This is a genomic window from Rossellomorea sp. GQ25, assembly GCF_059758515.1.
In genome coordinates this window covers 230687-461372 of sequence record NZ_JCAXEQ010000004.1, presented here as the reverse complement: position 1 = coordinate 461372, position 230686 = coordinate 230687, and the positions used below count along the sequence as shown (strand labels likewise).

Here is a 230686-nt window from a genome sequence, read left to right as displayed (position 1 = left end):
AGCTCTTGATCAAGCCATCCGCATTACACAAGCATTATTCAGTGGTGAGATCAAATCTTTATCGGCTTCTGAAATTCTTGAAGGATTTAAAGATGTTCCTTCATTCGAACAGCCTAAAGGAGATGCAATCGGATTGATCGACCTTCTCGTCAATGGGAAAATCTCACCTTCTAAACGCCAGGCACGAGAGGATGTCGGGAACGGAGCGATTTACATTAATGGTGAACGTGTAACAGACCTTCAACATGAGATTCATGAGAATGATATGATTGAAGGGCAATTTACGATCATTCGTCGCGGAAAGAAGAAATATTTTAGAATTCAGTACGTATAATACTATTATTGAATCTGTCAGTGCGGTATCCGTTTCTATTTTTTGGAGCGGGTACCGTGCTTTTTTTATCGTTCTGTCAATGTGTACTGTTGGAGTGTGAAGCATTTACTAAGCGGGAAGAGCGATTTGCAATCATCCACTTTAGTTATTTATACCGTTCAACTGGAAGGTTGTACAGAATGGTCAAAAAAGTGAGTTGGTATTCAGTCATATTTATCGACAAAAGGATCATAAATCAGGAATCTGGATCATAAAGAGTGGAACTGGTTCATAAATCAGGAATTCGGATCATAACTAAACGAAATCGATTCATAATAGATAAAAACCCGGACGAAAGTAGAAAATCGTAATAACATAAACCATCCAATCACCCCATCCGGCCCCTACCTGAACCTTAAAATCGTATAATTGGATTCTATTTCGCCAAAAAATGCAAAAAATCTTCAGGTGCAGGCATCAGAAGGGGAAAGGGGTCCCGGTTATATGGACATCGATTTTTCCCGGACACCGCAAGACGCCGTGAAATCTCGCCTACACCTGGAATGAAAAGAATAGCTATGAACACAAAAAAAACACTGCCCATAAAATGAACAGTGTTTTTCTTACAAAGATTAACGAGAGTAGAACTCAACGATAAGAGCTTCGTTAATTTCAGCCGGTAATTCAGAACGTTCAGGAACGCGTGTGAAAGTACCTTCTAATTTGTCAGCATCGAAAGTTAGGAATTCAGGAACAAAGCTGTTCACTTCCATCGATTCTTTGATGATGTCAAGGTTACGTGATTTTTCACGAACTGAGATTGTTTGACCAGGAAGTACGCGGAATGAAGGGATGTCTACGCGAGATCCGTTCACTGTTACGTGACCGTGGTTAACAAGTTGACGTGCTTGACGGCGAGTACGAGCTAAACCTAAACGATAAACAACGTTATCCAGGCGGCACTCAAGTAGCGCCATGAAGTTTTCACCGTGTTTACCTTGTAATTTGCCAGCTTGGTCAAATAGGTTACGGAATTGACGCTCAGTTACTCCGTACATGTGACGAAGTTTTTGCTTCTCTTGAAGTTGTAAACCGTACTCAGAGATTTTTTTACGTTGGTTAGGACCATGTTGTCCAGGAGCGTAAGGACGCTTTTCTAATTCTTTACCCGTACCGCTTAGAGAGATTCCAAGACGACGAGATAATTTCCAGCTTGGGCCAGTATATCGAGCCATGAATGACTCCTCCTTTATTGTTTTTATTTTGTTGTAAAATAAAAACACCTGTGAATAAACAATTATGTGAATTTTGTTTTCATGTACCTTCGCCCTAGCAGCAGAGGGTTACAAGATACACCTCAAGAAGTAGAGGAACAAAATACGATCATAAAGGACTTCACTGAAGCTGCATTATTTTACACAAAGAATATTATATGACGGGAGAGAATAGAAGTCAAGGAAGTATTTTAAGATGAAGAAATTTCATAGATTCTTACGAGTGTTGTTCTCTAAACAAAATAGTCCAAAAGTCATTTCTTGTGATATAATAAAAGTTGGAAAATATGTTGAATAGGTGAATGTCATTGAAAGAATCAAAAAGAGAAAAGACCCTTCGATTTGTATTAATCGGTCTGTGCGTACTGGTTGTTTTCGGAGGGTTGGTTTATTCCTCCACTTCCTCAGAACAAGTAGATGAGTCTGGACAATCGATCCATGCGGAGGTATTAACTGCAGGAAATAAAGAGCAGAACCCCGTTATCGCTGTAGCAAAAATGGCTCAAGATCAGCCTGTCTTTATTATATATGAGCTTGATAGAAGCAATCAGTATTATTTCAAGGTATTACATAGTGTGTCGTTACAGAAAAGAGTGAAAATGATAGGACTCACAAAGGATAAAGAGGGAATTTGGGTCCAATTAGATAAGAAACAATGGGTGTTATTTTCGAAATCTTTAGAGGTTTTACAAGAAAAGAAGGACGCTCCTTCTTCGGTGATTTCCAGTAAACAACCCTTTAAATATAACGAGCATAAGCAGTTGGTAGATATTTCCTTTAGAGAGAACAAAGACCCGATTCAACTGGATTTGTCAGATCAAAAAGATGAACCCGTGGAAGTCCATTCTTTATCGGTAAATAAGTCCTTATGGCTCGTGGTATTACAAGAGGATCTGGTGCTGGCTCAAGGTCAATGATGTTAATTGTTTCACAAACCTTTTAGGTGTGGGTGAGAAAAATGTACGTTGTTCATAATTCTTTGCTTGAATATAAATCAAAGCTGTTTGATTTAATCTATGAAGAAATGTCAGTTGAATTGGGGCATTCTGCTCATTTGCAAAAGTGGCTGACAATTATTAAAGACTGCCTTGATATTGATCGGGCATTTTTATATTTTTATAGCGAGTCTGCCTATTTCTTATATCACCCCAGTGACAATGAGGATGTTCCCCTCACGCTTGCTGAAACAAGGGAAAAATACATTTCTCGTCCTGTTATGGTTGAGAAAGATGATATCACCATCCGTTTTCACTTTACAAATAAAGATGGAAGTCCTCTAGCGATTCTATTAGTAAAGAGGGATGATCGTAAAGAGAAGGCATACGATAGTTGGCTCCATTCTTTTTGGGAAGCCAGCAATCAATTTTTACAGCATACAGGTGGAATCCAGACTGTACTCGAAGATGAAAAACGATACAGGGAATTATTTAAAGTAACGGAGACCTTTCACTCAACCAGGGATGTTTATACGCTTCTAGTGGAGATTATTGAAACGTTGAAGCAGGTGTTTCCAATCGATGAATTCCACTTGTTATTGTCTAACGACCGGTATGAATTCGGGACACTTCCCATTAGAAACTTTGACTTTGATCGTGCCAATGAGTCTGCCATGCAGGCATTTGTCAATGGGAGTATAGAAATGAGAGAACAGAATGTCCTCTATGCTCCTTTAAAAGGAAAACAAGGGATCTATGGCGTTCTTGAAGTAAAGTCAAAGGCCCACTTCACCTTTACGGAACAGAAGATCGAGTTCATTCGCTTACTTGCCTATACGGCAGGGAATGCCCTTGAAAATGCCAAACTTTATGAACAGTCTAAAAGGCTCATTACCGATTTGCAGCTAATTAATGAAACCTCCCATCAGTTAAATTTGAATTTACGATTAACGGATACGGTCCTGTTTTTAAAGAAACAGATTAAACGATCCTTTCAGGCATCGGCCATCGGATTTGTTCTCCTTCAAAAAGGCGAATACAGAATCCTGGAAGAAAGCTCTTCTGTTTTTTTTGAACAAGAAGGTGAAAAGTATATTTCTTATGTAAAGGCGAGAATCGAGAAGGAACGGGATGCCATCTTTTTAGGAGATGTAAGCGATCGATTCGAAGAGGGAGTGGTCTTTCCTTCCGTTATGGCAGTGCCCATGATTCAAAATGAAGCCCTGTTAGGGTTTTGCGTAGTGTTACATAAAGAACCGTACATGTTTTCATTTGATATGTACAAGTTGCTTCAGTCGTTTATCCATCATTCGACCCTTGCGATAACCAATGCAACCCTTCGTGAGAAACTCGAGCATATGGTCATTACCGATCATATGACCAAATTATTCGCACGGAATTATCTTGATGATGAAATGGAATCTTCAATGAACAAGGACTCAGTGGGAACCTTGCTGTTGATCGATATTGATGATTTCAAGGCGATTAATGATAATTACGGTCATCAAATAGGTGATGAAGTCATTATCGGGGTGGCGAACCTGATTAAAGGAATCGTAAGTCATCATGGATTTGTTGCCAGATGGGGAGGCGAGGAATTAGCGGTCTATCTTCCTTCACTTGATCATAAGGTTGGTTCTGAAATTGCTCAACGCATTGTCGAGGAGATTCCTTTGAATACAGAACCTTCAGTGACTCTGTCCTGTGGCTTATCTACTTGGAGAGTAAGGGACGACCATTGCCCCAAGTCTGTAAAGGAACTAGTAAAGAAAGCAGATGAAGCACTCTATCATGCGAAAAATAATGGTAAGAATCAGGTAGTGAAAGATTGTGATGGAATGATCATGGATTAAGATTGTTCGGGAACCCGTGAATGAGTCAGAATGGCTCTTCCGGGTTCTTCTTTTTTGGTGGAAACAGGCCATTTCCCTTTATCACTTTAGTGTAACCGCTTTCTTTTTTGTCGTGGTTATCATATTCTAGAATAGTAGTTACTTAGACTTAAAGGGAATACTGGGAGGAATACTGTATGAAAGAAGAGAAGCGTTTTGAAACAAGGGTGATTCATGAGGGGTATGCATCATCTCAGCATTTTGATAGTTTAGCGCCGCCTTTATATCAAACTTCTACTTATACCTTTGCAAATGCGAAACAAGGGGAAAATCGATTTGCCGGTGAAGAGGAAGGATATATATATTCAAGATTGGGTAACCCGACAGTATCGATTCTGGAAGACAGAATGGCATCGTTAGAGGGGGGCGGGTCGGCCCTTGCCTTTGGTTCCGGTATGGCAGCTGTATCGGCCGTGTTATTCTCCTTAACTAAATCAGGAGATCATGTTCTATGCTCTCAAGGGGTTTATGGCTGTACGTTCGGTTTACTTCAGTTGCTTCAAGAGAAATTCTCCATTCAACATGATTTCTCTTCCATGAGTACAGAGGAGGAAATACGGGAGAAAATCACAGAACAAACGAGCTGTATTTATGTAGAAACCCCAATCAATCCGACTATGCAGTTAATTGATCTTGAGCTTGTCGTGAAGGTCGCCCGTGAAAAAGGGATTCCTGTCGTAGTTGATAATACATTCTGTTCTCCTTATTTGCAACGACCGTTGGAACTGGGATGCGATATTGTCATTCATAGCGCGACGAAGTACATCGGCGGTCATGGAGATGTGGTCGCAGGACTCGTTGTGGGATCACAGGAGAAGATGGCAGAAATTCGCATGACGACTCAGAAGGATATTGGAGGAATCATTTCTCCCTTCGATGCATGGTTATTATTGCGGGGATTAAAAACGTTAGCCGTGCGAATGGATCGTCACTGTGAAAGTGCCGAGAAGATTGCAGGTCTATTAGCCGAACATCCAGCAGTAGAAACCGTCATCTACCCGGGCCATTCCAATCACCCACAGCATAAGGTAATGAAGAAACAAATGAAAAAAGCCGGAGGAATGATTTCCTTTACGATAAAAGGTTCGAAAGAAGGGGCCCAGAAGCTTATGGATGATCTGGAGATGATCAAGATTGCCGTGAGTCTGGGGGATGCAGAAACACTAATCCAGCATCCGGCGACCATGACTCATGCAGTCGTACCAGAGGAGTCGAGAAAAAGCATGGGAATTAGTGACACGCTCCTAAGGCTTTCGGTAGGATTGGAAGCACCGGAAGATATATGGAATGATTTATCGCAAGCATTGGATAAGGCATAGGATGGAGAAGGAACCTGGTTGGAAGGTTCCTTTTCTTTTATTTAGATGGGGAAAAACTGATGTTTACAATTTGCCGCAATAAATGCTGAAAGTGCCGCAACAACCGCCAAAAGTAGCACAACAACCCCTCGAATTAGGTCATCGCCATCCAAAAAATAAGAGAGACCCTGTCGGCAAGGGTCTGTCAGAACGCTCAAAGATTAAAGGTGATGCATTAATTCATCCACAAAGATCTCCAAGTACTTCTGGTCCTCTTCGTCAAATCTAGCTTTTTCCGGACTATCAATATCCAGAACCCCGATTAGTTTTCCTTCTTTCACAAGGGGAATGACAATCTCTGATTGAGAGGCTGCATCACATGCGATATGCCCGGGGAATTGATGAACATCATCGATCAGAAGTGTTTTTTGTTCACTTGCAGATGTACCACAAACGCCTCTTCCCAATGGGATCCTAACGCATGCAGGCAGTCCCTGGAATGGCCCTAACACCAGTTGATTGCTTTCTTCTTCATATAAATAAAAGCCTACCCAGTTAATACGGTCTATAAATTGATTTAAAAGGGCAGAAGCATTGCTTAAATTCGCAATTTGATTTGGTTCGCCTTCTAATAGAGCTTTTAGTTGTTTCGTTACAAGACCAAAGCCCTGTTCCTTTGTACCTTGATATTTTTCTGCTTTAAACATCAACAACTCCCCCAATTCTACAAAATGTGCGTTATTTCAGGTGCGTTTGTTCCCTCAAGCCTTTTATACAACAAATCCTGTCGAGAAATACTTAAAGGAAATCCACATGAAAACACGAATTCTTTGAGTAAAGAAACTATAATAGAAACATCTATTGAACCATTTTTAGCATAATTCATCCCAACCTTCAATGATTTAGATTTTTTCATCAAAAGATTTTTAATATAGTGAATCCTCGTCACTGTTTTTTTCATACGCCTATCATATTTGAAAGAAGGGGAAATATGAAAAAACTAGATACTTCCATTCCAACGAAAGAAGCCATTTTTCAAGCAGCCGTGTATTTGTTTTATGATCATGGCTTTGATGGGACCTCTGTCCGAGATATAGCAAAAAGAGCGAATGTTAACCCTGCTACCATCTCCTATTATTTTAAAGGAAAGCAGGGGGTGTTGGAAGCGTGCTTTACTCATTTCTTTGAACAGTATCTGCGCTTTCTTCAGGAAGAAGTGGAAGCCTTGAACTATGTTAGTGCAGATTTATGCTTAAAGCGGGCAGTGTACAAAATCTTGAAATTCCAAAGTGAACATCATCAATTAGCAAGGTTTATCTGGAGGGAAGTTTCGATTGATTCTCAGGTTGTGCGTGAAATCATTTCTTCCTACTTAATGAAAGAAAGACATTATATGAAGCGATTATTTGAACAAGGGATGAAAGATCATGCTCTGAAGAAACAGCCTGTCAGCTTTTTGGTGATTCAGCTCAAATCCATGCTGACAATGCCGTTCCTCAATAGCCAGCAATTAAGGGAAGTATGGCAAATGTTCCCACAGGAATATTATTTTATCGATCAATACTATAAAAATATTGATCAGTGGATCGATTTACTTCTCGTTTCCGAAGTGAAGGAAGTCATGAAGAAAGAGCTTATTATCTAGGCAGGGAAAAGCACACAAAAGAACTCTTCGCAGTTAATAGAAGAGTTCTTTGTTTTTATCATTGCATCTCTCTACTTCCTTGACCGACACCTGCAGCTGTATGGGCATCGGACCCATAAACGGTCTTGATTCCTAATGAAAGAGCTTGTTGAATGATATCATTTGGGGGATAGGACTCACCACAGTAGGGTTTAACCAGGCCAGCCCCATTATAGTCCAACTCCAAATTCCTTGATGCCATCTCTTTTAAAATCAAAGAGGTTTTATCAGAAAAAGCACGAGAGGCAGGATACAGCTGCTGGAATTTCTTCACGAGGGTCATATGACCGATACGCTTAGGCTTATAGAGTCCCAAGTCAGCCCTGATCGACTTTATTACCGTATCATAATAGCGTTCGTAAATCGCATCGACGGATCCGTAATAATCAATCATAGATTGGAATACATCAGGACTGAAGTCCAAACAATCCCATTTTCCCTCGTGTTGTAAAAAATGAACGGAAAGAATACTATCATCCAATCGAGGTCCGTAAGCGTTTAAAAATTCCGCTGTTTCTTTCTCAAAGCCTGCAATGTAATCTACCTCTAACCCTGAACGAATCGTGATTTTATCTTTATATTTCTCCTTAAGGATTTCCAGAGTTAGAAAGTATTCCAAAAGATGCGAGGGATCCATTCCGCTATCCTTGTCCGGTGTTGTATCTTCAAAACCCTGGGGAAGTGGCGCATGCTCCGTAAATGTTATAGCAGAATAGTTTAGGGAGAGTGCCCTTTCAATATACATTTCAAATGTATCGTTACTTCCATGGGGACAAAAAGGAGTATGAATATGTCCGTCCACCTTCACCAAAAGTCTTCACTTCCTTGTATTTTAGTATGAAAAAGCTCTGTTAAACAAAGGGTTCATTCCTTCACATTATAATAAAGATTGGCTTTTTCTCGATGATTGTTTTGCTTAAACTAGGTTCCTAAGTGAAAAAGTTAAACATGAAGTTGATTAGAGTGGAAGGTGCTCGACTCCTGTGGGAATAGCGGGACAACCGAAAAGCGGAGACGGCTCGCCCAGCCCCGACAAGCATAAGTTGAATGGGCCTAAGAAGGCGCTCTTTGCCTTCTTGGACCATTTAGCTTATGACCCTCGAGGAGGCTCACCGCCCACCCCGCGGAAAGCGAGCATCCTGTAACGGAAATCAACTACTACTCGCATATGGTTATATAACCACATTGTTTACGAAAACAGCCTGAATAATAAAAAGTAATATTAAAAATACATAGAAAAAAGTCTATTTTCCCTCGAATTTGCTGAAAATGACTTTTTATCACTGAAAAATTAGAAATTAATAGTCAAAAATTGTCGTTAACATGGTATCATTATAGCAATGAGAATTTATTAATGAAACATTCAAATTGATATAGATGTCTACTGAATAGTTGAACAGGGGGCTTAAGATGCAATACGTCATCGCTGGAATAATACTTATCTTAATCGTATTCCTTATCGGATTTATCTCTAGAAAAAAATATTACGCTGAAATTGATCGGTATGAAGCTTGGAAAATAGATATTATGAACAAGCCGGTTTCAGATGAACTCTCCAAAGTGAAGCAACTGAATATGACGGGGCAAACAGAAGAATTGTTTGACGGTTGGAGACAGGGATGGGATGAGATTGTTGCTGTGCAGCTTCCTGATGTTGAAGAACTACTATTTGATGCAGAAGAGTACACCGATAAATTTCGTTTTACGAAAACAAGAGAGACCCTTTCCCGAATCGACAATGTTCTGACTGAAATAGAACAAAAAATCGAGCAAATTCTAACAGAGTTAAATGAACTGATCGGCAGTGAAGAGAAGAACCGTGAAGAAATTCAATCTCTTCAAGAAGAATATCGAAACAGTAAAAAGCAGTTACTTGCGTATCGTCATACATATGGTCAAACCGCTAAGTACTTAGAGAACATTTTAGATAAGCTCTCTGAACAAATGGATCAATTCAATGACTTAACAGAGCAGGGGAATTATCTGGATGCAAGAGAAATAGTCCTTAGTCTGGCACAGGAAATGAAGGATGTTTCCTACAAAATGGAGACGGTTCCGAAACTGATCACCGATTGCGAAAATCTTTTGCCTGCACAGTTGTCCGAGCTTGAAGCGGGATACGTGGAGATGAAAGGTCAAGGATACAGGCTTGATCATATTGAAGTAGAGAAAGAGGTTGCATCCCTAAAGGATACCCTGCTCCACTTTAATAAAAACCTTGAAGAGCTGAAGGTAGAAGAAGTAGAAGAAGGAATTCAGGAAATTAAAGTAAAGGTTGAGAACCTTTATGATTTGCTGGAGAAAGAAGTACATGCCAAACATTTTGTCCATCAGTATAAAGATCAAACGACTGAAGGATTGATCAAGGCCAAGGAAGATAATGAAGATATTCAATCGGAAGTAACACTTGTGAAACAAGGCTACCATCTTCAAGATGCGGACCTTGATACACCGAGCGAAATTGAAACGAAAATCATTCAGCTTTCAAAGCGTCACGAAATGTTGATGAATAAAGAAGAATCGAATGAAACTGCGTACTCCTCACTAAGTGATGAGCTAAAAGAAATCAGAAACGGCCTGGAAGAACTGAATCGTGAACAGAGTGAGTTTTCCATCTACTTACAAAACTTGCGTAAAGATGAACTGGCAACCCGCGAAAAAATCCAGGAGCTTAAGAAAAAGGTGGCTGAAGCGAGCCGCATAATTTCAAAGAGTAATGTACCAGGCTTACCTGCTGATTACAAAGATCTTCTCGATGAGGTCCATCGGAAGATTGAGCAAGTGAATGCCAGCTTAACCGAGAAGCCTTTAAGCATGAAGTTTGTTCAAGAAACACTTATGGGAGCAGAAGACACCGTCGATCATTTTTACACGAAGACGGGAGATTTAATCGAAAACGTCCTTCTATCCGAGAAAATCATTCAATACGGAAATCGCTATCGCAGTAAGTATAGTTCTGTCAGGGATGGTCTTCAGTCTGCTGAAGAATCCTTCCGTCAATATGATTACCGCAAAGCATTGGAAGAAGCCTCAACAACGATTGAAAAAGTAGAGCCGGGTGCTCTTAAGAAAATCGAGAAAATGATGGATCTTGAGGAAAAATAAAATTCATCACAAATCAAAAGGACTGATTTAGAAAATTCATTCTAAATCAGTCCTTTTTCATGAGCACTGCCAAGCTCCAGGGGCCTCTAGCCCCTAGGGTTTATGGTCTTAACTGGCTTCAATCGTCCGCTTTGTCTGTCCTGCAAGTGCGGCAATAACGAATCCAATGATTGCACCGATCATGGCCGGCACTAACCAGCCGATCCCTTGTGTATAGAAAGGAAGGAATTCAAGTGATTGACTCATGGCTGTCACGTCAACCCCGGCGGTTTTAATCCCGTCAATTAAACTGATCAAGCCTGTTGGAATTAAAGCTCCCACGTAGACGAGAGAATATCCGTTAAATCCATTGTGCATGAATGACAGTAAGATCAATACGATTGCCAAAGGATAGATGAAGATGAGTACCGGTAATGATACGGCAATCAGCTGAGTCAACCCAATATTGGCAATAATCATACTAAATACAGACATGATGATCACTAACACCGGATAAGATACAGGAAGAATCTTTGCGAAATATTGAGAACATGCAGAAACTAGTCCGACTGACGTAGTGATACATGCAAACGTAATCGCCAGTCCCAGGATGATTGTTCCTGATGAGCCGAATAAATGACTCGCTGCCGCAGATAGAATGGCACCACCGTTAGCTTGTGTACCGATGGAATCTGTACTTGTAGCTCCAATGTAACTTAAGGATAAATAAACAAGTGCTAAACCGATAGCAGCGATGACCCCTGCAATGATCGTAATGCGCGTCAGGTTTGCTTTACTCGTCACACCACGGTCTTTAATGGAATTAATGACCACAATCCCGAATACTAAAGCCGCGATGGTATCCATCGTTAAATAACCCTCAATGAACCCCTTGAATAGCGCTCCATCCTGATAAGCGGGGTTCGGTGCTCCGAAATCTCCCATAGGAGTTACCACACTCTTAACCACTAAGATCGTCAGAATTACGAGCAGGGAAGGTGTTAAAATCTTTCCGATTCTGTCTACGAGCTTTGTAGGATTCATCGCAAGCCATGCGGTTAATCCAAAAAAGATGATCGAATAAATGAATAAAGGAGTACCGTATTTTGCAACATCTTCAGGTAAAAATGGGATCACTCCGATTTCATAAGCAACCGTACCGGTTCTCGGAATCCCGAAAAAAGGTCCAATGGCCAAGTACATCACAATCGTGAATACTAGTCCATATAAAGGATGAACACGGTTTGCAAGTGTCTGAAGATCTCCTCCAGATTTGGCGATGGCGATAACGCCCAATAAAGGAAGTCCTACTCCAGTAATGAGAAAACCGATAATACCGGTCCACACATGTTCCCCGGCCTGCTGACCTAAAAATGGCGGGAAAATCATATTACCTGCTCCGAGGAAAAGAGCAAAAAGCATTAATCCTATAGTAAAGATTTGGCTGAATGACAGCGCTTTCTCTTTCATATATACCCCTCCGTTTGTAATCGTTATCATAAGCAAAATTATCTTATCATAAGATTGTAGAAAAATGTCGAAAATCTAAATAATCTTACAATTTAGTATATTTAAATAACTTTTTTGCGATTATTTCCTTTATGATTCTCGCAAAAGTTCTGTCATTTTTCAATGATTATTTTTGGAAATTGCTAAAAATTATCGAAAATTAGTATTACTACAATAATATCTTGCCCTGCATGTTGAATAAAATTTGGGTTCAGGATGATTTATGGTAAGATTAATGATTGAATATATTACTGGGAAATCTGCAGGTCACCACAGTAAAAGAAGGTGAAATCTTGATTTATTTAGATAATAGTGCAACAACCAAGCCATATAAGGAAGTACTGGATACATTTATTAAAGTAAACGAAAGTTACTATGCCAATCCTTCATCCATTCACTCTTTTGGAGGGCAAATTGAGAAATTAATTCAGCAGTCCAGGGAACAAGTGGCATCTTTATTAGATATAAAAAAGAAAGAAGTGTTCTTTACCTCTGGCGGAACTGAATCGAATAACCTGGCGATAAAGGGGGCGGCTTTACAATACGCGCAGAGAGGGAAGCATATCATTACGACAAAAATAGAGCACCCTTCCGTCCTTAATGCCGTTAAACAATTAGAGATGTTTGGGTATTCAGTGACATATCTCGATGTCGATGCCAAATGCAGGATTCAACCTGAACAAGTAAAAGCCGCCATTCAGGAAGACACTATTCTCGTATCGGTCATGCAAGTAAACAACGAAATCGGGAGTGTCCAGCCTATCCGGGAAATAGGAATGCTGCTGACGGACTATCCAAAGATCCTTTTTCACGTTGATGCTGTTCAGGCTTGCGGGAAGGTCCCCCTTATTCTCCGCGAAAAGCTTATTGATTTATGCAGCATTTCCGCTCATAAAATTCATGGCATTAAAGGAACAGGATTTCTATTTGTGAGGGACGGACTTGAGCTTTCTCCTATCATTTCAGGGGGAGAGCAAGAAGGAAATCTCAGAAGCGGCACGGAAAATACAGGTGGAATCGTGTCCTTTGCAAAGGCATTAAGGATGCACCTTGCGGAAAGTAAACAACAGCTTCCTATCATGGAGGAAAACCAACGGTATTTAAGGAAAGAACTGGAGAAAATGGAAGATGTGATCGTTCATACGCCAGTCGAGCATCATGCTCCTCACATCCTTAATTTTTCTATAGATGATTTCAAAGGTGAGGTTGTCGTTCACGCATTGGATCGACATGAGTTGTTTGTGTCCACAACAAGTGCATGTTCATCAAAGCAGAGTAAGCCAAGTCGAACCCTTCTATCGATGGGTGTATCAAAAAGTCAGGCGAACAGCTCCATTCGAATCAGTTTATCTTTTCACAATACAATGGAAGAGTGCCGTCAGTTCATACAGCTACTAAAAAAAGAAATAGAACTATTACAAAAGACAATGAGGAGATCACGATGAATTATAATCGCATACTAGTAAGATACGGTGAAATTTCAACAAAAGGCAGAAATCGAAAGATGTTCACGGCTAAGCTACGAGAAAATATTTTGCAAGCATTGAAGGATTTTCCAACGATTTCGGTTTCAGCAAGCCGGGATCGACTGCATATCCAGTTAGGAGACGAGAACGGGGAAGAGATCATTCCAAGATTGGAGAAAATCTTTGGAATCCAATCCTTCAGTCCGGTTGTGAAAGTGGCTCAGGATATCGAAGAGATTAGCCGAGCAGGATTGGCTCTCGTGCAAAAGAGTTTCACACCGGGGAAAACCTTTAAGGTGTCTGCCCGCAGAGCGGATAAAAAATTCTCCATGGATACAAACGAATTGAATTATGAAGTGGGATCCTATATCCTCCGAAACATGGACGGATTAAAAGTGGATGTGAAAAAGCCCGATATTAACCTTAATGTAGAAGTAAGAAAAGAGGGTGTCTATCTCTCCTCCGAAATTTATCAAGGCTCAACGGGGATGCCGGTTGGTGCAAGCGGAAAAGCCATGCTCATGCTATCAGGAGGAATCGATAGTCCGGTAGCCGGTTATTTAACGATGAAAAGAGGCGTCGAGGTAGAGGCGGTTCATTTCCACAGCCCACCTTTTACAAGTGAGCGGGCAAAGCAAAAAGTGATCGATCTTTCCAAGAAACTGTCTGCATTCAGTGGAAAGGTGAAATTGCATATCGTACCGTTCACGAAAATTCAGCAAACCATTCATGATCAGGTTCCTGAAAATTACACGATGACTTCAACAAGACGGATGATGCTCCGGATTGCTGATGAGATTCGTGAAAAGAATGAAGGTTTGGCCTTGGTGACCGGGGAAAGTCTTGGACAAGTAGCGAGTCAGACCCTTGAAAGCATGCAAGCCATTAACGATGTGACCAATACACCAGTACTACGACCGCTCATCGCCATGGACAAACTTGAAATCATTGATATTGCTCAAAAGATTGATACACATGATATCTCGATTCTTCCATATGAAGATTGCTGTACCATTTTCACACCGCCTGCACCAAAAACAAGACCTAAAAAAGAAAAAGTGGCGTATTATGAAAGCTTTGTTGATTTTGATACACTTATTAAAGAAGCCGTCGATGGAACAGAAACCATCACGATCGATGGATCAACAAGTTCAAATGTAGAAAAAACCTTTGACGAACTACTCTAAAAATTTAGGATTATTTACCAACAATTTTCCTTGCATGAAGCCATGTGTTTTTACACAATCTATACTCACAAGGAGGTGAAAACACATGGCAAACAGAAGTTCAAATCAATTAGTAGCTCCAGGAGCTCAACAAGCAATCGACCAAATGAAATACGAAATCGCTTCAGAATTCGGAGTTCAACTTGGTGCAGATGCAACAGCACGCGCTAACGGTTCTGTAGGTGGTGAAATCACTAAACGTTTAGTTCAAATGGCTGAACAACAAATCGGTGGCGGATTTTCAAAATAATTAAATACAATGGCTACAAGGAGCGAGATTCTCTCGCTCCTTTTTCATTTTGTCATGAGCGAATAAAGATATTTTTGGACCTGAAGATGAAAATAAGAGCTTCAATTGTAATATGTTGTGAAAAAAGTGTGCATTAGTCTGCTTTTTTCTTGTAAAAAGAGTACTCGATCCATTTTATGAGCTGGTTGTGATTTGTTATGATCCAGAGTTCAGATATTTGATCCTTTTGTCGAAAATTCTCATGATTTGTGTATAGGAAAAATATAAACGAATAATTTAAAAAATTTAAATTATTTTGTATAATAGAGAAGAATCGACAAACAAGGGGGAGTCAGAATGAAGAGGGAAGAACTTATTGCACCAGAAAAGTACAATTTAGTAGAGGAAGTAGAGAAGTACGCAAGTGATCAACAGAAGCTTGCAATTAAATGGGAAAACGAAGAGGGAACGAAAGACGAAATCACCTACCAGGAATTATTGAAAAATGTAAATAGAATTGGAAACATTTTCTTGGGTTCGAACCTAGAAAAAGGCGATGTCATTCTTGTGATGGTTCCTCGTTTAATTGAAGCTTACGCTGTGTATCTTGCTGCTCTTAAATCCGGACTCGTTGTGATCCCAAGCTCAGAAATGCTTAGAACGAAGGATCTTGAATACAGAATCGACCACGGTGACGTGAAAGGAATTGTAGCTTACTCTCCATTTGTTGAGCAGTTTGAAAACGTAAGAGGAATGGAAAATCTCCAAAAGTTCGTTGTGGGAGATAAACAAGAAGGATGGATTGCGTTAGAGGATGAAATGAAAACAGCTTCTGAAGAATTATCCTTCGCGGATACAAAGCGTGATGATATGGCGTTCCTTTCTTATACCTCAGGTACGACTGGAAACCCAAAAGGAGTTGTCCATACTCACGGCTGGGCATACGCTCACTTGAAGACAGCAGCTCGTGAATGGCTATCCATTGATGAGGGAGACACGGTTTGGGCTACTGCAGGTCCGGGGTGGCAGAAGTGGATATGGAGTCCGTTCCTGTCTGTACTGGGGTCCGGAGCCACTGGACTTGTGTATCAAGGTAAATTCGACCCTAACAAATACCTTCAATTGCTCCAGGACAATGGAGTCAATGTTCTGTGCTGTACACCAACAGAGTATCGCTTGATGGCCAAAGTGGATGATCTTGGATCCTATAAACTAAATCAATTACATAGTGCAGTATCGGCGGGAGAGCCATTAAACAGGGAAGTCATCGACGCCTTTAAGAGACATTTTAGTATAGAAGTCCGTGATGGCTATGGTCAAACCGAAAATACGCTCCTCGTTGGCATCATGAAAGGCATGGAGCTGAAACCTGGCTCAATGGGGAAACCCACTCCCGGAAACAGAGTCGAAATCATTAACGAGGAAGGGTATCCATGTGAAGTCGGAGAAGTTGGTGATATCGCGGTTCATGTAGAAACACCTGCTCTATTTAAAAATTATTATAAAGATCCAGAACGGACTGCGATGCAATTCAGAGGGAATTACTACATTACGGGTGATAAAGCGAAAAAGGATGAAGATGGCTACTTCTGGTTTGAGGGGCGTGGTGACGATATCATCATCAGCTCCGGATATACCATTGGACCATTCGAAGTGGAAGATGCCTTAGTCAAGCACCAATCGGTTCAGGAATGTGCTGTTGTAGGAAGTCCAGATGAAGTAAGAGGACTGATCGTGAAAGCCTTTATCGTATTGCGAGAAGGCGTGAATCAAGAGGATCCCGACTTAATTCCTGCCCTTCAGCAGCATGTTAAAGACTTAACTGCACCTTACAAATACCCGCGCAAGATTGAATTTGTGAAAGAATTGCCGAAAACAACTTCAGGAAAGATTAGAAGAATTGAGCTGAGACAAAAAGAAATGAGTTCAGTTAAAAACTAATCAGGGATAGGGAGCCTATAGGGCTCTCTATTTTTGTGAAAAAAGCTTTCCCTTTCAGATTCCTCCTATAATATGGTACATTTGAAAAACAGAATTTTTTTATAAAGAAGGGATAAACATCATGGGCACTTTATGGAAAAACGGAATCATTTACACAATGCAAGAGGAAGGACATCATGTTGAAGCGGTCTACACGGAAGATGGGGTCATCAAAGGGCTGGGCTCATCCGAAGACCTGGTAAAGAATGAACAATTCACGATTGAGTCCGAAGTAGATCTTCTGCAAAAGGTGATGTTTCCCGGGTTTGTCGATAGTCACATGCATCTGATCGGTCATGGCGAAACGTTAATGAGGCTGGACCTTTCCAGTATGAATAGTAAACAGGAAGTGTTAGAGGCAATAAAAGAAAAAGCAAAAGGCCTTGAGAAAGGTGAATGGGTCATTGGCGAAGGCTGGAACGAAAATCTCTGGAGTGATGCCGCGGTTTTAACCAAGCAGGAAATTGATGAAATCGTACCGGATCATCCTGTTCTCCTAAAACGCATTTGCCGTCATGCCATGGTGGTAAATTCGCTCGCTTTAAAAAATGCAGGTATCGATGAGGGGACTCCCGACCCTTCCGGAGGGTTGATTGAGAGTGATGAGGATGGAGCATTAAACGGTTTGTTAAAAGATAAGGCTCAGGATCTGATGATCGATGCCTTACCGGCCAGCTCCTCCGAGTATCTTGTAGGTGCCCTGACAAAAGGGATTGAAAGCTGCTGGGAGCACGGACTGGTAGGTGGTCATACTGAAGATTTAAGCTACTATGGAAACTTTAAGAAAACGTATGATGCATTTGTACAAACGATCACAGAAGGCAAGAAAAAGTTCAGGGCTCATCTATTGGTTCATCATGAAGTGATTGAAGATTGGAAGGAAGATGGCCATCACTTCCTCAGTGGCAATCAATTTATTGAATTCGGCGCCATGAAGATCTTTGCTGATGGGGCTTTGGGCGGCAGGACTGCTCTATTAAGCTATCCATATGCTGATGATCCAAGTACGACCGGAGTCAGCATCCATACAAACGAAAAACTTCTTGAACTTGTGAAGAAGGCTAGAAAGTATGATCTTCCGATTGCCGTTCATACGATTGGTGATCAGGCTTTTGAAAATGTACTTGGAGCCATCCTGAAAGAGCCATCTCACTTTGAAAGACGAGATCGACTCATTCATGCCCAAATCCTGCGTAAAGAGCTGATCGAGAAGATAAAGGATCTTCCGTTAATTCTCGATATTCAACCAAGGTTTGTTGCGTCGGATTTTCCTTGGGTAGTTGAGAGACTTGGAGAGGAAAACATGCAGTATAACTATGCGTGGAAAACACTTCTTGAGGAAGGCATTCCATGTGCGGGTGGATCTGATGCGCCAATCGAGCCGATTAATCCTCTTTGGGGAATTCATGCGGCGGTTACGAGAACGAATCCATTGGATCCTGACAAAACAGAGTATCGTCCAGAAGAAAAACTTTCGATGTATGAAGCCCTCTCCCTGTTTACAAAGGGAAGTGCTTATGCCTGTCACCATGAAGGAGATAGAGGGCAGATACGTGAAGGGTATACGGCGGACTTTACCGTTTTAGACATCGATCCGTTCAAAGTGGATGCCGATCAATTATTAAGCAAAATAGTAGATATGACGGTTGTAGACGAGACCATCGTTTATAAAAAAAATAAATAATCATTGCCCCCAAAACTGTTCATGGATATAATGGAGATATTTCGGAAATAGAAATAGTTTTGGGGGTGTTTTTATGAAGCAAACCGATCAGGCTGGAATCATCTACACAGCTTTTTCATATTTTTTATGGGGAATTCTCCCGATCTACTGGAAATGGTTAAATCATGTATCCGCATATGAGATTCTCGCTAACCGCATTTTTTGGTCCTTTTGGTTTATGCTATTATTATTATTCGTAAGTAAACGCTGGAAGGACTTTCACGTATATTTAAAAACATCTCTTACGAAAAAGAAGCAGCTGTTTGCACTATTACTTGCTTCTTTATTGATCAGTACGAACTGGTTTATTTATATATGGGCCGTGAATACAAATCAAATGGTGGAAGCGAGCCTGGGGTATTATATTAATCCCCTTGTGAGCGTATTGTTAGGGGTATTTATCCTGAAGGAAAGCTTGTCAAAGGCTCAAATGGTCTCGTTTGGATTGGCTGCGATCGGGGTTCTGATTTTAACGATATCTTATGGGGACTTTCCATGGATCGCGGTTGGCCTTGCATTCTCTTTCGGGTTATATGGATTGGCCAAAAAGCTCATCCAAGTCGAATCATCCATCGGACTGACACTGGAAACCATGACCATCGCACCGTTATCACTACTCTACCTCGGCTACATGTACAATGAAGGATCCCTGTCCCTTTTCCATGTATCGTCAGGGACGGACCTCTTATTGATGGGTGCCGGAGCGGTAACGGCCATCCCTTTATTGTTCTTTTCAAAGGGTGCTCAACAAATCCCGCTTTATATGGTCGGGTTCCTGCAATACATTGCACCGACCATCACGTTGATACTCGGCATATGGGTCTATTACGAGACATTCTCCTTCACCCATCTCATTTCCTTTACGTTCATATGGCTCGCATTAACGATTTTTACAGCTTCAAGAGTGCAGTACGCCCGAAAGCGAAGACGGGAAGCGAGATTGTCCGCTTGATGAAATGCAAAACGCTCCAGCATGTGCTGGAGCGTTTTGTATAGGGACGGACCTTGCTTTTGTTCACAATTTGGCGCAAAAAACGTGGGAAGTGGCACAAGTTTGGCTGAAAGTGGCGCAAGTTTGGTTGAGAATGCCGCAACAACAGGTGAAAGTGGCGCAAGTTTGGTAGAGAATGCCGCAACAACAGGTGAAAGTGCCGCAACAACCGACAATAGTACCTCAACAATGAAGTGAAATGACACAATGATGCTAACGAATGTCTCGTCCATTAAGAAATCCGCCGTCTCCGTTAAAAAGGGCTCCACATACGATCAAAAATAAACCTATTCTGCCCCATTTAATACAGGGATTCGTTCAAAATGTCACTTAAATCACTTGGCAATTGAGTCTTATAGGAAAAATTCACCCATTCCCTATAAGAACGAACGCTTCACTTTCTCCCAGAATGAATTATCCTTTAATTTTACCGTTTTAATGATTTTATCGCTTAACTTTGCTTCGACTTTTTCCACGTGTTGAATACTCAGAGCCTCATTGTCCATCCCCATTGCAGGGTAGTCATTACCGTCCTGAACAATCTTAAGAACCAAGCGTCGCTTATCACTAAGAATGAAGGAAGACCCGAGCGTACGGTAGCGATTATTATTCAAGGAAGCCATCTCACTTACTTGAATACAAGGCAGCATCGGATCCACCACTGCTCCGCTGACCGATTTATTATAAGCGGTACTTCCCGTCGGCGTCGCAATGATCATCCCATCTCCCCGGAACGTTTCAAAATGATTATCATCGATGAATACGTCCATGACGAAGGTTTTGATGATGCCTGAGCGGATGCTGAATTCATTCAGGCAATGGAAGGAGGTTTGGTTATCGACGGTAATTTCAATGGTCGGATATTTGCGAACCTCGATTTGCTCGGTTGTCATCGCTTCAATCATTTTGGATGTATCATCAATATGGAAGTCGCAATACATACTCAGAGTGCCACCTGTAGAAACACCTGCATACAAGCAATCCTGTCTGAAGCCGGTTTGGCGGACGGCTTGAAGAAACGTTCCATCCCCTCCGATACTGACAATGATATTCGCTGTCTTTGGAGAATCGACAATGTTGAAATCATAACGGTTGGCAAGCTCGTATAATCGGTCCAGCTTTGCTTGCATCCCTTCTTCATGTAAGGCATAGAAGTAAATATTTCGACGGTTATTCATCGTATGTACCCTCCCTGGAATAAAAAATAAGATAATTTTTCCCATTTACTTAAAATTTTGCTAGAATCTAACTTAGTGAATATTCTATCATGTTTTCACATGAGAATGATATTCATATCCTTACATAAGATAGGGTAAACAAGGGAGGAATATACGAAATGAATGCAAAAAGGTGGACGGCATTAGGTATTGCTGTTGGGTTATTTTTTGTTTCTGTTGTAGTCAATTTCGCTACATCTGCGGTGACAAGTGATTTTGATAAAGCATTTGAAGACATTCTTGGCGGAACAGATAACCCTTTTTCAGAAGAGGTGATTGATGAGGGGAATGCCCAGAAACGAATCGCTGTTTTAGAAGTAGAAGGTGTCATTCAGGATACGGGAGGCGCAACTTCCTTATTTGAAAGCCCCGGATACAATCATGAACTCTTTATGGAAAAGCTTGATACGGTTCAAAAAGATAAATCTGTCAAAGGGATTATTTTAAAAGTGAATTCCCCGGGTGGCGGCGTAGTGGAGAGTGCTCAAATCCATTCAAAGCTTGTAGAAATCATGGATAAAGCGAAGAAGCCGATTTATGTATCAATGGGGGGCACTGCAGCTTCCGGAGGTTACTACATATCTGCACCGGCTACGAAGATATTCGCCAGTAAAGAAACACTGACCGGTTCACTCGGTGTCATTATGCAAAGCATCAACTACTCCGAATTAGCAGAGAAATATGGAGTCGATTTCGTGACCATCAAGAGCGGACCGTATAAAGACATCATGAGCCCGACCCGTGAAATGACGGAAGAAGAGAGAAAGATTCTTCAATCCATGATCGATAATTCCTATGAAGGCTTCGTCGATGTCATTGCGAGTGGACGTGAAATGTCAGAAGCAGAGGTCAAGAAAATTGCAGACGGAAGAGTATATGATGGAATCCAGGCCAAAGAAGTCAATCTAATTGACGAATTCGGCTATGTAGAGGATACCATTGAAGCCATGAAAAAAGATTATAAGTTAAAAGATGCTCAAGTATTTGAATATACTGCAGGCGATCCTTTCTCCGAATTCTTCAGTATGGGTGCAAAGAAAATGATCGGTCAAGATATGGAAGCAGCGGTATTAATGAAGCTGCTATCTAAACCAAATTCTCCGCGGTTAATGTATCTATACTCTGAATAAGGAAGGTGAATGAAGTGAGTGACACACAAGATCGTTCTGTACTACATGATGAAGAGCGGGAGCGAATCGATATCGATTCCCTATCTCCTGATCAATCAAGGCTCATGAATCACGATGGATATTACTTAGCAGGATTTTGGATAAGGTTTTGGGCGTACGTACTTGACCTTATCGTGGTTGGCAGCATTACCAGGTTAGTAGTGAATCCAATCTTTAAACTATTGGATATCTCACTTTCAGAAGGCTCCATGTTTGCGCCGATTTCGATATTAACAAGTATCGTCTTCTATGGCTACTTCATTTTGATGACGAGATACTTCAGCCAAACGATCGGTAAAATGGTGTTCGGCATTAAGGTCATTGATTTAAAAGGAATGAAGCCTTCGTGGGGAACGATTATATTTAGAGAGCTGATCGGCCGATTTATCTCTACCACGATCTTTATTCTCTATGTGGTGGTAGCCTTTACGAATAAAAAACAAGGAATACATGATTTGTTTGCTGATACGACGGTGGTTCAGGAAAAGAAGAAGCTGGAGTTTAATCCGGCACTTTAAATAATTGTTGTTTTGAAACCAAACCTGTTTATATGGGTTTGGTTTTTTTATTGAGAAAAGCTTTTTGTTTTCTATTAAATGCAAAAAGACGCATAAATTTTAAAAGCGACGCAAATAATTGAAAAACGACGCAATAACGGTTTGAAATGACGCAATAAATGAAAAAAAGACGCAATTCCAAAGAGAAACGACGCAATGATTAAAAAGGAGACGTCTGAATTGACCTTGTGTGAACCTAGAATCATCCCGTGACCGGAAAAATACAATATCGCAAGTATTTTATGCAGATATACTCTTTTTCCGGTTAATTAAGCGCAATCTCTGGACAAAATCTCTCCTCCTTAGTTTATTTTCCCAGGCAAAGGCCATAATAAGAGGTTGAAGGGTGTGAAAATATGAGTTGGTGGATTTGGGCGTTACTAATCGTTATGGCACTTATCTTGTTGATATTATTTCTTCTTATTATAACGAAGCTGACCGTTACTCTCTCGTTGTACCACGGGAATGATAATGACCATTTCAAGGTGAAGCTGAGAGCATGGTTTGGCTTGTTAAAGTATACAATCGATATTCCGTTAGTCAAACTCGATGACGATGGTCCGAATGTCGTGTTTGAGGAAGAAAAGAAAAAAGGTAATGATAGCAATCCATCAAATAAAAAAGTTTCTAAAAAGAAAATCACTCCAAATGATTTTATAGATAGTTTGAATGATACGAAGCAGATCATCATACATGTTCAATCACTTCACAGAATCATCAGTTCGTTTCTCAAGAAAGTCAAATTGGATCATGTTCAATGGAAAACGTTATTCGGCACTGGCGATGCAGCTTCAACAGGTACGTTAACAGGAACGATCTGGGGGATGAAAGGGAGTATCATCGGCATTCTGAGTGGATATATGCGCCTTCAATCCATGCCCCTTATTGAGGTGACTCCGACATTTCAACACTCCGTGATTCAAACTCAATTTTCATGTATTATCCAGTTTCGCATAGGGAATGCTATCCTAGTAGGTTTCAAGATACTTCGGTACTGGAGAGGCGGTATGGCTAAGTTCAAGACAAAACCCCTTTCCACACTTTCTGGAGAAAAACATTCAGTTTAATAAGGAGGTCTTTACATGTCAGAACATCCTATTGAAGGTCTGATGACCACGGCAATGGAAAATTTAAAAGAAATGATCGATGTGAATACGATTATCGGTGATCCCGTTGAAACACCCGATGGAAGTGTCATCCTGACAGTATCAAAGGTTGGCTTTGGATTTGCTGCAGGTGGAAGTGAATTCATCATTGATGGGAAAGGAAAAGATGATGGTGGTGGAAAAAGCGGAGACGGAGGAAGTGACAAGTCATCTCCTAAACAGCAGCCATTCGGGGGAGGTAGCGGGGGCGGTGTCTCCATCACCCCAATCGCTTTCTTGATTGTCGGTTCAAAAGGAATTAAAATGCTCCATTTAGATGAAAGCACTCATCTGATCGATCGCCTGCTGGACTTAGCTCCCGGTGCCATCGAAAAGATTCAGGGTATGATGAAAAAGGACGATAACAAGCAGGACAATAACAGTCAGGGTAATCACAATCAAAAACTTGATCTGTAAAAGATAGAGAGCTTACTCAATAAGAGTGAGCTCATCTTTTTTTTGAAAAGAACCCCTATGATTTGCTTTATCGTATCGTTTTTCTGTACTATAAACATGTACATATTATTATGGAGGAGGAACAAATAATGGCAAACATTACATTTAAGAATAACCCTGTCACTTTATTAGGTAATGAGGTAAAAGTGGGGGACAAAGCTCCTAACTTCACAGTATTAGCTAATGATTTATCGGAAGTCACACTGAATGATTCCAAAGGCAAGGTGCGTTTGATCAGTGTCGTTCCTTCCATCGATACAGGTGTTTGTGATGCACAAACAAGAAAATTCAATGAAGAAGCAACCAAGTTTGATAATGTAGAAGTATTGACGATCTCCGTGGATCTTCCATTCGCTCAAAAGCGCTGGTGCGGGGCAAACGGTATCGACAATGTTCAAACTCTATCCGACCACCGCGATCTTTCTTTCGGTGAAGCATTCGGCGTACACATTCAAGAGCTTCGTCTGCTTGCTCGCGCTGTATTCGTAATCAACAGCAATGAGGAAGTAACGTATGTTGAATATGTAAGCGAAGCAACCAACCACCCGGATTATGACGCTGCCGTTGAAGCAGTGAAGAACGCTAAATAATTCTTTCTTTACTTAACATTTCTTAGACATGCTGACCTGTTTTTCGAAAGGTCAGCATTGTTTTTTTACAAACGTTATGGACAGAGGTAAAATAGATGAATGAAATTGTGATAAAGGAATGAATGCCGATGATTAATTCGCCAGTCGAATCATTATTTGGAATAATCGATGAAACTGCTACACTACTGCAAGAGGAGTTAGCATGCAGTTATTTAGAAGCCGTTGCCGAAACGGGAGAAAACCTTTTTCAGGGTGACGTCCTGCAAGAGGAAGTAAGTGAACTGACCAAGAAACGCCTGAACAAAAAGTACGATGAAGTAAGTCTTTCTCAGCTGGAGAATGAAAATATCCGTAAAGCCTTTCAGTTCGCGATTTTAAAAGGCATGAAAGAAAACGTACAACCCAACCATCAAATGACACCGGACTCTCTTGGTTTATTTATTAGCTACTTAGTCAATAAATTCACTCCGGGCATGGACAAACTAACCATCCTGGACCCGGCGATCGGAACAGGAAACCTCCTGACGACGGTTCTAAACCAGATGCCAGGAAAAGAAACACAATCCATCGGGGTCGAAATTGATGAAGTATTAATCAAGCTCGCATACGTGGGAGCAGATCTTCAAAAACATCCATTGCAGCTCTTTAATCAGGATTCAATCGAACCGCTGTTTATTGATCCCGTTGACCTTGTGTTGAGTGATCTGCCAATTGGCTATTACCCGAACGATTTACGAGCACAGGATTATGAGTTGAAAGCAGAAGAAGGCCATTCATATGCCCACCATCTGTTTATGGAACAAAGCCTGAAGCACACGAAAGACGGAGGATACCTTTTCTTCATCGTGCCAAATGGACTTTTCGAATCTCCATACAGCGGACAGCTGCAAACGTATTTGAAAGAGAAGGCAGACATCCAAGGCTTCTTACAACTGCCTCTTTCCCTATTCAAAAACAAAAACTCAGCAAAAAGCATCCTGATCCTTCAAAAGAAAAAAGAAGGCCTTCAGCCTCCTAAAGAAGTATTGCTTGCACAGCTGCCAAGCCTATCGAATCAACGCGCCCTGCAGGACATCATGTCCAAAATCGATCAGTGGCTTGCACAGAATAAACAATAACATTTGACAGGACTGCCCATGGCGGTCTTGTTTTTTTGTTTTACTACCCTTCTGTTCGGGGTATGAAGGAACAAGGCATTCGATTTTGGGATATCGACCGTTATTCGGATTTATCAACCGTTAAAAAAATATATCAACCGTTTTTTCATTTATCAACCACATTTTCAATATATCGACCGTTCTACAAGAAGCGACAAAATTCGCACCGACCCCTAACATTCATCTCCCACAGTTACTCCAAATTCTAACTTTTTCGAAAATATTTAATTTAACATGAAAACGATGTCATTTCAAGCTTTTTCTTGAAATAGAGGGGAGTCAGTGATTTAATGGGGAATTGAGAGATAAAAAATGATTCAATGAACAGAATAAATAAGAGTCAAGAGATCGAAAACAAAAGGAGCGATACAACGTGGCAAAAAAAGTGATTGCAATTAATGCTGGAAGCTCTTCGTTAAAGTTTCAGCTTTTTGATATGCCTGAAGAAACAGTTATTACAAAAGGTCTTATTGAACGTATCGGATTAAATGATGCGGTATTTAATATAACGGTGAACAATGAAAAACGTGAAGAAGTGACAGATATTCCTAACCATGAAGTAGCGGTTAAAATGCTGCTTGAAAAGCTGACAGGCTATGGCATCATCGATTCACTTGATGAAATCGATGGGATCGGACATCGTGTCGTACATGGTGGCGAGGTCTTTAATGAATCCGTTCTGATTACGAACGAAGTAGTGACGAAAATCGAAGAACTTTCTGATCTGGCTCCACTTCATAACCCGGCAAACCTGACAGGTATCAAGGCATTCCAAAATGTACTGCCTAATGTGCCAGCGGTTGCTGTTTTTGATACAGCTTTCCACCAATCCATGCCGGAAAGCTCATTCTTATACAGCCTTCCTTATGAGTACTATGAAGATTACGGAATCCGTAAGTATGGTTTCCACGGTACTTCCCATAAGTATGTATCTGAACGTGCTGCTGAAATGCTTGGTCGTCCGAAAGAGCAAGTTCGCTTAATTTCTTGTCACTTAGGTAATGGTGCAAGTATCGCAGCGATCGAAGGCGGTAAATCCATCGATACGTCAATGGGCTTCACTCCTTTAGCAGGTGTTGCCATGGGAACACGCTCAGGTAATATTGACCCTGCCCTTATCCCGTTCATCATGGAGAAAACGGGATCAACGGCTGATGAAGTATTGAATATCCTGAACAAGAAATCTGGTATGCTTGGTGTATCCGGATTCTCAAGTGACTTACGTGATATCGAACAACAGGCTTCAGAAGGTAACGAGCGTGCGGAACTGGCTCTTGAAGTGTTCGCAAACCGTATCCATAAATACATCGGTTCATATGCATCCCGCATGTACGGTGTAGACGCAATTATCTTCACAGCAGGTATCGGTGAAAACAGTACGCTTATCCGTGAAAGAGTCCTTCAAGGGCTGGAATTCATGGGCGTATACTGGGATCCGGCCCGCAACAAGGTCCGCGGTAAAGAAGCATTCGTTAACTACCCGCATTCACCTGTAAAAGTCATGATCATTCCAACAAACGAAGAAGTCATGATTGCACGTGATGTAGTGGAAAAAGGGAATATCTAATAAATGTACAGGATCACCATTTAATTGATGGTGGTCCTGTTTTATTAACTTAAAAAATATTTTAGTCTCTAGTCGTAGAAACCGAGATTTTTCGACACATAAAATTGAAAAGTGGATCATATATCAGAATTCCGGATCATAAGTTGTCGAAACCGGTTCATATATCAGAATTCCGAATCATAAGTGGCCGAAATCGGTTCATATATCTAAAAAGTGGGTCATATAATGGATTGGATCATGCTGGTTGAAGGTGTGAGGGCTTCAAATGAGTTCGTTAAACTCGTCATAGCCCAATTTATAGTGAAAATTTCTCTATTTCATAACTTTTTTGTAGGATTGCATCTAGGATGGAGGTATTATGGCGGATAAGGTGGCGGATTTTTTGTTTGGATCACCTTCGATAAAAAATCATGCGAGATATAATGGGGGGTCATGCCGGATTAGCGATTATCGTGCGTGTAATCGGTTTTTCATGTGACATTCTGATTATCATGCGACATTTCAAATAATCGTGCCGCGATGTCGAATTTTCTTTATGCTGTCCCACAAGCATTTCATTCAGTAATGTAATTTACTGACTATTACAAACACTTCCCCCGTAACAAAAGATTGTCCACTCCATATATGGTATACTATACGTAATTTAAGGAATGTAAAAGGAGTGGGAGAAGTGAACTGGTCAGAACGAGATAAGCAGGTATGGCAGTCGATCAAAGCGTGGAGAGAAGAATTATATGAATACGAAGCGAATGATTTGGAGCATACATATGTGAAGTGGTTGGATTACGCATTTGAATCCATTCCTGAAGATGTTCAGGACCAATTTTTCCAACGCCTGGATGGCTGGTTGTTTCACATGCACTCTCTTATTCAAGGCTCACAGATGCAAAATGACGCCCGTGAGCGCATCCTTGTGACGGCACGAGCCTTTAATCAAGACATTCAGACGGTCGAGGATCTTCATTATTTAACGATTGATCAGCTTCATTACATAGCGGAACAACATGCGGGACGTCATCGCATCTACTCTCTATTACAAGGAGGGGTGACGGGGACCGGCGGCCTGGTGGCATTGGGGTCGGATCTGCCTGCCATGCTCGTCATCAATCTTCGTTCTGTGCAACTCATTGCCGTCACCTATGGATTTGATGTTCAGACCCCGTTTGAAATGATGACGTCACTGAAGGTGTTTCATGCAGCCACCCTTCCGGCAAGGCTTCGCGCCCTTGCCTGGGAAGATCTGATGGAGGATTTAAATAAGAAGGATTCCAATTACTTCTATGATGGATCGGAGCAGCTGACAGACTACACGTGGCTGGAAGGGTCCATGAAGCAGGCACTTAAAGCAATGGCCATCACGATGTTCAAAGGGAAGAAGTGGTCCGGCCTTCCCCTTGTCAGCATCGCCATCGGAGCAGGGTCCAATTATCAGCTTTCCAGAAAAATCACTGATTTTGCGGAAAAATATTATCAGTACCGCTATTTGCGTGAAAAGAAAAATGGCCAATAAACGAAGGGGAATGATGTATTCACATCATTCCCCTTTGTGTTTTTTCCGGATTGGTCCGATACCAGAGCCATAAATCATTGATCTCTGAAGCTCTTTCGGAAATCTCTCCATTGATCATGCAGGATCTCTCGAAGTTCTCTTCCTGAGACAAGTCTCCTTGTAGCCGGTCGATCTCCCCTTCGATTTCCTGGATTCGATCAGGTATCGTGCCCCGTACCCTTTCCCATTCGAGAAGAACCTTTTCCTGTTCCTGCGAAGAATAAGAGTGCCAATCCTTCAAGAGCCGGGGAAGATGGATTCCGAGCCTTGAATTATATGAGAAAAATTCGTTCTTCATTTATCTGGATGCTCCTTACGTTTCATTCTACTTTCATCCTACAATAAATTAACCGACAAGCCCAGTGCGAAGGCAATCTTACAATTTGTTTATAAAATATTTATACAAATTCATGAATAAGTATTGATGATTCTCTGATAAACTGCTAATATAAATTCATCTTAAAGAATAATTATTCAATATATATAGATTAACAGGAGGAGATAAGGATGAATAAAAAAGTGGTATTAGCCTACTCAGGTGGTTTAGATACATCGGTTGCGGTTCAATGGTTAAAGGAAAAAGGATATGAAGTGATTGCATGTTGCCTGGATGTGGGAGAAGGAAAGGATTTAGATTTCGTTCAAGAAAAAGCGTTGAAGGTTGGAGCTTCAAAAAGCTATGTAATCGATGCGAAAGAAGAATTTGCGAATGAATATGCCCTTCTTGCCTTACAAAGTCACGCCCTATACGAAGGGAAATATCCACTGGTATCTGCTCTATCAAGACCTTTGATTGCCAAAAAACTAGTGGAAATCGCTGAACAGGAAAATGCAACGGCGGTCGCCCATGGGTGTACGGGAAAAGGAAATGACCAAGTGAGATTTGAAGTATCCATCGCTGCATTGAATCCTTCTTTAGAAGTGATTGCGCCGGTTCGCGAATGGAAATGGTCACGTGAAGAGGAGATTGAATATGCGAAGGTTAAAGGGATCCCTATCCCCATCAATCTGGATTCCCCTTACAGCATCGACCAGAACTTATGGGGAAGAAGCAATGAATGTGGTGTACTTGAAGATCCATGGGCTGCTCCTCCCGAGGATGCATATGATTTAACGTCCAGTATTGAAAAGTCACCGGACGAAGCTGATGTAGTTGAGATTACATTCTCACATGGAGTACCTGTTGAATTGGATCACGTCGCATACCCACTTGATGAGATCATTTCTAAACTGAATGTCATCGCTGGTAAGCATGGGGTCGGACGTATCGATCATGTGGAGAATCGCCTGGTCGGGATCAAGTCCCGTGAAGTGTATGAGTGTCCAGCTGCCGTCACGCTTTTAAAAGCTCATAAGGAACTGGAAGATCTCACGCTTGTGAAAGAGCTTGCTCATTATAAACCTGTAATCGAGAAGAAAATGACGGAATTGATTTATGAAGGATTATGGTTTTCACCACTGAATAAAGCACTGAAAGCATTCCTTGATCAAACACAGGTGTATGTGAATGGTGTCGTACGTGTGAAATTATTCAAGGGGCATGCCATTGTGGAAGGAAGAAAATCACCTAATTCCTTATATGATGAGAAGCTCGCAACCTATACAAAAGCCGATGAATTCGATCATGATGCTGCCGTTGGATTCATTCAATTATGGGGACTGCCGACAAAGGTTTCAGCAATGGTCAATGCTGAAAAGAAGGAGAAAGTGACTCTATGAGCAAGCTCTGGGGAGGACGTTTTACAAAGAAGCCGGAAGAATGGGTGGATGAATTCAACGCATCCATCTCCTTTGATCAAGAGCTCGTTCTAGAGGACATAGAAGGCAGCATCGCCCATGTAAAGATGTTGAAAAAATGCGGGATTCTCACTGTAGGTGAAGCAGATCAAATCCTTGACGGGCTTCATGTGCTATACGGAAAAGCTGAAAAGAATGAACTTCAGTTTTCTGTCGAGTATGAAGATATTCATTTGAATTTGGAGAAGCAGCTGATTGATTTAATCGGTGAGGTCGGCGGTAAGCTTCATACAGGTAGAAGCCGAAACGACCAGATTGCGACCGACATGCATCTGTTTCTAAAAAGACGAGTGGAGGAGATTGTTGAACTCGTTGAGGATCTTCAGGAGGCCATCATCCTTCAGGCTGAAGAAAATGTAGAAACGATCATACCTGGTTATACTCATCTTCAGCGTGCCCAGCCGATTTCCTTCGCCCATCATCTTATGTGTTATTTCTGGATGCTTAATCGGGATAAGGAACGACTGATCGACTCTCTTAAGAGAATCGATATTTCTCCATTGGGTGCAGGTGCGCTGGCAGGTACGACTTTCCCGATCGATCGGGAATATTCAGCTGAACTGCTTGGTTTCAACTCGTGCTACGAAAACAGTCTGGACGCCGTAAGTGATCGTGATTTCATCCTGGAATTCCTGAGCAACAGCTCGATTATGATGACCCATCTTTCACGTTTGGCGGAAGAGATGATCCTTTGGTCCACAGAAGAGTTTCAATTTATCGAGCTTGATGACAGCTTCACGACAGGAAGCAGTATCATGCCGCAAAAGAAGAACCCTGATATGGCTGAGCTTGTCAGAGGGAAAACAGGAAGAGTGAATGGGAATCTCATTTCTCTACTTACCGTTTTAAAAGGTTTGCCTCTTGCTTACAACAAGGATATGCAGGAGGACAAGGAAGGCATGTTTGATACCGTTAAAACAGTGGTGGGATCATTGAAAATCTTTACTGGAATGATCTCTACGATGAAAGTGAACACGAAACAAATGGAAGAAGCGGTAGGGAATGATTTCTCCAATGCGACGGAACTTGCCGATTACTTGGCGACGAAAGGGATTCCGTTCAGACAAGCCCATGAAATCGTCGGGAAGCTTGTTCTTCATTGTATTGAAAAAGGCTGCTACCTGAAAGATATTTCATTGGAGGAGTACGGTGAGTTTTCTTCATTGATTGAAGAAGATATTTATTCGATTTTGACTCCGTATTCGGCGGTTGAAAGAAGAAAGTCTTATGGTGGTACGGGATTTGAGCAAGTGAAGGTGCAGATTGAGAAGGGGAAAGCTCATTTGGCCTCCTATGTTACTCATTCTGTGTAAAAGAAGGCTGTTATTAAAACTTTCTGCCATAAGCGAGTAGTGGTTGATTTCCTCTACAGGTGCTCGCTTTCCGCGGGGCGGGCGGTGAGCCTCCTCAGCTTCGCTTCCGGGGTCTCACCTGTCCCGTTTCTCCCGCAGGAGTCGAGCACCTTCCGCTCCAATCAACTTTACAGAGTTTTACTTTTTCACATTCTTAAAAAGAGCCGTTGAATGTAGAGTCTTTCTCCATTCAACGGCTCTTTCTTTTACTCTGATAATTACTCTTCTACTTCCTCTGTCCGAACAACAAGTACATCACAGTGAGCTGCCCGTGTGATATGCTCTGACACACTTCCGATGAGGAATCGTTCGACGGCGTTGAGACCGGTTGCGCCGCATATGACAAGGTCTGCTTTGACGTTCTTCGTTGCTTCTCTGGGGATGATCACTTTCGGGGAGCCGTACTCGACATAGGTTTTCACTTTTGTTAACCCTGCTTCTGCAGCTTCTGCTTTGTACTCATCTAACAATTCTTCAGCATACTTGATAGCTCTTTCTCCTACTGTACGATCATAGGATTCGATTGCCGCGAAGGAACGGGTATCGATCACGTGTATTAATGAAAGAATAGCGTCATTCCGTTTTGCGATGGCAATCCCTTTTTTGAACGCCCATTCTGCTTCTTTGGATCCATCGACAGCTACTAATATGTTCTGATATTTTAAACTCATTGTTATCCCCTCCCTACCTTTATCATACTATATATTTCCACTCATATCTGTAGCCAATTTTCAAACAATATAAGGGAATAGATTACTTATTATAAGGGGGAATCGACATGAAGAAGAGGGATCCGAAAGAGCAGTTCACGTATGACGAGCAGGCAAACGAGCAGGTGAGCCAGCAGATCATGGATTCTTATACGAGCGGAGTCATTGATACGGAGAATGGTCAATATGGCACGTATGAGAATGAAGAGTATGACAAGTAGGTAGATGATAGAGCTTGTAGAGAGATACTGAGTATTTCTACAAGCTTTTTTTTATGCTCTGGAATATATGAGAGAAACATATTTACAAGATGTGGATTGCTAGCAAAATCCCTACCTCACCCCCGACAACCCGCGATTAATAAATCGATGCAATATCCCCGCCATCTCCCCAGGCGTCTTATTCATCCCGTTTTCCACCCAATTTTTGATGACATGAATACTTCCGCTCACCATAAACATATTGATGTACTCGTAAGTTTCTTGATCCATCCGGCTTTCGGTGATCCAGTTTTTGAAGATGAATTCATGGGTAATGATCATTCCTTTCTTTAGAAAGTACATATCGGTATTCTCGCTGAGAAGTGCCTCGCAGATGTCGCTTTTGTCGGCGATGTATTCGAATAGCTTTTCGGTCATTTGCAGGGCTTCTTCTTCTTTTGAGAAGTTATACTTACCCAGTGTGATAGTCAGGTCCTCGATGAATTCTTCTTCGATTGCTTCGAGCAGTTCGTATTGGTTTGAGTAGTGGGCATAATAGGTGGATCGGTTGATGTCTGCCGTTTCGCAGATTTCTTTGATGGTGATGCTTGAGATTGATTTATCCTGCAGTAGTTTCAAGAGGCTGTCTTTTAAAACCATGCGTGTATATTTTTTTCGTCGGTCCATTTTTGTATTCAAAGATCAACGTTCCTTTCCTGCTTTTTCTGAGTTATCCAACACACGTGAGTGATGTGTTGAGTATTGAACATTCCTTATACAACTGTCCGTTGAATATCCAACACGGTGTTTATTATAATGATAATGTGAAAATGTGAAAGAGACAAGAGAGGATGAAAGATGATAAATATTGCATCTTGGATCATAAAGCATAAGAAAGCTGTTCTGGTAGCGTTTATGCTGGTGACGGTGCTGTCAACGGTAGCGCAATTTTTTGTGAAGGTCAATTATAATATGGTCGATTATTTGCCTGATGATGCCCAGTCTACTCAGGCCATGGACATCATGGAAAAGGAGTTCACGGGTGCCGTTCCCGATACGCGGGTCATGGTGACAGGTGTGACGATACAGGAGGCACTCGCGTATAAAGAAAAGTTGGAAGCCATAGACGGGGTAACGGACGTGATGTGGCTGGATGATATGGTCGATCTGAAGACGCCTTTGGAAGTGGCAGACAAGGAGACAGTCGAGAATTACTATAAAGATCAGAATGCGCTGTTTTCCATCAGTGTCCGCACCGGGGATGAGGTCCGGATCACCGATGAAATCTATGAGCTGATTGGTAGTGATGGTGCGATTGCCGGTGAGGCGGCGAATACGGCAAGTTCTCAGAAAATGGCCGGAAGTGAATCGATGTATGCAGGGATGTTACTGGTACCCCTCATTATATTGATCCTCGTCATCTCGACGACTTCCTGGATCGAACCACTGTTTTTTCTGATGGCGATCGGGGTGTCGGTTCTGATCAACCTGGGAACGAATATCTTCCTGGGGGAGGTTTCCTTCGTCACTCAGTCGGTTGCGCCGATCCTGCAGCTGGCGGTGTCGCTGGATTATGCGGTGTTCCTGCTTCATAGCTTTTCAGATTACCGGAAAGAGACGGATGATCCAGAAGAAGCGATGAAGCTGGCGATGAAGAAGTCGTTCCCTGCGATCACGGCAAGTGCGGCAACGACGTTCTTCGGATTTATCGCCCTTACGTTCATGGAGTTTCAGATCGGGTCGGATCTCGGGGTGAACCTGGTGAAGGGGATCGTCCTGAGCTTTATCAGTGTAATGGTGTTCCTGCCTGCACTGACGCTTGTTTTTTATAAATGGATGGATAAGACGAAGCATAAGAGTTTTGTTCCGAGCTTCACCGGTATCGGAAATAAAGTATTGAAACTGAAGGTTCCGAGCCTGATCTTTGTATTTGCTATTCTTGTTCCTGCCTTCCTGGGGCAAACGAATACTTCATTCATTTACGGGACGGGGGAACAGCCGGAAAACACCCGCGTCGGGAGTGACTTCAAGAAGGTGGAAGAGGCATTTGGTGAAACGACGCCGATCGTTCTTTTAGTACCTAAAGGAGATGTGGCAAAAGAAAAGGAGCTCGTCGAGGATATCGAGTCCCTTGATTATGTGACAGGAGTCATGGCGTATGTGAACCAGGTTGGTTCTGAAATCCCGCCTGAGTATCTGGACAAATCGATCACGGATGAATTCTACTCTGAAAACTACAGCCGGATCGTCATTAACACGAGTCAGGGTACGGAAGGGGAGGTTCCTTTTTCGATTGTAGAGAAGGTGGAAAAAGCGGCGGCGGATTATTACGGGGATGAAGCATTGGCACTTGGGGAGAGCGTGACGCTTTATGATATTAAGAATACCGTCAACAAGGATAATGTGGTCGTGAATGTGCTGACGGTCGTGACGATTGCCCTTGTGCTTCTGTTCAGCTTTAAATCGATTACGATTCCGGTGGTGCTGCTCATCACGATTGAAGCGGCCGTATGGATCAATTTATCGATTCCATACTTCACGAATACACCCCTCGTGTTTGTCGGATATTTGATCATAAGTACGGTACAACTTGCCGCTACGGTCGATTATGGGATTCTATTCACAGAAGCCTATACACATTATCGCAAGGAAATGCCTGCTAAAGAAGCAATGGTGAGAACCCTGGATGAGAAGACATTCTCTATTTCGATTTCGGCAGCAATCCTTTCGAGTGTCGGCTTTATTTTATGGATCACCTCTTCGAATCCGATCGTAGGATCCATCGGCCTATTGATGGGCAGGGGGGCACTGCTTGCCTTTATAATGGTCTTGCTTGTACTCCCGGCGATGCTATTGGTATTCGATAAAGTCATTAAGAAAACCACCTACAAAGCAAATTATTATGAGGAGAAATGATGATGAGAAAAAAACAATTACGTTACTCTGCACTCGCATGGATGCTGGTCTTGCCTTCATTTCTTAGTGTACCTGCCCAGGCGGCAAAGGAAGGGAAGGTCACGTCGAAGGATGAAGTGGTGTATGCGACACTGAATGCGGGTGGAGACCTGGATCATATCTATGTCGTGAATACGCTCGAGGTTGAGCGGGCAGGGAAGATCCTCGATTACGGGGAATTCAGCAGCGTCAAGAATCTGACGGATCTGAAGGAACTTGAGCAGGAGGGACAGAAGATTGAAGTGGATGCTCCTGAAGGGAAGTTCACCTATCAAGGGAACATGAAAGAAGATACAGAACTGCCGTGGGATGTGGGGATATCATATGTGCTGGATGGGAAGAAAATGGATCCATCCGAACTTGCAGGGAAAAGGGGCCACCTTGAAATCAACATCGATACTTCAGAAAATAAGAATTCAGGGTCTGTATTCTATGAGAACTATTTACTGCAGGTTTCACTGAGCCTGCCGAATACGTATGAGAACATTGAAACGGCAGACGGCATGGTGGCGAGTGCAGGGAAGAATAAGCAGGTCACATTTACCGTCATGCCTGGAAAAGAGAAGAAGCTAAGTGTGGAAGCAGATGTCGAGGACTTCGAATTCAAGGGAGTCGAAATCGCCGCCGTCCCGTCCACGCTTCCGATTGATACGACGGGAACGGAAAATATGACCGATGACATGTCGGAGCTGTCGAGTGCCATCGGGAAATTAAACGCCGGGGTGGCCGACCTGAAAAGTGGTGTGTCCCAATTGAACGGCGGGGCAGCAAGCTTGCGTGATGGCTCGGCTCAATATAAAAATGGCATCAGTGAACTAAACGGCTCTTCATCTCAAATTGTTGCAGCCTCCAATTCCATTGGTGATGCGTTGAGGACCATCAATCAGTCACTGGCCGCGAACCCTGCTGAAATGGATTTGTCCGCACTGAATGAGCTGCCGGGTGATCTCACGCAACTGGCGGATGGCCTGACGCAAGCTGCGAATGGATTATCGACCTTGCAGAAGAACTATTCAAAGGCCTATGCCGCATTGGACGGTGCGATGGCGGGAATCCCAGCTTCCCAGCTTACGGAAGAAGAGATTGCCGCATTATATGAAAGCGGGGCGGATCGCCAGGTAGTGGATAAACTGGTGGAGTCCCATAAAGCCGCGCAAAAAGTGAAGGGAACGTATGCAAGCGTCAAGGAAGCCTTCGCGGCCGTGGAACCGACCTTGAATCAGGTGAGTGGTTTCGTGAACGAGATGAGCGGACAGCTGACTTCCATCTCGAATAATCTGTCTGCATCATTGAAAGAAACGGATATGAGCGGGTTTGCTCAGCTGCAAAAAGGACTGGGTGAACTGTCCGCCAACTACGGCGACTTCCACTCCGGATTGGTCCGCTATACAGAAGGCGTAGGTCAGTTATCCACTTCTTACGGGAAGCTTCATTCCGGCCTTGCTGAACTGGCTGGAGGAATAAACGAATTAGAAGGTGGAGTCGCAGACCTTCACAGTGGAACGAGCGGATTGCATAAGGAAACGAAAAACCTTCCTGACAAAATGCAAGAGGAAATCAATAAGATGATGGCTGAATACGATAAATCGGATTTCAAGCCGGTATCCTTCGTTTCCTCCAAGAACGAAAAAGTATCTTCCGTGCAATTTGTGATCAAGACAGAAAGCATCAAAAAAGAAGAACAAGAAACGAAGAAAGCAGAGCCGAAGAAAGAAAAAGGATTTTGGGAGTTACTGATGGATTTGTTTAAGTAACCTGAATTTGTTTGACGATTGACGCAAAGGTGGTTGGTTATAGTAACCAACCACCTTTGTGTTATTTTTTTAGTAAATTAATTACGACATTTTGTTCCCCTTATTAAAGGCTAATTTTGGTTATACCCTCGTTCTCCATAAGGTTGCAACTTTTCTAACCATTTTTCCTCAAGTTCAGCTAAAGCTTCTTTCTCAGTAAAATAAGGGTCATCATTCTTTTTTAATTTTTCAACTATATCAAAAGTAAAAGCATCTTTGCCAAACTGGTTCCACTCTTTTTGTAACTCTTTGCTGGTGGTAAACCCATTTGTTTCAAGCATGAATTTTATTCCGTTGAGAGTCTTAAGGTTTTTCGTACTGCCAATAAATATTTTATTGTTCATCTTATTCATTATTTGGTAAATACCTGCTTCAACGGATGTTTCTTTGTATTGTTGTTTTAACTCTTTTTTACGATCCATGTTTTTAACCTCCTGTTTTCCCTTTACTTTTTCAACCAATACTTGCTTCCATCGGGTTTACGATCTAAGAATCCGTATTCAATTAGATATCTTCTCATTAGAGCATAATCATCATAAAAGCCTTTTAAAATTTGATTTAACTCTTTTTCATCATACATATTGTCCTTTGTTAAATGATTGGAAATTTCCCGTAGAATAACCAACCTTTGTTTTTCCTTTGGAGGAAACTTAGTCAATAACCCTTCAGAGAAATATTGTTTCACGATTTGCTCCTGCTCATCTTGTGTAATGTTATACCTTTCATCTACCATGGTGGCTGTTTTATGCACCGGTACAAAAGTCGGGGCATTTTCATCTTTTTCTTTAAGTAATTCCATCATAGCTAAAAAGGTCTTCGCCTGACGTTCCTTTTCTTTTAAAGCAAACCGATGATGCCGGATAGTAGAGGCACTTCCGATACCTAATTCCTCCTGGATTGCTTTGTCATTTTTCCCTTGATAAAAAAGCGATAAAAGACTTTTTTGATGATTAGTAAGACCTGTAAGCTTTTTGTCCATTCCAATTAAATAATTAAATACAGAGATGTGTGAGTTTTCTATATGGGCACGCATATATTTTTCAGCTTCGTAAAATTTATTTTCGTAAGGATAAACAATCCCTTTTTCTATTCTTTCCCCACACAGTAAGCACGTAAATGAATCTCTTTCTTCAATATATCCTCTTTTCAGATCTTCCAAAGAGGCACTCCAAAACATATTGGATAGTTCCATTTTTATAAACACTTCCTATCATTTTCGTAAAATAAGCGAATGAAATTACCTTTTTCTATTATTTTCAAATCAATTTGTAGATCAAAAAACCATCAGGTATGAGTCGTCATTAATTAGAAAACAACTAAGAGCCATTTGTTAAGGTGAAATAACAAACACATTTATAATTTGTTTGTTATTTAATAAACATTTTATATAATGGTTTATTATATGTCAATGAGTGTGTTCTTTTCTAACTCATCGTTAAAATGAATACTATCCAAAGGAAAGAAACGAAAGTAATCAAAAGGACTGCTATTAAATCAATATTTTAAAATACTGGAAGGTACCTTATGCTTCAAATTTGTGATGTAGAAGGAAGAGTAAAGTCTTTCCTTACAAAGTTCAAGCTAAAATGTAATGTAGTAGCATGAATTTATTCCAGACTCGGGTTAGCCAGACAGCCATCTATTCAAAGGATAAAAAGGGGGAGTTAAGAATGAATCTAATATATAAAGTGATTCCAGAAGAAAAGGCAGAATACTGTGTGACCTGTGCAATGAACTGATGGAATTTCAACAGTCAAAGGCATCCATTACACCTGAACGGTTAGACAGCATGAATTTTGACACAAGGATGCTGCCATCGATTAAAAGTGCACGGCACAATTATATTGTGGTGGTGAAAGATCATCATAAAAATGATGAAATCGTAGCTTATGTGTATACCAACATTTCGCCTAAAGATACGTATTCGATTGATTTTGCCACGTTTTTCGATCTCTCATCGGCTAAGAAAGAGAATGTAGGTTGTCTATCCCAATTTTATATTAAAGAGGAGTATCGACAATTTGGTATTGGATCCAAGCTTTTTGCGATGTCTATGGATTGGTTGAAAAATTTTGAGGATATCGAGGATTATTTTGTCTTTATCGAATGGTAATCAAGAGGCGTTGGAATTTTATCAGCAAAAAGGATTCACGATCTTTCATGACATTTTGGACGGCTTTATCACGGTTTTACGAAACCATAGACAGGTACAGGGGTAAAGAGACGTATACCTATTTTGACTATCCAGGTTGTTAAATATATAGTTGAAGATAGGTGTGATTTACTCTGAACGACCATGATAATAATTTTTAGGAGGAGATAGAATGGACGTTTTTTCAACCTATTTAGCTGGTATCGATAATCCCGACCACCGCAATCGAATGGAGGAAATCCTGACGTGGGTTGCGACCAAATTCCCGCAATTGGAATCACATATCAAATGGAATACCCCTATGTTTACCGATCACGGCACATTTATCATCGGTATCTCAACAGCGAAGCATCATGTAAGCGTTGCACCTGAAGAAGTAACCATGACGCATTTTGCCGGTGCCATTGAACAAGCAGGCTACAGTGCCACCAAAGGCTTGTTTCGCATTCCGTGGAAAGACCAGGTGAATTACGAATTGCTTGAGGATATGATCACATATAATATTCAGGATAAAGCAGAATACACAGACTTTTGGCGTAAATAGATAACACTTAGAGTACATATGAAAAGGAGTGTTCCATGGTGATAAGGCCGAATCGTAAGGTTGATGGATTTATAAAAAAAACCAAGAAGTGGAAGGAAGAATATGAGAAGCTGAGAAGCATCATTCTTAACTTTGAGGAGATGGACGAAGAAATTAAGTGGATGCATCCATGTTACACGTTAGAGGGTAAAAACATCGTGTTAATTCATGGATTTAAAGACTATTGCGCGCTTCTGTTTCACAAAGGTGCCTTGCTAAAGGATACCCACGGGATTCTCATCCAACAAACTGAGAATGTGCAGGCTGCACGCCAAATCCGGTTCACTAATTTACAAGAGATCATTGAAATGGAAAGCATCGTGAAAGACTATATCCAAGAAGCCCTTGAAGTGGAAAAAGCTGGTTTGGAAGTGGAATTAAAAAAGACGGAAGAATACACCATCCCTGAAGAACTTCAAACTAAATTCGAGGAAGTCCCTGATTTGAAAACGGCTTTTGAAGCATTGACGCCGGGGCGACAAAGAGCATACATTCTTTATTTTTCTCAAGCAAAACAATCCAAAACCCGTACGTCAAGAGTTGAAAAATATATGGAGCATATTCTTGATGGTAAGGGGTTAAATGATTGAGGGACTTGTCCCTTTGTCCCAGTAACAGGTGCCATTTTGGGATTGGCTTGGATTGTAGGAAATAATGAGAAGAGTAAAGAACAAAGTAAGTGATAGAGGAGATTCCATGAATAATAAGGACGTAAGCAAAATAGGTATATAAAAGACTCATGGTACAAGTTCCATTTTGTACTAAGCTCTGGATTGGGGCTGATTCTATGTATCGGAATAGAGATAGACATGTGAATATCGTCATTTTATTGCTCTTTTGCATCCTTATCTTTCATATCATCCGGATCATCCTCCACGTTAAATTTTATTTCGTATACAGCATGGGGATGGGTTATCTTTTATTTATTGGACTAATCATTTTCCTCATTTTATTTCTTTTTTTCAAAAGGTGAATGTTTTTCGCAATCGGGTACTTTTCGTTAATAGGAAAGTGCCTCTTTTTTATGAAGAGAAGATAATATCGCAATGGTTTTGTACGGCCTACATGGTGGTGAGGGATGCTTTTCAATGGTGAGAGATAATATTTTTTGACCACTTTTGTTTTCCTATACATCCCATACATAATGTGGCAGTGGATAGTATATCTAAATGTAAATGATTATGAATTCCACCTTAGTGAGTATTGTGGATTTATCAAATATTTTCCTTCATTAATATTATGTAAAAAAAATGAAATGTCATTGCCAAGTTTTAGTTAATATTGTATTATTGTGAATAATCAGACATATATATTAGACAGGTTATCGTCTAAGGGTAGAGATGCGGAGAATCCCTGTGACCAATGAAATGCATGACACTTATTTGTGATGCAGTTTATTGTTCATGGGTTTTTTTATGAAAAAAGGGGAGGAATTGGCATGAAAATCAAGGTTTTATCATTCGTTTTAGTGTTGATGGTTGTGCTTGCCGGATGCAGCAGCAGTGAAACCGGGGGGGATGAAACGACTGAAATCGATTTCTGGTTTCCGGTTGCGGTTGGTGGGGATGTAGCGAAGATCGTTGATGGGTTTGTGGCGGATTTTGAAAAAGAGAATCCTGACATCAAGGTGAATGCGAAATATGGTGGCAGTTATGCTGAAACGATGACACAGGTAATGGCATCGGCCCAGGGAGGAAATTCACCAGAGCTTGCTGTCTTATTCTCGATCGACCTGTTTACATTGCTTGAGAATGATCTGATTGAGGAATTGACGCCGTTGTTTGATCAAGAGTATTTGGATGATTTCTATGATGGATTCATGGCGAACTCTTCCATAGGTGATAAAGTGTACAGCTTGCCATTCCAACGCAGTACAATCGTCCTTTACTATAACAAGGACGCGTTCAAAGAAGCAGGATTGGATCCGGAAGCTCCACCTGAAAACTGGGATCAGCTGGTGGAATACGGGAAGAAGCTGACGAAAAATGGCGGCAAGGACCAGTGGGGGCTTGAAATTCCGAGTACTGGCTACCAGTACTGGATGTTCCAGGCATTAGCCCTTCAGACTGGAGATAACATCATGTCTGAAGATGGAAAGGAAGTGCATTTCAATGCACCATACTCAAAAGAAGCAATGGAATTCTGGTTATCCCTTGGGAAAGAACATAAAATCATGCCGGAGGGTGTCATTGAATGGGCGACGGTTCCTTCTGACTTCCTCAGTGGAAAAACGGCGATGATGTACCATACAACAGGTAACCTGACTAATGTGAAGAACAATGCGGACTTTGATTTCGGTGTGTCCTTCCTGCCAGCGAACAATGAGTATGGTTCCCCTACTGGAGGAGGAAACATCTACTTGTTCAAAGATCTTCCAAAAGCGAATAAGGAAGCGGCCATTAAGTTCATGAAATTTCTTACAGAACCTGAGCGTGTTGCCCAGTGGTCAATTGATACAGGATATGTAGCCACTAGCGAATCTGCTTATGAGACTGATTTGTTGAAGAAGTATGTAGAGGAGTTCCCTCCTGCACTGGTTGCTCGTGAGCAGCTGGAATATGCAGAAAGTGAATTAGCAACCTACCAAAATGGTGAGGTGCAGAAAATCTTCAATGATCATATTCAATCGATCTTAACGGGTCAAAGCCTGGTTGACGAAGGATTGGATAATGCACAGAAGAAAGCAGAAAAAGTGTTGGAGCCTTTTCAGGAATAAGGTTGCAGCGGAAGAATGAAGGGAGTGAGGCTCAAGTGGACATTGTGCTGACTTGGGCTCTCTTTTCACAAGAAAGGTGGTATTGAGATGATGACAACGAAGCAAAGAAAATTCAGTTCCGGGGCAAGGAATAATCTGTTCGCCTACGGGTTACTGTTTCCTTCTTTCATATTTTTAACTTTGTTTACGTTTTACCCGACGCTCAAGTCGATCCAGTTAAGCTTCTACAGTGGGCCGATGACCAGGTTGCAATTTTCCGGGTTGGAACAGTATAAAGGAGTTTTGGAGGATGAGATATTCAGGAAGGTCATCCTGAATAACATCCTCTTCATGATTGGGACTGTGCCAACGAGTTTGTTCCTGGCGATGTATCTTGCCATCTGGTTGAATAAGAAAATGGCCGGAAGCTCTTTGCTTCGTACATCCTTTTTCTATCCGACGATCGTTCCGTTGATTGCAGTAGCGAATATTTGGCTTTTCATTTACACCCCACAGTATGGATTGCTCGATAACTTTCTGCATATGTTCGGTCGGGGCGATACGAACTGGTTGGGGGATCCGGGTACCGTCATGATCGCGATGATTATCATGATCATATGGAAAGATGCGGGTTTCTTTATGATTTTTTATCTAGCAGGTTTGCAAAATTTACCTAGAGACGTTTACGAAGCGGCTGAGATGGAAGGGGCGAAACCGTTCCAGATGTTCCGCCATATCACGTTCCCTCTGCTGATGCCGACGACGCTGTTCGTTATGATCGTGGCGATTACGAATTCATTCAAGAATGTCGACCACCTGTACATCACGACCAAGGGTGGTCCGGATAATGCCAGCAATCTATTACTCTACCATATCTATGAAGCGGCATTCACGAACTGGGATCTTGGCAAAGCCGCGGTTCTGACCGTGATTCTGATCGTCATCATGCTGGGTATCACAGCATTCAACTATTTGTACCTTGATCGGAAAATCCATTATTAAGGAGGGGAAGATTCGATGAAAAAATGGAACTATGGCATCATTATTGTTTTAGGGATTATTTCATTCATCCCCCTACTTTGGGTAATCATCACTTCTTTCTCTCCGGGGAATCAAGTGATCAACGGTGGCTTTCCGTTCTGGGTCTCGAATCCAACGTTTGAAAACTATGTCAAAGCATGGGAGACTGCACCATTTCTACAATACTATTTCAATACGTTTGTGATTGTATTTGGCGTGTTGATTGTTCAGTTGCTCACCGTTACGCTTGCGGCATATGCTTTTGCACGGGTGAATTTCACAGGGAAGAATGTACTGTTCATCTTGTTCTTGCTGCAGCTGATGATTCAGCCTGAAATCCTGTTGTTCCCGAACTATCAGGTGATCAGCCAACTCGGGCTCGTCAATACAAAGCTTGCCGTCATGATGCCGTATTGGGCTTCTGCATTCGGGGTATTCCTGATGCGCCAGACGTTCAAACAGGTCCCGTACGATCTTGATGAAGCGTCAAGAATGGACGGATGTAAATGGTATCAAACCCTGTGGCATGTCTACATTCCATCGGCGAAACCGACTTATATTGCATTTGCCCTTGTATCAGTCAGCCACCATTGGAGCAACTTCATGTGGCCGTTGATCATCACGGATTCTGTGGAGTCCCGACCGTTGACCGTCGGACTTGCGTTATTTGCCCAATCATATGAAACAGGGGCACAGTGGGGGATGGTTGCTGCAGGTACGGTAATGGTCATAATGCCTTTGGTGATTGCCTTCTTCCTTTTTCAAAAACAATTCGTATCAAGTTTCATGCACTCAGGAATTAAATAGGTGGTGATGAGATGGACATTCATTTTTTAGGAACGGGAAGTGCGTATCCTGGTTCCGAACGCGACAATACATCAATCTGCTTCTCGAATGGTGACTATCATGTGCTGGTCGATGTCAGCGGCAATCCTTGCAGGAAGCTGAAGCAACTTAAGGTAGATTTAGGGGAGCTCGATGCAGTCGTGTTCACCCATTTTCATATTGACCATATTTATGGCTTACCATCCTTGCTATGGGGGATGTGGCTGGAAGACAGGAAAAAGCCTTTAAGGATTTTTTGCGATTATCGCAATGAGAACAAGCTTCAGGAATGGCTGGCGACGATGGAAGCAGACCATTGGCCGATTGCCTTTTCCATTAAGATTGAAACATTTGATGGTGATCGGGAAAATGAACTTCTGTCTGGCGGTGGAATGAGGTTTTCCTGCTTTAAGGCACTTCATTCCGTTCCTACTGTCGGGCTGGAAGTGCGATGTGCAGGCCGAGTCGTCGTTTATTCGAGCGATACTGAAATCAATGCACGAATCGGACGATATGACCATATAGATATGTTAATCCATGAAGCGACTTCTGCCCGTAAAGTGGCAGGCAACCACAGCAGTCTCGTTGAAGTTGTAGAGAAGTATGACATGGATAAGATCGAAAAAATCGTTCTCGTCCACTTATCTGACAAAGAACCGTATGAAGAGGAGGTGGCAAAGCTTGGCTCTCCAAAGGTCATCATCGGCGAAGATCTGATGACAAAGCGAGTATAAGTGAAGAGATACAAGGATAAAGATCAGGAGATTCCTTGGGTATGGCGACATCCAATTGTTCAATTGGAGAAATCGTCATGCTCAAGGAATTTTTTATTGTTGTAAGAAAGTATAACTTAAATTTGAGAATTGGCCAGCTCCAGCGCCTAGCCCCTCGAGACGTTTCGGTCCGACGGGTGAAGTCAAAGAACGACTTCACCGGTCGGCCCAAGAGCGTTGGTCGGGGCTGAACAAGGCGCTTGCGCTTTTCTTATTGGATGGAGGGTACAGATGAAAAATCTAAAAGGATATATTTTTGACTTGGATGGCACCGTATATCTAGGTAAGGAATTGATAGAGGGAGCAGACACCATCATCAACTCTCTTCTCGATGAAGGGAAAAAGGTGCTGTTCCTGACAAATAAGACGATTGAATCGCGACAGCGTTATGTGGAAAAGTTGAACGGCTTCAATATCAAGGCAAGCCTGGAGAACATTTTGAATCCGACGCTTACGTTGATTGACTATTTACGAGGACACCATCCGAATGCGACATTGTACGTGATTGGTGAGCAGCCGATCAAGGATGAGCTAACACTTGCTGGATTCAGGGAAGGAATGGCACCAGCTGAGATCGATGTCGTCGTGCTGTCATGGGACCGAGATTTTCATTACAACCATTTGAATTTTGCCTACCAGTCGATCAAGCTTGGTGCGAAGATGATTGCGACCAATCCGGACAGAACCTGTCCAGTAGAAGTAGGTGATGTTCCAGACTGTGCTGGGATGATTGGAGCTGTGGAAGCAGTTGTGGGGAGAAAGATTGATGTCCAGATTGGAAAGCCATCAATTCTGACCATCAATGCAGCATTGAAAATATTAGAACTAAAGCCGGAAGAGTGTGTCATGATCGGCGATCGCCTTGAAACGGATATCCGGATGGGCATCGAAGCCGGGATGAAAACAGCACTCGTGCTTAGTGGGGTCACAACCGAGGAGGACTTGAGGGGGACGGTTTGGACACCGGATTATGTGTTGCCTTCGGTCAAGGGATTGTTATCGGAAAAAATGATATAAGAGAAGGAAGCGGTGAATGGACGTAAGGGGTTCCGTTTTGGGAGAGGAAATTAACAATAGCATCAAAATGGCAGGCTAACTCGAAATAGGAATTAGACCTGCTTTATTCATTGTTATATTAATGTTTATATCCAATTTTCCGATTAGCACACCAATTAGAAGCACAATCAGCAAGGGGGAAATAACAATTGTGCAAACAATAAACACATTGCCATTTACATGCTGAAATACTTGTTAATTCACATTCTATTACAGCTGAGTAACTACTCATAGGAACTCTATTGTAAGGATTTATGTGATATTATTGTAAATAATGGATATTCGATTAACGGGCAGTTTACTTGAAGAACAGTGATGTTCCTCTTATATCCCAGTAATGGCGTGGGGTACTACTGAAAATGAATAATATTTAGGGAGAGGTTTTATTGTGGTAGAAGTAAGTGCATTTCCTATACTTGAAACTAATAGGTTGATTTTAAGACAAGTAACACAAGATGATGCAAACAGTCTTCTAAAGTATTTGTCTGATAAAGACGTAATGAAGTACGTTGGTTTAGAACCATTTAAGTCCATTGATGACGCATTGGATGAGATTTCGTGGTATAAATCAATATTCGAAAAGAGAACGGGAATAAGATGGGGGATTACGTTGAAGGATCAAGGGGAGGTAATTGGTAGTTGTGGATTTCTTAACTTGGTTTCACAGCATTATCGTTCTGAAATTGGTGTTGAGTTAAGTGTAGAACACTGGGGGAAAGGAATAGCAAGTGAGGCTTTTGAAGCTGTTATTAGATATGGATTTGAACAGATGAATTTACAACGGATAGAAGCGTTAATAGAACCTCCTAATAAACAGTCACAAAAATTAGCTGAAAAACAGGGGTTTATTAGAGAAGGACTTTTGAGAAATTATGAGTTTACCTGCGGTAAATTTGATGATTTATATATGTATTCATTGTTAAAGCAAGACTTCAATATAAAACAATAATTATAAATTGTGAGTTATTACACTTAAACTAACGGGGGCAATAGCTGAAGATCGCGCATGATCTCCAGCTGTTTTCATTATTCCGTTAAAGGGCTGGTTAGTTGAACAAGAAAAATTAAAAACATTCTATATTGATAACGGATTTACTTTTGAGGTGCAAAATTATAATTTGCAAATAAAATCATAACGCAAATAACAATATTTGTACCTATGATTTTACAATCTAAATCACAAAAATGGCATGGAGTCTTCCAAGCCATTTTGCATTTATATTGCATCATTTTGTTTAAACAAATAAGCAAGAGACTTTGCTCCTGCAGTCTGTCATTGTTCAAGTAATGTTCTAAATCAATGTCTGTCAATTATTTTATATATGCACTTTTCCACTAAATATCCAATAATCGCTCCAATTACCCCAATTGCAAGACCTGTATAAACTGGACTAATAAAAATAAATTGGAAAAGCAGACCCAAAACCATTCCTGCAACCAACCCGAAAAGCATTCCCGTGAAATCAGCCTTTTTGAGAGGTTCACTTATTCCTTTTTCTCTCAGTGTGTTGTTTATACTTATTGCTTGATTGTATGCTTGCCACATACCATATCCCCATAAAGAAGGATAAAACAATCCCCAATTGTAATGAACAACCTGATGTGCCTGTTGCAACTCTCCTCTGAAAGTATGGTATATTGCCAAATTTAGATTAGAACTGTAATTAATCAAAACCTCCAAAACCATTAAGACAAAGCCAATAAAGAGTTGACCATTATAAAATTGACCAAATCCAGGTAAAACAAATGACCATAACAAAGCTGACCAAGGGGATTTATATCTATTTTTCATCGTAAAATTCACCCCATATGTCCTTTAACTAACGATTGTTGTTAGAAAAAAAGGAAGGTAAATGACCTCCCTTTTGAAATCAGCTATTTAGATTAGCTTTGGCTAACTCATCTCTGTCTGATGCTATTGGAGGCTGTTCTAACCATTTATTATTTATCATGATATTGGAGCCATCCTCAGAATATAGCTGGATTTCTACCATCAATCTGTTATACATAATGCCTATATCCACTCTGGGACTTTGAGCAACACCTGTTCCATAGTACCCAATACTCAACCCGATTAAGGATGTTGTAAAGAACATCATTAGTTTATCCGAAAAAGTATAAACAGTGCTATTCGTGATTTCTGTTGCCCAAGTTGTAGGAACTGGAAGATAACTTTCTTCAAATTTTTTCCCGAATAATTTAATGTGCTTTTTGGCAATTTCAATCCCTCTGACAAAGAATTGTTTTACTTGTTTATCCTGAGCAACCTGGCAAAATCCTGCTAGAGTCGCTGCTCCTAAAGCATTTCTTTGAACATTTGCAAATATATTGGAAATTTCAGATGCTATTAATGGTCTTTTTTCACCAATAATATCCCATACAAAACGCTGCTTTTTCACAAAATCTGCTCTTTCCAAATTTGGCAAATACGGAGACCTTATATAAAGACCTTTTGACAAAAGCAGGTCTTTCGACTTTTTAAATAATTGCACGGTTTCAGACAGGCACTCCATATAGAAATCTGTTATGTCAGCTCTGGTAGACCCTGATAAACTAGCTGAGTAGGTTGTAAGCCCAACCATTGACATTTGATGAATAAAGTTTAATACATAATTGTCGGAATATAATCTAGGAGCATTTAAATCGACATCTTCCTCTATTTTAAAACCATGAGGAATTGCATGTTTTTCCTCAGTAAAAATAGAAGTCAGTTTTTCTATATGTTTTTTTGAGAGTTCTAAAGCGTATTCAATGACAGGCTTAATCTCTGCATCCTCAGCCTTTTCTAAAAAATATGTAAGAATACACATGCTTCCGCTATCATTCAAATATTGTGCCCAAAGTTGGGTAATTTCCATTGATGTTATCCTTATCTGTTTTCCATTCTCCATTATAAATCCTCCGAGTGAAATATATTATAATTTATATTTCCCCATATTCTCCTCCTCATGTATGTTTATTAAATTTAAAATCACTCCGAAAAGTAAGAGTGTTCTATTTAAAGTATAAAATATCATTTATTGTAAATTGTTTATCTGTGAGCCCAAGCTGTTGAGCAGGGGTCAATTCTCTTCTTTCTCCTTTGATTCTATCCCTAAACAAAAGTTATAGTAAGTCGGCATGGTCGTCTGCATTGAAAATAGTCAGACTTAAACAAAGATACTATCGAAATTATTAAGAGTTAAGAGTGTGACCAGTCCTAGCAAAGTAAATTTGTGAACTATTTAAACAAACGGGGCTTTAATGGAATAAGAATTTTTAAAAAAACCCAGATCTTAATGATTCTGGGTTTTTTCGCTGTCTGAGTACAGTGCTAAATGCACTGTTATTTCTATGCCTAATTCAGTTGTGATATAAGGTCTTTCCTCCCTAAACGGAACCCGTTAGATGAACGCTGCTTCCTTTTTCCTGCTATTCGATACCTTTATCATCCTTCATCAACTTTTTCATATCGATTTTGATCATCTGGTCCATGGGATAGGTAGTCGTATAACGGTATTTATCTGCACCGGATTCAAACACGACGTAGAGCTCTTTTTGTACTTCCACAATTCCCTCCGGCATCGGAATGGCTTCGATACTCTGACGCGGTTTTGCCGTGTGGCCATCAAGGAACCATAGAGGTACTTGCTTTCCTTCAACAGTAACATGGGCATGAGGGTCTTCTTTTAACGGGTATTCATATCGGTACAGCACGCTGTCGTTGGCTCTTCCATAGGAAGTACTAAGAGTGACGCCATTCCTTGCCGCCTTCTGCATGATGGCTCCCTGGACTTTTCCTGTCGTCGAGAGAACGTAATCCGGCACGGCATTGTGGTCAGGCAAGCCATTCCAATGCGCTTCACTAAGCATGTCGTTGTTTCGTTCCAAATCATAGCCGATCATCCATGCGTAGTGCATTTCCCCGTCCCTGTTCTCAATATGATGCGATGGATCGGTCGGATAGGAGCTTTCCTGATAGAATTCCCCGACCCATAGAATGCCTTCATCATAAACGGTGTAAGCGGCTTCGATCGGTAATGGAATCTGTTTTGTGAACTGGATTTCTCCGTTATTCCCTGCTTGTTCCAGGTCGTTTAAATTGAAGCTGAACAAGTGATTCTCGGATGCTACCCAGCCGTGATCACGACTGACGGTAACACCGCCTGCATGACCGGTATACGGTGTGCCGTCTGTATTATAGAGGACAACTGACTTTACCAGCTCCCCTGTTCTGCGATCCGTTACGGTAATGGTACCCGGCCGAATCCCATCATCGACGTAGCTAACGGTAAGCAACCAGTCTTTTTTATTATAATAGGTCAACCCTTGAGGAACGAGTCCTTGGGATAGACCAGCGATCACCGGGCCGTCCGAACTGATATCCCACAAGTCTTGGTAGGCGGGATCCTTTTCATGTTCAGAACGTTCCAGCTGGGTGATGATCTGGTGTTCCGGCGTTACGAGTACAGGAGCTGATTTCTCCGATACATTTCCTGATGTATCCTCTGTGCTTACTTGTAACGTGTACGTTTGATTACCAACTAACGAATAGAGCGTAAATGATGTCTGCGATGGACCTATGGAGTATTCAAGTGTGCCATCTTTGTATATGTGATAACGGTATAAATCCGTTTCGGTTGGAGCGTCCCAGCTTAAGACAGCTTCTCCGTTGCCCGCAGTTGCCTCAAGGTCGGTCGGTGATTGCGGTGATTCTTCATCTGATGCTGGGCGATCCGGTGCTTGATCTTCAACAACCCATCCCGGTGTCGGATATTGGCCAGCTGCCAATTTTTCCATTGTCCGTGTATTATCTTTTGGATAGGTATAAGTGACAGTTTGTTTTAGAGAAACGTCCTCTGCTGAATAATCGGCTCTGACGACTTCGAGTCCATCAGGGTCATAAACGGTCAGTGTATTGCCACCGTTGACCAGGCCGGCGATATCCCCGAGGACGATCGTATCCTCTTCTTGAAGATACTTGCTTTCGTAGGAATAGAAATAGTTATAATTGAATGCTTCGAGGGAAATAGGGTTGATGGCTGTGTTTCTGGTCCAGATCACCACCGTATCCCAAGGCTTTAAGATGTGAGTGTCCCCGATTTCTTCATCCCAGTTATAGGAAGCGAACCGATATCCTTTCAAATCGATCGGGTCCGCGCTGTTGTTATAAAGCTCAAAGTATTCAAATGCATCATAACCTGCATAGTTATCTGTATTCGGAATCAATTCCGTAATCAACAGGTTTGGTGTCGGTACGTTTTCTGTCGGTCCTGTGAGGAGTGGTTCTGTAGCTTCCGATTCGTTTCCCACTTGATCGAGTGCCGTTACTTCGAAAGAGTACTCCCTGTTCAATTCCAGAGGGGAGACGATCAAACTCTTTTTGTCAGCGGGGACGGTCCCGTAAAGTGTCCCGTTGATGTAGACGCGGTATCCGGCAAGATCACTTTCTGTATTGGCACTCCAAAGCATCTTGACATGATCGTTGCCTGGATTTGCTTTAAATCCGGTTGGCGTGACAGGGGCTTCATTGTCCACGACCTCCTGTGGGACAGCCCGGACTTCTTTTGTTGCCGGGGATTCGTTTCCTTCAGAGTCCACAGCTGTCACCCGGAAGGTATATGCCTGCCCATTTTCCAATCCATCGATGATTGAAGTGGTCGCATCTGTAGAAGTGGTCGTTCCATCAGAGTGGTAGATCGTATAGGAAACTGCATCTTCTGAAGCTTCCCACTCAAGGGTAACCGATTGGTTGGCGGGAGTTGCAGTCAGGTTAGATGGTGTCGCAGGACCTGACACTTGATCAGGCAGTATAACGCCAGGAGTCGGTGGTTCACCGTTGCGCAGCTTCATCATCGCCTCTGAGCTGGTTGCTTGGTAATTGATACTGCGGTTTGTGATGCCATCTACTTCCCCGTCATTGATGAGCGCAGTACTTAGAATATGGTCGTCCGCATCAGCAATTCCTACCTGGCGAAGACTGCTGTCATGCAACCCTTGACCGGATGTCGTCAGATTGATTTCGTATATTTCGTCGGGAGTGAGGTACATGTCATAGTTGGAGTTGAAGTCCCATAGTGGTACATCAGGATAAGCGAATTTCTTTAACCAGAGGACCAGGGAGTCTTTCGGCTGGATGGTTTTGTCTTGGATGGGCCATCGGTTGGCCGGGCTTGAGAAGTTACTCGTGAAGTATTGGAGCTGATAGTCTTGCAGGTTGATTGCTTCTGAGGTCGTGTTATAGATTTCGACGTACTCATAGGGCTGTCCGGAACCGTCGGATTTGGTGACGATTTCCGTGATGACAAGAGGCGGGTTGGTTTCTTTCGCGTTTGCGCTGTGAGCATGAAGCATTAATAGTCCTGCGATTCCTAAAGCAAGAAGGGCTAACCTGCTAATCGATCTGTTTTTCAACTTCATTTCCTCCTTTTAAAATGTTATTTATGTATAAATGAAAAGAACCCCATGGCAATGGAGTGCACGATAATCGTACACGCGATTGACACAGGGTTCTCCTCATCTCTACCCGCTATATAATCTTACTAACTCCATCATACAATGAGCGCTTGGGGGTGGCAATGGCCATTCTAGAAAATTTAGAATTTTTAGATATATCATTGAAATGAAAGAAAGATTGGTGTATGATAAAAGGAATATTATGAGAAATGAAGCTTGGTAGGAAGAGGAGAAGAGATCACCTATGAAGCGAATTGTATGATTTTTTCACAATGGGGTGGAGAAATCAGGCATTCGTTTTGTGGCGCGGTCTCTTTTTAGTTTAAGGAGGATGGCGGAATGACGCATTACATGAATGAGGTATCGGGATTCTTCTGGCAGCATGATATCTATTTCCGGATTTTGGTCAGTGCTGTATTAGGATTCATCATTGGATGGGACAGGACATCGAAAAATAAGCCCGCTGGTTTAAAAACATATACGTATGTATCGGTGGCATGTACATTGATTACAATCGTCTCAATCGAAGGTGCGGAGATGCTCAGTCGACCGGACAGCGGAAAAGTAATGGACCCGTTTCGTCTGGCAGCGCAAATCGTATCGGGACTCGGATTCCTCGGTGCAGGAGTGATCCTGAAAGATGGGTTGCGGGTAAAAGGCCTGACTTCAGCTGCGATGATTTTTTACGTTGGGGGAATCGGAATCGGCATTGGAGCTGGATTTTATTCCATAGTTATCTTCGCAACACTGGTAACCTTCATCATTACCAAGATAGGTAATATCTTTGAAGAGAGGGATATCACGTCAGTGCGCCTCCCGTGGATCCGGAAAAAAAGAAAGACAGACGATGCAGAAAAAAAGGTGGGAACGTGAAAGTGAGCTCAACTCCAGTGTATGCAGTTCAGTTACAAAATTTAAAATCACAAATGAAAAGGCACACGAATTCCCAAGTGAATTCGTGTGCCTTTCCTTATTGTTATATCAAAATGGAAAAAGTGGGTTCATCAAAGGTCATTATATTTTCTTCTGAAAAACCAAATTTCAAATAAAATAATCTCCCTGCTTCATTTTCGGGATGAACCGTTAAATTCAAACGATTACAAGAATGATTGGTGGTTTTAATATGTCTGATGACTTCATTTAACGTTTTTGAGCCCAATCCGATTCTTTGAAATCTTTTATCTATGAAAAAATGAAACAGCCAGTAATCATCTCTACTGCCTGGTGTATAATGCAAATTGAAAAAGCCTACCATCTTATTTTGATTATAAATGCCATATGGCTCTACCATTTTTCCACCTGGTCTTATATACGCTTTAGCAAGAGCAATAGCGACGGGAGGATGAATAGATGCAACAAATTTCAGTTGTTCATCGTGGACGGATAGTTCAAGTGCTTCTCGCCAATTGTCTGCACTTATTAATTTAATACTAATATCTGACATACAACACCTCAGTTATTTTAATCTTTTTTTAACTAACCATTTTTGGTTAAAAATCCAGATTCCAGAGCTTCGGATCCCCGGAAGAAATGGCGAGGGCACCGGCTCTTAGTCCATTCAGAATATCCTGCTTATTACTGATCAGGCCACCAGCGATGATGGGTAGCGCAGTCATTGTTGTCAGTTTATCAATGACGGACGGCATGAGACCAGGAAGGACTTCAAGGGCATCCGGCTTGCAGTTCTGTGCGATATCAATTCCTTTGACAAGGGCATTGCGGTCGATAAGAAAAAGGCGCTGGATCGTCATCAAGCCTTCTTCCTTTGCATATTTGATCAGGTTGCTCCTGGTTGTAATGATGCCAGCCGGCTTCCATATTTCTGCTATGTATTTAATGGCACTCTTCGTATTGGACAACCCATCGATGAAATCAATATGTATAAACGTGGTTTTACCGGCTTCCTTCAGTTTTTTTAGATACCCGTCCATCGTAATCAAACTGCCAGTAAGGATGAACACGATGTTGGCGTTTGACTGTATGGCCTTTTCCAAGTCTTTTTCTTCCTTTATGGAAGCGATGACTTGGGATTGGACGATGTCGATTATGTTTGGTTTCATGTATTTTGCCCCTTTGAATAGTCTGAATATTGTTTTTCCTTTTAGTATAGCATAATTGTTTTGGGGGTTGAGAGGTGTAACCTTGGCTTTCTTGTAAACTACTAATGTTCACGATGAAGTAAAGTATGAAGGAAGAATCTTAGCGATTTACTTGAAAAGCGTAAAATATTCAACAACTAATTGAAGACTAGTTAAAGTGCCCAATTTGATTATGTCCTCCGTAATGTAATTTATTCAAAAACAGGATTGACAAACCAATTGAAATCCTTTACCATAACCCTAATGCTTAAACGCATTATAACTTTAACTTAATAAAGCAATATCTTCTTATCCAGAGAGGTGGAGGGACTGGCCCTGCGATACCTCGGCAACGGGTTCTTATGAATACCGTGCCAATTCCATCAAGTCATATGACTTGAAAGATGAGAAGAGTGGACATATACATATTTGTGCCTCTCTTCTTATGAAGGGGGGCACTTTTTATTTTCTGCCATGTTCTTCAAACACAGGCTTCAAGAAGAATACATAGCGAAAGGAGCAAGTCCTGTATGATCAGAGTTCAGAATGTTACGAAAGTATTCGAGACGAAGGATGGCCCATTCACCGCTTTGAAGAATGTTTCCTTCGAAGTGAAGAGGGGAGAGATTTATGGTGTGATCGGATTCAGCGGAGCGGGAAAAAGCACGCTTGTACGCTGTCTCAATTTTTTAGAGAAACCATCATCGGGTGATATTTTCATAGAGGGGCGCAGCCTGAAAGATCAGTCGGCAATCGATCTGAGGAAAGAGCGGCACCGCATCGGGATGATTTTTCAGCATTTTAATCTATTTCAATCCCGGACGGTGGCAGGGAATATCGCCTATCCTCTGAAACTTGCAAAATGGCCAAAAGAAAAAATCAGCGAGAGAGTAAAGGAATTGCTCGCGTTTGTCGGACTTGAAGATAAAGCGAAGCATTATCCGGATCAACTTTCAGGAGGGCAGAAGCAAAGAGTGGGGATAGCAAGAGCCCTGGCGACATCGCCTTCGATTCTGCTCTGCGATGAAGCAACATCCGCACTTGATCCTCAGACGACGGATTCGATTCTGAACTTATTAAAGAGAATCAACGCGGAGTATGGGATTACGATTGTGATGATCACCCACGAAATGGGGGTCATCCGGGAAATCTGTGATAAGGTCGCTGTCATGGAAAATGGAGAAATCGTTGAAGAGGGAAGCGTCTTCGATATCTTCTCCAACTCGCAGACCCCGACGACGAAAAACTTTGTGAAGAGTGTCATGAATGATCAGCTGCCGTCATCGGTTCTCGACAAATTGAATGACAGCAAAGAAGGGCGCATCTGCCGCCTCATTTTCAAGGGTGATTCGACGGGCACGCCGATCCTTTCCGAAACGGCAAAGAAATTCGATGCCCACATCAATGTGTTATTCGGCCAGATCACGGAACTCCAGGGTAAGCCGTTCGGGAATCTCATCGTACAGATCATTGGCAGCAAGAAAGAAACGGAAGAAATCCTGGATTATTGGAAGAACCGATTATTCGTAAGCGAGGTGGAGAAGCGTGCAAGTTAACTGGGAATTATTCTGGCCAAGAATTATAGAAGCGACGTGGGATACCGTGGCGATGGTGTCATTCTCCCTCCTGTTTGCAACGTTGATTGGGCTTCCCCTCGGCATCATCGTCGTGGTCACGCGGAAGGGGCACTTACTTGAAAATAAAGTCGTCTTTTCCGTATTGAGCAGCATCATCAACGTGTTCCGTTCGATCCCGTTCATCATCTTGATGGTGGCCATCATCCCCTTTACAAGATTGGTAGTGGGCACATCGATCGGAACGGCGGCAGCGGTCGTGCCGCTTGTCGTATTTGCGGCACCGTATATTGCAAGACTGGTAGAGAGCTCGCTCCTTGAAGTGGAACCGGGTGTCATTGAAGCGGCGGAGTCCATGGGGGCCGGGCCGTGGCAGATCATTTTTGGGATCCTCATTCCGGAAGCATTGAGTACATTGGTCCTGAATATCACGATCGCGACCATCGGCCTTGTCGGTGCATCGGCCATGGCCGGGGCAGTGGGAGGCGGTGGCCTCGGGGATCTGGCCATTGCTTACGGATATCAGAGATTTGAAACATCCGTCATGATCGTGACTGTCATCATTTTAATAGTGATGGTGCAGGGACTGCAGACAGCAGGGAATACATTATCAAAAATCATCAGGAGACGTTAGGAGAGAGGAATATGAAAAAATCAATCAGCCTGGCAAGTATCGCCATTCTATTAATCACCCTTATATTGAGCGGCTGCTCGGGAGACAGTGCATCCGGCTCAGGTGAAAAAGAAGTCGTTAAAGTCGGAGTGAATGGATCTGGGGTGCCGATTTGGGAGTATATGAAGGAGAAAGCAGCGAAGGAAGGGATTGAAATCGAGATTGTGGAGTTTGCCGATTACGTGAGACCGAACCAGGCGCTGGCCGATGGGGATATCGACCTGAACGCCTTCCAGACGATTTCGTATTTTGATTCTTTCGTTGAAGAACATAATCTGGACCTTGTACCGATCGGCTCGACGATCATCGCGCCAATGGGAATCTATTCGGAAACATATAAATCGGTAGAAGACTTACCGAAAGGAAGTAAAGTAGCCGTTCCTCAAGAGGCGACGAACCTTGGCCGTGCCCTTCTCCTACTGGAGGAAGCAGGTTTGATCGAACTGAAAGAAGGTTTTGATCAGTCACAGGGTCTGGAAGCCATAAAAGAAAACCCGAAAAACCTTGAATTCACACCGGTCGTCGCTGCCCAGACACCGAGGGTACTGCCGGATGTTGCGGCATCGATCATCAATAATGGTGTGGCTGTTGAAGCAGGGTTCGTACCGGTTGATGACAGCATCTATATCGAAGGGGCGGAATCCAAGCCGTTCATCAATATCATCGCGGCGCAGGAAAAAGCTAAAGACAATAAGACTTATAAAAAGATCGTGGAGCTCTATCAGGAAGATGACGTAGCGGAACATATCAAGAAAACATACAAAGATTCCCTGATCCCGACATTCGTGCCGGTCAGTGAATTGCATTAGGAGGGAAAAGAGATGAGTCAACCAGCAGCGATTACCGATCGTAAAAACAACATCGTCTCGGCAGTGGACCAACTGGCTGTGAAACTCGTGTCGACCAGCCATCAGATCCACGACAATCCTGAAATCGGTAACGAAGAGTTCTTTGCTTCAGAGACCTTGACCACCCTCCTTGCAGCCAATGGGTTCTCCATTGAAAGGGGAGTGGCGGGTCATGAGACTTCCTTTGTGGCACGCAAACTTTCAGGGAAAGAAGGGCCGGTCATCGGCTACCTGGCTGAATATGACGCACTGCCTGGACTCGGTCACGCCTGCGGTCATAATATCATCGGGACGGCAAGCTGCGGGGCGGCCATCGCCCTGTCGTCCGTACTCGATGAAACAGGAGGGGAAGTGGTGGTGTTCGGGACTCCTGCCGAGGAAGGCGGTCCGAACGGAAGTGCGAAGGGCAGTTTTGTAAAGGCAGGCTTGTTCGAAGGAGTGGATGCATGCATGATGGTTCATCCGTTCAACAGGACAACGCAGACAGGGAAAACCCTTGCGGTGGACCCGCTTGATTTCGAATTTAAAGGAAGGTCTGCCCATGCGGCAGCTTCCCCTGAAGACGGCATCAATGCCCTCGACGGTGTGATCCAGCTGTTCAACGGCATTAACGCCCTTCGCCAGCACGTGACCGATGATGTGCGGATCCACGGCATCATCACCCACGGCGGGGACGCGCCCAACATCGTCCCTGACTATGCAAAAGCCCGCTTCTATATACGCGCTGCAACCAGGGAAGCATGCAATGAAGTCACGAAGAAAGTGAAAGCGATCGCTGAGGGATCGGCACTTGCCACCGGGACGGAACTGAATGTCATCAAAATCCAAAATGAAGTCGATCACTTTCAGCTCAACCGCCGTTTCGATAAAGTATTCCAGCGCTCCATCGAGTCACTAGGGGAATACTTCGACGAGACGGAACGAAAAGGCCTCGGCTCATCAGACGCCGGAAACGTAAGCCGGGTGGTCCCGACCATCCACCCCTACATCAAAATCGGCCCCGAATCCCTCGTCGTCCACACGAACGAATTCAGGGAAGCGGCTAAATCCACCGAGGGTGACCGTGCGCTTGTGATCGGGGCAAAGGCACTTGCGCTGACGGGCTATGAACTGCTGACGGATAAGCAGCTTTTAGAGGGAATTTGGAAAGAGTTCGGTTCAAGTAAATAAGAATGAAAAGACAGCCAAATCAGGGCTGTCTTTTTTGTGTGAAAGATATGCGGCGCTTAATGGAGAATGTTCCAATGTATAACAAAAACACCAGAAGGATATTGAATAAATGAGAGATTGTATCGTAGAAACCAAAGAAAGGAGAATGACATGAGAAAACTACTGATAGCAGGAAATTTTTTTTTCGCACTCTCGATACTGGGAGCATGCGGTTCAGAAGAGGCGAAACCGGAAGAAAATACCTCAAGCGATACGGCAGAAATGAGTGACCAGCAGGAATCTCAGGAAATAGACGAGCCGGCAGCCGAACTGCTCGGCAGTGAGAAGTTGCAGGAGAGGGGCCAACAAGAATACTAGTTTAAGGCGTTTAGGATTAAATTGTTGCAAACGATTACAAACATGTGTTACTTTATGTGTAACCGGTTACACATGACCAACCAAACGAACAGGAAGTGACGTACGTGGTAACAATCAAGGATGTGGCGAGTGAAGCGGGGGTGTCGGTGGCGACGGTCTCCCGGGTGCTCAATGATAACGGCTATGTAGGAGCCGAGACGAGGAAGAAAGTGATGGGGGCGATCGAGAAGCTGAATTACAGTCCGAACGAGGTGGCCCGCTCTCTTTTCAAACGGGAGTCGAGGTTGATCGGACTGCTGCTTCCGGATATCACGAACCCGTACTTCCCGCAGCTGGCGAGAGGGGTCGAGGATGAAGTGAGCGAGGCTGGGTTCAGGCTCCTGCTCGGGAACAGCGACGAGAACATCCAGAAGGAACTGGATTATATCCAGACCTTCGTGCAGAACAATGTCGTCGGCATGATTTCTGCGACCAATCATGTGGAGCATGATCAGCTTTATAAGGAATTGAACCTCCCACTCGTTCTCCTTGACCGGACCACGGAAAACTATCCGGCTGTCTATGCGGACGGCCGCAAAGGAGGACGCCTGGCGGCAAAGACCCTCGTGGAAAAAGGATCGAAGCGGATCACCGTCATGAAGGGACCGGCACACGTCAAGCCGGCACAGGACCGATTCCGGGGAGCCGTCGAGTACTTAAGCGGGGCAGACGTCGATTTCACAGTGATGTCAACGACCTCTTTCTCCTTTGAAGACGCAAAAGGCTGGGCAGAGGAACTATTCGCCACCTATCCTGATACGGATGGAGTCATCGCAAGCAATGATATCGTCGGAATCGCCATTCTCCATGAGGCATTGAGGCTCGGGAAAAAGATACCTGAAGACGTACAGATCATCGGCTACGATGACATCCCCCAGAGCAGTCTTTCCTATCCGGCGCTCTCCACGATCAGGCAGCCGGCTTACGAAATGGGCAGGCAGGCCGCGGCACTTCTGATTAAACTGATAAAAAAAGAAAAAGACATTGATACAAGTGTTCAGCTTCCTGTTGAACTCATACAAAGAAACACAACACGAAAGGGATGAAGGAAGATGAAAAAAGCGAAAATTGCCGTGATCGGCAGTTCATCCATGGACCTGGTGGTGACATCATCCAAACGACCAGGTGCAGGGGAAACGGTACTCGGCGACAGCTTTGACACGGTACCCGGCGGGAAAGGAGCCAACCAGGCCGTTGCAGCAGCACGGCTTGGGGCTGACGTTTACATGATCGGATGTGTCGGGGACGATCCGTACGGCCAAGAGATTTTGGAAAACTTTAAGAGCAACGGTGTTCATACGAACTATGTGGAACCGGTTACAGATACGAAATCAGGAACGGCCCATATCATCCTCGCTGAAGGAGACAACAGCATCGTCGTTGTTAAAGGGGCCAATGATCTTGTGACTCCTGAGTACGTAGAGAAAACAGTCGATTTCCTCAAAACATGTGATCTCATCATGATACAGCAGGAAATCCCGGAGGAAACGGTTGAGTACGTGGCAGACCTTTGCAACAAGATTGAAGTCCCACTGCTACTAAACCCGGCTCCGGCACGGAAGATTTCACAAAAAGTCATCGATGGTGCCAGCTACCTGACACCGAATGAACACGAAGCGGAAGTCCTATTTAACGGAGCGAAGCCGTTAGAGGCGCTGAAGCAATACCCTGGCAAGGTCATCATCACGGAAGGAGCAGCCGGAGTAAGCTACCATAATGGAACAAAGGAAATCCTGGTTCCTTCCTTCAAAGTCGAAGTCGTGGATACGACAGGGGCCGGCGATACCTTCAATGCTGCATTCGGGACAGCCGTGGCAGAAGGACAATCGATGGAGGAAAGCCTCCGATTCGCGAATCGTGCTGCATCGCTTTCTGTGACCGGATTCGGTGCGCAGGGCGGAATGCCGACAAGAGATGAAGTGGAAAGGAAGCTGGCAGAATGAAACGACATGGCATCTTGAACAGTCACATTGCGAAAATTTTAGCCGATCTCGGTCACACGGATACGATCGTCGTGGCCGATGCCGGTCTCCCGATTCCGTCAGACGTCGTAAAAATCGACCTGGCATTGAAACCGGGAGAGCCATCCTTTCTAGACATGGTCGAACTTTTAAAGGAAGAGATGGTCGTCGAAACCGTCACGCTTGCAGAGGAAGTAGAAACGAATGCAGAGGTTCATGGGCAGATGACCTCATGGTTTGACGGGGTACAGTATGTATCCCATGAACATCTCAAAGAGGAAACCCATAAAGCGAAGGCCGTCATCCGCACGGGGGAAGTCACACCGTATGCGAATTGCATCCTTCACGCGGGAGTCATTTTTTAAAACAAAGGGGTGAGAGATCATGCAGATCAGTATGAAAAATATCCATAAAGCATTTGGGTCAAACAAGGTCCTTGAAGGAGTGGACATCGAGATCCAGGAGGGTGAGGTCCATGCCCTGATGGGGGAAAACGGTGCCGGAAAGTCGACACTGATGAACATCCTGACTGGCCTTCACAAGAAGGATCAGGGAACGATCACCATCGACGGGAAGGGCATGACGTTCGATAATCCGAAGCAGGCCGAGGAATTCGGCGTTGCCTTCATCCATCAGGAGCTGAACGTCTGGCCGGAGATGACTGTCCTTGAGAATCTATTCATCAATAAGGAACCGGTTACACAATTCGGTATCATCAATACAAGAAAAATGAAAGCGGTTGCGAATGAACAGTTTAAAAAGCTGAACATTTCGATCCCTCTCACAAAAGAAGCAGGGCAGTGCTCGGTCGGGCAGCAGCAGATGATCGAAATCGCCAAAGCCCTCATGACGGATGCGAAAGTCATCATCATGGACGAGCCGACAGCGGCATTGACGGACAGGGAAATCGATACACTCTTCACCGTCATCCGTTCGCTCAAGAAAGCCGGCGTGTCGATTGTGTACATCTCCCACCGGATGGAAGAGATCTTCACGATTTGTGACGCCATCACGGTCATGCGGGACGGACGCACAGTGGATACAACACCGATCCCAGAGACGAACTTCGATGAGGTCGTGAAGAAAATGGTCGGACGAGAATTGACAGACCGATTCCCGGCACGACAACCAAAGCCAGGCGAAACGATGCTTGAAGTACGTAACCTGACGAAGAAGGGACTGTTTGAAGGTATCAACTTCGAAGTTCGCTCAGGAGAAATTGTCGGTGTGTCAGGATTGATGGGGGCAGGCCGAACGGAAATCATGCGAACCATCTTCGGACTCGACGGACGATATGAAGGCGAGATAATCGTGAACGGGAAACGGGTCACCATTAAAACACCCGATCAAGCGGTGAAGCTCGGTCTTGGATTCATCACTGAGGATCGGAAGGATGAAGGACTCGTCCTCGACTTTTCCCTGAAGGATAATATCGCCCTTCCAAGCCTCTACAGCTTCACGAAGAAAGGCTTGATCAATGATAAAAGCGAACAGGACTTTGTCGAAATGCTCATCAAACGGCTGACGATCAAGACTGAATCAGCCCGGACCCATGCAAAGAACCTGTCCGGCGGGAACCAGCAGAAGGTGGTCATCGCCAAATGGATCGGAATCGGTCCGAAAGTGCTGATCCTCGACGAACCGACCCGGGGAGTCGATGTCGGGGCAAAACGGGAAATCTATCAACTGATGAACGAGCTCACCGACCGGGGCGTCGCGATCGTAATGGTATCATCCGAGCTGCCAGAAGTGCTCGGAATGAGCGACCGCATTCTCGTCGTCCATGAAGGGACCATCGCAGGAGAGCTTACAAAGGAAGACGCTACACAGGAAAAAATCATGACATTGGCGACAGGAGGTCACGCACATGAATAACGCACTCAAAACGAATCACGTCGGCAATCTGATGCAAAAGCTTGGTCCGCTCCTCGGACTGTTTGTACTGATTACGACCGTATCCATCATCAACCCTAGTTTTCTAGAACCCTTGAACTTATTGAATCTATTAAGACAGGTCGCAATAAACGCCCTGATTGCCTACGGGATGACCTTCGTCATTTTGACCGGGGGAATTGATTTATCCGTCGGCTCGATCCTCGCCTTATCCAGTGCCCTGATGGCAGGGATGATGGTATCGGGAATCGACCCGATCCTTGCGATCCTGATCGGCTGTATCCTCGGAGCCGTGATGGGTATGGTCAACGGACTATTGATCACAAAAGGCAAAATGGCACCATTCATTGCGACACTCGCAACGATGACGATGTTCCGAGGTTTGACCCTTGTGTACACAGACGGAAATCCCATCACGGGACTTGGCGACAGCTACGCCTTCCAGCTGTTCGGAAGAGGATACTTCCTTGGAATCCCAGTACCTGCCGTCACGATGATCCTGACGTTCGCCATCCTGTGGGTGATCCTGCATAAAACCCCGTTCGGCCGCAAAACGTATGCCATCGGTGGGAATGAAAAAGCAGCCCTTATCTCAGGGATCAAAGTGCCACGCATCAAAGTGATGATCTACTCCCTGGCCGGCTTACTGGCAGCACTCGCAGGAGCGATCCTGACGTCACGCCTGAATTCAGCCCAACCGACAGCGGGTACATCCTATGAACTCGATGCCATCGCAGCCGTCGTCCTCGGTGGGACAAGCCTGTCAGGCGGACGCGGACTAATCGTCGGAACACTGATCGGTGCACTCATCATCGGAACGTTAAACAACGGTCTGAACCTGCTCGGCGTCTCATCCTTCTTCCAAATGGTCGTAAAGGGTGTCGTCATCATCATCGCAGTTCTCATCGACCGAAAGAAAGCAGCGTAGGAGGGATACTATGAAGAAAGCATGGTTACTACTAATCAGTTTGTCACTCCTATTCCTGGGCGCCTGTTCCCTGCAGCCGCCGGAATGGGCGAAGCCAAATAAAAGCTCGAACCCGGAAGACATCAAAATCGGACTATCCGTTTCAACCCTAAATAACCCATTCTTCGTCTCCATGAAAAACGGGGTAGAAGACGAAGCGAAGAAACAAGGCATGGAAGTCGTCGTCGTCGATGCCCAGAACGATGCCGCCAAGCAAATCAATGACGTAGAAGACCTCATCCAGCAGGGCGTCAACGTCTTACTCATCAACCCGACGGATTCAGCGGCCATCTCGACCGCCGTTCAATCTGCCAACAGCCTGGGTATTCCGGTTGTCACCCTTGACCGCTCAGCGGAAAAAGGAGACGTCGCCACACTTGTCAGCTCGGATAACGAAAAGGGCGGAGAAATGGCCGGAGAATACCTTGTTAAACAGCTTGGTGAAGGTGCCAAGGTTGCCGAACTGGAAGGAGTCCCTGGAGCATCCGCCACTCGTGAGCGGGGAGCCGGATTCCACAATATCGCTGATGAAAAGCTAGATGTCGTGGCCAAACAGACTGCCAACTTCGATCGTACGGAAGGTTTGAATACGATGGAGAACCTGATTCAGGGGAATCCAGATATCAAAGCTGTATTCGCTCATAACGATGAAATGGCATTGGGAGCACTGCAGGCGATCCAAAGTTCGGGTCGTGATGTGTTAGTCGTTGGATTTGATGGAAATGAAGATGCGACGACTAGCATTCGTAATGGTAATCTGTCTGCGACTGTCGCTCAGCAGCCTGAGAAGATTGGTCAGTTGGCGGTTCAGGCTGGGGCTGATGTGTTGTCAGGGAAGAAAGTGAAGAAGAAGATTCCGGTGCCGTTGAAGTTGGTGACGGAGGAGAATATAGAGGAATAGGTAGATTAGATGTGATGATAGCCCCTTTGGTGCGATGATGCTAAAGGGGTTTTCGTGTGTTGATCAATGAAATGGGACCTTAGAAATAACCACGATTTAGACATAGAGTGGAGTAGCGTCAGGAAAATGCGGATTTACAACGATAAGGAAATTCCAAATTAAAAAGCCCAACTTCTCTACAAATCTAAATAGAGAAATTGAACTTTTCAGTTACTTCATTTATTTATTGAATTCATTAACTGGAAGAAGTATTCAGGTTTATTAGTCTTGTTTAGGTTATACCATGAATGTAATGCATCTGGTGTAAATACATCTACTTTTTTCAGTACCTCCATTGCAAATTCCAGAGGAGCTATTCCTGATGCAGTAACTAAATTCGCATCTGCTACAGCAGATCCCAACTCATAGAACTTTTCTCCTTTATAGTTAGGACATACCATTTTAGTATATTCTAAGTTATTACTTGTATGCTTTCTAGTATCTAAGTATCCCATATTCGCAAGGGCATCAGTTGCACCACAAATTGCAGCAACAATAGTGCCAAGCTTTAAAGCTTGGCCAATTCTTTCCAAGATAGGTTGATGAATTTCTTCACTCCAAGTAGTCCCTCCTGGTAAGATTAAAAGATCTTTACTCTCAAAAGTACATTCATCAAGGGAAATATCTGGTTTTATGCTCAGTCCTCCCATAGTAGTAATCATTTCTTTATTAGCTCCTACTGTAATTACTTTTAGAGGTGCTAAATCATTTTTGAAATATCTTCCTGAGTTTAGTTCAGCAATTAAATATCCATATTCCCAGTCTGACATTGTATTAAATACATATAGAAAAGCTTTTTTTGTTTGCATCCAATAACACTCCAATCACAATTGATATAGCTATTATAATAAAACTTCCCTGACAGTTAACGTCAGGGAAGTTATCATACTTGATGAAATTTTATTAATTCCGACAGAACTTCAACAAGTCTTTTCTTAAGACTTATTGGCTCAATAACTTTAATCGATTTATTGTACGGTAAAAGTAAATAAGGTACATATGTATGTATTATATCTTTTTCAAGAAGAAAAACTGCTTGATTTGAAGTCCGTTCTTGTAAATAATGTCCTAAAAACCAATGTTGGCAAATATCTGTCAATACACTTTTATCCCCATTAATAACCAAAGAAATAATCCCTTCCTTATCTTCTATAGTTGGAAGAAGGCTTTTTATAAAAAAGTCACGTGCTGAAAAATTTTCTGGCCGGTTAAACCTATTTTCGGTTAGCATTAGATTTTCAATTCGATCTACTCTAAAACTACGGATATCATTTCTAAGATGACAAAATCCAATCACATACCACTTATTATTCCAATAGATAATTCTGTACGGATCAACCAATCTATAATTTAATTGCTTTTCGCCACTTTTATGGTAAAGAATTTTTACTGAGTACCCGTCAGCTACGACCTGCTCCAACTCCTTCAAAAAAGGTTCCATAGAGAGTGAACTTAATCGACTTATTACTTCAAGACTAGTTAAATGGTGGTTTATCTTTGTTTCCTGCTCTTGATTTGAGTATTTACTTAGTTTTGAAATGGCCCTATTTAGTGCTTCACCTCCATAATATCCGGCTTCTTCTGCAAAAACAGCAGCGTGAAATAGTGAAGTTTGCTCTTCAAAATCAAAAAAAAGAGGAGCCTCAATAAAATTGTTCAATAAAGTGTATCCACCATTATGTCCTGGTTCTGAAATTATAGGTACGCCACTTGTTGAAATTGTATCAATATAACGATACACAGTCCTTATATTCATCTCTAACTTTTCCGAAATTTGTTTTGCAGTAATTTTTTCACCTGAACGAAGCATCCATAGAATTGCTAACATATTGTCAATTTTAGGCATATAATTCCACTTCTATATGAAAATTATTTTCTATAATATATTTCCTATTTTTGGTATAATTCATCAACTGTTCCTTTCCGATAGCTTTCTATATAATGAGACCCTAGACACATTTGTAATTTCACAAATTTGATTAACAGTCATATTTCCCTCTATAAAGCTTTACTGCATAATTCATTCCTGCATGATTTTTATGGTACTTCTTTAACCGATCTTTAAACTTTCCTTCTTTCTTAGCCAGTTCAATCGCTTCACGCTGCCGCATACGAGGAATTATCCTTTCTGTATGATGGCCAGATCTGAACTCTTTATTAAGTCCATAAAATTCTTTCCTAGAATAAATTCCTTATTTTCTTGAGGAATATCTAAAGAATCAATCCAGCTCCTTTTATCCGAGTAATCGTACTCATTATACTTTTTCATTCCATATGGTCCATCGCAACCATACAATACCTTTCGATATCCAAGTGCCTGAACTACATTTCTTACGATAGAGGGTGTAAGGTAATCACTTGAAGTGTCCACATAAACATTGGGCTTTTCCTTTGCGTATTGCCACAGGCTTTTCCAAAAAGGAAGTCCTGCATGAGCATAAATAACTTTGAGATTGGGATATTTGTCAGGTAAGTATTTGTAGGAATCTGGTTCTGAAGATAGATGAATAATCATTGGGATGTCTCTTTTTTGGCATAAGGATCCAATGGAATCAAGTTCTTTAATACTATACTTATGCATAAATGGATGGGCTTTTACACCAATAAAACCAGGTAGGTTAAGGTATGTTTCTAACGTCTCCACAGATTCTGGAACAGTTGGGTTAACGGCAGCCCAGCCTAGAAAACGATCAGGATAGCATTTTATAGCATTTGCTACAATGTCATTATTTGGCTTGGTGAAAATCTTAAAGCTTCCATTGACTTTAAAGTAACCATCTTTAACTAATCCGTCATAAATCTTTAAGCCTACTATGGGAAAATTCATGATTAAAAAACGGAATAAGCGGTGTAGGTTATCATGGTATGTACTTTCTTTTTCATACATGGTTTCATTTAAAGGTGGAATTAATGCGGTTTTCTTAACATTGTTTTTATCCATCTCTTCAATCATTTTTTCTAGCGATAACATCGTTTCATCAACATGGAAATGGCAATCAATGATCATTTGTATTCTCAGTCGCCCTTTCTTATTAAGTTTAAAATTTTTACTATTTAAATATTTTTAATTATATGAATATTATCACATTCCTACTCAGGTTACCATAAACCGGATCAGGTCTAATTAACAATCGTCATTAGTTTAATGCGTAGCATATTGGGGTCAGACCCTCGGCACGGTAAAGCATTAATGTACCGGGGGTCTGACTCCATTTTTAGTTTAAAAAGAATTGTCGTTTATACAGGATCTTTGCTAATGTACAGTTTAAGGATACTGGTAATTGAATAAACATCAAAGAGACGATTACGTTAAAGGTGATCGTCTCTTCATGTTTGTATTAATACTCTACTGTAAAAGAATTCATCTTAAGAAAGTCGCGTGAAAGAAAGTATATGGTAGAGTGGGGACGGATCCGTCTCTACATTTTCCTTTAGACGATCCCCACGAATTTACCCAAAAAGTAGAGTAAGAACCGTCCCCGGTTTGCATTGTTGGTAAAAGTAGTGGAGAAAAGAATTTAGCTTTTCTTGTTTGCGTTTGCTCCAAATGAGTTGGGGGTCGCCCTGTTTTTCAGATGATTAAGCCAAAAGAAATAATCATCTTTAAGATAACAAACCTGCGCTTCATTTTCTCCAAAGGTATTTACCTTCCTCAGATTTAATAACAACATATTTAATTAAGAATATTCACCTAAGGGTATCCTTTCCCAGCCCATCTCCCTATATAAAAGTTGAATACAGATTGAATCAGGAGTGAATCAAATGAGTAGATGGAGAAATTTAAATCAATGGATGTTCGATTTGGATACATTTTATCACCTGTATCTGTGGATTCTGTTGAATGCCATGTATGAGGGCGGAGTTCAGTTAGGGTGTGTGGTGCTCGGTGAAAGGCAGTATATTCGGTCGATTGGGAAGATTCGAGAGGACCTGTTTTTTACAGTGAGAAGGATGCCTTTTTGTAAGCGGTTGGAGTCGGAGAAGTATGAGTATGGGGGTGTCTATACGTTTAAGCCGGTGAATGATTTCGCTTGTGGGGATTATTTTTATTGGATGGGTATGTCTGTAAAAAAGGGATGTGATGATTCTGGGATTGACCGGCTTAATGATAAAGCTGATTCCAGAATGTCTTCGTGCGGCGAAAAGCATGTGAACCGGGTACGGAAATAACCTGCAAACAGACTTAAGAATTTAGAGAAAGAATAGATATTAGAGAACAACAACATCAAAACCACCGCCATTAGAGACGCTAAGGATGTAGAGTGGGTGGAGGCGCTGATTGGACATTTCATTGGCAGGATGGATGTAATCATGATGTTTGAGTAGTTCATACGGAGGAGTTCTGGGTCGAGGACTTGGAAGAGTGTATTTTCTACTGGGTGAAGAGGAGAATTCAGGTCTATATCATCAATGGCTGTTAAGGATCATTTATCATTAGTTTGAAAGTGCGCTTTTCCAGATTAATGCAAAAAGTCAAATTGGATCCGTCCCCATTTAACCCAAAAACTAAGGGTTGTACCAATCATCAAGATTTGAACAAAATTTCATTCTACCTCTCAATAAAATAGGTTGTCAACACTGAATTTGTATTCTTATCGAAAAAATGCTATTATTATTACCTAGTGATCTTTTATATTGAACGTTTAGTTATATATCTTATTTATTCCGAAGGGAAATTCAAACAGTTTTTGTGAGCTTTTTTAGGCAGTAGTACCCGAGTTATTATACAAGGAGGACTAATATATTGAACTTAATCAATAAGAAAGTTACACATGAGCGGTTTGGTATGGGAAGTATCGTTAAACATAATGATACGGTAGTTGAAATACATTTCGCCTCGGAAAATAAAAAATTTGTTTACCCGGATGTATTTGGACAGCACTTGAAACTACATGATAAAAGTGCTGCCAATTCACTTGAAAAAATTTTACACGAGCAGGAAATGGAACTCAAAGAGGAAGAAATGCAGAAGGAAGAGGAAAAGGAACGGCAAAGAAAATACCAGGAGCTTCGAGTGGGTCATGAAAAACTTTTGAAAAATCATAAACTTCATCCCGAATCGCAGATGGTTTACCGGTGCGATACAGAAGAACGGAGTAGCTCCTTTTCAGATTGGACGGTTTCCTCTGGTGAAATAAAAAGTGGTAATAATAAGGGTAAGCCAAACAAACCCAGTCGCTTACACCAAAACAGTGCGGTCCTGCTGACAGCGGTCGATCCCGGCATGCTTGAAAAAGACAGACGGATATTAGGTGTCTATATGGTGAAGGATAATTTCATCGGTAAACTTTGTGTAGATGGAAATATTCCTGCCCATTCCCATTACAGACTCCAACTTACAGACGAGGAATCGAAGCAGATGCCTTTTTGGAAGTACTATGTCAATGAAAAATCCCCTCATAAAACGACTTGGAATACAGGTAAGTACCGTTATTTTGATAATTCGTGGATGGCTCAGATTTTGCGCGACATCGTTTCATTAAAAAGTGGCACGGAGGAACAAGAGCTGGCACAACAATTTCTGGACCACTTCTCTAAGGTGAATCAAATAGTAGAGCAGGAGTTAAAAGAGCCAAATGGAGCATTATTGCGTGCTTAGATAAGAACAGTAGGGAACTGGCACATATAAGGTGAGAGAGTGTGTTAGGTTCACTGCGAATAGTGTTAAAAAGGGACAAGGCGGCCGCCTTGTCCCTTTTAGTGGTTTTTGGACACCTTACTTGTTCCTTCGTCTCCCTTTTTACCTTAGCCCTCATTTTATGTTGGGTGAGTTTGAAACGACTATCCTAGTTCTAATGGTAAAATGTTACTTATACTCGATTTGTTTAAGGAGATGAATAGGTTGCTTAGACTCTTTGTTACAAGACACGGTGAAACTGTATTGAATACCCGATATTGGGGTCAGACCCTCGGTACGGTGAAGCGTTAATGAGGAGGGGGTCAGACCCCGTTTTTTAAAGTGATTTTAAAAGTAGTTTAGTGAAAGAAGGATTTTCTAACTCCGTTGAAGAAGTTAGTTAAAGATTCAAATAGGTTAAGTCAAGGGAGTGTTGCAAACGTGAAATATCATGTAATAAGTGCCAAACGTCTTGGGCGACCAGATATGTATGATTATCTTTTTTTTCCAGTAAATGAATATAGTGAATCAGATGCTATTGCACAATTTCAACCTGTTGAGAAATATACGAATAAATACAATCATATTGTTCCTTACACAGCATACGAATATGATGGGAACACTTATCACCATATTATATACTCAGGAATAGCTGATGAGAGTGAGATTAATGATTAACGAAAAATTCCAGTTTGCCAATGTATAAGCATTTCTACAATCGAGTGTTAAAAGCGCTTTTTTGCATTTAATAACTTTTAAGTGAAACTTTATATTTTTAAAACTAAAGTCTAAATTGATAAGGTTGTTGGGCTCTGGTCAAAAAAACATCTTATTACTAATTACAATTATTGAATTATCTTTTTAATACATAAATATTAGGGAGTTGCTTAAATGTCGGATGATTTTAACATCTTTTTGGATACGACATGTTGTTACGGCAATAGAAGTATACCTTTATAACGCATATAGATAGTCACGTCATGATGATTATTATATACATGTTGGTGGGGAAGAAATTGAATTAGAGATGAAGTTTTCTTTTTCATACAATGAAAAGAAAGAAATAAGTCACTTAGAAATTGATAATATTGAGGTGAACGAAAAAGGACATCTAGGATTTTATGATGATGTTTATGAGGAGTAATAATTCTTTATTTGAAATAATTCAGATATCCAGTCACCGACATTATATGCCGGTCTTTTTGTTTAAAGAAGCAAAGAGTTAAAGGGGGTAAACTGTATAGCTAAATGGGATTGAATCGTATGGGTGTGAGGTTTTATCCAGACTACCGCTATCATACGATCACAATTAAAGTCAACCCGAAACATTTTCTTAACTGGTTAATCTTAAATTACGAAATGGTGTGTTAGTTTATAATGAATTGTCATTTATACAGGATCTTTGCTGCTGTACAGTTTAAGGATACTGGTAGTTTAATAAATATCAATGAGACGATTACGTTAAAGGTGATCGTCTCTTCATGTTTGTATTAATACTCTACTGTAAAAGAATTCATTTTTAGAAAGTTGGGGATATTAGGGTCAGACCGTCTGCACGGTGATGCATTAATGTACCGGGGGACAGACCCCAATTAGGATCGGTATGTCTGTAAAAAAGAGTTGTGATGATTCTGGGATTGATCAGCTTGATAATAAAGCTGATTCCGGATTGTCTTCGTGCGGCGAAAAGCATGTGAATCGAGTGCGGAAATAACCTGCAAACAGACTTAAGATCTTAGAGAAAGAATAGATATTAGAGAACACCAACAACATAGCGACGCTAAGGATGAAGATAGGGTGGAGATGGTGAGTGGACATTTTGTTGGCAGTGAATCCTGGAGTCTTACCCTTGGAACGGTGAGGCGATAATGAATTGTGAACTAGAGGACTGACCCCATTCTTTGTGTCTCTTAAGAAATGCACGACTCAAGCGGACTTATCTTTGGTGTAGGCGGGCAATTTAATTGCATAAGTGGACAGAAAAATGAAAACTGTTAAGGAACACTTATCTTTAGTTTGAAAGTGCATTTTTCCAGATTAATGAAAAAGTCAAACTGGAACCGTCCCCATTTAACCTTTCGGAAGTTAATTCAGAAAGAAGAGGCCAACTTTTATAAATGGTTAACAAAATATTCAGAAATTTAGGGCTTAGATTTATTATGGAAGCTGAAATTTTTGAAGATATAAATAAACATAAGAAAATTAAAAAGAGAGTTAAAGCGGTTGCAGAAAATCTAAAAATTGCATGGAAGGTGTTGTTAGACAATTATTATCTGTGATATGTGCCAGGGCTCTAACCCGACTTTTCTTGAATAAAGCTCTTTCCATCTATCGCTAGGGTTTTATTCATATTAAGATAATTCTTCCCGAAATTTATTTCCTCCATTTTAGTCCAAGCACCTCATCTCATATCTATTTTGAAAGCAAGTTAAAATACAATAATATATATGTCGCCTCTAGCCTTATCTAAAAAACTTTACCTGCTTATCCCCTCATTCGGATAAGATCACGTTCTAACTAATCAACGCCACCCATAAATTGCAGAGTAAAAGTCTCTTGTTGAATATATAACAGATAAAAAAGAAAGCATCTCACGATGCTTTAATCTAATAAATCCCTCATATCTAATTGGTTGATATTATCAAAAATTTCATTACCTATTTTTCTAAAACCAGCCGAGAGTAAGTAATTTCTAACGTTATCTGCTATTTTTCTATTTACTGAGGGAACATTAAACATATTGTTACTGTAGTCGATAATTAACCCTTTGTTTCCTAATTCTTTTTTTATCTCTAACAAATACCTTTGTACTAACCTTTTTACCTTTCTCTTGGACTTTGGATTCCACTCATCCCATACTGGAATAATTTCTTTGCAGATTTGAATTGTAGAAAACTCAAATTTATGTAACCCTATACTTCTACCCAAGAAAGAACTTATTGTAGTTCTTTCTTGGTTTTCCAAAACAGATTTACCGTAATTATCAATTTCAACCTCCGGATCAACTGGGATTAGGTAGATTACGCTTCCTCTATGTATATTTGGAGCTTTGGTTAAAGGGACCTTTTTAGTATCTTCCTTATTATGAATATACAAATATATCTTTTGATCATCCTCTATTTTCAATCCAAGAATTTTATGAGACAAAACATTTCTCAAGACGACTTCTGCATCATGAGATATTGACTGCAATGTATTTATAAGTTTTTCAGAGTGTTCTTCATTGGTCACATATAACAAACTACCATCTGAGGTATTTGGGGGTAATACTAAAAAATCTTTCAAATAATCTGTTGCAAGAGAGAAGTATCCCATTGCTTGCTTTGTTGCTCGGTGGCTTAAATCATATGCGAAACTTTTAACTTTACATTCTATAAGTACAACATGTTTTTCTTCCTCATTAATTAATATAACCTCTGGAATAACATTCTTATTTACAGGACTCTTTAGGTGACTTGTCAATTTTTTATAATCAGCTATTCGGACTGGAATATTCCTCCCTATTGAATGAATACGGAAACCATTTCTTTTAAAGTAGGGATTTATAAAAGAGTCCGTTGGGTAGTCCATGCACATATGTAACATTAAGTTCAGCTGTAAAATTGGTGATATTTCTTTATTCAATAGAACCACTTCCCATAACAGTTGAAGATATTAGTTCCCTATAATCAATGTTACCAATGTGAACAGTAATGACTGGGTCTAAAAATCTTTGTATGTTTGTAACTATCCTATGTATAGTATTACCGCACGTACCTCTTGGAATATAAATTACAAATTTATCAGGTGACAGATCCAAAATCACTTTTTGCCACAAATGTAAATCAATTGCATAAATGTGAGTTCGATATTCATCAACCCATATTGGATCACCTTGAATTCGAAAAGGCTCTCTTCCTCTGGCAAATGTAGAATTAATAAAGTTTCGAAATACATGAGGTTTTAGAGGAGTACTAAAATTTATTGTAATAGGACTACCATGGAAAGAGTATGAATTACCAACCTCAGGAGAGTTTATTTTTTCAAAGTCAAACCAAGTATGATTTTCTATTTTTTCTGTAATTTCTTGGTAACTATTGATTGTTTGTACTATTTGATATCTGTGATCATTAAAACTATCAGATCTGTTAGTTACTTTTCCATTTTGATAAAAGTCATGGCCACCTTTTCCTGTCATGTTTGGAAACCTTAATAGCCCTATTGAGTTAAACGCAGGTAGGTATCCCCTTATTCCGTTTAGCTTGTTTGCTATCTCTGCAGCCTCTTCCACAAGTGAAATGGAGGAAACCCTATGTTCATCAAAAATATCTGTCTTATCTAAAAAATCATCTTCTTCATTTATAACACCTTGATGTTTAGAAAAGAATCCATCAAATTCAAACTTCATCTTTATATACCTATTGGGATGGTGTTCTTCTTCAATCTTTTTTAAAAATGAATCAAACATAATTCCAGAGATCCACAACGAATCTAAAATAGGAGAATTTTTAATTAAAGACCTGGTATACTTGTCTGATTTATTTGCTTTATCAATGGAGTATAAAATTGAAAAACGGTCATTTACCTCTTCTATAAAGCCTGTAGTTTCGCTTCCTTTATTTACTGAAAAAAACTGTTCATCAATTTGAGTCAAAATATTTTCTCTATTTTCGAACAGTGATTTTATTTCTAATGGAGTATTGGACACTTCAAGCACAGTATCAGGGTTAAAGGTTTCAAACACATAGGACTTTAACAGGGTTTGTTTTGTTTTGCCTGTGTCGATTTGGCCCTTAATATCACTAACATAATTTTCTAGGTAACTGACTACACTTTCTCGTGTTTTCCACTTATTCAAACTACAACCCCCAACCTAATAAAGATAAATTTTATATATCTATAAAGAAATCCTCACTAAAAGTGAGGATTTCTAATTGCGCTCAGTTGCGCGGGGCGTAAAAGCCCATTGTTTGGTTGTGTGTTTTCAAATTTGCGCTCAGTTGCGCGGGGCGTAAGAGCCCAAAATATAGTATTACATCTACATATCCATTATATACACAATTAGAAATAATTACAAGATATTTCTAATTAATTTAGCTTGCAACTTCTTCTTTAGAATCCAATTTTTTTTGGAGAAGCTTAAGCTTTTCCTTAGTTTTTTCATGCGTTTCCTTTTCAAGATCGAGATTTTTCTGTAACTCATTTATTTTAATTTCCAAGGTATCGATTTTATCATTCAATTTTTCATTTGTAACAGGTAAATAGTTTTCTAAAATAGCAAGATCCAATTCATCGAGTTTCAAACTTCTTATTTTTCGATTATTTCCTTCCTTGGAGTGCTGATACAGAATTCTATTTTTATCAATGACTCTGATATCATCTAAGCAAACAGCGCACTCGTGTTTAAATCCATCTCTAGTGTCAACATCTATATGGAGAGGATCATCATCTCCATGTTTCGGAGTAGAAACTGGAGCAATTAATACCCAACCGGAATGGTTATCGTGCAGAACAACCGCAGGATGGATAAAAGATAGTTCTTGATTAAAATGTCCAAAAAGTTCTGTTTCTACTATATGACCTCTATCTAGATGTCCAGTGAATTTTCGACTTATTGCTCTTTTTTTGTCGTCTATATATCTTCTTAAACCAAACATCCACTTTATTCCGTAATCTTTTTTTTGATTCAGCATCATATAATATAAATCATCCAATAATTTTTTACTCTCTATTATACAGTCTGGATCATCTTTGAATGGTGGCATGATTCTGGTTCCTCTTAAACTTCTCAATTTCTGCTTAAATTTATTAGTATTCACCTAATTACCTCCTAGAAAATAGGTCTATAACCTTATATTAACATATATTAGAATTTATTTGATTATAATGACATATCTATTCCGTATTATTGTTACAATAAAACTTGCTCTTTTTTTAAAAGTAAGAAGAATAAGGGGAAATGGTCACCGTGTGGTCACTCATTAATAATAATTCCAGAATACTTGAGGTATATGCAGAGTAAATAAAAATGACGGATCTATATAGAGTTTTAGAAGATTTTTTAGTTTTTCTATGGCAGACATAAGGTCAGCTGTTTGATCCCGCTTTGCTCCGTAACTAATAACCCCTTGTTTATGGAACGGAGTTATTCAGCTTAAAAAAAATGTCAGACCTGGCACTGAAAAAGTTAATGTATCGAGGGTATTACCACAATTCTTGTAACGTAGAATACAAAGGAAATATCTCCCTTCGTGTCGGAAGTACTAAATAGAAGGGAGGTGTTGTAAATGGATCAAGAAATAATGAGAGAAATTTTGTTCGAATTAGATGTAACAAAATCGCAAAATTGGAATATCATGCGTTTGTTTGCCTCTATTATAGCAAGAGTTGAGAATAAAAATAGTGTAAGTCATGGAGAATATGGCAATGATTTATATAAAATAGTACCTCACCATTCTCATGACTATCACTTTGCTGAACACCTTGCCCAAGCGTTTACGAAGAAAATCGATGGGAAGAAGTATTTGAAGAACTATATGGTGATATGCCAAAGTATGGGAAAAGCACTCTCTCATTAATTTGAGTGTATTTTTTTCTTATGTCTATTTCTTATGTCGGTATCTTTATACTACTAGAAAATTATTAAGTATTAGGGTCAGACCAGTGGTACATTATGTATTGATGTATCAGGGGGACCCCACCAATTAAAGCGATATTTCAATTTGAAAAGTACTCATTTTTAAGTGCATCAAATTGTAACTTGGGATATCATTTTGTTACTTGTGGAAGGATTTTTACAATGTTAAGTCGAAGTCAGTTTAAATCTTTCTATTAGCTCGAATTACCATGATTATCTCATGGAGATGGGGTCATTGTTACTATAGGAATTAAGAGCTGTTACCGTGAATATATCTGAAGAATTAATTAATAAATGTGTATTCAGAAGAAAAAGAGGATTGATTATTCTTATGTCTATTGAAAATGTTTTATTAAAAAAAGTATTAGATGCAAGTTCCAATACAATTTGGGATGAATTGAAAAAGATAAACGAGTCTTCAATTATAGAAAAGAGGGCTATTAGGCGTAGATGGGTATGGGAACTAATTCAGAATGCCTCTGATTGTACGCCTAAAGATAAGAAAATAGATATAAAAATTGATTATTCTAAAGACGGTATAATATTCAGTCATAGTGGATTGCCTTTTTCTTATGAAAATTTATTAGACTTAATCACACAAATCTCATCTAAGCAAAGTTCTAAAGAAAAGAAAACTGGTAAATTTGGAACGGGGTTTATGTCAACCCATCTATTATCAGACACTGTACAAATTCAAGGGTCTTATATTCAGGAAGATAACAAGTATAAAAAATTAGAGTTTACAGTTGATAGATCGGGAGATGACTATAACGATATTAAGAATAAAACTAAAATTATGTTAGAAAAATTAGAACATATTAGCAGGAATCAAGGGGATTTACAAGATATTTATGAGGATACAAAATTTATTTATTCCATAGAGGATGAAGACATTAAAGAAGCAGTAGAGGAAGGAATAGTAGATCTAAAAGAGGCTATCCCTTATGTATTAACTTTTAATGAGAACATCAACTCCATAATATACAATGGTAATTGTTATAAAAAGGTAAGAGAAAAAAATTCAAAAGTAAATGACAAATTAAAAGTTGTTCAAATTGACTCATCTGATGGTAATAAAGAGTTGCTCATATTAAATGAAAATAATGTAACGATTGCTTGTGCTATTGAACGGAAGGACGATAAGTTATATTTCTTACCCTTTTCCAGCACTATGCCAAAAATCTTCTGTGAATTCCCTCTATTAGGAACTGAAGAATTTAGCTTTCCTATAGTCGTTAATTCAAAATTATTTGAAGTAGAAAGGGATAGAAATGCTATTAGAGACAGCAATCCAGTAAATAATGAATTAATAAAGGGAGCTGTCTCTTTATACAAGGAATTAATAGATTATTGTTCAGAAAGTGAAAAGACTAGAAATGAATATAATATTTGTATTTTAAAGCCTTCTACCTCATCAATTATCCAAGCATTTAGTTACAAAGAAATAAGAGAATATATAGATCACAGTGCAATTGTTCCAATTCATAATCATTTGGGAGTGAGAAAAAGATTAGGGTTTAAAGATAATAATGGTGACGTGAAACTATGTATTCCGAAAACGAAATCAAGCATATATAAGGATTTGCTTTGGGATATTTTAGCGAATTGTAAAGGAGTATCTATACCAACTAAAGGTACTTACTTAGGCTGGGCTGCGGTTTTTGGAGAGAATGTTGGATTCTCCTGGTTAAACAATAGATTTAAAGGTTTAAGTATCGATCAATTAGTTTTTTGGTTGGAAGATAAGGCTTATGCAAAATGGTTAAATTCATTTTATTCTCTTTGGATTAGGGATGCTGGTATTGAGGAAGTAGTCGAATCTGCATTTGTTCCGAATCAAAATAATGAATTTGTATCGTTTGAAAATATTTATTTTGATGAAAATATAGATACTGAACTAAAACAAATCCTAACGTTATTGGGTGGAAAAATTAAAGTGAAGTTATTGAATCAAGAAATTATTGCATTTGTTCAATTTTTTCAAGATCATCCAAACAAAATTAGGTCGAATGAAATATGCTCTGAACGAATTGATATAAAGGTATCACAACTTTTAACTAAGGAAGCTATTGATAGGGAAGAAAGAAATGAATCTACTCAAAAGATTTTTAACAGATTAACCAATTGGTTCCTATCAAACCCAGAAGATTCAAAAGAGTGGTTTGAAAATTTATACACAAAGAGAATGATGTTGTCTTCTCCAGAAGAAAATCTAAGAAGATATAAAATAGCAGAAAAAATTGAAGAAAATAATATTAAGTATGAAGAACTAGACGAAATAATTAATAATCGAGATAAAGTATTAGAGATTATTAATAACTCAGAACTGAGTAAGGATGATATTGTACAACAATTAAAACATATTGTTACTTCATCCGATGAGTTGAAAAGGTATGTTGAAAAATTACTAAGTAGGAGTATAGAGAATATTTTTAAATATTTAAGCACTCTAAAAGATTATGCCCTTCCAGCAACTTTAGAAGAATGGCTGAATGATAAGTATTCAGATACTGTTTTTCCTGCTAATTTTAAAGGAGAAAACATTAGAATAATAATTCGTCCAAGTGATTATCAAAAAATAATATTTTACTATGATGAAGAACTAGAAGCTTTAGATGATTACGCATATCAATTGTGGACGGATGATGGAGTAAAACAAGCGATGGTTACTTTAGGTGATTTACTTAAAACAACAGGTATATCTAAAATTCCACTAACAAAGATATAAGCGAGGTAGTTTTTGTGTGTAGAACAGTTAATGATATTAAAAATAAAATAAATACAAACAATAGAGAAAATACATCGTACATTCATCCAATAGCAAGTAATGAAGAAATAGCGAAAATTGTTGCTGCATACTCGAATGTTAACGGTGGAGATATCATTTTAGGTATAAAAGATGATGGTAAAACTTTAAATATTAAAAAATTTGCTTTTAATCTCAATATGAAAAAAGTTATTGATTTATTAAGTGGTGCGGTGAAAATAGAATATAATAGCTTTACTTTTGAAGGTAACAATCTATTTTACATTTCTATTGATAAATCATATGAGTTGGTAAAGGTAAATAATATACCATATAAAATTAACGAAAATGGTGATGTAGAAGATATGAACATAAAAAAGGTCTTCATTTCCTATGCACACAAAGATAGTGATCTAGTGAATATTCTAGAGGAACAATTAGGGAAATATAATACCTTAAAAGTAACTCGTGATATAAAAGTTACATCTTACAGGGATAGTTTGGACGAATTCATGAAGACTATTAGGGATCATGACTTTGTAATTTCAGTAGTGAGTAGTGCATATATTCAATCACTAAATTGCATGTATGAAGTTATGCAAATAATGCAAGATGAAAATTTTCAAGAAAAGTTATTTTTCATTATAGTTAGTAAAGATGATGTAGATTACTATTCTGAAAAAAATAGATATGATGGATTTGAAGCGAATATTTATGATGTTATGGAGAGGTTAAAATATGTTACTCATTGGAGAGACAAAAAAGTAGATTTAGAGCAAAGTATTATTGAAGCATCACTTACACCAGAATTAATGGTTAATCTGGCAGTAGATATGCGGAAATTAAATTCTGTAATACCTCCAATGGATGACTTCATCAAATTTTTGAGTGATAAAGTAGGCAGATCATTTAAACAAATGTATGAGGAAGAATTTAAGGAAATAGTTGATACAATTAATAGGTAATTATTTTTCTGATAATGGGGTTAGTTCCACGGTATGAGTTGAAATTTCAAAAAGAGAATCTGAAAGCAAAAGCAGAACTAATGAAGGGGAACTAACAAAAGACTGCCGTCTCCTAAAAGAGTGAACCTTACATTAAACTGGTACCTGTAGTTAAGACGCTTGAAAAAGAGTGTTTTACCTACAGGTATTTTTTTATATACTTAAACTTCACAATAACGGGGACTAGGAGCCATTATGAGTAAAGTAATATTTTCAGCTAAAGAGATTAAAGTACTTCAAAAGAATCCAAATGTACAACGAGTTAGTGAGAAATCCATCACCTACACAAATGCTTTCAAAAATAGATTTGTAGATGAGTATCTAACAGGGAAACGACCGCGACAAATCTTTATGGAGAATGGCTTTGATGAGGAAGTTATCGGTGTAAAACGAATTGAATTAGCTGCTTATAGGTGGAAGAAAGCTTATGAAACAAAAGAATTAATAGGACTTACAGATTCAAGAAAAACGGAATCTGGCAGGGCTTTCAAACGGGAGCTTACACCTTCTGAAGTGATTGAAAGACAAAATGCACGAATCAAGCTTTTAGAGGGGCAGGTTGAGTTGTTAAAAAAGCTAGAAGCGACAGAAAGGAGGCTGTTAAACAAAAGAAAAAACCTAAGACCAAGTAAGGCATTTCAATTGATTCAAGAAACCTTTGAACATACTGGTTTTAAAAGGATGACAAGATATTTTTGTGATCTTTTAGAGGTTTCACGTTCTGGATTTTATAGCTATTTGAAGGCATCTCCCGTACGTGAGGCCAAGGAACGGCTAGATCTAAAAGTGAAGGAAATCATCTTAAAAGCTTTTAACCGCAGGGGTTATAAAAAAGGTTCACGTTCCATTAAAATGATTTTAGAGAATGAGTATAATCTTATCCTTAGCCGTAAAAAGATCCAAAGAATTATGAAGAAATACGGAATTGTCTGCCCCCACAGGAAACCAAATCCCTATAAACAAATCTCAAAGGCGACAAAAGAGCACCAGGTCGTTCCAAACAAATTAAACAGGGATTTCAAGCAAGGAATCCCAGGAAAAGTTTTATTGACAGATATCACCTACTTGCCATACAACCATAATCGTATGGCTTATTTGTCGACCATAAAAGATGGGTCCACCAACGAAATTCTGGCCTACCATGTGTCTGACCGAATTACGTTGGGCATCGCAACCCAAACAATCCATAAGTTAATGAACAATAAAAAGGTCACTCTTGATCCAGATGCCTTTATCCACTCAGATCAGGGAAGCCACTACACGAGCCCCCGATTCCAAAAGCTATTAATAAAGTATGGCTTGAGACAGTCCATGTCACGAAGAGGAAACTGTTGGGACAACGCCCCTCAAGAATCATTCTTTGGTCACCTAAAAGATGATGTAGATTATCAATCAGCTAAAACACTAAAGGAATTAAAATCGAAAATTCATCATTACATGACTTACTATAACAATTACCGTTATCAGTGGAATCTAAAAAAGATGACCCCTATTCAATATAGGAATCATCTTTTAGCTGCATAAACTCTTTTTTTATAAGTGTCCTTGACATGGGTGCCAGTTTACATACAGGTTCACTCTTTTTCCTTAACCAAGCTTCTGAATAGCCTCCTGTCCTTCCATCCCACCTCGCATCTTACTAACCACATAAACAACCCAAGTAACAATAAAACAACTAAACCCCGGTGAAAACGAATCCGGAATCACCAAATAAAACACCATCCCAACCCCCAACACAACCAACGCCTCACGATTAAAATTCGACTCCCCACTCGCAAGCCGAACAAGCGCACTCTCAGAAATCCTCCCTTTTCGAATAACCAAATAATCAGCCACCACAATCGCCGATATCGGAATGATCAAGATCCCCAAATATGAAATATACTCCTGCGCATTATAAACCAGCTGAGGAAACGAACTTAAAATAATCCCGGCTACACTGAACAATAGTGCACTTTGTATCCGCGATAGAGACGGAAGTGCATTAAGCAGACTGTATCCCCCTGTATACGCATTACTAAGATTAATAGAAATCATCGATACCATCGCACACGCCGTAATCACCAAGAGAAGCAGACTGGAGTCGGTCAGTTGACTGGCTGCCACGAATGGATTCAGATCTTTGAACAAGCTGGCACTCAATCCTCCAAGCAGTGCAGTCATCATGAAGCCGACGACGTTTCCACCGTAGAGACCCCAGAATCCGTGGCGATCGCTTTTGCTGTAGCGGGTAATGTCGGATGATGCGCTGACGCCGGAGATGTATTGGACGAAGACGAGGCTTGAGTAGAATAGGAACGTTCCGATGGAGAATGGTTCCTGGCCTTGACTTAGTGTTGGGAGGGAATCGGCTCCATTGGTTAGGAATAGGTACAGGATGATTCCCTGTCCGATCACGAGGATCGGGATGAATAGTTTGGTCGCTTTCTTGACGGCTTCGAAGCCGATGAGGGCTAGAAGGGTCATGATGATGGCGAGTCCGATGGCGACTGGGATGAATGGAATGGTGTAAGGTGTTACTTTTTCCACCATGGAGATCACGACGAAGGTTCCTCCGATGGTTTGGACGCTGAACCAGTAGAGGGACGTCAGGGACCGGATGGGGGATGCGATGAGCATCGACAGCCGGGTTCCGATGATGGATCTTAGGACATATTGAGCGGGCAGGCCGTAGCGGGAGCCCGGTAGAGACAGGAATGATACGAATAGGAAGGCGACGCTTGCTCCGAGTACGGTGGCGAGGAACGCTGCCTGAAAGGATAGTCCGCCTTCCAGGACGGCCAGTGCCGGGATGAGGAAGTTTCCTGCGTTCACGGAGAAGGCGAGCTGTATGATGAAGTATTCGATCCATGTGGTTGATTTTAATTGTGGTGGGACCTTTTCAAGTCCGAGTCTTTCGATCATAGGTTGTTTCATGGAATGATCTCCTTTGGGTATACTAATATGCATCGTTTCTATTTTAAAGAATTTTTGGAAAAAAGCGAAGAAATAATCATTAAACTTTTTAAAGAAAAATAGAGATATTTCCTTATTTATTTGTTAGAATGTAAGTGCTTACAGGGTGAGTAATTGCCCTTCGCTATTATATATGAATAGTGTTATATTTAGGAAGTAAATGCTCCAAGGAGCAATAGTGCATTTAGGAGGTTGGCTTAGTATGCGTATTGGTGTACCAACGGAAATTAAAAATAATGAAAATCGGGTGGCTATGACTCCCGCAGGTGTTGTGAATCTGGTTCTTTTTGGACATGAGGTTTACATCGAATCAGGAGCTGGATTAGGCTCAGGATTTACAGATGAAGATTACGTAGCAGCAGGTGGACACATTGTTGATTCTGCAGCGGAAGCATGGTCCATGGACATGGTCATGAAAGTTAAAGAGCCACTTCCAAGTGAGTACTCTTATTTCCGTGAGGGACTTATCTTATTTACATATTTACATCTTGCTCCAGAACCTGAATTAACGAAAGCGTTAATCGATAATAAAGTGATCGGAATCGCGTACGAAACGGTTGAACTGAATCGTGCCCTTCCACTACTAACTCCGATGAGTGAAGTAGCTGGACGTATGGCGACTCAAATCGGTGCACAGTTCTTAGAGAAGATCCACGGTGGTAAAGGTGTATTACTTTCAGGTGTCCCAGGGGTTCGCCGCAGTAAAGTAACGATCATCGGTGGAGGAGTTGCTGGTACGAATGCAGCGAAAATGGCTGTCGGACTTGGTGCCAACGTAACAATCCTTGACCTTAACCCGGATCGCCTTCGTCAGCTGGATGATATCTTCGGAAGCGACGTAACAACACTTATGTCTAACCCGCTGAATATCGAACAAGCTGTAAGAGAAGCGGACCTAGTCATCGGAGCTGTACTAATTCCAGGAGCGAAAGCACCTAAATTAGTAACAGAAGACATGATCAAAGCGATGACGTCGGGATCAGTTGTAGTCGATATCGCCATCGACCAAGGTGGAATCTTCGAAACAACGGACCGCATCACAACTCATGACGATCCAACTTACGTGAAGCACGGAGTTGTGCATTATGCCGTTGCCAACATGCCTGGTGCCGTACCACGTACGTCTACTATCGCACTTACAAACGTAACAGTACCTTACGCGGTTCAAATCGCAAACAAAGGCTACAAAAAAGCATGCCTGGAAAACGAAGCGCTATTAAAAGGTATCAACACGTTGAACGGATATGTGACATACCAAGCCGTTGCCGAAGCGCACACTGTAGACTACTCAGACACAAGAACACAATTAGAGCAACAATAACACCACGAAGCCGACTGCATGGGAATGTTCAGTCGGCTTTTTTATGTTAATATAGTAGAGATGTTGAAATCTTCGGTGTAATGCGTATACAGAAAAGGCCGCATAATGAAATGTGGCCTTTTCTGTATCTTTTACTCTATTCGAGATTAGCATGTTTACCATACATTTTAGTAGAATCCAATTCCTTTTTCTCCATAAATCGCAGGATGATGGCATCATAAAATAACAACATCGTTTGCTCAAATAGAGAGCCCATTGGTTGGATCGTTTTGTAATCACCTTCAGACTGGTCTTTCGTTACTCCTGGTAATGTAACGGTCAGATCAGCTAATTTTCCGATGGTTGATTCAGGAGAAATGGTTATTGCTGCGACTGTACCTCCCAAGCTTTTAGCTTTTTCAGCAATGGCCACTAACGTTTTGGTTTCTCCTGAACCAGATCCAATGATTAATAGATCATCCTTTTCTAAGTTGGCTGTTACAGTTTCCCCAACGACATAGGCATCAATCCCCATGTGCATCATACGCATCACAAAAGATTTCCCCATCAATCCAGATCTGCCAGCACCAGCGACAAAGATTTTCTTGGATTCTAGAATCAGGGTTACTAATTTCTCTGCCTCTTCATCAGAGATTAAGTGCACCGTTTGTCTTAATTCTTCCACGACTTTGGCTAAATATTGAGTAGACGTCATCGTTTCATTACCATTACCCTTGGTGAATTAATTCCTGCATTTCACGTGCAGTCGCTCGTTTATCTTCTTTGCTTGTAATCCCGCCACCTACAATGATGAGGTCAGGCTGTTCTTTAATAACTTCCGGGAGTGTTTCTAATTTGATTCCACCGGCAATCGCCGTTTTGGCATTTTTCACAACGCTTTTGATCGTGTGTAGATCTTCAAAGGAATTTTTCCCTACAGCTTGCAGATCGTAGCCTGTGTGTACACAAATATAATCGGCACCAAGTTCGTCCAGTTCTTTCGCACGGGCGGCAACGTCTTTCACGGCAATCATATCAACAAGGATTTGTTTCCCATGTTTTCGGGCTTCTTCTACTGCGCCTTTAATGGACTCGTCTTCTGCCGTTCCAAGAATCGTAATGATGTCAGCACCCGCAGCAGAGGCTTGACTTACTTCATATCCAGCTGCATCCATAATTTTTAGGTCCGCTAATACGGTTAAGTCAGGGAATGCTGCTTTTACTTCTTTCACTGCTTTTAGGCCTTCATTGATCACCACAGGTGTACCAATTTCTACAACATCAATATACTCTTCTACCTCTTTTACTAATGCAATTGCTCCTGGAATATCCACAAGATCTAATGCTAATTGTAATTTCATTTATATTCGCTCCTTATTATAAATTTTAATTAGTTATGCTAAGTGTTGTCATGAGAATGTATTTACTCACTAGCATGCTGTTTAGTATACTCAGTATGTAAATAAATTTGAAGTACGCACTTTCATCGCATATAGTGATAAAAAGTATACTATTGGATGAAATAAAGGAGAGTTGACGTAAATGCCAAATTTAGGAGAGAAAAATTTTAACTGTGAGAAAGAATTAACGCTCGCAGTAATCGGTGGTAAATGGAAAATGTTAATTTTATGGCATCTAGGCAAGGAAGGAACGAAACGATTTGGTGAATTAAAGTCCCTGATGCCGGGAATAACCCAAAGAATGCTTGTAAACCAATTACGCGAACTTGAAGATCATTTAATCGTGCACCGAGAGGTTTATCCTGTAGTTCCACCAAAAGTTGAATACTCACTTACCGAGCATGGTGAAAGACTGTTGCCGATTTTAGAGGCTATGTATGAGTGGGGAAAAGATTATATCGAAAATGTATTGGAAAAGGAAGCGGATGATCAATCAGCTGTAAAATAGAAAATCTCACTTACCAAGGGTTGACCTTGTTTTTTTTATTACTGTTTTATATGAGTAGAGACAACAACTTAATTGCCACTACTCGCTTATTTTTATAAAATTGGGGTATAACATAAAGTAGCATACGAGAGTAAGAAAAATAGATAAGTTTATTTGGAGGAGATGCAAAATGAAGATTTCATATCATGGACATTCAGTAGTGAAAATCGAAACGAACGGAAAAACGATTTTAATCGATCCATTCATCAACGGAAACGAACTGACGGATCTTAAAGTGGATGACGAGAAACCTGATGTGATCATCCTTACACATGGTCACAACGATCACGTAGGTGACACCGTCGAACTTGCAAAAAAGAATGATTCATTGGTGATCGCGAACCATGAACTGGCGACGTACTTAAGCTGGCAATTAGTGAAGACCCATCCGATGCATGTCGGAGGAGCTTATGAATTTGACTTCGGGAAAGTGAAATTGACACAGGCGTTCCACGGCTCAGGTCTAATTACAGATGGAAATGAAATCATTTATATGGGTATGCCTGCAGGCGTTCTCTTGATGATTGAAGGGAAAACAATCTTCCATGCGGGGGATACAGGCTTATTCTCAGATATGAAACTGATCGGGGAGCGTCATCCGATTGATCTTGCGTTCCTTCCGATCGGGGATAATTTCACGATGGGACCAGAAGATGCAGCTACGGCAGCAAGCTTCTTAAAAGCGAAGAAAGTCGTACCGATTCACTATGATACGTTCCCGCCGATCAAACAGGATCCGCAGAAATTCATCGACTTGCTCGAAGATTGTGAAGGACAGGTCATGAAGGCTGGAGATGTAATAGAATACTAATAAGGGAAGGGTGGTGCGTTTGCATCACCCTTTTTCTCATGTTTAAACAATATCCTCCATTCACTCGCATATACATGATACAAGCCTAGAGAGGAGGAAAAACGTGTGAAACAACGATACATTCTCTGTTTACTGATCACAGGAGCCCTCATTTATTATGGAGCTCCCCGCATGTCCATTTTTGCTGAAGGCATTCAAGGCATCTTTGCCATCAGCTGGCTCGTCCTTGCCACATTTGTCGTAGCGGGGAATCTTGCAGCCCTACTATACACATCTAAAGGAGCGGCAAAGAGTAATAGAGTGAAAGTGAAGCCTGTAAGAAAAATGAAATCAAGATCATTTGGATAAGCCTCTTTTATAAAAGGTGTTCTATTAAAATGGTATTGTTAAAGTAAACAAACCCTGAAAGTTGATTGAAGCGGAAGGTGCTCGACTCCTGCGGGAATAGAGGGAAAGTACGAAAAGCGGAGGCGGCTCGCCTAGCCCCGACAAGCATAAGATGAATGGGCCGGGAAGGCGTTTTTTGCCTTCTTGGACCATTTAGCTTATGACCTCGAGGGGCTAGCCGCCGGAGCTAGACAGTTGAGACCCCACAGGGCTTTAGCCCGAGGAGGCTCAACTCACGCCCCGCGGAAAGCGAGCACCTGGAGCGGAAATCAACCAGCACTATCTATGTTCAAAAGCATCAAAGTTCTCCAAATCAGTGGGCTTACACCAATGTAAGCCCCGATTAAATTGAAACCCCACGCTTTTCACATTATAATAAACATATGAAGCAGGACGTTATAAAGAAGGGTGAAAAGCTTGGCTACTAAACATGAACAAATATTAGACTACATAGATACCTTGCCAGTCGGTGAAAAAATCTCCGTTCGCCAAATTGCAAAAGCATTGAATGTGAGTGAAGGAACAGCATACAGGGCGATTAAAGATGCTGAAACCAAAGGATATGTAAGCACCATCGAGCGCGTCGGAACAATTCGGATCGAGCAAAAGAAGAAAGATAACATCGAAAAGCTCACCTATGCAGAAGTGGTCAATATCATTGATGGACAAGTATTGGGTGGAAGAACGGGATTACATAAAATGCTCAATAAGTTCGTTATTGGAGCGATGAAGCTTGAAGCCATGATGAGATACACGGAAGCTGGGAACCTGTTGATCATCGGGAACCGGACCCAGGCCCATGAGCACGCACTGAGAGCCGGGGCTGCCGTACTGATTACCGGTGGATTCGATACAGAAGATCATGTCAAGAAGCTTGCAGATGAGCTCGAACTCCCGATCATTTCTACTTCCTACGACACCTTTACAGTGGCCACCATGATCAACAGGGCCATCTATGATCAGCTTATCAAAAAGGAAATCGTATTGGTAGAAGATATTTTAACAAAAGCAGATGACACAGCGTACTTGCATATAGATGATACGTTGGAGGAATGGTACGAAAAGAATCAGTATACGTTTCACAGCCGTTTCCCAGTAGTGGATAACAACCTGAAAGTACATGGCATGGTCACCTCTAAAGACGTAATGGGCCAGGAAAAGTATACGGGGATCGATAAGATCATGACCAAACAACCGATCACCGTAAGTCCGAATACCAGTGTCGCTTCCGCCGCTCATATCATGATCTGGGAAGGGATCGAATTACTCCCCGTCGTCAATGAACAAAACAAGCTGCAAGGGATCATCAGCCGTCAGGACGTATTAAAGGCTCTGCAAATGATTCAAAGGCAGCCTCAGGTTGGGGAAACGATTGATGATCTGATCAGTAACGGAGTAGAAGCAGCGAGTGAAAAGAAGGGCGATAAAGAAGTCTACCTTTTTGCTGTTACTCCACAGATGACAACGGGAATTGGTACGATTTCGTATGGTGTATTCACTACATTAATGACAGAAGCGGCCAATCGTGCATTGAAGCCCTATAAAAAAGGGGATATTGTCATCGAAAACATGACCATCTATTTCATCAAGCCTGTACAAATGGAGAGTATGCTCGAAATTCACCCGAAAGTACTCGACGTAGGAAGAAAATTTGGTAAAGTGGACGTAGAAGTATATTGTGAAGGTGTAATGGTAGGGAAATCCCTGATGATTTGCCAGTTGATTGATCGTCATTAGTTCACTTTATTGACAACACATGGCTATAAATGTAGTGATTAATATGTATTTGGAAGTATATGATAAACAGATAATCCTTATGTTGATTGGAGCCGAAGATGCTCGACTCCTGCGGGAATAGCGGGACAGTACGAAAAGCGCAGGCGGCTTGATCAGCCCTGACAAGCATAAGATGAATGGCCGGGAAGGCGTTTTTTGCCTTCTTGGACCATTTAGCTTATGACCTCGAGGGGCTAGCCGCCGGAGTGTGACAGTTGAGACCCCACAGGGCAAAGCCCGAGGAGGCAACTCACGCCCCGCGGAAAGCGAGCATCTGGAGCGGAAATCAACCACTGCTCGCTCATTAAAAAGTACCTACAAACAAAAAAAGACTAGATATAACATCTAGTCTTTCGTACCTTATTGGTTATCCAGTTCTTTCGCTTCTCTTTGAGCATAAGGAAGCACGTGCTTGTACAACTTATAGCCGGCCCAGCAGCTTCCTAGCCCGATCAGGATGAAAAGACCGCCGATAAAATACGTCAGCGTTCCAGGGAATAAAAACAGCTGATTGATCCCAAACAGGGCAACAAATAGCCCCAGGGCAATGCTTGCCTTCGCCGATAACCATTTCTTTTCCATAGGTCGATTCGTTCGAACCTGTCTGATCTTATAAAAGACATAAAAGGTGAATGTTACAACAATCAGTAGTGCGAGAAAATACATAGTTTTGTCCTCCATCGTTGACTTCTCTCGCTACTATTTTACAGATATCAGGACAGAATGCCAAATAAAAAATCCACTACAAAGGAGATTCCCATGAAAGAACAAATCCTGAACCTCATCAAACAATATGAAACCATCATTGTGCATAGACATGTTCGCCCAGATCCGGACGCATACGGTTCCCAGGGGGGACTGGTTGAAATACTGAAATCATCCTTCCCGGATAAAAAGATCTATGCAGTCGGGAAAGAAGATGAAAGTCTTCATTATTTAAAACGTTTGGATGTCATTGAAGACCACGTTTTCGAAGGCGCTTTAATCATCGTTTGCGATACGGCGAATGAAGAACGAATCTGTGACAGTCGCTATAAATTGGGGGATAAGCTTGTTAAAATTGATCATCACCCGAATGAAGATGCATACGGAGATTACCTATGGATCGATACATCCGCAAGCTCAGTAAGCGAAATGATTTATGAATTCTACTTGTTCGGTAAGGATAAAGGATTAACACTATCAAATGAAGGCGCAAGACTTTTATTTGCCGGGATTGTGGGAGATACGGGAAGATTCCTTTATCCGAGCACAACCCAGAACACGTTTGATATCGCAGGCGAATTGATTCGCTTCGATTTTGACCGTAATGAACTATTCAATAGAATGTACGAGATAGATTCCAATGTCATCAAGCTACACGGATATGTCCTTCAAAACTTCGAAATGGATCAGGACGGCTGTGCAAGCATGATCATGACGAAAGAAATACTGGAACAGCATCAAGTCGTTCCTTCAGAAGCTTCCTTATTGGTCAGTACTTTGGGGAACGTAAAAGGCATCAAAGCGTGGGTATTCTTCATTGAGGAAGAAGATCAAATCAGGGTCCGACTCCGTTCCAAAGGACCAGTCATCAATACCATCGCCAAAAAATACAACGGCGGTGGACATCCATTGGCTGCCGGGGCTTCCATTTATTCATGGGAAGAGAAAGAAGAAGTAATGAATAATTTAAGAGACGTGTGCAGGAATCATAGGTAAGTAATGTTGGAGCCGGCGGATGCCGGCTTTTTATTTGGGTAAATGGGTTAGTTGAATGTGGGAGTACCGTCGCGTGGTAGTTATCATGAATGATTAAGATCCAGAACGTGACACGATCTTGACGAGGGATACTTACGCTTGTTCACATTTTAATTAACTCGTCCATATACAAAACCGCAACATTAAAAGCCTTTATCCTTCTCGTAATGTAGGTCTGCTGTCCACTGCCCGCTTTTGACTTCTCAAGAAATGAAGGAAGTGTCAACAACAAGCCCTCTAGCACCTTTTTCGCTTCAATCAAATCTGCTTTGCTGACATCCAATTCCTTACCCTCCCATTGTTCAAGAAGCGCATCTGCCCCAATCCGAGCAGCCTTCAATCGCTTTTCAAGTAACCTTGTCTGTGGCGCATCAGTTTTCATATGTGAAAGCGCATTTTCCGATTTGCGGATAATCGACGCAAACGCTTCAATCGACTGCTGCTTTTCTTCTGGTGTCAAACTTTCCATGAACAAATCACCTCGCTTCTCCATAAATGAACTATAAGTAGTGTACCAAAAATCCACTGGGCAAGCACTCGCCAACCGAGGGGAGAATCGCACCTTAATGATTTGATTTTGATATAATGATTACCAGTTTCAATTTTTTTATGAATAGGAGAGTTAAATATGGAAAATAACGTTTTTGAAGAGATGGCAAAAAGATATGATACAGAAGATAGAATGGAATTAGCTAAAGTAATCGTTGAGGAAGTAAGACCAGAACTACAAAATAGTAAAACAAAATCTTTAATCGACTATGGGAGTGGTACCGGGCTAATTAGTTTAGCATTAACAGATCTGGTCGATTCCATTTTGTTGGTCGATTCATCAGAACAAATGCTGGAGGTTGCAAAAGCTAAAATTTCTCACAAAGGAATCACCAACTCAAAAGTACTTTATTCAGATTTTACCCAAGGAACGCCTGACCTTAAGGCTGACATCGTGTTAATGTCACTCGTTCTTCTTCATATTCCCGATACTAAAAAAATTTTGCAAGAGTTGTTCAACATTCTGAATGATGGAGGCAAGCTCATTATTGTTGACTTTGACAAAAACGATCACATCAACCATCCGAAGGTTCATAACGGTTTTTCCCATGAAGAACTGAAAGAAAGACTATCTGAAGTGGGATTTAATTCAAATGAAATAAAGACATTCCATCATGGACATCGTATTTTCATGAATCAGGATGCCTCCATGTTTATATCCAGTAGTATAAAATGATTTAACATCATTACTTAACGTGAAGAAACAATGAATTAGCATAGGAAAGCGAGTATGAAATCTTAAAGATTTTATACTCGATTTTTTTAGTAGGTAGGGGTTATTCTTGCATTCGCTGCCGAATTAACAAGTGAGCTAAATAATTATGTGGCAATCGTAGAATTTTAAAGGGATGCATTCTTCTCAATTCATATACGAAGTAACTAGTAAGAAAAGGCAAGCATTAACAATGCTCTGCCTTTTTTAAAAATGTAATAGTAGTACCTGTAACCACTTAATTTTGCTTTTTTTCTTGTGCTAACTTTACTTTATCCGTAGTTCCTGGTGGCTGTTCAAGCCATTCGTTTTGAATCATCAAATCAGCAATACTTTTAGCGTACTGGGCAATCTCAAGTGAAAGTCTCTCGTAATTTAGCACTAAATCACTTCTTTGACTTGCAGCTGCTGCGGTTGCATAGTTGCCCGTCCCCGAAGCAGTTAACAATCCTTGATGAAATATGATTAATTGATCTGAAAATACCTGTGCTGTTGAGTCCGTTATCGAAACATCAGAAGATACAGGAGATTGTGTATTATTATCGAGTAAGGTTTTAGAGAAAATTTTTACGTGTTTTTCAGAAATATCCTTTCCTTGCAGCATAAGTTTAATGACTTCTTTCCTTGGTGAAGATTGTGCAAACGCAATAGATAATTTAGCCCCGATTAAATTGTTTTGGATATTCATATGTAAATGAGAAAGTTCCACCGTATTTAATGGTCGTTTGTTAGAAAATGGATTTAAGCCACTTAAATATTTTTTGCTGTCCACAAAATCCTTTTGTTGAGGGTAATTAATATAAGGTGACCGAATATATAATCCTTTTTCAAGAAGAATCTCCGAACTTTCGTCATATAAGTCAGAGGTCATTTGTAGTGCATTCTTAAAGAGTTTTCTGATGTCCTTTCTTGCACTCATTAATAAAAATCCACTATAACCTAACATCCCTGCTTTAGACATATGGTTTACATAAGAAATCATAAATGAATCTGTAAATAATCTAGGAGCATTTAGGTTAACATCACTATCTGAAAAACCATTCGGAATAGGGATGCTCTCTTGTTGGTAGACTGCGGTTATCTGTGTAAGAAGTTCGTCTGAAATGCTATGCCCTTTTTCAATTATTGACCTTACTTCTGGATCTTCAACTGTACTTAGGAAATAGTTTAAAAATTGAATAGACATACTGTTATTCATAAAAGCAGTCCAAAGAGAAGCTATTTCTGATGAAGTAAGTTGAATCATTTTATTTTCCATAATAGTTGAAATTCCTTCCCATATCAGGGTTATGTTAGAGTTATTATTTATAAAATAGGAAATTGTATTCATAATCTGTGGTTGAATTGTTGTGAAAGGTGTCGTTTTCGAAGGACGAAAACGGCACCGAAATTTTGGTTTTATGCAGAAATGATGAAGGAATTCACATAATCCACCGGTTAGAATTTAATCAGGTAGTTCCTAAATATAATTCCTGTTTTTGAGAATATTATGCTTGATGCATTAAAAAATAGGAGGTTATTTAATGGAAAGTAATCACGATCCTATCAAATTAACGTCAAGTGAAGTGGCAAAATTATGGGGTTCCTATCTGAACGATTCATTAGGAATTTGTACGATTTCGCATTTTTTAAAGGATGTAGAAGATCCTAATATTCGCGAAGTGTTAGAGTATGCCTCAGATATATCCACAAGACATGGGGCAATATTATGATTGATAAGTTGGTTAGAGAAACCACCTTCAGCACATGATCGAAAAAAATGGGCAACGGGTTAAACTCATGTGGCTAAACCAAAAGAAAAATTACTATGGAGTATTGCCCTTCCTGGCTTTGGTCAATTTTTAAACGGAAAATTAATAAAAGGGGTCGTCTTGATATTCTTAGAATTTATGATTAATGTTCAGGCGAACTTCAATAAAGTGGTTATCTCAAGTTTTCAAGGGGACATTGAAAAAGCGATTGGACAAGCTGATTATCAATGGTTAATGTTTTACCCTTGTTTGTATTTTTTGGCTATGTGGGATGCTTGGAAAGATGCAGGTGGAGGGAAAGGAAACCATTCTTTTCTTCCCTTTGTATTTGCTGCTTATTTTGTCACTGTCGGATGTATAAATTCTTCAAATTTTCGGCTATTTGGCATTTTATTAGGACCTGTTTGGCTACCAATGTTGTCTGCCATACCAGGCTTAGCTGTGGGAGTTATATTGAGGAAAATAATAAGAAAAACGACTGGCTGATCGTTTGTTATTATAAATTTCTCCACAATAACGATCTCTTCCTAATACCATTATAGCATGTTGAAAATGGTTATTATAGACTGTTTATTCTCATTTGCTACTGCTAAAATCAATAGAACATTGATGGATAGGGGGAGATGTAGAATGAGTTCTTTGGTTCTCCGTTTTCAGGAAATTGAACAAACACAACTATTGCTCGTAGGCGGAAAAGGGTTAAATTTAGGGGAATTATCAAAAATTCAGGGAATCCAAGTGCCAGAAGGATTTAGTGTGACAACAGTTGGATTTCAAAAAGCCATCGTACAAAATGAAACGTATCATGCTTTGTTGGAAAGTCTAACAAAGCTAAAGCCAGAGGATCGAGATCAGGTTGGTGAAATCAGCAGGAAGATTCGACAGGTCCTTCTGGAAGTAGACATTCCTTCCGATGTTGTGAAAGCCGTTACTCACTATCTCTCCCAGTTCGGCGAGGAACATGCTTATGCCGTGCGCTCCAGTGCGACCGCGGAAGATTTACCTCATGCCTCTTTTGCCGGGCAGCAGGACACTTTTTTAAATATCATCGGCAAAGATGCGATCTTGCAGCATATAAGCAAATGTTGGGCTTCCCTCTTTATGGATCGAGCGGTCATCTACCGCATGCAGAATGGGTTTGACCACAGTCAAGTTCAATTGTCCGTTATCGTTCAAAGGATGGTTTTCCCAGAGTCTTCAGGGATTTTATTTACCGCTGATCCCGTTACGTCCAACCGGAAGGTGCTATCAATCGATGCCGGTTTTGGACTTGGAGAAGCATTGGTCTCAGGCTTAGTATCAGCCGATTGTTATAAAGTACAGGAAGGGGAAATCGTCGATAAGAGGATCGCAACCAAGAAATTGGCTATCTATGGACGAAAAGAAGGCGGAACAGAGACACAACAGATCGGTCCGGATCAGCAAAATACTCAAACCCTTACTGAACAACAAATTTTGCAACTGGCACGCGTGGGAAGACAAATCGAAGCTCATTTTGGTTGCCCGCAAGATATCGAATGGTGTTTGGTTGATGATACATTTTATATTGTTCAGAGTCGGCCCATCACTACTTTATACCCGATCCCTGAAGCGAATGATCAAGACAATCATGTCTATGTATCGGTCGGTCATCAGCAAATGATGTCAGACGCCATGAAGCCACTGGGATTATCTTTTTACCTGTTAACGACTCCTGCACCCATGCGTATAGCTGGTGGAAGATTGTTTGTTGATGTCACACATCATTTGGCTTCGCCTGTCAGAAGAAAAATGATAATAGATGCCTTGGGGAAATCTGATCCGCTCATAAAAGACGCACTCACGACCATCGTAGAGCGAGATGATTTTATCCAATCGTCAGCAGATGGTGAAAAAGTATCAAGTCCCAGCAAAAGCAATAATACATCGGGTGATCAAACTGAAATTGAAAGCGATCCGACAATCGTGTCTGATTTGATTCAGAGTAGTCAAACATCGAAAGAAGAGTTAAAACAAATCATTCAAACGAAATCAGGATCTGATTTATTTGATTTTATTCCTGAAGATATCCAGCGATTAAAGAAGATTTTATTTGACCCGCAAAGTTCCGGTGTGATCACGTCTTCCATGGAAGCTTCATCATGGATCAATGAACATATGAACGAGTGGTTAGGTGAAAAAAACGTGGCAGATACCCTGTCTCAATCTGTCCCAAACAATATTACTTCAGAAATGGGTCTGGCGCTATTGGATGTCGCGGATGTGATTCGTCCTTATCCGGAAGTCATTGATTATTTACAACATGTAAAGGATGATAACTTTTTGGATGAACTGATTACGTTTGATGGTGGACAGGAAACCCGAGAAGCGATCTATGCTTTTCTCAACAAATACGGAATACGATGCAGCGGAGAAATCGATATTACGAAAGCCCGTTGGAGCGAAAAGCCAACTGCACTAGTCCCAATGATTCTCAGTAACATCAAGAACTTTGAGCCTAATGCCAGCAATCGGAAATTTGAGCAAGGGCGACAGGAAGCATTGAAAAAGGAACAAGAGTTAGTAGATCGATTGAGGCAATTACCGGATGGGGAACAAAAAGCCAAAGAAACCAAACGAATGATCAACCTCATCCGGAATTTCAGCGGTTATCGTGAATATCCAAAATACGGCATGGTCAATCGCTACTTCGTTTATAAGCAGGCTTTATTGAAAGAAGCCGAACAACTCGTTCAAGCCAACATTCTTCATGAAAAAGAAGATATCTACTATCTCACTTTTGAAGAACTTCGGGAAGTCGTACGTACAAATAAACTGGATGACCAGATCATCAACAAACGAAAAGACGAGTACAAATTATATGAAAAACTAACTCCCCCTCGTGTTATCACGTCTGATGGGGAAATCATTGCAGGTGAGTACAAACGGGGAAATCTCCCAGAAGAAGCTGTTGTAGGTCTACCTGTTTCTTCCGGAGTCATAGAGGGGCGAGCACGTGTCATCTTAAACATGGAAGATGCTGATCTAGTAGATGGAGATATTTTAGTCACCTCCTTTACTGACCCTAGCTGGACACCATTATTTGTATCCATAAAAGGTTTAGTAACCGAAGTAGGTGGACTCATGACCCATGGAGCCGTTATCGCACGTGAATATGGTTTACCTGCAGTAGTCGGAGTCGAAAATGCTACCAAAATTATAAGGGATGGGCAAAAAATTCGCGTGCATGGAACAGAAGGGTATATCGAAATATTGTAATTGCTTGATACGTCCAGATATTAGTGGTCATCAGAGCGGTGAGACACCATCCCTATCTTTATTCATTATGATCGTTTTTTAACAGTAGACAAATTTAATCAAATGGAATTAAATAGAAAGGGAACTTCCGGCTTCCACGACTTGTGATTATGAATAGTTTTGTCTGATGTATAGTTAAATCATTTATTTGGATAGGGATGGGAAACGAATGAAAAAAGAAATAAAAAAAGGCTTTAAAGTAACGATATTAGTCAGCCTCGTATTAACGATTTTTGTTTATCTAAATAATAGTTCTATGTTTATAGAGGAAACAAAAGGGGAGCCGATCCTTCTGGCTCATCGGGGCTTAGCTCAAACTTTTCCAATGGAAGGTATTACTGGAGAAACGTGTACAGCAGAAATTATCAATGAACCTGAACACCCTTACTTGGAAAACACTATTCCTTCAATGAAAGCAGCTTTCGAAGCAGGAGCAGATATAGTCGAAATTGATATCCAACCTACGAGTGATGGGGAATTTGCCATTTTTCACGATTGGACCCTTGATTGTAGAACAGATGGTACTGGCAAGACAAGAGACCATTCAATGGAAGAGCTTAGAAAGTTAGATATAGGATATGGTTATACAGCTGACAATGGAAAGACTTATCCTTTTCGAGGGAAAGGATTAGGCCAGATGCCTACATTAAATGAAGTATTAACGCACTTTCCAAATAAGGAATTTTTAATTCACATTAAGAGTAACGATCCAACTGAGGGTAAACAATTAGCTGAGTACCTCTCTAATTACTCTGAAGAAAGGCTAGGCGATCTATCAGTATATGGCGGGGATGAACCTATTGAAACGTTAAAGGAGAATTTGCCTGATATGCGTGTCATGTCAAAAGAGACGCTAAAAAGCTGTCTACTTTCTTATGAAGCTTTAAGTTGGACGGGTTATATACCCGGTTCTTGTAAAAATACGCAAATTCATATACCAGAAAAGTATGCTTCTTACCTTTGGGGATTTCCCAACAAGTTCGTAAAAAGAATGGAGGATGTCAATACAAGGGTTATTCTTGTTGCCGGAGATGGTAATTGGTCAGAAGGATTTGACGAGAAATCAGACCTTGAGCGTTTACCAAAGAGTTATAAAGGTGGAATTTGGACAAATAGAATAGACCGGATAACCCCTATTATAAACAAGTGATTCCTGCAGGATGATGTCCAAAAAAAAAGACAGTTCATAACACGAACTGTCTTTTTTTATTTTGTTAGCTCTTTTTATATTTAGGGTCTTTTCGTGCAAACACCCACTGATATTAGAGAGCTCGGCGGTGCACTTTTTTGCGATTATCGCTTCGGTCGCGTCTTCTTGTATCACAATGGAGCAGACTCCTACTATGCTGCAAGGGGTTTTCGTGGCTCGCTAATGGTCTGAATTTGAACTTGAGAACGGATCACTTAGGGAAAAGGTTTAATTTCATATTCAACAAACAGGCGCGACCATTTAAAATCGTGCCGGTCTACTATCTCAATGATCGATAAATAATAAAAAACAGCTGGCTTAGATGGAATGGCCAGCTGTTTTTGTGTCTGATTGATAGAGGAGAACTTCGATTTAGGTGATCTTCTATTGCAAATGTCGTAGTTTATCGGGATTAGCAACCGTGTAGATCGTCTGAATTTGATGGCCACTAAAGGCAAAGGAGTACACATATTGTAAGTGATCATCGATTGCTAAGATCAGTCCTGGTAGACCGTTGACAGAAGTATATTCGATGAGGAACTTGCCTGCATACATTTTCACTAGGTTTTGGAGCAATTGAACCACTCTGCTAGCACCGAAAATAGGTATTTGTGCAGCTTTTACTTTGCCGCCGCCATCCGAGTACATTGCGACATCTTTGCTGACAAGGTCCAATAATTGATTTACGTTTCCATTTAAGATGGACTGTACAAACTCTTTTACTGTAGATTCCGCTATTGAAATCGAAGGCTGTTTCTTAGGGTCGTATTCCATGCTTTTTTTCGCACGGTGAAAAATTTGCCGGCAGTTCGCATTGCTTTTTCCAAGAATTTCAGCGATTTCATCATAAGAGTATTGAAAAACTTCACGAAGCAAAAAGACGGCTCGTTCTATCGCATTTAGTTGTTGTAATAATAGTAAATAGGCGGTAGAGATGGATTCGTGTTGAAGAAAGGCTTGAGAAGGATCGTTAGGTGAATTCTCTATTTTAAGCAATGGTTCCGGAAGCCATGGTCCGACATATACCTCACGTTTCTTGGCGGACGACCGTATCAAATCCAGACAGCGATTGGTGACGATCTTACATAGATACGCTTTTTTGTTTTCAATATGTTCGCGGTTGGGGAGCTGATTAAAGGTTATAAACGCTTCTTGGACAATATCCTCTGAATCCATCACGCTGCCTAACATACGGTAGGCTAATGAAAAAAGCAAGGGTTGATAGGTTTGATAAAGTCCTTCCATACTCATCATTTGATTTCCTCTCTCATGTTTAGTAGATGTGAAACGGCTCGTTTAGCGCTAGCTACGGATGCATCAACGAGAAGCTCCCCATGTGAAGCCCAGTCACCAGCAACATATAGTCCCTCAATTTCAGGAACAGCAGGTCCAGGATCTTCCACTCTTTTCATATGAGGAAAATCGTGGACTACCGTCATTTTCGGCAGGAACTGTCTTATAACTAATTCATTCCGCCAGCCGGGTTGAACCACATCTAACACTTGCTCCAACTCAGCCTCATCTTTCGATGCATCTGATTGTGGGCCCTGATATTTAAAGAGCGATATCACTTGTGTCCCATCATCACTCAAGGTAGCTGGCCTTGGTTTACCCTCCCGTGATTGGTTCGTAAAGAAAATGGATTGATCCAATCCATAGATGAATTGATCCCTTGGTTTAGGCAGCTGACGCAAACCAACATCTAGACAGGCAACTGTAACAGGAATCGATTGATTGTTCCAGGTATGGAGTACGGTTTGATCTGCATGAGGAACTAGTTGGTGAGAAATAGAGGGTGGTGTAGTTAGTATGACATTCGATGCTTCTATTCTAGTACCATCTTGACATAAAATCGAGTGTACTTGTTGATCTTGATGTTCGATTGCCCCCACTTTACCACCACTGACCAACTCCACTCCTAGTTGGACAGCAAGTTCACGCAGTTCTTCTACAAGTGTCCCCCATCCTTTATCAAGATACAGGACCCCTTTAAGCGAACGCTGCAGTTGCTTTAAGGCAGGACCAGCAGCATGTAATTCAGGTGCAAGTACATAAGTGGATGTTCGGAGCAGTGCATAGAACACGTTGCGCAGCATTGGATCATGTAACCTAGTTTCAATCCAATCGCGGATACTGATCTGGTTCCAAACACTGGTGTCCATTTTTCCTAATTTAATGAACCATTTTGCCAATTCGAGCTTTCCTGCAAAGCTTAGGAGCGGCGTTTGAAAGAAGGAGGATGTGTTCGTTGGTAAAGTCACTATTTGTTTTTTCCACATCCCGTAAGCATCAATAGATGGTGTGCTTCCCTCAAGTCGTAATCCGAGTTCGCGGAATGATTCATACGCCTCCCCTTTATACAGTGCATGACCGCCCAAATTAAAATATACCCCTTGCTTTTTGTTGGTGATGGCTCTGCCTCCAAATCGCTTTTGCTGTTCCAATACAATGGTTCGTTTCCCAGCTTTTGCTGTATAGACCGCAGCCGTTAACCCCGCAATTCCTCCCCCTACAATAGCCACTTCATATTTTACCATCGTCATCATCCTTTTCGATTATTTACTGATATAACGGATGAGTGAATGATTCTGTGACAAAATGGAGGAGAAAGTTTTTTGAGGAGATGAGGCTTATCGTGTGTATCCTTCTGAAATGAAAATGTCTGTTTATAATATCAGATATTGGGGATTCTTCTTAATAGTAACCAAAGAGGGGTGAATTTATGGAGTTAGATAGCAAAAAAATGAAAGACAAGGCTCTAACAACAGTGAGTAAGTTAAAAGCTAATATTAAGGGAACGTACTATAATATGGCTGAAATTCCTTCTTCTTCTGTACAGCAGCTGGCTGAGTTTATTCAGAAATATCCTGACACACATGTAAGCAAGAAGATTCTGCTCGGCAATACCTATAACTTTTTCAGACTAAACATGAACGATTATCATTTCTACTTAGAAATCAGCAATGCTCGTATTTTACAACTGGATGGTTCTTTAAATGGAAAAAAACTAGTCTCCTACCGATCTTATCGGGATTATAATGATTTAAACTCACCAATTAAGTTGAGTTAATTCCACAATGGGTGCTAGTGTCAAGGTTAAGGATAAGGCTGGAAATCAATATGATGGGAAAGTACTGGAAAAGCCTAATTTTGAAGTGGATTCACTGCCGTCCACTAGAGAACCATTAATGTTAGAATTGGATATACCAGGGCACTTTACTGTACAAAACATTGGGATACAGACGACCGCAAAGGAGATATTAACTTTGACGGTAAGATTGATATGGTTGACATGAATTAGGTCAAACAAAACTTCCTTAAGGAAAATCCAACAGTACCTCACGAAAACCAACCGAAGTCAACGGAGAATGGGAAAGCATTAGAAAGCATTATGGATAGTCTAAGTCAATAGATAATAGTATGAACCAGTCCTAAGGTGTAGAACATCCTTAGGACTAGTTTTTTTTATGACGTGCGAATTCCCCTAAAATGATAACCTGATAAGGCGTGCAGAATGTCCAACCATTCCAATCCTTAGCTAGTGGACGATTTGAGCCCACGGTGCGTTGAGCATTGGCTTAGCTGGGGTCAGCCACCACTTTGTGGTAATCAGTACGAAAATGGTCGTAGCCATTCATACCTCATACATCTATCTTGACATTCTTCAAATCTTTAGTAAAATTGTCTTACAAATTATATTCAAATAGAGTCTTGTTGAAAGAGGGAGAAGATATGGAAAATTCGAAGAGTGTAGATATAAAATCCCTGAGCAGGAAAACGTTGTCGAACCAGGTCATTGATGAGATCATTGGACTGCTGACTACCGGGCAGCTGAAACCTGGAGACAGAATCCCGTCTGAACTGGAATTGATGGAGATTTGTGGTGTAAGCAGACCCGTGATTAGAGAAGCAATGACGTCGTTGGAAGTTCTGGGGATCGTGAACAGGAAGACTAGAAATGGAACCTTCTTTGCAGACAAAGTAGGCTCTAAGCCGTTCTCAATGATGTTAGCGCTTTCATCTTCGGACTTAGTTTCGATTATCGAAACGAGGGTGGCATTAGAGTTGGGGTTGATTACGTTAGCGGCCGAAAAAATCACGGATGAGGATCTGGAGAGGTTAAGCGATCTGATAGAAGAAATGAAGGCTCTGCCTACGGAGGATTCAACAGAAGTGGATAAAGAATTCCATAAAGCCATTGCCCTTGCTGCGAAGATTCCTCTTTTTGAAGCAATCATTGATCCGTTGCAAAGTTTTCACCAAAAGGTGCTGGAACAGATTCCGTTGGAGGATCGTAATTTGGCTCAAACGATTGAGTATCACGTGGATATTTATAATGCCCTTAAGAAACGTGATCCAATCGAAGCTTATACAGCCATGTATCGTCACCTGGATTTTGTCAGAAAGAAAGCTATGAAGAGGTTTAATACTGAAGAATCCTAAATTATATTAATATATTGACAACGAATTTACGAAGGACTTCCCGAATAAAGAATTCATCTTTATTCGGTTTTTTTTGTCCTAAAAACGATTCCGTAATTAATTTTAAATATTCAAAATTTTTTATTGACTCACATTTTTATTTGTCTTACAATTAAAAACATAAAATGTAAGCGTATTCTTATACTGTTGAAAATTAAGACATGAGGGGGATTTCCCGATGATGAATGTATCGGTGACGACGACGAAATTTGATTTAACGGATCATGAATTAAGACAGATGTGCCAATTAGGGGTAGATTACGTTGACTTTGGTACCGGCTCTTCGTTTCCAGGCGTGAAGGAACAAGGATTTCCTGATCTGGATGAATTGTTAAAGATGAAGCGGAAAATTCGCTCATTCGGCTTAGATATTAACCGTGTGACATTACCCGACCTTTCAAAGAATTTCATGGATCAGGAAGAAGACAGTGAAGTGGAGTTAGAAAACTCTGTGCAAGCTGTAAAAGTCTTTGGGGAAGCGGGCATCAAGATTGTACGGCAGAGATTTGCCGGAGATACCTTCAATTACATGACGAAAAGCTATCAAGCCAGACAAAGGGGCGGAGCAATTGCACGTGGGGAAAGTCTGGGTTTCAACAAAGAATCCTATGAAACTCCTACTCTTGAAGAACATGAACAATGGTGGGGACGATTCCGTGAGGCCTATTCAAAGCTTGTTCCGGTTTGTGAAGAGAATGATGTGAAGCTAGGAATGCATCCTTCTGATTCTCCCAATCATGATACACCGTTCGGTGGTTTGGGTTATCGCCGGATCATGGACGAATTCCCAAGCAAAAATGTGGGTTACATTTATTGTGTAGGGACCAGGGCGGAGGAAGGCGGAAGTCCATTAGTACTAAATGAAATCAACCATTATGGCAGAAAGGACCGTATATTCCTTGTTCATTTCCGGAATGTAAGGGGCAGCTTGCCGACAGCCGGAGCCTTTGAAGAAGCTTTGTTGGATGATGGGGATATGAACATGTTCAAGATTCTCCTTGAGCTTCGTAAAGTAGGCTATAATGGCTGTCTAAATCCTGATCATGTACCAATGATGGAGGGAGACCGACCAGATCTCGATGGGAACTGGGCCCATTCGAATATTGGCTGGAGTTATGGCAGTGTTGGATTCGCTTATTCAATCGGATACATCAAGGCATTGCTTGCTGCATTGGTTGAGTTCGAAGGGTAGAAAAACAGGGAAGGTGGGAGTTTATGATTAGACTCAATAAGGATCTATTTGCGAGCGTTTTCTTAATGATCTTTTCAGCTGTAGTGTACGCAGCATCGAACAGTATTAAGAAGCTGACGGTTTCTAAAATTGGTGCGGACTTTGCTCCAAAGCTGGTTGCAATCGGCATTTTCATTCTTAGTATCTTCTATTTAATCAACTCTGTGAAACAATTGAAAGGATCAAGTGGTGTAAAGCCTATGGAAATGGAAACGGGGGCAAAGAAGGATCAAGAAGGAAAGAAAAAGGTAAGTCCTTTGTCCGTCATAGCCACCATTGGTTTATTGGTTCTCTATATTGCCTTACTGCCAATCATCGGCTTTCTTATTACGACGGTCGTATATCTCTTTGCACAAATGTATTTGCTGGCTGATAAGAAGGAAAGAAAAATCCCGTTGTTTCTTGTTACATCGGTGGTCACTTCCGTTTTTGTTTATTTTGTTTTTAAATCAGTCTTCTTCTTAATGCTGCCAGCAGGAATTTTAGGATAGGGGGGTTCGTATGTTTGAGATGTTTCTAGAAGGGTTTGCTTCCGTTTTAACGTTTGAGACGATTGCTTACATTCTCGGAGGCGTGGCTCTGGGACTTATATTCGGTTCTATTCCCGGTTTAACGGCTACAATGGCCATCGCGATCACTCTGCCGATTACGTTTGGCATGGAACCTATATCCGCTATGTCTTTGCTGATGGGACTTTACATAGGAGGAGTATCGGGTGGGTTAATCCCGGCAATCCTGTTGAACCTTCCAGGGACCCCATCGTCCATTGCCACCACATTCGATGGGTACCCAATGGCGAAAAAGGGGCAAGCAGGACCGGCTTTCGGTTACGCGATACTCTTTTCTTTTCTTGGAGGCTTATTGAGTATTATCGTTCTGATGTTACTTGCGCCTCCACTAGCCAAACTGGCTCTTGAATTCGGACCATTCGAATATTTCGCCATCACGATTTTTGCCTTAACGATGATATCCAGCTTATCAGGCGGATCATTGATCAAAGGACTTTTGAGCGGGTTGCTGGGAATAGCGCTTGCGATGGTGGGCTCAGCTCCGATTGATGCATTCCCGCGATTTACGTTTGGATTTAAGGATCTGAATGCCGGTTTTCAACTTCTGCCTGTATTGATTGGATTATTTGCGGTATCCGAAATCATTAAGTCAGCCGAGACAAAGTTGAAAAAGGGTCAATCCGTCCAATATAAACTAAAAGGCTTTGGGTTTTCAGTCAAGGATTTTTTCAAACAAGGATGGAACGGTTTGAGATCTGCATTAATAGGGATCGGAATTGGAATCCTGCCTGGTATAGGCGGGGGGACGGCGAATATTATTGCTTACGTTACAGCTAAGAACCAATCTAAAAAGCCGGAAGAATTCGGTAAAGGAATCCCTGAAGGTGTTGTAGCTTCCGAATCGGCTAATAATGCCGCAGTCGGTGGTGCCCTTGTCCCACTCATTTCATTGGGAATTCCCGGTGATACGGTGACGGCTTTGCTTCTTGGTGGATTAATTCTCCATGGGCTGAGTCCAGGTCCACTGCTTATTGAAAACAATGGTGATGTAGTGTATGGCATATTTGCTGCCTTAATCATTGCGAACTTCTTCATGATCGCTATGCTGTTCTGGGGAATGAGAGTATTTACGAAAGTGTTGAGCATTCCACAATATATCCTTCTTCCCATTATTCTCGTTCTCTGTGTAGTTGGGGCGATCGGGGTGAATAACCGCTTATTTGATGCCGGAGCTCTATTATTCTTTGGAATCCTCGGTTATGCCATGCTGAAATTCGATTTTCCGATTACTCCAGTCATTCTTGGCTTTATATTAGGACCGCTTGCAGAAACGAATCTGCGAAGGGGACTTATGTATTCGAAGGGTGATTTCACACCATTTTTAACACAGCCTATTGCTGCTGCGTTCCTCGCTTTAGCATTGTTGTCTGTTCTGTTTAAGATTAGAAGCAATTACAAGAAAAAGCGGAATCATGATTCCGATCATACAATCAGTTTGTAAAGGCTAGGTCGAACATTGTTTTTAATAGGAAGAATCCTATTGAAATAATAAATCAGGGGGCTAAAGTATGAAGAAATCATTTAAGGGTATTTTGTTCGCTGTAACCATGCTGGTGTTTGCCACAATGATGGCGGGATGCTCTGACACAAGTTCGGGGAGTAATGAGGCTGAAGCAAGTGATTACCCATCTAAACCGATAACGGTCGTAGTGCCTGCAGGAGCCGGTGGAGATACGGACGCAAATGCAAGATTACTAGGGAAGTACCTTGAAGAAGAACTGGGACAGCCGGTTGTCATTTCGAACGTAACGGGAGCAGGCGGTACAGTTGGTGCCAATGAAGTACTAGATGCAGATCCTGATGGTCATACCGTTCTTTTCTTCCATAACTCCTTACTGTTGAACAGAATTCTTGGCCTTACTGAAGACAGCTATGATTCGTTTAAATTGGCGGGGATTCCAGTATTAGACCAGGGAAATACATTCATGGTGAGTGGGGATTCTAAGTTTAAAAATCTCCAGGACATGATTGAATATGCCCGTGCCCATCCAGGAGAAGTTTCCATTGCCACTGAAGTAGGCGGATTTACACATTTACAACTATTAGCTTTGCAAAAAGACCAGAACATTGAGCTGAATATCGTCGATGTTGGAGGTGCCGCTGAGAAAGTAACAGCATTATTGGGAGGACACGTAGATATCGTTCCTACTTCATTAGGGCTTGTCAAAGACTATGTTGAATCTGGAGACATGCGGTCATTGGGCATTATGGCAAGCGATAGGGTGGATCTTATGCCTGATGTTCCGACATTTGTCGAGCAAGGGGTCAATAGTGAGTTCGAAAAGTTTTTCTTCTATGGTTTCAACCCGGATACACCTGATGAAATTGTCGATGAATTTTCTAAGGCTGTAGAGACAGTAGTCAATAACGAAGAGTATGTCAAGGAAGCAGAGAAATTCCTTGTAACACCTACTTACCTGAATCAAGAAGAAGCATTTGATTATATCAAAAAGACCGAGGAAAAGTATATTGAGTTAAATAAAGAATAACTAAAGAAGCCGGAGTAGATGCTCTTCCAAGGATCGTGGTAAGAGCATCTGCTAACGTATCGAAAGCACTTGAATATATCGAATATTTTAAGTTGACGCATAATTATGATTGTCTTACAATTAATTTAATTGTAAGACAAACGGACAAATAAAATTGTTTATCTGGGAAGGGAATGAGTGGTTTGATAAAGAAAAGAAAAGCACCAACAGGAATTTTAGGATTCCCGACTGCCCCCTATAATGAAAACGGTGACATTGACGAGAGAGCATTAGCCAAGAATATTGAGTTTCTGATCAAAGGAGGACTTTCATCCATCTTCATTGCATGTGGATCAGGTGAATTTCATGCATTGAATAAGGCAGAATATCAATCGATGGTAGAAGTAGCGGTGTCTGTTGCGAATGGGAGGGTGCCAGTCTATTCAGGAGTAGGTGGCAGCATTGCAGATTCCGTTGATCTGGTAAGGCTGTCTGAAAATTTGGGTGTAGACGGATATTTGATCCTGCCTCCTTATCTCATTGAAGGTGAACAGGAAGGATTATATAACTACTACAAGACCATTGTTCAAAAGAGCAGCCTGCCTGCCATTCTTTATCAAAGAGATAACGCCGTTTTACAATTGGCCACATTAAAAAGGTTGATAGAAGAGTTACCACAAATTGTTGGTATTAAAGATGGCTACGGGAACATGGAATTGAATCTGGAGCTGACACAAACCCTTGGGGATAAGGTTGAATGGTTAAATGGGATGCCTTTTGCGGAAATCACCATGCCGGCCTACCACTCGATAGGATTCAACTCTTATTCTTCTGCCATGTCGAACTACATTCCACATGTCTCAAGACATTATTACGATGCATTAAAGGAAGGAAATGAGGAGCTTGTTAAAGAGATTTATGTAAATGTCCTCCTTCCAATCAACCAAATCAGAAAAGCCCGGAAAGGGTATGCCGTTTCCTTAATCAAGGCAGGAATGGAAATTATCGGGATGCCAGTGGCCAATACAGTCCGTCCACCATGTGTGCCTGTTGAGAAAGAACACTATGAGCAATTGAAAACGATCATTGAAAAAACATTGGAAAAATATCCTGTTCAACATGTTGAGTCGAAGGAACTAATCTAGTTTTCTATAAAAATATTTTCTTTTGAAAGTGGCTGAATTCAGTTTCAGCCGTCCCAAATATTAACGAAAAATAAGGAGGAGAAATATGACTGTTGAAATTAAAAATCATACGTATTTGAATTTTATCAATGGCGATTGGACGGAATCTGCCAGTGGGGATGTTCAATCAACCTTAAACCCTGCGGATCGCGAGGACATTGTAGGCTATATGCAAATGTCGACCAAGGAGGAGGCTGACAAAGCAGTTGTTGCTGCAAAAGAAGCCCAAAAAGCTTGGAAGAAGTTAGCCGGAAGTGAAAGAGGAGCGTTTTTATACAAAGCCGCTGACGTACTTGAAAGAAGGACGAATGAAATTGCAGAATGCATGACACGGGAAATGGGAAAAACCCTCCCTGAAGCGAAAGGAGAAACGGCTCGGGGGGTGGCCATCCTTCGTTACTATGCAGGTGAAGGAATGCGTAAAGTGGGGGATGTCATACCATCCACTGATAGTAAGGCCTTGATGTTTACAAGCAGAGTGCCACTCGGAGTCGTAGGTGTCATCACTCCATGGAACTTCCCTGTGGCGATTCCGATATGGAAGATGGCTCCCGCTCTCATCTATGGAAATACAGTGGTATTAAAGCCTGCACAAGAAGCAGCGGTTACTGCAGCTAAAGTCATTGAGTGCTTTGAAGAGGCAGGATTTCCAAAAGGGGTCGTGAATTTCGTCACTGGTTCTGGCTCGGTCATCGGCCAGGCAATTACGGATCATCCTGAAGTGAACGGGATCACGTTCACCGGTTCCAATTCTGTTGGTAAAAGCATCGGGCTGGCAGCACTGGAACGGGGAGCTAAATATCAATTGGAAATGGGCGGTAAGAACCCGGTTATCGTTGCAGCTGATGCCGATTTAGATCTTGCTGTGGAGGCAACAATCAGTGGCGCGTTCCGATCTACAGGTCAAAAATGTACAGCAACTAGTCGTGTCATCGTGGAGGCAAAAGTCTATGAAGATTTTAAAGAAAGATTAGTGGCTAAAACGAAGGACATTACAATAGGGAATGGATTAAAAGAGGGGATTTGGCTGGGACCATGTGCAAGTGAAGGTCAGATGAAAACCGTCCTATCCTATATCGAGAAAGGAAAACAAGAAGGAGCAAGGCTGCTAACGGGAGGTAATCAACTGACTGGTGAAGGGTATGAAAGAGGGTATTTTGTTGAACCGACTATATTCGACAACGCGACTTCAAGTATGACGATTGCACAGGAAGAGATTTTTGGTCCCGTCATTGTTTTGATCCAAGTTAATAAACTGGAAGATGGACTGGCGATTGCGAATGATGTCCAATACGGACTAAGCGCTTCCATCTTTACCAGTAATATTTCAAGCATGCTTTCATTCATTGATGAAATGGAAGCGGGCCTGGTGCGAATCAATGCAGAAAGCGCAGGAGTTGAACTTCAAGCTCCATTTGGTGGCATGAAGCAATCAAGTTCACATTCCCGGGAGCAAGGGGAAGCAGCTAAAGAGTTCTTCACCTCTATTAAGACAGTATTTGTTAAGTAGCCTATTGTCCAACTAGGAGGTTTCCAGCAGGGCAAAGGATAGTATGAATGTGATTCTTTCAATCAGGGGTGAGTACAATGGAACAGCAACTAACAGTACAGCAGGTAGTCGGGGAAAAGCCAACTCATACACCGGTCATCACGGAAATGAACGTCATTCCGGTTGCCGGTCATGACAGTATGTTATTCAATCTCAGCGGGGCGCATGGCCCCTATTTTACCCGCAATGTCATTATTCTAAAGGATAATTCAGGTCATACAGGTGTTGGGGAGGTTCCGGGAGGGGAACGTATTCGCAAAACACTGGAAGATGCAAGATCATTCGTCATTGGGCAGTCGATTGGCAGGTATCATACCATTCTCAATTCTGTGCGGAAGCATTTTGGTGACCGTGATGCTGCCGGGAGAGGTATTCAAACATTTGATTTAAGGGTGACCATTCATGCAGTAACAGCATTAGAAGCAGCTCTCCTAGACCTCTTAGGAAAACATCTTGATGTACCTGTAGCGGCATTGCTCGGTGAAGGGCAGCAGCGTAAGGAAGTGGAAATGCTGGGGTACTTGTTCTATGTCGGTGACCGGTCGAAAACGGATTTTCCTTACGTAAGTGATTTGAACCATGAATGTGATTGGTTCCGGTTGCGCCATGAAGAGGCAATGACACCCGAGGCTATTGTCCAATTGGCTGAAGCAGCACATAAACGGTATGGCTTTAACGATTTTAAATTAAAGGGCGGCGTGTTGCGAGGGGAAGAGGAGATAGAAGCGGTGACGGCCCTTGCCGAACGGTTCCCTGAAGCGAGGGTGACGCTTGATCCGAATGGTGCCTGGTCATTGGAGGAAGCGATTCGTTTATGCCGCGATCAGCACCACGTTCTTGCATACGCAGAAGATCCGTGCGGTGCTGAAAATGGATATTCTGCGAGAGAAATCATGGCAGAATTCAGGCGTTCAACAGGTCTTAAGACCGCAACCAATATGATTGCGACAGACTGGCGGCAGATGGGGCACTCCATCCAGTTGAACTCGGTGGATATTCCCCTTGCTGACCCCCATTTCTGGACGATGCAAGGCTCAGTCCGGGTGGCCCAAATGTGTCATGATTGGGGACTGACATGGGGATCTCACTCGAACAATCACTTTGACATTTCGCTGGCTATGTTCTGCCATGTTGCTGCAGCAGCGCCAGGTGCGATCACAGCGATCGATACACACTGGATTTGGCAGGATGGCCAGCGGTTGACGAAGGAGCCATTTACCATTCATGACGGTAAGGTGAAAGTACCCGATAAACCAGGCTTGGGGGTTGAAGTGGATATGGAACAAATTGAAAAGGGTCATCCCCTTTATCAAAAAGAGGGGCTTGGTAGCAGGGACGATTCAGTTGCCATGCAGTACGTAATACCCGGATGGACGTTCAATCATAAGCAGCCATGTTTGGTCAGATAACGCGCAAAGGAGACGTTTCATATGTCTTTAAACGAAATACCGCTTTATATTCAGATAAACCCGCAGGACAACGTAGCGATCATTGTAAACTCCAAAGGTCTCTCTCAAGGAACCATTTTCCCTTGTGGACTTGAACTAGAGGAGTATGTTCCACAAGGTCATAAGGTAACGCTGACGGATCTTGCATGCGGTGATGCCATCGTCCGTTACGGTGAAGTGATTGGGCATGCAGCCACCCCGGTTAAAAAAGGGAGCTGGCTGAAAGAGTCGCTCGTAAAGCTTCCAACACCTCCGGATTTAGATGAGCTTCCCATCGCTACGAAAATCTCTGACAGACTTCCGCCTCTTGAAGGGTATACCTTTGAAGGATATCGAAATGCTGATGGAAGTGCCGGAATAAAAAACATTCTCGGCATTACGACAAGTGTACAATGTGTCGCCGGTGTTCTGGATTATGCTGTAAGGGAAATCAAGAAGGAGATCCTTCCAAACTATCCTAATGTTCATGATGTTGTAGCAATCAATCATACATATGGGTGCGGAGTTGCGATTAACGCCCCTGAAGCAGAGATCCCGATTCGTACAATCCAGAATATCGCGACGCACCCTAATTTTGGAGGGGAGCTTCTCGTTGTAGGGTTAGGATGTGAAAAGCTTGCTCCGAGCAGACTTGTTCCAGCCGGTGATCATGGATCCATTGTCTCTTTACAAGACCAGAATGGATTTACCAATATGATTGAAACCATCAAGGAAATGGCAGAAGAAAGACTCATTTCATTGAATCGGCGTCAACGGGAAACTTGTTCAGTCTCTGATTTAGTTGTTGGGCTGCAGTGCGGCGGAAGCGATGCCTTCTCCGGGGTGACCGCGAATCCAGCTGTCGGATTCGCTGCGGACTTATTGGTGCGAGCCGGTGCGACGGTCTTATTTTCTGAAGTAACAGAAGTCCGGGATGCTGTTCATTTACTGACACCGAGGGCGGTAAATGAGAAGGTTGGCAAGGACCTCATTAAAGAAATGAAATGGTACGACGATTATTTGATGAAAGGAGAAGCGGACCGAAGTGCCAATCCATCTCCAGGGAATAAAAAAGGAGGATTATCAAACGTTGTAGAAAAATCGCTGGGTTCGATTGCGAAATCTGGAAGAAGTCCGATCTCTGGAGTATTATCACCTGGTGAAAAGGCAGCACAAAAAGGATTGTTGTTTGCGGCTACCCCGGCGAGTGATTTTGTATGTGGAACGCTTCAACTGGCATCCGGCATGCATCTGCAGGTATTTACAACCGGTAGAGGGACCCCTTACGGATTGGCTATGGCTCCAGTCATCAAAGTATCGACGAGAAATACGTTGATGGAACAATGGCATGACCTGATAGATGTAAATGCCGGTGAAATTGCAACGGGTAAGGCGACCATCGAGGATGTTGGCTGGTCGCTCTTCCATTATATTTTAGACGTGGCAAGCGGGAGGAAGCAGACGTGGGCGGAGAAGTGGAGCCTGCATAATGATCTGGCTTTATTCAACCCTGCTCCAGTTACATGAGCTTTTCCATTCAAAGGCACACCCTTCATTTGGGTTGCCTTTCTCTTGTTTTATAAAAAAAGATGAATCGTTCGTTGGTGAAAAGGAGATGGAATTGACTTGAGGAGTTATCTCATTTTGTCAATGTGTGTCCTGTTTCTCATATATTATTTTGTAAACCATGTCTGGCTTGGCTATTTCGTTGTCCTATTGGCGATCACAAGCTTTATTGCAAGTGCCGTGAATGCAAAAGGGTTTCCTCGTATCATTGGGACTCTGATGATGGGAACCGGGATCATTCTCGAAATTTACAAAGGCACAGGGATAGGGGGGATCAGTCAGGGAATCTTGATGATTCTTCCTTTGCTTTGCTTAGTGACGCTTGCTCCGCTTCTCTCGATACCGTTGAAGCTTGGTGGATACTTTGAATCGATCGATTCCCTGTTAAGGAATTTGCTTCATCATCCACGTCAGCTATTTGCAGGTATCACAACTTCTTTATTTATATTAAGTCCAATCTTAAGCCTGGGTTCTGTTCGTATACTCAGTGAGTTCTTGTCTGATTTGAAGCTGCCTACAGCCATGAGTGCCAAAAGCTATCTTATCGGTTTCTCAACGGCGATCATGTGGTCTCCATATTTCGCTTCCGTTTCATTGGTTCTTTACTATTTGGATATGGAAGTCGGAAAATATATCGTGTACGGGATCGGACTATCCTTTCTTTCATTGATCATCGGTAATGGTTTGTTCGCTCTATGGGAGCGGCAGAACCCTCTTGAGAGAATTCCTACTCCTGAAGTTCCTTTGGAGAAGGAGTCCCGTAAACAACTTATATTGCTCGGGATGTTTGTGACGTTACTATTAAGTTCTTCTTTAACGATTGAATACCTTACTAAGTGGTCGATGATCATCATTGTATGTATGATTTCAATTCTCCTGCCGATCGCATGGGGGCTCATCACCAATGGCTGGCACCGCCTGATCCCACTTCTGAAGAACTATCGTGATCAATCGGTGCCTATGATGAACAATGAAATCATGTTATTTACAAGTGCCGGCTTATTTGCCCATGCCGTTCAGGGAACGACCTTTGCCAATATAGTAAGTGACTTTCTAACAGGAGTGGCAAAAGATTCGATTTTACTATTTGCCGTAGCGGTTATCGTCATTGTCGTGGTTGTTACCTATTTAGGACTTCATCAAATTGCCGTCATTGCAGCCCTTGCCATGCAGTTGAAAGCGGAAGAACTCGGGATCAGTAACCTATCCCTTGCCATGCTGTTATTATTGAGTTGGTCGATCTCCAGTGCATCGAGTCCATTCTCAGGGCTGAATTTAATGGTCAGTAAAATCGTGGGGATTTCCGGTTTTGAAACAGGTATCCGGGCCAACGGTCTTCATTTAGCGATCTTGACTGTGATAGGTCTGGGTATCATTATGATGATAAGTTGAAGGAAGGCTAGGGGGACTCCGGATTTCCGGCTTTTTCTTTATTAGCATTCTTGAAGAAGAGTTATCATATTTTGTAGCGGAAGGTTTTATGTTATGGGTTTATGTGAGGAAAATCCAACTATTCTCTCTTCAATAGAATAAAAATGGTGAGTTGTAAGACAATCTATAAGACTAGGTTTGAAAGCGAGGTTATACGCATGACAGACATGATCATTCTAAATGGTGGATCTAGCTCCGGAAAAACGACTATCGCGAAATGTCTTCAGAATTCATCTATAGTGTCATGGCTAAGGTTTAGTATTGACGATTTGATTGAGGCTATGCCCGACCATGCTTAAGAAAGATAGCGGAATTAAGCTGGGTGAAGATGGGTCGGTCAGTCCAGGGTCGGAATTTCGTGCTCTGGAATCTGCATGGAGGCACGGTATGGGAGAGATGGCACGAAGAGGAGCCCGAATCATTATTGACGATGTCTTCATTAGTGGAATTGAAGCTCGTAAACGATGGGAAATTTCTCTGGATGGGTTGCAGGTGCTGTGGGTCGGTATCATGTGTGATCCCACTGTAGCGGCAGCCCGGGAGAGGGAACGAGGGGACCGCATTGAAGGAATGGCCGTTTCACAGGCTGCTACAGTACACGCTGGCATGGATTATGACATTACTGTCGATACAACTAAGGCATCGCCAGACGATTGTGCTCGAATGATCGAACGGAAAATCAAGCCTTGAGAGCTATTGAGGTGTTAGTAAACAAACAATGCGAGCAGGCAGCTAAGAAGTTCTGATGTTCTTTCTTTATAGATGCATTACCTTAAATCAAAATCGGTGATCCTGGAAGTAACCTACGAAATCCGTATCAAAGAGAATGACATGAACCTTATTAATAACATTTCAAACATGGAAGGCGTTAAATCAGCGATTATGTTAAGTTATGACGGTCATTTTACTGCTTTATTAGAGCGAAATTTTGTAGACAAAACAAGGCGAGCAAAGTATCAACTTTGCTCGCCTTGTTTAATGGTCTATTTCTATATCCCCAAAAAAAGTTGAACAGTCTACCTAATCCAATATAGTAAACGTAATCATTTTCTCAAGGAACTCGTACATTACATGCTCTTTCGAATTTGAAGAAGCTTTGGTTGCGCTATAGCTAGCTTGTGCAATGGTATCGGCAGTACTTCTTCGGGGTATTCCAACAGTCCCTTAGCGGAAAAAATTGACCACAATGGTCATTTTTTGTTATATTAAAATTGACCAAAGTGGTCATTTAATGAGGGGAGGTAGCATAATTATTAGTACTAAGTTTAAAAGTTTGAAAGTCGAGAAACAAGAACGAATAATCAATGCAGCAATGAAAGAATTTGTTAACAGTGGTTATGATAAAGCATCAACAAATGAAATAGTAAAGGAAGCACAGATATCTAAAGGATCCTTATTCAACTATTTTAAAAATAAAAAGGATTTGTACCTGTTTTTAATTAAAAATTCAATGAAAATCATCGAGCAAATTTATGATGAAATAGACATGAATGAAAGGGACCTCTTCAAAAGGATTCACCAGGTGGGATTGGTTAAATTAAATATTCAAAAAAAATACCCCTTAGTATTTGATTTCCTTAAATCACTGGGTGACGAGAAAACAACGGAAGTAAAATCTGATATTGACCGAATAAAGGGAAGTATTCTGGATGATGGCTTGAAAAGGATCTACCAAAATATAGATTGGTCAAAATTCCGAGAGGGTGTAGATCCGGAAAAAGCAGTGCATATCCTTAATTGGACAATGGTTGGTTTTGCAGAATTACAAATGGCGAAGATAGACTCTTTTGATCAAGTTGGGTTGGAGTTATTCAATGAATGGAACAGCTATTCTGAAATTCTGAGACGTTGTTTCTATAAAGATGGGGAGGAATGAACAAATGAGCTTATTGAATGTAACCAATTTATCAAAGAAGTTTGGCAAGTTTACTGCATTGGACAAGATCAATCTTGAAGTGAATAAAGGAGAGGTTGTAGGATTTATCGGTCCAAATGGTGCAGGTAAATCAACAACAATCCGCGTTTTACTAGGAATCTTAAAGGCAACAGATGGTGAGGTAAAGATTTTCAACAAAGACGCCTGGCAGGATGCTGTAGACATTCATAAAAACATTGCTTATGTCCCTGGGGATGTGAATTTATGGCCTAACCTGACAGGGGGAGAGGTCATTGATTTATTCGTGAAACTTAATGGTACAACGAATAGGGCAAGACGTGAGGAATTGATCAAAAAATTTGATTTAGATCCATCCAAGAAGTGTAGAACATATTCCAAAGGAAATCGACAAAAGGTTGCTTTAGTCGCGGCATTTTCATCTGATGCAGATCTCTACATTCTGGATGAACCCACTTCCGGACTAGACCCTTTAATGGAAAAGGTGTTTCAGGAATGTGTGATGGATGTAAAAAGACAAGGAAAAAGTGTCCTGCTTTCCAGTCACATTTTATCAGAGGTAGAGAAGTTGTGCGACCGAGTCAGTATTATTCGTCAAGGTAAGATTATAGAGTCTGGGTCATTAAGCGAGCTTCGTCACTTAACACGAACACAAATGCTAGTCGATACCAAGATGCCGATTACAGGTTTAAATGAGCTAGATGGCATCCATGAAATCGAGGTAAGTGAACATGGTATATCGTTTCAGGTTGATACTGAGCAAATGGATGCTGTTATCAAGCATATTAGTCCATTTGGTATTGTTAAGCTAGAAAGTGCCCCACCAACTTTGGAAGATTTATTTATGAGTCATTATGAAGGAGCGAAGGATACAGGAGTGGGAGGTGTACACTGATGCCAGTCAATTTAATGGCTAAAACGGCTTACCTTTCTAAATTCATTTTCCGTCTTGATCGTATCCGGATCCCAATCTGGATCATTGCCCTTACGTTTTTTACAATAGTCGTGCCGACAGCATTTAAGGATTTGTACAGCTCTCAACAGGAAAGAGATGCGATGGCCCAAACAATGGCCAACCCTGCGATGACTGCCATGACGGGTCCAGCTGATTTAAGCAACTATACGATTGGTGTCATGACAGCGCATCAAATGTTACTCATGACCGCTGCAGTGGTAGGATTAATGTCTATCCTGCTTGTCACTCGCCACACACGGGCTGATGAAGAGGATGGACGTTTGGAAATGCTTCGTTCGTTACCGACGGGGCGCCTTTCGTATTTAAATGCAGTCTTACTTGTAGTAACGGCTACGTGTGTTGGAATCGCATTGATCAATGGTTTTGGACTCTTTGCCCTTGGGATTGAAAGCATTGATTTGGAAGGGTCCTTACTGTATGGTGCGGCATTAGGGGCAACTGGTTTATTTTTCGCCGGGGTAACAGCCATATTTGCACAGCTATCGGACAGTTCACGTGGTACCATTGGTTATTCAATTGCCGTACTTCTTCTTTCCTATCTTCTTCGGGCCATCACGGACGTAAGCAACGAATCGCTATCGTGGATTTCACCTTTGGCATGGGTAACAAAAGCAGAAGTTTACGATACGAATAATTGGTGGCCGATTATTTTAATGATTGCTGCTTCAATCGTTCTTTATGCCGCAGCAAATTATTTGAACGCCATTCGTGACTTGGATCGTGGCTTTTTACCATCCAAACCCGGAAAAAAACATGCATCCCGCTTTTTGCAAAGTCCAATCGGTCTTGCGTTAAGATTGCAGCGAACCGGAATCATATCATGGGCCATTGGTATGTATGTGTTAGGTGCATCTTATGGCTCTGTATTAGGAGATCTCGAATCCTTTTTTTCCGAAAGCGAAGCGATGAAACAGCTGCTACAGCCAGCGGAAGGGGTAACGTTGATAGAACAATTTATCCCAATGCTGATGATCGTCATTTCATTGCTGGCAACCGTCCCTCCCGTTATGTCTATAAATAAACTGCGCGGGGAGGAGAAGAAGGAACGAATTTTCCACCTGTTAAGTAGAACCGTTTCACGAACAAAACTATTGGGCAGTTACTTTATCATTTCTATTGTCAATGGTTTTATTATGATTTCCCTTGCAGCGCTAGGACTATGGTCGGCGGGTAATGCAGTGGTGGAAGGTGGATTATCCTTTGAATTGATCTTTGGCGCAGCCCTGTCCTATTATCCAGCCATGCTCGTTATGATTAGTATAGCTGTATTGCTTATGGGGTATTTACCGAAATTTACAAGCATGATATGGCTATATGTTTTTTATTCTTTTATCGTGTTGTATCTAGGAGGATTATTCCAATTTTCGGATTGGATTGGAAACATTTCTCCTTATGGTCACGTGCCACAAACACCGATTGAAGACTTTTCATTCATGCCACTTCTACTTTTAAGCATGATTGCAGTTGTACTGACAGTGGTAGGGTTTATTGGCTTTAATAAACGTGATATTGAAACTTAATAGTTGAAAAAAGGACCTCCAGTGACCCTCACTAGAGGTCCTTTGATTACTTGAATATAATAAGGCAGGATCTTATTTCAATTGAATATATCACTGATTAGGAATATCAGCGATTTACAGTAATATATCTTTACAAATGAGAATGATAATTGTTATCATTTATAAAGGTATCTATTATGTGAGGAGATTGTCCAATGGAAAATACAAAATCAAGTTTAGCAAAAATCATTCGTGAACGCCGTTCGATTAAAAGTGGATATTTAGATAAGGAAGTGACAGAGGAAACGGTACTAGAGATATTGAACGATGCCATCTGGGCACCTAATCACGGCTTAAGAGAGCCTTGGCGTTTTATCTTTGTGTCTACCAAAGAGAAGGAAGGCTTTGTAGAAGATTTAGTAAAAACATTTTCTTCAGACATGCAGGAAAACAGGAGGAATTATTTCGGCCAACCTGCTGCATTCCTTATTGTGGTGATGGAAGAAGATCCGAGACAAAAGCAATGGGAAGAGAATTATGGAGCTGTCAGCTCGCTTATTCAAAATTTTCAGTTGTTGGCGTGGGAACAAAAGCTTGGAGTTGTATGGAAAACGAATCCACATATATATGACCCGAAAGTGCGTGACTTATTAAATGTGAACGCCGGTGAGAAAATTGTCGGTTTTTTGCATATGGGGTATTTTGAAAAGGCACCTCAGGTGAGACCTCGAACATCCGCAGAAGAGAAGTTGACGGTTTACAAAAACTAATTCCTGGGAAAATCCTATTTAAAATAAGCAAACGACTCTTGACTCATCATTACGGTTGGGTCTTTTATTGTGGTCATCATTTAAGAATAAGTGAATATCTGCCCCTTAAAATGAATGCACAGGACTTTGAAATGGCGACGAATTAGTTAATCGGGCAGCCGCGAAGCATTTACAGTGTCAATTGGCTCTTTATCCTTTCGATCCTCCAATGAGTTTTACTGATTTCAAAATGGGGAATCCGGAAATCGGTTTGACTGAACAGCAGATGCACACCTTAGTTACTATATGTCATGAACAGTTGGTAAGCGAGAATATCAGTGCCAAATTATTGATCGGGATAGGAGAACACGAGAATGGCATCATACGTAAATGGGGGACCTGACAAAGGAGATAGCAGAACGGCTCCAGTCCTGCCAGGGGTTGAATGTCACATTCATTGAGTTCACAGAAGAAGGTCATGTATCGATCTTACCGCCACTCATAAGCAAGTCGTTGCCTTTTATCTTTTCAGCAAACGGGTAGTATAATAACATATAAAAGATGCTAAAGAAATTCCAATTTTTTAGGTGAGGTAAAAGATGATTATCAGAAAGCGAACGTCAGGTGAAGATCTTCCAATGGAATTGCTACTATTGGCGGATCCTTCAGAAGAAATTGTTAAGGATTATGTTTCAAGGGGAGAGTGTTTTGTAGCTGAAAACGAACGAGAGGTTATTGGCGTATATGTAATGCTTCCAACAAGACCTGAGACCGTGGAGTTAGTGAATGTGGCGGTTGCAGAAGAGATGCATGGCAGAGGGATTGGAAAGCAGCTAGTGATGGATGCTATTAAGGTGGCAAGGTCAAAAGGCTACAAGACCATTGAAGTTGGTACGGGAAATTCAAGTTTAGGCCAATTGGCTCTTTATCAAAAATGTGGATTTAGAATCGTTGGTGTAGATTTGGACTTTTTCATTCGGCACTATTCAGAAGAAATATATGAAAATGGGATCCAGTGCAGGGATATGATTCGACTAGCTCGGGATCTATAGTACAAAGTCTCGTTTCCCATGTTGGAAATGATAGATAAAGGCGTTTACTCAATAGAGTGAACGCCTTTTTTTTATGTATTAAAAACACTCTTGAAAAATGATTGATAAAGTAGAGAAGCTGTTTTGCATACTGACTGATGAATAAGAACCTCCATGGACTAGGGTACTTCCAAGTGCCTATGCCACTTCAAAGTGCGTTCTTCTCAACGGTTCCAATATGGTTCATAATTCATCATAGCTTTTCAAACAGTACCTGTCAGATTTCATGGAAGAGGTTTGAAAGGCATATAGGCACTTTAAAGTCCTTAGGGTACAAAAAAGTACCTACATGACTTTAAAGTGCGTACTTCTATTTATTATTTGCACCCACTATCATAATGAGAAACAAACGAAAGGCGCCTTCGTTTGTTTCTCATTCCATTAAACGAATCAACATATAAGGAGGAAGTTACTTTATGAGTTCAACTTCAGCTACAATAGATCAGTCAAAAGCGAAAGGTGGCACTCCGGCGTTACTCGCCCTTGCCATCAGTGCCTTTGGAATTGGGACGACAGAATTTGTGCCCGTTGGATTATTATCATCGATTGCTGATGATTTATCGATATCGATTACACTCGCAGGATTATTGATTTCAGGTTATGCCATCGGAGTAGCCATTGGGGCTCCTGTATTGACCGCATTGACCAGTAAGGTGAGCAGGAAATCCCTTCTCATGTCCTTGATGCTCTTATTCATCGTTGGGAATTCGGTTGCAGCCCTTTCCACCAGTTTCGGGTTATTGCTTGTTGCCCGATTTATCACGGCATTCTCGCACGGGATCTTCTTTTCGATCGGATCGACGATTGCCGCCGATTTAGTGCCTGCCCATAAGCGGGCCAGTGCGATTGCCTTTATGTTCACAGGATTGACGGTTGCGACGGTTACAGGAGTACCCCTTGGAACTTTCATCGGACAAGCATTCGGCTGGAGAGCCACATTCTGGGGAGTCGCCCTTCTCGGTGTCGTAGGAATCGTTGCCAGTTCCATTCTTGTGCCGAAAAACTTAAAAGAATCACCGCCTGCAAAGTTCAGCGAACAATTGAAGATTCTAACGAATGGTCGATTATTATTAGCCTTTGCCATCACAGCACTTGGGTATGGCGGAACGTTCGTCGCGTTCACATATCTAACACCTTTACTGCAAGACGTTACTGGATTCAGCGCGAAATGGGTAAGTATCATCCTTCTTATATACGGAATTGCCGTTGCCATCGGAAATGTCGTCGGAGGGAAAGCATCCGACAAGAGCCCGTTAAAAGCACTATTCTGGATGTTTGTTCTCCAAGCCATCATTCTATTTGCTCTTACATTCGCAGCACCATTCAAAGTGGCAGGTCTGATCGCGATCTTCCTTATGGGATTATTCGCTTTCATGAACGTACCCGGGCTGCAAGTCCTTGTCGTCAATCTGGCTGAAAAGTATGTACCGTCAGCGGTCAATGTGGCATCTGCCTTAAATATTGCCGCGTTTAACGTTGGAATTGCGATCGGTTCCTTTGTCGGAGGGATCATCGTGGATGGAATCGGCTTGATTCATACCCCATGGATCGGTGCCATCATGGTGGCAGGAGCTGTAGTATTAACAGCTTGGCTCCGTGGTATTGAGCGAAAATCAGCCTAAAGAGGTTAATTGAAAATCGTTAAAGTATGGAAAAAACGAATCGAAAAACGGAAGAAAATTCGAATCATCGAAAAAGGCGTTGTCATGACCATCTGAACGGGGGGCGGCACTTTACACCGCCTCCCGGTCTCTTTAAGACGTTCAGCCATCCGATGCACCTGGACTTGGCCTAGGATCCAACTGAAATATCAGACCGATCAGCCTCAGCTTCCGAATCGGACGGAACTATCTTATAACAAAAAGGCAGGAGTGTACCACCTCGTCTTTGCAATCTTTGACGTGAGCGTCCGGCAGACGAAGTCGTTCAGGAGCTGGGGGAGGAAGTGGTTCCTCACTTCCCGGCAGTTCAGGAGTAGACGTATTAACTGTACCAAAGCTCCCAGGTATTTGATCAAATGCCTGGGAGCTTTTCTTTTTTGTAGGGAATACGACGGAAGCCCTTGAATAAGGATTTTTCGACAAACGGCTCATAAAATGATAACCAGGATCATATATCGAAAATCAGGATCATAAGTTCCCAAAACCGGATCATATTTTCAAAAAGAGGATCATAAAAAGTCCAAACAGGATCATAAAACGCTGGAGAGAGTACTGATCGAAGGTTTTACTCTGAAAAAACACTAATTCAAGCTAAAAGTACTACCATTTCATTCGATTTCAATTGAACTCGAGTAGAAAACCTTTGAAAGAATAACCTTTTATAAGAGCACATTTGCGTTGCAAGAAGCTACACGGAGTTGAGAATAATGCTCGAGAAGCATTTGTGAGTGGGATTAGGGGTATAGATAATTCCAATTTGTGAATCTCTTCATTCCTAGGGACGAAAACTATATGGGATTATGATGGGAAATGTCCTTGTAGAATGTATAGGAGTTGCCCTATTGGCTGAGGATGAAAGCTAACACTTCTCAGCTATCCTCAGCATTCACGGATATGTAATAATGTGGTAACTGACGTAATAACTCATAAAATCGACGCAATTATTAAAAAAAGGACGCAATAACCATGATTTTAGACGCAATTGTGATGGAAAACGACGCAATCACAATGAAAAGGTAGGGTAAGTATACTTGAAATGCCTCCTAAGGAGTGGTTTCGAAAGATAGGAAAGGAATATCCCAACCGTTTTTTAAAGTAATGAATCATTTTTAGCAAAGAAGAGCCATTTACGAACAAAAGACGAACCTGTCATTAAAGGCACTAACGCCTCTCCGACAGTTTCGTCCAGCAACATCACTCCTCATACTTCAACTCCAGCGTAATCTGCGTAGTCGTATAAAAGTACATTTCCCGCACTTTCAAATTAAAGGACTTATCATTCAATTTGACCGTTTTGTTTTCGATGATCTTCTTGATGAGTTCTTTGTTTCCGTAGACCGTTTCTAAGTCTTTTGTCAAAAGGCTCCTCAAATCTTCACTCAACTGGTCCTCTGTTTCGTGTATACTGAGTAATTCGACTTTTGTTTTCGTATTGTTGATGATTTTCACTTTGACTTCCTGGATGGTGAGTTCGTCTTCGTTTTCGGTGTTTAATTGTTTGTATTCTTCTTGAAGATAGGACAAGGTGTTTTTCAGTTTACTAATGTCATTTTTTTGTTCTTCTATTAATTGCGTTTGTTTTTCGTGCATGGTGCCGAACATGAAGATAAAGATCATCCAGCTGATGATTCCTCCTACAACCATTCCTGCAAAGAATCTCTGCCAGGAAGGAAGCCGGTAAAAGGGTGGGATTCTCATGATGAAATATGCTCCTGTGTAAGCCAATTAATGATCATTCCACCCGTGTTTGCACCGCCTAAAGCTGATAGTATTAATAAAAACTGCTTGAATAACTCCTTCGTTTCACCGTTTAAGAATCCTTTTTCAAAGCTGTATACTGTATCGAATGTACCTCCGATGGCCGCAATAATCGCCCATATCCTAAGGAAATTTGATAAACGCCACATTTCAATGAATAAAGGCTGTCCCATGGCAAAAGAAGCTAAACCGCCGAGTAGGGATCCACCTAGTAAAACACCAAAGGCTATGAAAAAACTTTTAACCAATTCCGGAAAGAAAGCTTCTGCCATTTCATCATCTCCATCTATTACGTGTCTTTATGATAACTATATGGAGTTAGTAGACAAGATATGAGGGAGAACATATTTTCTTTTTTGCGGTTTCTTTCCTATAATAAAAGTATATTGAGAAAAAGGTTGTGCATAACATGTCATTTGTTCATTTACAAGTAGCGAGTGCCTATAGTCTCTTGTCTAGCACGATATCGATAAATGGACTTGTACATAAAGCGAAGAATGCAGGGTATAAAGCACTGGCTTTAACCGATAAAAATATGATGTATGCCGCCATCCCTTTTTATAAGGCGTGTTTAAATGAAAACATAAAACCGATTATCGGATTGACCGCAGATATTGCGTCAGAGGAAGGTTCCTATCCCCTTGTTCTCCTCGTGAAAAACCAAACGGGCTATCAGAATCTATTAAAGGTTTCGAGTGCAATCGGGGCAAAGTCTAAGACTGGGCTCCCGTTGAAGTGGCTCTCTTCCTATAGTGAGGGGTTAATTGCCATCACTCCGGGGATCAAAGGAGAGATTGAAACCCTTTTAATGAAAAATGAAACAGAACAAGCGAAACAATGCATCCAAACGTACCAAAACATGTTTGGCAGGAATTCATTTTATATGAGCCTCCAAATGCATGGGGTCCCGGCTGAAGAAGAACTCATCCCCTTATTAAAGAAAGTTGCAGAAGAAACGGGTGCTGGAATGGTGGCTACCAATGATGTTCAGTATTTAGACCAGGAAGATCATTTCGCCCATGAATGCATGGGTGCGATCAGGGACGGAGTAAAGTTATCTGAAGATGACCGGGACGTATTGGGTTCACAGGAGTATTACTTCAAGTCTAAAGAGCAGATGGTGGATTTGTTTTCTGATCATGTCACGGAGCTTGAAAACACGATGAAGATTGCTGACCAGTGCCACCTGACCATCCCCTTCCATCAGCAGCTCCTCCCGAAATATCCTCTGCCTGAGGGAGTATCTGCCCTTCAGGAATTGACCCATCTCTGTGAAAAAGGCCTGAGTGAAAGGGTAGAGTCGGTTTCCGATGAGTACATAGAACGATTGGATTATGAGCTCGAAGTCATCGGTAGGATGGGATTCAGCGATTACTTCCTGATTGTCTGGGATTTTATGAAGTATGCGAAGGAAAGAAAGATCCTGACGGGACCGGGAAGGGGATCGGCAGCGGGTTCCTTGGTATCCTACGCATTGAGGATTACAGATGTGGATCCGATCGAGCATCATTTGCTGTTTGAACGATTTTTAAATCCTGAACGGGTGTCTATGCCGGATATTGATATTGATTTTCCCGATCACCGACGGGACGAAGTCATTGAGTATGTAGAAGGGAAGTATGGGAGCCTTCACGTTGCCCAGATCATTACGTTCGGGACGTTTGCAGCGAAGGCAGCCCTGCGTGATACAGGTCGTGTATTTGGCTTGAATATGAAGGAGCAGGAGCAAGTATCCAAGCTTGTTCCGAATCAGTTGGGGATCACGTTGCAGGAAGCCTATGAAAAGTCTAAGGCATTCCGTGAATTTGTGACGAGCTCTGATCATTATAAGAAATTATTTCAGACGGCTCTTAAACTCGAAGGACTTCCGAGACACACGTCGACCCATGCGGCGGGAGTCGTGATGAGTGAAGCTCCATTAGTGCAATGGGTACCCATCCAGGGCAGTGCATCCGGTATCCACCTGACTCAATTCTCTATGGATATACTGGAAGAAATTGGGTTGTTAAAAATGGATTTCCTGGGACTTCGTAATCTAAGTATATTAGAAAGAATTGTGAAGAACGTTCAAATGGGAACAAATAAATCATTCTCCCTTGAGTCTATTCCCATGAATGATCCTAAAACCTTTGAACTATTAAGTAATGGACTGACCAATGGGATTTTTCAGCTTGAATCAGAAGGAATGCGAAATGTATTAAAAAGACTGAAACCAAATTCTTTTGAAGATATCGTGGCCGTAAATGCATTGTATCGTCCGGGGCCAATGGAAAACATCCCGACGTATATCAAACGGAAACACGGTGGAGAAATGGTGGAATATCCGTTGCCTGACTTAAAGCCGATTCTTGAAATGACCTACGGTGTCATTGTATATCAGGAACAAATCATGCAAATTGCTTCGAAAATGGCCGGTTTCTCCCTCGGGGAAGCAGATTTGTTACGAAGAGCGGTTTCGAAGAAGAAAAAGGATGTCCTCGATCAGGAGCGGGAGCATTTTGTTTCCGGTTCAACACGGAAAGGATATACCGAGGAAGTCGCGCACACCATTTATGACTTGATTGTCAGATTCGCAGATTATGGTTTCAACCGCTCCCATGCTGTAGCCTATAGTATGATCGCCTATCAACTGGCCTATTTAAAAGCACATTACCCTGCTTTTTTCTTATCATCCCTCCTGACATCGGTTGTGGGAAATGAGACGAAAGTGGCTCAGTATATCCGGGAAGCAAAGCTTTATGATATTGAGATCCTGCCCCCATCCATTAATACGAGTCAATTTGTCTTTACGGTAGAAGGGAAGAATAGGATCCGCTACAGCTTAGGGGCAATCAAAGGAATAGGGGCAGCTGCATTAAAGGAAATCACCCGTGCCCGAAAAGAAAAACCATTTCAGGACCTGTTTGATTTTTGCATGAGGGTATCTTCCAAAACGATTAACCGAAAAATTCTCGAAAATTTAGTATTGTCCGGGGCGTTCGATGAATTCGAAATGGACCGTGCCACACTTCTGGCGAGCCTTGATGTAGCGGCACAGCATGCGGAGCTTGTTAACCCGGAAGGTGATCCTGATTTATTTCATGAGGAAGAGGCGTTCCTGTTAAAGCCTAAACATGTCGAAGTAGAGGATATGACCATCGATACGAAGCTTCAATTCGAGAAACAGGTGCTGGGTCTTTACTTATCTGACCATCCCGTTTCTTCCTACCGTCAGCTGTATGATGATCTTGGCTTACAGCAAATAGCCGATCTTCAAAAGGGGTCGAAAATCACATTTGGCGGTTATATTACCGGAGTGAAATCCATCCGGACGAAAAAAGGGGAAGTGATGGCCTTCCTCGAAATCGGTGATGAAAGCGGAGAGATCGAAGCGGTGGTGTTTCCGAATGTGTATCGAAATAATATGACTCAACTAAAAGAAGGGAATATCCTCCTGTTTGGTGGAAATGTTGAAGAACGTAACGATAAGCTTCAGTTCATTGTGAATCATGTGGAAGCGATGGAAGAAGTTCAGGCGAGAGTGAAAGCAAGGGATCGGAAGCTCTATTTGAAAATTGCCATGGATCAGGATGAAGAGGCATGTACGCAGCGTATTCATCAAACGATTAACCGATTCAAAGGGAAGAATCCTGTCATCGTATATTATGAACGTGAAAAAAAGAGTGTCCAGCTTCCGGACCATTTACGTGTGTCCCCGTCTCAAGAGGCTCTTAAGGAAATGCATCGGATTCTGGGTGAGGCAAATGTCATATTACAATAACATACTTTACTAAAACCAATATTTATATTATTGTTTAATAGAAAAAGGTGGTCAGACCACCTCTGAACTTTAATTTTTTTAATATATATCATGTACATTTAGAAGATTTATGTGAATCATGAATCGACATATAGCATGTAAAGAATCAGAAGGAGTGAGTTGATTGTCATTGCGTGAAGAAGCTCTGCATATGCATCGGGTAAACAAAGGGAAATTAGAAACAACATCCAAGGTGGAGGTCCGGAATGCTGAAGACCTGAGCCTGGCTTATTCCCCAGGGGTAGCAGAACCGTGTAAAGTCATTTATGACAAGCCTGAAACGGTATACGATTACACAATGAAAGGGAATATGGTAGCCGTTGTTTCAGATGGTACGGCGGTTTTAGGTCTTGGAAATATCGGACCGGAAGCTTCCTTGCCTGTTATGGAAGGTAAAGCGGTTCTATTCAAGAGCTTTGCGGGTGTAGATGCGTTTCCAATCTGTTTGAACACAACGGATGTGGACAAGATTGTTGAAACGGTTAAACTTCTTGAGCCTACCTTTGGCGGAGTGAATTTAGAAGACATAGCAGCTCCAAATTGCTTTGAAATTGAAGAGCGCTTGAAAAAAGAGACCAATATTCCTGTGTTTCACGATGATCAACATGGTACGGCCATTGTAACCGTGGCAGGTTTAGTGAATGCGCTAAAGATCGTTGGGAAGAAGATGTCAGAAATTAAAGTAGTGGCAAATGGAGCCGGTGCTGCGGGCATGGCGATCATTAAGCTTCTTTATCGTTATGGTGTGAGAGACATCATTATGTGTGATTCCAAGGGAGCGATTTACGAAGGTCGTCCCGAAGGAATGAATGGAATCAAGGACGAAGTAGCGAAGTTTACGAATCGTGATCAGATCAAAGGTGGACTAACAGAAGTACTAAAAGACGCAGACGTATTTATCGGTGTGTCTGTTGCAGGAGCATTAACGGAAGAAATGGTTGCCTCTATGAAACAGGACCCGATTATCTTCGCTATGGCCAATCCTGTTCCTGAAATTATGCCTCAGTTGGCAAAAGCGGCTGGAGCAAAAGTGGTCGGAACCGGTCGATCCGATTTTCCTAATCAGGTAAATAATGTCCTTGCCTTCCCGGGCATTTTCCGAGGGGCACTGGATGTTCGCGCTACTCACATTAATGAGAAGATGAAACAAGCTGCTGTTGAAGCGATTGCGGCTTTAATCGGAGAAGACGAGTTAAATGAGGATTACGTCATCCCTGCACCATTTGATAAGCGTGTAGCACCTGCTGTAGCAGCTGCAGTCGCAAAGGCCGCCATGGAGACGGGAGTAGCCCGTTTAAAGGTGGATCCGGAAGACATTCGCAAAAAGACAGAAGATTTAGCGGTAATCGGGAAGAGTGAATGATGACAGAAGTGAACTCTCTCCATTCCCACGCTAAAGTATATATTGGAATTGTTCACCAACTGCGAGAAATGATATCTAAAGACGGCCTCAAGCCAGGCGATAAAATCCCTTCTGAAAGAGAACTGTCCGAACGATTGAACGTTGGGCGTTCTTCTGTCAGGGAAGCATTACGGGCCTTGGAATTGTTGGGCCTGATTGAAACCAAAAGAGGCGAAGGTACCTTTTTAAGAGATTTTCGGGATCATCATCTCATCGATTTGTTAGGAATGTTCATCCTGCAGGACCACAAAGCACAGGAAGATATTCTTTATACGAAAATGATGATTGAAAAGGAAGCGCTGAAAGCTCTATTTTCAGAAGAAAAGAAGATGGATGCTCTATTCGAGAAAGTGACAGAAGCTGAATGCCTGGACGATGTGTTCAGGGACATTGTGGTGATGAACGCCAATCATTTGGCTCAACGGATTTGGAATATCTTAAATGATTTTGAAACATTGATTTGTGGAGAGATTAAGATAACGAATCAAATGAGAGAAGAGATTACCCAAATGCTTCAAGGAATAGAAAAACAGGATAAAGAGACTGTGCAAGAGACGTATAAAAGGGTCAGGGAAAATGTTGATAAGGATGCGACAATTTCCAACATCTTTTTTTAAACCGTTCCATTAAACTGATAGTCAAGCAGTTTTATATCGTGCATTTACTACTAGAAACGAAAGCGGAAGCTGTCCCTGGGAAATTGATTTTAAGCATTTATCACCTTCATTTTTTCCTTCAGAAGACGTATAAGCTACTGTAATTAGTTAAGGAGGTTTCACCTTGCTTAAGGAACTTTTTAATAAATCCAAAAAGAAAAAATATGCAACGATTCCTTCTGAAGCGGCTAAACATGACGTTCCAGAAGGCATCATGACCAAATGTCCTGATTGCAAAAAGATCATGTACACGAAAGAACTTCAAAAAAACTTAAAGGTGTGCATTCATTGCGGATATCATCATGGCATGAGCTCACCAGAGAGAGTCGATAGCTTTATAGATGAAGGTACATTTAAGGAGCTTGACCATGATCTTATTTCCGGGAATCCCCTGGGCTTTCCTGATTATGAAGGAAAAGTGGAAAAGGATCGAAAGAAGACAGGTATGAATGAAGCGGTATTAACTGGTTCAGGTAAGGTAAACGGAATCGAAGTGGTCACGGCCATAATGGATTCACGTTTCAGAATGGGAAGTATGGGCTCTGTGGTCGGTGAGAAAATCACCAGAGCCATCGAAGAAGCCGACAAACGAAAAGTCCCATTCATTATCTTCACGGCATCTGGAGGCGCGAGAATGCAGGAAGGTGTCCTTTCCTTGATGCAAATGGCCAAGACCAGTGTGGCCCTTAATCGATTGAGCGAAAATGGAGGACTATTCATCTCGATCATGACGCATCCAACGACAGGCGGGGTATCCGCAAGTTTCGCTTCCGTAGGGGACTATAACTTTGCTGAGCCCGGAGCGCTTATTGGCTTCGCAGGCAGAAGGATCATTGAGCAGACGATCAGGGAAGACTTACCGGAAGACTTCCAAACATCAGAATTTTTATTGAAACATGGTCAACTTGACGGAGTCATCTCGAGACTCGAGTTAAAAGAGAAAATCGGGACAGTACTTGATATACATCAATGGGACGGTGATCTGCCATGGTAAATGAGATGGAATTTGAAAAGCCTGTACTTGAGCTCAAGAAAAAAATAGCCGAGCTGAAGGAGTTCACTCAAAATTCAGACGTCGATTTATCAAATGAAATCGAGAAATTGGAGAGTAGGCTCACGAAGCTTGAAAATGATATCTATGAAAACATGAAGCCTTGGGAAAGGGTTCAGGTAGCACGACATCCCAATCGCCCGACCACCCTGGATTATATCGGCTATCTCTTTACGGACTTCATCGAAATGCATGGAGACCGTCTGTATGGGGACGACGAAGCCATTGTTTCAGGCGTAGGGAAGTTTCATGATGTCCCGGTGACCATCATCGGACACCAAAGAGGGAAAGATACGAAAGAAAATATCCGCCGGAACTTTGGGATGCCCCATCCTGAAGGATACCGAAAAGCCTTACGCTTGATGAAGCAAGCGGACAAGTTCAATCGTCCGATCATCTGCTTTATTGATACAAAGGGTGCGTATCCTGGGAAAGCAGCAGAGGAAAGAGGTCAAAGTGAAGCGATTGCAAGAAATCTTGTAGAAATGGCAGGCTTGACCGTTCCCGTTATCTGCATGGTCATCGGTGAAGGTGGTAGTGGAGGTGCCCTGGCACTGGGAGTCGGAAATCATATTCATATGCTTGAAAACTCTACTTACTCCGTGATATCACCTGAAGGGGCGGCAGCCATTCTGTGGAAGGATTCCACACAAGCGAAACGGGCGGCTGAATCCATGAAGATTACAGCACCGGATTTGAAGGAACTGGGAATCATTGATGAAATCGTTACGGAAGTTAAAGGCGGTGCTCATAAAGATGTCGAAGAGCAAGCACAATATATCAATGATGTATTAAAGGCATCCCTGAAAGAATTAATACCCATGAAGAAAGATGAATTGATACAACATCGCTATGAAAAATTTAAATCGATGGGTGAATATTCTGTTTTAAATGATTTAATTGGGGTAAAATCATAATGAACTGCGGACTGACAAATAGGAAAAACCATTTGTCAGTCTTTTTCATTAATTTTCCATCAAAATAAAGATTTGTGACGGTATTTTGAAGGTTTTAACAATTGAAACGCTTCCATTTAATAGATTATTTCGTCTTTAGCATTTCCTTCGAGTAACTTGTTGAGAACCTTGAATCTTCGTGTTATTTTAGAAATAATCCAAAGTCTATTGGTCCATAATAATGTAATGAATGCAACAGGGTAGATTGTTCTATTTTCCTTTTCTTAGATTTATGTGAAACCATTAACAAGTTGTACAATTCATTTACATATAAAGGCATATTTCTTAATGAGGTGATCGTAGTGAGAAAGATTGGTGTATTAACAAGTGGTGGAGATTCACCAGGTATGAATGCAGCCGTTCGTGCGGTTGTGCGTAAAGCCATTTTCCTTGACATTGAAGTGTACGGTATTTATCAGGGGTATAACGGATTGATCAACGGGAACATCAAGAAGCTTGAGCTTGGTTCTGTTGGTGATATCATTCACCGTGGAGGAACGATGCTGTATACAGCCCGCTGTGAAGAATTCAAAACAAAAGAAGGTCAGAAAAAAGGAATCGAGCAATTAGAGAAGCATGGAATTGAAGGTCTTGTTGTCATTGGTGGAGATGGATCGTACCAAGGAGCAAAAGCTTTAACTGAATGGGGATATCCATGTGTGGGTGTACCGGGAACCATCGATAACGATATTCCGGGAACTGAATATACAATCGGGTTCGATACGGCTTTGAACACGGTCATCGACGCGATTGACAAGATTCGCGATACGGCAACCTCCCATGAAAGAACATTCATCATCGAAGTAATGGGACGCAATGCAGGTGATCTTGCCTTGTGGTCCGGTCTTGCAGGCGGGGCTGAAACCATCCTGATTCCTGAAGAGAAATTCGATCTTGATGATGTAGTGACTCGTCTCAAAAAAGGCCAGGAACGTGGGAAGAAGCACAGTGTGATCATTGTGGCAGAAGGTGTCATGTCTGGAAATGAATTCGCTAATCGTTTTACTGAAGCGACAGGAATGGATACCCGGGTCTCTGTATTGGGTCATATTCAACGTGGAGGCACACCAACTGCATCGGACCGGGTGTTAGCAAGCCGTTTAGGTGCACGTGCAGTAGAGCTGTTGGTGAAAGGAAATGGCGGAAGAGCAGTAGGAATTGAGAAAAATCAACTAGTTGATTACGATATTATTGAAGCACTTGCCAAGCCACATCAAATTGACTTGGACATGTACAGACTTTCCAAAGAGCTTTCAATCTAAATTGTTGTAAGATTTCAGGAGGTAAAGAAAATGAGAAAAACGAAAATAGTATGTACGATCGGTCCTGCAAGTGAGAGTGTAGAGAAGTTATCACAACTGATCGAAGCCGGAATGAATGTTTCCCGCTTAAACTTTTCACATGGTGACCATGAAGAACATGGACAGAGAATCGTCAATATCCGTGAAGCAGCCGAAAAAGCTGGTAAAACAGTCGGGATCCTTCTCGATACAAAAGGTCCGGAAATCCGTACGAATAATATGGAAGATGGTGCAATCGAATTAACGCAAGGTTCAAACGTCATCATTTCCATGAATGAAGTACTGGGCACAACTGAAAAATTCTCCGTTACATACGAAGGATTAATCGATGATGTTCATGTTGGTTCTAAAATTCTTCTTGACGATGGTCTGATCGGGTTGGAAGTAACGGAAATCGATAAAGCGAATGGCGAGATTCATACGTATGTTGCTAACAGCGGTGTATTAAAGAATAAAAAAGGTGTAAACGTACCTGGTGTATCCGTAAACCTTCCAGGGATTACGGATAAAGATGCAAAGGATATCGTATTCGGTATAGGGCAGGGTGTCGACTTTATTGCGGCATCATTCGTTCGCCGTGCATCTGATGTACTGGAAATTCGTCAATTATTGGAAGAACATGACGCTTCCCACATTCAAATCATCCCTAAGATCGAGAATCAAGAGGGTGTAGACAATATTGAAGAAATCCTTGAAGTATCAGACGGATTGATGGTGGCTCGTGGAGATCTTGGTGTGGAAATCCCTGCTGAAGAAGTACCATTGGTTCAGAAGATGTTGATCAAGAAATGTAACTCATTAGGTAAGCCTGTCATTACGGCAACTCAAATGCTTGATTCCATGCAACGCAACCCTAGACCGACAAGAGCGGAAGCAAGTGACGTAGCCAATGCAATCTTCGATGGTACAGATGCGATCATGCTATCTGGTGAAACAGCTGCAGGTACGTATCCTGTAGAAGCGGTCCAAACGATGCACAATATTGCTTCAAGAGCGGAAACAGCTCTTGATTTCAATGATATCCTGGCGGCACGCAGCAAAGACAGTGAGCATAATATGACGGATGCCATCGGTCAATCTGTAGCGCACACCGCTCTTAACCTTGATGTTAATGCGATTGTGGCTCCAACGGAAAGCGGGCACACAGCACGCATGATTTCTAAGTACCGCCCAAAAGCTCCAATCATAGCAGTAACGGGAGCTGATTCCGTTTCACGTCGATTGGCACTTGTCTGGGGCGTTTACCCTACGGTTGGACGCAAAGTGACGACTACGGACGAAATGCTTGATATGGCTGTAGAAGAAAGCGTCAATTCAGGTATGACGAAGCATGGAGATCGTATTATTATCACAGCAGGTGTTCCGATCGGTGAATCAGGAACAACCAATCTGATGAAAATCCATGTGGTAGGCGATATCGTTGCAAAAGGTCAAGGAATTGGCCGTAAATCTGCTTATGGTAAAGTGGTTGTAGCGACATCAGCAGAAGAAGCAGTGAAGAATACTACACCAGGATCTGTCCTTGTGACAATAGGGACTGATAAAGACATGATGCCTGCTCTTGAGAAATGTTCTGCCTTGATCGTTGAAGAAGGCGGTCTGACAAGTCATGCAGCAGTTGTAGGTATCAACTTAGGAATTCCTGTAGTGGTCGGAGTAGACCACGCCACTTCTTTATTCAAGAGTGGCCAGGAAATCACAGTGGATGCAAGGCATGGTGTGATTTATAACGGATATGCGAGTGTACTGTAAGTAAATAGTGATAGCCAGAGTCTGGAATGGACTCTGGCTTTTTTGCGTAAATAAGCAGGGTGCATAGTGGCAGTTGACCAGGTGTTCACCATTTGGCACAAGTTTTGGGGGAAGTGGCACAAGTTTAGCTAGAAGTGGCACAAGTTTGATCGAAAGTGCCGCAACAAGCGCCAAAAGTACCGCAAGAAACATCGAAAGTACCACAACAAGCGCCAAAGGTGCCGCAACAAACACCAAAAGTACCACAACAACAATCAAAATCACCTCATAACGGGAACGCTTACTATGAAATCTCCTGCGAAAATAGTCATAACTCGTCCAATGCACATTCATATTAAGCAAAATCCCCATATAATACGTAAAATCTCTAATATGTTATAATAAAAGGAAGCAAGTATTAAACTAAAATGGAGGAATCCATCATGAGATATATGTTGTTACTATTGATTATCGTACCCGCTTTTGAAATTGGGTTATTGGTTCTTTCTGGGCAGGCCATTGGTCTCGTTCCAACGGTTTTATTGATTATCACTACAGGGATATTAGGAGCTTATTTAGCAAAGAAGCAAGGAATCGAGACCCTTCGAAAAGCGCAGCAGGATATGCAGTACGGTCAGTTACCGGGTGACGCCATCATAGATGGTTTATGTATTCTGGTCGGAGGGGTCGTACTGTTGACGCCTGGTTTTATTACCGATGCGATCGGGTTCCTGCTATTACTACCGCCTACACGTAAAATGTTCAAACCGTTCATTTATAAGTTATTCAAACGTTGGATTAATAATGGGAATGTGATTATTTACAGATAAGAGAAAGGCACTGCCATCAGCAGTGCCTTTCTTATTTTACACCCATTATAAACTTCCAAGTATCTTCAAAAACCCCTGCTCTTTTTAGAGTGGATAAAATGACTAATACAACCGGACCAACGATCAATCCAAGAAACCCGATGAGCTTAAAACCGACAAAGAGAGCGATCAGGGTGGCGAGTGGATCGAGTCCGATGCTTGATGACAGTACTTTCGGCTCCATGATTTGACGTTGTACTACGACAACTAAATAGAGAACGGATAAACCGATACCTAATCCGACGTTCCCTGTAATAAACTCATAAATGATCCAAGGTACAAATACCGCTCCTGTTCCAAGATACGGTAAAATATCAACGAGACCCGTTACAAGTGCAATGGTGATAGCGTAATCCACTCTCAGTATGATCAATCCGATTAACACGATGATAGCCGTGATGGATATGAGGGTGAACTGCGCTCTTACAAATCCGAATAGGGCCCTTTTCAGATCGATGAAAACTTTTCTCCCGCTGCTCATCGCCTTTCCAGGAATGATTTTCTCTGCTTTGGCAGATAATGTATACCAGTCCTTACTGATGAAAAACGTGGCTAAGGCGGCAAAAATCAGGACGGATGCCGCGTTGGGAATCCATGAAATTAATTGTGGTAATTTTGTGAAAAAGTTTTGTAAAAAATCCCCTGCAGATGTGGCGATTTTCGTTCCTGCAGTTTGAACATTTTCTAATATGGTATCCTGTTGTCCGGCTTCAAGGTTCTTAAATAAACCTGATAACTGGTTGTATAGTGGAATCACATGCCCTACGACGAAATCTTCAGCATATTTGACTAAGGTCTGCACATGCTTAGGAAGCTCTTCTGCTAAATAATTTGCACCGGAAACAATCTCAGCAATCAGTAAGGTGATAAGCCCCACAAAGATCGCAACAATCAATATGAGAGATAAAGCAACTGCCCATATCCTAGGCAGCCATCTTTCAAGCCAATTCACAAGAGGATTAATGAGTAACGCGATGGCAATGGCAATGATAAACGGATAAGCAAGCTTCCATATGTAATAGAGTGAAATCAATGAGAGCATGACGATGGCTAAAACGATCATGAACCGGATCGTTCGATAAACATATTCTACATTCAAGAGCTTCCCTCCTACCCGATCTTCTACTTCTATTTTAAAGGAGACAGGAAATGAAAGGAAGTTTAATTTAACGTGGTTGCTCATTTTTACAACAAATGATAAAAGTTGATATGGTAGGATAATGATTGACGAAAGGAAGAGGTTACTTATGTCACAGGCATTCATGTTTTTGCTCCTCTTATTGGAAATTGGATTCGCTGCAAAAAACCAGTCCATTATTATAGCCGTAACATTTCTAATCATTCTTAAGCTGGCAGGCATCGATGAAAAAGTGTTTGCGGCCATTCAGTCCAAAGGAATTAACTGGGGTGTTACAATCATAACGATTGCCGTATTGGCACCAATCGCTACAGGTGAGATCGGTTTTAAAGACCTTTATGACTCATTAAAGTCACCTTATGCTTGGATTGCCCTCGCTTCTGGAGTGGCGGTGGCCTTAATTGCGAAGAGCGGGTTAACACTGTTGGAAGAGGACCCTCATATTACGACAGCTCTTGTTCTTGGCACTGTCTTAGCTGTGGCATTCTTTAAAGCAGTAGCTGTCGGACCGCTTATCGGAGCAGGTATTGCGTACCTCGCGATGAAATTATATGAGTTGTTCTGGTAGAATACCACTGGAATTCGTGCCGGTAGAAGCATCCATCCTCCACATCTCTGATGAGAGTTTTTTAAACTTATAATCGATCATTTGAATTTGATTATACATCTTCGACAAATTTAGTGCTTTTCTAACAGGATGATAAATCCCAGTAATCACTCCGTTTGCACGCCTCAATGGCATGGTTTATTTTTCTAGAAAAATAATTTTTATAGAAATTAGTGCGTTTTCATTCACAAAAGTCAGATAATTGTTTATAATAGGAAATGTAAGCGCATCCCAAGCTCAATGAAGTAGTAAGTTCACTATGGAAGAGCCGGGAATCATTTTTTGTATAGTAATTGAGCAAACGCTCAACGTTTTATTTATGTTCTTTTTAAACAAGCCTACTGACTTATTTGATAGTCTTGTAGGGTTTTATGCTCATAAGAAAATGGGTAAAGAGAAATACTTAACAAAAGGAGAGGTTATTATGACAACAACTCGGGGGTTAGAAGGGGTTGTAGCAACAACATCATCCATTAGTTCGATCATTGATGATACTCTTACATATGTTGGCTACAACATTGATGATTTAGCAAACAATGCCAGTTTTGAAGAGGTTATCTACTTATTATGGCATCTGAAATTACCTACTTCATCAGAGCTTCAGGAATTTACAGAGCTGTTAGCAAATAACGCTGAATTGCCTAAAGAGGTCATCGAGCACTTCAAAATGTACAACATCAAGGAAGTCCATCCTATGGCAGCTTTACGTTCTGCTGTGTCTTTACTTGGATTATATGATGATAAGGCAGATGTAATGGACGAAAAGGAAAATTATTTAAAAGCAGTTCGACTTCAAGCGAAAATTCCTACCATCGTAACGAGCTTTTCACGAATTCGTAATGGACAAGAGCCGATTGCTCCTCGCAAAGATTTAGGATTCGCTGCTAATTTCCTATATATGTTAACTGGGAAAGATCCTGAGCCGGTTGAAATTGAAGCGTTCAATAAAGCGCTTGTTCTTCATGCAGATCACGAGTTAAACGCTTCCACATTCACTGCACGTGTATGTGTTGCTACTCTTTCTGATGTGTATTCAGGCGTCACTGCTGCGATCGGTGCTTTAAAAGGACGGCTGCACGGTGGAGCAAATGAGCAGGTAATGAAGATGCTTACTGAAATCGGTTCGGTTGATAAAGCAGAATCATATATCCTGGACAAATTAGAGAAAAAAGAAAAAATCATGGGCTTCGGTCATCGTGTATACCGTCAAGGAGACCCGCGTGCCAAGCACCTTAAAGAAATGTCTAAAAAATTGACTGAATTAACAGGACAAAGTAAATATTACGAAATGTCCGTTAAGGTAGAAGATGTATTTACGTCTAATAAAGGCTTACCGCCTAATGTAGATTTCTATTCAGCATCCGTTTACCACAGCTTGGGCATCGATCATGACCTATTCACTCCGATCTTCGCTGTAAGCCGTGTGTCCGGCTGGTTAGCTCATATTCTAGAGCAGTATTCAAACAACCGCTTAATCCGTCCTCGTGCTGATTATGTAGGGCCTGGCAAGCAAGAATATGTGCCTGTAGAACGAAGAGGTTAAACATCAATATTTACAAACAGTGAAAATATTGGTGTAATGAATATAAGAAGGGGGCTGACTATAAATGCATAAGGCACTTATGGGTCATCCCCTTTGATAATGAATAAATGGAGGTTACATAATGACACAAGGTGAAAAAATTACAAACCAAAACGGCCAGCTTAATGTGCCAAACAATCCAATCGTCCCATTCATTGAAGGTGACGGAACGGGTCCGGATATTTGGGCAGCAGCTCAACGCGTCCTGGACGCTTCTGTTGAAAAAGCGTATAAAGGTGAACGTAAAATCTCTTGGAAAGAAGTATATGCAGGAGAAAAAGCATTCAACAAAACAGGTGAATGGCTTCCATCAGAAACTCTTGATGCGATCCGTGAATACTTCATCGCAATCAAAGGTCCTCTTACAACTCCGGTTGGCGGTGGAATCCGCTCATTGAACGTTGCGCTTCGCCAGGAGTTGGACCTGTTCACTTGCCTGCGTCCGGTACGCTACTTTGAAGGTGTTCCATCACCTGTTAAGCGTCCTGAAGACACTGACATGGTCATCTTCCGTGAAAACACTGAAGATATCTATGCAGGTATCGAATATGCAAAAGGTTCTGATGAAGTCAAGAAGTTAATCAGCTTCCTTCAAAATGAAATGGGTGTTAATAAGATCCGATTCCCTGAAACTTCAGGTATCGGAATCAAGCCTGTATCAGAAGAAGGTACTTCCCGCTTAGTACGCGCGGCAATTAATTATGCCATCGCTGAAGGCCGTAAATCAGTAACGCTGGTTCACAAAGGTAACATCATGAAGTTTACTGAAGGAGCTTTCAAAAACTGGGGGTACGAGCTTGCTGAGAAAGAGTTCGGGGATAAAGTATTCACTTGGGCTCAATATGACAAGATCAAAGAAGCTGACGGATTGGAAGCGGCTAACAAAGCTCAATCCGAGGCTGAAGCAGCAGGTAAGATCATCGTGAAAGATTCAATCGCTGATATCTTCCTACAACAAATCCTGACTCGTCCAGCTGAGTTTGATGTAGTGGCAACAATGAACTTAAACGGAGATTACATCTCTGATGCCCTGGCAGCTCAAGTAGGCGGAATCGGAATCGCGCCTGGAGCAAACATCAATTACGAATCAGGACATGCAATCTTTGAGGCGACTCACGGAACAGCTCCAAAATATGCAGGTATGGATAAAGTGAATCCTTCATCTGTCATCCTTTCCGGAGTGCTTATGCTTGAGCACCTTGGTTGGACAGAAGCTGCTAACTTGATCACAAAATCCATGGAGAAAACAATCGCTTCTAAAGTCGTAACATATGACTTCGCCCGTCTAATGGATGGAGCAACAGAAGTGAAATGTTCTGAGTTCGGTACTGCACTAATCGAAAACATGGAGTAATTTTAATTTGAAATAGAGGTGGGGTGCTTCGAATTGGAGCACTCCTTCCTTTACATAATGACACGAATAGGAGGAATTATGTTGGCAATTAAACGTAGAAAAGTATCTGTTATCGGTGGAGGATTTACAGGGGCAACAACAGCATTGATGCTTGCTCAGAAAGAGCTTGGAGATGTTGTACTGGTTGATATTCCTCAAAATGAAGACCCAACGAAAGGGAAAGCGCTGGATATGCTTGAAGCGAGCCCGGTACAAGGATTTGATGCAAGCATTATCGGTACTTCCAATTATGAAGATACAAAGGATTCGGATATCGTTGTCATCACTGCGGGGATTGCCCGTAAACCAGGAATGAGCCGTGATGATCTGGTTCAAACCAATCAAAAGGTCATGAAATCGGTCACGCAGCAAATCGTTAAGTATTCGCCCAATTGTTACATCATTGTTCTGACAAATCCAGTGGATGCTATGACGTATACAGTATTCAAAGAGTCCGGGTTCCCTAAAGGGCGCGTAATCGGACAATCCGGCGTTCTGGATACAGCTCGTTTCCGAACATTTGTCGCTCAAGAATTAAACCTTTCTGTGAAAGATATTACAGGATTCGTTCTTGGCGGCCATGGGGATGACATGGTTCCTCTTATTCGTTACTCATACGCTGGAGGAATCCCTCTGGAAACATTAATCCCTAAAGACCGTTTAGATGCAATCGTCGAGCGTACCCGTAAAGGCGGAGGGGAGATTGTAGGCCTTCTGGGCAACGGAAGTGCTTATTATGCTCCTGCTGCTTCACTTGTTCAAATGGTAGAATCCATCCTTAAGGATCAACGACGTGTCATACCAGCCATTGCATACTTAGAAGGTGAATACGGATTCGAAGGTATCTACCTTGGTGTTCCAACCATTCTTGGTGGCAATGGACTGGAAAAAATCATTGAACTCGAACTAACCGAAGAAGAGAAAGCTGCATTATCTAACTCTGCAGATGCTGTTAAAAACGTGATGTCTTCTTTGGCTTAATACACATTCAATCCAAAAACTGGCTTCCATATTGGGGGTCAGTTTTTTATTTCGTAAAAGAATGTGACGGTTGATTTTTGTAGTTTTTAATAAAGATTGATAAAAAATCCTATTGTATGATTGGCAATAGGATTTTTTTATTCAACAAAAGGGCCATATAATTGAAGATCAATACAGGATCGATAAATGGATTAAAGATGGTCGAGGAACTGGTAGCGGAATGGACTATCAGCCGTGATTAAAGATTTAAAATGTCTCCTCATTAGGTCGGTCAACGAGACTAAAAGGTATATAAACCCACGTTCTTTTCTTCTGGATGGCTTCTTCGTTCGTTTCATTCGGCAATGTCTATATGAGTCAATTTACCTTTTAGAACTACCTATCGGAAATGTTGGCTATTATATAACCATGTCGAGGGAAGCTTGACACATACAAACGGTTACTTCATTTGAGCCCGACTATTTTTCGTGCCTGGAAGGGGACCGCTATCGTATCCAACCCGTTGAGAAGGAAGGGGAAATCCTGAAGGCGCTGGAGGTTTATTTTAAAAACCGGTGAATGATGTTATGCAGATAATAAGGTGGAACCTGTCTCCCTTTAATGTTTTACCAGTCATAATGCCAGTGACTAGACAGATAATAAATTTGAAAGTCAAAGTAGAACTTTCTTAATCTAAACGAAGAGGTGTTTTGTTTGAATAAATTATTATCGCTTTTCAATAGAAGAAGGAGATCTTCTTTCTTAAATATGTTTGGCCGAAAAAGAGCTAACAGAAAAATGGTTTGGGGATCGGTTTTGAGCCTTGCCATGAGTGTTGCTGCCTATGGTCTGAACAGAAGGAGCATGAACAGCAACATTGGACGTACGTTTCAGAATCTAGTGAATACTAATCCTTTAAGAGGAGCCAAGCCAAACCTGGCAGCAATCAACGAATTTGCGAATGAAATAGCTCCTGACAAGAATCAAATGCAGAATGAATAGTAGAAAGCCCACTCAGGTGGGCTTTCTTTATCTTTGGATAATCTCAATAATCCAGTCTTTTAAATCAACGATTCTTAAGTTTTCAATGCTTTTATTTGTTCCTGACACTATGAGTGGAACCGTTGAATCTGCCTTGTGCATCGAGCCATGGGCACCTCCGCCGGAATGCTCCGGTGAACTTTCTCCTATGAATTCAAATCCTGGTTTGGCATCCGTGATAAGAAAGCTGCCCTTTTGTGATTCTGCTGCTCCATATAGCCTTGCTAAAGCATCGGGGTAATTTCCAAAGCTGATTGTATTCTCTTTAATTTTCATATCGAGGATATCACTGTTTCCTTTTACGGACCATGACTGATGATATTGGTCCTTATAGGGACCTCCTGGTTGAAATGACAGTTCCCCTTGATGATCAGGGGAAATTACTTTAATACCTTCGTTGTCCTTCCATGCTATCCAAGAAATACGTGACTCTTTTTGTAATTTTTTCGCCATTTGCCGTAGCTGAATGTCCTCTTTAAGAATATAAAGATACGCCATCCGTTCATTAGCGGTGATAACAATTTCGTCTTTCGCCCGGACATCTTCGCCTAGCTCTAATATATTGTATTCAGAGAGTTCTTTTCTAAGGTCTATGAGAGCTTCTTTTTTATTTGATTTCACTATGGACTGGTTGCTGTCACCCATAATAACCCACACTATGTTAGCGAGTGCATCGTTCCAATCAGGGAAGCTATTCAGAACGTTTTGGAGCTGTTTATCCGCATCTTCTATTCCCTTAATCGCGGAAGGACCTTTTCTGTGTACAGTATAATCATTTTCCGGTAAATACAGGATTGTAAAGGAAGGTAAAGTGTTATTCTTAAGAAGGTATATCAACTCCTCTGCTGCAAAAGAATCATTCAGGCCAATTCGATTGACGATATGATGGTTTTCCTGATTCTCTCTTGAAAACAATCCTAATGACAGCGTTTCAGGGCCCCTGGTTTGTATTTCATCAGGCAGGTTGGTCACTGCCGAAATGAAGGCCGGGACCTTCAGGGTATGAGGATAATTTCCACGGTAAATCAAAGCGTTTATAGAAGCAGTCTTTAAGCCTGCATTGTCCAGGTCTTCGTGTATGGTTTTTACATTGCTGCTCAAGTCTTGATTGTTATAGGCATAAAGACCGTTCCTTGCAAAATCGGAAACACCCAGCTTTAAGATTTCAAAAAATCCATTTCCATAGGTAATGATTCGTTTTTCTTTATCATCAAACCAGACAAGCCCTGGAATTTTATGCTGATCTGGATAAGTACCTGTAATTAAAGAACTGTCTATCGTGACCGACATTGTCGGATACGAACTGACCAGATCAGTGCTGTAATGGCCGTTCTTTTTTAAAAATTCCAGGGCGGGAGCTTTACCGTCCTCAATTGCCTTGTTCAGCGATTTATCCATTAATGAGTCAATAACGAGGAGAATCACTTTCGGATGGGACTGGCTGTCGGTTTGCAGAGGGAACGGTATCTTGGTATCCAGGGGCGAGACCTGGCTGCTGCCAGTACACCCGATAGCAAAAATAAGAAAAGAAAAAATTACAAATAAACGTTTTATCATGACTTCATCCCCAGTAATGGTTTGATTTCCTTACCTTTTAGTATGAACAGATGAATTAAATTAATGAGTTATATAAATTAAAGGGAGGATACGGTTCTATGGTTATTGAAAAAAGTTTTAAAAGAATCAAAAATAATTCCAGATATTCTTGACGATTTTGACCGTTATCAATAGACATCGGTTGTCATAAGGGAAAAGTCCGGCCGTTATGAAAAAGAAGCTGATCCATTTACCTTACTGAAGATCGGATAGCTGATCTTCAGCTTTTCCTTTATTCCATAAACGGACAGTTTTATGGAAAAAGGAGGAACTAAATAAATCACAAAATGTTACAATTGTGTTAGAGGTGAAATGAACAATTTAGATTAAGGAGGATTTTTGTGGAGAGGACTTTAGTAAAAACTGCTATATATTCCTTTATTACTTCTTTCTCATTGATGATAGTTCTGATACAAAGGGTTAGAAGTACAACAGATGTTAATGGAATGGTTTAGTCAGAGGAAACTCCTTATCCAGAGTTTTTCTTTATGATTTTAAAATACTGAATAATTATTACATTCATAATGGTCATATTTATATTTCTGTACAAAAAATATAAAAGGTAGATGATTATCATTAGGGAGGCGATTGTTCTATATGAGCAATCGCATCTTGTGTTAAAGGGGAAGCTCATTTCTATATAAAACAAACTTACAGGGGGAACTACAATATGAATGGGATTGCAAAAACTCCTCAGCCGCCGTATTATGCAGTAATATTTACTTCACAGCGAACGGAAGGTGACAGAGGTTATGGGAAAATGGCAGAAAAAATGGTGGAGTTAGCCTCCCAACAGAAGGGATTCTTAGGTATAGAAAGTGCAAGCGATAATGAGTTGGGAATGACTGTTTCTTACTGGGACTCTTTAGATGCAATAAAGAGTTGGAAGGGAAATTCGACCCATAGAGTTGCACAAGACAGAGGTAAAACAGAGTGGTACAAAAAATACGCATTAAGAGTTTGTAAAATAGAGAGAGACCATTTTTTCGAAATGTAATTTATATATTTTACTTCTTCCGCATAGGGCCCCGTTTATTGAATTACGCGTCTTTTCGTTTATCGGGCCATATCCTTGTATAAGAGAAGGAAATAGTAGAAAGTGCATCGAAGCTCTAAGTTATTCAATTAACAGGGAGTTAGTTGTACAAGGTCATTAGGTGATATTATATTGAGGTGTTATCAATGATATTAGTGAGTTCTTGTTTAGCAGGTTTGGAAGTAAGATATAACGGTACGCATAGTTTAGATCATAAGATCAGTAAACTAATAGAAGAGAATAAGGCAATACCTGTATGCCCGGAATTGCTTGGTGGATTTTTAACCCCCAGAGAACCTGCTGAAATATTTGGTGGTAACGGGGAAGATGTATTGGATGGGAAAGCTAAAGTAGTCGAGAAGTCAGGTAGAGACGTTACGGAACTGTACATAAAAGGGGCTTATGCTACTTTAAAAAAGGCCAAAGAGGTTAATGCAAATGTAGTTGTTCTTAAAGAGTATAGCCCATCGTGTGGAAGTTCAATGATTTATAATGGTGAATTTAAAAGTAAGAAAATGGTTGGAAATGGAGTCACAACTGCTTTACTCAAAAGAAACGGATTACAAGTAATTTCAGAAGAACAGTTTTCCAATAATCTCTGTTGAGTTAAATCGAGTTATTTTCCATTAAAGGGCGCAAGAATTGAACAACAATGGACTATTTCAGTGGTCTATTGTTGACGGAATTAGCGATTATTAATCAAGGGTACTATTACCATTTTATAATAATATGAAACATAATCTAATTAAATGAGGGACAGATTTGATTAAAAAAATTGATATTACTAATCCAAATTTTGCTGAAGAAGTTTTAAACGTTCAAATCCCTTCTTATAAGGTAGAGGCAGAAATAATTGACTTTTATGAAATACCACCATTAAAAGATACTGTTGAAACGTTGCAACAATGTGGGGAAACTTTCTTTGGTTATTACTTAAATGAAGTGTTATGCGGAGCTATTTCAATAAAAGTTGAAAAAGATGAAATGGACATACATCGGTTAATAGTGCATCCCAAATATTTTAGAAAAGGTATTGCCGAGATGTTATTGGATTTCATTGAAAGTAATTCAGAAGGTATTGAAACAATAATAGTGTCCACGGGTTCCAAAAATACACCAGCAGTAAATTTCTATGAAAAAAACGGATTCTCAAAAATAGGAGAAACTAGAGTAAATGAACGTTTATCTCTAACTTCCTTTAAAAAGAAAATTTAAACTAGAAGTTAGTATGATCTTCAACAAACGGGCGCAAGAGTTGAAGAAAGGGGGTTGCTGCGGCAATCCCTTATTTCTTATTCAACAAACGAGGCAGGTTAACGGTATAAAAGTGGAGAAAGGAGACATAAATTTGAAAAAGAAAAAAAGACTTTTAATAGTCGCTTGCTGGCATTATTAGTGATAATAATATTTCCGCCTATGTTAGCACCCTTGGTACACGATAATGATTCGCCAAGGTCTGCATAAGAGAAGCAATTTTCAAAGACGGACATCCATTTCAAAGTTTCTTTGCTTTAATAATTAAGGATGACTATAAAGATAAAGACTACGGACAGCTATACAATGTATATTGGTTTAACTACGATAGTCCTACTGGAGACACGGCAACAATTGTTATACAAAAAAGATAGAAAGTGAAAAATATGAAGTCTCTTGTGGCACACGTCCATAATAAATTAGTTCAACTTCTTCAACTATCGGGGGCAATAGCTGAAGATCAGCCAGATGGTCTCCAGCCTTTTCTTTATTCAATTATTAGGCAGGTTTTTTGAATAATAAAAACTCTAGTGATAGGTCACATTTGACTTATGTAGCGTCATAAAGAAAGAGTCTCAAATAAATTAAGACTCTTTTAACATCAATCCCAAATGTCAGCTCTCTCTACACCAGCTGATCTTAAGTAATCAAGAAGTTGCCCTGAATGTATGGATTCGTGATAAGCAATTCTTAAGAGCATATCTCCAAGCTCTCTTATGTAGCCGACATTAGAACGGTCAATCTTAATCCTAGATAAATCATCTTCGCTAAAGGTGCGGATCGTATCAATAAAGTCACCTCTTAATGTTTTGGCAAATTCAATCTCATCTTGTGGAGACAATAATGGACGATTTTGGAACGGTGACTCAAAGTTCGGAACGCTACCCTGGTTCTTTATAGCAAGGTGGTAATAGTGCTCAGACTCTAGAACATGCCTTATCATTTCCAAGCAAGTCATAGCATTAACGTCTGGTCGCCAGTTATAGGCTTCTACAGGTATTGATTCCCATACTTTCATACTTCGTCTTCTAACTTCGTTCAAATTTAAAATTAATAAATCGATTGAATTCAAATTTCTCCCTCCTCTGCAAACATCATATCAGAACGAGTGTTTGTTTTGAAGTAGGGAAGTAATTAAGACGTATTACGTTTTGGAGCGAACACTAAAAGGAAATGTACGATGATAAACTTCAATAAAGATTATATTTGCAGCTATAGAGGGCTTATCCGGAACAGGATATGCTTTTTTTGTGAATTTTTTTATTGAGAAAGTCGAGATATTTGAAATAATTGGTATTAAGGTGATTCCCGAATGAAGTAATATTTTTTATAAGGTATTTAGCTATAAAGTGCAAAAGTTAAGCCTTCTTTATCAAGAAGATATAGTGGAATTAAGTGTTGGTCTAGGACTGGATATAGAGGAGGAAGTACCGTGAATAAAAACAGTGCATTGGTTATAGTGGATGTTCAGAAATTGATGACCCAAAATGGGGAGAACGAAATAATTTAGATGCAGAAGAGAATATTAGTAAGATACTAAAGGTTTGGAGGGATAAGGGAAGGAAAGTCATTCACATTCAACACAAGTCAGATAATCCGAATTCTGTATTTTATCCCGACAATAAAGGTTTCAGCATAAAAGAATTGGTTAGTCCTCTTGAAGAAGAAGTGGTTATGATAGTTTTGTGCAGCTTGAAACAAGAAACCGATATGTTACATCATTAACTTATCGGAAAAAGGAGAGTCCGTAGAAGTTGTCACTTCTGTTTCCAAAGATTTCGGAACTGGTAATTTATCTGTTTGCATTATTTTTGTAAATGTTTTTATTTGACCATCAGCCGTGTTCTGGGAATCCGTTAAGAACTTTCTTACTTCTTTTATTTGAGCGACTTGACTGAATGCGATAGAAAGGGTTTTAGCCATAATGCTTTTTTAAGGTTGAAAGAAATACTAATGATTTCTGTCGCTGCTAATTTTCTACCTTTTCCGAAAAATTCATCTGTGAAATCTTGGCTGGAAATAAATTCAGGGTTTTTAGCTGGATAAAATAAAGGGTCTCTCTGAAAACTTCCCTTCTCAAGCAATAACTCAATTGTTTGATGATACATCTTTTTTGCATCGTTATCGCAGGAATCGTAAAAATCCCTTAAATCTTTTCTAACAGAAACAGCTAATGAAGTGCTGTGCCCTAACTAACCATGTAATGTCATAATATGTAAATAATTCAGGCGAAATATATCAGTGAACAATCTCTGTTTACCTTTAAAAAGGTCAGATTCAGTAAATCCAATTGGAACTGGAAACCCCTCGTTCTCAATAAAAGTTACTATTTGTTTCTTTTGTTTCCCAAACGTCTTAATAGCATCCTTAAAAATAGCACTAATTGACTCGTCCTCAATAATGGAGACCATATATCTATTTACAATATCAACGGCTGTTCCATACTCTCCCCAAAGTGTTCCTATTTCGGAAGATGTGAGTTTTAATTTATTCTCGTCCACATTATCACCTCATGGATATTATTCACCAATTCAGCAAGTAGTAAGAATTTCTGTGAGAAATAAGAGAACGTTTCGCTTAATTTTCTAAGAAGAACCTTATGAAGAAGAGTGAGAATCACTAGAAAGGCGAATTCACTAAAGAAGGCAAGCACAATTCTATGCTCACCTTTCTACAACAATGCAAATTAGATCATACTTGTGAAATTCTCGATGCTTAAGTCAAAGATGGTATTCTTAACAAAGATGTTAATCTGGAAGTTATACTACTAATTAAGAATGCTGCTTTAATACCCATAATAATTATGGTTGATAATAAGCTCAAAAGAATATTCAAAGTATATCCCTCCACATTAAAGTTTAGTGTTAAATGATAACACTAAGGTTGTTGTTATTCTGAGAAGTAAATTTATTCATTGGAACACCTAATCATAAAGTGGTTTTATTTCAATCATAGATTAATACAAATAAAAAAGAGAAACAGCTTGTTGAACTAAAGGGTTGCGTTAGCTTAACAAGCCAAATTAAAAAGTCGGTTCTTTTACAGGAATTCGACTTTTTTAGGTTGAAATTTGCTTAGCGTATAATATCCGTTTTGTCGGCAGGACTCCATATCAAACAGATATTTCTAGTTCAACTATAGGGGGCGATTGTTGAAGAACAATGATTAATTTTCTTTATGTAATTATGAAATATCGAACAAAATTTTTACCTTCGACTTCTGTATTCTAATGAATTTTGAAATAATTTATGTTTTTATTCCATTTATAAAAGCGTATAATTCTAAGAAATTATGAAAAATCACATCTCAAATTGAAAGTTTCTTTTGTTTTATATTATGAATAATCCATATTTTTATAGTTATTGGAATATAACTCCTGCTAAAATGAGATTATGACAGGGAGGAGATTACATGAGTAAAAATAAATTTCCTGAAGACTTCAAAATACCATTAGAGAAATTAAAAGGGGTAACCTAGTGATAAGATTCCTAATTTTAATAACCACAACAAATTAGGCTATATTTCAAAATTGAATAAAGATTTTAAGATGGGGGAAGCTTTTAGGTCATTTATTGATACGCAGGAAAGATTTAAAGAATTTGCAAACAGTCTAGTAGATAGTGGCATTATTCGTAATACCAAACTGTAGATATTTTCTTGAAATCTACCATATTTAAATCATATATACCTATAATTTCGCATTTAAAATTAATAGATTCTATGATCTCTCTTAAAGAAATAGCAACGTTAAAGCTACAAATCTCTTCATTGTCACCATTTCCAAGTGTCAAATTATATCAAGACATTTTTGATTCTTTAGACCGAGAAGATATAGAACAACTAGAATACCTTGCAGAAGACGAAGAAGAAATTATTTGCAAGGTAGAATTAATTGAAGAAGAGCAAAGTGAGGATATTAAAATAATAAATCCTTCTTTCTTTGCTGCCGCGATTAATATATTAATATTCATATAAATATGACTGACAGCAAGATTAATGAAAGGATTATTAATCATAAAAAGAAGATATAGAGTGAAAATATTCATTCTATAATTAGACACAGAGGGGTAGATTTTATGATATTAGAAGGTGTCATGCTTCAAGTTAAAAAAGGTATGGAACAGGAATATGAAGAAGCTTTTCGTAAGGCATCTAAAATTATTTCATCGATGAAGGGCTATATATCCCACGAACTACAGCGTTGTATGGAAGATGAGGGGAAATATTTATTATTAGTAAGGTGGGAAACTTTAGAAGATCATACAGTGGGATTTAGACAATCACACGAATATCAAGAATGGAAACATCAACTCCATCATTTTTATGACCCATTCCCGACAGTTGAACACTTTCAAAAAGTTGATCTTTCGTAAAAGTTTTACTTTTCACCTTTTAATGTTTTACGTTTCTTTCTTTAACTATTAAATCTTCGATCAGGGGCTATAGCTGAAGATCAGGCAGTTGGTCTTCAGTTTTTCCTTTCTTCCATTAAAGGTTAATGGAAGAAAGGTAGATTGAGCTTAATGGCAATATTAAGGTAGCAAAGTTTTATATTGAAAGGATTATAAATATGAAAAGGCTAAAATATTTATCAATTTTTATGAGTTGTTATTTTATACTTTCATTTATCTATAGTGTATTTATTAGCAAGGAGGAAGTGATTCCTTTTATTCAAATAATTAACGCAGGTACTTTTGGTTTTCTAGCTAATGTAGTGCATCAAAAAACCAAAAGTGTTCGTCATAAAGTTGTTTTTTTATAAATAGGAATTATATAATTAGTAACGAGGCCTATCCAGGAGCTAGAACAGGATAAGCCTTTTCTTTTAATATTTTTTGAGCAAGCTAATCAGTTTTGGGAATAATTGGTATTAAGTTTAAGGGCAGGTTAGTTGAAGAGGATTATAATAAAAACCCTGAATGTGGATATAAAAGTAGTTTTCCTTGTATACAACGATAAAATGAATTACCCTTTATTTAAGGAGTGAAAATAATGAGTGAGAATATTGAAGGCATTAATTACAAAGAAGTAATTGAATATGCTCTGGATCCGCTAATTGTCCATTCGCAGCTGAAGATAATATATATAAATGAAGCAGCAGAAAAATTTTTTCGAGCTTCAAGAGACGAGGTAATGGGAGCCAGTCCTTTAGATATCTTTAAAGATACCTCTAAACCCGCAATAACCAAAAGAATATCGGGGGCATATAGTAAACCAGCAGAGGTTATTGAGGAAACTATATATAGAATGGATGGAACTCCAGTTGATGTTGAGTTATATTGTCACCCTATTAAGATAGGGGAAACAAGAGCCATCCAAACTTATGTAAAAGACATCACAGAGAGAAAACAACAAGAAAAAGCACAATATGAAATGAATATGCAAATAAATGAGTTAGCGTCCAAAATTGTCCCCCTTTTAGAAGGCATTGCTGTTCTACCTTTGTTAGGCGAAATAAATCAGGATAGGGCTGAACAACTCTTAGAATTAGTACCGGTCAATGTTCAAGAGCAAGGGGTTAGCCGTTTGATTATAGATTGTTCAGGAATTTATAAAATTGATAATTTAGTTATTGACTCCCTTTTCAAAATTAACACTGTACTAAAATTACTTGGGGTAAAGTGCATTCTAACTGGGGTAAGGCCCCAAATAGCTGTAGAAGCAGTTAAACTTGGCATTAACTTAAATAACATAATTACTTTTTCTAATGTTAAGGATGCCTTATACTTTCTGGGAGTAAATAGTAAAACAGATATATCTTGCCAAAAATAGCGGGCTTGTTAATCCAGAAAGGATTAGCGGCCTTTTTTATTTTAGTTCTTATTGAGCTAACGGGGCAGGTTTATTAAATAGCAAACAGTATTTTTGAACTGGAAATAATAATTCATAGGGCTTATTGTTCCTTCAAGACGTGCATTAAAATAATCAAGTGCGTTCATATTTTATAACCTCCTGTTTTTTATATAGCGACTCCCAAACTTTAACAAGAAAATCTTTAAGTAATTGTCTTTCTTGCTGATTTAAAGGGGCTAAAACCTCTGATTCAATATTGGTTAAGAATTCCCAGCGCGAATCCAATACATCTTTACCTTTTTCAGTAATTTTAATTTCTTAAAATAGAGAAAGTAATAAAAGAATTGTTTTCCTATAATCATATAAACCAGTTACATCGTAAAGTCGATAAATGGATAAAAAATATATCTGTAATCACTCTAATCATTCTACTTTATGTTTTAGTGTTTTATTATGAAGATTTAACCTACCTATTTTCAATTGCAGTAGTCTTTTTTCTCCTATTGGAATATGCGGTTAGAGGATACTTTGAGTGGAAGTATTCAGAATACCCGAAACAAGCTATCTTAACTTTAACTGAAATGATTCTACTTATAATAGCAATTATAATTGTGATTAGGTTTCATTTACTTGGTTCTTATTAAAGTACCGGAGGCAATTGTGGAATAACACACGTGGAAATGATCTTTTATACTGGCTCTTTTCGCAAAGATTGTTGTTTTGTAACATAAGATCTGCCAGGAGCCTGTCAACAAGCACCAAACTCATTGCGCAGAGCATAACGGCAGATTCAGTAGCAAAATAGTTAACGAAAAGATCCTCCAAAAAATAAACATCCCATGCGTAAAAACTCTTTGTATGGAAACCCTATAAATGTTAAAATATTAATAGACAGATAATAAAAACAATTTTTATTATTTAAAATTGTAATCGTTTACATACGCGGAGGTGCTTCTTATGTTATTAGGGAAAAAGAGAAAACTGGGAAGAAAAATCGAAGAAATGACGATTGGTGAAAAGCTGACCCTTACAGAAAAAATAGAAGATAACGAACTGCTTCTTTACTTAGGGCTCACAAATGATGCCAATCCATTATACATCCAGCATGATTATGCTTCTCAAACGCCATTCAAAAAGCCGATTGTTCCTTCAATCATGTTAACAGGCATCATCACATCTGCCGTTTCTAAATATCTACCCGGTCCGGGCTCTCATATAGTAGAGCAAAACATTGAATTCCCTAAACCGGTCTATCATTACGCTACAGTACAATTCTTGTTTGAAGTGACGGAAGTGGATCCTAATACTCATTTGGTAACCATCGATGTAACAGCTACTAATGAAGAGGCTGAGAAAGTCATCAACGGTACCATCAAGGTATGTCCTCCTCACAGATTAGAGAAAATGAACAGCCATGCATTAGAAAACTTCTAAACACGAGAAGGAGCTATGACACCCATAGCTCTTTTTTTATGCGAGAAATGATTAGGTTGTTTTCTAAGAGTTTGTTGCTTTTAGAACCATTTTACTAGTAGTTCTGTTCACCACTCCTTACAATCAAGCGGTATGCTAATTGAACAGAGCAAAAGCACTCACATTGAATCAATTAGCAACAAAGTTACCGAGAACAGCCAATATAAAAATGCCTGTATCGTACATCATAATAAAAATGAAGGAAAGTATATAATAACCAATAATCCTGCTTCAAAAAAACTAAAAAGTATTAAATCTCTCTAAATGATGGTAAGCTTCAAGATTTATATTATAATGAAAGTACAATTACATAATAACGTTTGGATGTTGGGGTTAATTTTCTTTTGTATGGAGGCACAACAAATGAGCAAAAAAATCTTGGTAGTCGATGATGAACAGTCTATTGCAACACTCTTAAAGTACAATCTTGAGCAATCCGGTTATTCCGTTACAACGGCACATGATGGTGAAGAAGGAAGGGATAAAGCGATTGAGCAATCCCCGGACTTAATTATTCTTGACCTCATGCTTCCTTCCATGGATGGAATCGAAGTGTGTAAAGAACTGCGACAAAGGAAGATTAATATCCCTATTCTTATGTTAACGGCTAAGGATGACGAGTTTGATAAAGTTCTCGGATTGGAGCTGGGGGCAGACGACTATATGACAAAGCCGTTCAGTCCACGTGAAGTGGTTGCGAGGGTCAAGGCTATTCTAAGACGCAGTCAAGCCATTCAGGAAGCGGCGGAACCATCTTCCATTGAACCGACAGAATACAAGGAAGTGGGAGAATTAAAGGTTTATCCGGAACAGTATGAAGCTTATTTCCAAGGTGATTTACTTGAATTGACACCTAAGGAATTCGAACTTCTTTTATACTTAACAGACAATAAAGGCAGGGTCTTAACGAGAGACCAGCTGTTAAGCGCGGTATGGAATTATGATTTTGCCGGAGATACCAGAATAGTAGATGTTCATATCAGTCATTTACGGGAAAAAATAGAATCCAACACGAAAAAGCCAACCTATATTAAAACCATCCGTGGTCTTGGATATAAATTGGAGGGGCCTAAAAATCGATGACCAAGTTTAGAACAAAACTTCTTTTTGCTCTAATCACCTTGATCATTGCTGTATTAATAGGACTTGGTTTACTTTTAGGTCAGATTTTCAAGAATTTCTATCTGGATACATTTAATTCTCGGATTCAAAAAGAGGCAAGGTTACTGGCCAGTTCCATTGAAGAAAACGGGACACCGAAAGAAATCAATCCAGACATGATCAAAGAATTGAGTGACATATTGGATGTGAGGATTACGATTCTTGATAAATCAGGAAGTGTAGTCCATGATACGGAAACCTCGGAATCACTGGTTGGTCCTCAGCAAAAAAGGATCATAAGTGAAATTCAAAAGAATTGGGATGTAAAGCAAAAACATAGAAAACTCGTGACTTCAGGTGTGGAGTACAGGTATTACTGGTACCCGCTTAAGGGCGGGAACAACCAGTTAAATGGACTGCTTATCATGAGTACCGAGGTAGAAGCCTTTGAGAAAGGAATACAGCAAATTTGGTTTGTGCTATCTATTTCTTTAGGTCTTGCGTTAATTCTCATTATCATTTTGGGATCGAGAATTACGGTGAGGTATACAAAGCCCATTGAATCGGCAACGAATGTGGCAATGGAGCTCGCCAAAGGGAATTATCGGGCGAGGACATACGAAGACCGCCTGGATGAAACAAGTATGTTAAGTACCTCCATTAACATACTCGCCCGTAATCTGCAGGAAATGGTGAATTCCCAGGAAATGCAGCAGGATCGCTTAACGACGCTGATTGAAAACATGGGGAGTGCCCTTCTATTAATTGATCATCGCGGGTTTGTTGTATTGACGAACCGGACGTTCAGGGACTTTTTTAATCTGAAAGAAAGCCAACTGAAAAAAGTAAGATACCATGAGGTCATTCACTATCAGGAAGTGAATAAGCTTGTAGAAGAAATCTTCATGACAGAGGAACGGTTAAGAAAGCAGATCCTTCTTCCTCATAAAATAGAAAGAAAGCATTATGAAGTATATGGGGCCCCTATCATCGGTCATAACGATGAGTGGAAAGGGATTGTTGTGGTATTCCATGACATCACGGAGCTCAAAAAGCTCGAGCAAATGAGAAAAGACTTTGTAGCGAATGTCTCTCATGAGTTGAAAACACCGATCACATCCATTAAAGGTTTCTCGGAGACACTATTGGATGGTGCGATGAATGATCCCGATACGTTAAAATCTTTCTTGGATATCATTCTGATGGAAAGCGAACGCCTGCAATCCCTTATACAAGATTTATTGGAATTGTCCAAGATTGAAAAACAGGGGTTCGAGCTTTCCCTGCAGGAAGTAGAGATTGCCGGTTTAATTGAAGACGTGATTCCGATATTGAAAGAAAAAGCCAAGTCAAAAGATATTTCCCTTCAAACGTCCTTTGAGTCAAGGGGCCATGCGGAAGTAGACCCCTACCGATTAAAACAAGTTTTCATTAATCTGGTCAGTAATGCGATTGTATACACTCCAAAGGGCGGGGATGTCTTGATTTCAGTGACGGAAGATAAGGAAATGGTTCATGTGAGCATTAAGGATAACGGGATGGGAATCAGTAAAGAAGAACTTCCACGCATTTTTGAACGATTTTATCGCGTTGACAAAGCAAGAAGCCGTAATTCTGGCGGAACGGGCTTAGGTTTAGCCATTGTGAAGCATATTATCGAAGCCCATGAAGGAAAAATGGAAGTAGACAGTGAAGTGAATGAAGGCACGACGTTCACATTCTCCTTATACAAACAGTCTTCAAGCTATTCGTTGGGTGAAGGGACGAGAAAATCTTAGTGAATTTACAATTATTTTACATTGTATTTACAATAGGTTTAAATCCTATTAATAAAAGGGTGTTACGATACTAAGTGAAACCCCTTCATCCAAGGTGTTAAGAAAAGGCGAGAACTAACCCCGTTCTCGTCTTTTCGCTTTTTTATTTTGAAAGCGTTATCTCCAGCATGAATGCTGGAGTGGGTCAAAACTTCACTTGCCAGCTGACTTGGTGCATTCAGGTAGGGATCACCCTCCTCCAGCCCATTTAATGAAACTCCCTCTTTTTGTCACCTTCTCTTAATATTCTTGAAACCTTTTTGTAGTAAGTCCGTATATCTTAGTAGGTGATTAATAAGATATAGAGATAGAAAAGGGAGGGCGCATATGAGTTTAAAACGAATTTACATGGTGACAGGGATGGTTGTAGCAGCCATTATTTTAATTGTTGTGTTATTGACTTCCTGGTATACCGTTGATGAATCAGAACAAGCACTTGTATTGACATTTGGAGAAGCGGGAGAGCCGGTCGTTGAGCCTGGGCTGCATTTCAAAATGCCATGGCCGATGCAATCAGTGGAAGTCCTGTCTAAAGAAACCTTCAGTCTTCAATTTGGATATGAAGAAAAAGACGGGAAGATTAAGGACTTTCCGAAAGAAACGAAAATGATCACGGGAGATGAGTACATCGTTCTCGCTGATCTTGTGGTTCAATGGAAAATCACAGATCCTGAAACTTACTTATTTAACTCTGACAACCCGAAGGAAATTCTTTATGATGCTACTTCATCTTCTTTAAGAAGCATTATAGGGAGCTCTTTGATAGATGATGCGTTAACGTCGGGAAAAGCTGAAATCGAGGCGGAGGTAAGAGACTTACTAACCACCCTGATTGATGATTACGATATTGGTATTTCCATTCTTGCGGTGAAACTGCAGGATGTCGAGCTGCCGAATGCAGAAGTTCGATCAGCCTTTACAGCCGTGACGGACGCAAGGGAAACGATGAACACGAAAATCAATGAAGCAAAGAAATACCGGAACCAACGATCAAATGAAGCGCAAGGTGAAAAAGATGCGATCATGTCCAGGGCGAAAGGGGATAAGATTGCACGTGTGGAGCAGGCGCGTGGAGATGTAGCCGTATTTGATAAGCTACATAACGAATACAAATCGAATCCTGAGATTACGAGAAAACGACTCGTGTTAGAAACCCTGGAGAATGTTCTTCCGAATGCGGAAATCTACATTATGAAGGATAGTGGAGAAACGTTGAAATACTTCCCAATTCGACAACTTGAAAATCAAAATGGGCCGGTGAAGCAGGAAGGGAGTGAAGAGAATGAGTGATCAAAACGTCTTTGACATCAATCAAAAGAAGAGAGAACCTATCGAATGGAAGCGTTATACAAAAATGGGCATCTTCCTTGTCATTCTCATTGCCGTCCTTCTTCTGCTGTTTACCAGTCTCTTTATGGTCAAAGAAGGAGAATATAAAGTCGTCCGTCAATTCGGGGAAGTAGTCAGAATAGACAAAGAACCCGGTTTGAAATATAAGATCCCGTTCATTCAGTCTGTTACAACCCTTCCGAAGCATCAAATGACATATGATGTGACGGAAGCTGAAATTAATACGAAAGATAAGAAGCGGATGCTCATCGACAACTATGCTGTGTGGCGTATCGAAGATCCTCTTAAAATGATCAAGAATGCAAGGACGGTCATCAACGCAGAGACGAAAATGGAAGAGTTCATCTACTCAGTCGTTCGATCGGAGCTTGGGCAATTAGAATATGATGAAATCATCAATGATGAAAAGTCTTCCCGGGGAAGTTTGAACGATCGGGTGACTGACAAAGTGAACGAGCTTCTTGAACGGGATGGATACGGAATTGTCGTTCAGGATGTCCGCATGAAGCGTACGGATTTACCGGAAGCAAATGAAAACTCTGTCTATACGCGTATGATTTCTGAACGTGAATCAAAGGCTCAGGAATACCTGTCGATGGGGGATGCCGAGAAACAACGAATCACGGCTGAAACAGATCGTGAAGTGAAGGAGCTGCTGGCAAAAGCAGGGGCCGATGCCAATGTAATCAGGGCAGAAGGAGAATCGGAAGCGGCACAAATCTACAACAAATCGTTCTCCAAGGATCCAGGCTTTTATGATCTATATAAAACACTGGAAACATATAAGAAAACAGTGGATGATAAAACGGTTATCATCTTACCATCTGACTCCCCATACGCAAGGCTGTTGATGGGATATACAGAATAAAAGAAGAAACGGTTGAAGATTGAGTAATCTCATTCTTCAACCGTTTTTTTGTTTATCTTAAGTTGGCTATTCATTCGTTTGATTTAACTATATTTGACGACTTTTTAATGAAAAAAAGCTGATTCAGGTTAGAGGAAGTACGATTGACGGGCTAAGTGGGGTGATTTGACGGTTAATTCTTTGAAAAATCATGCTCTCCCCCACTGTTATGATCCGGTTTTGGTTACTTATGACCCGCTTTTCGGATTTATGACCCGTATTCAGCACTTTATGAACCAGAATTCTGATTTATGAACCGCTTTTTCCATTTTATGATCCTTTTGTCGAAAAACCACAAATTTTGATAGAGATGACGTTGATTCAAATTCAAAAAATGAAATCAAAGTCATCTTTTTTCAGTGGACTTAATAAGGTCCCCTTTTTTCCTTTCATTCCCCAACATGATAGAATAAACATATAGAATCAGAAGCCTTTACAGGAGGTACTCACATGTCCAAAAAATTAGTATTGATCGACGGCAATAGTATTGCTTACCGTGCATTCTTCGCACTGCCTTTATTAAATAACGACAAAGGTGTACATACAAACGCAGTATACGGTTTTACCACCATGCTACAAAAAATAGTCGAAGACGAAAAACCATCACATATTTTAGTAGCCTTTGATGCAGGGAAAACGACTTTCAGACATAAGACATTCAAGGAATACAAAGGTGGCAGACAAAAGACTCCACCGGAATTGTCCGAGCAATTTCCATATATCCGCGAGCTTTTGGATGCATACGGAATTAAACGCTATGAAAAAGAAAACTATGAAGCGGATGATATTATCGGAACGCTCTCCCTACAAGCGGAATCTGACGGGTTTGAGGTAAAAGTGTATTCCGGGGATAAGGATTTAACACAGTTAAGCTCGAAGACTACGACGGTGTGTATTACGAGAAAAGGCATAACGGATATCGAAGTGTACACCCCGGAGCACATAAAAGAAAAGTGGGAAATCACACCTGATCGCATCATCGATATGAAAGGCCTGATGGGGGATAGTTCTGATAATATTCCAGGCGTGCCGGGTGTAGGTGAGAAAACGGCGATCAAGCTGCTAAAAGAATTTGATTCCCTTGAAAAGCTGCTTGACTCCATTGACCAGGTCAGCGGGAAAAAATTAAAAGAAAAGCTCGAAGAAAATAAAGAACAAGCGATCATGAGTAAGGAACTCGCGACCATCCTAAGGGAAGCTCCAATTGAGATTGGAGTGGAAGAGCTGAATTATGATGGAATGGATGAAGGTAAACTAAAGGAAGTATACCGGGATCTCGGATTCAACTCACTACTGGAGAAAATGGGTGAAACCACTCAAGAAGAGCCTCAGGAACTGGATGATATCTCCTTTGAGATAGTTGAAACCATCAAAGAAGAACACCTTTCAAATGAAAGCTCATTATACATTGAAATGCTGGAGGAGAATTATCACCTCGGAGAAGTAATCGGGATGAGTCTGCACAATGAGAAAGGCACGATTTTCTTTACGCTTGAGACCGCTTTGAATTCAGAAGCATTTAAGGAATGGGCTGAAAACGAAAGCGCAGCAAAATATGTGTACAACTCGAAGGAAACCGTCGTGGCGCTAAAGAGACAGGGAGTCGACATAAAAGGGATCGAGTTTGATCTGCTGTTAGCATCTTACATTATCAATCCTTCTGAATCGAGTGAAGACTTCGCTACTATCTCAAAAGGACACGGTCAGCCTTCTATCGAATCGGATGAATCGGTATATGGAAAAGGTGCCAAGCAGAAGGTCCCTTCCACTGACATTCTATCAGAGCATCTTGCACGAAAAGCATTCATTCTTCATGAATTGAAGAACACATGTATGGAAGAATTAAAAGAAAACAATCTATATGAATTATTTGCAGAGTTAGAATTACCCCTTGCCCTTATTTTAGCCGAAATGGAATTCACCGGCGTGAAAGTGGATCAAGAGCGTTTGCTCACCATGAAAGAAGAGCTTTCACACCGCCTGGAAGAATTAGAAAAGAACATACATGAACAAGCTGGAGAAAGCTTTAATATTAATTCTCCGAAACAGCTCGGCGTGATTCTTTTTGAAAAGCTGGGTTTACCTGTCGTGAAGAAAACTAAAACTGGTTATTCCACTTCTGCTGACGTACTGGAAAAACTTCAGTCCAAGCATGAAATCATTGATCATATCCTGCATTACCGTCAGCTAGGAAAGTTACAGTCCACATATTTAGAAGGATTATTGAAGGTCGTCCATAAAGATTCGAGTAAAATTCATACACGATTCAACCAAGCACTGACTCAAACAGGCCGTTTAAGCTCGACAGACCCTAATCTTCAAAATATTCCTATCAGGCTTGAAGAAGGAAGAAAAATCCGCCAGGCGTTCATTCCATCTGAAAAAGGCTGGGTTATGTTCGCTGCAGACTACTCTCAAATTGAGCTGCGTGTACTGGCTCATATCGCCAAGGATGAGAAATTAGTTGAAGCTTTCAGAAATGATATGGACATTCATACGAAAACAGCGATGGACGTCTTTGGGGTGGCAAAGGAAGAGGTCACATCCAATATGAGAAGACATGCGAAAGCCGTTAATTTCGGAATCGTATACGGAATTAGTGACTACGGTCTTTCTCAAAGCCTTGATATTACACGAAAAGAAGCAGGGGAATTCATTAAGAAGTACCTTGAAAGCTTCCCTGGTGTAAAAGAATATATGGATGATATCGTACAAGATGCAAAACAGAAGGGCTATGTGACTACTCTGCTTAATCGCCGACGTTACCTGCCGGAAATCACGAGCCGTAATTTTAACTTAAGAAGTTTCGCTGAACGTACAGCGATGAACACGCCAATTCAAGGAAGTGCAGCCGACATCATCAAGAAGGCCATGATTGATATGGCAGCAAGATTAAAAGAAGAAAATCTTCAATCACGATTATTGCTCCAGGTGCATGATGAATTGATCTTTGAAGCGCCTGAAGAAGAAATCGAAGTTTTAAAGAAAATTGTTCCTGAAGTAATGGAGAACGCGATGGAGTTAGAAGTTCCATTAAAGGTCGATTATTCATACGGTCCAACATGGTACGACGCGAAATAGAGTTTGATAAGGAGGTGGCAGAGTGCCGGAGCTGCCTGAAGTAGAAACGGTCAGAAAAACGTTGGAGCTTCTTGTTATTGGAAAGAAAATCAAAGACGTCTCGGTTTTTTGGCCTAAGATGATTAAAAGCCCAGACGAACCTGATGAATTTGTTCATAGCTTGAAGGGGCAGGAAATACTTGAAATGAGAAGAAGAGGGAAATTCCTGATCTTTTATTTAAACGACGTGGCTCTTGTTTCTCACTTGAGAATGGAAGGAAAGTACAACTTGTCCGATAGCCGGGACCCCATTGAAAAGCACACTCACGTCATATTTCATTTTACGGATAACACAGAACTCAGATACCGTGATGTCCGGAAGTTTGGGACGATGCACCTTTTCAAGAAAGGGGAGGAATTGCTTCATCTTCCCCTCCTGCAGTTGGGACCCGAGCCGTTTCAATCCGAGTTTACTGCAGACTACCTAACAGAAAAGCTGAGCAAGACAGAAAGAATCGTGAAAGCCACATTATTAGATCAGACGGTCCTCGTGGGACTGGGGAACATCTATGTAGATGAAGCATTATTCCGTGCGGGTATACACCCCGACCGGAAGTCAAAATCCCTTTCACAGGAAGAAATTGAGCGGCTTCACCAAGAAATCATCAGAACATTGGAAGAAGCCGTAGAAATGGGAGGAAGTACGATTCGCTCCTATGTGAATTCTCAGGGACAAATGGGTATGTTCCAACAGAACCTCTTCGTGTATAGCCGGAAAGAAGAACCTTGTCGTCAATGTGGTACTCCCATTGAGAAGAAGGTTTCAGCAGGGAGAGGGACGCACTATTGTCCGGATTGCCAACGTTAGAAAGAACAATTAACATCTGATAAGCCCTTACCATATAGTATTGTAATGATTTTTGGGAGGGCTATTAGATGAGTGAAACAATCTCCTTATTACTTCTGGCGTTTGCTGTAAGTCTTGATAGTTTTAGCACAGGTTTAACTTACGGATTACGAAAAGTGAAAATCCCTACAAAATCAATCAGCATCATATCCATTTGTTCGGCGAGCTCCTTATTATTGGCCATGTTACTTGGTCAGACCATCGGATCCATCATCACACCGTTATGGGCTGGCAGGATCGGCGGGCTGATTCTGGTTGTGATTGGAGCGGCCGTACTGTACCAGTTCTTTAGACCGGAAAAAGAAACGGTATTATCCCAAGAAAAGACGTTAATCAACTTTGAGATTAAATCCATAGGATTAGTGGTTCAAATTTTAAGAAGGCCGTTAACGGCAGACTTTGATAGATCGGGTACGATTACCGGTATTGAAGCGTTTATGCTTGGAATTGCACTATCATTGGATGCCTTCGGTGCCGGAATTGGCGCAGCGTTATTAAATTTCTCGCCATTCATACTTACTTTAGCCATCCTGGTGATGAGCTTTACGTTCTTATTCTCAGGATTAAAGATGGGGGAATTCTTCTCTCATTTACGGTGGATTCACCGAGTGTCATTTCTCCCGGGAGTTCTGTTGATCCTTATAGGGATCCTGAGGTTTTAATGGCTGACATGACTTAGAAAGGAATAGGATAATGGCTAGCATTATAGGATTAACAGGTGGTATTGCAAGTGGTAAAAGTACAGTTTCGAAAACGTTAAATGAAAAAGGCTATACGATAATTGATGCTGATCTTGCTGCCCGTATGGTGGTTGAGGTTGATCAGCCGGCTTATCTTACGATTGTGGAAGAATTCGGTGAACATATACTGCACGATCACGATTCAACCATCAATCGGGAAAAACTAGGCCAGATCATCTTTAACTCTGAAGAAAAACGAAAAAAGCTGAATGGAATTGTTCATCCTGCCGTCAGAAGCATGATGCTCGCACATAAGGATGAAGCCATTCTTGAAGGTAAAAACACGATTTTCATGGATATTCCGCTTTTATTTGAAAGCGACTTAACTTGGATGGTGGATCGCACGCTCGTGGTATATGTGAACAAAGAAACCCAATTATCGCGTTTGATGGAACGCAATCACTTTACCCGGGAAGAAGCATTAGCACGCATCGCTTCCCAATTCCCCTTAAAGGATAAAGCAAGCCTTGCCGACGCAGTCATCGACAACAATGGAACCCTGGACGAAACCAAGGAACAGCTTGAATCCCTTTTGATGGAGTGGCATCTAAAACCATAGAATGACATATGAGCTGACAAGGAAACTTCTTGTCGGCTTTATTTTATTTGATCCACTATATTAATCAGGGGTCATGGCGATAAAAATCTGATTCTAAAATAGAGTTGTGTTGGTTCTCCTTTGTAAATAGGACAAACGCTCAGCATTTCTACAATAGGAGCTTTTTTGTGTATATCTGTTAAAACGTAGTGTAATAGCACAGAGTGGATTGTAGCGGAAGGCACTTGACTCCTGCGGGAAATAGAGGAAAGGTCGAGACCCCGCAGGGCAATGCCCGAGGAGGCTCGACTTCCTCCCCGCGGAAAGCAAGTGCATGGAGCGGAAAGGAACGGTCAATGTTTAAATCAAAGATATAGCATTGAAAAATTGTATGAAATCAAACCACAAAAATATACATTTAATAAACCTATTGTCAGAATAATAAAACATTAAAAATCCGCAAAATACTTATTAACATATTCTCTAAATATGTTATACTATTTTTAGCAAATAAACATATAAGTATAACATTAATATAGAGGGGAGCCGGATTTATGAAGGCGAAAATTGCAATCAATGGTTTTGGACGTATTGGAAGAATGGTTTTCAGGAAAGCAATATTAGAGGGAAACTTAGAGGTTGTAGCCATTAACGCAAGCTACCCGGCTGAAACATTAGCACATTTAATTAAGTATGACACAAATCATGGAACATTTCAGGCAGATGTGGTGACGGAAGATGATGCACTCATCGTCAATGGGAAGCGTGTCCTACTATTAAGCAATCGTGATCCTAAAGCTTTGCCTTGGGGCGAATTAAATATCGACATTGTGATTGAAGCTACTGGAAAATTCAATTCGAAAGATCAAGCGAGCCTTCATTTAGAAGCGGGAGCGAAAAAGGTCATCCTGACAGCCCCTGGTAAAAATGAAGACGTAACGATTGTGATGGGTGTAAATGAAAGCGCATTAAATATTGAAGAACACAGCGTCATTTCAAATGCATCTTGTACAACGAACTGCTTAGCGCCAGTTGCGAAGGTATTAGATGAGCAATTTGGTATTGAAAATGGACTTATGACGACAGTCCATGCTTACACAAATGACCAAAAGAATATTGATAATCCACATAAAGATTTGAGAAGAGCGAGAGCGTGCGGTCAATCGATCATCCCGACCACAACTGGTGCAGCAAAAGCATTATCATTGGTTCTGCCTCAGTTAAACGGCAAGCTTCACGGAATGGCATTGCGTGTGCCTACACCAAATGTTTCACTAGTGGACCTGGTTGTGGATGTGAAAAGAGACGTAACAGTAGAAGAAATCAACGAAGCTTTCATTACGGCTTCTGTTAGTTCTTTACACGGAGTGCTGCAATTCACAACGGAACCTTTAGTTTCAATCGACTTTAATACAAATCCTCATTCAGCGATCATCGACGGATTATCCACGATGGTAATGGGAGATCGAAAAGTGAAGGTACTGGCCTGGTACGATAATGAATGGGGCTATTCATGCCGTGTCGTTGATCTGGCTAAATTCGTTGCATCAAAAATGAACGCAAAACAAGAAGTCAACGTTTGAAAGAACCCACATAAACAATAAGCTGCATCCTTAGAACGTACCTTTCCCGGTGCGTTCTTTTTCTTTTCATATTTTTTAAAGGTTCTTTTCTAAACTTTGTTGCTTTTGAAAAAGCGAGTAGTGGTTGATTTCCGCTCCAGGTGCTCGCTTTCCGCGGGGCGTGAGTTGAGCCTCCTCTGGCTTTCCCTGCGGGGTCTCAACTTTCTAGCTCCGGCAAGCTTAGCCCCTCGAGGTCATAAGCTAAATGGTCCAAGAAGGCAAAGAGCGCCTTCTTAGGCCCATTCATCTTATGCATGTCGGGGCTGGGCGAGCCGCCTCCGCTTTTCGGAGCTTCCCGCAATTCCCGCTGGAGTCGAGCACCTGCAGCGAGAATCAACTTTCTAAGCATGGATTTCTTAGCATAGCTAATATAAATACCATACAAGTCTAGAAAACAGTATTTTTCAAAGTGTGCACTGGTCGATTGTAGCTTGTATAGTAGAGATTTTTTACTTTTTATTGTTTTTTGTCACTTTAAGTTCTGTCCCTTAAATTCCTTTTAGATAGTGAGGGGAATTTCGTAGACTCCTATGGGAAAGTCCGTACGCAAGCTGCAAGCGGAGCAGTTCCTTCACCACCCAGCACATATTGGTTGACAGAGCCTTGGCAGATCATCATGTGTTTTAAAACAACAATCTTTACGAAAACAGCCTTTAGTAAATAGATGTCAACGAAAATCCTCTATTTGTTGGTGTGGGATTTGGGTGATCCTTTGGTAGGAAGTTTGTATTTATGAACAACTTTCTACCAAAGAGCTTTTTTGTGCTTATCTATCAAAACTTATAGTCAGTAAGAGTGTAGTAGCACAGAGTGGATTGTAGCGGAAGGCACTTGACTCCTGCGGGAGATAGAGGAAAAGTCGAGACCCCACAGACGGAACGTCGAGGAGGCTCGACTTCCTCCCTGGGGAATCTTGTGCATGGAGCGGAAAGGAACGGTCTGCGATTCCAAGAACGCACTTTACGTTTAGGGAAGTTGCTCACCGCCAACTCAGCGAAATGCAATCAACCGATAGTATGACCAAGTGAAAAAGTTTATAAAAATTTATTGCAAAAGAGTTTTAAACAAAGTATACTATTTTTCGTGAACTTCTTATTAGCAAATGAATACTGATTTAGCTACTTAAAGGGTTAGGACCTCTTCGGACTAACTTTCCCCCGTGGTAGTTAAGATTTTGCCAAAGGATGCGTTCATTTTGACGAAAAAAATTATGTCAAAGGGGGAAACACGAAAATGGAAACAATGGGTCGTCATGTAATCTCAGAATTATGGGGTTGCGATTTTGAAAAATTAAACGATGTAGTAGGAATTGAAAAAACATTCGTAGATGCTGCGCTTAAATCAGGTGCAGAGGTACGTGAGGTAGCTTTCCATAAATTTGCTCCTCAAGGTGTTAGTGGAGTTGTGATCATTTCAGAATCACATCTAACTATTCACAGTTTTCCTGAACATGGTTATGCCAGTATTGATGTATATACTTGCGGTGATTTAGATCCTAACATCGCTGCTGAATATATTGCAGATGCTCTTGGTGCTGACACACGTGAAACAATTGAATTGCCACGTGGTATGGGTCCGGTACAAGTGAAGAAGTCTCAGGCTCAAGCCCTTTAATTGAAAATAACTCAGAAGAGATGCGTATTAGATGCATCTCTTTTTTTATGCTTTTGTATAGGAATTGATTTTGAATTTTCATTCGTGTTGTTTTCGTGTAAAATAAGGGTAAATAAAGGGAGGAACGTTAAATGAGCGGAATACGTACTTTTTTTAAACGGTTTCAATCAGAATGTGAGACATCTGATCAGCACGAAGATAAAGACCTGCAATCACGCTATTATAAATCCATGCATCAAGGTGCATTTAATGCAGTATTAGAGTTATTCTCATCCTCTGAGTATGAGGTGATTTCCCAGTCTAAGGACAGAGGGGAAATTACGGTCCGTAAAAATGGTACTCCCCAACTGTTTATTGTCGCAACGGTCATCACGGTAAGACCTTTTGAAACGGCAGTCGATTTCAAGATCAGTGCGGATAAAGGGAAAATCTTTGGTACATATACGGTCTTAAAAGCACAGATTAACCATTATTATCATAAGCTTGACAGCGAATTGACAAAAGTGAAATAACGGTAAATCCTTTATAAGCTTGTGTAAGTCGCAGCTTTTTTATATGATGAAAGTAATAGTATGTAATAACGGAGCTGATATTATGAAGTGCCCGTCTTGCCAGCATAATGGTACACGAGTAGTGGACTCCCGTCCTGCTGATGAAGGACGTTCAATCAGAAGAAGAAGAGAATGTGAAGTATGTACCTTCCGCTTCACGACCTTCGAGAAGGTTGAAGAGCTTCCTTTAATTGTGGTGAAAAAAGAAGGGGTAAGAGAAGAGTTTAGTCGAGAGAAGATTTTGAGAGGGTTGATCAAGGCTTGTGAGAAGCGCCCGGTACCTCTTGAGAGATTAGAAAAGATCTCAACGGATATTGAAAAGGAACTCCGTAATCAAGGTGCTTCTGAAGTAGAATCGGTTAAGATTGGTGAGATGGTCATGGATCAACTTGCTAAGGTAGATGAAGTTGCATACGTACGCTTTGCATCTGTGTATAGACAATTCAAGGATATTAATGTATTTATAGACGAACTGAAAGAATTAATAAAAAAAGAGTAGAAGAATGAGCTGAAGATGTAATTCTTTAGCTCTTTTCTCTTTATTTTTTTGAAAGGTAGAATCCAACTATGATGAAGAAGCATTGGAATGAAATACAACCAATCGATCACTACACGGTAGGGACAAATGGGATTCTTCAGGAATACGATCGGAAAATCATCACGTTTCTGTACCAGCCTTTAATTGGTTCGGTTTGTTACAGTCTTTATATGAGTTTGTGGGGAGAAGTAGAAGAAAACAGGTTATGGTCAACACATTCTACTCATTATCATCTGATGAACGTTCTGTCTGTCAATCTTCAGGAAGTTTATGAAGCGAGAATGAAGCTTGAAGGGATAGGGTTGTTAAAGGCATACGAAAAAAGGGACAACGAGGATCGGAGTTTTCTCTATGAACTGCAGCCTCCTCTTACCCCTCAGGAATTCTTTCATGATGGTATGTTAAATGTGTATCTTTACCGTAAAATAGGCAGGACTCATTATTTGCGTTTAAAGAAATTCTTTACTGACGAATTGGTAGATAAACAGCAACACGTAAACATCACCCGGTCCTTTCAAGATGTTTTCACATCGGAACAGATTAATTTTCTCCAACACGATGCAAATATGGATTCCGAGACAAAGTCTGGTGAACAATATATGAAATATGGGAAGAATGGTGGTCTTCCACTGGATGATATCGATTTTGATTTTCAGTTATTACTTGCAGGGTTATCTGAATCCATGGTTCCACGAAAATCCTTTACAACTAATGTCAGGGAAACGGTTCTGAAGCTGAGCTATCTGTACGGTATAGATCCTCTTCAAATGAAAAATATCGTCTTAAGCTCCCTGGATGCAGACGATACCATCGATATAGAGCTGCTGCGCAAAACCGCACGTGATTGGTATGGGGTTCAGACTGGTGATCAACTGCCCGATTTGACTACGAGAATAGAGACTAAAGCGCCTGTGAAATCGGATAAACCCCGCACGAAAGAAGAAGAACTCATTGAATATCTGGAAACAACGTCGCCCAAGGATGTTCTTTCTGACATATCAAATGGAGGTGCTCCTTCTAAGGCAGACCTTCAGGCTGTTGAAGAGGTGCTCATGTCACAGAAGTTGCCGATTGGTGTCATGAATGTCCTGGTACAATATGTGTTGCTGAAAACGGACATGAAGCTCACAAAAGGATACATGGAAAAAATCGCGTCCCACTGGTCGAGGAAAAAGGTGACGACTGCAAGTGAAGCCATGGAATTAGCAAAAAAAGAACACAAGCAGTATCTTGAGTGGGCTGAAGGGAAAAAGGAAAATAATACGAATAGACGAAGAAAGCCGATTCGTACTGAGAAACTCCCGGAATGGTTCCAAGAAGGTGAAACCGAGAAAGAAAATGATTCTTCCCTTGATGGATATGATTTCGAAGCAGAAAAGAAGAAACTCGAAGAAGAGCTTAAAAATTTTCGGAAGTAGGTGAACGTAGCGGTGGAGAGAATAAATAACACCCTGAAAAGGTTGGCGGCTTCTGGTTCGTTTCAACAAAGATATGAGCAAATGAAAAAAGAGATTCTTGAAAACCATGATGTGAAGGATTTTATTCGCAGGAATGAAGGCCGTGTAACAGGGGAAATGGTAAATGAGAGTCTGATGAAGTTATATGAATACATCTCTCAAAGTAAAGAATGTCGTTACTGTCCTTCTTTACAGGAGTGTAAGAACATGATGGAAGGGTATGACCCTCATTTAGTGATCAGAGGTAACACCATCGACATCGATTACCATCGCTGCCCTCGAAAAGTCATTCATGATGAAAGAACAAGTTCCAAGCGTCTAATCAAGAGCCTGTATGTACCTAAAGATATTTTACAGGCGTCCTTTCAGACCCTGGATCTTGATTCGAAAAGCCGATTGGAGGCTGTGCGATTAGCGAAGAATTTCGTGGAGAACTATACAGAAGGTACAAAAATGAAAGGACTCTATTTTTACGGCAAGTTCGGAGTGGGTAAGTCCTATTTGTTAGGGGCGATGGCCAATGAACTCGCCCAGAAAAAAATCGCGTCCCTGATTGTCTACGTTCCTGAGTTCTTTAGAGAAATCAAGCAATCGCTTGGAGATAACTCGGTAAATGAAAAACTGGAAATGGTTAAATCTGCACCGATCCTCATGCTCGATGACATCGGCGCAGAAACGATGTCAAGCTGGGGAAGGGATGAAATCCTGGGGACGATCCTTCAGTACAGAATGCTTGAGAACCTGCCTACATTCTTTACCTCCAACTTCAACTTCAACGAACTGACCCACCATTTGACGTACAGTCAAAGAGGAGAAGAAGAAAAACTGAAGGCTGCACGGATCATGGAGCGGATTAAATACTTGTCCCAGCCTGTGTTGATCGATGGTAGGAATAGAAGAGAATAGATCGCACGAAAAAAGAGGGGGTCATTCGTTAAGCGAGTGATCTCCTCTTTTGCTCTTCCTGTTGGCAAAGACGGCAGAGCAGTCCTCCGTGTCGATACGCATGCATACCTAAAGAAAATTCGACAAGGATGCTTAATTATTCAAAAAGAGGATCAATTAATTAAAATCAGGATTAATAAATCCCAAACAGGATTAATAAATCCCAAACAGGATTAATTATCCGAAATCGAGATTGAAAACAGCCCAAATGGGATCAATTCTTCCGCGATGTCATTCCGAATCAGGAATTTCACCCCAAATTCGGCCCCTTAGACCCTTTCCGGGATCCTACTTCAGCTGAAATAAGGCAATCTAAGTCATTTCCCGTTTAAAAAAGGAGACAATATATAGCCTGGGATTCCAATCCAAGCGCAAAACCCAAACCTTTTCAACAACCGAGCCCCTTCCTGTTGGCGAAGACGGGAGAGTCTCCTGTAGCGAAAATCAAACACTACTCGCTTCTTGTGACCGCCAAAAAGTTTGAAAAGAGACAATTAAATTCACACATCAACTTCTAATTTATACAAGCCTCCCATATATATAAATCAGGGATTTGGGTTTAAGGAGGCGAGAAAGTTTGATTGAATTTATTTTCAAGCAAAAAAATGATGCGTTAAAGCTTCAAGAACACCTCAATAAAGAGTTCATACAATCATGGTTCCATGAAACGCTCTTTCAACATACAACTCACTATAATCTGACGATAGAGGTTTCCCCCTTCTTCAAGGAAAAAGAAAAGCTATTCAATGGGGTTTCCCACTTTGTCTTAAATGATAAATGCATGGACTGGTCCGAATCAGCCCTGAAAGAAAATTACTTCTATGAAGATGTTGATGAAATCAATCAAATATTAGAAATCGTATCAGAGATGAGGATGGGTGAACGACCTGAATTGATGGAGCTGATCGGTGAATGGGACGAGGCCGAATACGTCCATGACAGTCTGGAGCTTTTATTGGAAGGGAAGGCCCCCATATCATTCGACTCCTTCAGCAAGTTCAGGCTGAAGAAGCTTCAGGAGAGACTGCTCCTCATGCTGGATCTTGCTATAGATGAATATAAGATGGAGCAGGAATATCAAATGTTTGTCCATATGCTGCGGGAGTATCTGGCATCAAGGGAGCAGAAAATGCGCACGATCCATCTGTATTCGACGGGTTATGGCTATCGTTTCTTTGATGAAGACATGAAAGAGGTGACACGGCAGGAGTTGACGAAGGCGATTGATAAACGCCTTCTGACGAATCACCCGTTATACGTTGATTCGTACACCATAGCTCCGTTATTATCCCTTGCACCGGAGAGGATACTCGTGTACGGGAATGGTGACCATCAATTGATCAGGACGCTTCAGAATATTTTTGAAGAACGGATCGATCTTTTGCCGATGAGTTATTTCCCTGATACACTTCTCTATCCTTCCTGGGATATCGCGAATGAATAGGCTGCCTCATTTTTATGGAATGCTCTTGCTTTTCAAAACATAACCGATTATAATACCTACATAATAAGTCAATAAATAAAGGTTATGATGAGGACAACAATATTCCTATTCCATTTACAGAGAGGGAAGTCATTCGGCTGCAAACTTCCTAATTCGGTAGTGATATTTACCACCTCGGAACTTCAATTATGAACTGAATCTTAATGGATTCACAGTAATGATTGACGGCTAAATGTCGTTATTCGTTTTCAATGAAGTCATTGTCTGTATTTTGCGTACAATGAGAAGTTGGGTGGAACCACGAGTTTACTTATTAACCTCGTCCCTTCAAATGTGAAGGGGCGGGGTTTTTTATGTTTTATAGAGATTACTTAAGGAGTGAAATCACATGTCAGAAGTAGTGAAAATTCAGTTCCCAGATGGAAATGTCAAAGAGTTTCCTAAAGGGACGACAACAGAAGAAATTGCTGCGTCCATCAGTCCCGGACTGAAAAAGAAGGCGCTCGCTGGTAAAATAAATGATGTATTAATTGACTTACGTACAGGGATTCAAGAGGATGGGGCGATTGAAATCGTTACACCTCCAGGAGAAGATGCACTGGGAATTCTTCGTCACAGTACAGCCCATTTAATGGCACAGGCGATTAAACGTTTATACCCTGAGACAAAGCTTGGAATCGGACCGGTCATCGAAGGCGGATTCTATTATGATATTGATTCCGAGCACACGTTCACTCCAGAAGATCTTCCGCTGATCGAGAAAGAAATGAAGAAGATCACTGGAGAAAACCTAGAAGTTGTCCGTAAAGAAGTAAACCGCGATGAAGCGCAGAAAATGTATGAAGAAATCGGTGACGAGTATAAGCTTGAATTACTTGAGGCGATTCCTGAGGGAGAACAAGTCTCCATTTACGAGCAAGGAGAATTCTTCGATTTATGTCGTGGAATCCACATTCCGTCCACTAATAAAATTAAAGAATTCAAGCTATTAAGCATCGCTGGGGCATACTGGCGCGGGAACAGTGATAATAAAATGCTTCAACGCATTTACGGTACAGCCTTCTTCAAGAAAGAAGACCTGGAAGAGCATCTGCGTCTTTTAGAAGAAGCAAAAGAGCGTGATCACCGTAAAATCGGTAAAGAATTGAATCTATTCATGAATTCGCAAAAAGTGGGACAAGGACTGCCGATGTGGCTGCCTAAAGGTGCCACGATCCGTCGTATCATCGAGCGTTATATCGTTGATAAAGAAGAGCGCTTAGGCTATGATCACGTTTACACACCTGTCATGGGAAGCGTTGAGCTATACAAAACAAGCGGTCACTGGGATCATTACCAGGAGAATATGTTCCCTGTCATGGAAATGGATAATGAAGATCTTGTCCTTCGCCCGATGAACTGCCCTCATCATATGATGATTTACAAAAACGGCATTCACAGCTATCGTGAGCTTCCGATCCGTATCGCCGAGCTTGGTTTGATGCACCGTTACGAATTGTCAGGAGCCCTGTCAGGACTTCAACGTGTACGCGGGATGACTCTGAATGATGCACATATCTTCGTTCGTCCTGATCAAATCAAGGAAGAATTCAAGCGTGTGGTGCGCCTGGTTCAGGAAGTGTACAAAGACTTTGATCTGAATGACTATTCCTTCCGTCTTTCTTATCGTGACCCTGAGGATACTGAGAAGTACTTTGACGACGATGAAATGTGGAACCGTGCACAAGGAATGATCAAGGAAGCCATGGATGAACTGGATGTGGAGTACTTTGAAGCAGAAGGGGAAGCGGCATTCTACGGCCCTAAACTGGACGTTCAAGTGAAAACGGCTCTTGGGAAAGAAGAAACGTTATCCACTGTTCAGCTGGACTTCTTACTTCCAGAGCGCTTTGATTTAACGTATGTTGGGGAAGATGGGAAGCAGCATCGCCCGGTTGTCATTCACCGTGGTGTCGTGTCCACGATGGAACGCTTCGTGGCATTCCTGATCGAAGAATACAAAGGAGCATTCCCGACATGGCTCGCTCCAACGCAGGTTCAGGTGATCCCGGTTTCCCCGGATGTTCATTTCGACTATGCGAAAGAAGTGAAAGAAAAGCTTCAATCTGAAGGACTGCGTGTTGACATCGATGACCGTAATGAAAAGATCGGTTATAAGATCCGTGAAGCACAGATGAGTAAAGTACCTTACATGCTTGTGGTGGGAGATAATGAAATCAAGGAAACGGCTGTAAACGTCCGTAAATACGGAGAGCAAAAATCAGAAACGATTTCCCTTGGCCAATTCATCAGCCATATCACAAAAGAAGCCAAACGATAAAATGAGAAAGAGGGACGGACCTTGCACCAAGGTCCGTCCTTTTATGTCGATTGTTGTTTTTCTGCAATTATTGAGAAGAGGATGTAACCAGGTGATTCATGAGTTGATTGGGGCGGAATGTGCTCGACTCCTGCGGGAGAAGCGGGACAGGTGAGACCCCGCAGGAGCGCAGCGACGAGGAGGCTCACCGCCCGCCCCGCGGAAAGCGAGCACCTGGAGCGGAAATCAACCACTACTCGCTATTATAAAAGCAGCAAAGTAGATGAATACAGCCCATATAAATTTCAAAAAACTATTGCACTCTCCTTAGATGTCTGATATTATGAAATACGTTGTGATATTAAATGATTATTTGACAGCGGTATTGTCATGTGATATATTATCTAAGGTGAATTGAATACAGTTTGGTACAAGCAGAAGCTACCCGCTTCTCACCTGAATAACGCTTTTTAGCTGTTTACAGGTATGTGATTGACTATTAAAGCCGTTTATATATGCTTAATAATCAGGTGCGGGTGTTTCGACACTCGCATCTTTTTTGTATGCTTCAAGCATGCAGAAAAGGTTCGAGTGCGTCGGCCAAAACCGTGTATTCTTTTAATAAACCTTGGAGGTGGCTAATTATTAGCAAAGACATGATCTTAAACGAAACGATTCGTGCCCGTGAAGTACGTCTTATCGATCAAAACGGTGAGCAACTTGGGATTAAATCCAAGAATGAAGCTCTTGAAATCGCTGAACGTGTAAATCTTGATCTTGTTCTTGTTGCTCCAACTGCTAAACCACCCGTTGCTCGTATCATGGACTACGGTAAGTTTAAGTTTGAACAACAGAAGAAAGAAAAAGAAGCGCGTAAGAATCAGAAAATCATCAATCTTAAAGAGGTTCGTTTAAGCCCGACGATTGATGAGCATGATTTCAATACTAAGCTTCGTAACGCTCGTAAGTTCCTTGAAAAAGGAGACAAAGTTAAAGCGTCAATCCGATTTAAAGGTCGTGCGATTACGCACAAGGAAATTGGTCAACGTGTTCTGGATCGCTTCTCTGATGAGTGTAAAGATGTAGCAACTGTTGAATCAAAACCGAAAATGGATGGTCGCAGTATGTTCTTGGTGCTTGCACCAGTTAACGAAAAATAAAGGACCCGAGGAGGAAAAGCACATGCCAAAAATGAAAACTCACCGCGGCTCAGCTAAGCGTTTCAAGAAAACAGGTTCTGGTAAACTTAAACGTTCACACGCTTACACAAGCCACTTATTCGCAAACAAATCTACTAAAGCAAAGCGTAAGCTACGTAAAGCAGCTGTTGTCTCTAAAGGAGATTTCAAACGCATTCGTCATATGCTTGACAACCTAAAATAAGAAGTAATAGAAACAGGAGGGAATTATTATGCCACGCGTAAAAGGCGGAACAGTAACACGCAGACGTCGTAAAAAAGTTCTTAAATTAGCCAAAGGTTATTTCGGTTCAAAACATACTTTATATAAAGTAGCAAATCAACAAGTCATGAAATCATACATGTATGCTTATCGTGACCGTCGCCAAAAGAAACGTGATTTCCGTAAATTATGGATCACACGTATCAATGCGGCTGCTCGTATGAACGGTCTTTCTTACAGCCGTTTAATGCACGGTTTGAAGCTTGCTGGTATCGAAGTTAACCGTAAAATGCTTGCGGAGCTTGCGATTGCTGACGAAAAAGCATTCAACCAATTAGCAGATGCTGCTAAAGCTCAACTTAACAAATAATTAACTGCTGACTCGTTAGCAGACAAAAAGGACTGGCCTCTGGCCGGTCCTTTCTTATATAAATCTCATTGGAAAGCAGGTAGAAATCATGGGTACGTTAACAGGTATCTTATATCTATATGCAATTGTCATCAATATCATCGGCTTCATCATCATGGGCAAGGATAAAAGAAAGGCTCAGCGAAATGAATATCGCATCAGGGAGAGTACTTTGTGGCAGGTGGCGATTCTGGGAGGAAGCATCGGCGCATATACGGGAATGAAGGTATACAGGCATAAAACGAAACATAAGGTATTCGCTTTCGGTTTTCCGCTGCTTGTCATGCTTCATAGTCTGCTTTTTATCTGGCTGAATACTAAGTTGTAGAAATTGAAGTTTTCATTCTTTAACCCGTCTCCTTTACATACTATATAGAGAGTCTCTATAACAGCTTAGAAAAGCAGAAGGAGGTCACCTTAGCCATGGACGAACGGTTAGTTGCTGCATTCGCCCTCATGGAAGCTAGTGGGTATTTGGCTCCTGTTCTGTTTATTTTGTTTCATATCCTAAGACAATTTTTGTTTATCCCGGTAGCCCTTGTATGTATGGCAGGAGGAGTGCTATTCGGAAGTATATTTGGCACTCTGTATTCTTTAATCGGATTAACGCTCTTATCTGTTACTTTTTATTTTGTAATAAAGAGCTTTACATCTTTCTATGAAAAGCTCCTGAGACTGAAGGAAAAATGGTTTGGAAGAAATGCTACTCTCACAACCGGTCAAATTGCTATTCTGCGGTTAATTCCTTTTGTCCATTATCAGCTGCTGAACCTTTGTTTACTTGAACGTAAGAAAAAGCTTAAACCTTTCATCCGGGCCTCTATTATTTCTAATATTCCCCTGGCGTTTTTTTACACGGTTTTCGGTCAATACATCAAACAATTTTCCCCTCCTATTCTTGTCATGATTTTACTGGCACTCATCGTCCTATTTTACCTTCTAAGAGAAAAAGTAAGAGTGATTGAATGGAGAGAGTTCTTTCCGGGTAAATAAAAAATGGCTAGCAGGGCTAGCCGTTTTTTATTGCTTATTTTGAAGGAATTCATGAATCGGGCTTTTCCAATCCAGCTTTGCATTAGGATATCTTTCTTTAATTTCATTCTGAAGGTATTGAAAATCTTCTTGAGTCAGTCCCTTTAAAGAAGAGATGTTTTTTGACCAAACAAAGATGGAAACTACCTCAAAGGATTTTTCTGTTGCTCCTAAATATTTTTCTCCTTCGAAAAGAACTCCTTTATACGTTATGTGAAAATTCTTACGTACATTTTCCTGATTATCGAGAAAGTAAAAACGTTTCTGCTCCTGGGCAAGTTCCAGTTTTCGCTTTGGGTCCATAATGTACTTCACACTGCGGTATAAAAGATAAAGAATAAGCAAAAAAATCACTAACCGAATAAGCCAAAGCATTACCATTACCTCCCTAGGCATAAGTCTTCTCCTATTATTTACGATAAAAAACGAAAAAGGTTTCATTTTATTTAAAATTTGTTTAAAAATTTGTCATACTAAGAGAGAACATCAGAAAAATAGGCATCATGAGAGGAGATAACGTCATGAATATTGAAAAGTTATTGGACATGCAGGAGAAGCTGGATCAGCATATTGAAGAAGAACACGGTTTGCAAAACGCAGATTTAATTGAAAAGAAGATCCTTGCCCTCCTTGTAGAAGTGGGCGAACTGGCAAACGAGACAAGAAGCTTTAAGTTCTGGAGTAAGAAATCATCTTCATCGAAGGAAGTGATCCTTGAAGAATTTGTGGATGGAATCCATTTTATTCTATCACTGGGACTGGAAATCGGTATTCAGCAATTTGATTTAGGGGAAACCAATTACTCAAATGAAGATATAACGAAACAATTCCTGGAAGTATTCAAGTCGGCCAATCACTTTGCTGAGGAGCGTTCGGTTGGGCACTTTCAACAATTGTTCAGGCATTATGTCTATTTGGGTGAGCTGTTAGGGTTCTCCCATGAAGAAGTGTTTGACGCTTATGTAAAGAAGAATGAAGTGAATTATAACCGTCAAAAAGAAGGATATTAATCCGGTTCACTTGCTCAGTGATAGTTTAAGAAGATTCAGGAAATTTTGATGAATCGGACAGATTTTAGTATAATGAGAGTGTATAAACATTTAGGGGGTCGAAACAGTGACAAAATTAGATGAAACATTGACAATGCTCAAGGATTTAACCGATGCAAAAGGTGTACCGGGTAATGAAAGAGAAGTACGAAACGTAATGAAGCGATACATAGAACCATTTGCAGATGAAATCACAACAGATAATCTGGGAAGCTTAATTGCTAAAAAAGTCGGCGATGAGAACGGACCTAAGATCATGGTGGCCGGGCACCTTGATGAAGTCGGCTTCATGATCACTCAAATCGACAGCAAAGGGTTCCTGCGTTTTCAAACAGTAGGAGGCTGGTGGTCACAAGTCATGCTTGCCCAGCGAGTGACGATTGTGACGAGTAAAGGAGAAGTGACGGGAGTGATTGGTTCCAAACCACCGCATATCCTGCCTCCGGAAGCCCGTAAAAAACCGGTTGATATTAAAGATATGTTTATTGATATCGGAGCTTCAAGCCGTGAAGAAGTACAAGAATGGGGAGTGAAGCCAGGGGATATGGTTGTCCCTCATTTTGAATTCACGGTGATGAACAATGAGAAAATGCTTCTTGCGAAAGCATGGGATAACCGCATCGGATGCGCGATTGCCATTGATGTACTGAAAAACCTGAAAGGTCAAGAGCATCCAAACGTGGTATATGGTGTAGGTACAGTGCAGGAAGAAGTTGGTCTGCGTGGAGCGAGAACGTCAGCAGCCAAGATCCAGCCTGACATTGCCTTTGGTGTAGACGTTGGGATTGCAGGGGATACACCGGGTGTGTCTGACAAAGAAGCATCAAGTAAGATGGGTGAAGGCCCCCAAATCATCCTGTATGATGCATCCATGATTTCCCACAAAGGACTTCGTGACTTTGTAACAGATACAGCGGATGAGCATAACATTCCATATCAATTTGATTCGATTGCAGGTGGTGGAACGGATTCCGGTGCGATTCATTTAACGGCAAATGGAGTTCCTGCTTTATCCATTACTATTGCAACCCGCTATATCCATTCCCATGCAGCAATGTTGCATCGCGATGATTATGAAAATGCCGTAAAATTGATTACAGAAGTGATCAAGAAGCTAGATAAAGATACAGTGGCGAAGATTACATTTGATTGATCTTTAGAAACCACTGAAAACAAGACGCCTTTGATTCATTTTGAATCAAAGGCATTTTTTCGCCTATTTGTTTATAATTGAGATGGGGGCTGGTCATCTCATCCTTTCCTCATTATTCCGCATGATAATGAGCTTTTAGTTGTTTCTCGACAAAAGGATCATAAAATGGAAAAAGTGGTTCATAAATCAGAAGTCCGGTTCATAAAGTGCCGAATCCGGTTCATATTTCCAAAAACCGGATCATACGTAACGAAAACCGGTTCATAAAGTGGGAGAGAGTATGATTTTCTAAAGGAGGGACCTTCAAATCTCCTCATTTAGCCCGTCAATCGACTTAAAATCGAATAAATGGATCAGTTTTCACTCTAAAAGGCAGGATTATCATCAAAATTAGAGTAAAAAGGGCGTCCATGCCATATACAGAAACCAAATCCTCGTTCAGAGGACCCTATTTCATGAGAAATAGAAACCGTCATATGGGGGAGCAAACATTAAAAAGTTAGATGATCGGATAGGGTCATGTCGGCACCGATCGTTTTTTTAATAATGCGAATGGCACTCTCATTGTCCTCGTCTGACTCAGAAGCCATACAATCCTTCGGTATCGAGATTTCATACTCTCTCATATAGGCATCATTGGCGGTGTAGAGTACACATATGTCCCCTGCGATTCCTGTTAGTATCAGGTGTTTTACATCCAGCTGATGAAGCAGGATATCAAGTTGCGTCCCGAAAAAGCACGAATGCTTCGGTTTGATGATAAAATAGTCATCTGTATCTGGGTGAATTCTTTCGATTACGTCTTCTCCTTTTTTCTTTTTACAATGGTCGATAATGTCATTCATATTGTCCTGCCATAGACCGTAGTTATCATTCACATAAATGACCGGAATACCGGATTCCTTCGCTTTTCTCTTCATTTTGCGGATATTATCTACAATCTTCAAAGTGTTTTCGTATAAATGCTCTCCACCTTGAAAATCAAAAGTATTAATCATGTCGATGATCAATAATGCGCTTTTCTTTTGACTCATACATTCTTTTCCCCTTCCGTTAACTATGTATCTTTTCATTACCACTGAAAGAGATGCAGTAAAACCAAATCAGGGGAAATTTTTATGGAAGGTACAGATAAACATCAAGGCAATTAAACAAGGGCAACCCATAGGGTTACCCTTGTTCTTACTGTGTTTGTTGCTGTTGCAATGATTCCTCTAATGTTTCGAGGACCATTTTTTGTTCCTGGGGATCTGCGTTTTGCCAGAAGACTTCAAGGAGTACACCCAGTCCGGGAAGGGTTTTTTCTTCTCCGCCTTGGATTGCATCGACGATGGTGTCTCTAAGTTCGTCCTGGTTGTTACCAGATACGTTGTGTATGATTGCTTTTCGTAAGTTAAGATTCATCACACATTTCTCCTTTTTGATAGGATGAGGAATTCATTGTTATCTTGTCTCAAATTGAATTTATTATGTAGGAAAGTTAAGGTATAATGAGACCTTGAATAGTAATCTAAAGGAGCGGATACGATTGAAGTATATTCAATCCTCGAAAAATCCTGTCGTGAAGCAGTGGAAAAAATTATTAACAAAAAAAGAACGGGACCTCACTCGTACATACATAGTTGAAGGCTTTCACCTGGTGGAAGAAGCATTAAAGCAAGAGGGTACGGTCCTTGAGCTTATAGTGGTGGAAGGAACCGATCTCCCGCAAAAATGGACCGTAGACTCCGTTTCCATGACGATGGTATCAGAAGAAGTAGGTAAAGCCTTGTCCGATACCGAAACATCACAAGGAGTTTTCGCCGTTTGTAAGCAAAAAGAAGATGAACATGACATTGAAAAAGCGGCAACATTCATGCTCTTAGATGGCCTTCAGGATCCCGGGAATATCGGGACGATCATTCGCACGGCTGATGCAGCGGGTATTGATATGGTCGTGTTAGGCAAGGGAACGGTTGACCCCTATAACCCTAAGGTATTACGCTCTGCACAAGGAAGTCACTTTCATATTCCGATTATCAGAAGGGATCTCAATGAAACCATTTCGAAATTGAAAGAACGGGACATCCCTGTATATGGAACAGCCCTTGAAAATGGTGTTGAGTATACAACGATCAATCCTCAATCTTCTTATGCTCTTATAGTAGGTAACGAAGGAAATGGTATGTCGAAAGACCTCTTAACTGAAACCGATCAGAATCTATATATTCCGATTTATGGGAAAAGCGAATCGTTAAATGTAGCGATTGCTGCAGGGGTTTTATTATACTATTTTAAAAACGGGCAGTGAATTTCTTGAAAAGGTTTGAAATTTGCCTGGAAATTCACTATAATAATGCACATATAACTTAAAAAACGTTGAAAGAGGAAAGTAGCACATGACCTTCTTTAAGGGAGAGAATGCCCTGGACTGAAAGCATTCTTAGGAACGCATGATGTGAAGATTTCACCTCTCGAGTTGGCATCGGGACCATTCTTCTGGAAGAATGTAAAGATGCTCCGGCAAAGCCGTTATCCGAATGAAGTGAGTATGTCTGCCTATGGATATACTTATAAGGGTGGTACCGCGATATAAACCTCGTCCCTTTTTGGGATGGGGTTTTTTTATTTGTTTAGGTTTTTGTAAAGCCTATCGTTGATTTACACACTTCGTTGATTGGAGCAAGAAGGCACTCGACTCCTGCGGGAATAGTGGGACAGGTGAGACCCCACAGGCGCTTGCGCCGAGGATGCTCACCGCCCACCCCGCGGAAAGCGAATGCCTGGAGCGGAAAATCAACCACGCTTAAACCCCGCCAAACGAACATTCGGACGATATACATTAAAGGAGGAAGAACAATGGAGGACAAATTACGATCCCTTCAACAAGAAGCAATCGAAAAAGTGAACGAAGCACAGGATTTAAAAGAACTGAACAATATCCGTGTAGCTTATCTGGGGAAAAAAGGACCTGTAACCGAAGCTTTAAAAGGGATGGGGAAACTTTCAGCGGAAGAGCGTCCTAAAATGGGAGCCCTTGCGAATGAAGTTCGTGGAGCCATTACAGAAACCCTTGAAGCGAAGCAGGCCATTCTTGAAAAGGAAGCAGTTGAAAAGAAGCTTCAATCTGAAACCATCGATGTTACGTTACCCGGCCGCCCTGTTAAAAAGGGAAATCATCACCCGTTGACGATGATTGTGGAAGAAATTGAAGATTTATTTATCGGAATGGGCTATACCGTTGCTGAAGGACCGGAAGTGGAAAAGGATTATTATAATTTTGAAGCACTGAACCTTCCCAAGGGACATCCGGCCCGTGATATGCAGGATTCCTTCTATATTACTGAAGAAACCCTGCTGCGTACCCATACTTCACCGGTTCAAGCAAGAACGATGGAACGGGCCAAAGGCAAAGGACCAATTAAAGTTATTTGTCCAGGGAAAGTGTATCGTCGTGATACAGATGACGCAACGCACTCTCATCAATTCACTCAAATCGAGGGACTCGTCATTGATGAAGACATCCGTATGAGTGACCTGAAAGGAACGCTGCAAGTATTTGCGAAAAAGATGTTCGGTGAAGACCGTGAAATCCGCTTGCGCCCAAGCTTCTTTCCATTCACAGAGCCTTCAGTCGAAATGGATATCTCATGTAAAATTTGTGGTGGAAAAGGCTGTCGTGTATGTAAAGGAACTGGCTGGATCGAGATTCTCGGAGCAGGAATGGTTCACCCGAACGTACTCGAAATGGCAGGGTTTGATTCAAAGAAATACACAGGCTTCGCATTCGGAATGGGACCTGAACGTATTGCCATGCTGAAATACGGAATCGATGATATCCGTCATTTCTACACAAACGACACGCGCTTTGTCACTCAGTTCGGAACTCAAGAGTAAAAGAAATCGATAGGAGGTACTAACACATGTTTGTTTCATATAAATGGTTAGAAAATTATGTAGACTTGTCGGGTGTCACACCTGAAGAGTTAGCAGAGAAGATTACAAGAAGCGGGATTGAAGTTGAAGGGGTTGAACGAATCGGGGAAGAAATCAAAAATGTGGTCGTCGGTCATGTTTTACAATGTGAGCCACATCCTGATGCGGATAAATTAAATAAATGCTTAGTGGATGTAGGAGAAGAAGAACCTGTTCAAATCATTTGCGGAGCACCCAATGTAGCAAAGGGACAAAAAGTAGCGGTCGCAAAGGTTGGAGCGGTCCTGCCGGGAAACTTCAAAATCAAGAAAGCCAAGCTTCGTGGTGAAGCCTCTCACGGGATGATTTGTTCCTTGCAAGAGCTTGGAGTAGAAGGAAAGCTTGTACCGAAAGAACATGCAGAGGGGATTTATGTGTTCTCGGAGGATGCTGATGTAGGCAGAAATGCAGTTGAATTATTGAATCTTGATGATGCGATTCTGGAATTGGGCTTAACGCCTAACCGTTCTGATTGCTTAAGTATGCTGGGAGTGGCGTATGAAGTAGCCGCCATTTTGGATCGTGATGTAAAGCTTCCCGAAACGGAGCTAACCGAAGGCAGCGAAAAGGCGTCGGATTATGTATCGGTAAAAGTGGAGGCGAAAGAAGATAATCCTCTATACGGTGCTAAAATCATCAAAGGTGTGAAAATCGGTCCATCCCCATTATGGATGCAAAATGCGTTAATCTCAGCTGGGATCAGACCACATAATAATGTAGTCGATATTACGAACTATGTGTTATTGGAATATGGTCAGCCTCTTCACGCGTTTGATTATGACCGCCTTGGTTCGAAGGAGATCCTTGTCCGTCGTGCGACTGATGGGGAGACATTTGTCACACTTGATGATGCAGAAAGAACCTTATCAAGCAGCCAGCTTGTCATTACGAATGGTACTGAGCCGGTCGCTCTTGCAGGAGTGATGGGCGGAGCGAATTCCGAGGTTCAAAACGATACAACAACCGTCCTTCTTGAGGCGGCTTATTTCACTGGTGCGATTGTTAGAGGAGCCTCCAAACATCACGGACTGCGTAGTGAAGCGAGCACTCGATATGAAAAGGGAGTCGATCCTGATCGTGTCCTGAAAGCAGGGGAGAGAGCTGCGCAACTGATGGCTGAATATGCACAAGGGAAAGTGCTTGAAGGCACGGTTTTATTTAACGAACTTGAAGTTGAACCTGTGAAAGTAGAGATTACGTTAGAAAAAATCAATTCTTCATTAGGAACGTCCATCTCAGCTGGTACAGTGGAAGATATTTTCCGCCGACTTCAATTTGATGTAGAAGTCAATGGAGAAACGTTTGTTGTAACGGCTCCTACAAGAAGAGGGGATATTACAATCCCTGAAGATTTACTTGAAGAAGTGGCACGTCTTTACGGTTATGACAACCTTCCATTAACTCTGCCCAAGGGAGAATCAACACCTGGCGGATTAACGAATCATCAGTTGAAACGCCGTACGGTTCGCCGTTATTTAGAAGGAGCAGGACTCCTGCAAGGGATTACCTATTCTCTAACAAACGATAAGAAAGCAACCCAATATGCACTGGACGTAAGAGAGCCTGTCCGCCTATTGTTGCCAATGAGTGAAGAGCGAAGCAATCTCCGCTTAAGCATCATACCACAGCTTCTTGAAGTGCTTTCGTACAATAAAGCACGTCAAAATGACTCGCTTGCCTTCTATGAAGTGGGATCTGTTTTCTTACAGGAACCAGGAGAAGAGCTTCCTAAGGAAGAGGAGCATATTGCAGGGGCTATGACGGGCCTTTGGCATCTGCATCCTTGGCAGGGAGAGAAGAAGCCTGCTGACTTCTACGTAGCGAAAGGTATTCTTGAAGGTCTGTTCGAAGAAATCGGCGTTTCTGAAGCAATTTCTTACCGCCAGGCAACGGTAGATGGCACGCACCCGGGAAGAACGGCTGAAATTCTTTTGGACAATAAAGTCATCGGTTTTGTAGGAGCGATTCATCCGGAAGCCGAAAAAGAGTTAGACCTGAACGAAACCTATGTGTTCGAACTGAAGGCTTCACCAATCTTCCATTACGAAAAGCCGGCATTAAGCTACACGCCAATCCCTCGTCATCCATCGATCACAAGGGATATTGCCCTGGTAGTAGATACAGATGTTAAAGCGGGAGAATTGGAGTCCATCATTAAAGACGCAGGAGGCAAGCTTCTGAAAGAAGTTTCAGTCTTCGATCTTTATGAAGGGGAACATATGGAAGCAGGCAAGAAGTCCCTTGCGTTCTCGTTAAAATACTTCGATCCGGCTAAGACTTTAACGGATGAAGAAGTAGTCAAAGTACATGATAAAGTACTGCAAACAGTGAAGGAAAAAGCAGGAGCAGAGTTGAGAGGGTAATACCGCTCAAAGTGAAAGGTGTCAGACAATGTTCTGGCACCTTTTTGCTGTTTGGAGGTGATTTTGCCTGTGAAACACCAACAACCATTCTCCCACTCCACCGACCAAAAAGCCCCATCGTCAAAACCGATGGAGCTTCCCCTTTATTTTTTAGCTATCTTCATCGCCTTTTCACTATTGGCAAAGTGCCATTTCGTCATAGACTTTAATTCTTCAATCCCTTTTCGTTTAATGATTTTGGCTGCTGCAACGTCTACATGTTTTCCGGCACCTTTAGGTATCTCGACACCTGCTTTCGCACTCAATTTGTCCATTTCCTTTAAGAAGGCATAACGGGCAATGATCGAGGCTGCGGCTACAGCAAGATGGATGCTTTCACCTTTTGTACTGAAATATACACGGTCCCGTTGGATTTTCTTTTGTGCAGAAATATGTTTGTAGTATGTATTCTTTTCAACAAACTGATCAATCAATATTCCTTCAGGTAGTTCCGGGGCCATTTTTTCCAACAGATTTAGGATCGCCTGATTGTGCAAAAGAGCCTTCATCTTCCCCTGTGTCATTCCTTTTGTTTGCATGGCATTGTATTTAGGGTTATGCAGGATGAGTAATGAATACGGAATGGCGGCTATTAAATCCCTGGCAATTTTGATGATTTGTGGGTCGGATAAATTTTTAGAATCCTTTACTCCGAGTTCCTTCATAAGTGGAAGGTGCTCTCTCTTCACGTAAGCACTTACCACCGTGATCGGTCCGAAAAAGTCGCCTGTACCCACTTCATCTGATCCGATGACAGACCAGTCGGCGAAGTTTTCAGGCAGGGTCGTCGTTCCCTTGGTAGGTGATTTTACCTTTGGAGGCTCACTGCTGCCCCACTGACTTGATTCTCCTTCTCCGTTAGATCCCTGAAACAATACTTTCCCCGATTTATAGGCAGTGATCGTACAGCCGGATGGCTTTGCTACAAAAACGGCACCCGGTGGTAGTTTGTCCGTTAGTACGTTTTTGTAGTGTCCTTTCATTTTCTCAATGGTTTCTTTGTTTGCTTGAATGACGGTATTAGCCAAGTTTCTCTCTCCTTATGACAAAATTCTTGTATATAATAAAAAATGTGAGCCAATATGACAAATTCCTTCCAAAGTTTAAAGATTTCGTGGTATGATTATGTTTAGGATTCTTATGAATGGGGGGCTTTCAGGTTGTCTGAAGAACAAAAAAATCGCACCACTGTAGACATATATGGTCAACAATATACGATTGTTGGGACTGAATCAACAAGTCAAATCCGATACGTTTGTTCTAAAGTGGATGACAAAATGAGAGAAATAAACTCCATGAATCCTTATCTCGACACAAGTAGGCTGGCTGTTCTGACAGCTGTGAATGCCGTGAATGATTATCTCAAACTTCAAGAAAAGTTTGAGGAGCTGGAACGAGAAATCAAACGTTTAAAGGATTGAAAAAAGATGCTGGATTTAGCTTTGTTAATCATCCTGGTGATAGGATTTTTAATAGGTTTAAAACGTGGATTCATTTTGCAAGTGATCCACATATTCGGATTTATTGTTTCTTTTATTGTAGCATATATATATTATGATCAGCTTGCACCGAAGTTAACATTATGGATTCCTTATCCTGTATTGGACGAGCAATCCACATTGAATATGATCTTTGAATCGACCAATTTAGATCAGGCTTATTATCGTGTAATCGCATTTGCGATGATTTTCTTCGCAGTCCGGATCATTTTGCAAATCATTGGATCGATGCTCGATTTTGTCGCACATCTTCCTCTATTAAAGCAGTTGAATGTTCTTGGCGGAGGGATATTAGGTTTTATCGAAGCATACTTAATGATCTTCATTCTATTATTTATTGCTGTATTATTGCCGATCGAGTCGGTTCAAACATTCATTAATAACTCATTTATTGCGCAAGCGATGGTTAAACATACTCCCGTTTTCTCTGATATGGTGAAATCTTGGTGGATTGAATATGTAGCCTAAAGAAGGGGCTGACTATAAGGATGCAATTCAAATTCGTTAGGGATGCCTTAGCGAATTTGTTCATCTTATAAGTCAGTCTTTTTTCTTTTTATATCAATTTTGCTACTATATAGATGGAGTCGTTTTGCTTTTGCAGGAGACGAGGAATCTTAAAGGATCCTAATCGTTAATTCTAAGATAGTAGGTGAATCTCTTGAATAAAAAAGATATTATAAAATTATTAGAAAAAATTGCGATATATATGGAATTGAAAGGTGAAAATTCATTTAAAATCTCTGCCTACCGAAAAGCGGCAGCGGCACTTGAGAATGATGACCGAAGCTTACATGAAATCAGTGACTTTACGAAGCTGAGCGGGATCGGCAAAGGAACGGCGGGAGTAATCGAGGAATACATAAACGAAGGCACATCTTCTGTCCTTGAAGAGTTGAAGGAAGAAGTTCCAAAAGGATTGATTCCCCTCCTTCAATTACCTGGTTTAGGTGGAAAGAAAATTGCGAAGCTTTATAGTGAACTAGGGGTAGAAAGTATAGAAGACTTGGAGGAAGCGTGTAAAGCAAATAAAGTGCAAGGTTTGGCAGGCTTCGGTAAAAAAACGGAAGAGAAGATCCTGGCATCCATCGAACAGGTTGGCAAGAGACCTGACCGTCTGCCAATCGGATTTATGATGGGGATCGCGGAGGAAATAGAGGGTTTTCTTTCTGAATTCGAAAGCATTCAAACTTTTTCGAGAGCGGGAAGCTTAAGAAGAATGAGAGAAACCATCAAGGATCTCGATTTCATCCTCGCAACAGAGAATCCTCAAGAAGTGAAGGAAGGTCTGTTGAAACTGCCCAATATCGTAGAAACCATTGCAGCAGGAGATACAAAAGTTTCACTGACTCTTTCGTATAATTGGGATGTCAGCATTGATTTTCGAATCGTAAAGCCTGAAGAATTTGCTACTGCTCTTCACCATTTTACCGGATCAAAGGATCATAATGTCCGCATGCGTCAGCTGGCCAAAGAACGTGGGGAAAAGATCAGTGAATATGGTGTCGAGAATAGTGAAACGGGTGAATTAAAAACATTTAATACTGAAGAAGAATTTTATCATCATTTTGATCTGCCCTTGATCCCAGCAGAGCTGAGGGAAGATGGGAAAGAAGTGGAAGAGTTCCATAAGGAATATTCCCTCATCACATTAGAAGATATAAAAGGGGATCTTCATATGCACACGACCTGGTCGGATGGTGCATTTTCGATTGAAGAAATGGTAGAGGCCTGCCGTGCCAAAGGATATCAATATATGGCCATCACAGATCACTCCCAGTACTTACGTGTGGCAAACGGGCTGACAACGGAGCGATTACTCAAGCAAATCGATGAAATTAAAGAAATCAACAAGAAGTATGATGATATAGAAATCCTTTCAGGAATCGAGATGGATATACTCCCAGACGGTACGTTGGACTATGAGGATGACATTCTTGAAAAAGTCGATCTTGTGATTGCCTCGATTCATTCGAGTTTTTCACAAACACAAGAAAAGATCATGGAAAGGCTGACAACGGCCCTAAAGAGTGCCCACGTGGATATCATAGCCCATCCGACAGGCAGGATCATTGGACGAAGAGAAGGTTATGACGTAGATATGGATCTTCTTATCGAGCTGGCGAAAGAAACCGATACGGCATTGGAGCTTAATGCTAATCCGAATCGGCTGGATCTGTCTGCAGAAAATATCCGAAAAGCCCAGGAACAGAATGTAAAGCTCGTTATCAATACAGATGCACATAGTATCGATCACCTGGAATTCATGAAAGTCGGAATCGGAACAGCTCGAAAAGGCTGGATCAAGAAAGATTCTGTAATCAATACATGGGATAAAAAAGAGCTAATCAAATTTATTAAGCGAAACTGATAAAAGGTGGAATACATTCCGTGAATTCTAAAGTATTAAAAACGTTAGAGTTTGATAAAATCAAAGAATTATTAAAGCAATATGCTGCATCCGCGCTTGGTCATGCAAAGGTATCTTCTCTCATGCCATCCGTTGAGTATGAAGAAATTACAGCTCTTCACGAAGAAACAGATGAAGCCATGACCATCCTCAGGTTGAAAGGTCACGCACCATTAGGCGGGATATTCGATATACGTCCACACGTTAAGCGTGCTCAAATAGGCGGGATGCTTTCTCCTTCAGAATTTGTTCAGGTGGCGAGTACGATCCGGGCAAGCAGGAAGCTAACGCTTTTTGTAGAGGAAATACTGGAGGAAGAAGTGGACATACCCTTGCTTCAAGAGAAAATGGGTACGGTCATTCCCCTTCCTCATTTAGAGCAGGATATTAGGAAAGTCGTCGACGATAACGGAGAAATCCTTGATACAGCCAGTGAAGCACTCCGCACGATCCGTACTCAGCTCCGGGCTAATGAAGGACGGATTCGCGAGAAACTTGAACGAATGATACGCTCTTCCAATGCTCAAAAAATGTTATCCGATGCGATCATTACTATTCGTAACGATCGATACGTGATTCCGGTTAAACAGGAATACAGGGGTCAATATGGCGGGATCATTCATGACCAATCATCATCGGGGCAAACGTTATTTATTGAACCGGAAGCCATCGTTCAACTGAATAATCAACTTCGTGAGCTTCGATTAAAAGAGCAAGCTGAAATTGAAAAGATTCTCCAGGAGCTGTCTGAAAGTGTACAAGAATCTGGAGAAGAACTGCTCTTGATTGTCAGCGTCCTGTCAGACATTGATTTCATGTTCACAAAAGCGAAGTTCGGTCGATCTATTAAAGGGTCTAAACCGACGATTAATAATGAACGCCGGGTGAAGCTAAATAAAGCCCGACATCCTCTTTTGCCGATAGATGATGCGGTGGCGAATGACATAGAGTTGGGGACTGACTTTTCTTCCATTGTCATCACCGGGCCAAATACCGGGGGAAAAACCGTTACCCTGAAAACATTGGGGTTAACGAGTTTAATGGCACAGGCCGGTCTCCCGATCCCGGCTCTCGACGGATCAGAAGTGGGCGTCTTCCGTACCATCTACGCTGATATAGGGGACGAGCAATCGATTGAACAAAGCTTAAGTACCTTCTCTTCTCATATGGTCAATATCGTGGACATCCTTAAAAAGGTAGATCATGAGAGTTTAGTGTTGTTTGATGAACTGGGTGCCGGTACAGATCCTCAAGAAGGTGCCGCGCTGGCCATTTCCATTTTGGATGAAGTACATGGAACTGGTGCAAGAGTCGTGGCGACCACTCACTATCCTGAATTGAAAGCATATGGGTACAATCGTGAAGGAGTCGTGAATGCAAGTGTGGAATTTAATGTAGAAACATTAAGTCCTACCTATAAGCTTTTGCTTGGCGTCCCGGGAAGAAGTAATGCATTTGAGATTTCGAAGCGTTTAGGGCTTTCAGATTCAGTCATTCAGGGAGCGAAGTCCCATATCGGAACGGATAGCAAAGAAGTGGAGAATATGATTGCTTCCCTCGAAGACAGCAGACGTCAGGGTGAACGGGAGCTTGAGGAAGCCCATGAACTTTTAAGACAAGCCGAGAAAATGCATAAAGATATGCAGAAGCAAATGATGGAGTATTATGATAAAAAGGATATACTTTACGAAAAAGCTCAACAAAAAGCCACTGAAGTCGTTGAAAAGGCGAAGGCAGAAGCTGAACAAGTGATTAAAGATTTACGAAAAATGCAGCAGGAAAAATCAGCTCAAATCAAAGAACATGAACTGATCCAGGCGAAGAAACAATTGGAAGATGCTACACCGAAATTGAAAACGTCCGGTCAAAAGAAAAAAGTCAATCCAACAAAGCATGATTTAAAACCAGGGGACGAAGTCAAAGTCTTAAGCTTTGATCAAAAAGGCCACTTGGTCAAACGAGTGTCTGCGAAAGAATGGCAAGTACAGATGGGCATCATGAAAATGAAGGTGAAGGAATCAGATCTTGAATTCATTCAATCTCAACAGAAGGTAGAGACGAAACCACTCGCCACAGTGAAAGGAAAAGATTTTCACGTCAGCCTTGAGCTTGATCTACGTGGTGAGCGTTTCGAAAATGCATTATCAAGAGTCGAGAAATACATCGACGATGCTTTGCTTGCCGGTTATCCCCGTGTTTCCATCATTCATGGGAAAGGTACGGGAGCTTTAAGGCAAGGAGTGCAGGAATACTTGAAAAATCACCGATCGGTCAAAAACATTCGTTTCGGGGATGCAGGTGAAGGTGGAACCGGCGTAACAGTCGTTCAATTTAAATAAGACCTGGAGACTGCTCATGTACGAATTTTCATAGTGAAATAATAGAGTGGTCTAAATAAAGCGGTAAAGGGAGCTTTACGATGGAGAACTTTTGGGAAAATGAATTTGTTCAAACGGCTGGGAATTACAGTGTGGTCATTTTATGTTTGATACTGTTCTTAGCTATCTTCGAACTGGTCACAAAGTATAAGAATTGGGAAGAAATAAAAAAAGGCAACTTGGCCGTGGCGATGGCAACAGGTGGAAAGATATTCGGGATAGCGAATATTTTCCGTCACTCCATCAGCCATAACGATACCATCCTGACAACTATCGGATGGGGTGTGTTCGGCTTTTTTCTATTACTGATCGGCTATTTCATTTATGAATTTCTCACGCCCAAATTTAAAATTGATGAAGAAATCGCTAATGACAATCGGGCAGTAGGCTTCATTTCATTAGTCATTTCAGTTGGTTTATCCTATGTCATAGGAGCCGGTATATCGTAAGGAGAGGGAATATGGAAACATTGGCAAAGGTCTTGCTCACGCTATGTGGGGGCTTTATACTTGTAGGGATTATTTATATGTTGTTCTTTACTTGATAGATCAGGTGGTCTACATTCACTAAGGAAGTTCTCTGATGGATCTTATTTTAAGAGATATTACCTCTATTAGAGTGAAAAACCCATCCATTTATTTGATTTACAAGAGGATTGGCGGGCAAAGTGGGGTGATTTGAAGGACCACCCTTGAAAAAATCCTACTCTCTGCCACTTTATGAACAGCTTTTCGTAACTTATGATCCGCTTTTTGGATTTATGATCCGGATTTCGTTATTTATGATCGCTTTTTCTACTTTATGATCCGTTTGTCGAATCCACTCAAAAATATTCATTTGGATTAATAATTTTCATCTGTTATTCAAAATATAAAATACTCTGCGTCTTCAATCCGGAGAGCGCCGAGAAGGCATTGCGAAGGCGTCAATCCACCAGCGCAAATCAACAAACGGAACAGCAACGGTTACGAAGGGTGCCAATCTAAGTGGTGGAAACAATGCTAAAATAATAATAATGTACGAGCAGACTGTCATATGGTTAAATAGGCAGTCTTTTTTCTTTGATAAAATCATCTGTAAGGAAGGTCAAGCCTAAGAAATAGGAGAAAAGTATCGAGTGGATTGAATTCAAATTGTAACTGAAGTCCCCTTATATTATAATGGTGAATAGAAGAAATTTTCTAAAAATTCATAAGGAGGGATAACAATGAATAAACCATGGTTTGCTGAATACCCAGCAGAGATTCCCACGGAGCTCGATTTAATCGAAAAACCACTGCAGTCCTATTTAACTGAAGCGGCTACCCTTTATAGCAGTAAAGTTGCCATTCAATTTATGGGTAAGGAATTGACCTACACAGAATTACATGAATCCGCACTCAAGTTCGCTCACTATCTTAAATCACTGGGAATTAAGAAAGACGATCGGGTGGCGATCATGCTGCCGAATACTCCCCAATCCGTGATCGCGTACTATGGCATTCTCTACGCTGGTGGAATTGTCGTACAAACCAATCCATTATATATGGAGAGGGAAATTGAATACCAAATGAAGGATTCTGGTGCCAAGGTGATCTTGACATTGGATATTTTATATCCAAGAGTGTCGAAGGTGATGAAGAATACCGAACTTGAGCACATTGTTGTAACCGCTATCAAAGACTACCTTCCATTTCCTAAGAATCTCATCTACCCATTCATCCAGAAGAAACAATACGGCATTGTTGTGAAAGTGGACCATTCAGGACAGAATCATTTATTTACGGAGATCATGAAAACATCCAAGGCAGAAAGTACCCATCAGGAATTTGATTTTGAAAACGATGTGGCTCTTCTTCAATACACAGGCGGGACCACTGGCTTTCCGAAAGGGGTTATGCTCACTCATAAGAACCTTGTCGCAAATGCTTCCATGTGTGATGCGTGGCTTTATAAATGTAAAAAAGGAGAAGAGCGGGTCCTTGGAATTCTTCCATTCTTTCATGTGTACGGTATGACAGCCGTTATGATATTATCCGTCATGCAGGGATATAAAATGATCTTACTCCCTAAATTTGATCCCGAAACAACCTTGAAAACCATTCAAAAGCAGAAACCGACCCTATTTCCTGGTGCACCTACCATCTATATCGGCCTGCTGAATCATCCGGAACTGAAGAATTATGACTTATCCTCCATCGACTCATGCCTTAGTGGAAGCGCCCCATTGCCTGTTGAAGTGCAGCAGCAATTCGAAGTCGTCACAGGCGGAAAACTGGTAGAGGGGTATGGATTGACAGAATCTTCACCTGTCACACATTCCAATTTCCTTTGGGATAAAGAGAGGATCAAGGGAAGCATCGGTGTTCCTTGGCCAAGTACGGATGCAGCCATTTTCTCACTTGAAACAGGAGAACCGCTTCCGCCGAATGAAATGGGTGAAATCGTCGTGAAAGGTCCTCAAGTGATGAAGGGTTACTGGAATCGTCCAGAGGAAACCGAACAAACGTTAAGAGATGGCTGGCTATTAACGGGAGATTTGGGGTATATGGATGAGAGAGGTTACTTCTATGTTGTGGATCGCAAAAAGGATATGATCATTGCGGGAGGCTTTAATATTTACCCTCGTGAAATCGAAGAGGTCCTTTATGAACATCCTGCGATTCAAGAGGTTGTAGCTGCAGGCGTCCCAGATGCATACAGAGGCGAAACCGTAAAGGCGTATGTGGTCCTGAAAGAAGGAAAGTCCCTGACAGAGGAAGAACTCAATGAATTTGCCCGCAAATTCCTGGCTGCCTACAAGGCGCCCCGGATTTATGAATTTAGAAAAGAGCTTCCGAAAACGGCTGTAGGAAAAATATTACGCAGAGCACTTGTAGAAGAAGAGCGCCAAAAGATAGAAGAAGAACAGAAAACAAGTTAAATGAATACCATTGGCTTTTTCTTTTTGCTGTATAATGGGACAAGGCATCTCTTCTTGACAAGTAAAGAGTAACCTTTTATTATAAAATATGAATGAATAATCATTCATATTTACTTAAGGCAGGTCAAGAACTTATGAAACGAAATAAACCTAAATACAAGCAAATTATCGATGCTGCTGTGATCGTTATAGCTGAAAATGGTTACCATCAGGCACAAGTATCCAAGATTGCGAAGCAGGCTGGAGTCGCTGATGGAACGATTTATCTCTATTTTAAAAATAAAGAAGATATCCTGATTTCGTTGTTTAAAGAAAAAATGGTACTTTTTGTAGAAAAAATTGAGGAAGTTATAGCAGGAAAACAGACAGTTTCAGAGAAATTATTAGTGATGATTGAAAATCATTGTAAAATTCTGTCGGATGATCACCATCTAGCGATTGTGACACAACTGGAGCTCAGGCAATCCAATAAGGATATCCGCTTAAAAATCAACGATGTATTAAAAGGATATCTGCAATTAGTAGATAAAATTCTGATTAGCGGAATAGAATCCGGAGAGTTTTCAAGTGATCTGGATGTCCGGCTGGCTCGTCAAATGATCTTCGGGACTCTGGATGAAATGGTGACAACGTGGGTGATGAACGATCAGAAATATGACTTAGTAGCTCAAGTCCCTGCTATTCACAAACTATTACTTCATGGGTGTGGCGGCAGGAACTAAATTAGTTTAGGGGGATGAGAGATGGAAAGTTTATCATGGTCATTAGAGGGAAAGGTAGCAACGGTTCTAATCCAAAGACCTCCTGCTAATGCTTTAGCCAGTGGACTTATTAAAGAAATCGATGCAGTTCTGGATGAGCTTGAAGAAAACGCTGAAGTACGGGCGATCTTACTGAAGGGTGAGGGGCGATTCTTCTCTGCAGGAGCTGACATTAAAGAATTCACAACGATTGAAACGGGTGAAGAATTCTCTAAATTGGCGAAAAAAGGCCAAGACGTTTTTGAGCGAATGGAGAACTTTTCAAAGCCGATCATTGCAGCAATCCATGGCGCAGCTCTAGGCGGAGGATTGGAGCTTGCAATGGGATGTCACATCCGATTGGTTAGCGAGAATGCAAAGCTCGGTCTACCGGAGCTTCAGCTAGGGCTTGTACCTGGTTTTGCAGGCTCTCAGCGCTTGCCGAAATTGGTAGGGAGAGCAAAAGCGGCAGAAATGCTATTAACGAGTGAGCCAATCAGCGGAACAGAAGCTGTACAGTGGGGACTTGCCAATAAAGCATATCCTGAAGATCAGCTCTTCGATAAAGCGAAGAAAATGGCCGATAAGATTGCGAAGAAGAGCCCAGGGGCGATGAAAGCAGCCATTGAGCTGTTAAGTTATACAAAAGATGACCGATTCTATGAAGGCGTAATGAGAGAATCGGATCTTTTCGGTGAGGTATTTGTATCTCGTGACGCCAAAGAGGGTATTTCAGCGTTTGTTGAAAAGAGAGAACCGCACTTTAAAGGCTAGAATACATTCTTGTAATATAGTAAACTCTTAGTGAGGGGCAGTCTTGAATGTTCAAGCTGCCCATTCAAAGGGGTTAAATTGTCAAAATCTTTTTAAGGGAAAGAATGTTTACATTATTAGGAGGGACTTACGCATGAACATCTATGTACTTTTGAAAAGAACGTTTGATACTGAGGAGAAAATTTCGATCCAAAACGGTCAAATTGCTGAAGATGGAGCTGAATTTATCATAAATCCTTACGATGAATATGCCGTGGAAGAAGCTATTCAAGTTCGCGATGCACATGGTGGAGAAGTGACGGTTGTGACAGTTGGCGGAGAAGAAAGTGAAAAGCAACTGAGAACAGCACTGGCAATGGGTGCAGATAAAGCAGTCCTGATCAACACAGAGGATGACCTTGATCATGGTGATCAATTCACTACAGCCAAAATTCTTGCCCACTATTTAAAAGAACAGGAAGTAGATTTAATCCTGGCAGGTAATGTTGCGATCGATGGTGGATCTGGACAAGTTGGACCACGTGTAGCAGAACAGCTTGATATCCCTTATGTAACAACGATTACGAAATTAGAAATGGATGGCGGAACGGTAACAGTCACACGTGACGTAGAAGGGGATTCAGAAGTAATTGAAACATCTCTACCTCTACTGGTAACGGCACAGCAAGGATTGAACGAACCACGATATCCATCACTTCCAGGAATCATGAAAGCGAAGAAAAAGCCTTTAGATGAAGTGGAATTGGATGATATTGATTTAGACGAAGATGAAGTAGAAGCGAAGACAAAAACAATTGAAATCTACCTTCCACCGAAGAAGGAAGCGGGTAAAGTATTAGAAGGCGAATTGGATGCTCAAGTATCAGAGCTTGTTTCACTTCTTCGCAATGAAGCGAAAGTTATATAAGGCTAAGAAGTAGTAATAACTAACATTCAGGGGGTATTTAACATGGCGAGAAAAGTATTAGTACTTGGAGAAGTTCGGGACGGATCATTACGTAATGTTTCCTTTGAAGCGATTGCGGCAGGTAAAACAGTATCTGAAGGCGGAGAAGTTGTAGCAGTTCTAATCGGCAAAAGTGTAAGCGCTTTAGGCAATGAAATGATTCAATATGGTGCTGATAAAGTAGTGGTTGTGGAAGATGATAAACTGGAGCAGTATACGTCAGATGGATATTCACAAGCAGTTCTATCGGTTATTGAGCAAGAGAAGCCTGAAGGAATCATCTTCGGACATACTGCACTTGGAAAAGACTTGTCTCCTAAAGTGGCCAGTAAGCTAAGCACAGGATTGATTTCTGATGCAACTGATCTTGAAGAAGCTGGCGGGAACCTCGTTTTCACAAGACCGATTTATTCCGGGAAAGCATTTGAAAAGAAAATTGTGACTGGCGGTGTGATTTTTGCGACGATCCGTCCAAATAACATCGAGCCTTTAGCGAAAGATGAGTCACGTACAGGAGAAGTTTCTTCCCTTTCCGTTGATATTAAAGACTTACGCACAATCATTAAAGAAGTCGTACGTAAAGCAAGCGAAGGTGTTGACCTATCTGAAGCGAAAGTCATTATCGCCGGAGGACGCGGAGTGAAAAGTGAAGATGGATTCAACCCGCTTAAAGAACTGGCGGATGTTCTTGGTGGAGCTGTAGGAGCATCTCGTGGAGCATGTGATGCCGACTACTGTGACTATTCCCTGCAGATTGGTCAGACAGGTAAAGTCGTAACACCTGACCTTTATATTGCATGTGGTATTTCTGGAGCTATCCAGCATTTAGCGGGTATGTCGAATTCAAAAGTCATCGTTGCGATCAACAAAGATTCTGAAGCGAACATCTTTAATGTAGCGGATTATGGAATCGTGGGTGACCTGTTCGAAGTGGTGCCGATGCTGACTGAAGAGTTTAAAAAGCTTAAAGTATCCTCTTCTTAAATTCAATTGACGTTTTAAAGTAGCGTCTATAGGGTATGAACATATTATGTAGTAAAAATAAGGATGCAGCCGGATGGCTGCTCCTATTTTTCTACCCTGTATATTCCGTTATCTGAAGGGAATATTACCTACGAGCAGATTAATAGCATCACAAAAAAAACGGTGATATACTAACGTTACATTCAAAGATTTTAGGAGGCGCATATAAATGGCAATTACACACGCTACTGATCAATCATTTTCAACTGAAACAAATTCTGGACTGGTATTAGCGGATTTCTGGGCACCTTGGTGTGGACCTTGTAAGATGATCGCTCCAGTACTGGAAGAGTTAGATGGAGAAATGGGCGACAAAGTAAAAATCATCAAAGTTGACGTTGATGAAAACCAGGAAACAGCAGGTAAATACGGGGTTATGAGTATCCCGACTTTAGTTGTCCTTAAAGACGGTGAAGTTGTTGATAAAGTAATCGGATTCCAACCTAAGGAAGCACTTGCTGAACTATTAAACAAACACGTATAAGATAATCTTTTATACACCGGGGCTCGATTTGTGAGCCCCGGTTTTATATTGTATTAAAATATCTATCAGACAGCTAGATCCTGGTTAATCAGCCCTGATACTTGTTGTCTTTGACCAAGCCGCCTCACTCTATGGCAATCAAAAAAATCAGATCGTATGAAAAATATAAATGCTTAACCCATTAAACCAACTTCTGATTGGAATCCATTCATTGAAAGCCTTACAATAGGCTAAGAAGGAATTTCAGACTGAGTTGGTTTTTTATTTGGAGAGAAAAATTAAAAGTGATTAAAATTAAAGGTGAACGGTCTTTTACCACACTGAATTTCCTCAAGCTACCAGTGTGCTTAAACAGAAAAAGTCTAATCATTTCTCATTTACAGGAGTGATTCGATCCTGTTCATTCAACCATCACCGTCTATAAATGGGCAGACAAGAGAGGAGAGAGACGATGAACCCTACCATTACAAATAAATTAGCTCTATTACCGGATCAACCGGGATGTTATTTGATGAAAGACAGACAAGGTACGATTATTTATGTGGGTAAAGCAAAAGTATTGAAGAATCGTGTGCGCTCTTATTTTACCGGTTCTCATGATGCCAAGACTCAACGGTTGGTAGGTGAAATTGAGGACTTCGAGTACATCATGACCTCTTCTGATTTGGAAGCCCTTGTGCTTGAAATGAACCTGATCAAAAAATATGACCCTAAATACAATGTCATGTTAAAGGATGATAAAAGCTATCCGTTTATCAAATTAACGAACGAGAGGCACCCAAGACTTATTACGACCCGCAAAGTCCAAAGAGGGAAAGGCCGATACTTTGGTCCGTATCCCAACGCAGGAGCCGCTAATGAAACGAAAAAACTTCTGGATCGTTTGTATCCGTTACGAAAATGCACTACCCTTCCTGATAGAGCCTGCTTGTATTATCATATGGGTCAATGTCTGGCTCCTTGTATCAAAGAAGTAAGCAAAGACACATATAGAGAAATGACTGACGAAATTTCCAAGTTCCTGAATGGCGGATACAAAGATATCAAGAATCAATTAACGGTGAAAATGAAGGAAGCAGCAGAGAATCTGGAATTTGAGAGAGCGAAGGAATTTCGTGATCAAATCCTTCACATTGAGGCGACAATGGAAAAGCAAAAGATGACCATGACCGATTTCACTGATCGGGATGTGTTCGGATATTCCGTAGATAAAGGCTGGATGTGTGTACAAGTATTCTTTGTGCGTCAAGGAAAGCTCATTGAACGGGATGTGTCACTCTTCCCTCTCTACAATGAACCCGAGGACGAATTTCTGACTTTCTTAGGTCAGTTTTATTCGAAATCCAATCATTTTAAGCCAAAGGAACTATTTTTGCCAGAGGAGATTGATGAAGAACTGGCTGCTAAGCTGATAGAGGTGAAAATCACCAAGCCTAAACGGGGAAAGAAGAAAGAGTTGGTCAAGCTTGCCGAGAAAAATGCGAAGCAGGCGCTTGAAGAAAAATTCGCTCTGATTGAAAGAGATGAAGAACGGACGATTAAGGCGATAGAACGTCTTGGGGAGCATATGGGCATTTATACTCCTTTCCGGATCGAAGCATTTGATAACTCGAATATTCAAGGTTCGGACCCTGTGTCTGCGATGATCGTATTCCTTGACGGGAAACCGGCGAAGAAAGAGTATCGAAAGTATAAGATTAAAACCGTGAGAGGCCCTGATGATTATGATTCCATGAGGGAGGTCGTTCGCAGACGGTATACGAGAGTTTTAAAAGATGGTCTTCCTTTACCGGATCTCATTATCATCGATGGGGGAAAAGGGCAGATTGAAGCGGCGAGGGATGTCATTGAGAATGAGTTGGGGTTGGATATCCCGCTTGGCGGCCTTGCGAAAGACGATAAGCATCAGACGTCGGAACTGCTGTATGGGAATCCCTTGCAAATTGTTCCTCTTGAAAAGAGAAGCCAGGAATTTTACTTGCTGCAGCGGATCCAGGATGAAGTCCACCGATTTGCCATTACGTTCCACAGACAGCTTAGAGGAAAGAGCGCCTTCCAGTCGACTCTTGATGACATTGATGGGATTGGTCCGAAACGAAAGAAACAGCTATTAAAACACTTCGGCTCCATGAAGAAGATCAAGGAAGCAACGGTTGAGGAATTTATTGAGATAGGGATTCCAGAAGCTGTTGCTAAGGTATTGGTGGAGAAGTTGAAATAGGGGATGTTAGAAACAGTAAATGCAGTTGATTATGATAGTTGATTGGAGTGGAAGGTGCTCGACTCCTGCGGGAATAGCGGGAAAGTACGAAAAGCCGAGGGGCTTTGCCTAGGGGCGACAAGCATAAGACGAGTCTGCCGGAAAGGCGCTCTTTGCCTTTTTGGCAGACTTGGCTTATGACCTCGAGCCCCTAAGCCCCGTAGCTGGACAGTTGAGACCCCGCAGGGCGAAGCCCGAGGAGGCTCAACTCACGCCCCGCGGAAAGCGAGCACCTGGAGCGGAAATCAACCACTAATCGCTCCTACAAAATAGCAACAGAATTTACGACGTGAAACAATAATTAAAATGAATTTAATTTGGAAATGTGCATTGAATCACAAATTCTTATGTGCTATAATTAACGAAAATTTATAACATTATCACTTTTTAAAGTGGTGATAGAGGTGCGAGCTTCAAAAGTACAGGTAAAGAGGAGTATGAGCTCTGTTGAGATGCCTGGAAAGGGGAGATTCGCCGAAGTGGTTTTGGTCTCATGCTGATTCCGCTGGTTCTACGTTTAAGAAATGTAGGATTGTCAAGATGATTCAATCTTGGAGAGCTATCTCACAATGCCCATGAACCTATTTTGTATGTTCTGCTGTATGTTCATAAAGCAATGAGATATTATTCTCATTGCTTTTTTTATTATCCAGCGCAGGTGATGAACCTGTTCCATGAACGTTTAGGATGATTGTGATTGTACTCTTCACCATCAAAAAATGAGTCGTAACGATGCACTCAATGAGAAAGAGGGAGAAGCTGTGAGTATTATTGTTCAAAAATTCGGTGGGACTTCAGTAGGTTCTGTAGAAAGAATTCAAAATGTTGCGTCAAGAATCGCAGAAGAAAAAGAAAGAGGAAATGATGTTGTGGTCGTGGTATCTGCCATGGGGAAAACCACGGATACACTTGTTGGTTTGGCAAGGGAAATTACATCACAACCGAGTAAGAGAGAAATGGATATGCTTCTATCTACAGGAGAGCAAGTCACCATTTCACTCCTCACGATGGCCCTGATTCAATCCGGACACGATGCCATCTCATTCACAGGCTGGCAGGCCGGGATCGAGACGGAATCCGTTCACAGCAATGCGAGGATCACCAATATTCATACTGAAAAGATGTTGAGTCACCTTCAATCGGGAAGAGTTGTGATCGTAGCAGGATTCCAAGGGATGACAGAAGCGGGGGAAATTACAACTCTCGGTCGTGGTGGATCGGATACAACCGCCGTTGCGATTGCAGCTGCCCTGAAAGCAGAGCGCTGTGATATTTATACAGATGTAGACGGGGTGTATACGACGGACCCGCGTTATATTAAAGGAGCAAGAAAGTTACCGTCCATTTCCTATGATGAAATGTTGGAACTGGCTAATTTAGGGGCTGGAGTCCTGCATCCACGGGCAGTGGAATTTGCCAAGAACTATCAAATTCCGTTAGAGGTCAGATCCAGTATTGAAAAAGTTGAAGGAACGTATATTGAGGAGGAAGCAAGCATGGAACAAAACCTGATTGTGAGAGGCGTAGCATTTGAAGGTGAAATAACGCGTGTAACTGTATTTGGACTAGGGAACGCATTAACGGGACTATCTTCTGTGTTTACCACTTTAGCCAAAAATCATCTGAATGTAGATATTATTATTCAAAGCCAGACCGATCAGAATATGACCAATTTATCATTCTCTATTAAAGAACAAGACCTGGAGGAAACCCTTGTCGTTCTGGAACGAAACAAAGAGCAATTAGGATTCACCCATGTTGAACATGAAAGTGAGCTTGCAAAAGTATCGATCGTTGGCTCTGGTATGATCTCAAATCCAGGTGTGGCAGCGGAAATGTTCGAAGTGTTAGCTCAAAATGATATCGTGGTGAAAATGGTCAGCACGTCTGAAATCAAAGTATCTGCAGTCGTAGACGAGAAAAATATGCAAAAAGCAGCAGGCGTCCTACATACCGCATTTAACCTGGACGCGGTGAAGATGGAAGAAGTCACGTTATAATACCCAGTAGCAGAGAGCGGGACAAGTGAAAAAGGGTTGCCCCATCAATTGAAGGGCAACCCTTAATTAGAGTATGAAAGGGATGTCGGTAAGGACTATTCTACTTTATCTTTCTCGTCCCATCTTACAATCACTTTCACTGAATGACTCCGTTTATGTAGTTCGTCGGCAGCTTCTGCCACACATTTCTTTTGTAACTGTACTTGTTCGGCTAGAAAGCCCGTTTCCAGTTTGAATGTTACATCCGACTTTAAGGCAACGCGTCGTTCTATCACCGGTCCGCTTATTTCAAAGGTCATCTCATTCTTTTTTTGTTCCAGAAGTGCAAGAGTTCCCCAGCCGGCTTCAGCGAAAAACGATATCAGTTCCTCTGATGACTGAAGGGGGAATTTCCGAGAGAGTTGTTTTCCACCCCAGTATAAAATATCGGGTGTATGCTTTCCTAAAATTTCTGGAATCAATATGTCACGTAACATTTCATATCCGAAGATTGGAACGGACAGTTGATGTACTTCTTCTTTTTTCTGTTCCAAGTAAATCCCCTCTTTCTATAAAACTATTATATACATGAAAAGGGGATTTATCATCCCATACCTCGAAAAAATGACCTTGGGATATTTTGGTGATATAACTTTTATTTGATATTTATTTGAATTTTCGAACATTTAACCAGACAATACCTCACCTTTTCTGTTATCAATATATTGAAAATATTTTTGCGGTATTGTCGAATTTATGTATACGTTTTCTTGACGCTTCCACTCCTTGGGAGTAAAATGAACATGTCACATTATTGTTACAATATAAAATATGTATCGTCGTCTAGTCATTCTTAAAAATGCATTAGAAAACGAATTCATATTTTATCATTAAGGGGGGTAAATCATGGCTGGAAATCGAGAATTTAATTATCGCAGGCTTCATTCATTGCTAGGTGTTATTCCAGTTGGATTATTTTTAACACAACATTTAGTCGTGAACCATTTTGCCACTGGTGGGGAAGAATCATTTAACCAGGCGGCACACTTCATGGAAAGTCTACCTTTCCGTTATTTCCTTGAAATTTTTATCATCTTCCTTCCATTGTATTTCCATGCAATCTACGGAATTTACATTGCATTCACTTCTAAGAACAATGCAAGTAAGTTTGGTTATTTCCGTAACTGGATGTTTTTACTTCAACGTGTGTCTGGAGTAATCACATTTATTTTTGTTACTTGGCATGTATGGGAAACAAGAGTAGCAGCAGCATTTGGGGCTGAAGTGAACTTTCAAATGATGGAAAACATCTTATCTAATCCATTTATGCTAGGGTTTTATGTGCTGGGTGTTCTTTCAACGATCTTCCACTTTGCGAATGGTTTATGGTCATTCTGCGTGAGCTGGGGAATTACAGTTTCACCTCGTTCTCAATTAATTGCTACATATGTTACGATCGGAATCTTTGTAGCGTTATCGGTTGTCGGTATGCGTGCAATTTTTGCCTTCGTATAAGAAGAAATAGATACGAGTCTAATAGATTAAATAAATGCTCTGAAGTATGGTAGGAAAAGGAGTGAGTCACGATGAGTAAAGGCAAAATCATCGTTGTCGGTGGCGGTTTAGCCGGCCTGATGGCCACAATTAAAGCAGCAGAAAAAGGAACGCAAGTAGATTTATTCTCACTGGTACCCGTTAAGCGTTCTCACTCTGTATGTGCACAAGGTGGTATTAACGGAGCCGTTAATACCAAGGGAGAAGGAGATTCTCCTTGGGAACATTTTGATGATACAGTATATGGTGGGGATTTCTTAGCGAACCAACCGCCTGTTAAAGCAATGACTGAAGCGGCACCGGGGATTATTCATTTACTTGATCGTATGGGAGTAATGTTTAATCGTACACCGGAAGGATTACTGGATTTCCGTCGTTTCGGTGGAACGCAGCATCATAGAACAGCTTTCGCTGGAGCTACGACTGGTCAACAATTATTGTATGCGTTGGACGAGCAGGTTCGTCGTCATGAAGTAGCAGGGCTAGTGAATAAGTTCGAAGGTTGGGAATTCCTTGGCGTTGTGGTGGATGATGAAGGAGTGGCAAGAGGAATCGTTGCTCAAAACCTTCAAACGATGGAAATTAAATCGTTCGCAGCTGATGCAGTCATCATGGCAACAGGAGGACCTGGAATTATCTTCGGTAAATCCACCAACTCTGTTATCAATACAGGTTCAGCAGCATCGATCGTATATCAACAAGGTGCTTACTATGCAAATGGTGAGTTCATTCAAATTCACCCGACAGCCATTCCAGGGGACGATAAGCTTCGTCTCATGAGTGAATCGGCCCGTGGTGAAGGTGGACGAGTCTGGACATATAAAGATGGAAAGCCGTGGTACTTCCTTGAAGAGAAGTATCCTGCATACGGAAACCTTGTACCCCGTGATATCGCAACACGTGAAATCTTTGATGTGTGCGTAAATCAAAAGCTTGGTATTAACGGTGAAAACATGGTTTACCTGGATCTATCTCATAAAGATTCAAAAGAGCTTGATATTAAGCTTGGCGGAATCATCGAAATCTATGAGAAGTTCATGGGTGATGACCCACGTAAAGTACCAATGAAAATCTTCCCTGCGGTTCACTATTCAATGGGTGGACTATGGGTAGATTATGATCAAATGACCAATATCCCTGGTTTATTCGCTGCTGGTGAGTGTGATTATTCTCAGCACGGAGGTAACCGTTTAGGAGCGAACTCATTACTATCCGCTATATATGGTGGTATGGTTGCAGGTCCTAATGCTATTAAATATATTGCAGGGCTTGAGAAAACAGTTGAATCCGTCCCTTCTTCTCTTTTCGATCGTTATGTAAAACAGGAAGAAGAAAAATGGAACAACATCATGTCCATGAATGGTACTGAGAACGCCTATGTCATTCATAAAGAACTTGGTGAGTGGATGACGGATAACGTGACCGTTGTACGTCATAACGATAAGCTGAAACAGACAGATGAAAAGATCCAGGAATTAATGGAACGTTACCAAAACATCAATATCAATGACACGGCTAAATGGAGCAACCAAGGGGCAACATTCACCCGTCAATTGTGGAACATGCTGCAACTGGCACGTGTTATTACAATCGGTGCTTTAAATCGTAACGAGAGCCGTGGAGCTCACTATAAACCTGACTTCCCTGAACGTAATGATGAAGAATTCCTGAAAACAACGATGGCTAAATACAATGCTTCAACGAATTCACCTGAATTCCATTACGAGGAAGTAGATACTTCACTGATTGCACCACGTAAGCGTGACTATTCTAAGAAAAAAGGGGGGAATAAATGATGAGTGAAAACAAAAGAGTCCGTTTTATCATAACTCGTCAAGAAAGCCCGGAAACAGCCCCTTTCCAAGAAGAGTTCGAGCTTGATTACCGTCCGAATATGAACGTTATTTCTGCACTGATGGAAATTCGTCGTAATCCGGTCAATGCAAAAGGGGAACAAACTACTCCGATCAACTGGGATATGAACTGTTTGGAAGAAGTATGTGGAGCTTGTTCAATGGTGATCAACGGGAAACCAAGACAGTCTTGTACCGCTTTAGTTGATCAATTAGAACAACCGATCCGCTTGGAGCCTATGCGTACTTTCCCTGTTGTTCGTGACTTGCAGGTAGACCGCAGTCGCATGTTCGACAGCTTGAAGAAAGTAAAAGCATGGATTCCAATTGATGGAACATACGATCTTGGTCCCGGACCGCGTATGCCGGAGAAAAAACGTCAATGGGCGTATGAATTATCTAAATGTATGACATGTGGTGTTTGTTTGGAAGCATGTCCTAACGTAAACAGTAAATCGGACTTCATCGGTCCTGCTCCATTATCACAGGTCCGTTTGTTCAATGCTCACCCAACGGGTGCCATGAATCAGGATGAGCGACTTGAATCGATCATGGGCGACGGAGGCCTTGCGAACTGCGGGAACTCTCAAAACTGTGTTCAATCATGTCCAAAGGGGATTCCTCTAACGACTTCCATTGCTGCACTAAACAGAGAAACAACGTTCCAAATGTTTAAAAACTTCTTCGGAAGCGACCATATGGTTGATTAACAGGTAAACAAAAAGCACTTTCCTTTGGGGGAGTGCTTTTTGTTCTTTATAGGTTTCTTATTTTTCAAAAAAAGCTTATAATAAATAATGAATGATCATTCATTTTCTTATCTTATATTCATTTTCCAAAAGGAGGAGCCATTTTGAAACATTTTACATACATTGAAGATATAGAAACATGGCAAAAAGAATTTTCGTTTTCAATCCATATAAAGGTTCGGTTTTCCGAGACTGATATGTTTGGACATATGAACAATACAATTCCATTCACTTATTTCGAAGAAGCTAGAATCGAATTTTTTAAACACAAAGGGTTTATGCAAAACTGGGTAAAACCTGAACACGATACGATTCCTGTCGTTGCAGATTTACAATGTGATTTTGTCAAACAAGTATTCTTCGACGAACAGCTGAAGGTGTGTGTAAAGGCGAATAGTGTGGGGAAATCTTCAGTGGATTTACACTATATGGGTCTGAATGAAAAAGAAGAGGTTTGCTTTACAGGTAGAGGAACCATGGTCCAAATATCAAAACAGACTGGAAAAGGAGTCCCTTGGACGGAAGAAATGAAGGCGAAGCTTGACTGCAAAATGGCGGTTTCTTAGCCTATCGTAGTGTGTTATAAAAACCGTTGCCTATTTTTCATTTAACTTCCTCCTCTATGTCACTCTAAACCCTCCCTTCACATATGATATTCTGACGACCGACAATACCCATCCCCGCGGTTTAAAGCTGGCGAAGGCAAGGAGGGTTACCATAATTGAAGGACAATGATTTTACACACAAACCGTTGCTCACCAAAAGAGAAAAAGAAGTATTCGAACTGTTAGTTCAAGACAAAACAACTAAAGAAATTGCTAGTGATCTATTTATTAGCGAGAAAACAGTTCGAAATCATATTTCCAACGCCATGCAAAAGCTTGGAGTGAAGGGGCGATCTCAAGCTGTTGTAGAGCTTCTTCGCATGGGGGAACTCAAGCTTTAAATGTAAGGGACTGATTCTAATGGCAAACAATTAACGGGTCTTCCGCGGATACCTATTAATGTTTGAATGAGAGTCAGTCTCTTTTAGTTCTGGATCATTTGCGAACTTGTCTTGAATTTTCACCCGAAAAAGGCGAAAATGCTAGTAGGGGAAGTCTGGGCTGAAAGAAAGGTCACTTAGGTCCCATAATATAATAGAAGCTAAAACAGGAAGGTCTTATGTGATCGAATCCCGTTTTCAATAAGGAGTACATGTCCAGTTTCTGATTTTAAAAGGAGAGTAATCATGACGAATTCTAAAGAAATCATTGGAGAATTACAAGTTGTTGCAGATATAGAAAAAGACCTGCGCTACATATCATCGATCATTAAGCAAAAAGGAAGGGAAATATTAAGTCAGTACACCATCACTCCGCCGCAGTTCATCGCACTGCAGTGGTTATTTGAATATGGTGATATGACCATTGGTGATCTTTCGAATAAAATGTACCTTGCCTGCAGTACCACAACCGATCTCGTTGATAGAATGGAGAAAAATCAGTTGGTGGAACGCGTGAAGGATGAAAATGATCGTAGGGTCGTCCGGATTCATATGCTAAAAGAGGGCGAAAGAATTATTGAAGAAGTCATCAATAAAAGGCAAAATTATTTACAGAGTGTCCTGACGGATTTCTCCGAAAAAGAAGTGTTACTATTAAAAGATAATTTAGCTAAGCTGCATCAAGAAATGAAACCAGAATGAGGGAATAACGTGATTCAACCAATTGGCATCATTGATTCTGGGGTTGGGGGGCTTACCGTTGCCAGAGAAGTGATGCGTCAGTTACCCAAAGAGACCATCTACTATCTTGGTGACACAGCCCGTTGTCCCTACGGACCCAGAACAGCTCAAGAAGTGAAAATATTCACATGGGAAATGACCCAATATCTAATGCAATATGATATGAAAATGCTGATCATCGCATGTAATACCGCCACTGCAGTTGTGCTGGATGAAATCCAAACCCATTTGGACATCCCGGTTATAGGAGTCATTCATCCCGGGGCCAGAGCAGCAATCAAGCATACTCATAATAAGAGAATCGGTGTTCTTGGAACAGTGGGGACGATTAATAGCGGTGCCTATGTAGAAGCGCTCCACTCCCTGCACGGTAGCTTGGATGTCACGTCACTCGCCTGTCCGAAATTTGTCCCTTTAGTAGAAAGTGGAGAATACAATGGCTCCATGGCGGAAGAAATAGTAGAAGAGACTCTCCGCCCTATTAAAGATTCGGATATTGATACGCTGATTCTAGGGTGCACCCACTACCCGCTATTACAGCCTAAGATCAAAGCCTACATGGGTCCGGAGGTTAGTGTGATAAGCTCTGGAGATGAAACGGCACGGGAAGTAAGTACGATTCTTGATTATTACAATCTCCTATACGGGGGAGTACAAAAACCTGAACACCGTTTTTTCAACACAGGGTCCTCGGCCATCTTTTCACGCATTGCCTCCGATTGGCTGACAGTTGGAGAAGTGAAAGCAGAAACCATTCGATTACAGGATTAGTATCTTGTAATCGGGTGGTTTTTTTGGTTTTTTATGGTCAATTGGGTATGAATGGGATGAAAGTTAGTGAAATCCTTCTCTGGTGGAGGGATTTAACTCCACCGGGGGAATGGAGCGAGTGCGGGGGCAGGGATATCGACCGTTATTTCAATTTATCAACCGTTATTCTGATTTATCGACCGTTATTTCAATTTATCAACCGTTATTCTGATTTATCGACCGTCATTTCAATTTATCAACCGTTTTTTTATTATATCAACCATATTTTCAATATATCGACCGTTCTACAAAATTCGATACACCGTCGTTTAAGTTCAGGTTCAAGCCGCCTCCGCTTTAGGTGTCATCCAGCTCCGGCGGCTAGAGGCTCGAGGTCATAAGTCAAGAACACCAAAAAGGCAAAGGGCGCCTTTCCGGTGTTCTCGTCTTATGCTTGTCGCCTCTGTTCAAGCCGCCTCCGCTTTAGGTGTCATCCAGCTCCGGCGGCTAGAGGCTCGAGGTCATAAGTCAAGAACACCAAAAAGGCAAAGGACGCCTTTCCGGTGTTCTCGTCTTATGCTTGTCGCCTCTGTTCAAGCCGCCTCCGCTTTTGGGTGTACTATTTTTATTAAAGTTTCGGTCTATTTTATAGAGCGGGCTCGTATACATGTTAGTACAAACTGTCTTTTAGGAGGTTTCCCAATGGCAAAAAAAGCAAAGGTGTCAATTGCTGTAACGATTTTAGCTTCTTCTGTATATCTTTCAGGTTGTGGATTACTTAGTTTCGGTGATGATAAAGAGAAAATCGATCCTCCTCAAGACCTATCCTACTTAAAAGAAGGGGAGAAAGTGGATACGGCTAAAGGAGAAGACGCAGAGAAAGAAGTGAGCAAGGAAGAAGCAAAGGCTGAAACGGTCATGACAGAGCTTTATCTAATCGATAAAAATGGGTATGTTGTCTCACAATCGTTGCCGCTTCCAGGTGAAGAAAGTGTAGCTAAACAAGCTCTTGAGTATCTGGTCAAAAATGGACCGGTTGAAAATGTGCTGCCGAATGGTTTTAGAGCCGTGCTTCCGGCGGATACGCAAGTGACGGTCGATATTAAAGACGGAACGGCCATTGCCGATTTCTCTTCGGAGTTCAATAACTACCAGCCTGAAGATGAGCAGAAAATTCTTCAATCCGTTACATGGACGCTTACTCAATTTGATTCTGTTGAAAAAGTAGAGCTTAGAGTGAATGGATATCCACTAACTGAAATGCCTGTTAACGGAACACCGATTGATGAAAAAGGATTAACGAGAAAAGTCGGGATCAATGTGGATACTTCCGGTGTGGTGGATCCTACGAGCACAAAACCACTAACGGTTTATTATGTGTCTCAAACGGATGATAAAACGTATTACGTACCTGTTACCAAACGCGTTAGCTCAAATTCAGTGGATGAAGTCACGGCAGTTGTGAAAGAGTTGATTGAGGGACCAGGATATTCCTCTTCACTTGCAAGTGATTTTACAGGTGCCAAACTATTAGACGATCCGAAGCTTGAAGACGGAACCGTTACATTGAATTTTAACGAAGCGGTTTATGGTAGCCTTGAAGAAAAAATGGTTTCTGAACATATGCTGAATTCTCTCGTTCTCTCCTTAACGGAGCAAAAAGGAATTAAAGGAGTCTCTGTTTTAGTGAATGGTGAAGCAACGGTAGTGTCTAAAGACGGCGAAACCATCACAGAACCAGTGACAAGACCAGAAAATGTGAATGCAATTAGTTTTTAAATAACTATTTTTTGATATACTATTATAGAAACATCGAAAAGAGGTTGGCATAATGCCGCCTCTTCTATTTTTGATTAGACCGTCTTTACATAACGTACGAAAATACAGGAGGTAATGATATGAGAACAGATGGTAGAGAAAAGAATCAATTGCGGAATATTGAGATCGAGACAGATTATGTTAAGCATCCGGAAGGCTCCGTCCTAATAACGGTTGGAGAAACGAAGGTCATTTGTAATGCCAGCATCGAGGAACGAGTGCCTCCTTTTATGAGAAACAGTGGAAAAGGGTGGATCACGGCTGAATATTCCATGCTGCCAAGAGCAACGGAAACGAGAAACATTCGTGAATCTTCTAAAGGGAAGGTTTCAGGAAGAACAATGGAAATTCAACGCCTTATTGGAAGGGCGTTAAGAGCTGTAGTCGATTTGGATGCTTTAGGAGAACGTACAATCTGGATTGATTGTGATGTCATTCAAGCAGACGGCGGGACAAGAACGGCTTCGATCACTGGGGCTTTCGTTGCTACGGCAATGGCAGTGGCTAAGCTTCAAGACAGCAAAAAAATCTCTTCTTTTCCACTGAAAAGTTTCTTGGCAGCCACAAGTGTGGGGATTGTTGAAGAGCATGGGGCGGTTCTTGATTTGAATTATATAGAAGATAGCAGCGCATTAGTGGATATGAACATCATCATGACGGGTGAAGGCGAATTTGTAGAGCTGCAGGGAACAGGGGAAGAAGCAACCTTTACAATGGACCAATTGCATCAACTGTTAAAACTTGGACAAGAAGGAATCCACGAGCTATTCCAAATACAACAGCAATCATTAGGTGAAATAGTAAAAAGATTTCAATAAAGGGTGAGATTGTAGATGACAAAACGAGTGATCATAGCCACGAAAAACAGGGGAAAAGCAAAAGAGTTTCAACATATGTTTGCTCCATACGGGTATGAGGTACAAACATTACTAGACCTTCCTCACATTGAGGATGTTGAAGAAACCGGTGAAACGTTTGAGGAAAATGCCATATTGAAGGCCGAAACGGTTGCGGAAGAATTAGGTGAACTGGTGATTGCTGATGATTCCGGATTGGCCATCGATGCCTTGGAAGGTCGGCCGGGAGTCTATTCTGCACGCTATGCCGGTGAAGAAAAGAGTGACGAGGAGAATATGAAAAAGGTCTTACGAGAGCTTGAAGCTGTAAAATGCTCCGACCGTACGGCACGTTTTCACTGTATCTTAGCCATTGCTGGACCTGATAGGGATACCAGAACGGTGACAGGAACATGCGAAGGCATGATCCTGCAAGAAAAGAGAGGGACGAATGGGTTTGGTTACGACCCGATTTTCTTCGTTCCGACTCTTCAAAAATCGATGGCTGAATTATCTCCAGATGAGAAAAGTCAAATCAGTCATCGTGGGAATGCATTAAAAAAACTTAAGAACATAATCTCAGACTTTATTTAAAGGGTGAGCGGAATGAAACTATTGGTTGTAAGTGATAGTCACGGATCAAAAGAAGAGCTATTGGAACTATCAGAAAAATATCAATCTACCGTAGATGCCATGATTCACTGCGGAGATTCTGAATTAAGTGCAGACGACCCGGCATTATCCCCCTACCTTGTTGTGAGGGGAAACTGTGATATGGACGCCCGGTTGCCCGACGACCTTGTTGAAGAGGTTGAGGGCAACGTAGTCATGGTGACACACGGTCATCTGTATGGAATTAAAATGTCACTGATGAAGCTACGTTATAAAGCTGAAGAAGTTGGAGCGCATTTTGTTTTCTTTGGCCATTCACACACACTGGGTGCAGAATTGAATAATGGCACTTTGTTCTTGAATCCGGGAAGCATCCTTTTGCCAAGAGGCAGGAGAGAACGCACTTACGCATTAGTAGAAGCGATTGATCAAGAAATAAAGGTAACATTCTTAACTCATGATCATGTAGTTCTGGACGAATTGACTCAATCCTTTCAATTGTAAAATTATTGTGAGAACCTGCCGCGGTGGGTTCTCTTCCCTATTACAGATAGAAAAAACGGTCCCGGAAAAATAAATAAAACTTTTTTTGAAAATCTGTTGACTTATTGATGCTATGTGAATATAATAAATATTGTCCTTGAAAAACAAATCACGTCCCAGTAGCTCAGCAGGATAGAGCAACGGCCTTCTAAGCCGTCGGTCGGGAGTTCGAATCTCTCCTGGGACGCCATATATCCTACATACACAAAGCTTACCTGAAAAGGGTAAGCTTTTTTTGTTATCCAAAAGATATCGTGCTAAACTAAAGGCAACTAAAAAGTATAGGCAGGTACGTTTTATGACTAAGGGAAACCATGAAGGAAAAGGAAAAATTGTCCAGTTTCCAGGATTGAAAGATCGGCTGCTGGAAAAGGGTGTGCAGGCTCTGGAAAAAGGAGAGGTGCATGAATCCTCTCAGTTGCTCACGCAAGCCTATGAATTAGAACCTGATAATCCCGATATTAATACTGCACTCGTGCTATCTCTTTATGAAAGCAAGCAGTATGACAAAGCCAGATACATATGTAAAGAGATGCTCCTTGAAGGGATCGGGGACTACTTCGAAGTCGTTGATATGTATTTGATGATTCTTATCCAGCTTCATCAGCACAGGGAAGTGGTCGACACAATCAATGCCTTGTTTGATGAAAAAGAAGTGCCCTTTGAAAAGGAAGAACATTTCAGGAAGCTTCTCCAATTCAGTGAAAAAGTAGTGAATGGAAAAGCACCAATTCATGAAGAAGAATCATCAGAAGAGGATCAATCTTCTATCTTGGAAGGGAAGAGCCTGGAGGAACAGACGTTGATCGTGGCACAGTTGGTTCATCGTAACATTCAACCATTCATTGGGGAGTTGCAATCAGTTTTAAAGGATTCAGCCGCCCACCCATTTCTGCAAACGATGATCATAAATGTTTTAAGGGAGCATGGAATGGATAAAGAAGTAGATGTAGCGAAATTTGGGGAGGAGCAGAAGGTGTCTCCTTCCGCTTTGGAAGATGTGTTCGAGTCTGATTTCTATAAGATGGTCACAGATTCATTGGATGATCTTCTAGCCCAAACGAATCCTACGCTTTTTCAGCACGCTCAAGAATTACTGAAAAGGCATACCTTTCTACTCTATCCTTTTACACTTGAGGATGAACCGAAAGCAATCGCCTCGGTGTATGCTTACTACACGGCAGGGATGTTTGCCGATGCAATCCTTGAAGAAGAGTTAAAAGACCAGGTTGAAAACACACAATCTCAGTGGATTCTAACAAGACTTACGGAACTAGAGGAAATTTCCTCTCCTAATATTTAAATGCTCTCTGTTGAAAGACAGTGGCTGTATGTTATAATGTAATGGTTGTAATGTAAAAGTTTTTCATATATTTACGATGATAGTGCTAGATTCATACGGGACTATCTACTACTATGCGTAAAAATACAAGATCAATTATAGATTGTTGGAGGGAACAGTATGTCTGCAAAATGGGAAAAGCAAGAAGGAAACCAAGGAGTACTTACAATTGAAGTTGAAGCTGCAAAAGTAAACGAAGGTTTGGACGCAGCATTCAAAAAAGTTGTAAAACAAGTTAACGTACCAGGATTCCGTAAAGGGAAAATGCCTCGCGGAATGTTCGAAAAACGTTTTGGTGTTGAATCACTTTACCAAGATGCATTAGATTTCATCTTACCAGAAGCCTATGCGAAAGCAATCGAAGAAACGGGAATCGATCCAATCGACCGTCCGGAAATCGATGTTGAGCAAATGGAAAAAGGTAAAGAGCTAATCTTCACTGCTAAAGTACAAGTGAAACCTGAAGTGAAACTTGGTGAATACAAAGGTCTTGAAGTAGAAAAAATGGAAACAGAAGTGACAGCTGAAGATGTAGAAGCTGAACTTACTTCACTTCAAGAAAAACAAGCTGAGCTAGCTGTAAAAGAAGAAGGAAAAGCTGAAGAAGGCGATACTGTAACAATGGATTTCGAAGGATTCGTTGATGGTGAAGCATTTGAAGGCGGCCAAGCTGAGAACTATTCTCTTGAATTAGGTTCAGGCCAATTCATCCCAGGTTTCGAAGAGCAATTAATCGGGGTTGCATCTGGAGAAGAGAAAGAAGTAGAAGTTAACTTCCCTGAAGAATACCATGCAGCTGAACTTGCTGGTAAGCCTGCTACATTCAAAGTGAAAGTTCACGAAATCAAAGCGAAAGAACTTCCGGCATTAGATGACGAGTTCGCTAAAGACGCTGACGAAGAAGTTGAAACGCTTGCTGAACTTAAAGAAAAAATCGAAAAACGTCTTCAAGAGTCTAAAAAGAACGAAGCTGAAACAGCAGTTCGTGAAACTCTTGTAAATAAAGCTTCTGACAATGCTGAAGTTGAAATTCCAGAAGTAATGGTTACAGCTGAAGTAGACCGCATGATGCAAGAATTCGAACAACGTCTACAAATGCAAGGTATGAACCTTGACCTTTACTTCCAATTCTCTGGTCAAACAGAAGAAGATCTTCGCGGTCAAATGAAAGAAGATGCTGGCAAACGCGTTCGCACAAACCTTACACTGGAAGCAATCGCTGCAGCTGAAAACCTAGAAATAACTGACGAAGAAGCAGAAGAAGAAGTAAACAAAATGGCTGAACAATACAACATGTCTGCTGACAACATCAAACAAGCTCTAGGCGGCCTTGACACACTTAAAGCTGACCTTAAAGTACGTAAAGCAGTAGAATTCCTTGTTGAAAACAGCAAAACTGTAGCATAATAAAAATAGCAAACAAGGCGCGATTCATTCGTGCCTTGTTTTGTACAATGAAGCGGATATTCCCCTTGATTTGGCTCATTCGTGAGAAACGGATGTTTCTCACACTTTTCAGCAAAGCTGAAAAGTAGCCACAATCATCAAAAGCGCAAGAGCAAATGAGTTTGCTCTATCGCTTTTGATAATTATGGCGTAAATGAGCCAAATCACTAAGCTTCACTTAATAAGTTGTAATTGTTTTATCAAACAAGAATAAGAACCACTATTTTTGGAAAAAGCTTATTAAACGGGGTTGCATTATTTTTTACCAGGAACATACATAATTAGATTTCTTACATTACCTGACTTCAATTGGATAAGATACTAACTAGCAATGTAAAATATTTGCTAAAATGCGTGTTACATAATAAGATGATTCTTAAGAATCGTATCAATTTCTTTACGAACATATAATATGATAAAATGCAGTACATAACTTTAGGTAATGGGATGTAAGAGATCGTTCGTTTATTGAAAACAGAGCACGATTTTATGAAGTTTTAACTAAGGGGTGAAAATCATTGTTTAAATTTAATGATGAAAAAGGACAACTAAAATGTTCTTTTTGCGGAAAAACACAAGACCAAGTTCGTAAACTAGTCGCTGGACCAGGTGTGTATATCTGTGATGAATGTATCGAACTTTGCACAGAGATCGTAGAAGAAGAGCTTGGTACGGAAGAAGAAGTAGAATTCAAAGACGTTCCGAAACCTCGTGAAATTCGGGAAATCCTGGACGAATACGTAATTGGTCAGGACCAAGCAAAGAAATCTCTGGCTGTAGCCGTATACAACCACTACAAGCGTATCAACTCAAGCAGTAAAGTCGATGACGTTGAACTGTCTAAGAGTAATATTGCGATGATCGGGCCGACTGGTAGCGGTAAAACATTACTGGCTCAAACACTTGCGCGTATTCTTAACGTTCCTTTCGCCATTGCTGACGCCACTTCACTAACTGAAGCTGGTTACGTAGGGGAAGACGTAGAGAATATTCTATTGAAATTAATCCAGGCAGCTGATTACGATGTAGAAAAAGCTGAAAAAGGAATCATCTACATCGATGAAATCGATAAAGTAGCACGTAAATCTGAAAATCCATCGATCACTAGAGACGTTTCAGGTGAAGGTGTTCAGCAGGCACTTCTGAAAATTCTTGAAGGTACGGTAGCAAGCGTTCCTCCACAAGGTGGGCGTAAGCATCCTCATCAGGAATTCATCCAAATCGATACGTCCAATGTACTGTTCATTTGTGGTGGAGCATTTGATGGAATCGAGCAAATCATTAAACGCCGTTTAGGTCAAAAGGTGATTGGTTTCGGTTCTGATCCTAAAAATGCAGAAGTAAAAGAAGACAAATCACTTCTCTCTAAAGTTGTCCCTGAAGATCTATTGAAGTTTGGATTAATTCCAGAATTCATCGGTCGTTTACCAGTAATTTCAAGCCTTGAACCTCTTGATGAAGAAGCGCTTGTTGAAATCCTGACAAAGCCAAAAAACGCTTTAGTAAAACAATATCAAAAAATGCTTGAATTAGATGATGTGGAGCTTGAATTCACTGAAGATGCTCTGCTTGAAATCTCTAAAAAAGCAATCGAGCGGAAAACGGGTGCCCGTGGACTACGTTCTATCATCGAAACAATGATGTTAGATGTGATGTTCGATCTTCCTTCCCGTGATGATATTAAAAAATGTATCATTACAAAAGAAACGATCCTTGAAGATGCGGCTCCGCATTTAATGCTCGAAGATGGAACGATGATCGACCCGAACGAAGAAAAAACATCAGCTTAATAGATATATCTTAAAGCCAAGAATGGTCCCCCATTCTTGGCTTTTTGTCGGGTTAAGGGTTTTGCTGCAATCGTTAATATTCTAGCCTAAGATGATCAGATATCCAGTACTGCCAATTATTAGAGAAAAATAGCTGAGTCATCAGATCATGAATCGTTTGCGAAGGGTAATGAATGCTTTTCTAAAGAAAAAACAAGGATTTATTTTTTATTTTCACTTCTTTTAGGACCTCTTCGTTTCCGAATTTTTTTGTTTATTCCCACAGGGTCAAGGAGATACTAACCGATAACAACTTGTATCTACTTGGAGGGAGACGAATGAGCTTTACTAGCATCGCTTTGTTTATCCAGTTATTCTTCGGAATCATCATTGGATTGTATTTCTGGAACCTATTGAAAAATCAGCGAACGCAAAAAGTTTCCATTGATCGTGAGTCAAAAAAAGAAATGGAAGAGTTACGAAAAATGAGGTCCATTTCATTAACTGAACCTCTTGCAGAAAAAGTAAGACCATCAAGCTTTGAAGATATTGTTGGCCAGGAAGATGGAATAAAAGCCTTGAAAGCAGCATTATGCAGTCCGAACCCTCAGCATGTGATCATCTATGGTCCACCTGGAGTCGGGAAAACCGCAGCTGCCCGGCTGGTCCTGGAAGAAGCCAAGAAGAATATAAAATCTCCTTTTAAACCTGCCGCTGTTTTTGTTGAACTGGATGCCACAACCGCACGTTTCGATGAACGGGGAATTGCCGATCCATTGATTGGGTCTGTCCATGACCCTATATACCAAGGAGCGGGAGCCATGGGACAAGCGGGGATTCCCCAGCCGAAGCAAGGGGCTGTAACGAATGCCCATGGAGGAGTATTGTTCATTGATGAAATAGGAGAATTGCATCCTATCCAAATGAATAAGTTATTAAAAGTACTAGAAGATCGCAGAGTGTTTCTTGAAAGTGCCTACTATAATGAAGAAAATCATCAAATCCCTACCCACATACATGATATTTTCAAAAATGGCCTTCCAGCAGATTTCCGTTTGATCGGTGCGACCACCCGTACCCCGAGTGAAATTCCGCCGGCCATTCGCTCGAGATGTATGGAAGTTTTCTTTAGGGAGCTTGAGCATGATGAAGTGAAAAAAGTAGCTGCCAGAGCCGTTGAAAAAGTAGAGATGACGATTAGTGACAAGGGTCTTGAAACGCTTGCCTCCTATGCCCGTAATGGACGTGAAGCGGTAAATATGGTCCAGATTGCCGCTGGAGTGGCCATTACAGAAAACAGAAAAGAAATCTTTGATCATGAATTGGAGTGGATCATCCAATCCAGTCAGCTTTCTCCCCGCTATCAGAAAAAAATCAATGAGGAAGCAACGATTGGTCTGGTAAATGGGTTAGCTGTAACAGGTCCTAATACGGGGTCATTACTCGAGATTGAAGTAACGGTTATCCCGGCAACGGATAAAGGACTGATCAATGTGACGGGAATTGTGGAAGAAGAAAGCATTGGGGATCGTAGTAAATCAGTCCGAAGAAAGAGTATGGCGAAAGGCTCCATCGAAAATGTGATTACGGTGCTTCGTTCCATGGGAGTACCTGCGGATCAATATGATATTCATGTGAACTTTCCTGGTGGAGTCCCCGTAGACGGACCTTCTGCCGGAATCGCTATGGCACTTGGCATCTACTCTGCCATTTACCGTATCCCAGTGAAACATACCATTGCTGTTACCGGTGAGATCAGTATCCACGGTCTCGTGAAACCAGTCGGAGGTGTGACTGCGAAAGTGAAGGGCGCGAAATTGGCTGGTGCCACTATAGCGATCATACCTTATGATAACCAGCAAGCAATGTTAAGTGAAATTGAGGGAATTGAAGTGATCCCGGTGAAACAGCTTAAAGAAGTATTGGATCTTGCTCTTATGAAGGAAACGTTACAGCAAACTGATCTCATAACAGAAAAAAATAAAAAAAGTGTATAGACTGTTGACCGATTCGGGTCTATCCGAATCGGTTTGTTTTTGAATGGAAGAGAAAATGGAATAAGCGATAAACGGATTGAATAAAGTTGTAAATACCTATTTAATAGACACTCCCTAGTAAATAAGTTAGAATTGTACAAAGACTAGGAGAGCAAAATTCGGAGGTGTTATATGTGGCAAATCAAAATAATTTAACGGTTCCCCTCCTTCCATTAAGAGGCTTACTTGTGTATCCAACAATGGTCTTACATTTAGATGTTGGACGTGAGCGCTCCGTACAAGCTTTAGAAAAAGCAATGATGGATGATCATTTAATTTTCTTAACCACTCAAAGAGATATGAATATAGATGAGCCAACACAAGAAGATTTTTACGAAATGGGAACTCTTACAAAGGTAAAGCAGATGCTTAAATTACCGAATGGAACGATCAGAGTTCTGGTTGAAGGGTTAAAAAGGGCGTCTATTGAAACATTTACTGAGCAAAAAGATTTTTATGAAGTGGAAATTAAGGAATTCAAAGATTCCGATGTGAAAGAATCAGAAACAGACGCTTTAATGAGGACGTTATTGAATTATTTCGAACAATACATAAAGCTATCTAAAAAAGTTTCAGCAGAAACGTATTCCACTGTTTCAGATATTGAAGAGCCGGGAAGACTTGCGGATATCGTTGCCTCCCATCTTCCTTTGAAAATGAAAGAAAAGCAAAACGTCCTTGAAACACTGGATATTAAGAAGCGGCTTCAAATGGTGATCGAGACCATTAACAATGAAAAAGAAGTGCTAAACCTTGAAAAGAAAATCGGGCAGCGTGTGAAGCGTTCCATGGAAAGAACCCAAAAAGAGTACTATTTACGGGAGCAAATGAAAGCCATTCAAAAAGAATTAGGCGACAAAGAAGGAAAAACCGGTGAAATTGAAGATTTAACGTCTAAGATTGAACAAGCTGATATGCCGGAGGAAGTAGAAAGAACCGTATTGAAAGAGTTAGCCCGCTATGAGAAAGTGCCATCAAGCTCTGCTGAAAGCTCTGTTATCCGTAATTACATTGAATGGCTTGTATCCCTGCCTTGGTCGACTGAAACAGAAGATCAATTGGATATCAAGCGTTCTGAACAGATCTTAAACCGGGATCACTATGGCCTTGAAAGGGTAAAAGAGAGAGTGCTTGAATATCTGGCTGTGCAACAGTTAACACGATCTCTTAAAGGACCTATCCTTTGTCTTGCCGGACCTCCGGGTGTCGGGAAAACCAGCTTAGCCCGCTCGGTGGCTGAATCACTAGGTCGAAACTTTGTCCGTATTTCCCTAGGAGGCGTTAGGGATGAGTCAGAGATCAGAGGTCACAGGCGTACGTATGTGGGTGCGATGCCAGGAAGAATCATTCGAGGCATGAAAAAAGCAGGTACCATCAACCCTGTCTTCCTCCTTGATGAAATTGACAAAATGTCAAGTGACTTCAGAGGTGATCCTTCTTCTGCAATGCTTGAAGTACTTGATCCAGAGCAGAACTCGAACTTCAGTGATCACTATATTGAAGAAACGTATGATTTATCTAAAGTCATGTTCATCGCAACGGCGAATGATTTATCAACCATTCCAGGTCCACTCCGAGACAGAATGGAGATCATTACGATTGCAGGTTATACAGAGCTTGAAAAATTAAATATCGCGAAGCATCATTTATTAGAGAAACAAATCAAAGATCATGGCTTAAACAAATCGAAGCTTCAAGTCAGAGATGAAGCGATTGTCGATATTGTTCGCTATTACACAAGAGAAGCCGGGGTGAGAAGTTTAGAACGCCACCTTGCAGCCCTTTGTAGAAAAACGGCGAAGATCATTGTCTCTGGTGAGAAGAAGCGAGTCGTGATTACGTCAAGCAATATTGAAGAGTTCCTGGGGAAGAAAAAGTTCCGATATGGTCAAGCAGAAATAGAAAACCAAATCGGAGTTTCAACAGGTCTTGCTTACACAACCGTTGGCGGAGATACTTTGCAGATCGAGGTATCCTTAGCACCTGGTAAAGGAAAGCTTGTGCTGACAGGTAAATTGGGAGATGTCATGAAGGAATCCGCTCAGACGGCATTTAGTTATGTTCGTTCGAAAGCGAAAGACCTTGGGATCGACGAGTCATTCCACGAGAAACATGATATTCACATCCACGTTCCTGAAGGAGCAGTCCCAAAAGACGGTCCTTCAGCAGGGATTACCATTACAACGGCACTCGTATCAGCACTGACAGGTAAATACGTCAATCGTGAAGTAGGAATGACAGGTGAAATGACTCTGAGAGGAAGAGTCCTTCCAATCGGAGGAGTGAAAGAAAAAACATTAAGCGCTCATCGTGCTGGAATTAAAACGATTATCCTGCCGAAAGATAATGAAAAGGATATAGATGACATTCCTGAAAGTGTGAGGGGAGAATTAACGTTCATCCTTGTATCACATATTGATGAAGTCTTAGAGAAAGCATTAGTAGGTGAAAAGAAGTGAAAGTAAATCAAGTTGAGCTGGTCATCAGTGCAGTCAGGCCTGAACAATATCCTGGCGATTTTCTTCCCGAGTTTGCCTTAGCGGGACGCTCGAACGTTGGGAAATCCTCATTCATCAATAAAATGATCGGTCGTAAGAGCATGGCAAGGATTTCATCCAAGCCAGGTAAGACCCAGACGTTAAACTTCTATAAAATAGAAGAAACCCTCTATTATGTGGACGTACCCGGATATGGTTTTGCCAAAGTATCAAAAACAGAACGAGAAGCATGGGGGAAGATGATTGAAACATACATTACTTCCCGTGAGCAGCTAAGGGCAGTTGTCCTGATCGTGGACCTGCGTCATGCACCGACCAATGATGATGTGATGATGTACGATTTCCTCAAGCATCACGAGCTTCCTTGTATCGTCATCGCCACCAAAGCGGATAAGATACCAAAAGGCAAATGGCAGAAGCACCTGAAAGTAACAAGAGAAACATTAAATATGGACAAAGAAGACGATCTCATCATGTTCTCTTCCGAAACAGGCCTTGGAAAAGACAAAGCCTGGGACGCAATCAAGTCGTACTATAAATAAGTTTAATCATAAAGAACCGATTCCAATGCCTAAGGCAGGGGATCGGTTCTTTTTATTTGGTTACAATGGTTAATTGTGTGTTTATTCTTTATTCAGCTAGAAAGTAGAAAGTAAATAATTAAGTTAATTGGAACGGAAGGTGCTCGACTCTTTCGGGAATAGCAAACAGGTGAGACCCCGCAGGCGTACAGCGACGAGGAGGCTCACCGCCCGCCCCGCGGAAAGCGAACATCCTAGAGTGGAAATCAACCACTACTCGCTTAGTAACAACGTTTTATAGAGTTATTACTAAATAATGACAACACCACAATAGCTTAAAAGTAGTATAAAAGAGGGTCTGCCGAAGTCCGTATAAGGTTGATAGACCTATATCACCGAAGCATATGAAAGGAAATGAAAGGATATAATCGCATATGTATCTCTAAACAAGCTGAATTCAGTTCATCCACTAAAATGGATAATTATAACCAAAATGAGTCATATTTGAATTTTGAGAATTTTCTCTTTTGTTGATAAAATTATGAAAGATTAAAAATATTACAAGCTACATAAGGGGGACTCTAGCCAGTGAAGAATTGGAAAAGCCTAGTCTTGTTAGTCATTTCTGTGCTTCTTCTATCAGCCTGCGGCGACAAAGCCACGACGGAAAATGGTGCGAAGTTAGTAGAGGAAGGCAAATTCATTTATGCAGCTTCAGGTGAATTTAAGCCATTCAGTGTAACGAATAATGATGGAACCATGTCAGGTTTCGATATTGAAGTGGCAGAAGCCGTTGCGAAAGAAATGGGTCTTGAACCTGAACAGAAGAAATTTAAGTTTGCAGGAATTGTAGAAGGAGTGAAATCGGGTCGTTTTGATGCAGCGGTTGCCAGCCATACGATCACGGATGAACGCTTGAAGGAAGTAGACTTCTCAACTCCTTATTATTATTCCGGCCCGCAGATTTTCGTTCGTCCGGACAGTACTGTAGAAACGCTGGATGATCTGAAAGGAATGGAGATTGCCGTTTCTAAGGGATCTACTTATGCAGAAACTGCCCAGGGAGTAACGGATAATATTCAACAATATGATAGTGACGTTGTCGCATTAGAAGCATTAAATAAGGGCAAGCATGATGCCGTTATCACTGACTTCATTACAGGGAAAGAAGCGATCGCTGCAGAATTGAACATCGAAGCACGTGAGCTGATCGGCCGTAGTGAGCAAGCCATCGCTGTAAGCAAAGAAAACGAAGCGTTACTGGATGAAATCAATAAAGCTCTAGAAACATTAAGAGAAGACGGAACGTTAAAGAAAATCAGTGAAAAGTATTTCAATACAGACATCACATCAGATCCTGAAGAAGAGTAAAGGCAGCATGACACAGAGCGAATGTGCTTCTATGCGCATTCGCTTTTTGTCCGTTATCGGGAGGTTACACGTATAGAATAGACTGGAGGGAAGTTCATGCACTTTTTTGAAACCTTAACAAGTACATATGATGTATTTCTTAAAGGGATGTTATTAACATTCCAATTAACCTTTGTATCTGTTCTTATTGCAATTGTGATTGGATTGTTTTTCGCATTTCTCAAGATTTCCGGAATCAAGCCATTGGAACTTTTAGCGGATTTATATATTTTCGTTGTACGTGGAACACCATTGATTGTTCAAATCTTTATTTTCTACTTCGGATTAACCTCATTAAATATCTCAGGCTTCTGGTCTGTCGTAATGGGACTTGCCTTCCATAATGGTGCCTATATCGCCGAGATTTTCCGAGGAGCCATTCAATCCATTGATAAAGGACAAATGGAAGCGGGACGGTCCCTCGGGATGTCTCTTGGATTGTCCATGAGGAGGATCATTTTACCACAGGCATTCAGACGGGCCCTGCCGCCGCTGGGTAATCAGTTCATCATTGCATTAAAGGATTCATCTCTTGCTTCCTTTATCGGGATGTTCGAATTGTTCAGTGTGGCAACGACACTTGGTTCCAACAACTTCGATTACATGACCTACCTGCTCGTTGTAGCGATCTATTATCTGGTTCTGGTACTGGTATTCTCAACGATTGTCAATATCATAGAAAAACGGATGTCGGTTAGTGATTAATAAAGATGCGGGAGGGATGAGTGTGAGTCAGGAAATGATTAAAGTTGAAAAATTAAACAAATCCTTTGGTGATTTACATGTATTGAAGGACATTGATATCAGCGTAAAGGAAAGTGATGTGGTTTGCCTCATTGGAGCCAGTGGATCAGGGAAGAGTACATTGCTCCGCTGCTTAAACTTCCTGGAACTGAAAGACAATGGAAAGGTTGTCATCGAAGGCGATGAAGTCAACCAGGATACACATGATTTAAATAAAATCCGTCAAAAAGTAGGAATGGTGTTTCAACATTTCTACCTTTTCCCTCATAAAACGGTGCTGGAAAATGTGATGGAAGCTCCGGTATACGTCAAAGGGGTTTCGAAGGCGGAAGCAAAGAAGGATGCGAAAGAGCTATTAAAGAAGGTGGGACTTGGGGATAAGGAAAATGTATACCCATCCAAGTTATCCGGTGGACAGAAACAGCGTGTGGCCATTGCAAGGGCACTTGCCATGAAGCCTGAAATCATGCTCTTTGATGAACCCACCTCAGCACTGGACCCTGAATTGGTCGGAGAGGTTTTGGCTACCATGAAAGAGCTTGCTTTAGAAGGGATGACGATGGTCGTTGTGACCCATGAAATGGGATTTGCCCGCGAGGTAGCCGATTGGGTCGTGTATATGCACGATGGCAGGATCGTGGAAGTAGGACCTCCCCAGGAATTATTCAACGCTCCAAAAGAGCAGCGAACAAGAGAATTTCTGGATTCAGTTCTATAATAGTATGTACAAAAAGGCCCGGAGTAATTTCCGGGCTTTTATTATGGATTATATAGAATTATTTTTTCTTTATAAACAATAAGTAGACGCCGATACCAATAATGATAATCGGCCAAAATTCCCAAGCAGTTTCCACATTACCTCCAATGAAGCCAAACCATCTCACCACTTTGTCATAGAATAAGAGAATGATAGAGAGGGTTAAAAAGAGCACCCCTTGAAATAACCCTGATCTTGTTTTCTGGTACCTGAGTAGAAAACCCAATGCAATGATCAGAATGAAAGTCCCCATGTGATCCGGCCAGATTTCGAGTTTATTGACAACATGAAAATGGAGACCGAATCCAACGAGGATCGTACCCGGTAATATGGCTTCATGATCTCTTCCGCCATATCCCTGTCCAAGAAAAGCCAGTCCGACAATCATCAATAATGTCGGCCACGTGAAGAACTCCTGAAACAGGACAATGTTCGCTTGCTGTAAGTAAAAGTATGCTCCGAAGCCGATTAAGATCATTCCTGGGAAAATTCTTTGTTGTTGTCTCATACTCTTCCTCCCGTATCTTTTTATACTAAATGTTTTAAATACTGTTTTTTTAGGGAAAATAATACATAATAATAAAGATAAGCACAATGGCTCGACAATTAGGTGAAAAACCTTTCCATTACTTGATTCTTTAAGCTTGTTTTGGTACCCTACATTAGTAGGGAATGTCGAAATATAAAAGATTTTTTTAGAATTGAAAATGCTTTCATATTCATTCTTTATTAATCTTAAATGTATATGATGAAATGAATGTTTTGCAAGTCCCGGAAGAAGCATGTCTTCTTACCTTATAAATGTATCATACTTAGGTTTCAATTTCTGTTCACATTTGAAGGTCAAGAGCTTTTTCGGACATGTTATAATAAGAGTAATGATTTTAGTTGGGGGTGTAGTGCATAGCATGTATACAATAGTCGTTGGTTTGAATTACAAAACGGCCCCTGTTGAGATTCGTGAGCGTTTATCATTCAATGAAACTGATCTTCCTTTCGCTATGAAGGCTTTAAAGGAAAAGAAGAGCATTCTGGAAAATGTGATTGTTTCTACATGTAATAGAACGGAAGTCTATGCAGTAGTGGATCAGCTTCATACAGGTCGTTATTATATTAAAGATTTCTTATCTCAATGGTTCGATATAGATAAAGAGGAGTTCACGCCTTATCTTTTCATTTATGAACAAGAAGGGGCAGTGGAACACCTTTTTAAAGTTGCGTGCGGATTGAATTCAATGGTGTTGGGGGAAACCCAGATTCTCGGACAAATTCGTTCAAGCTTCCTGAATGCACAGAAGTCAGGAGCGACTGGTACAGTATTTAATCATCTGTTCAAGCAGGCAGTGACGGTTGCCAAAAAGGGTCACTCTGAAACAGATATTGGTTCCAATGCTGTGTCTGTCAGCTATGCAGCCGTTGAATTAGCTAAAAAAGTATTCGGCAGCCTGGAGAAAAAGCATGTTCTTATTCTTGGTGCCGGTAAAATGGGAGAACTTGCGATCCAAAACCTTCATGGCAGCGGAGCCACTAAAGTGACGGTCATTAATCGTACGTATGAAAAGGCTCAAACCTTGGCAGACCGTTTCAGTGGTAATGCGAAAACACTGAAGGAGCTTCAATGTGCCCTTGTAGAGGCGGATATTATGATCAGTTCTACCGGTGCAAAGGATTTTGTTATAACAAAAGAGATGATGTCACATGTCGAAAGAATGAGAAAGGGTCGTCCTCTTTTCATGGTGGACATTGCGGTACCTCGTGACCTGGATCCTTCCATTGGAGAATTAGAAAGTGTTTTCCTTTATGATATCGACGATTTAGAAGGCATCGTTCAGGCGAACCTGGCTGAGCGTAAGAAAGCCGCTGAGGAAATCGAAATCATGATTGAAGCTGAAATTGTAGCTTTTAAAGAGTGGTTGAATATGCTTGGGGTTGTTCCGGTTATTTCGGCTTTGAGACAAAAAGCACTCTCTATCCAAGCTGAAACGATGGAGAGCATCGAACGGAAAATACCTGACTTAACTGATCGGGAGCGAAAAGTGTTAAATAAGCATACGAAGAGTATCATCAATCAGTTGTTGAAGGATCCGATCCTTCAAGCGAAGGAATTCGCAGGACTTCCTGATGCTGAAGATAAACTGGATTTATTCATCAATATCTTTAATATTGAACAACAAGTGCAAGAGCAGAAACAAGTGAAAGCAGCCAATGAAAAGACTGAGAGCGATCGCAGCTTTGTACCACAGCCTTCTTTTCAAGCATAAGTGAGGTTATTGTCTATGTTTGAACAAACGATGACTAGGCTGCATGAACTTATGATTGTTCTGTATGCTATTAGTATTCTCTTTTACTTTATAGATTTCTTAAACAAAAACCGGAAGGCGAATCTGTTTGCCTTCTGGTTACTTGCGATTGTTTGGATCCTTCAAACAATCTTTTTATTTCTATACATGATGAATACAGGCAGGTTTCCGGTTCTCACCATCTTCGAGGGACTTTATTTTTATGCCTGGGTCCTCATCACCCTGTCACTCGTCATCAATCGATTATTAAGAGTGGACTTTACGGTGTTCTTCACAAATGTACTCGGATTCATCATCATGGCGATCCATACGTTTGCACCGGTACAGGTAG

General features: G+C 41.1%; 204 protein-coding genes, 1 tRNA gene, 6 pseudogenes, 2 riboswitches and 3 other annotated features (2 of these 216 cut by a window edge). Of the genes and pseudogenes, 169 read left to right on the top strand and 42 right to left on the bottom strand.

Going from position 1 to position 230686, the window contains the following annotated elements:
- On the top strand, positions 1 to 334 hold the 3' portion of the coding sequence (gene tyrS, locus AC6CIB_RS15595) for a tyrosine--tRNA ligase (protein WP_498282151.1). 929 nt of this gene lie to the left of the window's left edge; the window shows 334 of its 1263 coding nt (coding positions 930–1263); its start codon lies beyond the left edge, outside the window; it ends in the stop codon at positions 332 to 334.
- 611 nt (positions 335 to 945) lie between these two features.
- Here tyrS and rpsD read toward each other — a convergent pair.
- Positions 946 to 1548, bottom strand: coding sequence for a 30S ribosomal protein S4 (gene rpsD / locus AC6CIB_RS15590; protein ID WP_498282149.1), 603 nt, complete (start codon positions 1546 to 1548; stop codon positions 946 to 948).
- A 347-nt stretch (positions 1549 to 1895) separates the two neighbouring features.
- Between rpsD and AC6CIB_RS15585 the strand changes: the two genes are divergently transcribed.
- From AC6CIB_RS15585 to megL, 3 genes are all read left to right on the top strand, one after another.
- Positions 1896 to 2504, top strand: coding sequence for a hypothetical protein (locus AC6CIB_RS15585; protein WP_498282147.1), 609 nt, complete (start codon positions 1896 to 1898; stop codon positions 2502 to 2504).
- A 41-nt stretch (positions 2505 to 2545) separates the two neighbouring features.
- Positions 2546 to 4375: a sensor domain-containing diguanylate cyclase gene (locus tag AC6CIB_RS15580; RefSeq protein ID WP_498282145.1), complete on the top strand. Its 1830-nt coding sequence runs from the start codon at positions 2546 to 2548 to the stop codon at positions 4373 to 4375.
- Between the two features lie 176 nt (positions 4376 to 4551).
- A complete protein-coding gene (gene megL, locus AC6CIB_RS15575) occupies positions 4552 to 5733 on the top strand; it encodes a methionine gamma-lyase (RefSeq protein WP_498282143.1) in 1182 nt (393 codons plus the stop codon).
- A gap of 200 nt (positions 5734 to 5933) precedes the next feature.
- On the opposite strand, the gene AC6CIB_RS15570 is transcribed toward megL, so the two are convergent.
- On the bottom strand, positions 5934 to 6419 hold the full coding sequence (locus AC6CIB_RS15570; protein WP_498282141.1) for a GAF domain-containing protein: 486 nt from the start codon (positions 6417 to 6419) through the stop codon (positions 5934 to 5936).
- Between the two features lie 284 nt (positions 6420 to 6703).
- On the opposite strand from AC6CIB_RS15570, the gene refZ reads away from it, so the two are divergent.
- Positions 6704 to 7357: a forespore capture DNA-binding protein RefZ gene (refZ, locus tag AC6CIB_RS15565; RefSeq protein ID WP_498282139.1), complete on the top strand. Its 654-nt coding sequence runs from the start codon at positions 6704 to 6706 to the stop codon at positions 7355 to 7357.
- A 58-nt stretch (positions 7358 to 7415) separates the two neighbouring features.
- Here the strand turns inward: refZ and hisJ are convergent, their stop codons facing one another.
- Complete coding sequence (gene hisJ / locus AC6CIB_RS15560) at positions 7416 to 8204, bottom strand: histidinol-phosphatase HisJ (RefSeq protein ID WP_498282191.1); 789 nt, start codon at positions 8202 to 8204, stop codon at positions 7416 to 7418.
- A 602-nt stretch (positions 8205 to 8806) separates the two neighbouring features.
- Between hisJ and ezrA the strand changes: the two genes are divergently transcribed.
- Complete coding sequence (ezrA, locus tag AC6CIB_RS15555) at positions 8807 to 10501, top strand: septation ring formation regulator EzrA (protein ID WP_498282137.1); 1695 nt, start codon at positions 8807 to 8809, stop codon at positions 10499 to 10501.
- A 108-nt stretch (positions 10502 to 10609) separates the two neighbouring features.
- Here ezrA and brnQ read toward each other — a convergent pair whose 3' ends face one another.
- Positions 10610 to 11950 carry a branched-chain amino acid transport system II carrier protein gene (gene brnQ, locus AC6CIB_RS15550; RefSeq protein WP_498282135.1) on the bottom strand — a complete coding sequence of 447 codons (1341 nt, stop codon included), beginning with the start codon at positions 11948 to 11950 and terminating at the stop codon, positions 10610 to 10612.
- Positions 11951 to 12282: 332 nt separating this feature from the next.
- Between brnQ and AC6CIB_RS15545 the strand changes: the two genes are divergently transcribed.
- The 6 genes from AC6CIB_RS15545 to rarD all read left to right on the top strand — a co-directional run bounded on the left by AC6CIB_RS15545 (position 12283) and on the right by rarD (position 19565).
- Positions 12283 to 13434, top strand: coding sequence for a cysteine desulfurase family protein (locus tag AC6CIB_RS15545; protein WP_498282133.1), 1152 nt, complete (start codon positions 12283 to 12285; stop codon positions 13432 to 13434).
- Positions 13431 to 14642, top strand: coding sequence for a tRNA uracil 4-sulfurtransferase ThiI (gene thiI, locus AC6CIB_RS15540; protein ID WP_498282131.1), 1212 nt, complete (start codon positions 13431 to 13433; stop codon positions 14640 to 14642). Before AC6CIB_RS15545 ends, thiI begins: the two co-directional genes overlap by 4 nt.
- 85 nt (positions 14643 to 14727) lie before the next feature.
- Positions 14728 to 14931 carry an alpha/beta-type small acid-soluble spore protein gene (locus AC6CIB_RS15535; RefSeq protein ID WP_498282129.1) on the top strand — a complete coding sequence of 68 codons (204 nt, stop codon included), beginning with the start codon at positions 14728 to 14730 and terminating at the stop codon, positions 14929 to 14931.
- Positions 14932 to 15267: 336 nt separating this feature from the next.
- Complete coding sequence (mbcS, locus tag AC6CIB_RS15530; protein WP_498282127.1) at positions 15268 to 16851, top strand: acyl-CoA synthetase MbcS; 1584 nt, start codon at positions 15268 to 15270, stop codon at positions 16849 to 16851.
- Positions 16852 to 16972: 121 nt separating this feature from the next.
- Positions 16973 to 18574, top strand: a complete 1602-nt coding sequence (locus AC6CIB_RS15525; protein ID WP_498282125.1) for an amidohydrolase — start codon at positions 16973 to 16975, stop codon at positions 18572 to 18574.
- A 73-nt stretch (positions 18575 to 18647) separates the two neighbouring features.
- Positions 18648 to 19565: an EamA family transporter RarD gene (gene rarD / locus AC6CIB_RS15520; RefSeq protein WP_498282123.1), complete on the top strand. Its 918-nt coding sequence runs from the start codon at positions 18648 to 18650 to the stop codon at positions 19563 to 19565.
- 416 nt (positions 19566 to 19981) lie between these two features.
- On the opposite strand, the gene AC6CIB_RS15515 is transcribed toward rarD, so the two are convergent.
- Complete coding sequence (locus AC6CIB_RS15515; RefSeq protein WP_498282121.1) at positions 19982 to 20782, bottom strand: NAD kinase; 801 nt, start codon at positions 20780 to 20782, stop codon at positions 19982 to 19984.
- 158 nt (positions 20783 to 20940) lie between these two features.
- Here AC6CIB_RS15515 and sppA point away from each other — a divergent pair, with 158 nt between their 5' ends.
- The 8 genes from sppA to AC6CIB_RS15475 all read left to right on the top strand — a co-directional run bounded on the left by sppA (position 20941) and on the right by AC6CIB_RS15475 (position 28972).
- Positions 20941 to 21951 (top strand): signal peptide peptidase SppA, encoded by a 1011-nt coding sequence (sppA, locus tag AC6CIB_RS15510; RefSeq protein WP_498282119.1) that lies wholly within the window; start codon positions 20941 to 20943, stop codon positions 21949 to 21951.
- 104 nt (positions 21952 to 22055) lie between these two features.
- Positions 22056 to 22508, top strand: coding sequence for an RDD family protein (locus tag AC6CIB_RS15505; protein WP_498282189.1), 453 nt, complete (start codon positions 22056 to 22058; stop codon positions 22506 to 22508).
- Positions 22509 to 22903: 395 nt separating this feature from the next.
- The gene (locus AC6CIB_RS15500) at positions 22904 to 23614 is read left to right on the top strand and encodes a DUF2953 domain-containing protein (RefSeq protein WP_498282117.1); all 711 of its coding nucleotides are present in this window, start codon (positions 22904 to 22906) and stop codon (positions 23612 to 23614) included.
- 15 nt (positions 23615 to 23629) lie between these two features.
- Positions 23630 to 24109, top strand: coding sequence for a GerW family sporulation protein (ytfJ, locus tag AC6CIB_RS15495; RefSeq protein ID WP_498282115.1), 480 nt, complete (start codon positions 23630 to 23632; stop codon positions 24107 to 24109).
- A gap of 128 nt (positions 24110 to 24237) precedes the next feature.
- Positions 24238 to 24738 carry a thiol peroxidase gene (gene tpx, locus AC6CIB_RS15490; RefSeq protein WP_498282113.1) on the top strand — a complete coding sequence of 167 codons (501 nt, stop codon included), beginning with the start codon at positions 24238 to 24240 and terminating at the stop codon, positions 24736 to 24738.
- 128 nt (positions 24739 to 24866) lie between these two features.
- Positions 24867 to 25856 carry a class I SAM-dependent methyltransferase gene (locus tag AC6CIB_RS15485; RefSeq protein WP_498282111.1) on the top strand — a complete coding sequence of 330 codons (990 nt, stop codon included), beginning with the start codon at positions 24867 to 24869 and terminating at the stop codon, positions 25854 to 25856.
- Between the two features lie 412 nt (positions 25857 to 26268).
- Positions 26269 to 27462, top strand: a complete 1194-nt coding sequence (locus AC6CIB_RS15480) for an acetate kinase (protein ID WP_498282109.1) — start codon at positions 26269 to 26271, stop codon at positions 27460 to 27462.
- A gap of 670 nt (positions 27463 to 28132) precedes the next feature.
- Positions 28133 to 28972: an EcsC family protein gene (locus tag AC6CIB_RS15475; RefSeq protein ID WP_498282107.1), complete on the top strand. Its 840-nt coding sequence runs from the start codon at positions 28133 to 28135 to the stop codon at positions 28970 to 28972.
- Between the two features lie 19 nt (positions 28973 to 28991).
- On the opposite strand, the gene AC6CIB_RS15470 is transcribed toward AC6CIB_RS15475, so the two are convergent.
- Positions 28992 to 29309 carry a hypothetical protein gene (locus AC6CIB_RS15470; RefSeq protein WP_498282105.1) on the bottom strand — a complete coding sequence of 106 codons (318 nt, stop codon included), beginning with the start codon at positions 29307 to 29309 and terminating at the stop codon, positions 28992 to 28994.
- 209 nt (positions 29310 to 29518) lie between these two features.
- On the opposite strand from AC6CIB_RS15470, the gene AC6CIB_RS15465 reads away from it, so the two are divergent.
- Positions 29519 to 30730, top strand: coding sequence for an argininosuccinate synthase (locus AC6CIB_RS15465; protein ID WP_498282103.1), 1212 nt, complete (start codon positions 29519 to 29521; stop codon positions 30728 to 30730).
- Positions 30727 to 32121 carry an argininosuccinate lyase gene (gene argH / locus AC6CIB_RS15460; RefSeq protein ID WP_498282101.1) on the top strand — a complete coding sequence of 465 codons (1395 nt, stop codon included), beginning with the start codon at positions 30727 to 30729 and terminating at the stop codon, positions 32119 to 32121. The genes AC6CIB_RS15465 and argH overlap by 4 nt, the downstream gene beginning before the upstream one ends.
- A gap of 257 nt (positions 32122 to 32378) precedes the next feature.
- Here the strand turns inward: argH and AC6CIB_RS15455 are convergent, their stop codons facing one another.
- Positions 32379 to 32831: a universal stress protein gene (locus tag AC6CIB_RS15455; protein ID WP_498282099.1), complete on the bottom strand. Its 453-nt coding sequence runs from the start codon at positions 32829 to 32831 to the stop codon at positions 32379 to 32381.
- A gap of 107 nt (positions 32832 to 32938) precedes the next feature.
- On the opposite strand from AC6CIB_RS15455, the gene AC6CIB_RS15450 reads away from it, so the two are divergent.
- A complete protein-coding gene (locus AC6CIB_RS15450) occupies positions 32939 to 33091 on the top strand; it encodes a hypothetical protein (RefSeq protein ID WP_498282097.1) in 153 nt (50 codons plus the stop codon).
- Between the two features lie 111 nt (positions 33092 to 33202).
- Here AC6CIB_RS15450 and AC6CIB_RS15445 read toward each other — a convergent pair whose 3' ends face one another.
- Positions 33203 to 33769 carry a TetR/AcrR family transcriptional regulator gene (locus AC6CIB_RS15445; protein WP_498282095.1) on the bottom strand — a complete coding sequence of 189 codons (567 nt, stop codon included), beginning with the start codon at positions 33767 to 33769 and terminating at the stop codon, positions 33203 to 33205.
- A 159-nt stretch (positions 33770 to 33928) separates the two neighbouring features.
- On the opposite strand from AC6CIB_RS15445, the gene AC6CIB_RS15440 reads away from it, so the two are divergent.
- Together AC6CIB_RS15440 and AC6CIB_RS15435 are read left to right on the top strand one after the other, a co-directional pair.
- Positions 33929 to 35986: an efflux RND transporter permease subunit gene (locus AC6CIB_RS15440; RefSeq protein ID WP_498282093.1), complete on the top strand. Its 2058-nt coding sequence runs from the start codon at positions 33929 to 33931 to the stop codon at positions 35984 to 35986.
- 2 nt (positions 35987 to 35988) lie between these two features.
- The gene (locus AC6CIB_RS15435; RefSeq protein ID WP_498282091.1) at positions 35989 to 37779 is read left to right on the top strand and encodes a WXG100 family type VII secretion target; all 1791 of its coding nucleotides are present in this window, start codon (positions 35989 to 35991) and stop codon (positions 37777 to 37779) included.
- 110 nt (positions 37780 to 37889) lie between these two features.
- Here AC6CIB_RS15435 and AC6CIB_RS15430 read toward each other — a convergent pair whose 3' ends face one another.
- Positions 37890 to 38240, bottom strand: a complete 351-nt coding sequence (locus AC6CIB_RS15430) for a GIY-YIG nuclease family protein (RefSeq protein ID WP_498282089.1) — start codon at positions 38238 to 38240, stop codon at positions 37890 to 37892.
- Positions 38241 to 38263: 23 nt separating this feature from the next.
- Complete coding sequence (locus tag AC6CIB_RS15425; protein ID WP_498282087.1) at positions 38264 to 39010, bottom strand: DUF2087 domain-containing protein; 747 nt, start codon at positions 39008 to 39010, stop codon at positions 38264 to 38266.
- Between the two features lie 546 nt (positions 39011 to 39556).
- Here AC6CIB_RS15425 and AC6CIB_RS15420 point away from each other — a divergent pair.
- The 9 genes from AC6CIB_RS15420 (at position 39557) to AC6CIB_RS15380 (ending at position 47871) form a co-directional block, all read left to right on the top strand.
- The gene (locus AC6CIB_RS15420; RefSeq protein ID WP_498282085.1) at positions 39557 to 39931 is read left to right on the top strand and encodes a GNAT family N-acetyltransferase; all 375 of its coding nucleotides are present in this window, start codon (positions 39557 to 39559) and stop codon (positions 39929 to 39931) included.
- A gap of 211 nt (positions 39932 to 40142) precedes the next feature.
- Positions 40143 to 40514 carry an iron chaperone gene (locus tag AC6CIB_RS15415; protein ID WP_498282083.1) on the top strand — a complete coding sequence of 124 codons (372 nt, stop codon included), beginning with the start codon at positions 40143 to 40145 and terminating at the stop codon, positions 40512 to 40514.
- A 35-nt stretch (positions 40515 to 40549) separates the two neighbouring features.
- The gene (locus AC6CIB_RS15410; protein WP_498282081.1) at positions 40550 to 41143 is read left to right on the top strand and encodes a YdeI/OmpD-associated family protein; all 594 of its coding nucleotides are present in this window, start codon (positions 40550 to 40552) and stop codon (positions 41141 to 41143) included.
- Positions 41144 to 41991: 848 nt separating this feature from the next.
- Positions 41992 to 43269, top strand: coding sequence for an ABC transporter substrate-binding protein (locus AC6CIB_RS15405; protein ID WP_498282079.1), 1278 nt, complete (start codon positions 41992 to 41994; stop codon positions 43267 to 43269).
- 87 nt (positions 43270 to 43356) lie between these two features.
- Positions 43357 to 44250, top strand: coding sequence for a carbohydrate ABC transporter permease (locus AC6CIB_RS15400; protein WP_498282077.1), 894 nt, complete (start codon positions 43357 to 43359; stop codon positions 44248 to 44250).
- Positions 44251 to 44265: 15 nt separating this feature from the next.
- Positions 44266 to 45075, top strand: coding sequence for a carbohydrate ABC transporter permease (locus AC6CIB_RS15395; protein WP_498282075.1), 810 nt, complete (start codon positions 44266 to 44268; stop codon positions 45073 to 45075).
- A gap of 11 nt (positions 45076 to 45086) precedes the next feature.
- Complete coding sequence (locus AC6CIB_RS15390) at positions 45087 to 45827, top strand: MBL fold metallo-hydrolase (protein ID WP_498282073.1); 741 nt, start codon at positions 45087 to 45089, stop codon at positions 45825 to 45827.
- 270 nt (positions 45828 to 46097) lie between these two features.
- Entirely contained in the window at positions 46098 to 46883 is a 786-nt protein-coding gene (locus AC6CIB_RS15385) for an HAD-IIA family hydrolase (RefSeq protein WP_498282071.1), read from the top strand.
- A gap of 427 nt (positions 46884 to 47310) precedes the next feature.
- Positions 47311 to 47871 carry a GNAT family N-acetyltransferase gene (locus AC6CIB_RS15380; protein WP_498282069.1) on the top strand — a complete coding sequence of 187 codons (561 nt, stop codon included), beginning with the start codon at positions 47311 to 47313 and terminating at the stop codon, positions 47869 to 47871.
- A 348-nt stretch (positions 47872 to 48219) separates the two neighbouring features.
- Here the strand turns inward: AC6CIB_RS15380 and AC6CIB_RS15375 are convergent, their stop codons facing one another.
- From AC6CIB_RS15375 to AC6CIB_RS15365, 3 genes are all read right to left on the bottom strand, one after another.
- A complete protein-coding gene (locus AC6CIB_RS15375) occupies positions 48220 to 48714 on the bottom strand; it encodes a DUF5683 domain-containing protein (protein WP_498282067.1) in 495 nt (164 codons plus the stop codon).
- A 79-nt stretch (positions 48715 to 48793) separates the two neighbouring features.
- A complete protein-coding gene (locus tag AC6CIB_RS15370; protein WP_498282065.1) occupies positions 48794 to 49813 on the bottom strand; it encodes a DUF3231 family protein in 1020 nt (339 codons plus the stop codon).
- A gap of 520 nt (positions 49814 to 50333) precedes the next feature.
- Positions 50334 to 53315, bottom strand: a complete 2982-nt coding sequence (locus tag AC6CIB_RS15365; RefSeq protein ID WP_498282063.1) for a lamin tail domain-containing protein — start codon at positions 53313 to 53315, stop codon at positions 50334 to 50336.
- A gap of 393 nt (positions 53316 to 53708) precedes the next feature.
- On the opposite strand from AC6CIB_RS15365, the gene AC6CIB_RS15360 reads away from it, so the two are divergent.
- On the top strand, positions 53709 to 54230 hold the full coding sequence (locus AC6CIB_RS15360; RefSeq protein ID WP_498282187.1) for an MgtC/SapB family protein: 522 nt from the start codon (positions 53709 to 53711) through the stop codon (positions 54228 to 54230).
- Between the two features lie 103 nt (positions 54231 to 54333).
- On the opposite strand, the gene AC6CIB_RS15355 is transcribed toward AC6CIB_RS15360, so the two are convergent.
- Positions 54334 to 54801 (bottom strand): GNAT family N-acetyltransferase, encoded by a 468-nt coding sequence (locus AC6CIB_RS15355; RefSeq protein ID WP_498282061.1) that lies wholly within the window; start codon positions 54799 to 54801, stop codon positions 54334 to 54336.
- A gap of 46 nt (positions 54802 to 54847) precedes the next feature.
- Positions 54848 to 55417 (bottom strand): glycerol-3-phosphate responsive antiterminator, encoded by a 570-nt coding sequence (locus tag AC6CIB_RS15350; RefSeq protein WP_498282059.1) that lies wholly within the window; start codon positions 55415 to 55417, stop codon positions 54848 to 54850.
- Between the two features lie 324 nt (positions 55418 to 55741).
- Positions 55742 to 55846: riboswitch (SAM riboswitch) on the top strand.
- Between the two features lie 119 nt (positions 55847 to 55965).
- Here AC6CIB_RS15350 and AC6CIB_RS15345 point away from each other — a divergent pair.
- From AC6CIB_RS15345 to rbsB, 11 genes are all read left to right on the top strand, one after another.
- The gene (locus AC6CIB_RS15345; protein ID WP_498282057.1) at positions 55966 to 56991 is read left to right on the top strand and encodes a methionine ABC transporter ATP-binding protein; all 1026 of its coding nucleotides are present in this window, start codon (positions 55966 to 55968) and stop codon (positions 56989 to 56991) included.
- A complete protein-coding gene (locus AC6CIB_RS15340; RefSeq protein ID WP_299739167.1) occupies positions 56981 to 57643 on the top strand; it encodes a methionine ABC transporter permease in 663 nt (220 codons plus the stop codon). The genes AC6CIB_RS15345 and AC6CIB_RS15340 overlap by 11 nt, the downstream gene beginning before the upstream one ends.
- Positions 57644 to 57654: 11 nt before the next feature.
- Positions 57655 to 58491 (top strand): MetQ/NlpA family ABC transporter substrate-binding protein, encoded by an 837-nt coding sequence (locus AC6CIB_RS15335; protein ID WP_498282055.1) that lies wholly within the window; start codon positions 57655 to 57657, stop codon positions 58489 to 58491.
- A gap of 12 nt (positions 58492 to 58503) precedes the next feature.
- Entirely contained in the window at positions 58504 to 59700 is a 1197-nt protein-coding gene (locus AC6CIB_RS15330; protein WP_498282053.1) for a M20 family metallopeptidase, read from the top strand.
- Between the two features lie 150 nt (positions 59701 to 59850).
- Positions 59851 to 60057 (top strand): hypothetical protein, encoded by a 207-nt coding sequence (locus AC6CIB_RS15325; RefSeq protein ID WP_498282051.1) that lies wholly within the window; start codon positions 59851 to 59853, stop codon positions 60055 to 60057.
- A gap of 104 nt (positions 60058 to 60161) precedes the next feature.
- The gene (locus AC6CIB_RS15320) at positions 60162 to 61142 is read left to right on the top strand and encodes a LacI family DNA-binding transcriptional regulator (protein ID WP_498282049.1); all 981 of its coding nucleotides are present in this window, start codon (positions 60162 to 60164) and stop codon (positions 61140 to 61142) included.
- 6 nt (positions 61143 to 61148) lie between these two features.
- The gene (gene rbsK, locus AC6CIB_RS15315) at positions 61149 to 62039 is read left to right on the top strand and encodes a ribokinase (protein ID WP_498282047.1); all 891 of its coding nucleotides are present in this window, start codon (positions 61149 to 61151) and stop codon (positions 62037 to 62039) included.
- Positions 62036 to 62422: a D-ribose pyranase gene (rbsD, locus tag AC6CIB_RS15310; RefSeq protein ID WP_498282045.1), complete on the top strand. Its 387-nt coding sequence runs from the start codon at positions 62036 to 62038 to the stop codon at positions 62420 to 62422. Before rbsK ends, rbsD begins: the two co-directional genes overlap by 4 nt.
- Positions 62423 to 62441: 19 nt before the next feature.
- Positions 62442 to 63932 carry a sugar ABC transporter ATP-binding protein gene (locus tag AC6CIB_RS15305; protein WP_498282043.1) on the top strand — a complete coding sequence of 497 codons (1491 nt, stop codon included), beginning with the start codon at positions 62442 to 62444 and terminating at the stop codon, positions 63930 to 63932.
- Complete coding sequence (gene rbsC, locus AC6CIB_RS15300) at positions 63925 to 64878, top strand: ribose ABC transporter permease RbsC (RefSeq protein WP_498282041.1); 954 nt, start codon at positions 63925 to 63927, stop codon at positions 64876 to 64878. Before AC6CIB_RS15305 ends, rbsC begins: the two co-directional genes overlap by 8 nt.
- Positions 64879 to 64888: 10 nt before the next feature.
- Positions 64889 to 65818 (top strand): ribose ABC transporter substrate-binding protein RbsB, encoded by a 930-nt coding sequence (gene rbsB, locus AC6CIB_RS15295; protein ID WP_498282039.1) that lies wholly within the window; start codon positions 64889 to 64891, stop codon positions 65816 to 65818.
- A 215-nt stretch (positions 65819 to 66033) separates the two neighbouring features.
- Here the strand turns inward: rbsB and AC6CIB_RS15290 are convergent, their stop codons facing one another.
- From AC6CIB_RS15290 to AC6CIB_RS15275, 4 genes and pseudogenes are all read right to left on the bottom strand, one after another.
- Entirely contained in the window at positions 66034 to 66666 is a 633-nt protein-coding gene (locus AC6CIB_RS15290; protein WP_498282037.1) for a type 1 glutamine amidotransferase family protein, read from the bottom strand.
- A 74-nt stretch (positions 66667 to 66740) separates the two neighbouring features.
- Positions 66741 to 67703, bottom strand: coding sequence for a helix-turn-helix transcriptional regulator (locus tag AC6CIB_RS15285; protein WP_498282035.1), 963 nt, complete (start codon positions 67701 to 67703; stop codon positions 66741 to 66743).
- 63 nt (positions 67704 to 67766) lie between these two features.
- A pseudogene (locus AC6CIB_RS15280) lies at positions 67767 to 67986 on the bottom strand (helix-turn-helix domain-containing protein); the annotation flags it as partial.
- On the bottom strand, positions 67977 to 68864 hold the full coding sequence (locus AC6CIB_RS15275; protein WP_498282033.1) for an amidohydrolase family protein: 888 nt from the start codon (positions 68862 to 68864) through the stop codon (positions 67977 to 67979). The pseudogene AC6CIB_RS15280 and the gene AC6CIB_RS15275, both read right to left, overlap by 10 nt.
- 755 nt (positions 68865 to 69619) lie before the next feature.
- Here AC6CIB_RS15275 and AC6CIB_RS15270 point away from each other — a divergent pair.
- From AC6CIB_RS15270 to AC6CIB_RS15260, 3 genes are all read left to right on the top strand, one after another.
- A complete protein-coding gene (locus tag AC6CIB_RS15270; protein WP_498282031.1) occupies positions 69620 to 70027 on the top strand; it encodes a hypothetical protein in 408 nt (135 codons plus the stop codon).
- Between the two features lie 574 nt (positions 70028 to 70601).
- Complete coding sequence (locus AC6CIB_RS15265) at positions 70602 to 71456, top strand: malate synthase (protein WP_498282029.1); 855 nt, start codon at positions 70602 to 70604, stop codon at positions 71454 to 71456.
- A gap of 459 nt (positions 71457 to 71915) precedes the next feature.
- Entirely contained in the window at positions 71916 to 72152 is a 237-nt protein-coding gene (locus AC6CIB_RS15260; RefSeq protein WP_498282027.1) for a hypothetical protein, read from the top strand.
- Between the two features lie 1923 nt (positions 72153 to 74075).
- On the opposite strand, the gene AC6CIB_RS15255 is transcribed toward AC6CIB_RS15260, so the two are convergent.
- From AC6CIB_RS15255 to AC6CIB_RS15245, 3 genes are all read right to left on the bottom strand, one after another.
- Positions 74076 to 75098, bottom strand: coding sequence for a hypothetical protein (locus tag AC6CIB_RS15255; RefSeq protein WP_498282025.1), 1023 nt, complete (start codon positions 75096 to 75098; stop codon positions 74076 to 74078).
- The gene (locus AC6CIB_RS15250; RefSeq protein ID WP_498282023.1) at positions 75091 to 76311 is read right to left on the bottom strand and encodes a hypothetical protein; all 1221 of its coding nucleotides are present in this window, start codon (positions 76309 to 76311) and stop codon (positions 75091 to 75093) included. The genes AC6CIB_RS15255 and AC6CIB_RS15250 overlap by 8 nt, the downstream gene beginning before the upstream one ends.
- Positions 76312 to 76546: 235 nt before the next feature.
- On the bottom strand, positions 76547 to 77272 hold the full coding sequence (locus tag AC6CIB_RS15245; protein ID WP_498282021.1) for a type II toxin-antitoxin system PemK/MazF family toxin: 726 nt from the start codon (positions 77270 to 77272) through the stop codon (positions 76547 to 76549).
- 468 nt (positions 77273 to 77740) lie between these two features.
- Here AC6CIB_RS15245 and AC6CIB_RS15240 point away from each other — a divergent pair, with 468 nt between their 5' ends.
- The 4 genes from AC6CIB_RS15240 to AC6CIB_RS15225 all read left to right on the top strand — a co-directional run bounded on the left by AC6CIB_RS15240 (position 77741) and on the right by AC6CIB_RS15225 (position 83364).
- Positions 77741 to 78031, top strand: coding sequence for a hypothetical protein (locus AC6CIB_RS15240; RefSeq protein WP_498282019.1), 291 nt, complete (start codon positions 77741 to 77743; stop codon positions 78029 to 78031).
- Positions 78032 to 78355: 324 nt separating this feature from the next.
- Positions 78356 to 80818, top strand: a complete 2463-nt coding sequence (locus AC6CIB_RS15235) for a sacsin N-terminal ATP-binding-like domain-containing protein (RefSeq protein WP_498282017.1) — start codon at positions 78356 to 78358, stop codon at positions 80816 to 80818.
- 14 nt (positions 80819 to 80832) lie between these two features.
- The gene (locus AC6CIB_RS15230) at positions 80833 to 81801 is read left to right on the top strand and encodes a TIR domain-containing protein (protein ID WP_498282015.1); all 969 of its coding nucleotides are present in this window, start codon (positions 80833 to 80835) and stop codon (positions 81799 to 81801) included.
- Positions 81802 to 82035: 234 nt separating this feature from the next.
- Positions 82036 to 83364, top strand: a complete 1329-nt coding sequence (locus AC6CIB_RS15225) for an IS3 family transposase (RefSeq protein WP_498282013.1) — start codon at positions 82036 to 82038, stop codon at positions 83362 to 83364.
- Between the two features lie 63 nt (positions 83365 to 83427).
- Here the strand turns inward: AC6CIB_RS15225 and AC6CIB_RS15220 are convergent, their stop codons facing one another.
- Complete coding sequence (locus AC6CIB_RS15220) at positions 83428 to 84756, bottom strand: purine-cytosine permease family protein (protein ID WP_498282011.1); 1329 nt, start codon at positions 84754 to 84756, stop codon at positions 83428 to 83430.
- Between the two features lie 241 nt (positions 84757 to 84997).
- On the opposite strand from AC6CIB_RS15220, the gene ald reads away from it, so the two are divergent.
- A complete protein-coding gene (gene ald / locus AC6CIB_RS15215) occupies positions 84998 to 86116 on the top strand; it encodes an alanine dehydrogenase (RefSeq protein ID WP_498282009.1) in 1119 nt (372 codons plus the stop codon).
- A gap of 136 nt (positions 86117 to 86252) precedes the next feature.
- Here the strand turns inward: ald and hxlB are convergent, their stop codons facing one another.
- Entirely contained in the window at positions 86253 to 86810 is a 558-nt protein-coding gene (gene hxlB, locus AC6CIB_RS15210) for a 6-phospho-3-hexuloisomerase (protein ID WP_498282007.1), read from the bottom strand.
- Positions 86811 to 86823: 13 nt separating this feature from the next.
- Positions 86824 to 87456, bottom strand: a complete 633-nt coding sequence (gene hxlA, locus AC6CIB_RS15205) for a 3-hexulose-6-phosphate synthase (protein ID WP_498282005.1) — start codon at positions 87454 to 87456, stop codon at positions 86824 to 86826.
- A gap of 181 nt (positions 87457 to 87637) precedes the next feature.
- Between hxlA and AC6CIB_RS15200 the strand changes: the two genes are divergently transcribed.
- The 4 genes from AC6CIB_RS15200 to AC6CIB_RS15185 all read left to right on the top strand — a co-directional run bounded on the left by AC6CIB_RS15200 (position 87638) and on the right by AC6CIB_RS15185 (position 90977).
- Positions 87638 to 88003, top strand: coding sequence for a winged helix-turn-helix transcriptional regulator (locus tag AC6CIB_RS15200; protein ID WP_498282003.1), 366 nt, complete (start codon positions 87638 to 87640; stop codon positions 88001 to 88003).
- Between the two features lie 169 nt (positions 88004 to 88172).
- Entirely contained in the window at positions 88173 to 88853 is a 681-nt protein-coding gene (locus AC6CIB_RS15195; RefSeq protein WP_428975046.1) for a metal-dependent hydrolase, read from the top strand.
- 105 nt (positions 88854 to 88958) lie between these two features.
- The gene (locus AC6CIB_RS15190) at positions 88959 to 89201 is read left to right on the top strand and encodes a hypothetical protein (RefSeq protein WP_498282001.1); all 243 of its coding nucleotides are present in this window, start codon (positions 88959 to 88961) and stop codon (positions 89199 to 89201) included.
- Between the two features lie 456 nt (positions 89202 to 89657).
- On the top strand, positions 89658 to 90977 hold the full coding sequence (locus AC6CIB_RS15185) for a DRTGG domain-containing protein (RefSeq protein ID WP_498281999.1): 1320 nt from the start codon (positions 89658 to 89660) through the stop codon (positions 90975 to 90977).
- Between the two features lie 399 nt (positions 90978 to 91376).
- On the opposite strand, the gene AC6CIB_RS15180 is transcribed toward AC6CIB_RS15185, so the two are convergent.
- Positions 91377 to 91682, bottom strand: a complete 306-nt coding sequence (locus tag AC6CIB_RS15180; RefSeq protein ID WP_148970857.1) for a YtpI family protein — start codon at positions 91680 to 91682, stop codon at positions 91377 to 91379.
- 93 nt (positions 91683 to 91775) lie between these two features.
- On the opposite strand from AC6CIB_RS15180, the gene AC6CIB_RS15175 reads away from it, so the two are divergent.
- On the top strand, positions 91776 to 92717 hold the full coding sequence (locus AC6CIB_RS15175) for a DHH family phosphoesterase (RefSeq protein WP_498281997.1): 942 nt from the start codon (positions 91776 to 91778) through the stop codon (positions 92715 to 92717).
- Between the two features lie 142 nt (positions 92718 to 92859).
- Here the strand turns inward: AC6CIB_RS15175 and AC6CIB_RS15170 are convergent, their stop codons facing one another.
- Positions 92860 to 93225, bottom strand: coding sequence for a hypothetical protein (locus AC6CIB_RS15170; protein ID WP_498281995.1), 366 nt, complete (start codon positions 93223 to 93225; stop codon positions 92860 to 92862).
- Positions 93226 to 93384: 159 nt separating this feature from the next.
- Between AC6CIB_RS15170 and AC6CIB_RS15165 the strand changes: the two genes are divergently transcribed.
- Positions 93385 to 93981: a class I SAM-dependent methyltransferase gene (locus tag AC6CIB_RS15165; protein WP_498281993.1), complete on the top strand. Its 597-nt coding sequence runs from the start codon at positions 93385 to 93387 to the stop codon at positions 93979 to 93981.
- A 274-nt stretch (positions 93982 to 94255) separates the two neighbouring features.
- Here AC6CIB_RS15165 and AC6CIB_RS15160 read toward each other — a convergent pair whose 3' ends face one another.
- The gene (locus AC6CIB_RS15160) at positions 94256 to 95275 is read right to left on the bottom strand and encodes a DUF3231 family protein (RefSeq protein ID WP_498281991.1); all 1020 of its coding nucleotides are present in this window, start codon (positions 95273 to 95275) and stop codon (positions 94256 to 94258) included.
- 265 nt (positions 95276 to 95540) lie between these two features.
- On the opposite strand from AC6CIB_RS15160, the gene AC6CIB_RS15155 reads away from it, so the two are divergent.
- The 5 genes and pseudogenes from AC6CIB_RS15155 to AC6CIB_RS15135 form a co-directional block, all read left to right on the top strand.
- Positions 95541 to 95729 carry a DUF3231 family protein gene (locus AC6CIB_RS15155; protein WP_498281989.1) on the top strand — a complete coding sequence of 63 codons (189 nt, stop codon included), beginning with the start codon at positions 95541 to 95543 and terminating at the stop codon, positions 95727 to 95729.
- A 69-nt stretch (positions 95730 to 95798) separates the two neighbouring features.
- A complete protein-coding gene (locus AC6CIB_RS15150) occupies positions 95799 to 96254 on the top strand; it encodes a hypothetical protein (RefSeq protein ID WP_498281987.1) in 456 nt (151 codons plus the stop codon).
- Between the two features lie 144 nt (positions 96255 to 96398).
- Positions 96399 to 99005 carry a phosphoenolpyruvate synthase gene (gene ppsA, locus AC6CIB_RS15145; protein WP_498281985.1) on the top strand — a complete coding sequence of 869 codons (2607 nt, stop codon included), beginning with the start codon at positions 96399 to 96401 and terminating at the stop codon, positions 99003 to 99005.
- 208 nt (positions 99006 to 99213) lie between these two features.
- Positions 99214 to 100194, top strand: coding sequence for a glycerophosphodiester phosphodiesterase family protein (locus tag AC6CIB_RS15140; protein ID WP_498281983.1), 981 nt, complete (start codon positions 99214 to 99216; stop codon positions 100192 to 100194).
- A gap of 90 nt (positions 100195 to 100284) precedes the next feature.
- Positions 100285 to 100425, top strand: a pseudogene (locus AC6CIB_RS15135) (DUF4256 domain-containing protein); the annotation flags it as partial.
- 192 nt (positions 100426 to 100617) lie between these two features.
- Here AC6CIB_RS15135 and AC6CIB_RS15130 read toward each other — a convergent pair.
- A complete protein-coding gene (locus tag AC6CIB_RS15130; protein WP_498282185.1) occupies positions 100618 to 101484 on the bottom strand; it encodes an RNA polymerase sigma-70 factor in 867 nt (288 codons plus the stop codon).
- Positions 101484 to 102770, bottom strand: a complete 1287-nt coding sequence (locus AC6CIB_RS15125; protein ID WP_498281981.1) for a protoporphyrinogen/coproporphyrinogen oxidase — start codon at positions 102768 to 102770, stop codon at positions 101484 to 101486. Before AC6CIB_RS15125 ends, AC6CIB_RS15130 begins: the two co-directional genes overlap by 1 nt.
- A gap of 185 nt (positions 102771 to 102955) precedes the next feature.
- Here AC6CIB_RS15125 and AC6CIB_RS15120 point away from each other — a divergent pair, with 185 nt between their 5' ends.
- From AC6CIB_RS15120 to AC6CIB_RS15030, 19 genes and pseudogenes are all read left to right on the top strand, one after another.
- Positions 102956 to 103303 carry a hypothetical protein gene (locus AC6CIB_RS15120; protein WP_498281979.1) on the top strand — a complete coding sequence of 116 codons (348 nt, stop codon included), beginning with the start codon at positions 102956 to 102958 and terminating at the stop codon, positions 103301 to 103303.
- 662 nt (positions 103304 to 103965) lie between these two features.
- Complete coding sequence (locus tag AC6CIB_RS15115) at positions 103966 to 104676, top strand: FadR/GntR family transcriptional regulator (protein WP_498281977.1); 711 nt, start codon at positions 103966 to 103968, stop codon at positions 104674 to 104676.
- 217 nt (positions 104677 to 104893) lie between these two features.
- Entirely contained in the window at positions 104894 to 105907 is a 1014-nt protein-coding gene (locus tag AC6CIB_RS15110) for a mannonate dehydratase (protein WP_498281975.1), read from the top strand.
- Positions 105908 to 105930: 23 nt separating this feature from the next.
- Positions 105931 to 106437: a tripartite tricarboxylate transporter TctB family protein gene (locus AC6CIB_RS15105; RefSeq protein ID WP_498281973.1), complete on the top strand. Its 507-nt coding sequence runs from the start codon at positions 105931 to 105933 to the stop codon at positions 106435 to 106437.
- 10 nt (positions 106438 to 106447) lie between these two features.
- Positions 106448 to 107956 (top strand): tripartite tricarboxylate transporter permease, encoded by a 1509-nt coding sequence (locus AC6CIB_RS15100; RefSeq protein ID WP_498281971.1) that lies wholly within the window; start codon positions 106448 to 106450, stop codon positions 107954 to 107956.
- Between the two features lie 67 nt (positions 107957 to 108023).
- Positions 108024 to 109004 carry a tripartite tricarboxylate transporter substrate binding protein gene (locus AC6CIB_RS15095; protein ID WP_498281969.1) on the top strand — a complete coding sequence of 327 codons (981 nt, stop codon included), beginning with the start codon at positions 108024 to 108026 and terminating at the stop codon, positions 109002 to 109004.
- Positions 109005 to 109186: 182 nt separating this feature from the next.
- Positions 109187 to 110128 (top strand): 5-dehydro-4-deoxyglucarate dehydratase, encoded by a 942-nt coding sequence (gene kdgD / locus AC6CIB_RS15090; protein WP_498281967.1) that lies wholly within the window; start codon positions 109187 to 109189, stop codon positions 110126 to 110128.
- 85 nt (positions 110129 to 110213) lie between these two features.
- Positions 110214 to 111677, top strand: coding sequence for an alpha-ketoglutaric semialdehyde dehydrogenase GucD (gene gucD, locus AC6CIB_RS15085; protein WP_498281965.1), 1464 nt, complete (start codon positions 110214 to 110216; stop codon positions 111675 to 111677).
- A gap of 77 nt (positions 111678 to 111754) precedes the next feature.
- The gene (gudD, locus tag AC6CIB_RS15080; RefSeq protein WP_498281963.1) at positions 111755 to 113125 is read left to right on the top strand and encodes a glucarate dehydratase; all 1371 of its coding nucleotides are present in this window, start codon (positions 111755 to 111757) and stop codon (positions 113123 to 113125) included.
- Positions 113126 to 113146: 21 nt separating this feature from the next.
- Positions 113147 to 114670: a galactarate dehydratase gene (gene garD / locus AC6CIB_RS15075; RefSeq protein ID WP_498281961.1), complete on the top strand. Its 1524-nt coding sequence runs from the start codon at positions 113147 to 113149 to the stop codon at positions 114668 to 114670.
- Between the two features lie 117 nt (positions 114671 to 114787).
- A complete protein-coding gene (locus tag AC6CIB_RS15070; protein WP_498281959.1) occupies positions 114788 to 116101 on the top strand; it encodes a hypothetical protein in 1314 nt (437 codons plus the stop codon).
- A 143-nt stretch (positions 116102 to 116244) separates the two neighbouring features.
- Positions 116245 to 116830 (top strand): annotated as a pseudogene (locus AC6CIB_RS15065) (chloramphenicol phosphotransferase CPT family protein).
- Positions 116831 to 117326: 496 nt separating this feature from the next.
- On the top strand, positions 117327 to 118016 hold the full coding sequence (locus AC6CIB_RS15060; RefSeq protein ID WP_498282183.1) for a TetR/AcrR family transcriptional regulator: 690 nt from the start codon (positions 117327 to 117329) through the stop codon (positions 118014 to 118016).
- 4 nt (positions 118017 to 118020) lie between these two features.
- On the top strand, positions 118021 to 118929 hold the full coding sequence (locus AC6CIB_RS15055; RefSeq protein ID WP_498281957.1) for an ABC transporter ATP-binding protein: 909 nt from the start codon (positions 118021 to 118023) through the stop codon (positions 118927 to 118929).
- Positions 118929 to 120530 (top strand): ABC transporter permease, encoded by a 1602-nt coding sequence (locus tag AC6CIB_RS15050; protein WP_498281955.1) that lies wholly within the window; start codon positions 118929 to 118931, stop codon positions 120528 to 120530. Before AC6CIB_RS15055 ends, AC6CIB_RS15050 begins: the two co-directional genes overlap by 1 nt.
- Before the next feature lie 194 nt (positions 120531 to 120724).
- Positions 120725 to 121279, top strand: coding sequence for a nitroreductase family protein (locus tag AC6CIB_RS15045; protein ID WP_498281953.1), 555 nt, complete (start codon positions 120725 to 120727; stop codon positions 121277 to 121279).
- 578 nt (positions 121280 to 121857) lie between these two features.
- Positions 121858 to 122310, top strand: coding sequence for a GNAT family N-acetyltransferase (locus AC6CIB_RS15040; protein WP_498281951.1), 453 nt, complete (start codon positions 121858 to 121860; stop codon positions 122308 to 122310).
- Positions 122311 to 122765: 455 nt separating this feature from the next.
- Positions 122766 to 123971: an MFS transporter gene (locus AC6CIB_RS15035; RefSeq protein ID WP_498281949.1), complete on the top strand. Its 1206-nt coding sequence runs from the start codon at positions 122766 to 122768 to the stop codon at positions 123969 to 123971.
- A gap of 122 nt (positions 123972 to 124093) precedes the next feature.
- Positions 124094 to 124327 (top strand): annotated as a pseudogene (locus AC6CIB_RS15030) (LLM class flavin-dependent oxidoreductase); the annotation flags it as partial.
- Between the two features lie 877 nt (positions 124328 to 125204).
- Here AC6CIB_RS15030 and ytrI read toward each other — a convergent pair.
- Complete coding sequence (gene ytrI / locus AC6CIB_RS15025) at positions 125205 to 125708, bottom strand: sporulation membrane protein YtrI (protein ID WP_498281947.1); 504 nt, start codon at positions 125706 to 125708, stop codon at positions 125205 to 125207.
- Complete coding sequence (gene ytrH, locus AC6CIB_RS15020; protein WP_113969604.1) at positions 125705 to 126040, bottom strand: sporulation membrane protein YtrH; 336 nt, start codon at positions 126038 to 126040, stop codon at positions 125705 to 125707. The genes ytrI and ytrH overlap by 4 nt, the downstream gene beginning before the upstream one ends.
- Positions 126041 to 126177: 137 nt before the next feature.
- Here ytrH and dnaE point away from each other — a divergent pair, with 137 nt between their 5' ends.
- The 8 genes from dnaE (at position 126178) to AC6CIB_RS14980 (ending at position 137494) form a co-directional block, all read left to right on the top strand.
- On the top strand, positions 126178 to 129528 hold the full coding sequence (dnaE, locus tag AC6CIB_RS15015) for a DNA polymerase III subunit alpha (RefSeq protein WP_498281945.1): 3351 nt from the start codon (positions 126178 to 126180) through the stop codon (positions 129526 to 129528).
- 163 nt (positions 129529 to 129691) lie between these two features.
- Complete coding sequence (gene ystJ, locus AC6CIB_RS15010; protein WP_148969914.1) at positions 129692 to 130930, top strand: NADP-dependent malic enzyme; 1239 nt, start codon at positions 129692 to 129694, stop codon at positions 130928 to 130930.
- The gene (locus AC6CIB_RS15005; RefSeq protein ID WP_498281943.1) at positions 130930 to 131586 is read left to right on the top strand and encodes a FadR/GntR family transcriptional regulator; all 657 of its coding nucleotides are present in this window, start codon (positions 130930 to 130932) and stop codon (positions 131584 to 131586) included. The genes ystJ and AC6CIB_RS15005 overlap by 1 nt, the downstream gene beginning before the upstream one ends.
- 163 nt (positions 131587 to 131749) lie before the next feature.
- Positions 131750 to 132619, top strand: coding sequence for an acetyl-CoA carboxylase, carboxyltransferase subunit beta (accD, locus tag AC6CIB_RS15000; protein WP_324744805.1), 870 nt, complete (start codon positions 131750 to 131752; stop codon positions 132617 to 132619).
- Positions 132613 to 133593, top strand: a complete 981-nt coding sequence (gene accA / locus AC6CIB_RS14995) for an acetyl-CoA carboxylase carboxyl transferase subunit alpha (RefSeq protein WP_498281941.1) — start codon at positions 132613 to 132615, stop codon at positions 133591 to 133593. The genes accD and accA overlap by 7 nt, the downstream gene beginning before the upstream one ends.
- Positions 133594 to 133934: 341 nt before the next feature.
- Complete coding sequence (pfkA, locus tag AC6CIB_RS14990) at positions 133935 to 134894, top strand: 6-phosphofructokinase (protein ID WP_498281939.1); 960 nt, start codon at positions 133935 to 133937, stop codon at positions 134892 to 134894.
- Positions 134895 to 134924: 30 nt separating this feature from the next.
- Positions 134925 to 136685, top strand: a complete 1761-nt coding sequence (pyk, locus tag AC6CIB_RS14985; protein WP_498281937.1) for a pyruvate kinase — start codon at positions 134925 to 134927, stop codon at positions 136683 to 136685.
- Between the two features lie 422 nt (positions 136686 to 137107).
- Positions 137108 to 137494: an FxsA family protein gene (locus AC6CIB_RS14980; RefSeq protein ID WP_498281935.1), complete on the top strand. Its 387-nt coding sequence runs from the start codon at positions 137108 to 137110 to the stop codon at positions 137492 to 137494.
- A gap of 31 nt (positions 137495 to 137525) precedes the next feature.
- Here AC6CIB_RS14980 and ytvI read toward each other — a convergent pair whose 3' ends face one another.
- Positions 137526 to 138632, bottom strand: coding sequence for a sporulation integral membrane protein YtvI (ytvI, locus tag AC6CIB_RS14975; protein WP_498281933.1), 1107 nt, complete (start codon positions 138630 to 138632; stop codon positions 137526 to 137528).
- Positions 138633 to 138780: 148 nt separating this feature from the next.
- Between ytvI and AC6CIB_RS14970 the strand changes: the two genes are divergently transcribed.
- The 5 genes from AC6CIB_RS14970 to AC6CIB_RS14950 all read left to right on the top strand — a co-directional run bounded on the left by AC6CIB_RS14970 (position 138781) and on the right by AC6CIB_RS14950 (position 144215).
- On the top strand, positions 138781 to 139239 hold the full coding sequence (locus AC6CIB_RS14970) for a DUF441 domain-containing protein (protein WP_498281931.1): 459 nt from the start codon (positions 138781 to 138783) through the stop codon (positions 139237 to 139239).
- A 463-nt stretch (positions 139240 to 139702) separates the two neighbouring features.
- Complete coding sequence (gene citZ, locus AC6CIB_RS14965; RefSeq protein WP_498281929.1) at positions 139703 to 140821, top strand: citrate synthase; 1119 nt, start codon at positions 139703 to 139705, stop codon at positions 140819 to 140821.
- Between the two features lie 121 nt (positions 140822 to 140942).
- A complete protein-coding gene (gene icd, locus AC6CIB_RS14960) occupies positions 140943 to 142214 on the top strand; it encodes an NADP-dependent isocitrate dehydrogenase (RefSeq protein WP_498281927.1) in 1272 nt (423 codons plus the stop codon).
- 81 nt (positions 142215 to 142295) lie between these two features.
- Complete coding sequence (gene mdh / locus AC6CIB_RS14955; protein WP_498281925.1) at positions 142296 to 143234, top strand: malate dehydrogenase; 939 nt, start codon at positions 142296 to 142298, stop codon at positions 143232 to 143234.
- Between the two features lie 693 nt (positions 143235 to 143927).
- Positions 143928 to 144215 carry a hypothetical protein gene (locus AC6CIB_RS14950; RefSeq protein ID WP_498281923.1) on the top strand — a complete coding sequence of 96 codons (288 nt, stop codon included), beginning with the start codon at positions 143928 to 143930 and terminating at the stop codon, positions 144213 to 144215.
- 27 nt (positions 144216 to 144242) lie between these two features.
- Here the strand turns inward: AC6CIB_RS14950 and AC6CIB_RS14945 are convergent, their stop codons facing one another.
- Positions 144243 to 145811: an alkaline phosphatase family protein gene (locus AC6CIB_RS14945; protein WP_498281921.1), complete on the bottom strand. Its 1569-nt coding sequence runs from the start codon at positions 145809 to 145811 to the stop codon at positions 144243 to 144245.
- A 709-nt stretch (positions 145812 to 146520) separates the two neighbouring features.
- Between AC6CIB_RS14945 and AC6CIB_RS14940 the strand changes: the two genes are divergently transcribed.
- From AC6CIB_RS14940 to AC6CIB_RS14925, 4 genes are all read left to right on the top strand, one after another.
- On the top strand, positions 146521 to 146847 hold the full coding sequence (locus AC6CIB_RS14940; RefSeq protein WP_498281919.1) for an antibiotic biosynthesis monooxygenase family protein: 327 nt from the start codon (positions 146521 to 146523) through the stop codon (positions 146845 to 146847).
- 185 nt (positions 146848 to 147032) lie between these two features.
- A complete protein-coding gene (locus tag AC6CIB_RS14935) occupies positions 147033 to 147491 on the top strand; it encodes a 2-thiouracil desulfurase family protein (protein WP_498281917.1) in 459 nt (152 codons plus the stop codon).
- A 157-nt stretch (positions 147492 to 147648) separates the two neighbouring features.
- The gene (locus AC6CIB_RS14930) at positions 147649 to 148101 is read left to right on the top strand and encodes a GNAT family N-acetyltransferase (protein WP_498281915.1); all 453 of its coding nucleotides are present in this window, start codon (positions 147649 to 147651) and stop codon (positions 148099 to 148101) included.
- Positions 148102 to 148346: 245 nt separating this feature from the next.
- The gene (locus AC6CIB_RS14925; RefSeq protein WP_498282181.1) at positions 148347 to 148514 is read left to right on the top strand and encodes a YjcN family protein; all 168 of its coding nucleotides are present in this window, start codon (positions 148347 to 148349) and stop codon (positions 148512 to 148514) included.
- Between the two features lie 227 nt (positions 148515 to 148741).
- Here AC6CIB_RS14925 and AC6CIB_RS14920 read toward each other — a convergent pair whose 3' ends face one another.
- On the bottom strand, positions 148742 to 149212 hold the full coding sequence (locus AC6CIB_RS14920) for a DinB family protein (RefSeq protein ID WP_498281913.1): 471 nt from the start codon (positions 149210 to 149212) through the stop codon (positions 148742 to 148744).
- Positions 149213 to 149572: 360 nt separating this feature from the next.
- On the opposite strand from AC6CIB_RS14920, the pseudogene AC6CIB_RS14915 reads away from it, so the two are divergent.
- Positions 149573 to 149817, top strand: a pseudogene (locus tag AC6CIB_RS14915) (cysteine hydrolase family protein); the annotation flags it as partial.
- A gap of 39 nt (positions 149818 to 149856) precedes the next feature.
- On the opposite strand, the pseudogene AC6CIB_RS14910 reads toward AC6CIB_RS14915, so the two are convergent.
- Positions 149857 to 150641: pseudogene (locus tag AC6CIB_RS14910) on the bottom strand (DUF3231 family protein); the annotation flags it as partial.
- A 1156-nt stretch (positions 150642 to 151797) separates the two neighbouring features.
- Between AC6CIB_RS14910 and AC6CIB_RS14905 the strand changes: the two are divergent.
- The 26 genes from AC6CIB_RS14905 (at position 151798) to AC6CIB_RS14780 (ending at position 179099) form a co-directional block, all read left to right on the top strand.
- Entirely contained in the window at positions 151798 to 152115 is a 318-nt protein-coding gene (locus AC6CIB_RS14905) for a hypothetical protein (RefSeq protein ID WP_498281911.1), read from the top strand.
- Between the two features lie 101 nt (positions 152116 to 152216).
- The gene (locus tag AC6CIB_RS14900) at positions 152217 to 152513 is read left to right on the top strand and encodes an antibiotic biosynthesis monooxygenase family protein (RefSeq protein WP_498281909.1); all 297 of its coding nucleotides are present in this window, start codon (positions 152217 to 152219) and stop codon (positions 152511 to 152513) included.
- A gap of 619 nt (positions 152514 to 153132) precedes the next feature.
- Positions 153133 to 153912, top strand: a complete 780-nt coding sequence (locus tag AC6CIB_RS14895; protein WP_498281907.1) for an STAS domain-containing protein — start codon at positions 153133 to 153135, stop codon at positions 153910 to 153912.
- Between the two features lie 365 nt (positions 153913 to 154277).
- Positions 154278 to 154577, top strand: coding sequence for a DUF4181 domain-containing protein (locus AC6CIB_RS14890; protein WP_498281905.1), 300 nt, complete (start codon positions 154278 to 154280; stop codon positions 154575 to 154577).
- Positions 154578 to 154890: 313 nt separating this feature from the next.
- On the top strand, positions 154891 to 155367 hold the full coding sequence (locus tag AC6CIB_RS14885; protein WP_498281903.1) for a MaoC family dehydratase: 477 nt from the start codon (positions 154891 to 154893) through the stop codon (positions 155365 to 155367).
- A 402-nt stretch (positions 155368 to 155769) separates the two neighbouring features.
- A complete protein-coding gene (locus AC6CIB_RS14880) occupies positions 155770 to 156489 on the top strand; it encodes a response regulator transcription factor (protein WP_498281901.1) in 720 nt (239 codons plus the stop codon).
- Positions 156486 to 158285, top strand: a complete 1800-nt coding sequence (gene pnpS, locus AC6CIB_RS14875; RefSeq protein ID WP_498281899.1) for a two-component system histidine kinase PnpS — start codon at positions 156486 to 156488, stop codon at positions 158283 to 158285. Before AC6CIB_RS14880 ends, pnpS begins: the two co-directional genes overlap by 4 nt.
- A 366-nt stretch (positions 158286 to 158651) precedes the next feature.
- A complete protein-coding gene (gene hflK / locus AC6CIB_RS14870; protein ID WP_498281897.1) occupies positions 158652 to 159614 on the top strand; it encodes an FtsH protease activity modulator HflK in 963 nt (320 codons plus the stop codon).
- Positions 159607 to 160542 (top strand): protease modulator HflC, encoded by a 936-nt coding sequence (hflC, locus tag AC6CIB_RS14865; protein ID WP_498281895.1) that lies wholly within the window; start codon positions 159607 to 159609, stop codon positions 160540 to 160542. Before hflK ends, hflC begins: the two co-directional genes overlap by 8 nt.
- A gap of 489 nt (positions 160543 to 161031) precedes the next feature.
- On the top strand, positions 161032 to 163662 hold the full coding sequence (polA, locus tag AC6CIB_RS14860; protein WP_498281893.1) for a DNA polymerase I: 2631 nt from the start codon (positions 161032 to 161034) through the stop codon (positions 163660 to 163662).
- Between the two features lie 22 nt (positions 163663 to 163684).
- Positions 163685 to 164509: a DNA-formamidopyrimidine glycosylase gene (mutM, locus tag AC6CIB_RS14855; RefSeq protein WP_498281891.1), complete on the top strand. Its 825-nt coding sequence runs from the start codon at positions 163685 to 163687 to the stop codon at positions 164507 to 164509.
- Positions 164510 to 164577: 68 nt separating this feature from the next.
- A complete protein-coding gene (gene ytaF, locus AC6CIB_RS14850) occupies positions 164578 to 165210 on the top strand; it encodes a sporulation membrane protein YtaF (RefSeq protein WP_113969584.1) in 633 nt (210 codons plus the stop codon).
- Between the two features lie 31 nt (positions 165211 to 165241).
- Positions 165242 to 165847 carry a dephospho-CoA kinase gene (coaE, locus tag AC6CIB_RS14845; RefSeq protein ID WP_498281889.1) on the top strand — a complete coding sequence of 202 codons (606 nt, stop codon included), beginning with the start codon at positions 165242 to 165244 and terminating at the stop codon, positions 165845 to 165847.
- Positions 165848 to 166380: 533 nt separating this feature from the next.
- The gene (locus AC6CIB_RS14840) at positions 166381 to 167409 is read left to right on the top strand and encodes a glyceraldehyde-3-phosphate dehydrogenase (RefSeq protein WP_498281887.1); all 1029 of its coding nucleotides are present in this window, start codon (positions 166381 to 166383) and stop codon (positions 167407 to 167409) included.
- 1272 nt (positions 167410 to 168681) lie between these two features.
- Complete coding sequence (gene speD, locus AC6CIB_RS14835) at positions 168682 to 169062, top strand: adenosylmethionine decarboxylase (protein WP_034756998.1); 381 nt, start codon at positions 168682 to 168684, stop codon at positions 169060 to 169062.
- A 131-nt stretch (positions 169063 to 169193) separates the two neighbouring features.
- Positions 169194 to 169574, top strand: a complete 381-nt coding sequence (locus AC6CIB_RS14830; protein ID WP_498281885.1) for a cytosolic protein — start codon at positions 169194 to 169196, stop codon at positions 169572 to 169574.
- Between the two features lie 82 nt (positions 169575 to 169656).
- Entirely contained in the window at positions 169657 to 170112 is a 456-nt protein-coding gene (gene nrdR / locus AC6CIB_RS14825) for a transcriptional regulator NrdR (protein ID WP_324744786.1), read from the top strand.
- 68 nt (positions 170113 to 170180) lie between these two features.
- Positions 170181 to 171569, top strand: coding sequence for a replication initiation and membrane attachment family protein (locus tag AC6CIB_RS14820; RefSeq protein WP_498281883.1), 1389 nt, complete (start codon positions 170181 to 170183; stop codon positions 171567 to 171569).
- A 12-nt stretch (positions 171570 to 171581) separates the two neighbouring features.
- The gene (gene dnaI, locus AC6CIB_RS14815; RefSeq protein WP_498281881.1) at positions 171582 to 172514 is read left to right on the top strand and encodes a primosomal protein DnaI; all 933 of its coding nucleotides are present in this window, start codon (positions 171582 to 171584) and stop codon (positions 172512 to 172514) included.
- 616 nt (positions 172515 to 173130) lie between these two features.
- Positions 173131 to 173997 carry a putative sporulation protein YtxC gene (locus tag AC6CIB_RS14810; protein WP_498281879.1) on the top strand — a complete coding sequence of 289 codons (867 nt, stop codon included), beginning with the start codon at positions 173131 to 173133 and terminating at the stop codon, positions 173995 to 173997.
- Between the two features lie 75 nt (positions 173998 to 174072).
- Positions 174073 to 174327 (top strand) — a binding site (T-box leader).
- A gap of 58 nt (positions 174328 to 174385) precedes the next feature.
- A complete protein-coding gene (thrS, locus tag AC6CIB_RS14805) occupies positions 174386 to 176317 on the top strand; it encodes a threonine--tRNA ligase (RefSeq protein WP_498281877.1) in 1932 nt (643 codons plus the stop codon).
- A 405-nt stretch (positions 176318 to 176722) separates the two neighbouring features.
- Positions 176723 to 176862: a sequence feature (ribosomal protein L20 leader region), on the top strand.
- A gap of 90 nt (positions 176863 to 176952) precedes the next feature.
- Positions 176953 to 177456 carry a translation initiation factor IF-3 gene (gene infC, locus AC6CIB_RS14800; RefSeq protein ID WP_498281875.1) on the top strand — a complete coding sequence of 168 codons (504 nt, stop codon included), beginning with the start codon at positions 176953 to 176955 and terminating at the stop codon, positions 177454 to 177456.
- A gap of 22 nt (positions 177457 to 177478) precedes the next feature.
- Complete coding sequence (gene rpmI / locus AC6CIB_RS14795) at positions 177479 to 177679, top strand: 50S ribosomal protein L35 (protein WP_032087387.1); 201 nt, start codon at positions 177479 to 177481, stop codon at positions 177677 to 177679.
- A 28-nt stretch (positions 177680 to 177707) separates the two neighbouring features.
- Complete coding sequence (gene rplT, locus AC6CIB_RS14790) at positions 177708 to 178067, top strand: 50S ribosomal protein L20 (protein ID WP_113969573.1); 360 nt, start codon at positions 177708 to 177710, stop codon at positions 178065 to 178067.
- Positions 178068 to 178155: 88 nt separating this feature from the next.
- The gene (locus AC6CIB_RS14785) at positions 178156 to 178434 is read left to right on the top strand and encodes a DUF1294 domain-containing protein (protein ID WP_498281873.1); all 279 of its coding nucleotides are present in this window, start codon (positions 178156 to 178158) and stop codon (positions 178432 to 178434) included.
- Positions 178435 to 178529: 95 nt separating this feature from the next.
- A complete protein-coding gene (locus AC6CIB_RS14780) occupies positions 178530 to 179099 on the top strand; it encodes a TVP38/TMEM64 family protein (RefSeq protein ID WP_498281871.1) in 570 nt (189 codons plus the stop codon).
- 27 nt (positions 179100 to 179126) lie between these two features.
- Here AC6CIB_RS14780 and AC6CIB_RS14775 read toward each other — a convergent pair whose 3' ends face one another.
- Positions 179127 to 179513, bottom strand: a complete 387-nt coding sequence (locus AC6CIB_RS14775; RefSeq protein ID WP_498281869.1) for a sigma-w pathway protein ysdB — start codon at positions 179511 to 179513, stop codon at positions 179127 to 179129.
- 146 nt (positions 179514 to 179659) lie between these two features.
- Between AC6CIB_RS14775 and AC6CIB_RS14770 the strand changes: the two genes are divergently transcribed.
- Together AC6CIB_RS14770 and AC6CIB_RS14765 are read left to right on the top strand one after the other, a co-directional pair.
- Positions 179660 to 180148: a dUTP diphosphatase gene (locus AC6CIB_RS14770; protein ID WP_498281867.1), complete on the top strand. Its 489-nt coding sequence runs from the start codon at positions 179660 to 179662 to the stop codon at positions 180146 to 180148.
- A gap of 106 nt (positions 180149 to 180254) precedes the next feature.
- The gene (locus AC6CIB_RS14765; RefSeq protein WP_148969881.1) at positions 180255 to 181340 is read left to right on the top strand and encodes a M42 family metallopeptidase; all 1086 of its coding nucleotides are present in this window, start codon (positions 180255 to 180257) and stop codon (positions 181338 to 181340) included.
- A gap of 491 nt (positions 181341 to 181831) precedes the next feature.
- Here the strand turns inward: AC6CIB_RS14765 and AC6CIB_RS14760 are convergent, their stop codons facing one another.
- Positions 181832 to 182374 (bottom strand): cysteine hydrolase family protein, encoded by a 543-nt coding sequence (locus AC6CIB_RS14760; RefSeq protein ID WP_498281865.1) that lies wholly within the window; start codon positions 182372 to 182374, stop codon positions 181832 to 181834.
- Positions 182375 to 182522: 148 nt separating this feature from the next.
- Positions 182523 to 182744: a small acid-soluble spore protein SspI gene (gene sspI, locus AC6CIB_RS14755; RefSeq protein ID WP_113969566.1), complete on the bottom strand. Its 222-nt coding sequence runs from the start codon at positions 182742 to 182744 to the stop codon at positions 182523 to 182525.
- Positions 182745 to 182868: 124 nt separating this feature from the next.
- Here sspI and AC6CIB_RS14750 point away from each other — a divergent pair, with 124 nt between their 5' ends.
- The 3 genes from AC6CIB_RS14750 to pheT all read left to right on the top strand — a co-directional run bounded on the left by AC6CIB_RS14750 (position 182869) and on the right by pheT (position 187657).
- Complete coding sequence (locus AC6CIB_RS14750) at positions 182869 to 183630, top strand: TrmH family RNA methyltransferase (protein ID WP_498281863.1); 762 nt, start codon at positions 182869 to 182871, stop codon at positions 183628 to 183630.
- A gap of 59 nt (positions 183631 to 183689) precedes the next feature.
- Positions 183690 to 183929: a binding site (T-box leader), on the top strand.
- Between the two features lie 249 nt (positions 183930 to 184178).
- Positions 184179 to 185216, top strand: coding sequence for a phenylalanine--tRNA ligase subunit alpha (gene pheS, locus AC6CIB_RS14745; protein WP_498281861.1), 1038 nt, complete (start codon positions 184179 to 184181; stop codon positions 185214 to 185216).
- Positions 185217 to 185242: 26 nt separating this feature from the next.
- Positions 185243 to 187657: a phenylalanine--tRNA ligase subunit beta gene (pheT, locus tag AC6CIB_RS14740; protein ID WP_498281859.1), complete on the top strand. Its 2415-nt coding sequence runs from the start codon at positions 185243 to 185245 to the stop codon at positions 187655 to 187657.
- A gap of 143 nt (positions 187658 to 187800) precedes the next feature.
- Here the strand turns inward: pheT and rnhC are convergent, their stop codons facing one another.
- The gene (rnhC, locus tag AC6CIB_RS14735; RefSeq protein WP_498281857.1) at positions 187801 to 188724 is read right to left on the bottom strand and encodes a ribonuclease HIII; all 924 of its coding nucleotides are present in this window, start codon (positions 188722 to 188724) and stop codon (positions 187801 to 187803) included.
- A gap of 132 nt (positions 188725 to 188856) precedes the next feature.
- Between rnhC and zapA the strand changes: the two genes are divergently transcribed.
- From zapA to AC6CIB_RS14670, 13 genes are all read left to right on the top strand, one after another.
- Entirely contained in the window at positions 188857 to 189117 is a 261-nt protein-coding gene (zapA, locus tag AC6CIB_RS14730) for a cell division protein ZapA (RefSeq protein WP_498281855.1), read from the top strand.
- Between the two features lie 6 nt (positions 189118 to 189123).
- Positions 189124 to 189663 (top strand): CvpA family protein, encoded by a 540-nt coding sequence (locus AC6CIB_RS14725; protein ID WP_498281853.1) that lies wholly within the window; start codon positions 189124 to 189126, stop codon positions 189661 to 189663.
- 193 nt (positions 189664 to 189856) lie between these two features.
- Positions 189857 to 191566, top strand: coding sequence for a DNA polymerase/3'-5' exonuclease PolX (polX, locus tag AC6CIB_RS14720; RefSeq protein WP_498281851.1), 1710 nt, complete (start codon positions 189857 to 189859; stop codon positions 191564 to 191566).
- A 20-nt stretch (positions 191567 to 191586) separates the two neighbouring features.
- A complete protein-coding gene (locus AC6CIB_RS14715) occupies positions 191587 to 193944 on the top strand; it encodes an endonuclease MutS2 (protein WP_498281849.1) in 2358 nt (785 codons plus the stop codon).
- An 80-nt stretch (positions 193945 to 194024) separates the two neighbouring features.
- Positions 194025 to 194432, top strand: coding sequence for a DUF350 domain-containing protein (locus tag AC6CIB_RS14710; protein WP_498281847.1), 408 nt, complete (start codon positions 194025 to 194027; stop codon positions 194430 to 194432).
- A 758-nt stretch (positions 194433 to 195190) separates the two neighbouring features.
- On the top strand, positions 195191 to 196885 hold the full coding sequence (locus tag AC6CIB_RS14705) for a long-chain-fatty-acid--CoA ligase (RefSeq protein WP_498281845.1): 1695 nt from the start codon (positions 195191 to 195193) through the stop codon (positions 196883 to 196885).
- Between the two features lie 134 nt (positions 196886 to 197019).
- The gene (fadR, locus tag AC6CIB_RS14700) at positions 197020 to 197607 is read left to right on the top strand and encodes a fatty acid metabolism transcriptional regulator FadR (protein WP_341356695.1); all 588 of its coding nucleotides are present in this window, start codon (positions 197020 to 197022) and stop codon (positions 197605 to 197607) included.
- Positions 197608 to 197628: 21 nt separating this feature from the next.
- On the top strand, positions 197629 to 198399 hold the full coding sequence (locus AC6CIB_RS14695) for an enoyl-CoA hydratase (protein ID WP_498281843.1): 771 nt from the start codon (positions 197629 to 197631) through the stop codon (positions 198397 to 198399).
- 133 nt (positions 198400 to 198532) lie between these two features.
- The gene (locus AC6CIB_RS14690; protein ID WP_498281841.1) at positions 198533 to 199306 is read left to right on the top strand and encodes an electron transfer flavoprotein subunit beta/FixA family protein; all 774 of its coding nucleotides are present in this window, start codon (positions 198533 to 198535) and stop codon (positions 199304 to 199306) included.
- A 42-nt stretch (positions 199307 to 199348) separates the two neighbouring features.
- On the top strand, positions 199349 to 200329 hold the full coding sequence (locus AC6CIB_RS14685) for an electron transfer flavoprotein subunit alpha/FixB family protein (RefSeq protein ID WP_498281839.1): 981 nt from the start codon (positions 199349 to 199351) through the stop codon (positions 200327 to 200329).
- Between the two features lie 208 nt (positions 200330 to 200537).
- The gene (gene trxA, locus AC6CIB_RS14680) at positions 200538 to 200852 is read left to right on the top strand and encodes a thioredoxin (RefSeq protein WP_498281837.1); all 315 of its coding nucleotides are present in this window, start codon (positions 200538 to 200540) and stop codon (positions 200850 to 200852) included.
- A 451-nt stretch (positions 200853 to 201303) separates the two neighbouring features.
- On the top strand, positions 201304 to 203073 hold the full coding sequence (gene uvrC / locus AC6CIB_RS14675; RefSeq protein WP_498281835.1) for an excinuclease ABC subunit UvrC: 1770 nt from the start codon (positions 201304 to 201306) through the stop codon (positions 203071 to 203073).
- A gap of 430 nt (positions 203074 to 203503) precedes the next feature.
- A riboswitch (Lysine riboswitch) is annotated at positions 203504 to 203682 on the top strand.
- A gap of 191 nt (positions 203683 to 203873) precedes the next feature.
- Complete coding sequence (locus tag AC6CIB_RS14670; protein WP_498281833.1) at positions 203874 to 205112, top strand: aspartate kinase; 1239 nt, start codon at positions 203874 to 203876, stop codon at positions 205110 to 205112.
- Positions 205113 to 205207: 95 nt separating this feature from the next.
- Here the strand turns inward: AC6CIB_RS14670 and AC6CIB_RS14665 are convergent, their stop codons facing one another.
- Entirely contained in the window at positions 205208 to 205645 is a 438-nt protein-coding gene (locus tag AC6CIB_RS14665) for a YslB family protein (protein ID WP_498281831.1), read from the bottom strand.
- 352 nt (positions 205646 to 205997) lie between these two features.
- Here AC6CIB_RS14665 and AC6CIB_RS14660 point away from each other — a divergent pair, with 352 nt between their 5' ends.
- The 21 genes from AC6CIB_RS14660 to AC6CIB_RS14560 all read left to right on the top strand — a co-directional run bounded on the left by AC6CIB_RS14660 (position 205998) and on the right by AC6CIB_RS14560 (position 228016).
- Positions 205998 to 206606 (top strand): succinate dehydrogenase cytochrome b558 subunit, encoded by a 609-nt coding sequence (locus AC6CIB_RS14660; protein WP_044340478.1) that lies wholly within the window; start codon positions 205998 to 206000, stop codon positions 206604 to 206606.
- 71 nt (positions 206607 to 206677) lie between these two features.
- Positions 206678 to 208441, top strand: coding sequence for a succinate dehydrogenase flavoprotein subunit (sdhA, locus tag AC6CIB_RS14655; RefSeq protein WP_498281829.1), 1764 nt, complete (start codon positions 206678 to 206680; stop codon positions 208439 to 208441).
- The gene (sdhB, locus tag AC6CIB_RS14650) at positions 208441 to 209208 is read left to right on the top strand and encodes a succinate dehydrogenase iron-sulfur subunit (RefSeq protein ID WP_299739653.1); all 768 of its coding nucleotides are present in this window, start codon (positions 208441 to 208443) and stop codon (positions 209206 to 209208) included. The genes sdhA and sdhB overlap by 1 nt, the downstream gene beginning before the upstream one ends.
- A gap of 143 nt (positions 209209 to 209351) precedes the next feature.
- Positions 209352 to 209813 carry an acyl-CoA thioesterase gene (locus tag AC6CIB_RS14645; protein WP_324744757.1) on the top strand — a complete coding sequence of 154 codons (462 nt, stop codon included), beginning with the start codon at positions 209352 to 209354 and terminating at the stop codon, positions 209811 to 209813.
- Positions 209814 to 209968: 155 nt separating this feature from the next.
- Positions 209969 to 210193 (top strand): helix-turn-helix domain-containing protein, encoded by a 225-nt coding sequence (locus tag AC6CIB_RS14640; protein WP_032087424.1) that lies wholly within the window; start codon positions 209969 to 209971, stop codon positions 210191 to 210193.
- Positions 210194 to 210478: 285 nt separating this feature from the next.
- Positions 210479 to 210934, top strand: coding sequence for a MarR family winged helix-turn-helix transcriptional regulator (locus AC6CIB_RS14635; RefSeq protein WP_498281826.1), 456 nt, complete (start codon positions 210479 to 210481; stop codon positions 210932 to 210934).
- Positions 210935 to 210943: 9 nt separating this feature from the next.
- Positions 210944 to 211744: a glutamate racemase gene (gene racE / locus AC6CIB_RS14630; RefSeq protein WP_498281824.1), complete on the top strand. Its 801-nt coding sequence runs from the start codon at positions 210944 to 210946 to the stop codon at positions 211742 to 211744.
- A 681-nt stretch (positions 211745 to 212425) separates the two neighbouring features.
- Positions 212426 to 213502 (top strand): GerMN domain-containing protein, encoded by a 1077-nt coding sequence (locus AC6CIB_RS14625; RefSeq protein ID WP_498281822.1) that lies wholly within the window; start codon positions 212426 to 212428, stop codon positions 213500 to 213502.
- 119 nt (positions 213503 to 213621) lie between these two features.
- Entirely contained in the window at positions 213622 to 214359 is a 738-nt protein-coding gene (rph, locus tag AC6CIB_RS14620) for a ribonuclease PH (RefSeq protein WP_498281820.1), read from the top strand.
- A 15-nt stretch (positions 214360 to 214374) separates the two neighbouring features.
- On the top strand, positions 214375 to 214971 hold the full coding sequence (locus tag AC6CIB_RS14615) for an XTP/dITP diphosphatase (protein WP_498281818.1): 597 nt from the start codon (positions 214375 to 214377) through the stop codon (positions 214969 to 214971).
- A 12-nt stretch (positions 214972 to 214983) separates the two neighbouring features.
- Positions 214984 to 215493, top strand: a complete 510-nt coding sequence (locus AC6CIB_RS14610) for a metallophosphoesterase (protein ID WP_498281816.1) — start codon at positions 214984 to 214986, stop codon at positions 215491 to 215493.
- Between the two features lie 152 nt (positions 215494 to 215645).
- Positions 215646 to 215722: transfer RNA gene (locus AC6CIB_RS14605), tRNA-Arg, on the top strand.
- Between the two features lie 108 nt (positions 215723 to 215830).
- Positions 215831 to 216835, top strand: coding sequence for a tetratricopeptide repeat protein (locus AC6CIB_RS14600; protein ID WP_498281814.1), 1005 nt, complete (start codon positions 215831 to 215833; stop codon positions 216833 to 216835).
- A gap of 159 nt (positions 216836 to 216994) precedes the next feature.
- Positions 216995 to 218281: a trigger factor gene (gene tig / locus AC6CIB_RS14595; RefSeq protein ID WP_498281812.1), complete on the top strand. Its 1287-nt coding sequence runs from the start codon at positions 216995 to 216997 to the stop codon at positions 218279 to 218281.
- Between the two features lie 557 nt (positions 218282 to 218838).
- Positions 218839 to 220110 (top strand): ATP-dependent protease ATP-binding subunit ClpX, encoded by a 1272-nt coding sequence (gene clpX / locus AC6CIB_RS14590; RefSeq protein WP_113969530.1) that lies wholly within the window; start codon positions 218839 to 218841, stop codon positions 220108 to 220110.
- Between the two features lie 317 nt (positions 220111 to 220427).
- Positions 220428 to 222086, top strand: coding sequence for an ATP-dependent protease LonB (lonB, locus tag AC6CIB_RS14585; protein ID WP_498281810.1), 1659 nt, complete (start codon positions 220428 to 220430; stop codon positions 222084 to 222086).
- 173 nt (positions 222087 to 222259) lie between these two features.
- Positions 222260 to 224584 carry an endopeptidase La gene (gene lon / locus AC6CIB_RS14580; RefSeq protein ID WP_498281808.1) on the top strand — a complete coding sequence of 775 codons (2325 nt, stop codon included), beginning with the start codon at positions 222260 to 222262 and terminating at the stop codon, positions 224582 to 224584.
- Entirely contained in the window at positions 224581 to 225165 is a 585-nt protein-coding gene (gene yihA / locus AC6CIB_RS14575) for a ribosome biogenesis GTP-binding protein YihA/YsxC (RefSeq protein WP_149156265.1), read from the top strand. The genes lon and yihA overlap by 4 nt, the downstream gene beginning before the upstream one ends.
- A 567-nt stretch (positions 225166 to 225732) precedes the next feature.
- Positions 225733 to 226515, top strand: coding sequence for a transporter substrate-binding domain-containing protein (locus tag AC6CIB_RS14570; RefSeq protein WP_498281806.1), 783 nt, complete (start codon positions 225733 to 225735; stop codon positions 226513 to 226515).
- Between the two features lie 96 nt (positions 226516 to 226611).
- Complete coding sequence (locus AC6CIB_RS14565) at positions 226612 to 227259, top strand: amino acid ABC transporter permease (protein ID WP_148969847.1); 648 nt, start codon at positions 226612 to 226614, stop codon at positions 227257 to 227259.
- 34 nt (positions 227260 to 227293) lie between these two features.
- Complete coding sequence (locus AC6CIB_RS14560; protein WP_172655782.1) at positions 227294 to 228016, top strand: amino acid ABC transporter ATP-binding protein; 723 nt, start codon at positions 227294 to 227296, stop codon at positions 228014 to 228016.
- Between the two features lie 58 nt (positions 228017 to 228074).
- Here AC6CIB_RS14560 and AC6CIB_RS14555 read toward each other — a convergent pair whose 3' ends face one another.
- Entirely contained in the window at positions 228075 to 228563 is a 489-nt protein-coding gene (locus tag AC6CIB_RS14555) for a LiaI-LiaF-like domain-containing protein (RefSeq protein WP_498281804.1), read from the bottom strand.
- 400 nt (positions 228564 to 228963) lie between these two features.
- Here AC6CIB_RS14555 and hemA point away from each other — a divergent pair, with 400 nt between their 5' ends.
- Together hemA and AC6CIB_RS14545 are read left to right on the top strand one after the other, a co-directional pair.
- A complete protein-coding gene (gene hemA, locus AC6CIB_RS14550; protein ID WP_498281802.1) occupies positions 228964 to 230316 on the top strand; it encodes a glutamyl-tRNA reductase in 1353 nt (450 codons plus the stop codon).
- Positions 230317 to 230331: 15 nt separating this feature from the next.
- Positions 230332 to 230686 carry the start of a cytochrome c biogenesis protein gene (locus AC6CIB_RS14545; RefSeq protein WP_482629751.1) on the top strand. The gene runs 479 nt beyond the window's last position, so 355 of the gene's 834 nt are visible here — the first part of the coding sequence; it begins with the start codon at positions 230332 to 230334; the stop codon falls past the right edge of the window.

Bases quoted from the DNA above. Each gene is read 5' to 3' on its own strand.
- rpsD (WP_498282149.1), bottom strand. From the start codon at position 1,548: ATGGCTCGATATACTGGCCCAAGCTGGAAATTATCTCGTCGTCTTGGA.
- AC6CIB_RS15580 (WP_498282145.1), top strand. From the start codon at position 2,546: ATGTACGTTGTTCATAATTCTTTGCTTGAATATAAATCAAAGCTGTTT.
- megL (WP_498282143.1), top strand. From the start codon at position 4,552: ATGAAAGAAGAGAAGCGTTTTGAAACAAGGGTGATTCATGAGGGGTAT.
- AC6CIB_RS15570 (WP_498282141.1), bottom strand. From the start codon at position 6,419: ATGTTTAAAGCAGAAAAATATCAAGGTACAAAGGAACAGGGCTTTGGT.
- refZ (WP_498282139.1), top strand. From the start codon at position 6,704: ATGAAAAAACTAGATACTTCCATTCCAACGAAAGAAGCCATTTTTCAA.
- ezrA (WP_498282137.1), top strand. From the start codon at position 8,807: ATGCAATACGTCATCGCTGGAATAATACTTATCTTAATCGTATTCCTT.
- brnQ (WP_498282135.1), bottom strand. From the start codon at position 11,950: ATGAAAGAGAAAGCGCTGTCATTCAGCCAAATCTTTACTATAGGATTA.
- thiI (WP_498282131.1), top strand. From the start codon at position 13,431: ATGAATTATAATCGCATACTAGTAAGATACGGTGAAATTTCAACAAAA.
- AC6CIB_RS15535 (WP_498282129.1), top strand. From the start codon at position 14,728: ATGGCAAACAGAAGTTCAAATCAATTAGTAGCTCCAGGAGCTCAACAA.
- mbcS (WP_498282127.1), top strand. From the start codon at position 15,268: ATGAAGAGGGAAGAACTTATTGCACCAGAAAAGTACAATTTAGTAGAG.
- AC6CIB_RS15525 (WP_498282125.1), top strand. From the start codon at position 16,973: ATGGGCACTTTATGGAAAAACGGAATCATTTACACAATGCAAGAGGAA.
- rarD (WP_498282123.1), top strand. From the start codon at position 18,648: ATGAAGCAAACCGATCAGGCTGGAATCATCTACACAGCTTTTTCATAT.
- AC6CIB_RS15515 (WP_498282121.1), bottom strand. From the start codon at position 20,782: ATGAATAACCGTCGAAATATTTACTTCTATGCCTTACATGAAGAAGGG.
- sppA (WP_498282119.1), top strand. From the start codon at position 20,941: ATGAATGCAAAAAGGTGGACGGCATTAGGTATTGCTGTTGGGTTATTT.
- AC6CIB_RS15505 (WP_498282189.1), top strand. From the start codon at position 22,056: ATGAATCACGATGGATATTACTTAGCAGGATTTTGGATAAGGTTTTGG.
- AC6CIB_RS15500 (WP_498282117.1), top strand. From the start codon at position 22,904: ATGAGTTGGTGGATTTGGGCGTTACTAATCGTTATGGCACTTATCTTG.
- ytfJ (WP_498282115.1), top strand. From the start codon at position 23,630: ATGTCAGAACATCCTATTGAAGGTCTGATGACCACGGCAATGGAAAAT.
- tpx (WP_498282113.1), top strand. From the start codon at position 24,238: ATGGCAAACATTACATTTAAGAATAACCCTGTCACTTTATTAGGTAAT.
- AC6CIB_RS15485 (WP_498282111.1), top strand. From the start codon at position 24,867: ATGATTAATTCGCCAGTCGAATCATTATTTGGAATAATCGATGAAACT.
- AC6CIB_RS15470 (WP_498282105.1), bottom strand. From the start codon at position 29,309: ATGAAGAACGAATTTTTCTCATATAATTCAAGGCTCGGAATCCATCTT.
- AC6CIB_RS15465 (WP_498282103.1), top strand. From the start codon at position 29,519: ATGAATAAAAAAGTGGTATTAGCCTACTCAGGTGGTTTAGATACATCG.
- argH (WP_498282101.1), top strand. From the start codon at position 30,727: ATGAGCAAGCTCTGGGGAGGACGTTTTACAAAGAAGCCGGAAGAATGG.
- AC6CIB_RS15455 (WP_498282099.1), bottom strand. From the start codon at position 32,831: ATGAGTTTAAAATATCAGAACATATTAGTAGCTGTCGATGGATCCAAA.
- AC6CIB_RS15450 (WP_498282097.1), top strand. From the start codon at position 32,939: ATGAAGAAGAGGGATCCGAAAGAGCAGTTCACGTATGACGAGCAGGCA.
- AC6CIB_RS15440 (WP_498282093.1), top strand. From the start codon at position 33,929: ATGATAAATATTGCATCTTGGATCATAAAGCATAAGAAAGCTGTTCTG.
- AC6CIB_RS15435 (WP_498282091.1), top strand. From the start codon at position 35,989: ATGAGAAAAAAACAATTACGTTACTCTGCACTCGCATGGATGCTGGTC.
- AC6CIB_RS15430 (WP_498282089.1), bottom strand. From the start codon at position 38,240: ATGGATCGTAAAAAAGAGTTAAAACAACAATACAAAGAAACATCCGTT.
- AC6CIB_RS15425 (WP_498282087.1), bottom strand. From the start codon at position 39,010: ATGGAACTATCCAATATGTTTTGGAGTGCCTCTTTGGAAGATCTGAAA.
- AC6CIB_RS15420 (WP_498282085.1), top strand. From the start codon at position 39,557: ATGGAATTTCAACAGTCAAAGGCATCCATTACACCTGAACGGTTAGAC.
- AC6CIB_RS15415 (WP_498282083.1), top strand. From the start codon at position 40,143: ATGGACGTTTTTTCAACCTATTTAGCTGGTATCGATAATCCCGACCAC.
- AC6CIB_RS15410 (WP_498282081.1), top strand. From the start codon at position 40,550: ATGGTGATAAGGCCGAATCGTAAGGTTGATGGATTTATAAAAAAAACC.
- AC6CIB_RS15405 (WP_498282079.1), top strand. From the start codon at position 41,992: ATGAAAATCAAGGTTTTATCATTCGTTTTAGTGTTGATGGTTGTGCTT.
- AC6CIB_RS15400 (WP_498282077.1), top strand. From the start codon at position 43,357: ATGATGACAACGAAGCAAAGAAAATTCAGTTCCGGGGCAAGGAATAAT.
- AC6CIB_RS15395 (WP_498282075.1), top strand. From the start codon at position 44,266: ATGAAAAAATGGAACTATGGCATCATTATTGTTTTAGGGATTATTTCA.
- AC6CIB_RS15390 (WP_498282073.1), top strand. From the start codon at position 45,087: ATGGACATTCATTTTTTAGGAACGGGAAGTGCGTATCCTGGTTCCGAA.
- AC6CIB_RS15385 (WP_498282071.1), top strand. From the start codon at position 46,098: ATGAAAAATCTAAAAGGATATATTTTTGACTTGGATGGCACCGTATAT.
- AC6CIB_RS15375 (WP_498282067.1), bottom strand. From the start codon at position 48,714: ATGAAAAATAGATATAAATCCCCTTGGTCAGCTTTGTTATGGTCATTT.
- AC6CIB_RS15370 (WP_498282065.1), bottom strand. From the start codon at position 49,813: ATGGAGAATGGAAAACAGATAAGGATAACATCAATGGAAATTACCCAA.
- AC6CIB_RS15360 (WP_498282187.1), top strand. From the start codon at position 53,709: ATGAATGAGGTATCGGGATTCTTCTGGCAGCATGATATCTATTTCCGG.
- AC6CIB_RS15355 (WP_498282061.1), bottom strand. From the start codon at position 54,801: ATGTCAGATATTAGTATTAAATTAATAAGTGCAGACAATTGGCGAGAA.
- AC6CIB_RS15350 (WP_498282059.1), bottom strand. From the start codon at position 55,417: ATGAAACCAAACATAATCGACATCGTCCAATCCCAAGTCATCGCTTCC.
- AC6CIB_RS15345 (WP_498282057.1), top strand. From the start codon at position 55,966: ATGATCAGAGTTCAGAATGTTACGAAAGTATTCGAGACGAAGGATGGC.
- AC6CIB_RS15335 (WP_498282055.1), top strand. From the start codon at position 57,655: ATGAAAAAATCAATCAGCCTGGCAAGTATCGCCATTCTATTAATCACC.
- AC6CIB_RS15330 (WP_498282053.1), top strand. From the start codon at position 58,504: ATGAGTCAACCAGCAGCGATTACCGATCGTAAAAACAACATCGTCTCG.
- AC6CIB_RS15325 (WP_498282051.1), top strand. From the start codon at position 59,851: ATGAGAAAACTACTGATAGCAGGAAATTTTTTTTTCGCACTCTCGATA.
- rbsK (WP_498282047.1), top strand. From the start codon at position 61,149: ATGAAAAAAGCGAAAATTGCCGTGATCGGCAGTTCATCCATGGACCTG.
- rbsD (WP_498282045.1), top strand. From the start codon at position 62,036: ATGAAACGACATGGCATCTTGAACAGTCACATTGCGAAAATTTTAGCC.
- AC6CIB_RS15305 (WP_498282043.1), top strand. From the start codon at position 62,442: ATGCAGATCAGTATGAAAAATATCCATAAAGCATTTGGGTCAAACAAG.
- rbsC (WP_498282041.1), top strand. From the start codon at position 63,925: ATGAATAACGCACTCAAAACGAATCACGTCGGCAATCTGATGCAAAAG.
- rbsB (WP_498282039.1), top strand. From the start codon at position 64,889: ATGAAGAAAGCATGGTTACTACTAATCAGTTTGTCACTCCTATTCCTG.
- AC6CIB_RS15290 (WP_498282037.1), bottom strand. From the start codon at position 66,666: ATGCAAACAAAAAAAGCTTTTCTATATGTATTTAATACAATGTCAGAC.
- AC6CIB_RS15285 (WP_498282035.1), bottom strand. From the start codon at position 67,703: ATGCCTAAAATTGACAATATGTTAGCAATTCTATGGATGCTTCGTTCA.
- AC6CIB_RS15275 (WP_498282033.1), bottom strand. From the start codon at position 68,864: ATGATCATTGATTGCCATTTCCATGTTGATGAAACGATGTTATCGCTA.
- AC6CIB_RS15270 (WP_498282031.1), top strand. From the start codon at position 69,620: ATGAGTAGATGGAGAAATTTAAATCAATGGATGTTCGATTTGGATACA.
- AC6CIB_RS15240 (WP_498282019.1), top strand. From the start codon at position 77,741: ATGGATCAAGAAATAATGAGAGAAATTTTGTTCGAATTAGATGTAACA.
- AC6CIB_RS15225 (WP_498282013.1), top strand. From the start codon at position 82,036: ATGAGTAAAGTAATATTTTCAGCTAAAGAGATTAAAGTACTTCAAAAG.
- AC6CIB_RS15220 (WP_498282011.1), bottom strand. From the start codon at position 84,756: ATGAAACAACCTATGATCGAAAGACTCGGACTTGAAAAGGTCCCACCA.
- ald (WP_498282009.1), top strand. From the start codon at position 84,998: ATGCGTATTGGTGTACCAACGGAAATTAAAAATAATGAAAATCGGGTG.
- hxlB (WP_498282007.1), bottom strand. From the start codon at position 86,810: ATGACGTCTACTCAATATTTAGCCAAAGTCGTGGAAGAATTAAGACAA.
- hxlA (WP_498282005.1), bottom strand. From the start codon at position 87,456: ATGAAATTACAATTAGCATTAGATCTTGTGGATATTCCAGGAGCAATT.
- AC6CIB_RS15200 (WP_498282003.1), top strand. From the start codon at position 87,638: ATGCCAAATTTAGGAGAGAAAAATTTTAACTGTGAGAAAGAATTAACG.
- AC6CIB_RS15195 (WP_428975046.1), top strand. From the start codon at position 88,173: ATGAAGATTTCATATCATGGACATTCAGTAGTGAAAATCGAAACGAAC.
- AC6CIB_RS15180 (WP_148970857.1), bottom strand. From the start codon at position 91,682: ATGTATTTTCTCGCACTACTGATTGTTGTAACATTCACCTTTTATGTC.
- AC6CIB_RS15175 (WP_498281997.1), top strand. From the start codon at position 91,776: ATGAAAGAACAAATCCTGAACCTCATCAAACAATATGAAACCATCATT.
- AC6CIB_RS15170 (WP_498281995.1), bottom strand. From the start codon at position 93,225: ATGGAAAGTTTGACACCAGAAGAAAAGCAGCAGTCGATTGAAGCGTTT.
- AC6CIB_RS15165 (WP_498281993.1), top strand. From the start codon at position 93,385: ATGGAAAATAACGTTTTTGAAGAGATGGCAAAAAGATATGATACAGAA.
- AC6CIB_RS15160 (WP_498281991.1), bottom strand. From the start codon at position 95,275: ATGGAAAATAAAATGATTCAACTTACTTCATCAGAAATAGCTTCTCTT.
- AC6CIB_RS15155 (WP_498281989.1), top strand. From the start codon at position 95,541: ATGGAAAGTAATCACGATCCTATCAAATTAACGTCAAGTGAAGTGGCA.
- ppsA (WP_498281985.1), top strand. From the start codon at position 96,399: ATGAGTTCTTTGGTTCTCCGTTTTCAGGAAATTGAACAAACACAACTA.
- AC6CIB_RS15140 (WP_498281983.1), top strand. From the start codon at position 99,214: ATGAAAAAAGAAATAAAAAAAGGCTTTAAAGTAACGATATTAGTCAGC.
- AC6CIB_RS15130 (WP_498282185.1), bottom strand. From the start codon at position 101,484: ATGAGTATGGAAGGACTTTATCAAACCTATCAACCCTTGCTTTTTTCA.
- AC6CIB_RS15125 (WP_498281981.1), bottom strand. From the start codon at position 102,770: ATGGTAAAATATGAAGTGGCTATTGTAGGGGGAGGAATTGCGGGGTTA.
- AC6CIB_RS15120 (WP_498281979.1), top strand. From the start codon at position 102,956: ATGGAGTTAGATAGCAAAAAAATGAAAGACAAGGCTCTAACAACAGTG.
- AC6CIB_RS15115 (WP_498281977.1), top strand. From the start codon at position 103,966: ATGGAAAATTCGAAGAGTGTAGATATAAAATCCCTGAGCAGGAAAACG.
- AC6CIB_RS15110 (WP_498281975.1), top strand. From the start codon at position 104,894: ATGATGAATGTATCGGTGACGACGACGAAATTTGATTTAACGGATCAT.
- AC6CIB_RS15105 (WP_498281973.1), top strand. From the start codon at position 105,931: ATGATTAGACTCAATAAGGATCTATTTGCGAGCGTTTTCTTAATGATC.
- AC6CIB_RS15100 (WP_498281971.1), top strand. From the start codon at position 106,448: ATGTTTGAGATGTTTCTAGAAGGGTTTGCTTCCGTTTTAACGTTTGAG.
- AC6CIB_RS15095 (WP_498281969.1), top strand. From the start codon at position 108,024: ATGAAGAAATCATTTAAGGGTATTTTGTTCGCTGTAACCATGCTGGTG.
- gucD (WP_498281965.1), top strand. From the start codon at position 110,214: ATGACTGTTGAAATTAAAAATCATACGTATTTGAATTTTATCAATGGC.
- gudD (WP_498281963.1), top strand. From the start codon at position 111,755: ATGGAACAGCAACTAACAGTACAGCAGGTAGTCGGGGAAAAGCCAACT.
- garD (WP_498281961.1), top strand. From the start codon at position 113,147: ATGTCTTTAAACGAAATACCGCTTTATATTCAGATAAACCCGCAGGAC.
- AC6CIB_RS15060 (WP_498282183.1), top strand. From the start codon at position 117,327: ATGGTCATTTTTTGTTATATTAAAATTGACCAAAGTGGTCATTTAATG.
- AC6CIB_RS15055 (WP_498281957.1), top strand. From the start codon at position 118,021: ATGAGCTTATTGAATGTAACCAATTTATCAAAGAAGTTTGGCAAGTTT.
- AC6CIB_RS15050 (WP_498281955.1), top strand. From the start codon at position 118,929: ATGCCAGTCAATTTAATGGCTAAAACGGCTTACCTTTCTAAATTCATT.
- AC6CIB_RS15045 (WP_498281953.1), top strand. From the start codon at position 120,725: ATGGAAAATACAAAATCAAGTTTAGCAAAAATCATTCGTGAACGCCGT.
- AC6CIB_RS15040 (WP_498281951.1), top strand. From the start codon at position 121,858: ATGATTATCAGAAAGCGAACGTCAGGTGAAGATCTTCCAATGGAATTG.
- AC6CIB_RS15035 (WP_498281949.1), top strand. From the start codon at position 122,766: ATGAGTTCAACTTCAGCTACAATAGATCAGTCAAAAGCGAAAGGTGGC.
- ytrI (WP_498281947.1), bottom strand. From the start codon at position 125,708: ATGAGAATCCCACCCTTTTACCGGCTTCCTTCCTGGCAGAGATTCTTT.
- ytrH (WP_113969604.1), bottom strand. From the start codon at position 126,040: ATGGCAGAAGCTTTCTTTCCGGAATTGGTTAAAAGTTTTTTCATAGCC.
- dnaE (WP_498281945.1), top strand. From the start codon at position 126,178: ATGTCATTTGTTCATTTACAAGTAGCGAGTGCCTATAGTCTCTTGTCT.
- AC6CIB_RS15005 (WP_498281943.1), top strand. From the start codon at position 130,930: ATGACAGAAGTGAACTCTCTCCATTCCCACGCTAAAGTATATATTGGA.
- accA (WP_498281941.1), top strand. From the start codon at position 132,613: ATGGTAAATGAGATGGAATTTGAAAAGCCTGTACTTGAGCTCAAGAAA.
- pyk (WP_498281937.1), top strand. From the start codon at position 134,925: ATGAGAAAAACGAAAATAGTATGTACGATCGGTCCTGCAAGTGAGAGT.
- AC6CIB_RS14980 (WP_498281935.1), top strand. From the start codon at position 137,108: ATGAGATATATGTTGTTACTATTGATTATCGTACCCGCTTTTGAAATT.
- AC6CIB_RS14970 (WP_498281931.1), top strand. From the start codon at position 138,781: ATGTCACAGGCATTCATGTTTTTGCTCCTCTTATTGGAAATTGGATTC.
- citZ (WP_498281929.1), top strand. From the start codon at position 139,703: ATGACAACAACTCGGGGGTTAGAAGGGGTTGTAGCAACAACATCATCC.
- icd (WP_498281927.1), top strand. From the start codon at position 140,943: ATGACACAAGGTGAAAAAATTACAAACCAAAACGGCCAGCTTAATGTG.
- AC6CIB_RS14945 (WP_498281921.1), bottom strand. From the start codon at position 145,811: ATGATAAAACGTTTATTTGTAATTTTTTCTTTTCTTATTTTTGCTATC.
- AC6CIB_RS14940 (WP_498281919.1), top strand. From the start codon at position 146,521: ATGAATGGGATTGCAAAAACTCCTCAGCCGCCGTATTATGCAGTAATA.
- AC6CIB_RS14935 (WP_498281917.1), top strand. From the start codon at position 147,033: ATGATATTAGTGAGTTCTTGTTTAGCAGGTTTGGAAGTAAGATATAAC.
- AC6CIB_RS14900 (WP_498281909.1), top strand. From the start codon at position 152,217: ATGATATTAGAAGGTGTCATGCTTCAAGTTAAAAAAGGTATGGAACAG.
- AC6CIB_RS14895 (WP_498281907.1), top strand. From the start codon at position 153,133: ATGAGTGAGAATATTGAAGGCATTAATTACAAAGAAGTAATTGAATAT.
- AC6CIB_RS14885 (WP_498281903.1), top strand. From the start codon at position 154,891: ATGTTATTAGGGAAAAAGAGAAAACTGGGAAGAAAAATCGAAGAAATG.
- AC6CIB_RS14880 (WP_498281901.1), top strand. From the start codon at position 155,770: ATGAGCAAAAAAATCTTGGTAGTCGATGATGAACAGTCTATTGCAACA.
- pnpS (WP_498281899.1), top strand. From the start codon at position 156,486: ATGACCAAGTTTAGAACAAAACTTCTTTTTGCTCTAATCACCTTGATC.
- hflK (WP_498281897.1), top strand. From the start codon at position 158,652: ATGAGTTTAAAACGAATTTACATGGTGACAGGGATGGTTGTAGCAGCC.
- hflC (WP_498281895.1), top strand. From the start codon at position 159,607: ATGAGTGATCAAAACGTCTTTGACATCAATCAAAAGAAGAGAGAACCT.
- polA (WP_498281893.1), top strand. From the start codon at position 161,032: ATGTCCAAAAAATTAGTATTGATCGACGGCAATAGTATTGCTTACCGT.
- ytaF (WP_113969584.1), top strand. From the start codon at position 164,578: ATGAGTGAAACAATCTCCTTATTACTTCTGGCGTTTGCTGTAAGTCTT.
- coaE (WP_498281889.1), top strand. From the start codon at position 165,242: ATGGCTAGCATTATAGGATTAACAGGTGGTATTGCAAGTGGTAAAAGT.
- AC6CIB_RS14840 (WP_498281887.1), top strand. From the start codon at position 166,381: ATGAAGGCGAAAATTGCAATCAATGGTTTTGGACGTATTGGAAGAATG.
- speD (WP_034756998.1), top strand. From the start codon at position 168,682: ATGGAAACAATGGGTCGTCATGTAATCTCAGAATTATGGGGTTGCGAT.
- AC6CIB_RS14830 (WP_498281885.1), top strand. From the start codon at position 169,194: ATGAGCGGAATACGTACTTTTTTTAAACGGTTTCAATCAGAATGTGAG.
- nrdR (WP_324744786.1), top strand. From the start codon at position 169,657: ATGAAGTGCCCGTCTTGCCAGCATAATGGTACACGAGTAGTGGACTCC.
- AC6CIB_RS14820 (WP_498281883.1), top strand. From the start codon at position 170,181: ATGATGAAGAAGCATTGGAATGAAATACAACCAATCGATCACTACACG.
- thrS (WP_498281877.1), top strand. From the start codon at position 174,386: ATGTCAGAAGTAGTGAAAATTCAGTTCCCAGATGGAAATGTCAAAGAG.
- infC (WP_498281875.1), top strand. From the start codon at position 176,953: ATGATCTTAAACGAAACGATTCGTGCCCGTGAAGTACGTCTTATCGAT.
- rpmI (WP_032087387.1), top strand. From the start codon at position 177,479: ATGCCAAAAATGAAAACTCACCGCGGCTCAGCTAAGCGTTTCAAGAAA.
- rplT (WP_113969573.1), top strand. From the start codon at position 177,708: ATGCCACGCGTAAAAGGCGGAACAGTAACACGCAGACGTCGTAAAAAA.
- AC6CIB_RS14785 (WP_498281873.1), top strand. From the start codon at position 178,156: ATGGGTACGTTAACAGGTATCTTATATCTATATGCAATTGTCATCAAT.
- AC6CIB_RS14780 (WP_498281871.1), top strand. From the start codon at position 178,530: ATGGACGAACGGTTAGTTGCTGCATTCGCCCTCATGGAAGCTAGTGGG.
- AC6CIB_RS14775 (WP_498281869.1), bottom strand. From the start codon at position 179,513: ATGCTTTGGCTTATTCGGTTAGTGATTTTTTTGCTTATTCTTTATCTT.
- AC6CIB_RS14770 (WP_498281867.1), top strand. From the start codon at position 179,660: ATGAATATTGAAAAGTTATTGGACATGCAGGAGAAGCTGGATCAGCAT.
- AC6CIB_RS14760 (WP_498281865.1), bottom strand. From the start codon at position 182,374: ATGAGTCAAAAGAAAAGCGCATTATTGATCATCGACATGATTAATACT.
- sspI (WP_113969566.1), bottom strand. From the start codon at position 182,744: ATGAATCTTAACTTACGAAAAGCAATCATACACAACGTATCTGGTAAC.
- pheS (WP_498281861.1), top strand. From the start codon at position 184,179: ATGGAGGACAAATTACGATCCCTTCAACAAGAAGCAATCGAAAAAGTG.
- pheT (WP_498281859.1), top strand. From the start codon at position 185,243: ATGTTTGTTTCATATAAATGGTTAGAAAATTATGTAGACTTGTCGGGT.
- AC6CIB_RS14725 (WP_498281853.1), top strand. From the start codon at position 189,124: ATGCTGGATTTAGCTTTGTTAATCATCCTGGTGATAGGATTTTTAATA.
- AC6CIB_RS14710 (WP_498281847.1), top strand. From the start codon at position 194,025: ATGGAGAACTTTTGGGAAAATGAATTTGTTCAAACGGCTGGGAATTAC.
- AC6CIB_RS14705 (WP_498281845.1), top strand. From the start codon at position 195,191: ATGAATAAACCATGGTTTGCTGAATACCCAGCAGAGATTCCCACGGAG.
- fadR (WP_341356695.1), top strand. From the start codon at position 197,020: ATGAAACGAAATAAACCTAAATACAAGCAAATTATCGATGCTGCTGTG.
- AC6CIB_RS14695 (WP_498281843.1), top strand. From the start codon at position 197,629: ATGGAAAGTTTATCATGGTCATTAGAGGGAAAGGTAGCAACGGTTCTA.
- AC6CIB_RS14690 (WP_498281841.1), top strand. From the start codon at position 198,533: ATGAACATCTATGTACTTTTGAAAAGAACGTTTGATACTGAGGAGAAA.
- AC6CIB_RS14685 (WP_498281839.1), top strand. From the start codon at position 199,349: ATGGCGAGAAAAGTATTAGTACTTGGAGAAGTTCGGGACGGATCATTA.
- trxA (WP_498281837.1), top strand. From the start codon at position 200,538: ATGGCAATTACACACGCTACTGATCAATCATTTTCAACTGAAACAAAT.
- uvrC (WP_498281835.1), top strand. From the start codon at position 201,304: ATGAACCCTACCATTACAAATAAATTAGCTCTATTACCGGATCAACCG.
- AC6CIB_RS14660 (WP_044340478.1), top strand. From the start codon at position 205,998: ATGGCTGGAAATCGAGAATTTAATTATCGCAGGCTTCATTCATTGCTA.
- sdhA (WP_498281829.1), top strand. From the start codon at position 206,678: ATGAGTAAAGGCAAAATCATCGTTGTCGGTGGCGGTTTAGCCGGCCTG.
- sdhB (WP_299739653.1), top strand. From the start codon at position 208,441: ATGAGTGAAAACAAAAGAGTCCGTTTTATCATAACTCGTCAAGAAAGC.
- AC6CIB_RS14635 (WP_498281826.1), top strand. From the start codon at position 210,479: ATGACGAATTCTAAAGAAATCATTGGAGAATTACAAGTTGTTGCAGAT.
- AC6CIB_RS14625 (WP_498281822.1), top strand. From the start codon at position 212,426: ATGGCAAAAAAAGCAAAGGTGTCAATTGCTGTAACGATTTTAGCTTCT.
- rph (WP_498281820.1), top strand. From the start codon at position 213,622: ATGAGAACAGATGGTAGAGAAAAGAATCAATTGCGGAATATTGAGATC.
- AC6CIB_RS14615 (WP_498281818.1), top strand. From the start codon at position 214,375: ATGACAAAACGAGTGATCATAGCCACGAAAAACAGGGGAAAAGCAAAA.
- AC6CIB_RS14610 (WP_498281816.1), top strand. From the start codon at position 214,984: ATGAAACTATTGGTTGTAAGTGATAGTCACGGATCAAAAGAAGAGCTA.
- AC6CIB_RS14600 (WP_498281814.1), top strand. From the start codon at position 215,831: ATGACTAAGGGAAACCATGAAGGAAAAGGAAAAATTGTCCAGTTTCCA.
- tig (WP_498281812.1), top strand. From the start codon at position 216,995: ATGTCTGCAAAATGGGAAAAGCAAGAAGGAAACCAAGGAGTACTTACA.
- lonB (WP_498281810.1), top strand. From the start codon at position 220,428: ATGAGCTTTACTAGCATCGCTTTGTTTATCCAGTTATTCTTCGGAATC.
- AC6CIB_RS14565 (WP_148969847.1), top strand. From the start codon at position 226,612: ATGCACTTTTTTGAAACCTTAACAAGTACATATGATGTATTTCTTAAA.
- AC6CIB_RS14560 (WP_172655782.1), top strand. From the start codon at position 227,294: ATGATTAAAGTTGAAAAATTAAACAAATCCTTTGGTGATTTACATGTA.
- AC6CIB_RS14555 (WP_498281804.1), bottom strand. From the start codon at position 228,563: ATGAGACAACAACAAAGAATTTTCCCAGGAATGATCTTAATCGGCTTC.
- hemA (WP_498281802.1), top strand. From the start codon at position 228,964: ATGTATACAATAGTCGTTGGTTTGAATTACAAAACGGCCCCTGTTGAG.